The organism is Gloeothece verrucosa PCC 7822, from assembly GCF_000147335.1.
GTDB lineage: Bacteria > Cyanobacteriota > Cyanobacteriia > Cyanobacteriales > Microcystaceae > Gloeothece > Gloeothece verrucosa.
The window spans coordinates 286,626-473,846 of sequence record NC_014534.1; the positions used below are offsets into that span (position 1 = coordinate 286,626).

Here is a 187,221-nt window from a genome sequence, read left to right on the forward strand (position 1 = left end):
AGGGCAAGAATCTAAGTAGTAAGCTGCAAGATAATTAGTCATAGCCACAAGTAAAGTGAATTTATGGTAATGAAAAATACTGCGGTTAGCCGGGCAAATCTTTGTTAATTAAGCTACGGCATAAGATGATTGTATGGAGAGGAAATCAATTACCTGTTGAGCCGCTTTCTGAATGCTTGCTCCTGACCTCTTAAGTTGCTCTATAGCATCCTTCTCTTGCTGCCAAGAACAAATGTAGCCAAAACTGTAATTCGATGAATCTAACCCGAAATGTTGTAGGATGACAAAAGCCACTGATTCGGCTTCTAGTTCGGCTGTAGAAGTAGGGGTATGTTCGACATAATCTCCCCTTTTATGTAATATTGAATGAGCAATTTCATGAGCTAATGTCTTCGCTTTGCCAAGGGGAGGGAGTAAGGGATCTACTACAATTTCTTTAGGCTCTCCAGTAATTCTATCATAACGGCAATAACCATTAGCACCAAGTGCCCCCTTAAAATAAACGGGAACTTTATTGTTTTCACTAAAAGCTACGAGCCTGTTTAATAAACCTTGATCATCACCCGTTAATGAAGAAACTATTTGAGGTAAATCATCGCCTTCGGTTTGAGAGATATCGAAAACTGAAACGATTTTAAAACCGTTCAGAATCCATTTGAACTCAGGGTTTCCGTTATCGGTTTCTCTCTCGACTTTCCTCTTAAGAGGAGCCAGTATTTTAATTCCCTTTTCTCCCTTCTTAACTTGTCGTCCCAGATTTTGCCACTGTTGATATCCTGCTACTCTAGACGCATGAGGGCATTGAAGAAGAATTAACATGGTATTGTTAAAAGAGTAGCGATGAAATTGCGATTGTTTTTTGAGATATTGTTGCCAATTATTAGAAGTTAGGAGTTCGCTGATACCCGCTTCTAATTTTTCTAAAGCGTCCTTGGTTTTCTCCATAAAATTTCCCAAAATCTACAGTAAAATAATTGGCGTAGCCAAAGAACATAACTTCGTTTGGCTGTGGCTTATTTTTGTTAGGATAAAACCCCAAAAAGTCAGCTAACCGCCCTGGTTAGCTCACCTAAGAGCTTCATGCTATAAAGTTCTTATGAGCGGAAAAGTTTTAGTCAAAGAATAACGACGCGATCGCTCTTTTTCCCGCTTCCTGCCCAACCTTTAAATCTCGAAGGAAATCAATCCTTGAGCAGGGTGTAGGGGGTAGGGTGTGGGGTGTAGTGTACGGTTAGATGGGGTTTTAGGCCCCATTGCATTGCTCCGAGGCGGGGTTGCACTTTGAACTTATCCGTTCCCCACACCCAAAGGAGCGAAGCGACGATAAATAGGGAAGGATACTTCTTTTTAGTTTTCAATTCTTTCCATGATTGCCGCAATAACATCTGCGTCGCTATCCCAATCAAAGTAGGGATTATTATTATTCGCTTTAATGCAGATTGCCTTTATAGTCTTTAGAATTAAAAGTAAAGAATTCCTCTTCATTAACTCGGTCAAAACAGCTTCTACGTTCGGGTTGATTTCTCCTGTTGGTTCGCTTTTTGTATGGCTTTTTAATTGCTCGAAATTATCACAAACTTTGATGTCCACCTCAAAAGCATCCCCATTTGGATCTAAAAATTCCCCAACACCTCCTCCATCAGATAAAGCCGATGCGATCGCGCTAAGGAGAATTAACAAACCGCTTTTGTTTCCCACAATTAAATTATTCGTAATTACTAAAACCGATAAATCTTCGGGAATGGGATTGGTATTCATCGTCAAACCTCCGTAAAAATTTTGTAAGCCGTCTATAAATTCATGAAAAAAAAAGTGCGTGAAGCACTTAAGGCATTAAATTTGTTTGAATTACGGTGAGCAGATCGGGCAGAATTTGCGAGTTTTTTTGTATCTTTTAATGGCTCTTTCTAAAGAGCGACCACCAGTTAAAACTTCAACAACTTTAAAGGGAATTTCTCTCTCGGCAGCTACCTGACAAAATCTCGCTCCCGTCCCTTTTCTTTGCTCTCTAATTCTTTCATTGGGACAACAACCATAAAGTGACCAAACTGACAACTATAAGTTGACCAGAGCAATTGTCACTTAAAGGATAAAGTGGCCGCTTTTAAAGCATAAAGTGACCGTCCCTGGAATTTAGAGTAAAAGATTGCCTATAAGCATAATTAACTGGCTTTAGTTTTTAAGAAAGAGACGATCACCTTTTGTTACGGAATAAGTTCTAGCGCCCTTGTAGTTTAGGTTTTAGACAGCGGCCACTTTATCCTTTAAAAACGGCCACTTTTTACTTTAAGTAACAGCAATCCCTGAAATGCTTAGTTTTTCGTTGGCGAATTCAATTGAAAATGTACGCTTGACAATCATAAGTTGTCCGAAAGTCCAAAAAACAACCATAAGGTGTCCTTGAGTTCCAGCGACACAATGTTTACACTCTCTACAAGACAGCAACAAGACAGCAACCGAAGCAAGTAATTAAGAATTTTTTATTATTTTTATTAATATTTGAGCTTAAGAAGATAGATTAAAATTATGTTTGCCAAGCACAATTGTTAAAAAAGGGCATTTAACGATATGTCTAATTATAATGAACTCGACGATGGGTTAGAAATCGTAAGTCTCAAGTCACCAGAAACTCCTAAACGAAGTCGCTTGTTTAGTTTAGAGCCGGTTGGAATAGGAACATCCCAAACAGAAAGCTTAAGCAGTTATGTCAATCGATTAGCTGAAGCGCATTGTGTTAAATCTCAAAAATTAATTATGCTAGAAATTGCTCCTCAAATTCTGGGGAAAGATTATCAATCACCTCTACACAGTAAAGATGTTAGCAGTTTATTTGGTAATACTGATGCCAAGCCAGCCCTTAATGGAATGCGAGATATGAAGCTATTACTTGTTCAAGCGTTGGAGAAGCTAACTCAACGTCAAGATTTAAAATATTTAACTTGTTTAAGTTGGAAAGAGGTAATTAACAAAAGAGGGTTATTTCGTCAATATCGTGCTTGGTGTCCTCAATGCTATGAACAGTGTAAACAAGATAAAGTAAGCCTTTATGACCCTTTATTATGGTCATTTAAAGATGTTAAATTTTGTCTGCATCATCAATGTCAGTTAGTTGATGAATGCCCTAAATGCGGTTCTCATTTACCTGTAATTGCTAATTTTTTGCCATTAGGACATTGTTTTTATTGCGGAGAGTGGTTAGGCGATAATAAAAATAAAAATCCAAAATGTAATTTCAAAAATTTTCCAGAAAGTTTATTGATTATCAAAAATATAGGAGATTTAATAGCTGTTACTCCTCGGTTAGGGTCTCAACCAACTCTTGACGAGTTTATCCAAAAGTTACAGTTAATTTTATTTTGCTTTGAAAAAGTTATTAGCCAAGATTTGAAACACATTAAAGTTTTAGGAAAAATTATAGAGCATTTAAAGCTGAATTTAAGTCAGCATGGAGATAAACCCTTAAATCTTATTAAGATAATTATTCCTGTTTGCTCTAAAGCCCATATTTCTGTATCTGAACTATTTTTAGAAGATTTAACTGGTTTGAGTAAAATTTTATTTGATAATTTTCAGATTAATTATCAACTTCCAATTTTATAGTGACGGAAAAATGAGCAGAGAAGAGAGAATAAGTAAAAATAGGTAAATATTCGGTCTTCCCCAACTCACTTGGATAATATTTCTCAAGCTACTTGATGATCGGGAAAAAGTGAGGTAAGATGAGGCATTTTTAGAAGGTAAAATCTATCAACCTTTACTTAAATTCAATTATCCCTTTTATAGTTTAGATAACGCCATTAGGCAGTTAGCCATGATGCACAATGGAACGGGCAAAATGTAAAATGTAAACGAATCCCTGAGCAACGCCAATAGGCAGTAAACCATGATGTACTATGCTTTATTTTGCTATTGATAGCCAAGGAACTGTTCAGTATTGAGCAACGCCAATAGGCAGTAAACCATGATGTACGACGCGGTTTCAGCAACTGAGGCGGGTTCAGCAACGAATCAAGCCCGATTTTCTTGAGCAACGCCAATAGGCAGTCAGCCATGACGCACCGCAATTTTAGAACCCTTGATAAATTAGGGTTCACATTTAATTTTACAAGCACCTTTTTAACAGATATCTAGAAGTTACAAATATTATCAGTTTCTATCTAATAGCTTGAATAGTAGTCCAACAAGACTCCGGTGGAAACTCTACCGATATTTTTTTTAACCCGTACCTCAGCCATCTAGTATTTTTAGACCCAACATGGTCAACCCAATAGGGTAAAATAATTAATCCATCCTCATCTTGCATTAACCACCATCGCTCCTCAAAACAATAATCATTCGATATCAACTTTATCTTATTAACTAAATCATTACTTTCCCCTAAATATAAACAACCCACACGCTTAACCGATTCAGGATAAATTAGTGCTTGCTCAATTCTTTCTCTTAAAGTTGGTTGTGCTTGCTCATTTTTAGAAGCTACCCAAACGATAAATTTAATATTCGATAAAACCTCTTGATACTCAGGGTTAGTATTTCTATCATCACTAAAATTTTTAACTTTAAACCGTCTTATCCTCCGCAAAACCTTTGAGATTTGTGGCTGAGAAATCATAGCCATAGCCAACTGCACCCCACAATGCAAATAAACATCCCACTCTCCCACCAAAGATAGTAACATTCCATAAACCGTTGCAGGAGGGGGAACCGGATAAGTTTTGCCATATTCCCGGCTGTGAGATTGACGGAAACTGGCAAAAGGGACATCTATATATACTGCTATTGAGGACATAATTTTAATAAGGGTAAGATAGCTCCAAATCTTTAACAATTACTTTTTTTAAATCTTCTATAGCTTGCTCTTTTCCCCGAAAAATATGAGCATTTTTAATCTTAAGACCTTTAGCAACCCTCCCCCCAATCCATAACTCCGAGGCTTTGATATCCCCGACCTCAATATCCTCAAGAACCTCAGATTTCATTTTGGGAATTAAATCACCTTCCTCAAAACAATAAAAAATTCCTGGAGTTTCTCGCTGAGTCCAACAAAGCACAAAACTTTCAGGAGTAAACTTATAGCAGAATACATTATTATTTCCCCCAACTTTACGAATATTCATTAAAGCATCAATAAAAGCTAAAATTCGCTCTTTCACTTTCAAATGATTAGGGTCTAAAGCAAACGTATATTGATAACGAGTATTATGGTATTCAAGAAAATGTAAAGCGGTTCTATCTTTAATTTTTCCGCTTTTAGCATTAAAAGTTAGCGCTCCAGTATAAGGAATAAGAGAAACTCCTCGATTAACTCCTAATGCACCAAGTCGCTGAACTATACTACCTTTTGTTTGATTACGTCGTTCCTTGCCAGTCGAAGAAGGTTCTTCTTCTTGTATATCTTCTTTAGCTGCTTCAGCGTACATATAGCCAAATAAATCATCATCAACAAATTCTACAGGGTCAAAATTTTCATTGACTAAATCATTAGTAAACTCATCCTCATTCCAACGTCGATTAATCGGATAACCTTCTTTTTGTAAAGTGTAACGTAAACCCCAACGAATAGCATCACCACTTACTAAAGAATGAATGTGACCATCCCAGTAAGTTTTTTGTAAAGGACTTACATTACCCCGTGCTTTTTCATGATTTAAAGAAGCTGGCCCATAATGAGTTATAACTGTTCCAAATAAATAAAACATATTACTCTCCTTCTAATTGATTTTTACTAACAGGTTTATAAGTAGCTAAAGCAAACAAGGCAATATTTCTTGCTTTTTGCCAAGGTACAGATTCAGTTATGAAGGGTAAGACAGAATCCCATTCGTCATATAAAGTTGAAAGAAAACCGGCTCTAGCCAAAAAATCAGCCAGAAAATCGCTAAAAGAATGCTCATCATAACATCGATTTAATTCTCCTCTAATACGCTCATATTCTCGGTCAAATCTAGCCCTTTCTCCCTCTTGGGTTCGTTTTTGTATTTTGGCGTAGTTTCTCCTTAAAGCTTCATGAAAAGCTTGCACAAATAATTTATAATCTTCCATTTCTTTATCCTGCTCAATCATGGCTATTAATCCCTCTTTGTTATCAATAAGTTGCTGTGCCAATTCTCCATCAATGTCTTCTTGATTAAGAATTTTCCAGAAATCTGACCACCAAGGTACACCTTTAACTAAATTATCTGCTATTATTCCGCGAATAAAATTAACTTTAATCCACCTGTTTTTACCGTAACTATCAAATTGATTTTCTTGAAAAAATTGTTTTATTAAAAAATAAGTATTTAAAATATTTAGATTAATGGTTATGTCTCTAGTTTCGATTAAACTTCTTTGATGAGAGTCTTTGTTGAATTTTTCATAAAGTAAAACTTGACAGGTTCGTTCACATGACCTTTGGGTTTCCACTTCATGCCAGCTATAGGTAATTAAGGCAGCTTCTCCTAAACTCGATACATGATAATTTTTATAAGCTAAATTTCCTGACTGCCAACGTTGATAAGCAGCCTCTTCTAAATCAAGAATTTCAGGAATAACAATTAAATATTTCTCCGGATTGTTATTGTCTGTTTTTTCGTAATAGGGATGAAAAATAAAATACTGGCAAACAACAGGGACAAATAATAAAACTAAGGCAAACTCCGGTTTTTCTTGGATTTTATTATATTTGTCTAGCATGGCGTGGCGAACGGTTGCCCCTAAATATAGCCAACTAATAATAGAGATATAATCTGTTAATAGTTGTCCAGCTTGACAAAGTTGTTTAGCAAAAGTTTGATGAGCATACCATTTTATAGGTTTATAAGTTAGTTTTCGTTGTTTTCCCTCAATGATAATTTCTTGAACTGTTTGTTTACCGTATTTACAAAATTTACAATGTCTAAGAAAAGTGGCTCCTATCGAGAAATGCAAATGAATTTGGTTAATTAGTTCAATTGATGGGGGATTTAAGCCTGTCAAAGTAATTAAACCTTTATCGCTAATCTGAAAAGATTGTTTTAATAACCAGTCTAAAACCTCAAAATCTTCTCCTTGCCAGTTGAGACTAATACTATGAGAAGTTAACGACCAGAATAAATGACCAGGACGTTGCTATTTTCATCTTTTTCTGTTGTTTCACGCCATGTAGGAACAAACACACCGCACATCATTTTATGCTTGCCACCAATGCCACTTTGCTGCAATTTAATAGAGTCCTTTTCGCTGAGTTTGGTAACTTTCATCCCAAATCCCCGCAGCCGAAATAACTGATGTTTTTTCTTAATGGTAAGCAGCCTACATTGAACTTCACCATTAGCTCTTGTCGGTAATTCTATAGTTCCTTTTATTCCCTTTCGATTCAGTTGACGTTGAGCAACTTCTAAAACTGCTTCAGGTGTTTCGGCACGATGAATTAAGACCAAGCGAGAATAAAGGGTAGAAGCTGGTTGTAGTGCAGTGGGATAGGGAATTCCCAGTTGGAACTTGGCTTGGTGCGAAACTCGTTCTATACCCCAGTCAATAGTAATGGTTTGTCCTGCTAGGGGGTAAACCAAGGGGATCTGGTCAATAGGCAGCCTTATGCGAAGTCGTGAGCGATTGGTCAGGCGAAGTTGATTGAGGGGTTGAGGAATTCCTGCTATCGGATGAATGCTGATTGCTTCCATCTCATGAATTACTCGACAATCCAATTTTTCAAAGAAATTTTGTTTGGTTAGAAGATTATTTAATTAAATGTCCTAATGTTGAAGCTCAAGTTACTGATGCCGTTTTAGCTATGGTCAAAGCTAATCCTGGGATTTATTTAAGCGAACTTCAACAGAAAATAGAAATAGCAAGTATTGATGATTTTCATGTTTTAATTCTTACTGATAAAATTTATGTTGACCTATTTGCCATTCCTTTAAGTTGTCCTGAGCAAGTCCAGGTTTTTCTTAGCGCGACAGAAGCGTTTACCCATTCTCAACTGACAACTATTGTCCCTTCAAATTGGGAAACTTTTAATTCTCCCCTCAATGTAGCAATAGGTACACAAATATCTTGGGATGGTCAGCCTTGGACAATTGTTAACCTAGGAAATAACTATGTAGGACTTCAAGGAGAAAATAATACATTTCAACATTTACCTAACTCAGTTTTTTCAACTCTGGTTCACCAAGAGAAAATTGTAGGATTATCTTCCCCGAATTTTTCTTCACTTAATCCTAAAATTGAAGAAATTTTTAGTTATACCAGTCAAGCCGACCTTCAAGAAGCTCATAGACGCTATCAACAAATAGAAGCTTTTTTGAAAGGTACGGCTTCAACTCCTACTAATCGAACTCAACGGCGATGGCTGGCAAGTTACCGAAAAGCTGAACAACTTTATGGTAGAGGCTTTATCGGACTCATTCCTCAACATCGCCACAAAGGAAACTCTTTATCCAAAATGGACAAAGACGTTCATCAGTTAATGGAAAAACATATCCAAGAGGAATATGAAACCCACAAACAGCCATCTATTCGTCATGCCTTTCAAGCTTTTAAAGAATTATGCGCTCATACTGGTCTTCGGCCGCCTAGTTTAGAAACTTACCGTCGAAGCATCAGAAATCGCCCAGTGGTAGAACAAGTTAAAAAACGTCAGGGTAGCAGAGCAGCCTATCAAGAAGAAACATTCTACGAGTTTCTTGACCGAAATACACCAATTCACGGTGAACGTCCCTTTGAAATAGCTCATATAGATCATACTTTGGCTGATGTCCAATTACTCAGTCTTATAATGTTAAACCTTGGTATGGAGATGAATGAGGGAGAACATCAGGCTAATTTAGGTAAAGCCTGGGTTACTCTTCTGATTGATGCTTATTCTCGACGTATTTTAGCTGCTTATATGACTTTTGATTCTCCTAGTTACCGCTCAAACATGATGGTGCTGAGAATTTGTGTTCAACGTTTTGGTCGATTGCCCCAAATTTTGGTAGTAGATGGAGGCCGTGATTTTCAATCCGGCAATTTTGAGATGCTGCTGGCTTATTCTCATGTCACTAAAAAGGAAAGAGCCAACACAAGAGATGGTAGTGTCATCGAAAGTTTTTTTGGGGTAGCTGACAGAGAATTTTGGCATAACCTCAAGGGTAATACCCAAATTATGAAAAAAGTCCGGCAAGTCACCAAAAGCGTTAATCCTAAATATCATGCAGTTTGGACACTAGATAAACTCTACCGCTACTTTTGTGAATACTGTTATGAAATTTACGACACTTGCCCGCATCCTACTTTAAGGATGACTCCTCGTGAAGCTTTTGAGATTGGTTTGGCTAGAGGAGGTTTGCGCGGACATCTACTCATCCCTTATGAAGAATTTAAGCTGTTATCTCTACCTGCACCGACGGATAACGATGGAATGCGAAGAATTACCCCCAAGGGCATCAAAATAAATTATCTCTACTATGGTCATCCCTCGTTTGAGCGTGTAAGAAATACCCGTGTTGCTGTTAAATATGAACCGTTTGATGTCACTATCGCCTATGCCTATATAAAAGGTGAATGGGTTCAATGTCGTTCGGGTTATATACGAGAACTACAAGGACGTTCAGTTAAAGAGTTAATCACAGCATCGGACGAGTTGAAAAAGCTTAATCAGTTACAGAATCAACAATTTAGCGATATTACAGGCAAAAACCTGGCTCAGTTTTTTACTCGAATTGAGAGGGAAGAAGCCATTTTAACACCCTCTTGGCGCGAGGCGAAAAAAGCGGTTCAAGCTCAACACTTACGAGATGAGGAACTTAAAGAGGTATTAAATGAAATTGAGGGTAAACCTTCTACAAAAGAAACTTCTAACGATTCATCTGAGATAGATTTATTTACTTTTGAAAATAGGGAATATATAGCTCTTAGTTCCTCTATTTCTCCTCCTTCACCGATACAACAGACACAAGTCGATGAAGACGACGACAATGACGAATTCGAGGAACTTTTTGAACCTTTGGAGGAATGGTAATGGCATTGCAAGGATTTCCCCCTGAACTTCTCAACCAATCGCCACAGAAACGATTGGATTTTTTCAAGAGTCCAGACATAACTTTTATGCACAAGATTTTGCATAAAACCTACAATCAGTTATACCGCAAAGTTTGTAAGCCTGCTGGAGCTTCTACAATTCTCCTTATCGGCCCTTCGGGAGTCGGCAAATCTACTTTAATGGACTTACTCAAGAAAAGAATACTTGAAGAAAGTCTTCCTCAAATGGAGCTTGAGCCGGCTTGGATTCCTATCATTTGCGTTGAAGCTGATGCACCAGGAAAAGGAACATTTCGCTGGAAAAAGTTTTATCAACAGGTTTTGTTAGAAGTCGATGAGCCAGGAATTAAATATAAAATCGACTATAACAAAATTAACTATGAAGAAGAAGGAATACGTCGCGGTAATAATGGCAGATTAATTATTGGAGCGAGAGCAACAGAAGATTCTCTCAAAATATCAATGAAACAAGCACTCAAATATCGTCATCCTTATACCCTTGCTATTGATGAATTTCAGCATATTGGGATTAGAGCCAATGAAGATCTTCTCAAAGCCCATATGGACTGCTTGAAATCAGTGGTTAACGGCACAAAAATTCCCTTAACGGGTTTTGGAACTTATGAATTATTGGAGTTTTTAGAGTTAAGTCCTCAATTAAGCCGACGCACCTTAAAAATTCATTTTCACCGCTATCGATGGGAAAACGATGATGAGTGCAAAGAATTTAAACGGGTTCTCTATAACCTAATTCATCGGATGCCTTTTCCTAATCAACCTACCATTACAAAACAAATTTGGGAATTTTGTTTTGAGCGCAGCATTGGTAATATAGGCACTTTAATTGATTGGCTGACTGATGCTTATGATCTTGCTCTGGCTAACGATGCTCCGAGTCTGTCGTTTGATTATCTCAAAGAAACTGCTAAATCTAGACTTGATTGTGAGCAGATGATTGAGGAGGCTATTGAGGGTGAGGCTAGACTTGAAGAAACCGAAGATTCTACTAATCGCCTAAAAGTTTTATTGGGTATGAAATCAGCTTCAAAGCCGTCTAAAAGCAATGCTAATTCAACTGATCCTAACTCAACTGCCCAAAAAACTAAAAAAGATGTTAAAAATAAACCCTTTAAACGCAAACCCGTCCGTGACCAAGTAGGAGGGCAAGATGAAACCTGACTCGTATGAGCCGCTAGAGTGGTATGACTTAAAATTGCTTATCTTACCCAAATTTCTTTATTTGATTTTTTTAACCATAAACTTTAGTTCATCGGTTTTTGCATCTCCAGAAAATTTGGCTAAAGCTCAACCTCATCAACAAAAGCGTATATCACCTCGTTCTTGTGATTTAAACCAGATTGAAAACTTTTTGAATCAACATCTTGAACAATCTCCTGATTTAATTTCCCCTCTTACAATTATTGCTAAAAATCTCAAAGTCGATAAAAAATTTATATCTCGGTATTTTCGAGATTTATGTCAAAAAATTGTAGCTAAACGCTTAAGTTATAAAAAAGATTGTTATTTAGATTCCTTAAAACAATGTTGTAATGAAGTTGAACAAGTTACAAAGATGCTGTTTAAACAGGGAGAATATCCGACGGAAGACTGAGTTGCTCAACTTATCACCAAGCCCAGTTATTTTCGGTACTCTCAAGTGCGTGAAGTTTTTAACACAACTCGACATGAGTTAGGATTAAAATTAAATAACTAATTTATTCTTAACTCAAGTGACATCAATAACAACGATAAGTTGTCCACCTTCTTTGACAACGATAAAGTGACCAATTTGGTCAACTTATGGTTGTTGTCCCATTCATCTAAATCGGTCGTCCAACCGACATAATGCTGCGCGGTATGCTTGGGAGAAATGGGACGGGCAAAATGCAAAATATAAACGTATCCCATGATTTTTACTTTTTAAAAACTTCATTAAGCAGCAATGCGGAGCATGAAATTGTTTTTAAAAAAGTCAAAAATGTCAAAAATAAATAATCCCTACTCTGAGATAATAAGTCGGGACAAAACATTTAATTGTTGATGAGTGTTAGGAGATGTGTAGGCAAACTTTCAGCTTTAAACCCTTTTTTGAATTTACATTGAATGTCAAACAAGTTAATATTTAATCGATAGAGGAGAATCTCCTGGCATAATGCGATCGCTGCTTAAGTTAGTGGCATTCATATATATCTTGCTGATGATGAAACTGGTTTTTGTCCCAGTAATAGTGTGATTCGACGACAAGAGAAGAGTTAAGTTTTACTCCCTCTGCCTTTAAAAGTTCGGCTTGATTCAAAATGTATTTGGTTAATAGTGTTCCATCAGCTTTGACGAGACGATGAGACGGCACATTGGTGAGTGTTTGTTTGATGTAATTACCGATCGCTCTGTAGTAAGCTTGAGTTAAACCCAGAGCCAGCAATAAATCTGAGGTGGTGACAACTTTACCAAATGGAATTCTTTTAACAAATTCTTGAAAACGCTCTTTAGGATTATCAGGAAAAACCGAAAAACGATGAGACGTTAACACGATTTGATCACCTATATTGATTTCGCCTCCCCCTACAACTATTCCTAGCATACCTCTTCGGTTTTTAATTCGTTTAGTTAAGCCTAACTGAACTTGTTCCAAATTCTTACAGGGTTCACACAAAAAAGTTAAACGAATTAACGCTTCTCCAATTTGTAAAACCTGACCCGATGAAAACTGCTCAATCTCACCATCAATGAGTATGTTTTCTCTTAACTCACCTGGGTTGAGCTTAAAATCCTGTAGTGTGTTAGCCCCGACTAACAGAATTTGACGAGGACTTCCTTGAGCGGCATGAGCATCGCCCACTATCCCAACACCCGTTTCGAGAGTTAGCTTTTTATAGGGTAAGGTCGGCTGCCCCGATTTCGGTTTGGCAAATAGGTAACTGACTCTAGAGTGGCACATAAATTAAATTTTAACTTTTACCTAAAATAGCATTTTTGATTGGGTACGAATTAGCTACTTTTTAGGCTTAATTTAATTTCTTTTAGTTTATGTTTTAGCGCGGCTTCAAGAGCTTCAAGCTCGGCTTTTTTCATTGCCTCAACTTTCATTTTTTCAATTTTGGCGATCGCACTTTGAACGGTTTTTCCAATTTTTTCTTCTTCGAGAGGGAGTTTTTGGGTCAATTCTTCTGTAACTCGATTTCTTGTGGCCGCGACGGACAGTTTTTTTTCAATAACTTCTTGCGTTACCATTTGACGAATTAATAAGGCTTCAGATGCGGTTTTTCCAAGTTTTTTAGCCGATAGCTGCTGTAATACTCTTGCCTGATGCCCACCTAATCCCTTTTGCCTAATAGCTATTTTTAAGTCATCAAACAAATTTAATGAGGGAAAAATATTTGTCTTTACTGATGTTGGATTAAGTTGTAGCGATAGAATAACTTTTAAAACGGCTTTTTCTTTTTCTTTAATGGTTTCAAGCCGTTCTAGATCGGATAAAGCTTTTTCTTGTTGTTGTGCTGAAGCTGTAACTAATGTTGTTAAAAGCTCTAATTGACTTTCTGATGAGAGCCTAGTGATGGCAGCATTAAGTAGGTTGGGAACTTCAGCCGGCTCGATAGCTTCGGTAGTGGCAATTTCAGCTACTAACATCTCTGCCATGTCTAACGGGTTTAGGTTTTCTCGATGATAATTGGCCAGAAATGCCTGACGACGAAATGTCACTGGATTCGAGACACAAGTGGAATGGAGCAGGGGAAGGATAATTCCTTGAAGTGTTTGCCAATTAATTTTTTGCGCCGCTCGATAGCGCCGTTCACCATCAAATATTAAAAAAGTTGTAGCATCGATCTGAAAAACTAAAATTGGCTGTTGTTGTCCATCTTGTTCTAAGGAACGGGCTAAGACTAAAAGGTTTTCCTCGCTGAAGGTTTGACGAGGCTGTTGGGGATTGGGTTGTAAATTTTCAATCTTGATTTCTATTATTGTTTGTTCAGTAAGAGATGAGCGAAGTTCTTTGACTTTTTTCTCTTCGGCTTGTTTATTTCCCGATGCTCTTAATTGGTCGATTTCGACGGTGAGTTCTTCAACTCGTTTATTAGCTTTATCGAGTTCTTGATAAACCCCTACTTGAGAAAATTGTTGGTTGATGAGGTTATCTCCTATCCGGCGGCCCATAATTTTTCTCCTTGATTTAATTCGTTTTTTAAAGCTTTGATAATAGGATTAAAATCTTTACAAGCAGGATGGCTTGGACGGTAAAGTTGTAGTGGCAGTCCAAGGGCACAAGCATTTTTAAATTCTGATGAAGAACGAATCGGGTTAAAACAATGAATACCCAGTTCTGACAACATTGGACTTAGCTGTTCTAGTAGTGTTCGGTGAATAGCTATTTTTCGATCATATTGATTGGGGACAAATCCTAAAATTTTCGGTCTTGGATTTAATCGTAAAATCCCAAATTTCTCATAAAGCCATTCGAGAAGTTTAGATGCCCCGGCTGTGGATTTCGGTTCGACTTGTACGGGAACTAAAATGTGTGTGGCCGCCGTGATCGCAATCGTGGGAAGTGGACCCAAAGTGGCTGGACAATCAAAAATAATCACATCTTGCTTTAAGGGAAAGTCGTCAAGGCGATCGCCCAGTAAGTAAGCGCCTCGTTGATGGAGTACCAATTCATTACTTGTCTTTTCTAGGATTTTTTCCCCTTGACAGGCATAAGCTGACTTTACTCCTTTATTGTTCCAAAGAGGGACTATTGGCCAGTCTCCGCTAAATTTATCGTTAGATAAAACTGCCGCAATGGTTTGACTCTCATCAGGTCTGGGTAAACCGCAGAAGACATTAATAGATCCTTGAGGGTCAAGATCGATCGTCGCTACTGAATATTTGGCTATTGATAGCAAATAAGTTAAGTGGGTTGCTAATGTGGTTTTCCCGCTCCCTCCTGCATTGGAAAGAATCGCTAGACGTAGCTGTTGCATGAGTTGTTTAAATTAAAATTTATTAGTTCTCCAGAATAATATTATTCTGTATGAAGAGGCTAAAAAAAACTTTGTTCCCCATCTGATATGTTGATTGAGAGAGCAAATACGTTAAGTGAGTTGCCAGCGTGGTTTTCGCTCCACCGTCCGCCTGAAAAAAAAATTAAATTCTTCAGAATAACATTATTCTCGTAAAGAGGCTAAAAAATTTTGTTCCTCATGTGGCTTTTAAGTTGATTTTTGCGAATTTGCGGAATTATTTGGCAACTTATTGGAAAAATATGCGAGCTTATTGGAGTTTTTCTTGACTTTCTGGCTTTTTATCGGTTGTCTCTTTTGCCTTCTTCTCAAACACATTAATTCCAGCACCTTCTAGCTCGATGATTCCATCAGCATCAATTTTAACTATCTTGCCGGCTAAAGCGGCTGTCCATGCTTCATAGCTATCCATTTTTTCAACGTTTTTCTGGAGTTTTTTGCGATCAACTTCTGCCCTGACTACTATGCCATTATCGCCGGTGATTTGTATCGTTACCTTTTTCCCTGTCTCCGGTACATCAGGCCGTTCGCTAAACTTGATTGTTACCTCTGGTGTCTTACCATTAATCATGATTACTCCTACCTCTGAGCTTGTCCCTGGTTTAGTCGTTGATGTAGTGGTTGATGTAATAGCTGTGGCCCTAACTTCTGTTGATGTATCAGTTGTGGGTATAGCTGCTGAGTCGGCAACAGAAGTAGAGTTAATGTAGCTGTCTTGAGTTTCTTGAGCTATAAATTCGGTATCTTGATTGATTAGACAATTAGGTGGGGTTTTATAGGTTTTTTCGCCTTCATGTCCTTGTTTGTGCCTCTCTTTATCCGTTTTGGACTCCACAACGGTTTCATCAATCTTGTTAGCCTCGACTAAATGAAGCTGCATACCTTCGCGTCTGGCCACTATCTCCCAGGCATCTCCTTTATTTACTCTTGGCTCTAACTTTCCCAGTACAGTAATGTAAAACGGTTTCCATTGCGGTAAGTTCTCTTTTCCTGCTGGTACGTTGTTGCGTTCCAGGCGCAACCCGATCTGGCCTTTCCAAACATTGTGAATCCGCCCACGAATGCGAAAGTGATCGATCGCTGCCTTTGAGGGCAGTAATTTATCTAATTTTGTTCCGTCATTGACGGAGATCGCTTCGACGAGTTTTAGTCCGCTTAAGTTTTGTTGCCGGTCGGTCCGAAAATAAATGCGCCAAGCATAAAGTTTCTCTAAGGAAATCTGGTTGAGTTTCGAGTGATGAAACAGATAAACAGGTAAAATCGTCCCATCAGTCAATAGCAGTTTTCCCATCTTGGGATTTTCAGCATCTAATTCTAAATGCCCCAGGACATAACCAAATGCTGAGTATTGGATTGATGTGGTTGGTTGAGCCTCAGTAGTTGGTTCATTATTTGGTGGTGCTACAGCTTCCATCATGTATTATTAATTGAATCAGTTTTATTGTAGTTTATTTTCGAGTTCATGAGCCAACTTTTTTTGAGTTGCTCATGGGATTTTTGTCGATAAAATGAGAGAGTAAAATGAACTGGCTATTAAATTTTACTCTCTCATTATTTCTGGCTTCATTAATTTAAATGTCTCGATAAAAAAATCAGTTAGCTTTTTGTGACTTGAGTGAAAACTCTTCACTTCTAAAATTTTACCGAGAGATAATTTAAGAAGATAGCACATCGATTAAAATTCCTGTTCTTTGAAAAAAAACTTTAACTTTTCTTTTCAAATCTCTTACATTTCCCCGCAACTCCATTACATTGATTGCCATATTTCGGACAACTTGTCGCGTAACTTTCTCTTTCAACAGCGTCATGACAATAACTACAAATTAAATGAAAGACGCGGGTATGAATCGTGCGATAATGAGATTTTACAGTATATTCGTTGACGCGGATTTTCTTACTGGGCATGGTTAGGGAACGTAATATTTTAAGCTTCCTTAATTTTACTGCCAAAAACTTTCAGCCGTAAAAGGAAATGTTTTATTTCTTGCCCTTTTAAGGTTTTCGCTTCCGATAGTACAAGCTGCTATAAGCGGTGAGTATTTTTTGAACCAGGAAGTCTTCAATTCTTTAAATATAGCTGTTACTAACTGAAATCTCTCTTGTGCTTCTGGGTGAGAACACAAATCGGGATGCCATTTCTGCGCTAATATTTTATAGTTCCGCACTAATTCGTCAAAATAAATAGGCTTCCCTAAAATACAGTAAGGCGGCGTTTGTTCGAGTCCATTAGTTGGCGGTACTGGTGGAAGATAAGCGATCGCCGTCGCCAAAACCTTAACGACTTGGGCAACTCGATTGTGATCCTGTTCCAACTGTTGCTCCCGCTCTGGCTGTTGGGAGTTTTTAGGTTCAGCCGATGGTTCAGGTTGTGCCGGGGGTAGGCATTTGACATACTCGATCGCCATCAACCATCCCAGTCTGGCCCGATCGCTGTTTTTCCTCAAGTTTAAATTATGTTCGCTAGTGAATTCTTTAACGGCTGTGGCCGTCCATTGATTTTTTGCCCACTTATAAAAGTTAATTAGGTTGTCTATGTGGCATCTGTAGCGAAAACAAGTTTCTGGAAGCTGCGCTATTTCTAAAATTTGTTGCTGTGTGTACATTTTTTCTCCTTTTTTTTCGATAATGGGACACTGGGAGCAATTGCCCCCAATGAAAAATAAAAACAATTGCATTTAGAATCCAATGGGACTATCTGGGTTGACATCAATGGTTAACGTTCCCGCTTCATCCGCAATCCTGGCCACTTCTGCATCTAAATCAACATCGAAGTTTTCTAATTGCGATAAGGACATCGATTCGGGGATCGACACTATAGGATGATGATGCTGACTCTCGACTAAATGCCCGGCTAGTTTCGTCTTTGTTTGCAGTAAAAACTGTTGGGCAAATTGTTGGGAACTTTCCGCGTGTTCAGTAAGAACGTTGGATACCGCTTCGGTAAGCCTAGCTTCTAAAACCGTATTAAAATCAGTCTTTAAAGCGTTTTTGAACATTAGAACGCTGTTTTCAACGATGATACCAGCTACCGCTTGATTAATTTGATCACCAGTTTGTAAGCCTTTTGCTATGTGACGTGAATTATCCATAATGGCTGATTTCCTTTTTATAATGTTGCGCTTTATTGGGTTGACTCGAATTGAGCCGAAGAACAGATCTCTTAGTTGAAGAGGATCTTTTATTGAGTTGGCGAAAAACTTTATTTAACCTTTGTCAGGTCTGAATAATTTCTTGACTGCACGCTCCGCTTAACTTTTTGATAACTTGCTGGTTAAAGGGACTGCGTGTTCTCTTCAGCCAATTTAAATGAAGTTGAGAATTTTGTCAAGCCTTGAGTCGATTTGTGATAAAACTTAATAAATCTAACGTCTAACCCTAGGGTGTACCCAAGATTTTAACAATGCTTCCACTGGTTGAAGCCACTTGGAATTAAATAAATCATAATCAAAAAATAAAGTTATTTTAATCTTAAAAAATTTGTTAGTTGAACTCGCTCCTAATAAAAATGAGTAAAGATCATTCTCCCTCTTCATCTGACTCAAAAATCGATCGGGCCCTTAATTCTTCAATAGAGAAATCTCGACATCAAGTCGCATTTTTAACTTCCTTTATTAAGGATACCGGCTCAGAAGTTGTTAAGAGGACTCACTCGGTCGGCCAAAAAGCAGCTTCTAAAACCTATCAGTTGATCGAGCAAGCTACATCCGAGGCGGGACGGGCGATGACGGCTATAGGTAATCTTCCTTTGGTGAAAAATCCCTTTGTACAAAAACTAGCAGGGGTATTTAAGCTAGATTGGCTCGTGGGGATGAGCAGTTCTGTGGATTTAATTAAAGCCTCTGATGAGGTTAAACGGCTCAAAGCCAAGTACAATGAGGAATCGTCCTTTGAGATCGCTCATCGAATCATACTCTCAAAGGCCACTCAAGCCAGTGGGATAGGATTTGTTAGTAGTATTTTGCCGGGTTCTGCTGCTGCACTTTTAGCAGTGGACTTCGCTGCAACTAACGCATTACAAACCGAAATGATCTATGAGATAGCTGCCGCATATAACCAGGATTTACGAGATCAGGCCAGACAGGGAGAGGTTTTAGCCATTTTTGGTCTAGCCCTGGGGGGAAGGAACGCCCTCAAAGCCGGTCTGGGTTTCATGAGGAATATCCCCTTAGCCGGAGCGATGATCGGGGCCAGTACCAATGCCACCATGCTCTACACTTTAGGTTATACAGCCTGTCGCTTTTATGAGGCTAAAGAGAAAGAATTAACGGAAGAACCGACTACCGAAACTTTAAAATCACTGCAAAAACAAAGTGAAGATTATCTCGATGTAGCGCTCGGCCAACAGGCGATTATGGATCAAATATTAATTTATCAGATCCGGGCAAGTTACCCCAATAAAAACTGGTCTGATATTCTACCTGAACTCGAAGAACTCAAATTAGAGCCTGAGTCGATTAAAACCATTGAGGCTAATATTACTTCGCCTCAACCTTTAGACGTTTTATTAGAGCAAATTAACCCGGATTTTGCTTTAGCTTTATTGGCTCAGTGCCGACAAATTGCTCTCCTCAAAGATAATATCTCTCCAGAAGAAGATAAAATCTTACAGGCGATCGCTTTTAAAATAGACATTAATGACCAGAACCAAATAGGTGAAGAAAAAAACGGTAATGAATAATAGATTATCGAGAATTTTAATAGTATGTTTAATCATGAGTTTTGTTTTAGCTCCCTTCGCCGGACTTGCCCCATTAATGTTTATTCTTTTGGTCGCTGGAATTACGTGGAGTTTCGGGAGCATCATCCAAAGCTTTTTTTTAAAGGAAGAGGACAATCAAACTCATAGTTAAAAGATTGCCGTTCCTAGCTTCGACTTTGGAGAAAGGGAGAGCGATTGCTTCTACTTTTAGAACGAATCAAATTCTTTTCTAGTTTAAATTCGACTTGACGGCTACTTGCTCCTTTAAAAACGGCCACTTTTTACTTTAAGTGAGCTTGAAAATTACGCCAAAATAGGGTTTGAGTCTTAAATTGTTTGCCGCAAATCGGGAAAGACTTTGGCAACTTTGCTTAAGATATAATCGCCATAAGTCCCCTGCAACTGATGGACACTTGCCTTGTCCCAACGCTCATATAGATCGTCTTGGATAATTTGTCGTGTTGGAATCGGTTGTATTTGAGCATCGAAGTTGGGATCGAAGAAGAAGGGAAAAGAAAGACGATCGCTCGGTGATGGATTGCGGACTCGATGGGGTGTCGAGCGATAAAAGCCTCCCGTGAGACGATCGAGCATATCACCGATATTGCAGACAAATGAGTTAGCAACAGGTGGCGCCGAGATCCAACCCCCTCCGGTTTTGACCTGTAGCCCCCCCGAATCATCCTGTTTGAGAATAGTCAGCAAGCCATAATCTGTATGTTCACCCACGCCCCAAGACTCGGAGTGAGGATCTTCATCGGGGGGATAATTGAAGATCCGAAACAGGATTAGGGGATTGGCTGTATAGCGATCATAAAAATAAGATGATTCCAATTCTAAACTTAGAGCAATGCCTTCCATAATTGTATGACCGAGTCCGGTCATGACACTTAGATACTCTAGAACGGTTTCGCCGAAGTCCGGTAAAGGAGGAAATAGGTTTTTTCCATGCAACAGAAGATTTGCTTTGACCCTAGGATCATCTGCGTCAAGTTCGGAGCCGAAATAAACTCCCTCTTTGCGATCGGGTTTTCCCGAAGTCAATTCACCGCCAACGGGAAAATAACCACGCCACGCTCGACCGGCTAATGCCATGCGAATCTGCATTTTAGTTGCTAGATCTTGTGCGAAAAACTGACGGCTGAGGTCTTCTAGGCGTTGCTGTAATTTTTCATCGATGCCATGCCCGACAATATAGAAAAACCCCGTCTCACGACAAGCCTGCTCTAACTGCTTGACAACTGTCGTGCAGTCTCCTTGACGACCGGCTAACGGGCTGATATCGATTATCGGCAATTGAAGGGATTGAGCATCTAACCAACAAGTCATCTTTACTGAAAATCAAATAGCTGTTTTGAACTAATATACTAAAAAATGATAGAGATAGAGGAAGATAATGGCGATCGCCAAATCGAATGATTAGGAAAGCCAACAGGGACAAAATTCTAGGTTTACATTTAAAGTTCTTAGATAGACAGAGGTCGAGAACTTGTTGCCGACAACAGCCAAGAAAACTTTCAAACCCAAATTCATCCAATTCTAAAAGCCTATAATTTTTAATTTTCTTTACCTTCTTTTCGGGCTTCAATTAACCAATATAAATTCCCATCCTCCAAAAACTTATCAAGCGAGATCGGGGGTTCCGTTGGCAGTAAAATTTTTTCCCAATCCCCTCGGTCACAACACCAATTTCTGGCAACGTGCTGGTAAATTTCTAGGTATTCTTTCTTAAAATACTCCATCATTTGAGGAGATTCTAGAAATGATTCCAACATTGAATGATGGTAACCGGCTTTTCCGCTATGCCATTCTTTCACCCCAGGATCTTTAAAACCTTCATATTTCTCAGTTAGTAAATAATACCATAGACGGTAGGCATGATGTCTAATTAAGTTTTGCTCGGTGTGAATTAAACATTCGAGTTCTTCAATTAAATTATCTAGATCTAATTGTTCAAATTTTCTTTTCCGTAACAGTTCAGCTTGGGATTGAATCCAAGCAATAAAATTTCGTTCATACAGGTTATCACTATCACTACTCATATTTTAGAATCTTCCCTCTATCAATTTATATCCCGATGTTAACTCTGGCTCTTATTTTAATGCCAACGGACGGGATATAAACACGCGCAATACGCTTAATCTCACTGCTTTTATTGCTCAGTAATAGACGTAGCGTTTGTCGCTTTTGTTATAGACAATGAAGCTTTGTTGATTAAATTTCTAGCAACTCGTACTGGTTAAGGTAGCTTGACCTAAAACCGAGCAATAGACGGCAATGGTGTCCAAAACCGTTATTGTGGGAGTATTATTGATGAACTCGATTTTAAGGACGGTAATGATGCAGCCAAATCATGAAGCCAACAACCCTTTTGAGCCGGGTTTTCGTCTTGAATTCGTATTGATCTACTGTGGTGTAATGGCATTGGTGTTTTACACCCACTCTAAATGCTACCAGTTCGGGGTTGTAGCTGAAGATGGTTCAGTAGAGCGGCGAAAGGAAATTTATTACACGGCAGGAGCGGCTCTTGAGGCGGCTAAAAATTGGATCGCTTTAAAAAACTTTGAGAATAATGCTTAAATGTGATTGTTGAAGGCTAATCGGGGAATACTAAAAGGGTAATAGTTAAAATTAATATTTTAATGAATAAATGGGTCACAAGTATTTTGTTAGTTGTATTGAGTACAAATGTTGCTACCGTCGCCCAAAACTTACCCACAGCAACAATGGTGAGTGTAGGTGATGGAGATACATTAAGAGTCAATCAACAAGGGCAGACTATTACAATTAGATTAGGATGTGTGGACAGTCCAGAAATGTCACAAAATCCTTACGGACAACAAGCCGCCAATCGATTAAAACAATTATTACCTAAAGGGAAAACTGTGAACGTGCGGCGTATAGACAGAGATCGTTATAATCGAACCGTCGCTGAGATATACCTCAATAATAAATCAATTAATTTAACTTTAGTTAGTGAGGGAATGGCGGTAGTTTACCCGCAGTATCTTAATGGCTGCGCTGCTACAAAGAATCAATTATTGGCGGCTCAAAGTGCCGCTAAACAGAAACGTTTAGGATTTTGGAAGCAAAATAATCCGATTATGCCTTGGGATTATCGAGCCGGTAAAAGACCCGTTACTAATACCCCATCAACTGCTAATAATAACAAGAAGTGCGATCCTTCTTATCCGGATATCTGTATTCCACCACCGCCTCCGGCTCTTGATTGTGGGCAAATTTCGCAACGAAGATTCAGGGTTTTAGCCCCAGATCCTCATGGATTCGATGGTGACAAGGATGGGATTGGATGTGAAAGATAAACATTTGTCTCAAAGCAATTATATAGAGCCTGATATAAAACTAATCGCCTAAAATGGTACGGCTGCGGTGATTGCGCCGGTTATTGAAATCCCTTGGTTAAAACTCGGACTTTTTTTCAGAACATTTTATTTGTCATACCGCGATTCATTAAAAGTAGAAGATGCCTTGAATAAAGCTAGAGAAGAGTTGCCAGAATATAATTGTTATCGTCGATTTCAGGAATAATTATCGATATTTTTGTCATTATTTAACGCTTTTCAACTAATTATCAATTAGGTTTATTGCTAAAAGTTAGGGGATTTTTCTCTTGTTAAAAAGAAGAAAACATGAGAGGTTGGATAAGCGCCATTAAGCTTGGGGGAGTTTTTCCCGTCACTTTTTTTAAGATGAAATCCGATCATTCTGAGCAATTAATTATCAAATGGAGAAAAGTAGGCCGGCTAGTTCTTATAGGAGTTTCACCAATAGCCGCATTTTTTTTGCTCTTACTAATCGTACTGGGATTGAGCCGGGAATGTGCTTTAATAGGATTCGGTGCAAAAAGAGCCTTTGTTACTGGGCAAGTCTGCCAGACAATAAGTAATATATTCTTGCCGGAAAAAGAGCCGCTACCGACACCGAGTTTAGCGGAACAGGGAATTTAACAGTATTTAAGATTTTACGGTTTAACTTTTGAAGCCAATACAAAAAAACTTTTTTCTCCTCTCAAAACGCCTATTTGACCAAAGAGAGCATTGATAACAGTTTTAGCCCTCACGCTCGTGCATCAATGTATTCACGCCAATATTTAATTTTCCCCCCTTCCAACTCGAAAATTATTGCATCAGTTGCGAGTTGTTTTTTCCCCGTTTTTTTGTCAGTATCGCTCCACTGCCACTCAATCGCCCCCTGGTTTCCTTGACTGATGATCCGTTTGATTTGAATTTGTGTTTCTTCTGTGTTCTGCCAATAGTCCGTCGCCATCTGTTGTAGTTGAGATTTTCCCTGTATGACTTTGTTTAAATTTGACTCAATTAAAGATGATGACCTTAATTAATTTTTGACCACTTAGCGATCGCTAAAAATCGCTTCTTCCCCCAAATGCTTTTTGAGCGCAAACCGGCGAGAAAGCACGGCACAACTAGGCTTAAGATCGTAAGAGGATCTATAAAAACCCAGAATATTGGCGATCGCCCCTATCGGTTAAATCAATATGAGTTAAAAAAGAGTACCAAATCTCTGATGCAGGGTAGGGTGTAGCGTGTTGAAATAAAGTGTTGAAAATATAAAGAAATCCCGAAAAATTTTGTACAGAGTTTGTAGGTCAAAAGCGGGAGCCGAATAGTTAAGGCGATTTGACAGAAGAATTCTGCGCCTTTTTTATTTCTTGCTCAAGTTGCTCAAACCTCTCTATCAACTCCCCTAATTGCTGCTGTAACTGAAGCAATAAAGTTCTGTCAGAAATAGTTAGTGGACTATTAACGGCTGAACCTCTCCTGCTTCTTTGCTTCGGTTGAGGTTGTCCTTGAGCCATCAACCTCTTGAGTTGTCGTTGTAGTTCCTGAATGCGGTTGCGGCGCAGAGGATAGCAGCTACCATCCTCAGAGTGGCTTTACTATGGTCGGCTCCAAGGTATTTAACCATCTTTTTCTTCAATTTACCTTCTTTATCACGGATATGCGTCATCAGGCGGTAGTATTTATAGGATTTACCACTTGGCTTGCTGACTACATAGCTAGAGATCGGTGGTGTTGGGAGCGGCGACAAGTCCTGAGCCTGCGATTCGGGCGATTTGTTGTTCTATTGATTGGGGGTTTATTTTCATCGCGGGAACTGAGTTGGTGGTTGTATAAAATTACTTTACAGCCACCAACTTAAAACGTCAAGGTTGGATTGCGCTTTGTGCATCAGGGGACTTTTCTTCTAAACTAAAAACAAGGAGCAAAGCTTACGGTAAAACTGGGGGGATAAGGGCGATGGCGAGAAATTTTACAAGGGCACAGCGCTTATTAATGTTGAGGAAGTCTGGCTATTGCTGTGCTAACTGTGGGGTGAATTTAACTCTTGATAATTTCGCCGCCGATCATCGAATCCCGTATTCAAAAGGGGGCGCGACGCAAGCCTGGAACGGTCAAGCTTTGTGTATTACTTGCAACAGCCAAAAGGGGGATAAGTGGGAGGGGTTGAGTAATGGCGATCGCTAATTATTTCAGCACCTATCATGAATTGGTACTCCAAAGGATTCTAGCCGGCTTGACTAAATTATATCCCCATCAACGGGAAGCCTTATTATCGATTTATCAAAAAGCGATGCGAGGGGAGATGAACTCAATACCCCGGCAAGCAGCATTAATTTTATGCGGCGTGGGGACTGGAAAAACACTAATTCAAGCTTTGACTCCCTTTATTCTTGCACCCTGGATGAGTGCCGAAAAAGTGTTATTCCTGAGTGATAACTGTACTCTACGCTCAAGGTTCATCAAAGATTTTCCCACAACTGCTCAAGGTCGTCCCATTTATGACCAATGGCTGCTGTACTCATTAGAAATTTTGCCCCCTGGTGTTCCCCCACCAACAATTGTTGAGTTAGATGCCAATAATTTTGAATCCTATGCTTTTGCTCTACATTCAGCTTCTATGTTGGTAGCTAATCGCCAATTTCTACTCAATTTAGTGACTAGAGGGGATATAGAACCAACAAGTATTGGTTTAATTGTCGTCGATGAAGCTCATTTCAGTGCGGCGCAATCATATCGCACCATCGTTAATTATTTTGAGTCATCACTACTAACCTATTTTACCGGCTCGAAATTCCGCAGCGATTCTCAACCTTTGCCGAACGTTCATTATTCTCAAATAGCAGATTTAGATGAACTGGGAAACACCGTTATTCGTTACGCCCCTGATGCCGACTACGAATTCTCTTTGCAACAGGCGTGGAGGATGGACCCGCCGCCGATTAAAAAACTAACTCTTTCTGAGGCGAGTAGTAAAGCTTTTGTCATCGAGGAAAACGGAGAAGAGATTGCTTATGACTTTGAAACATTCATCAATCGTGCCAGAAGTGATCGCCAATGGTTCAGGCAAATCCTTTTAGCTGACTCGTTTTGTCTCCCTGTTTTACAAAAAGCGGTTGAAGTTTTATTAAGTAAACGATCAGCAACCGGGCAACCCCACGCCATGATAGTTCGGGCACTAAATATCGCTCATGTTCATCGGGTAGCTAAACTCTTAGAAGATAATTTTCCTGTTCTGGAAGGGAAAGTCGGGGTGATCCATAGCGAACATGATGAATATGATTTAGCTGGTCGTGCCAGTGAGATATTACAGAGATTTTACCGGGGCGATCTGTGGGTATTGGTTCACTGCGGAATGATCGGGGTGGGTTTCGATCACCCTTGGGCTTCAGTCTCTTGTTGTCTGTGCGTTTTAAAATCCCTATCACCCGCCGAACAGGAATGGGGGAGAATTATCCGTCGAGTTCCAGGGGAGGCGGCTGGCAAATTTCCCAATCTAACCCATCCCAATTGGGGAGTAATTGTTACTCATGAATCTTTAGGCATTTACTCACTTTTTCAGGAGTTCCTCAAAGGTAAAGAAAGTGACGCGATTTCTCAAACCAATCTAATTAAAAAAACTAAACCAGCATTAACTTGTCCTTACGAAGCGGGAGAAACGGTTCTAACGATTAACGAGGTAGGGGATTTAAAACCTGGGGATGTTCTGCAACTAACGGCAATTATTGAACCGTCTTCTTCTGCTCCTCCTAAATTTAACTTAGCGGCTGAGTTGGGTTCCCTTACACAAGCCGCACCTGAAATTATTAATCTTGAAGATGATGTACCTAATGATGCAGCCATGATTGACTCTAATGCTCATTCTGGGTTGGAGAGACTTCCGTTATTCTATGGAGTTGATGGGCCGGACACAGTATACAAAGAGCAACCTCTACCAAAAGAGGCCGAAGTTAAAATGATCACTGAGCGCTTGCAGGAGATCCGCACGACTCGTACTGTCAATGTTTGTGTCGAGGCGGTGCTAAACGATCATCAAGTGCAGATTACACCGACTTGGATCGATTTACCCCAGGGGGCTACTGTGCAAAAATCTCGTTCGCTCAAAGAATTAGAGGAAGTCTCCTTTATCGAGCATTTAGGGTTAGACTGGCAGGTTTGGGTAGATAATAAATTAGTGTCTTTTGCTGAGTATAAAAAAAGCGTTCTTCTACAACAAAAAGGATTAGAACTCAATGAATCGGGTGATATCTGTGCCAACGGGATATCGCTAAAACAAACAATGGCGGCTGCTGTGTACGAAACTTTCCTCAAAGGTATTGAAGCCGAGTTAGCAAATTTTGAAGTGGAAATTCCTCATGCCGGTAATGTAATCGTTCGTCCTGACGTAGCGAAAATGAATTTACAAAATCAATATGGGGCAAAAGTTAGAGCTTTGGTGCAGGATATATTCAAGCAACGTCATCTAGTCCCAGACGGGCCAAGTGGAACCTCTTTAATTAAAGGACCGGTGAAATTGTTGTCTGACGCTATTGAACGAGTTACCGCTAATGGTTATGAAGCCGATTTTAAGAATAACAGCCAACTGATCCATGCGGCACTGTTTGGTTATATTAAAGAGAAAACAGGTAGAAGTTGGAGCGAACATAACGAGCAACAATATAAAGAAGCTTGGCAGTTGGGTTGGTCATTCATTCGGCAGTTAATAGAGCAACTGCGCTGGCGCAAAAGGATAATAGTTAATAGACCTGTCGTTGTTGACTCCGAAGAATTGGAATTTTAACATTTGTCGGCAAAATTCTTCGTTCTAGAATTTTATTCATTAATAGCGGATAAAGCCTTACCTAAGTCATAAATTTGGTTTTTAAGTGCTTTAATTGCCTCATCAACCGTATCACAATCATCCGTACTCAACAAGTGAGCATCCCCTACATCAGCACTTGACCATAAATAGGAATGTAACCCAATCGTTAAGACACCTCTCCAATTATTCTCGTAGGTTTCTAGGGTTATGAAATATTCTTTTGACATTAGATTATCTGGCTCTAAAATCAGCTTTCCCCAGATGGCAAAGCCGAAGTAGAGAGAGTTTTTCTCGTTATTCCATTCCCAGTCGGTTAAATGAGGAAAAGCCACTTTAACTTTTTCGACAACTTCTTCGAGTTCATATTCATTTAAAATCATCTTTGTTTATATTGCGGTAGCTTGAAAACTGTTGGCTTCTTGTTATTATAAGTAGAGTTTTTCTCGATGAGGGCAAAAGAATTAGCCGCACTAGCATCTTTTACTCTAATTCTAATTCATCCAAGCTTCAAGCCGCTTCGGACTTCCCATCAAGTTATGTAACACAAGGAGTATTATAGATGGGGAGCATCCCATTGAAAGCACTTTAACCATTTTAGGGTCGCCAAAACCCTTGCCTATCGTGACGAAAGAGCTATGCACTTACAAAAATGGGATGCTCCCATTTCGCACTTCTAAAGATTGATGCTCGTCATCGGTATTTTATGCTTTAATAAACCTTGCCAATCGATTCTTGAACTAGCGATCAGATCACACGGAGGCTTGAATATGTCCACTTCAAATATTGTTAAAGGGACTTGTTTGTGCGGAGCAGTCAGTTTATCAACAAGTAGCTTGAATCATCATATAGCGGCCTGTCATTGTAATATGTGTCGTAAATGGGGCGGAGGTGCATTATTAGCTGTTGAGTGCGGTAGTGACGTGAGTTTTAGCGGCGAAGAAAATATCGGGATCTATCAATCATCAGACTGGGCAGAACGAGGTTTTTGTAGTAAATGTGGTACTCACCTATTTTACAGGTTAAAAGAAAATCATCAGTATTACATACCTGCGGGACTTTTCGACTCGTCTGAAGGTTTTGTGTTAGAACATCAAGTATTTATTGATGAAAAACCGGAATATTATACTTTTGCCAATGAAACTAAAAATCTTACTGGAGCCGAATTATTGGCACAGTTTGCCGATTGATCCGAAAAGCCATAAATGAGGTCGAGCAAGCGGTACTGAATCTATCGACGATTAAGCAATAGGCAAAGCCTTTGTGATGGTAGGCTAAAGCACAAGATAGTCAACTCAAAAATTAGTATAATCAGAGTTGAAGATTAGTGAGCTACAAATTAAATATTTTTTCCAAGAGATAATTAATTTGGCTCAACGCGGTAATCTTTGAGAAATTTCTTCCTTAATTGCTTGATAAAGCTTATAGGTTTCATCGGCTTTGAAATTAGCGTCTTTCTTCTGACTTTGCGTTATAAACTTTTTAACTTCAGTCAATTCGTCGTGAAGATTTATTTGATTGTTGACCAGGAGATCTACATAATTCCTTGCCTGTTCAGTAAAAGTTTTTTCTTCTTCATCCACAGTGAGCGACTTGGACTTTAAAGTTCGGTTGTCCGTCGTTAGAAGGGTTAAGCTACTCTTAATAAGAGGCTTGAAGTAGCTGGATGTATTTTTAGCCAAGACCGGATGAGGATGAGCTAGAATTAGAGAGAAAAAAACTACTGCCGTTAAAATTAATGACAAGGTTGTAAACAGTAATCTTTTAATCATTTTTACCTGCCTGTAAAAAAATTAATGTGTTAACCCCCAATCATCCAACATTTAAGGAGTAAATTCAAGAACCGTTAAGAAAATTTAGAAAAGCTAAGGCGTTTATTCTCAACTATCTTTTATTAACCCGTTAACTTCCACTTTAACTCTAAAGTGTTCATTTATTTCTTCTGGAGACAGTTTCAGCAACTCCTGATATTCGGAAAACTTCCTCAACCTAGAAATAGCTTTAATAATTTCTTGTCCTTCGACAGTCGTCGAAATTTTTTGCTGATTTTTCCCCTGCTTTAAAACGAATTGGAATTTCCCTGATGAATTAGAAACCCGATAAATATTACCTAACAACAAAGTAGAAGGAGCGCATCCTGTAGCTTCTTCTAACCCTTCCAATAATACCTCACTTTGGTCACTGGCTAATTTTAAGAGAATTAGTTTTTGGGGGTCAGCTTCAGAGATATTCTCTACAACTTGCCCATTTAATGGCTGAGTTTTAGTCCCTTGTTCAACCGTTAAATCTCTTTCTTCTTCTGATGCTCCCGATTCTAAATTTAGTTGTGTTTTGGGTTCAGTTGTTTCTACATTTTCTTTAGCTAAGGAGGCAGTCGTAGAAATTTTGGCATCTAAATTCAATTCTTTTCCTTCGGTGGCATCAGAAGATTTTAACTCTATCTGTGTTAAAGTTTCAGTTGGTTCTAGATTCTCTTGTGTTTCTTTGGCGGCTAAAGAATTAGCGGCAAGGTCTTCATATCTTGGCTGGCTTACTTGTCCGGAGTTTTCCCTAAATTCCACCATCTGAAATTTTTCTAGAACCTGTACCGAGCCGCCGCTTAATTTTAGTCCGAGGACTGAATCAATCTTATTTTTATGGCCTTCGATTTGATACTCGAAATAATTTAATTGTGCGGCTATTTTTTCCTTAATCTTTTCACTTTTGTCTCGTATTAATTCCTCTTGGCCGCAGATGTAAGCCTTGTAATCAATAGGAGAGACATTTCTAGGACAATACCAATGAGTAGCAATAGCCGCATAAACAGATCGCCAAAATGAATGAGAAAACTGACGAATTGGCGGCATCGGGACGAATTTTTGTAAGTGTTCTTGCCAGATTTTGAAGACAGACGGTATATAAGTGGAGTTAATCGTCTTGCTGTCGAGGTGGCCTATTTCAAGGGAGTCTCTTAAAAAGGAAATAGCCTTAATAACTTTCTGTGCTTTAATTAATGTGGGAATTTCGCGGATTTCTTCGGTAAAATTCTTTTTCTCGGTAAAAGTTACTGAATAAGCGGTTTTCTCTTTGATGTTACTGTTGAGCAGCAGAGCATCACAAGCCAATCCCGTTATCAAAACCAATGCCCCCAAAACTTCGAGGCAGTTCTTTGAATCGAGAAAATCTTCCCCGGTTTTCACGAAAATTTCTGGGTTAGAGATCAATTTGATGCGGGTTTGAGTAGGCGGCTTGGTTTTACCCATAGTTTTAAGTTCTTGGGGAGAAGGGTTAGGGAGGGGTTGGCTAGTGCGGCAGGCGTTTAATTAAAAAGTAAAGATGTTCTCTTCTTAATGTTAGCGTTAATGTTCAACCTCCGAGCCGCTCGGAGATGGAGGGTTCACTCTTTTGCCTGTTTTAATTGTTCTATTTCCTGTTCAAGCCGCTTCCTACGTCCCATAAACTTATGTAATTGAGAAGTGTAACTGAAGTAATAATACTCTGTCTTTATGAGTTAGTGGAAAATAATTAACTCTTGTTCTTCCCTACTCCCTCGTTAAGGTTGTGGCTGCTGTTGTTCCACTAACTTTTTGAGCCGTCTCTGTAGAGCCTGAATGCGGTTACGTCTAGAAATAGAGGCGACCAGATTTTTGTAGCTCTTGCTGCTATTTTTCCCGAGGTATTTAACCATTTTACGGTTTAGCTTGCCATCAGAATCCCTATTAATGATGAAGAAGCACTCAAGAGTCTTATGAAGTGCCGAACGAGTTCCGCACTAGAGTTAAGCTTCCCAACAATTCTCCTGTCGGGTTTTCAGCCAACCGCGTTGGCTGTATTATAGTAAATTAACTATAAACAAGTCCAAATGTCTCAATCCCAAGAAATTGAAGTGGGTTTTACAGCGAAAGTAATGGCTGCTGCTCGTGCCATCGAAAGCCGCAGACCTAATGCTTTGTTTATTGATCCGTTTGCTGAACTTTTAGCTGGCGCGGAAGCTATATCTTCGGCAATTCCTCGCTTAGAAGAGTATGAAAAACAAGGAAGACCCTTTATTGCCGTGAGGACTCGCTTTTTTGATGATTTTCTTCTCAATCACTCTTCGTGTTGCCGGCAAGTCATTATTGTTGGTTCAGGAATGGATACAAGAGCTTTTCGCCTCAATTGGAAATCCGATACTCATGTTTATGAAATCGATCAAGCTTCGGTTTTGCAATATAAGCAATCGTGCTTATCGGGGATGGCTCCCCAGTGTCATCAACATTTAATTTATGCCGATTTAAGGGAAACTCTTTGGCAGAAATTGCTCCTGTGTCAAGGCTATCAACCTTCGCAACCGTCCCTTTGGCTGTTGGAAGGATTGCTTTATTATTTAAATCAAGATGAAGTTGAGAATTTATTGGTAACAATTAACCATTTATCGGTAGTCGGAAGTGGGTTGGCTGCTGATCTAATGAACCCAGTTATTGCCAATGGTTCGGATCAATGGGCTAAATACTGGCGTTCTAGCTGTGAAGACCCGGAATCGCTTTTTGCTCATTATGGTTGGAAGGCATCAGTAACTCAACCCGGAGAACCTGGGGCGAGTTTTGGCAGATTTACCTATCAATTTCCTGACCGTAGCCGGGCAGATGCTCCACATATCTTTTTGGTTACAGCGACTAAAGAACTTTAAGCATGAGCGACTCGTCGCAGGGACAGAACATAATTACAGTCTACCATCGATTCTCGCGCAAAGCTGTTTACTTGATATCGCCTATGATGAAGAACAAGAAAGTAAATAATTAAATATTTAATTCGCGATAATTATTCGGGAATTAATTTTTACTTTTGCCCAAATGGGATGCTCCCGTTCACTATGTTAATTTTCCCCCCTCCCAAAATTTTTAGCTTCTCCCTTTTGTTATCCGGAATTCAGGTTAAAATAAGTTTATGAGAAAGCGCAAGAGTGTTAATTTGTTGTCGGTACATCCCAGTTGGTGTTTAATTTGGGGACAGATAAATACTCAATTAAATGAGTATAGTTTTTCTGTCCCTGGCAAGTTGGGTCTGGTGGGTTCTCAACCTGTTTTTAGTCCTCAAAAAGGTTTTTTGGTAGTAGGAGATGTTTGGTTAGTTAATCGAGATCGAGTTTTGAGAAGTTTGGGAGTTAGTTTAAGTGATTGGAAAGGTACAGATGAGGAGGTTGTTGCTTTTGCTTGGGAACGCTGGGGAACTGAATGTGTTAAGCAATTTATGGGTTTTTTTGCTTTGATTGTTTGGGATGTTGCAGCTAATCGTTTATGGTTAGTTCGTGATTCGGTGGGGGTAAGAACTCTTTATTATTGTTATTCGGGTTCAAGCTATTATATAGCACCTAGGCTGAAAAATCTTTCTTCTTTTCATTCCCAACAATTAGATTTAGTGGCGCTTAGAGATTATTTATCTACGGCTTTTGTTGCTGGTGAACGCACGTTATGGGAACAAGTTAAGGAATTATTACCCGGAACGATTTTAAGTCTATCAGATGGAAAAATAAATAGATATTGGCAACCTATAGAGCAGATTTTAGAACCCGATCAATCTTTGGCATGGTACAGTAATAAATTACGTGATTTACTAGAGCAAGTTATTCGAGAATATTTACCTCAAAATGAATCTGTAGGGGTTTATTTATCAGGGGGGTTAGATTCAAGTTGTGTTACGGCTTTAGCCGCTCGGTTACATTCGGCTTCAGTTCATACTTATTCTATTTTTTTTGGGGCAGATAGTCCCCATGAATTAGAATTTTCTAGTCAAGTTGCTCAATTTTGTCGGACTGAACATCATATTTTAGAAATTACGCCACAACAGATGTGGAATCAATTGCCTGAGACAATGGCTCATCTAGATGATCCGATTGGCGATCCTTTAACTGTTCCTAATTATTTAATGGCTCAGTTAGCTGGAGGAAATGTTCAAGTTATTCTTAATGGAGAAGGGGGTGATCCTTGTTTTGGGGGACCGAAAAATCAGCCTATGCTTCTTAATCAATTATACAATCAAACGGAAAATCAATCAAATTTAATGACGGCTTATTTGACTTCTTTTCAAAAATGTTTTCTTGATTTGCCTAGATTATTGAAACCTGATGTTTTAGCTGTTGTTGAATCTTCCTCTTTTCCTTTTGAAGCTGATTTGAATTCGGAGACGACTTATCTTAACCGCTTGATGTGCATTAATATTAAATTTAAGGGAGCAGATCATATTTTAACGAAGGTCAATAATTTAACTCGTTCTGCTCTTTTGGAGGGACGTTCGCCCTTATTTGACCGGCGTATTGTCGAATTAGCGATGCAAATTCCTCCGCAATATAAGTTAGCTGGTGCAGAGGAAAAAGCCGTTTTAAAACAAGCGGTTATTGATCTATTGCCCATAGAGATTATTAAACGTCCTAAAAGTGGCATGATGGTTCCGGTACAATTATGGTTTAAAAAATATTGGCAAAGGGAAGCAAGAAAGTTATTATTGAATAAAAATGCTAAAATTGCTCCTTACTTTAATCAAAAGGTTATACGAGACTGGTTAAACTATCAAGGAGATCCTTGGGGACGTTATGGAGTTAAGCTTTGGTTATTACTGAGTTTGGAGATATGGCTAGAAGTTAATCAATGATTTTATGGGTTTTTCTTCTTTAAGAGTGAAAAATTGAATCAACCCCAAGGTTCACGGATTAAATATTACCCAAAACTCTGAACCATATATAGTGAATTGTCTTCGACAAAAATTAAATCATTTTCTTGACGACTTAGAATAATTCCCTGAGTGACAATGCGTAATAAATGTTGTGGGGAAAAGGATTCTAATTCGACAAAATAGCCGGCTTCTAACCAATTAATTTCTTCTGGGAGTAAAGTTTGTCGGATTTCTTGGGGTAATTCTTTTGCTTCTCGTGCCATAGTATCTGATTGTTGTACGAATAATTTTGGGTTGTCTAATACTTGACGGGGTGATAACCCGATATCGTAAATAGTAGCAGAACTATCAGCAAACCAATTATCCTGAGTACGAAGATGATTAACTAAAGTTACCCCTCGAGAATTGGCATTATGGAGAGCATATACTTTTAAATCCCGATTGCGCCGCAACATTTCTAGAACTACATCAAATATATTTTCAGGATATCTAGTTACACTCAAAACAGCACAGTTATTCTCAAAGTGAAAGTTATTCGCTATTAAAAACCGAGCGATTTCTGTACTTTGACAAACTATAACCCGATCAAAACTATAGTTAAGAATTTCAGGATTAATTTGAACAGGTTGAGTAGCAGCAAAAGATGGGGATAGAATTTTTTCGAATGAACCGTTGATAGTTTGCCACTTTCTTAACCAATCTTGAACTTGACTTAGAGAAATTAAAAATTCTTGAGCAATTGATTTTTTATTCCTTAATTGTCGAATTGCCAAATAAATAAACAACATTCCTATTATTGTGCTTGCGACCAAGAGCGGAAATAAATTGAGACTCAAACTAATACTCAGTCCAACCACAAGAAGAAACCCTGTTAAAATTAATAAAGATTTTGCTGTATTCTGGCGATCTTGATAAGTTAGTTTTTTTGAACGACTTTGATTAAATAACCAAATTAAAACTCCTAAATTTAAAACTATTGGAACAATAATAATTGATCCTCCTCCAAGTAAAACATACAAAAATCCTCCAAAAAATAATGTTGTCCAGACATTAAAAAACAACAATAACAATATACAACCTATTCCGGCTACGCTTATCTTTTTATATTTTAAGCGCTTATCTAAAAAGTATAGTAATTGTTTGGGAGTAAAGTAGAGGGTTTTATTAACCGAAATATCATTCAGCAGTTTAGCAAAAAATGGATCAGTAAATTTTATCCCTTGTGTCATGGCCGTAGGTTCAAAGGCAAACTGATGATTACACCGGGTGCAGTGCCCACTATTGGCGGTTCTGTCTCGAAGATTGTTATCTGTTCCACAGTTAATACATTTCATATTTTCAAATGCTTTTAAGTCAAAACTTGATTATTTAACAAAATACTATAATCTTCCCGCCGCCGAATCAATTTATGTGTCTTTCCCTCCAATAAAACCTCCGCCGCACGAGGACGATGTAAAAAATGGGAAGACATGGCATATCCATAAGCACCTACATCTAAAATTCCGATCATATCCCCAATTTCTAGGGCAGGAAGTTGGCAATTTTTTCCTAAATAATCTCTCGAATAAGTCGTATTCCCACAAACATCCGTCAAATAAAGTTGTTCTGTATTTTCTTTCCAAGTGACAATTTCTCGATAGCCGCCATGAACCGAAGGCACTGATAAATTAGCAACGGTTGTATCTACTCCGATTATTTGTTTATTTTCTTGCCATTTAACTGAAACGACTTGAGCTAATAATGTCCCGCAAGCAGCAATTACTGCTCTACCGGGTTCTATAATTAACTCGATTTTTCGATTCAGTTTATTTAACGCTTCGGTTAAAGCTTCCCCAAATATTCCCCAATCAAACTGTATCCCTTGATGTTGATACCGATAGCCAAATCCTCCCCCAAAATCTAAATAATTCCAGTCGGGTAATAATTGACAAGTTTTTATTAAAGTTTCGATCACTCCGGTAAATGCTTTAGTGGCATTTGTCCCTGTACCTCGATAAAAATGTAACCCCTGTATTTTTAATCCGGCTGATTGAGCAATATAAAGTGCTTGCGGAAACTCTTCAGGACGAATACCAATTCTACTCTCTCCGGTTAACTCGGGTAAGTTTAATCTAAAGCCTAATTTTGGTGGCGTTAACTTGCCCTTTAACTCTTCATATATCTGACAGCATAATTGGAGTTGAGACACACTATCTAAATTTAAGATTTTGATATTCCAGTTAAATAATTGTTCGATTTCCTGACGATTCAAATTACTGCCACTATACACAATATTATCCGATTTAAATCCTGCTTTTAATCCTAAATAAATATCTCCGGGCGTGTTAGCATGAAGCCCCCATCCTAATTCTTTAAATATCTTTAAAAGAGCAATATTTCCATTCGTTACTGTTGCAAATTGAAATCTTGTGTTATGATAGGGTATTGATCGGGTAATATGGGATATTTCCTGCCTTAAAACCTCTCCTTGATAAAGGTAGAGAGGTGAATGGTAAATCTTTAACAACTCTTGTGCCACTTCTAAAGAAAAAGAAACAGTTTTGGTTTTATGTAGGGAAAAATCTTCATTAATAACCATCTATTTATCTCCTGATAAGCTAGACAAAATTTTCCACCCCCGATAAGGCAACCAGAAGGGATTATATAATGATTTTGCTGAAACTTGTTCTCGAAAAACCTCAGTCCGCCAAACTTCCCACATCAACAACAACCATAAAATTTCCCCAATTCTACGCCCGCGAATTTGACCACTTAATTGTCCTAAGATAATTTTTTTAGCTATATCAGGGTTAAAAATCCCTTCCGATTGCAGTTTATGAGGATTTAGCCAATAACCTAGGGTTGACCATAATGAGGATAAACACCATTGAGTCAAAGGAACTCCCATACCTCGCTTTTTTCTCCAAACAATTTCTGAAGGTAGCCAAGATTCTACCGCTTTTTTCAAAATATATTTTTCACAAGCACCCTTTAAAAACAATTCCCCAGCAACTCCAAATGTCCATTCTGCTAGAGATAAGTTACAAAAAGGCGATCTAATCCATAATCCGTGAGCAAAAGCTACATTCGTAGCACGAGGTTGGATATTTTGACTTCCTTTGAGCATTAAATTAGCACGACGTAATCTATCTAAAAAACAACTAGAAAAACTCTCACAGAGCGCTTCTTTTAGCCATTCGTCTAAATTATACAACTTAACTTGTTTATAAACCGATAACTGAAAGACTTGTTCTTCATATCCATATAAACGGTGAAATGTATTTAAATATTCCTGGGTAAAGCTATTTTCTCCCTGGTAAATACTGGCGGCAATTAAAGGTTTATTTGTCCAGCCGGCAAATAATTGATCTCCATGTTCTCCATTAAATATAATAGCCGTTTCTTGACTAGCGGCTTGTCCTAATAAATATAAAGGCACAGTCACCCCATCCCCAAAGGGTAAATCTAAGGCTTTAACAGTTGCTAAAAGTGCTTTTTTAACTTGTTTAGCTGTAGCCGGAACTTTAATTAAAGGAATTTTTAAAAACTGAGCAACTTCTTGTGCATAAATTAATTCCGAATTTTCCTCAATACCAAAATCAAGACTATAAGCACGAACCTTAAGACCTGCTTGCACTAACAAAGCGGCAATAATAGAAGAATCTAATCCGCCGGAAAGAAATATTCCTACTGGTTCATCTCCTAAATCTAATAATTGTTCTTCAACAGTCTTTTTTAAAAGTATTTGTAGTTGCCTAATAGCGGTTTCTTCATCCCCGATTACTTTAGGTAAAGAATGCCATTGAAATAAACGTTTCTCTGCTAATTGTTCCAAAGAAGAATTTAACTGCCAAGTTTGCTCCGTTCCTGGTGAAATGGCTTTAATATCTTCAACCGGGGTTATAGGAGTAGGAATATAAGAAAAACTGGTATATCCAGATAAAGATAAAAAATTAATTTTAGGATTTTTAATTAAAGGTAATAATAATTGAAATTGAGAGGCAAACCAAATTGTTTGATTGAATTGAGTCCAATACAAAGGAACACGACCAAAGGTTTCGCGTCCTAAACTTAGACAATTTTTTTCCACTGTAACCCAGGCATCTGATTGATTCGGTATGCCACCAGCAGATAAGGAAGCAATTAATCCTTGATTGATGTTAGTGCTTGAAGGTATTTGTTTAACCCCTAAATAAAGTATTCCCCACGTCTCTTGTTTTTGAAATTTATAGGATGTTGTGCTGATATTTTTAATGATGTTGTTAAATTTTTCTTGTTCTGTTTGAGAAATAAGCCCCCAATAGCCGATAAAGTGATAGGGTTTGTTCATTGTCAATATACAAGTAGTTTTTCTAATTGTCCGCCGATAAACGCCGATGAAATATTTGTCACTAACTAGAGTGTTGAGATGAAATGCAATAGGAATAAGTTCGATTTGTGTCCATAAGTCCATAAGTTAAAAGAGTTGTGAAAATCAATTAATGGGTTAAACTATTATTTAACCGTAAAGGATTTTTGGTTTAATATTTGATTGCCTAAAGACATTTGGACTTGCCAATTTCCGGAAGGAGAAGCTATATTTAATTGATAACGACAATGAGTTTGCCAAACGCTTTTATTAATTTGACGAGTTTGGTAATTATTTTGATGAGCGATTTGTCCGTTAGGGTCTATCCAATTACATTTTAGTGAAAGTTTTTCTCCTACTGGTGCATCTTGTAAAGTTACACGATAATAAACTTCAGGATGGTTTTGTCGGTTAATGATTACTAAATTTTCACCGTTATCTTGAACTTGAGTAATGCGACTTTCATAAACTTTAATACGCCCTAACTTTTGTTGATGATTTTGAGAAATAATTACCGTGCTAGTAATTCCTATTACTAAAACGGTACCTAGTCCTATTCCAATCAACCAATTTCTGTGTTGTTGAACAGCTAAATCGTTTTTACGCTGTAGCTCAATCATCGCTTCATCCAGTAATTCTGATGGCAAATTTAATTGTTGGAGAATTTCTTGAACTTGTTGGCGATCGAGTTCTGTTTCTCGACGGCGACTGAGATGAGCTACTTCAGCTACAATTTGATTTAACTGATCTTCAGTAATTTTTTCAACCATAATTATTAGTTACTATAATTTTTTTGAATTAATTAAAGCTACCCTTTAAGAGTTTATGGACGATTTAGTAAGTAATCTTTTGTGATTTTTCTTTATTGATCATTCTCTAGTTTTTGTTCATTTTGCCTTTGAAGTAAAACCGAAATCCCAAAGCTATTCCCGATCCTAGAATTGTCAGGGGTTCGGGAACAGAAGTAACATTTATTGTATCGATTAATAGAGCAGCATTTACGATTGTATCCTAATTTTCCGTTTTATCCACATCTACTACCCCAAATCCTAACAAATAACTTCCTGCTACTTCTACTTGAATAGAAAAACTTTGATCAACAGTTTCTTGGCCTAAACGGGAAAATAAATTTACTATTTCTGCATCATTTGTATTAGCAAGCCTTGTGGCCTCCTTAAAGCTCAAATCTTACCATTAACTCGGTTAACTGCTGCTGCAAAAAGAGCAATAACAGCCGAGCGCGGAGTGCCACTACGTGAGCGTGTTCACCAGTAGTTAGTGGACTATTGACGGTTGAACCCCTCCTATTCCCACACTTCGGTTTGGGCTGTTGTTGCTCCACTAACCGTTTGAGTTGCCTATAAAAATCCGGTTGTTTAGACTTTTGGATAATGGTGCAAGATCTGAGTCTAAGGGAGAAATAGCCTGAACTTCCCGATGATTCTGCTCTATCAAAGCTAAATACTGTTCTTCAACCGGAGTTAGATCTACTACTCTATCTAAAAGGTTAAGAATTTCTCTTTCAAAGGGGTCTAAGGGCAATTGTCTTAATTGAGTGAGCCGCTCAACGATGTTTTTGATGGAAGGCTCTTGTTCAAAAAAGATTGGTTGAACTTGGTTATGTTTGAGACTATGTTTATTCATCACCATTTGCTCCATATCACGCACCCAGACTTCTAGGGTTTTTTCTTTAATACAGGCAATGCGTCCAAGGCGTTGATGAATTGTTGGGTTGGTTGAAGCATGGATCTCTACCAGACCGCAGGGATTAAATTTACCGCAGGGATTAAATTTTAAGTGGTCGGTATGGGAGCTATCCGGGGCGGGTGCTGTCGAGGAGCGGATTTGGTCGGCTACAAGACTGACGATGCGATTACTGGGAACTTTTCCTTGAGCAAGATTGACGGCTTTAACCCAAGCTTCTCGTTGTTGAGAGGGATTAAGAGATATAAGTGGCCTAACCTGTCGTTCGCTAGTGGGAAGAATTTGTCGGGACGCTAGGCTCTTAGCGGCAGGAGTTTCGTCTGAAATGATTGTTTGAGTTTGTGTGCCATTGGCCGACAAATGATCGAAGGTATTTTCAATTTGTGCGCCAATGGCGCACAAATGATCAAAGGGATTTTCAGTTTGTGCCCCCGGCTCGTACTGGGGTTCGATGGCTAAAAGATTATCCATAACCACAGCCGCATCAATTAACTGGTAAGAGTGCCGTCGTGCAAACCCGAATCTTTCACGACAATACTCCTCAAAGGTAGCATAAAGAAAGCGGTAAAGCCGTTTATCCCGAATGGTTTTTAAAGCCAGACCAGCTTGGTAGAACGAGCGTTCAATACAGCCCTCAAGCTGTAACAATTCTTGTTCTTCCTCGCTCGTTAAATAACCATCAGCAACGACAGCTAAAGAATTAGAGGCGAATGAGTGGGACATGAGTAGAAATGTTTGACAATAACGTAGGAATTAAAGTTTAAAAACAAATTATTCGACAGCTATCGAAGGTTAGGGGATAAATTAGCTATAAGCTCAACTACCAATCGGGGTTTGCCGGCGTTAATTGGAGTTTTTCAGGAGCCTATTCGAGATTACAAGATTTGCTCATCGGGTTTTTTCTATTATACATTTGGTGTAGAGAAATTCGTCAAAGAGTAAATAAAAATGACTTATATCGGTCGAGGATCTCATCCCAATTCTCTTGCTAACCTAAAACACGAGGGTCGCCCCCTGGCACAAGATGAGCCAAAAAAGAATAGAACTATTACAGTTACAGATCTAGGATGGAACGGTGCTAGGGCACTCGCACAGTCTTTGGGATTATCATCATTTTCTGAATTGGTAGAAAAATTGGGACGAAGAGAAATTTTGTTAGTGATCCCGTCGGTGGAAAGCTCTCCCTCATTAGATGAGAGCTAAAAATTCAGGGGCAAAATTTAAAATGGCTTTGCTAACCTCATCACTTTAGGGTTGTAAGCTCGGTTTCTACTGAAATTTAAATCAGAGTCGAGGGGGCAAAACTTAGGCTGCCCTCAAATGTTGTGAAATATGCGAAAATTTTGCACACAAAATTTATGTCATGAGAGGAAAGTAAAATCAAAAATATCGGAAGCCCGCTTACCCTTATCAAATAACAAAATTCACTATGGGGGGCAAATCGTCGGCCTAGTAGTAGCCGAAACTTTTGAACAAGCAAGAGAAGCCACTTCAAAAGTAAAAATTAAATACAATACTCAAGCACCAGTCATAAAAACCGAACAAACCACTCTAAAGAAATCTTCGCTCCAAATAGGCGAAGAATTTGGCTTTAAGGTAGGAGACATAGCCGCAGGACTAGCTAGTGCAGTTGCTAGAGAGTTTATTCTTAAGCGCTTAGAACAAAAAAATACTTTAGTCGCATAAGCTGATTTTTCTGTCAATGCGTAACTACTAAAATCTATGAATGCCCAAGAAAATAAAAAAATGAATAAGATTGCTAAGGGTTAAAGAGTTTGATATTTTAATAAAAATTTAATACTTGTCAAGCGCGACCAAAACTCAGTATAAAATATTATCTCGCTGTTGGAGAGGGTTTGTAAGCCAATAACTAATAACTTTAATTAAATTTTGTCCAAAGTCCAACCGGGAGTAATTGAGAATTTACGGGATTAGCGGATTTTTTGACTCGAAAAGATGCCAAATATTTTGGCCCTTTTCGGGATCTAAAAGGAGAGAGTGCTAAACTCAAGGTTAACGGTTCAAAATAGTCATCAAAAAGAAGGAGCAGATTCGTCAGTTCTATGCCAAAAGGAGGTCTATCCCTCTTACCTTTTACCAAAAATAGTGCGATCAGTAACCCATCAGGGCGTAAGAGTGAATGCACAATCTGTACATATCGTGGCCGAAGTTCTGGGATAAATGAGCAAAAACATCCATGTTCAAGCACATAATCAAAGCAATTACTAAATTCCGCTTCAAGTTCAAAAATATTACGTTGCAAGAATTCTGCCGATAGACATCGAGATCTTGCATTAGATGTAGAATTGGCGATTGCTGATGGGGCAAAATCAAACCCGACTACCTCAAAACCATGTTCGGCAAACAGTAAAGCATCATGTCCATTGCCGCTACCCAAGACAGCGAGCGTGCCGGGTGTTGGAGCTTGAGATGATTTTAGAAGACTAACAAAAGGGGGAGCTGGTTGCCCAGTATCCCACCGGGTTTTTCCCTGTAAGTAGCATTGTTCCCAATACTCTGAAGAAAGAACCTTTTTAGCAACCACATCCACATCCCCCATCTGTATTATTACTTGGGGGATTAAAGACTTGTTTGAGATCGTCTAGAACACCCCCTGATAAAGCTGTTGAACCAGAGAGGGCAAAGGTGTAAGCAATATCTGTGGAATATATAGACTTAAGCTCGCTTAAGATTAGATCGCCCTGCCGACTCCGAAAAGGAGGGCTATCCAACGGCAAGCTACATAAAACTAAGCAGATAATTGTCTTAAAATACTCCCCTACATTTTCTGCGTCTAGGGTGATCAAGAAACCCCCCAATATTATTGCTCCGAAAACCATAAAAATTGGAACAAGATAACAAATTCTGGCTTGTTTACCTTTCATGAGTAATCCATATTTTTGGAGGCGATCGCGCAAAAATATTGTTTTTGGAGTTACCGCTTGACGAAGAGCGAGTAAGTTTCGCGTTAATACCACCTGAGATAGAACTTGTTGTTCCAAGCAGTAGCTTGTGTTGGGTAACTTTTTCAAAATGGAAAAAGAGCGAGTAGTGAGCTTAGGCTTGAGGTATTGCTGCTGCACTAAGTTAGTAATAGCTAAATCCACAGCGCGTTGGGGGCCGCCTGCTAAATAAGCTATTTCGTAATGATCTAGCTGAGGTTTAATCGATTCAGTCTGTGAGGTTCGCAAAAACCATCTTAAAAAATAAGCACCGATCAATGCTATCGCACACAAAATTAAATAAGTTTTAAACCTAGCGTCAAACCCCAAAAACCGAGCTGGCATTGCCGGAGAACATCCAACTAAGACAAGTAATAGCAGAAACATTCCCACATTTCGCGTCATTTGTGATATTTTTATTTGAGGCAGTTGTTTGGGAACAATCCAGAATTCTGTTAGATTAATGCGTTGTTGATGCAAATCTGACCCAAATCGACGAGATGGAGGTGGCCAAATATCTTCAGGAGGTTTACCAAAAAAGCGATGATAGCTCTCAAGGGTCATCCGATAATAGTGATGAAACTTTTCTCGCTCTTGTTGACCCCCTTGAGTAGGGAGATGGTGCAAAGGGTACTGCAAAACCTGGAGACAAAAGTCATTCCAATAAGAATAGGTATAAAAAATATGCAAGTGCCATACCTGATCGACTTGATCTGAAGGACAAACGGGATGTCCTGCCACTACTGCCAGAAAAGTAAATTTCTTATATTCATCGATAGCTCGTTTAGTGTAACCTATTTGCCATCTATTTGACCGAGCCAGATGTTGACTAAATGAGAGAGCCTGTGTGTCATCATCCAAGGTAAAGGCTTGTATTCGTTGATAGAGTTCTAACTGTGATTCGTTCATCATTGGTTAAAAGCAGCTATTGGGGACTGAATACTAAATAACGGGTAGGCAATATTTCAAAATATCGCCATCGCCTATCGTCTTATTCAATGATCATCGAACATTTCTAGATATCAGTAAATATTGGGCAAATGTAGTTAAGTGTAATCTCCCCCTGCTGAAATCAAAAGAGGGGTGTTAAAGTGTAACTGGGTGTAATGATTATTCCCTTGACATCGGCATCTACTTTGTTTTATTTAAGAGTAGCAGCAGTTAAGTAAATTTTCTTAACTCCCCCTAGTTTAATTTCAAACCGGTTTTATGAATTGGAGAAACTTTTTGGAAGTGCTATGTAAACGAAGAGAATATGAACTGACCCCTCGGGAAACCGAGGTAGTGATGTGCTTAGAAGAAAGTCAATGCCCAACGAAAAATGAGCTATTACAAACCTACATCACGTTATATTCAAATATTGAAGAAGAAGCTTTTACTCAAAGGCTAAAAAATATCTATAAAAAATTTCAGATTACCGGCAACGGGCATAAACTGCCGCAACTTCATAAATATCTTACTGAAAAATATCTTCAATATCAGAATAAAGAGCTTTTTTTTTCAGAAATCGGTCTGAGTTATATTTATCCCAGTTTTCCTAAAGAGCAATTTGGACAAGCTATTTATGAGGTTATTAATTCCGATGAGCAAGAGCCGAAAAAAGTGGATATACTTCAAACCTTTGCGCCAAATCTAAATGACTACTTTGAACATTTTATTCAATGCCTTCAAAATGATGTCCAGATCCGAATATTGCTGGCCTGGCCTTATTCCGAAGCCGCTAAACTGAGAGAAGATGTTTTAAGGAAGTATGCTGATACCAGTCTTGCTGATGAAATCGATATTCGGGATTGTGTGATTGCGAATTTAGAAACTTTAGAACAAATTATAAAAGTTATAGATAACCCTAAACTTCTCGAAATCAAACTTTATGATACCCTTCCATCTTTAGCCATTTATAGAGCGGGAAATTATCTCCTAGCAGGAGTTTTTTTTCATGGCGCTCTTGCGGTTAAGACATTCCAATTAGAACTTAATCTTAAGGCTTCTAATAAAATGATAGTTCAGACCTTACAAAAGGATTTTGAATTAATGTGGCAAGTGTCACGCCGATTTTATCCAGAACATCAGACAAATTGGAGAAACGATCTCAAAATTTTATTTACGAGTTAAATATTATGATTGAAAAAATTAACAGATTGGAAATCTCATTGATTGAGAAATTTAGAGCGCATCCTCTTTTTGTCCATCTTGATACACTCTCGTGGAATGAGTTTTTGGAAGTTTTAATCCAACGCCGTTTCTTATCCCTTTCGATTGTTAATATTTATGAATTTGTCATTGATGCCCTTAGAGATGAAGAGATAAAACGAACTGTTAGAGGGATTCTTAATGAGGAGTACCCTCGAAATACGAAAGGTGTTCCACTTCCTTCTCATCGAGAGTTACTCTTTCAGGATCTGCTAAATCTTGGGGCGAGTTATAAAATGATTTTAAGTTCGCCTGAAACTCCTGTAACTAAAAGAGTTAGAGAAGACAGCTATAACTTAATGAGCAATTGTCTTAATGAAAAATATTTTCAAGCCGGGCTGGTGGTATTTCTTCGGTTTTGGGCAGAGGTACTTGTTGCTGTTGAGTATTCATGTCTATGGCCCCGAATTTCTCAACGCTTATCAACGGGAAAAGCCGATAATAAAGTCAGATCGGAATTTTATTATTTTCACATGATCCATGATGCCAGAAACTCGGATTTGGGAAAAGAAAGTTTTTTGGGAGGATTGACTCATTCTCAAGAGTTGGCGATTCATTTATTTAGATTAATTCCGTCTGAGGAGGCGCTGCTTTACTGTATCAGCATTGAGGAGAGGGTGTCCGAGCTTAAGTATCAATTTTACGATCAATTTATCCCTTGTTTAAAATAAATTAAATCAATCTTTAAAAACTTAAATTTACAGTGATCGCTGGCCACATCGGTTCAACCTGCTCCGTGATGGCAGCAGAATTGGGTTTTTTTTACTGAATTCTAGGCTGTTGAAAATGTGAAGAAATCCAGAAAAATTTTGTACACAACTTTTATGTTAAAAGCGGGAGAAGAATGGTTAAGACGATTTGACAGAAGAATTCTGCATTCTTTTCATTTCTCTCTCAAATTGCTCGAATCTTACCATTAACTCGGTTAACTGCTGCTGTAGCTGAACCAGTAACATCCTATCGGAAGTAGTTAGTGGACTATTGACGGCTGAACTTCCCCTGCTCCTCCGTCTCGGTTGAGGCTGCCCTTGAGCCATCAACCGAAGAAGTTGCCTCTGTAGGGCTTGAATGCGGTTGCGACGCTTGATAGCAGCCACCATCTTTTTATAGGCTTTGCTATCTTCGGCTCCAAGGTATTTAAGCATCTTCTTCTTTAATTTACCCTCCTCGTCCCGTCTATGGGTCATCAGACGGTAGTATCTGTAGGATTTACCGCTTTTTTTTGTTACTACATAGCTGGAGATCCAGGTATTGGGAGGAGCAACAACGCCTGAGCGTTCAATTGAGTCTATCTGTTGTTGTAGGATCTGGGGGTTCATGGATAGTTGTTAGTGGTTGTATAGCTCCATAATACAACCACCAACGAGAGGGAGTCAAGGGGCTTTCCCGTCAGTGTCGAGGGAGCGTTCGTCATTTCCTCTTAACCACCTCCCGTTTAAGGTAAATAACGTAAATGAGTTAATTGAGTTAAAATGGAACAGAGAGTCAAGACAACCTTAAAATAGAGAGGAAAGAAAAAATGACAGTAAGTGGCGCAACGGTGGCAAGACCAAAGGTGACGGTGTATTTCAATCCCGATGTGTATGAGTGGCTCAACGCTAAAGCCGAGCGAGAAATTCGCTCTATAGCTAACTGTGTGGAGTATCTGGTTACGAAAGCCAAAGAACAAGAAGAAGCTTCACAAAAAAGCTCAGAAGAAGAAACCTAAGCTTCATACAAAAAATTGAGAATTCCTAGGCAAGGACTTAAGCTCAGTTATCCCAAAACGGTAACGGGTGGCGAATTAAGTTTCAATTTACACAGACGAGCTTGGAATGCAGAGATGAACGTAGTATGCTAGTAAATATTTTCTGTTTACTGTTATGTCAACTGAGAGACTACAAGAAAATCCTCTAAAACGACCGAATCGCCGTCTATTAAGCCTAGGAAACTTTATGACGACGATTCTACCTAGAGATTTTCATTTGTTTCTCCGTTCGGCATCGAAGGAGGGAACTATGAACCAGAGTTAAGAAAACTTAGAGTCGATGAGGAAGTCACCAACCTTCACCTCTCCTTCAGAACCGCACGTGAGAGTTTCCCGCTCATACGGCTCCTAGTCCGTGTCCTTTACGCCTTTCGAGCTTCAGCAGTTCTATCGAGTTGCCTCTTGGAACCTTAGTCTGTGTAACGCCTTTCGTTCCCTATATCCCACTCTTGGAAGTGTCTTAGGTTTCTTCACTGAGTATTAGGCTTATTAGGATTACTAGGTCGTGACTTACACGGAACTTATCCTACGTAAGCATATCTGTCGGGTTATGATTTTCCCTTATCTTTCGATTGACAGCATTGGCTTTTTAGGATATCGTACAGTTCACGCTCATACGGCTGGTTAACCTTGTCTCAGTGACATTAGGTTTTGGTAAAACTCTATGTCAGTAAAGACAGAAAACGTAAACGTTTTTCCGTTGATCATAATCCTTTCTGGCTACTTTTAGGCTCTAACATTACGCCGGGACTTTTAGACTCCACGACACATTAACGAGTTACTTTAATGCAGTCCAGTCTCATTGTTTGTAAACTGCTGAGTGTACCCGATATCGGTGACTCAGTTACTCCCGTATATACCAGGTAGACCATCACCGCTCTGAGGGATTCTACTGTGAATGTAGAATTTACCAGTTACTTTCTCTCGCAGCGCCATAACGACGTGATTGAGTTAATTACTGTACGTTAACCTTGAGTAGCTTCGCTAGGAAGGATAAGCTAGTAACTTCGTTTTACTCCCATTTAACCCATGCACCGCAAGATAAGGTTAACCAATAGCCTTAAAATGTGGGTTACGCATTCACTCCTGTGGTTCGGAGGAGAGGAATTAAACCTCTAAGATTATGACCTTGTTCTGTATACGAATGATACAGCCCCATAATCCCCTTTCTTTATAGAGAAAGTTTCTATGGAACGGCTCGCACTAACTCATTGGCTCGATTATACTAAACTATTTCGTCAAAGAGCAATAGTTATAGAGAGTCTTTTTGTGAAAATTGGCGGCTCATCGCTGAACAATTAGCAAAAACGCCACCTCTAACAGGGCTAAGAGCGATAGAAATAATTAGATAGTCTGAGCTAAATGAAGAGATACGAAAAAGTAACCGTTTATCAGTCAATAACGGTGAAAGGTCTTCTATTACCAGTGATTAATTAGAAAACTGGAGAATTCCCGGTCAGTAAGTTACGTCAAAACCTGTCTGATGAGGCTTTGTTAAATCCTTAACCAGACTCAGAAACTCAATCCAGAGTTTTACATTACATATATTTAGATCATAAGGCAGGTCTAAACTTAGTGGCTCCCATCGATCGGGAATCTCCTCGAATAGCAAACCCATGAGGAGAAGAAAAAATGGTATTGACACAAGCGAACTGGGCAGAAGTAACGCCCGATAGTCCCTGTCCGTTATGCGGCAAGCCCGACTGGTGTTCGGCATCGGACAACTCTGAAGCGGTAGTATGTCGCCGAACAGACCCGATTGTTGCTCCCCGTTCATGGAAACACATCAAGGAATCATCAGATGGTTATCCGATTTACGCTTTACGGGGAAGTCAAGGGGAAATAAAGTCAAAGGGGCGGCTTAAAAAAATCTCTAAACCCATTGCTTGCCCCATCCCAGAGGGAGAAATTGAATTAGCTACGTTACCTAACGAGTTAACACACCCAGAAAAGGAAAAGGTTACAAAGTCATGGGGCTATGACATTGTAATCAAGTACCCCTATTCTCCAACCCAGTATGTAAAACGCACTGAACATTATGATGAGAGTGGCAATCGTATCAAAATCAAGAAGAAGACTAAGATAACTCTGCCGTATCATCAGAATGCAGAGGGTCAGTGGATTAATGCCAAAGGACAGCAGGGATGGCCGGCTTATAGAATAGAGGAAGCGATCACTTATAGCACTAACAAATGGGTTTTGGGGGTAGAGGGCGAGACTTGCGTAGAAGCTGCCCGAAGTCTGATGCTAGTCTCCAACACAATGCAGGGCGGCTGTTGGGGCGAAGTGGATCTAGGCACATGGCTAACCCAATTAAAAAACAATGGAGTCACCGGCTTAGTTTACTGGCCTGACAATGACGACGACGGACAGCGCAAGGCGCAAAAACTTTTAGCCGCATCGGGTAAAGTAAAATTTCCCGTACTCATCTTAAAACCCCTTGAAATATGGGCGGATATCCCCGAAACTGGAGACATAGCCGATTGGGTAAAGTGGGGGTTAACTCAGGGAATGACAGGAGACGAATTTATCAAGCGATTAGAACTAGCCATACATGAAGCTGTTTTATCGCGGCATGAGTCACCGCCAGTAGAAGAAAATACCCCTACTCAACAAACAGCACTGCCCAAACAAAACCGAATTGCCTCCGTAATAGCCGAACGCTACCTCAATAAGTTTCGATATAACAACGAAGCAAATACGTGGATGGAGTACCAAGACGAAGCAATTAAGGGCGGAGCATGGATAGCTGTCAGTAATTTACATATTCAGACGCAAATTTATCATATTCTACAGGCACGTAACTATGAGTTTAACTCTTCTTACCTCAATAGTATTGAGGAATTACTTAGGAAAGCACTCTACATCAAGGAATGGCCAAAAACGCCCAATCTACTACCATTCTCTGACTGTGTTTTAGACCTTTATACAGGAAAAACGATTGAGCATAGCCCGAATAATTATTTAACCTGGGTTCTACCTCGTCCCTACAACGTACCCCTCCAATCATGGACCGAGATCGACAACTGGTTAACCGAAGCTACCAGGAGCAACGCCGCTCATAAACAGATATTACTCTGTTACGCGGCGGCAGTGTTAAGGAGACGTGCAGATCTCCAGAAGTTTTTACATCTAATTGGCACCGGTGGAAGTGGCAAAAGCACTTTCATGAACTTGTTAGTGGCACTCGTTGGGCAACAAAATACTATTTCACTCGATTTCACCAGCCTAAATGAGAAAGATGCCGTAGCCGAAGCATTTGGGAAAGTTTTAGCCATTTTTCCTGACCAAGATAGTGCTGGCAAGAATATCTCCAACTTTAAGAAAATAACTGGGCAAGACTTATTAAGGGGGAGGCGGCTATATAAAGACGGCTTCAACTTCCGTTTTGAAGGGATGTGCGCTGTGTCGAGCAATAATCCCATATTTCATAGCGGCAGTGGGCGCTGGTTAACGAGACGAGTTTTAATGGTTCCTTTTGAGTTAGCCGTCCCTGATGGAAAAGTTCGTAACTTAGAGAAGGAATTTGAACCAGAATTATCCGCTTTTACTCATTATCTGCTTTCTATCCCTGAAACCCAAATCGAAGCGACCTTAAAGGGCTTAAACAAAAAACAGGTCATTTCCAAGACCTTGTGGGAATCACAGATTAGATCTGATGGGCTGGCGAGTTGGCTCAATGATGAAATCGTCTTCGAAGTTACAGCCAGAACCCAAATCGGTAGCAATGCCAGGGAATGGGATAATTTGGATTACGACCCAACCACCTCAACCTTATTTGGCTCATACTGTCATCATATCAAGCGCAGTGGTCGTCAGCCGCTAACCAAGGACAATTTTAGTGCTAATCTCATCGAATTGCTCAAAGGGACTCTCAAAAGGGACGTAGAGAAGGTTAAAACCAACCAGGGGCGCTTTATCACCGGAGTGCGGCTAAGAACTCTTCATGATTTTGAAATTCCCTGTCTAGATGAATTGCTCGAAAACTTCGAAAGTGACGACGGGGGTGACGACGGGTGTGACGACGGGGGTGACGACGGGGGTGACGACCTTAAACCCTTACCTGCATTCTTAAGTGACGGCAGTGACGACAAGGCTATTAATTTGGAGGCAAAGGAAAATTTATTAGTTGAGACACCCGAAGATGACCCCCCTTTAACCGTATTTGATGACCCCCCAAGTGCGGCAGAAGAAATTCCTTCTTCTACTCCTCCATCGGCAGATAAAAATAATGACGATCATTTAGAGGGGGAGGTCGTCACCGCCACCACAAACCAGTCAGAGCAAGTAGTTGAGGTGGCCACAGGAGCCGTCACCCAGGTCGTCACGCCCTTCGTCACTGAGGCCCCTAGTTTCGATGAAATTATGCGGCAAATCAAATTCCATCGAGAAAGATTAAGGTGGAGCAAGGATTTCTTCGCGCAAATTCTGGTTAATAAATATCAAAAATCACTTCACCAGTGCTTCAGTTGTGATGTCATATTGCTCGAGTGTCTATCTTGGCTCTTGGGTATTGAGTTTCAACCTGGAGATCGCGTTATCCATAATGAAGACTGGAAGGGTACTATCCAAAGTATTTGTCCTGATGGCAAACAAGCTTTTGTTTATTTAGATCTAATGGAGAGTGTACATCCGATTGATATAAGTAGTTTAAGTCGGCTTGTTGAATGAGATAGATTCGCGCTCGCGTCATTTAATTTGAGATTCGACAGCAAATGCAGTTTTTTCACTGCTCCCTAACAAAGGCTTGAAGAGGAGTAGTATCTTTGCCCCGATTATGACCCCTGGCATTACCAACCCCAATGGAGAGATGATATTGCTCGATAAGTTCCCTATTTTGAGTGATCCATTCTTTAGCCACAGCGCGATGAATGCCGAAAGTTTGCTCTAATAAACCAGCATTAAGGGCAAAAGTAGATTGGGGATGTTGTTGATTCCACTGCTGTATTTTTTCAAAGATAGCATTCGCCCTCTGATAGGCCCGACTGCTTTGAGAAACTCCGGTGCGAAGGGGAGCGGGTGGGTAGTTTGATGATCCTGTCGGTTTTTTGTGAGTTGGTTGAGGGGGGATTTTTTCGCTTGGAGATTGGGATGGAGTAGATGGGGGTGCTTCATGACTAGGGGTTGGCACTATCACACACTGGAAGGATGCAGTTGGAGGTGATAAATTGTCATCTCTACTTGAAGTTGTCTGAGGAGGAGGAGTGGGTTGATCCTCATCAAATAATAGCCGCTTAAACTGCTCAATTTTTTGATTGGCCGCCTTCAAGGAATGTTCTAGTGCGGCATGATCTTCTTTTAAGTGTTCGAGTTCACAGTTCGGTTGGTTGGCGGCGTGAAGTTGGGAGTTAAGTTCTCTATTTTCAAGTTCTAATTGACTAACTTGTTGTCGAAGATGAGTAACTTCAGTGGTCAACCAACTTAAAGTTTGGGCTTGGTAATTGACAGTCTCCATGACTGAGGATGTGGCTAAAAGGGGAGAACTCGACGGAATCTGCCCAGATTGGGAATCGAGTTGTGTTGTAACCCAGTCGAGTAGAGCATTGATAATATCAGTGTGGCTACCTTTGAATGAGAGTCGGTCGGCGATCGCCATTAACTGTGTCCTCATTTCTGGACTCAGTTGAATAAGAGTATCATCATCGTTTAAGGGTACCAAAGTTAAAGGTCCAGCCCCTTGATGATAAGCGTCCTTCATTTCTTCAATATTTTGATAAGGAAAATGTTTGGCGATAACTTGCTGCACATTAGGCAAACAGTGAGAATCAATAAATTCAGGAGTTTGGTAGAGTAAGAATTGAGCTTCTTGAAATTTCTTTAACCGTTGAATGGCTTCTAGAACAAGAATCGCATCAACTAGAGTAACGAGGCGGTAATGAACATTGGTAATAGTTGATGAGAATAAGACCGCTCTGGGGTCGGATGCGTCCGGTTTAAAGACGGCGGACTTAAATAACTCAGCCGGGGTTCTCCCCGTCACGGCCATTAAACCTGTCAGTACCTCTAAATAGTTATCGCTATTCAATAGCCTTTCTCTCTCTTCGCTAATATTTGTATAAACCGAGTCGGTTATACAGTTATTCTCGTCGCGGCGAGACTGTGTAGAATGTCCCTCATCGGCAGGAGGTTTTGGTAATTCTCCTTGGGAAGGAATCAGTATGCCCCGGTCCTCTAAATAATCACCTGCCGCATCAACTAAGCGATACCGGAAATAATGACCAGTAGCCGAACTCTCCATCACATGACCGAGGTAATGTTGAAGGAAGGGGTATTCATGAGAGGAGGGGGGACAGAAAAAATAGGCAGCGATCACCCCCCAAAGAGAACGTAAATTATGAACACTAATATTTTCCTTTCCTTCTAAGGCAGGTACAATCTCTGCGAGGTGTTTGTTACACTCTCGATTAATTTGGACGTTAAATTTATTGATTTGTGTGGCTAACTCTTCCGGTTCCAATTGGTTGAGCGGCTTAATTTCTGATGAAGAGCGAAACTGATCAATGAATGGTAATAACTCCGATGCCGGTATTAGAGTCACGATATCGTAAGCATCTCGCTCGGTTTTAGAATGACCAAGGAAGCGAAGTAAATAGGGATGGGTTGAGAGAGTAAACTTGCCTCTAGCTACGACTTCTCCAATACGGCGGCCAGTTAATCCGGCGATAGCGATCGCCTGATGATGGAGGGCAAATTGATCCTGGCTTTGTAGCAGGTGATGGAGTTGCTCCAAATATTGGTTTGGGTTAACTCCTTTAAGAGTTAATTGGCGATGACGGTTAATTTGTTGACTACGGGAGTCGAGGGATTCATAAGTAGCCTCATCATATTTGAGGTAAGTAAGAGCGTAGTGTTCACTTCGTTCTTCTTCTATCCCCGTAACCCGTTGAGTATGAATGTAGTGATGGCTGTTGGTAGCAGTAATAGGAATTATCTTAGAAGCGATCGCATTCTCAATAGCTTTACGATATTTAGGCAGATAATCAAAAGCCACAGTAGACTGGGCATAACCTTCTTGTAGAAGGGCGATCTCAGCATCGCACAGCAATTTGATCACTGATGGTTCACAGAGAGTTTTCAGTCCCTCGATGAAATGTAGGATTAATTGTTCTAATTCGCCTTTACTCAGTTTAGAACGCTTAGATGCGACAATGCGACTGCGGTAACGAGCGATAATCTCTTCTCTAGTTAGGTCATAGGAATCGAGAAAAGCCGATGTCATAATTAGAAAAAATTGAGATCGAGCATTTGTTATACAATTATAGCTAAAATGTATAAAAAGGCAAAATGAGTTTTGAGCCATCCAAAAAATCAAGAAGAAAGTGATTCAAATCGTCAAATTGAAGGAAGGACACCAGCAGATTTGAGCCGTTATTTTCGAGAAAGAGTGATGAATGAGGCCTTAGTCCTTGATGAACAAGATAGATAAAGAGACTTAGGTGAAACATAGTGGAGGTTTAAGAGGTTCTGATCGCTTAAAAGATACACAATAAGTTAACTTTCAAAATTTCACTGAGCTATTTGCTCTAATAAATCAGCAAAACTGAATAGCTCTTGCTGTATTTGTGTAAAAATAGGGCGTGAGCGCTCGATTAAAGGCTCAAGTCTTTTAGCATCTAAATTAAAAGAATAAACATTTCTTACCACATGACGAAAACGCCTATATTCATCAAGAGCTTCCCTTGTTGAAATTGAAATTACTTTTGGACGAGTTTGGGCTATATCTAAACTCATTTGAATTAATAAATCTCGATGCCATTCTTGTCCTGCCGGCATATGGCCATCTACTCCCGTTGCAATTTTAGAAAAAATAAGCTCTAGTCCTGTATATAAATCGTGTAAACTTAAGGCTACTGAATCTAAAAATAAATCCCGATTTTCTGAAGTATTTTGATAAGCCTTCATCCCTCTTTCACATCGGATAATAAGCTGTTCTAACTGGTTTAACTCAAAACGAATACGATTTGCCAAAACTCTATAACTTTCAATCACATCACTTTTCCTTTGAGCAAAATGTTTTCTAATAATTCTGATTGGCAAGTCTCAACATCTACTAAATTGATTTCAATAGTTTCATCCAATTCTCTTACTTCTCCTATGGCTTGAAACGTATCTTCAGGGGAGATACCCCATGCAGCAATATCGATATCAGACCATAAATTAAAACGATCTTGCTCTAGCAGCGAGCCAAATACCATAACTTTAGTGGCTCTAAATTTTTCTTTTAACAAAGAGGTTGCTACTTCAACTAATTGCCATGCTTTTTCTCGTCTTTGTGCCCGTTGTATCTGACTTTTTTGTAAATTGGTTTTAGCGGTCTCTCGATAGGTTGCCAGTTGGGAGTGGGGAAAATTAGTAATTGGCTTTTGAGCGCTATTGCTTTGAAACTGTTGAAAATTATTCATAAAATTATCTTTAGACTTTTGTCTGTCACATTTTTCATTATTCAAAAAAAGGTTGCAGTATAGAGCCGTTATTATACGATTATAGCTTAAATGTATAGAAGGGACAAATTAGTTTTGAGCCATCCAAACCAAAAAACCCAGAATTTGTTCTACGGGAGGAAGAGAGTAGTCAAAGAGGTCAATAGTGACAGTTTGTCCTTGAAGCTTTAAAAAACGCCACTGGGACCCGTTGCTGACACAGCCATAAATAGTAGGGATGGACTTATTTTTAATTTCATTAAAACGTAGGGCGGCAACCATTTCAGCAATACATTGACCCAAACCCGATTTGAGGTCAGCCTTTTTCGCCTCAATAATAATGACGGCGGGTGCTTCAATATCAATTTGTTCGGGAGAACGACTGAGGAGAAAATCACAAACGCCATTAAGTCCAACACTTTCATCGACCGTGAAATCTTCACCCGAAAACAGGCTAATCTGACGGTTTAGCAAACGTCGAACTTCTAATAAAACTGGATAGACAATTCCTTCAGAACGAGCTTTTTCGCTGCCGGTTGCGATCGCAACCGGTAAGCTTTCGGCTAAAAAGTTTTTTAAAGTTTCAGAGGGATTAATCGGGGCAATATCAGGTAAAAAACGTTCGCCCTCAATAGTGGATAAATTGAAAGTTTCTTTAACTTTACTCACAGTAGTAAATTGACTATAAGGCATGGTTTAATAATGAGCAATCTGTGAAAATAAAAGTTTTTGTGGTCCAAGTTGGTAAATTACATTCCCGAAAAACCTTTTGTCGGCTGAGATATTTCAGGATTTTAAAAAGATGATTAATGTATAATGTTATTGTAGCTTATTGTAAATCGAAAAAGATGAAGGAAGAAGCAAGAAAGAAAGTAGCAGAACTGATCGAACTGATTAATCGTGCTACTCCTGATTCTCTTAAAATTGCTCAAGCTATTCTCAAAAAAAATCCTTTAATCCAAATTCCTCAATTACCTCTCTTAAAAAATTATGTAAAAAGTCGTCTGAGAGATAAAACTAGGGAGCATCCCATTGAAAGCACTTTAACCATTTTATGGTCGCCAAAACCCTTGCCTATCGTGACGAAAGAGCTATGCACTTACAAAAATGGGATGCTCCCAAAAAAGAAGGGTCAGGAGCGCGATCAGGTTTGTGTATCAATGTATTCACGCCAGTATTTAATTTTCCCCTCTTCCAACTCAAAAATTATCGCATCAGTTGCGAGTTGTTTTTTCCCCGTTTTTTTGTCAGCCAAGTCCTACAATTACGACATCATAATATTTTTTGTTCATTGGCTTTTAAAAAAATTTACTGAGTTGATCAGGTTTAACTATTACGGAGGATTTTTTCGGCTAATTCTGGAATAAAACGTCGGACAAGCATTAATAATTTAACTTTGCCCACATAAATTTCATATTGATCTTTTTCCATTGCGCTTACAACTTCTTGAGCCACTTGTTTTGGACTTATTTTGTGTCCTTCTCCTCGACCTTTAGTCATCTCTGTAGCCACTAAAGGTAAAATAGCTTCAAAAACGGCAATATTAAGACCTGCATCTTCCATTTGGTAGCGAAATGTTTTGCTAAAAATATGAACAGCCGCTTTTGTGGCACAATAAACCGGCGCACTTTGTTTAGGAGCAAACGCTAGTCCAGAAGACACATTAACAATTGCACTTTCAGGATTTTGTCGTAGTAAGGGTAAACATAGATTAGTTAATTTAACTAAAGCGTTGAAATTTACGGCAATTTCCCAATCGATCTTTTCTAATTTGAGTTTATTGGTTAAAAAATTATAGTTTAATTGCACTCCAGCATTGTTAATTAAAATAGAAAGTTTTTGCTTTCTTGCTGAAACTTTATCGACCAAAGTATACAGATCAGCGTCCTTCGCTAAATCGCATTGTATTGTTTCGATATCGCCTAGTTCTTCTGCTGCTAAAGTAAGTCGTTTAGGATTTCGGCTACAGACAATTACATCGTTACCTCGTTTTTTAAACGAACGAGCAAGCTCTAAACCGATTCCAGCAGTTCCACCTGTAATTAAAACAGTATGATTAGATAATTTCATGATTTTTATTTCAATGGTTAATAAATTAAGAAGTTAAAGGAGAAAATCGGTTGGAATAATGATACTTGCTATGCTTTTTACTATTTTATATTCATTTTCATTAAAAGCTTCAGTTCCAACTGCAACCGTTACTAACCCTCTTCCGTCACTCTCGGAGATAGCGATCACTAGAAACTTTATGGCCACGTAGTTTGAGCGATTTGACCAAAATTTTGATTTCTTAGGAGAAAATAATTGAGCGAACAGCAAAGCTGCTGCGGAGCAGTTCGCATACTATCAAAAGGTTCTGGAACTTAGAAATAGCAAAGGTTTTGCCAGAGTGACGGAAGAGGGATAATGCGATCGCTCAGATTGGCCAATCTCTTACATGGACACAAAATTCACTTAGTACAATTGCTCAAATTGTTCCTGGACAACAATTTGAGCATGGTTTTAATACTTTTGTATGGGGGAAGTTCCGATTTATCAACGGATATAGAAATTAGCCGCTTCTTCTGTAGCCATGTAAAATGTAACATTTCTTAATAGACAGAAGAAGGGGAGCTTTGCTAAAATTGTAGTCATGTATATAGAAAGAGTGCCTAATAGAAATTCACCCCCGGCTGTCCTTCTTCGTGAATCCTATAGAGAGGGAAATCAAGTTAAAAAAAGAACTCTGGCTAATTTATCTTCTTTGCCCGAGGAAATTATTGATAATATGAAACTCGTATTGAAAGGCGCGTCGGTTTCAATGACCGAAGCGATACCTGATAATTTTGAGGTAATAAGAAGCCTGCCTCACGGTCATGTGATGGTCATAGTAGAAATGGTTAAAAAGTTAGGTCTAGACAAAATTATTGGAGAAAGTCCATCTCGAATTAGAAACTTAGTTGTGGCGATGATAATTGCTAGAATTATCAATCCTAAATCCAAATTAGCAACAGTAAGAGAATTCAATCGGGAGACTTGTAGTAATAGTTTAGGAGAGATATTAAATCTAGAGAAGGCTGATGAAGATGAATTATATGATGCTCTGGACTGGTTATTAGACAAACAAGAAAAAATTGAAAATAAGTTAGCGAGTTTACATTTAGAGTCTGGAGCATTGGTTCTATATGATGTTACCTCAACTTATCTAGAAGGCTCTGGATGTGCATTGGGAAAGTATGGATATAATCGAGATAAGAAAAAGGGAAAAACCCAGATAGTATTTGGACTGCTATGTGATAAGAATGGCTGTCCGATAGCTGTAGAAGTTTTTGAGGGAAATACCTCAGATAGTAGCACGCTTTCTGGACAAATAGAAAAAGTCAGAAAACGATTTGGTATTAAAAATGTCATTTGGGTAACGGATAGAGGGATCTTAACTTCTTCAAAAATTGATGAATTAGTCAAACCCTTACCAGGATTAGATTATATTACTGGTCTAACTAGAACAAGCCTTAAAAAATTAGCTGAAGTAGAAGCAATCCAATTAGGATTATTTGACGAGGTAAATCTAGTCGAATTTGAAAGTAAAGATTACCCTTCGGAAAGATTAATTGCTTGTCGAAATCCTTTGGTTGCTGAAAAAAATCAAAAACAGAGAGAAACGTTGCTTAAAATAGTAGAAGAACAATTCGAGTTGATTATTCAAGCCACAAAAAGAGAAAAACGAGCCTTAAAAGGTGCGGATAAGATAGCCTTAAGGGTTGGCAAGGTATTAAACAAATATAAAATTAATAAATATTATAACTTAGAAATAACTGAGTCCGAATTCACTTATCAAAGAAAACAAGAACTGATTGCCCAAGAAATCGCTTTAGATGGGGTTTACATTTTGAGAACTTCTGTAGATAAAACATTGATGGATGGGGTAGAAGTCGTCAAGGCTTACAAAAGTTTATCTACCGTAGAAGAGGCTTTTCGTTGTTATAAATCTATCGATTTAAAAGTGCGTCCAATTTATCATTACAAGGGAGACAGAGTTAAAGCTCATATCTTCTTGTGTATGTTAGCTTACTATGTAGAATGGCATTTAAAACAAGAACTAGCTTCTTTATTGTTTGAAGATGAAAAAATTGATGATAGTGGTGCGGAACTCTGCTATACGCACCCCAATCAAGATATTATCAAAGCTTGTCGTAGTGATATAGCCATAGCTAAAGATAGAAAAAAACGTGGAAAAGATAATTTTCCCGTTCATAGCTTCCGTACTTTAATGGAAGATTTAGGAACAATTTGTTTGAGTACAGTACAATGTAAATTACCAAGTGGACAATATATTTTTTCCAAGATAACTCGACCAACTGAACTCCAACAGAAAGTCTTAGATTTATTAGATATTTCTCTATTTTGTACCCAGTAAGCGGGGGTGACAAATTCCTTCTATCCCTGATGCAGCATACGTTATGGAATTTTGTCAAAGGGGAAGTTCAGGTTTACCTAGAAGCGGCGATCCCTTCGTGGCGCTGCGCGTTCGCGCACGGGAATCACTACTATCCGAGTAGGGAAGACCTATTCGAATTGTGCGTCATAAATCGGGAATAATAATAGTATCGAGCGATGAGACAGATATTGATGACAACTTCTGGGTTCAAAATTTGTGAAGTATTAGGTTTTGAGCGACAAGTGCTAATGGTGTTCTACACACCGGCACTTGGTTATCAATTTAGGGTTTTAAGAGAAGATGGGTCAGTCGAAGGTACTCAAGAACTTTATCCCTCGTTTGAGATGGCCATGAAAGTAGCTAGGCAATCTCTGACATCTAGGCTAGTGTAACCAGGGTAGTTGTGCCAAGGGGTAAGCTATCAACTTCCCCTGGCAACCCGCTAAAATATGCTCGAATCGGAATAAAACAGGAATTTACCCATTTTTTAGTCCGATTTTTCGCTCTTTATGGGCAGGAGGAGGAAAAGTTTACCTTACCAACCAACTCCCGCACTCATTAACTCTGCCACCCAATAACGCTTTGAGGCAATAGCTATTGTCAAAGCTTCTATTGCCATTGTGCAGCGAACATCGTGCGGCGCGTCGCCAATCACGTAAAATCGATCATCAAATTCAAGATTTGAATTATTCTAAATACAGAAGCCGTTTTAGCCAATAATCATCATAAGAGCGCTTTTAAGCAATGAATATAGAAGATCCAGGTTTCCGCACGCGAAGAGTTATATATATATCAGGGGGCAACTGTATTAGCATTTTACACTCATGGTAAATGCTATCAATTTTGTATCCGAATTAGGGATGGGGAGGTACAAGAGAACCAATACATTTTCTCGACTTGCTCGGCGGCTTGCCGAGCAGCTATAGAGTCATTAATATCAGGGTAATGTAAATTAATCAAAGAAGTTGGGAATACTAAGAGACTAATACTTAATGAGGGGCGTAGTACGCCATCAAATTGTTTAGCCATTTGCCCGCAGCAACTAGATAGAGCCTAATCTAAAACTCATTGAGTAAAACTTTAATTTTTATTGTTAATATTATACATAGAACAATCGTTTTTTAATTCGATGAAGCTCCCTTATGGGAATCTAGTTGATCGGCAACAAATAATCGATAAGCTAACAACTTATTCTTTGAACTTTGAGCATAAAGAGGGAAAACATAAAGCTCGTCTTTTTAGGGACCAATTGGGAATCGTTTTAGAAAATCAAGAAATTCTTCTTACGGCTCTGCTCCAAGCAGCAATAAATGAAGAATTAATGTACCAAACAACCAGCGAGTATGGGAATAAATACGTGATTGATTTTAATTTAACAACGGAGGTAGGAACATCTATAATTAGAAGTTGTTGGATTATTCGCATTGGTGAAGTTTATCCAAGGCTGATAACGGTTTATCCAATCGATTAAGGAGAATGATGAAGATGGCTCAAATTCAACTACATGATACAGTTGCCCTGGTTGAAGATACAAAAACTCAACGATTCATGACGGAACAAGAAATTATCTTGCGTCGGGGACAAGTAGGAACGGTTGTGGAAAAATATAAAGATGGAGAAGCATTTGAAGTTGAGTTTTCTGATGATAAGGGACAAACGTATGCTCTGTTAACTGTTAAATCGGAAAAACTAATGCCTCTTTTTTATAATTTATCGGTAGTGGGTTAAATCTGTGGATCACTAAAAAATTCGCTAGGTTATAGATCTATAATAGTGGCCTCCTCTTTTTGCCTAAACCGTTCCTGCTCGAAAGTTCCCAAGAAAGTTTCAGCAACGACTGGAGTTCAGCAAATTTTCGCAACCGTGAAATAGCTTTAATAATTTCTTCACCTGCCACTATTGAGGAGATTTGCTGTTAAATTTTTCCCTGCTTCAAAACCCGTAGTACCAGTGAGTTGCTATAGCGGCATAGATTAACCTCCAAGAGGAATGAGAGAACTGGCTCAGTTGCGGAAGCGGAATAAATTTCTGAAAATGTTCTTGCCAGATGTCGAGTAACACGATATTGAGGTTCTTCCCAACTTTTGATGATCGCTTGGCAAAATTGAGAATAGTACCCTTTTAGGAGTTTCGCATCGTACACTATTACTATAATCTAGCTACGAATTTTCCGTTGTTTGGACTATATGGCGAACCCTTCGTGTCGCTGCGCGTTCGCAATAAGCATTCCTTATCACAATTTTTTGTATTAATTAATACTATTTTAACTCTCGACATATTTTAAATTTTCTGTCAATGCGAAACTCCTAAAATTAATAAAGTTTAGGTAAAATTTTTTGTAAGCTAAATTCAAAACAGTCTTTTAAGATCAAACAATGCTTAAGCCAAAATCTAATTGTAGCGGACTGCAAACATAAACGCTCCGACCTGCAAACAAGAGTCTTCTGAGCCAGAATTATTTGCAACTGAAAAAGTGAGTTGGGACAGAATTAACTGCAACTGAGACAAGATTAACTGCAACCAGACAGCAAACATAAATCTGAGCCAGAATTAAATACAACTAAAAATTGGCCGCCTTCAGATCTTGCCCAAGTCGCTACTACAGTAACTACTGCTGTAACGGAAGTGCCCGTCGCTCGGTCATTAATTAAATGGGTAAACCGGCTGCTAACATTTGTTCGCGTAACTCCTGTGCCCGCACTGCATCAAGTTGTCCACCGAATAAAGAACGAATTTCAGCCGGCTTAGTATTAAACTGTTCTGCCAAGCTTTTTACGTTGTAACCATGTCGAGTTAATGTCGGTTCTAAATCATCAATTTGTTTTGAAAGAACTGACTCGATAATATCAACAGAAACGGTTTTTTCTCCCATTTGATAAGCTTCCTCAAAAGCTAATGATAAATGCTGCTCGATTTGTAGAGGAGTTCTTAGTCGAGATGCTAATAAATCAATCGCCTCTGGAAGTAAAATATCTTGTAATTGTGTTTTTTCTGGTGTACAAACTTTGACTAACCATTCGATATATTCCCGTTGAGAGCCTATTAAACCATCCAAAGAAAAAACCGCCGCTCGATAGCCAATTTCTTCCATTGTTGGACGACGTAAATCATTTTTTAACTTCGGATGTCCAGCTAATACTACTGAGAGAATGCCTCCCCCATCTTCGACGACTTCAATTAAACGTTTCAGTCCCGTTAAAGTTTTACTATGTAAATCATGGGCTTCATCGACAAATAAAGCTACCGGTTTTTTGCCTTTACGGATTAATTCTCGGAGTTCTCGTTCTCTTTTTTCTCCTTGAGAAGGAATTTTAACAGTTTTATCGGCACTAAGATCGTAAAAAAGAGCCGAAATTAAAGTTGTCAAAGTCGCTCGATTTTTGTCTACTGAGAGAGATTTAGAAACCAGAATTTTCCCTTCTTTAATCAATGCGGCTTGTAATCTACGTAAAGTAACAGTTTTGCCACAACCCACGACACCTGTCAGTGCTACCAACCGCCCCGAAGCGATTGCCGCTTTAATCTCTTTAAAAAGCTGTTGTTGATGGACTGTTTCATAATAACCAGCGCGACGGAATTCTCGTACTAAGCTATAGTGTTCCATCACTTCAATGAGCATGAGGTTCTCCTTTTTGATGAGGATAAAAGTAAGCCCGTACCTGCTCAGTGATCTGCTTTTTGTTCAAAGTCTTCTCTAAAAGCCCTTCAATAAAAGCTTTTTGCTCATCTCCTAGTTTAGCCAAAGGTTGCCCTAAATAGTCAGCAATTGCTCGTTTGGCACTCAAAATTGTCGGGTAAGTAAATTCTTGAAAAGGGTCTGGATCTTGAAAAGGAATTAAAGTTGGTAATGGTGATTCAAAGTTGACTAGAGTCAGGGAACTATGTTTTTTTAATGCTTCTAAAGGCAACTCAATTTGCTTGGCTAACGCTTCAATCCGTTCAGTTCGTTCTTGACGCTTACTTGTTTTAAATTTACGGTAACGATGTAAGGGGATTGGCCCATCAATAGGATGAAATGGACCAAAACGTTGTTCATCTTTTTCGACATATAATTCATTATCAAATAAACCCCACCACAAAGTTACGGTTTCTCCCGCCAAGGACGGTTCGACTTCATAAGCTACTCCATCGACTGAAACTCTAGCCGACCCATCGACTTTTCGACGTTCGGGTTCACGAGCAAAAGTACAAAATCGTTCCCAGCTACACATTTGACGGATTCCTGTAGCGGGTAAATGGCGCATCCAGTCTTCTAATCGTGAAAGATTTCCTTCCCGATGTAACTGGTTGTTGTAATGTAACAAATATTTTATTAACCATTGATTAGCTTCAGTCTCAGTTTCCGGTTGATGAAAATGATAGAGCGTTTCGTGAGCTTCTTTGACGGTACGAAAAGGTCTTTCTACCTTTCCTTTTGCCCTAGCCGTCATTCGCCTTCCATCTTTGCCATTGGGAACATGAGTTTTTACAGAGATTCCTAAGCACTCCATAACATTTTGAAAAATTCGACTTTTGGCGATTGGACCATTATCCATGTAGAGCATTTGTGGAATGCCTTGAAAGGGAAATTCTTCGATTCCTTTAGCACTCATAGCATTAAATAAAAAGCGTAAAGCCGCTTCTACATCTTCACCATAGACACAGCGATATTCCTGATAACAAACTCCACTACGATCATCAACAATACTGTAAATCATTAACTGAGGATTTCCTCTACCTGGCTCAACCCATGATGGATGAGAAATGTGTTTTAAATCTGAGGGACTCAGGTCAAATTGCCAGCAATCGTTACTATATTCGGCTTGAAATCTAACACAGGGGGGCTGTTGAATTAGATACTGATGCTCATATCCCCATGCTTTTAAATAATAATTGACAGTGCTTTTATTTAATAGACCTTTTGGGGGTTGAACAAATCCTTGAGGCGTTAAGAGTCCATATTCTTCAAGTAACTCGATTGCTCGTGCTGTCGACAAATGTCGGCCTTTTTTGTTTGAGGTACGAATTTTAAACGCTGCTATTACCTCACAATAATGCTCCATTTCTGGGGTTGAAAGTTTTCTGGGTTTCCCTCGGTCTGCCCGATGTGCCGACTTCGGTCGAGATAACAAACGTAATGCTCGGTATAAAGTGTCGATTGAAATGCCGTATAGAGTGGCTGTTTCCTCCATTAATACCCGCCGTTCGTGACAACGAGGTGGCAGCATCTCCAAACGCTGTTTTAAAACGACTAAAGCTTCAGGGGGTATTTGTTTACGCTTCACTTAGGTTAGGGATGCCTCCGCTACGTAACTGTAGAGAGTGGGTTTAGAAATGCCCATCATCTGACAAATCTCAGAAATGGTATGTTGTCCTTCTTTATAAAGTTTGACCGCCAATTTCCGTTTATTGGGTTCTAGGGCTTTTGGTCTGCCTCCTTTACGCCCTCTAGCTCTGGCTGCTTTTAAGCCGGCACTCGTGCGCTCTTTGATGAGATTACGCTCGAATTCTGCCAATGCCCCAAACAGATGAAAGATCAAACGTCCCCCTGAAGTGGTTGTAGTAATTGATTCGCTTAGACTGTGTAACTCGATCCCTCGTTCTTCTAGGGTTTCCATTGTTTGGATCAAGTCTTTTAATGATCGTCCCAAACGATCTAAACGCCAGATTACTAAAACATCCCCAGATCGGGCTACCGAGAGGGCTTGTTGTAAGCCAGGTCTTGCCACCTTGACTCCGCTTAAACGATCTTCATAGATTTTGGTACAGCCTGCACTTAAAAGAGCATCTCTTTGAAGATTTAGGTTTTGGTCATCCGTCGAGACACGGGCATAGCCAATAAACATATTGATCGACTAAGTGCGTTAAGAAACTCGTCAACTACCATGATCTCCTAACTTTGATTAATTTACTGAGTTTTTTAACCACAGAAGCTTGAATTTAGGTTAGCTAAAACACAAGCTTTGAGGGGAAAGAAAAGGAAGATTTTCTTTACTGCTAGTTGCAAATAATTCTGTCCCAAGTTTATGTTTGCTGTCTGGTTGCAAATAATTCTGTCTCAGTTGCACTTAATTCTGGCTCAAGTTATCTTTCTATTTGCAAATAATTCTGTCCCGAAAGCTCTTTGTTTGCAGGTCGGAGCGTTTATGTTTGCAGTCCGCTACAGCTACTTATGAATCCCTTGACTCCCGTAGTCAACAAATTAACCGTCATCGCCAATTAACTCTTAAAGGGGTTAACCCAAACCAATATTTGGATCAACTTCATCACCTGCTACAAAGTCAGGATCAATTTGCCCTCCATCATCAGGCGATCGCCATTGCCGGATTAACTGGCCGCCGTATTGGAGAAGTCGTAGCTAGAGGCAAGTTTACTCTCTCAACCCATCCCTATTTACTTCGCTTCCTTGGTCATTCTAAAACCGAGCGTTCTTCTTACGATATTGTGACTCTAATAGCGGCATCGGAGTTATTACCCTTCATTGATCAGTTTCGCTCTTCATTCCTAATTAAGCCGCTATTAAAATTAGAACCGGAAGAGTTAGCCGCACAAATCAATAAATTTAACGTCCAAATTAATCGAGAGTGTAATAAACACCTGGGAGAGATTGTACCCGCCTTAGAAGGCAAGGAAAATATTAGTGTTCATAATTTACGTTCTCTTTGGGGGGCGATCGCTGCCTATTTTTTCTGTCCCCCCTCCTCCCATGAATACCCCTTCCTACAACATTACCTCGGTCATGTGATGGAGAGTTCGGCTACTGGTCATTATTTTCGTTATCGCTTAGTTGATGAGGCGGGTGACTATTTAGAGGACCGGGGCATACTGATTCCTTCCCAAGGAGAATTACCTCTACCAACCGCCGATGAAAGACATTCTACACAGTCTCGCCGCGACGAAAATAACTGTATAACCGACTCGGTTTATACAAAGATTAGCGAAGAGAGAGAAAGGTTATTGAATAGCGATAACTATTTAGATGTCCTGACGGGTTTAATGGCCGTGACCGGGAGAACCCCGGCTGAGTTATTTAAGTCCGCCGTCTTTAAACCGGACGCATCCGATTTAAAAGCGGTCTTATTCTCATCAACTATTACCAATGTTCATTACCGCCTCGTTACTCTAGTTGATGCGATTCTTGTTCTAGAAGCTATTCAACGGTTAAAGAATTTTCCCTCCTCTCAATTCTTACTCTACCAAACTCCTGATTTTATTGATTCTCACTGTTTGCCCAATGTGCAGCAAGTTATTACCAAACATCTTCCCTATCAGAATATTGAAGAAATGAAGGACGCTTATCATCAAGAAGCCGGACCCTTAACTCCGGTCCCCTTAAACGACGATGATACTCTTATTCAACTGAGTCCAGAAATGAGGACACAGTTAATGGCGATCGCCGACCGACTCTCATTCAAAGGTAGCCGCACTGATATGATCAAGGCTCTACTCGACTGGGCAAAAACACAACTTGACTCCCCATCTAGCCGGATTCCTTCGAGTTCTCCCCTTTTAGCCACATCCTCTGTCATGGAGACTGTCAATTACCAAGCCCAAACTTTAAGTTGGTTGACCACTGAAGTTACTCATCTTCGACAACAAGTTAGTCAATTAGAACTTGAAAATAGAGAACTCAACTCCCAACTTCAAGCTGCATCGGAACCGAACTGTGAACTCGAACAGTTAAAAGAAGATCATGCCGCACTAGAACATTCCTTGAAGGCGGCTTATCAAAAAATTGAGCAATTTAAGCGGCTATTATTTGATGATGATCAACCCACTCAAACCTTAGAAGTTCCTCTTCAGAACCATTTACCCCCTCAGATTACACCAAGCCAGAGTGGGATCAAGCCAACCCCTAGTCATGAAGCGCCACCATCTACTCCTCCCCAATCTCAAAGCCAAAAAATTCCCCCTCAACCAACTCACAAAAAACCGACAGGATCATCACAGCGCCCATCCGCCCCCAAACCCACCGGAGTCTCTCAAGGCAGTCGGGCCTATCAGAGGGCGAATGCTATTTTTGAAAAAATACAGCAGTGGAATCAAGAACATCTCCGATGCACTTTTGCCCTTAATGCTGGTTTATTAGAACAAACTTTCGGCATTCATCGCGCTGCGGCTAAAGAATGGATCACTCAAAATAAAGAACTTATTGAGCAATATCATCTCTCCATTGGGGTTGGTAATGCCAGGGGTCATAATCGGGGTAAAGATACTACTCCTCTTCAAGCTTTTGTTAGGGGGGTTGAGTGAACTCTCTTTAAAGAATAACTTCTTGGCTCGGCTTGACGGAGAGCTTTAAATGTTGCCAAATGTGGTGTTTCTCGAACTCAATCCCTTGAGGCTGTCGAGAGGGTTCGCTGACACTGGAGATCGCCACGTTCAGATATTTTAAGGCCATGCGTCGCCCGTGTTTCTGTTTGGAAAAAAGGCAAAAGCTATTATCAAATATTTGGCTTCGGTTGCCGAAAAATTCCCTCAATTGATGAACGAGATCGCTCTTTCTTAATGATGCAACAAATTTCTCCCGATCACTGGAATGGGAAAGAGTGAACTTTTTTCCTTCACTCTATTTTTGGACATTGTTAATGTGAGTCGAACTAGGATTAAACAAAATTTAAGCTCGGCTTGTTGCCAATTATTAACTTTTTTTAGTTATACCTGATGACCAAAAATTCTCCGTAACTACTCTTAATCACATCTTTCTTAACATAGCATCTTACCAGTCAAAAGCATTCCATACTGAAAACCCAATACCCAACTCTTGGCTATATCATCTAACCGCTTTAAACCTCTCCAAATCACCTTCACCCCTGGATCTTTGTCACTCTTGCGTCCGATAAACCCCCCCAAATTGGCTATCCATCTAATACATTGATTAAGCGTTGGAATTTCAGTCGGCGGACGAATCTGCCGAGTTAAAAAACAGTATAATGATTGCCATTCATAGCGTTTAAAAATAAACTCAGGCGATTGCTTGCCATACACTCTAGCCTCGTAAGTCAGCCACAAAAGTCGCCAAGCTACAATCGCATAACAAGCCAAGGCTTTTTCTATCCGCGCTGCCGTCTTAAGTTGCAGTTTTTCCAGTTGACAGCCACTTTTTAATACATAATGATAACGCTCTATTAAAAACCTATAACTGTAGCGTTCAACGCAAACACAAGCACCATCAAACGTTTTTATTTCCCTTGTTGTTATTAATAACCAACTGACGGGTTTTTCTCCCGATGGTGGATGTTCTTCTTCGGCTAAGATTACCGTTACCGGAATTGCTGGTAACTGCTCTTTTTTGGCTCTTTTCACTGGTGGTTGTATCCAAAGTTTTTGGGAGCATCCCATTTTTGTAATTAGACAGTTTAATACGATGCACACGCTTCGCGAGAAACAATCGCGAATTAATTTAAATATTTATTCTATTCAATAAATTCTGACATAATGGGAATGTAAGCATGAAGATTATCTTGTTATGACTCCATCTGAAAGAAAAAAGCTTGAAGCCTGTTTAAGAGAGGCCAGTGAAATACTTTACAATAATGCAGATCCCTCATCTTTAAACACTCTTGAAGATATCGAAATTGCTGTGAGGGAACAGGTTATAGAGAACGTTAGCCCACAAATAGCCCTTTTTTTATTGAAAGAAAAACAAAGACGAGAAAGGGAAGGAGGCGGAAAATAAAAAGTTGTGTCGGACAATTACAAATTACTGAAAAACAATGTAAAAGATTAGGAATTAATCCATATACTCGTCATAGTCCTTTACTAGAAAAGTGTTGTCTCTTATTAAGTGCCAACGAATCTTATCAAAATGCTGAGCAGGATATGTTATTATTAATGGGGCTAAAAGTCGGGCATTCAACCCATCAAAGGAAAGTTCAAAAACTTGACAATTTACTACCAGATGTCAAACAAGGTTGTTCCGAAGTCTCTGTTGATGGGGGAACGATAAGATTAAGAGGATTATACGGTCAAGCAAGTTATTGGAAAGAATACAAAACGGCGAGATTACAAGGGATTTATTATGGTGCTTTTTTCCAAGATAATCAAGGATTAATCGATTGGATTAATAGCCAGAAATTAACTAATCCCCTTTACTGCTTGGGAGATGGACATGATGGAATTTGGAATATAATTGCAGAAATAGGAGATGAAACAGAAAGAATTGAAATACTGGATTGGTATCATTTAATGGAAAATCTCTATAAAACTGAAGGAAAAAGATATCAAAAAGACCAGGTTAAAGCTTATTTATGGATGGGGCAAGCTTCTGAAGCCATCAACTATTTACTTTCCCAGAAAATCGTCGGGGGGAATCAGTTCATTAACTATCTAAAAAAGCATGAAAAACGCCTCATTAATTACCATTATTATAGTTGGCAGAAAATTGCTTCAATTGGCAGTGGAGCCGTAGAATCTGCGGTAAAACAAATTGGATATCGAGTCAAAATAACTGGCGCACAGTGGAAATCTGAGAATGTTAATAATATTCTACAACTGCGTTGTGCTTATTTGAATGGTCAACTAGCTATTTAATTCTAATTAAATCATAAAAATGAAGACAAGTTGATTATTAATTCGCATATTATAGTGGCGAATAAATTTAGCCTGGAGTTGGATTTTTATGGGACGCAGAAGATATATTGAGAGTCAGCAAGATAAATTGGATAGAATACAAAGATTAGCTGAAGCTATTGCAGAAATAGAGTCGTAAGTAGGTGGGCATAATTAAGTGTAAAATAGAAAAACACTTAAAGCTCATTCTTAAAGTTTATGCCAGCCCCCCTTAAAATCCGGTTAACACCTCAAGAAGATGAACAGTTATTAGCCCTCAAAAGTGATACAAATGTTCCGAAAAGAACAAGAGACAGAGCAGAAGCAATAACTCTAAATTTTCGGGGATGGAATGTCAATCAAATATCCTCTTATATTAAATATTCTCCTAATACAATTCGGAAAATTTTTTATCGCTGGATAACAAGAGGAATTGAAGGGTTATATGATGCACCAAGGACAGGAAGAAAGCCTAGGTGGTCTGAAGAAGATGTAAACTATATAGAAAGTAGTTTGGAAAAAGAGCCAAGAACTTATAATAGTTATCAATTAGTAGAGAAGTTGAAAAAAGAACGCTCAGTATCATTAAGCCGAGAGCGGATTAGAAAAATTCTAAAAAAAAAGATTGGCGATGGAAAAGGACTAAACATTCGCTAAAAGGAAAACAAAATCAAAAACATAAAAAGAAAAAATAAATTGACATACAAACAATTGAAAAATATGCACAGCAAGGATTAGCGAGGTTAAAATATTTAGATGAAGCAGGGTTCTCTCTCTGGAGTTCCGTTAGCTATACTTATGTAAAAAAAGGAAAGCAAAAAGAAATAAAGCAAACCAAACGTAGAGGTAGAAGATTAAATATTATAGGAATTTTTGAAAAAGATGTAAGTTTTGAATATGGATTAGTCTTAGGAAGTATTAAAAGTGATATTTATATAAAAATTATGGATTGGCAAGCCGAGAAACCGAAAGAGGATTTTGAGAAATCGGGAATAATTACAATAATTGTTCAGGATAATTATACGGTTCACAAAAGTAAAAAAGTTAAAGAAAAAGAAAAAGAGTGGCAAACAAAAGGATTAGAATTCTTTTTTCTTTCTTCTTATAGTCCAGAACTGAATAAAATTGAACCCGAATGGCATCAATTAAAAACTCATGAATTAGCGGCAAGAATGTTTGAGGATGAATACGAGTTAGCACAGGCAGTTATCCGAGGGATTGAAGCAAGAGCTGCTAAAACAATTATGTCTGTCAAAGATTTAAATTTAATTAAACTCAAACTTAGTCCAAAAGTAGAGTAAGAAAATTATGCAACGTTGTTCGTTTAATTATGCCCACCTACTTATTTACAGTTTTTTAATGATAAGGGAGAACAAGCTGAGGATGGTTGTTGGGTAGCTCGGTATCAAGTACGGCAAAAAGATAAGATTTATTGGTATTATAAGCTACAAGCTGATAAACCTATTTTTGAGCAAAAAAACGGTCAATCTATGAGTAAATACCAACATTTTGGGAAAGCTGGCACAATTGCCTATGTTGATGCTGTTATGGGAGTCCTGAGAAGAACCATCGTCATCGAGTTACAGTCTACCATTAGTTCTTTAAAAAGCTGTTTAGTTGACATTGTATATGATGGAGAACAAGAAAGTAGATAGCTTGCTTTTTAATTCGCGATTTATTATCGCGAATTATGTTTTACTTTTACAAAAATGGGATGCTCCCAAGTTTTTTCCAACGTAGCGTTAATGTGGCTTCTCTGTCATCATGAGATGAAACTCTTCGTAGTGTTATCGTAAAATCGCCCCCTGGAGAAGAGGAACGAATTTCTTGCCACAATGAAGAAGTCTCTTTATCTTCTATATTTTTCTTGACTCGACGATTATGATGTCCTCTTATTAACAACTCTGAACCCCAATCTCTTTCAGTTGCTAACAGGTCATATATATCCCCTTCTCTATCTGTCATTGTGATGACAAATCTTTCATAAAGGAATAAATAATCGTCACTTAATTTTAACGATTCTACCCATCGATAACTTTCTTTATCTTTAAGAGGAATTAAAAATCGATCTTTTTTATGATTTTTATGGGAAGTCGCCCAGACTTTTTGATGAATAAGACCGAAAGGGATTCCTTCGTCGCTAACGCACATAACTGAATGAACTTTTAATCCTCTAGTCTTGTTATTACGGCTCTTTCGGTATTCTGTGGTAAAATGTAGCGATAGCTACGTTTTACCACCAAGCTAACAATGGATTTTCATCTAGATACGTTATTAAATTTACCTGATATAAGCGTTTTTACTTGTTACCGCCAAGAAGACTTTACTTTTCTGGATCTCCATTTTTTAAACCCTAAAGTTAAGTGTAAGTATTGCCAATATTCTACGGATAATATTCATCAAGAAAGACCAATTTTAGTGAGGGATTTATCCATTTGTGGTCAAGCCGTATATTTAAAAATTTCTCGTCGCCAAATTTATTGTCCTTTTTGTAAAAAATACTCAACTGAAAGCTTAGATTTTGTAGAGCAAGGGCGTAATTATACAAAAAGATATGAAAATTATATATATGAGAGAGTCAAAGAATTGACAGTAGAACAAGTCAGCTATCATGAACAATTAAGTGCTGAACAAGTCAAAAATATTTTTTCAAGAATTGCCCAGAGAAAAAAAAAGACTGGTCAAACCCAGAAAGATTAAGTTTAGATGAGTTCAGTAAAGAAAAAGGGAAAAGACAATTTGTAACCGTCGTTAGTGATTTAGATAGATCTTCGTTATTGGAAGTTATAGACTCTCACAAAAGTGATGAAATAATACAAGTTTTAAAAGCTCAACCTCAAGCTATGAGAGATAATGTTAAGGAGGTTAGCGTCGATATGTGGGGAGGATTTCAGAAAGTTGTTAAAGAAACTTTTCCTAATGCTTTAATTGTCATTGATAGATTCCATGTCATGCAATTAGTTAACCAAGCTTTGAATAAAATTCGCTTATTATTAGAATTTAAAGGACTCAGAAATCGCTGTTTACTTCTAAAAAACGGAGAAAATCTAAATCGAGAAGAACAAGAAGAATTACAAATTCTCTTAAATCAGTCTCCTTGCTTAGGAATTGCTTATGAGTTAAAAGAAGAGTTACGAAATATTTATGAAACTAGCACGACTGTTAAAATGGGCTTCAGGAAGCTTCAAAAATGGTTAGTTTATGCTCGTTGTCTTTTCGGTCAAACGGCAGAGACTATAGAAAAGCATATTCAAGCAATTTGTCATTACTTTATTAATCGAACAACCAGTGGAGTAATGGAAGGTCTAAATACTAAAATTAAATTGATTATTAGGCAAAGTTACGGCTTTAATACTTTTGAATCTTTGCGAGAAAAACTGTTAGCTTGCCTATTTTAATAAGTTTTGCTTATCACCCTAGGTACGGGAGAGCCATTCTGGATGTGCCGCCAAATCTTCTACTATCGTTACTAATCGATTGTTCAGCCTTCTATCGCCCAAGTTCGCCCATTTCAATTCTTCTGATGCCCAACTCATGGCTCTCCTATGAACTTTTATCTTTCCTCTTACTTTACCTCTGCTTCTATCGTAAATATTGACTTTTTTCTTATTATGTAATTGTTGACTCCCAATCCCTTAACTTTTGTAACGGCAATTGTTAAGTTGTGTGAACAAAATCCTCAAAACCCTTGCAAACTCTGGCTTTTACTTTGTTAAATACTATGCGATTAAGGCAAAGCAACTTCATCAAAAACGAACAAGAAGAAACAGGAAACCGCAAAGGGTGAAACAGGGCGAACAGCACTCAGTAAAGCAGGGAGTACACCAAAAGGAAAAACAAAGAGAACACCAAGCACATCAAAAGGGATAACACCAAAGGATAAAGCAGGGAGTACACCAACCACATCAAAGAGGAAAACCCCTCTAGATGAAGCGACAACACTTATTGAGTCCTGGGGGACAGTCGCATTACTTGTTAAAGAGCGCTTTGGATTATCTCAACCTGAACAGCTAATTCAGTTGCTTGAAAGACATTGGGCCACCCCAAAGGAAGCACAAGAGGCAGAACAACCACAAACTTCACTCTCTCCTCAAAATGCAAACCCAACCTCAGAGGATGACATTTCACTTAACCTAACAAGTCCCCCCGTTATTGCTGGTGCTGAGGTTGATAAGTCACCCACTAATCCTCAAACGCCAGGGGTAGATAAGACTAAGCCGGATATTCCCATTACTACTACATCTGTTGAGAATGCTTCAAATAATGAGCGTATTTCCCGCTTAGAGGAGATTTTTATCCAGAGCCAAACCTCCATCCATCAACTATCAAAAGATATTGCGAGTTTCATTAACATTTTACCTTCTCTACTCCAGCGCCCTGATCAAACCCCCTTGCCACCGACAACACCGCTTCTAGGGTCTCCATCTCAACCTAATAACCCCACACCGGTGCAGCAGGAGTCAACAGCTTCCCCGTCTCGCCGCACTACTGAAGAAACTCCCCAAAACGCCACTGAAGAGGAGTCTTCCGCTCAACCGGCCACTCCTAAAAATGCTGCTTCCCTTGAGAAAATCAATAAAGCGATCGATCTCATCATCGATCTAAATAACTCGGCAACAACTAAAAAGGATAAGTGGCTCGTCTCCTTAAGCGCACTCAAGCAATTAACGAAATGTGGACAGGATACGATCGCGCGGGTGTTACAACAGAGGGCATCTGAGATCGAAAACCATCACGCACTTCATGAATTGGGCAAGTTTCACAATAATAAGGGCAAATTCGCGCCCCCTATTACAGAGGTGATTCAATTGGCTCCCCCAATAAAATAATCCATCATTCCTTCCTTGCGGTACATCTTTGGGGCAAAAACACCCAATTTGTAGTATGAGGTAAAAATTGCCTCAATATACTACAAACGATTTTTCGTCGTTTCAATCCTCTATTTTCGGGTAAATACATCTCCAAGTTGTAGTATGAATCAGCCCCCTTTCTTCCTGCCCGCTTGCCGACTTTTTCTCCTTAACAGACTTCTCTTAAAGCTTTTATGACGGAGATATGATGCTTAAAATATGATCAATATTCCCAACCTTTGTTTATAGCTTGATTTAAATCCTAAAATATAAAAAAGTTGATCGCCTCACAATTCTATGGAGCAGTGATGGATGATTCTAATTCGACAATGCCCCCAACTCGCCAACTTCGCTATGAAAAACAATGTCGCCAGAATTGGAAAGAGAATGCAGCCAAAAAACAGGAAAAACTACGCTCTTATCTTCAACTTACTCGTGCTTTGAAAAGAAGCCGCGATAGCTGGAAAGCTAAAGCTAAGGAAGCCCAACAACAAGTCAAAGAATTAGAGAAACAATTAGCGATCGCTTCGTCTTCAGCCAAGACGGAAAATTCGGCACGATCCTCAACAGCTAGAACCGAATTTTCTCCCCCTTCAGAGGACAGCATTTCTCCAAATACCCAAACCAACTCGACTCAGGTTCAAACCCCCACACAAAACCCAAACCATGAATTAAAGAATGCCTTGTTCATCCTAATCAATTCCATGACCCTGTTAATCTCTAAGCTTGAGCAGGGCATCTCCCCAAAAAAAAATCGCTCTCCCTGCACAGTCCCCCGTTTAGGGGACTGTGTGCTTCTGACATTCGGTACTTATCTAGTTCTTAAACAGATCTTCGGTATCTGTCAATTGCCCAGATACATCACCGATCGCTTGTCGATTGTTGGTCAGATCAAAGACACGGACACCACTGCCTTTTGCGAAGTTTAACTTGTTGGCCTCAAGCCAGACTAGAGTTGGATAAAAGGATGATTCGTACAGATAAAGTTTTTCTTGACAACTAACGATTGTACGCCATCGAGTTGATGAGGCATAAGGTTCACCCGATTCGGGGACTCGAAACGGTTGTGCAACAGAACGCATAACACTTAAAACCCCAGCGATCGCCTCCTGATGGTTTGTCGGCTGGGGGAGACTCTTTAAATAAAAGGCAGCACGGACAAAACGATCAGCAGAATCAGAAGTACCCGGCAAATGTAGGTCACCACCAAACCCTTTATACTGCTTGAGATTGAGAAGCTGGTCTTTGAAGGGCGGAGAATTACTCAGGACGTTGTACTCAATCGAATAATCACGAAGATCGCCACTGTAGTAGATGTTTCTTTGAACACCACCATTTTCAGTTTTTAGATATTCGACAATGGCCGACTCACCCTGAGCATCTTCGATCGCCAGATGGTTTTTGATTTCCCGTTCGATATCTTCTACTTTGATCTTGGTTGGGACAATTTGCAGATCTTCATTATTGCGGAGGTATTCAACAACTTCTGAGACAGTGGCAAAGTTATCGAGGAAATATTGCACCGCTCGATCGCAATCAAGCCCTGGTTTTTTTGGATCGCGCTCCCCATAATAACTTTCAGTAAGCCAATTAGAATGTATTGCCAATCCTGCTGTATTCATTCCATCAGCTACAGCCTGATTGTACACAGAAGTAACAATGCTGCCATATTTTGAGATCCACTCGATCCCGTCGCCCTCGACAGCACTTTGGCGCTGTAGTCCAGCAGGAAACACCCATAGCTTTTCTGCCATATCAGCACCCCAGTCCATATTACGACCGCAGATTGGATAAAATTTGCCGTCAATATTTCCTGTCCATAACACTCGTGTACACATAACTTTATTTTCTTTTGATTTTACCTAGTTGAGTTTTATAGGGGGTTTTTTTCTTCCCACATCTTTTAGACGTTTCCCCCCCCCTCATTGGGGATTTTTTTGAGTTACGGGCAATTTTTTGCCCAAAAATCTAGGAGTTACCCATTGGCAGAAAAATTAACTTATGCAAAAGCGATCGCCCTTCAGAAAATCAAAGGCGATCGCTCTCTCAATAGCTTGCAGATAAAAGTAATAATGACTATGTTGGCTCTCGTTATTTAAGTTGATGGTATTTCAGCCATGTATTTTAGGGCAGTAATACTAGGGAGAAAGCAGTAAGCACCTCCTCTCGTGATAATAAATCGCTCAAATCCTTTTATTTCTAATGATTTTTCAGCAGACGGAGGGGATAATGGAATATCAAATTTGCTGTCTTGAGGGTTATTCGCACCGAGCAAAGGATCTTTAACATTGTCGCCTAAGTGAGCAAAAGAGCCACTATTCACCCAATCTTCCATAACAAATTCAAATTGTTGTCCGAGACTAGCACAGATGAACAAACCAAGCAGACCCCTTTCTTCATCAGCAGATTGAGGATCATAAGGGGGTCCATATGGTATTCCCCGACGTATAAGCCGACGGGAGTCAGGCTTTCCGATTGCTTTTAGGGTATTACGAGGATTATTGCGCCGTATATGTGAGCCAATGGGACATTTTAATCCATCTTGATCGTCTTTATAATCAAAGCTATTAAATTGTGCGTAAGTAATGGGTGGCTCAAGTTGATCCTTTTCTGGAGAAAGGTCTAAAGGTACACCATTACGCCAGCGACCACACATTTTAGCAGCTAGAATTTCTGGATCAATGTCCTTTTTCTGGTCTTGAAGGAACTTTTCAAAAGCAGCTACATTTTGCTCTAGCACTCGAAAAGCCGCAAAACTGCTATTTTTCCCCAATATATGTGGTTCTGGTACAAAGTATTGTGCTTGTGGCTCATCCATCAAGACAAACTCATAAGCAGGGATAACAGGCTGTCCATCGTCAGGAATGCCATCCTTCGCCGGAAAACCCTCTACTCTCGGCTGTGCAATTCCATCCCGATAGCCAAAATGAATCATGTCACTGGGTTTACCATCGTCATCAAGAAGTTTTGCACCGTCAAAATAACCCAATTCTTGGATTTCTTGTTTCTTAAACTTATCTCGTAATTCGACAGATTTCTGAGAAAGTGTATCCTGATCTTCGGCAAAGAGAAAAAGCAAAATATGAACTTTATCTTGTTTATCTAACCCGTTTCTCCAATTTTTAGGATCACTCTCTCCCGTATCACCTATGCCCGGAGCTTGAGCAATAGCGCCTTTTATAAATGGTTCATAATTTTCAGATTCTCCAAATCCTTCATTAACATTATCTTGTAATTTCAGGGCTTTTAACCCTTCAAAAGTAAATCCAATATTTAAACAATGACTTGGTTTTATATTCCATTGCTCGGCACTGGTTATTTTAAGTGATTCACCCTTGATTAAATCACCTATAAATTCTTTTGCTTTGGTTGCATCATTAACAGAAAGAACAAAATATCGCACAACATTCATGTTATAGCCACGCACAATTAAACCTTGGATATCAGCTAAGTTAAGCTCTTTTGAAGTCGCGTTGTTTGTCATATATATCCTATATTGAAGTACCAGAATATTTGGAAGAGTATTTTTTGTGAAGCTGGCATGACTCAACTCCATCAAATTTGATTTTTCAGCAGGAGGAAAGTGAAGCCAAAAAGAAAGGCTTCTCTTTCCCCATGAATATAAAAAAGCTAGCCTTATTTCTTAAAGTACAGCTTCCTCGAAGTCGGCAACTACCCCTTGAACTGGGTTAGTAATTTCCTTCACTATCTTATCAGGATAAGCCGTATACCATTTAGCGACTGGTTGATCATGTGCTTGTACATATTTAGAAAACTTTTCAGGTTGCTTTTTAACATCTCTCAAATCTTTAGGAACATCGTCTAAATGTTGTAGTAAAGCATTAAATGTGTCACCAACTTTTGCCGCGAAGTCTTTAACATACCTTTCAAAACTTCCATCATAGAAAGTAAAGAGCGCGAACTTTTTATAATATTGCGTCCCATCGCTTCCTGTGGCCGGCTCAAGAAATAAAAAATTCCCAAAATGCACTGTACCTACATCATTAAGACCTGCTGGACTAACATCTGCTATTAATGCACTAAGTTCTTTGTAGTTTTTTTGTACTGAATCCTCGTCCATGCCACCCTTAATTGGTGCAATGAAGCTTAATGGTCGTTGCCTGGGTTTATTGCTCATGATCAAGACTCCTTATATACTGCTAAAGGTTAATGAAAGATGGCTCGTGCCCACTCTCATCTATTAGACGTTTCCCAACCCCGATTTAAGAATTTTTTAAGTTACAGGCAATTTTTGCAATCACATTTAACTGAATGCCACTAACTTATACCAATTGTGAAAATTTGAGCTACAATAAATATAATTATCTTATTTAAGTAACCTCAAACATAAAAGTTGATTACACCCAAGTCATTAGAGAAACCCCAGAAAAACTAAAACAACTCGCAAATAGGCAAAACAGGGTAGTTAGCTTTCAAAAAATACAAAGTTTATATTTATTAAAAATTGGTAAAATTCAAACAGTTACCAATTTAGCTACTTTTTTAGGAGTTCATAGAGTTACTATTCAAAAATGGTTAAAAAAGTACACTAATGGCGGCTTGGATAAACTTCTAGAAATTAAACCTCTAACGGGAAGACCATCTCAACTCAGTAATGAAACAATCGCCGAACTTCAAGTCAGATTAAATGAAGCCGAAAACGGTTTTAAAAGTTATGGAGAAATACAGGCTTGGTTAGAAAAAAATAGCTCATTAAAAATTAAGTATAAAACTCTTTATCATTGAGTAAGATATAGATTAAAAGCTAAGTTAAAAGTGCCAAGAAGAACAGCAGCTAAAAAAGACGAATCTTTGGCATTGGAGTTTAAAAAAAACTTCCTTTATGGTTAAAAGCGATCTCGTGGTTAGAGAAAATTGAACGAAAAACGACCAATAGTGCCAGAAAAATTAAATACTGGTGTCAAGATGAAACTCGCTTAGGTTTAAAAACTTTGGAGAGAAAAAGAATTACGGCTTGTGGAATTAAGCCGATAGGGAAAGTTCAATGGCAATTTTCTGCCTATTATCTTTATGGAGTTATTGCTCCTCAAAATGGAGAAAGTTTATTTTTAGAGTTTTACCCGAAACGACCATAAATGTTTTCAAGTATTTTTAAATGAACTTTCAAATTATTCTCCAGATTTTTTAAATATTGTTCAGTTAGATAAGGGAAGATTTCATTTAAGTTATAACCTCAATATTCCTGATAACATTTTATTAATTTTTCAGCCACCGGCTAGTCCTGAGTTAAATCCAATTGAAAGATTTTGGCAATATTTAAAACATCAGTTAACTTGGAATCTTTACGAAAATCTTGACGAATTGAAAGAAACAGTTAGAAATATTTTAAAAGAAATTACTCCTGACAGAATTATTTCTTTAGCCGCATGGGATTATTTATTAGCCGCTCTAACTGTAGTCTAACTTTTCAGAATTGGTATAAGAATTACAGATACTTTTGAACTAATCGAATCGCACGTCCTGCTTCCAGCTTCAGCCTCCCGAAACCGCGTCGGGTCACTGTGGACAGGTCTTGAGTCACTCCGAACCTTGGAGGGAAGGACTTTCACCTTCATCAAACTAACAGTTCAGGGGTTCTAGGATACTATCCTGTCTAGCTTATGGATTAAACTAGAAACGAATCGCACTTAAGATATATGTGACTAAAGGATAGCCCCTAGCATAAACTCCCCGACGGATGATTCTTCGTAGTAATCAATTCCTGTTGCTTTGGCAAATATGTCAGAATTGCCACTCCCCAAAGCACAAGGCGCTAATTTCATGGCTGTTGTGACTAAATATAAGGTTTGATACATAACACCTACGTGCTTTAAAATAGCAGCATAAGCCATTGATTGATACTTCCAAAAAAATCGACCAAATCTAGCGGTAATAATCAATAAAATTTGTGGCATTCCGTGTTGGGCGCTGGCATTATAAGCATCTGTAAATAAAGTTTCAATCCCTTGATTCCATTGGGTAACTAACTCTAATTCATGGGCATCTGGGCGATAATGATACAGCGCCGCTTCTAATCCCTGACAATAGTTAATAGCAGGATAAATTTCTAATTCATAAATTGCCCCACCACCTGGATAAGGACGGCGGCTAACTTGTACTTTTTCTTTGAGATCAATTACTTCTTTTATTCTAGCACAACGATAGAGTAATTCTCCTAATTGTTCTACAGTAATTGGATTTTCATTGTACTCTCTAATGGAGCGTCTTGATTCTAAAACTTGAGTTAAAGAAATATCTGTTTTTGCTAATTCTTCTAAGTTGGGTTTATATAATTGAATTACCTGCTCACTCATAGGAGGTTTCACCACAGGGAGAGGTTCCATTTTTTCTAAAAAGCGGTATGTTCCTCCTACGGGATTACTATGTCTTCCTTTGCGACTGCGACTGTGGAATAATAAATCATGAAATTCCCATTTAATTAGATGAGTATTTTCTGCTTCTAATGAGAGCATTTTTGTTGCTAAAAGCAAACTAATAAATTGTTGTGTTAGTTCTTCTGTAAGGTCGGGAATTTCTTCTGCTAAACTGGCACAACTTTGAGGTTGAGATAGTTTGCCTATCAGCGCTGTTGCTCGCCAATCTAATAAAATAATTTTAGCTTTAGATCGGGGAGATTCTAAGAGCATTTGTCCCTCTATTTGATGCAAATAGGCAAAGCGCGATAGGGTAAATGTTTGTTGTTGCCAATCAATTTCTGGACAACTAAATTGATAATCTCCTGTCATTGGGATGGCAGTAGCAAGGGGAAACACGGAATGACAAATCCAGCCTAAATAAGTAAGTTTTTCTATATAGCTGGTAAATTTCTCTACTGCTTCTTGACCGTTTTTCTCTTTAACTAATTCTTGCAATTCAGAAAAAGTTTTAGGGTAATTTTTAAGGTGATTGAAGGCAGTTTTTATCCTTAGTTGCGATGCTGAAAAGCTTAATTTTAAGGCGTTTGATTGTAAAATAATTTTTTCATCTTCTGCAATTAGGTTGATGTCTTTTCCTAGAGAAAGGGTAAAAAATGAGTTCATGTTTTTAAAAGAAGTAGTTAGTAAAATCAAGAATATTAATTCCCCTTAATAAGGAGGACTTAAGATTGTAGGTTAGGTTGACATAAGGAAATCCAACAATGATTCAAAAGTCCCGCATTCAAAAGTTTTACTATTGATGAATCAAGAGGATTGAATAATGAATAAATTTTTGTTTTTTCCTCTTAAAAGAGGAGGCTTTTAAGCGAATTTTTTGGTAATTCTTGGGTGTGTTGGGTTGAGGCACGAAACCCAACCTACGAGGCTACGAGGCTGTTAACTATTAGACAAAAGGCATAGGAATAGGATTAAGTTGTTCTTCAGTTAAAGGAGTAGAAAAGCGCCCCATTTTAACAGGAGCATCATACAATCTTCCGGGTCTAACTCGCCACCAAAAATGGCGCAATCCTGGCACAATAACCTTAACAACACTTAACCCAATATCGGGACGAGTTTGATTGAGTACCAAAGTTTCTAAGCCAACTTTTTTGGCCATGTTTACACAAGTCATTACATCTTCATAAATATCATCAGTCCAAAGTTTTTCATAATCTTGATAAGTTTTAGGAGATACCCTCTCATCAGGTGCTAAATAAGGTTGATTTTCTAAGGTAGCTTTAGTCATCCATTCTTGTAAATTCCAAAGTTGAATATTATCATCATGGTCAAACCCTAACCCTAGTTGATTCATTTCGGTAGCGGCTCGTAAAATGCCAATTTTCGGGTCAAAATGCGCCCCAAAACCCATAATAACTTTATCTTCTTTGCCATCGGTGAGACGGGAGAGAGCAACAAATACAGGAATCCCTATATCTGTGGTGATATCTAACACCCACAATTCACGATTTTTACGGCGATAAAACTCCCGTAATTCTAATAAATAGGGTTCGTTAAAACTCTCTAAATCAACTCCCGGACAGGTTAAACGATTGTACCACCAAATTCCAATCGCATCCCGTTCGACTAATTCAAAAAATCCTTGAAGAATTGCTTCTTCTAGAGTATTGCCAGCCGCGTTACCATTGGAGTCAGCACGACCAAAATTATGATCTTCCGGCAGGGGATAACCGTAGTAAGATAAACCCGTAGGAAAATATTTATGAGTTTGTTCGCTTAAAGACCAAACCGGAGTCCATTCAATGGGTTTTGTTTCATCAAAGGGTTGATAAATGTGATTAGGGGAGGCGTTTTTCTGGTTTAATTCTTCTCGGTTTTGGTACTGCGCTTCACTATAATTAAGATGGGCGGCGGGATGAATAGCTCTCTCTCCTAGCTCGGCAAAAGTTGCGGTAATATAAGGTTCATCTCCTTGATAAATCCCCGAATAGCGCTCAATTGCTTCACAAAATCCACTCGCTTTTGATTGACGGTCTGTTTTTCCTTTTCCTGAACTTTTATGATTGAGAGAGCGACGCAACTTATCTAAATCCCCCGCCGTCATCATGCTATGAACAGCATGATAGAGATGGACTAAGTTATTCTCAGGGTGGGGAATTCGCACTAAGGCGGTTACTACCCCAGTAATAGGACTAATTAGGTGTTGGTAGCGGTTGACGGTTTCTTCTGGGGTAACGGTACGATGTCCGCCATCGCTGGTAAAATGCTTTTTGCGACTGGTTAAAGTTAAGGGACTAGAGACTTGCTCAGAGATAAAGTTGCTATCACCGCAGCTAGGACATTGGGGACGCAGGGTTAAAATATGGTTTTGCAATTCTAGTTTATTTTGGTCAAAGGTGATGGCTTTTCCTTCTAAGGTGGGGAATTTTGCTGTTTCTTCAGTGCTTTGCTTGATTATCCATTTGGCGATTTCTGTGGTCGCTAAGTTGAGCGCTGTTTCTAGGGTAGAGGCCAGCGCTGCTCCGGGTGGGGGGAGACATTCGGTTATTTGGGGGTTTTTCTTGTGTCCGTTGCTTTTGTTTGACCTCTCCTCTTGACCTCCCCCTACCCCCTCCTGCGAGGAGGGGGTTTTAGAGTTGGGTTTGGGGGAGTATTTTTGCCGTAGTACAGAAGCTTCTACTTCTCGGTTACCCCGCAAACGTTGGGCGAGGCATTCCCAGCAACCAGTTTTTGAGGGATGAAAAATCGGCCCTAACCAGAAAATAGTGCCAACGGGTTTAATTAGTAACCAAGGTTGCTGGTTTTTCAGGGCAATTTGATTAATTCTACTTAGTTCTGGTTGAAGATAATCATCGGTTAAGATGACTAGCAGGGAATGAGGGGGAAATTCTTCTAATTCTCCATCCCAAGACAGCGCTTTTATACCCACTGCTTTTAGGGAATTTATTAAGCCTTCGGTGGGAATATTACTAATAGAAAAAACATAAACTTGAGTTTGTTGTAAGCATTGATAAGCAAAGGATGGTTCTACTTTTAATAATCCCCAAAAGGCGGCGGCTTCTGGGGTAATTTCTGGTACTGGTTCGCTTAAATAACCTTTGGTTTGCAAGCGCTCTAGGGCATAATCAATATGACTAGGGTCTACTTGCAGTTTGTTGATAATTTTTTCGAGGGTATGATTGCCATTGAGGAGGGGAATAAGTTGACAATAAAATTCACCGCTAAGGGCGTGGGTAGAGGTTTCACTTAGTAAATAGACGTGCTTGGGTTCGATAATTTCGACGCGATAATGTGGTTTAATTTGAGGACTTTTCATGGTTTTTTTTAATTAATTTGGACATTATAAAAAGCTATGGGATCGTTTATCTGTTCTAAATCTTGTTCAGCTTGTCGAAATAAAAAAAATTTACCCATTAATCGACATTCATTGCTTGACTATTTTTTTTCTCTAATCGTTTTATAACTTCTTGACCATCTGTTTTTTCACCTCTTTTTAGCTGTTCTACTCCAACCATTATTTCACTTTTTAGTTCTTCAAACCGACCTTTATAAGTTGTTTCTCTGCAATTAGGGAAGAATCTAGAGGAATGCGCCCTCAAATATCGCAAATTCTGCCAGAAGTATAAACCGAGGGAGAAAACCCCAAACTGGTGCCACTGGGGTAGCTGACTATTGGCTGGGGTTTCTCTTTGCCTTGGCGGATCGGGTGGCACTGGATCACTTCGTAAACTTACAACGGGGAAAAACAAAAAATCTATTTTGTTCTCTCCCCCACAGTGCCGGGTATCCGAAAACGAGTTACTAGCAGAGGTGGTTCGTCAGTTTATCGAAGCCAACAGGAGTCCTGAGCCAGTCAAAACCGAATGAGTGACCTTTTTTGCCCGAGTGTGCTACAATTAGCTCGTCCACAGCACGTCCACCGCCCCCAGATGTACATATAATAACTCACACTACATAACTTTATGCACAATAACAACAATAGCTTGAGGGACCAATGACGCAAAACGAAAACGATGGGGTAACGCCGCCGCCTTCTGCTCCGCCATAGTTGGAAGCGAACACGCCACCATTAACTCCTTCTGCTGTCAATTCTTCTTCTGACAAGTCGATAGGCATACCAGCATGGGCACGCACAGAAGGCTCAGACATCCGGGGCTGTAAGCGGTTGAGCTTTTCTAATTGCATTTCTCGATTTTCGGGGGTCATGGTATTTTTCTCCTTTGCTGAATGTTTGTACTCAAAAACTTTCTCTTCTGAGAAGTATTGTTTTTTTATACCAGAAGTCTTTAGTATTAGCAAGTATCTAAATAGTTTGACTAACTTAATATTATTTAATCATCGTTTTCTTAACATATCGTTAATCTATTCTTAACTTGTTAAACGTCTTAAATGGACTAAATACGTTAAAAACCTAGAAACACAGGCTTTCTTAAATGTCAAAAATGTTGAAAATGTCTTAAAAAATTTAACAATTAGCTTTCTGACGTTATAAGTAGCTTGATTAAAATTGCTGCTTGTAGTAAATTAACTAAGACACTTTTGATAAACGTCGGCAATTGAAAAAGTCAAAATCAATTTCTGCGACGTAAAATCTTGCAATTGCCTCGCCTATTTTGGGGACTTACTCAATGGCTAAAGTAAAAACAATCCCTGGATTAAACAATCTCTGGGAGCAAACACTAGGCAACTCAGATATATGTGTAGCTGTGCTAGATGGGTTAGTAGATAGCTCTCATCCCTGTTTTGTAGGAGCAGACTTAAGCCAAATTCCCACCTTGGTCAATCCTAACCCCATCAAAGAGGGACTAATGTACCAGCACGGGACCCACGTTGCTAGTGTAATTTTTGGCCAGCATGGCTCACCCGTTGAAGGAATAGCCCCCCAATGCAAAGGGTTAATTATTCCTATTTTTTGCGATAAAGAGCGTAAATTATCCCAATTAGACCTTTCTAGGGCAATTGAACAAGCAGTACAAGCCGGTGCACATATTATCAATATTAGTGGTGGACAACTGACGGATTACGGTGAGGCAGATGATTGGTTACAACAAGCGGTGGCCTTATGTCAGCAACACAATGTTTTAATCGTCGCCGCCGCCGGTAATAACGGTTGTGATTGCTTGCACGTTCCCGCCGCGCTACCTGCGGCCTTAGCAGTAGGAGCGATGAACGATAACGGTAAACCCATAGACTATAGTAACTGGGGCAGCGCTTACCAAACTCAAGGAATTCTCGCCCCTGGTGAGAAGATTTTGGGAGCAAAAACCGGTGGCGGAATCATCGAATTAAGTGGGACAAGTTTTGCCACACCCATAGTTACAGGAGTTGCCGCCCTACTATTGAGCTTACAAAAACAGTGGGGTGAGCAGCCCAATCCCCAAAAAGTCCGAGCCGCTCTTTTAAAAAGCGCTACCCCTTGCGATTTTCCCGAATTAGAGGATAAAGCTCGCTGTTTAGTTGGTAAATTGAACATTCTTGGTGCGATAGAAAAATTCAAAGGAGGAGTTATGTCAGAAGAACAAGAAGCCCTCAGTGCATCAGGTTGTGGTTGCCAAACAAGCGCCACAGAGGATGCTGTCACCATCAATGAATCAAGCGCTGGGGATATAGAAGCGATGAACGCAGAAATAGCCGCTTCTGCTGAAGAAGGAATTACAGAGGCAGCAACCGGCATGATACAAACACCCACCGCCGTTGCTAACCCAACTGTAAACCAGATGCCTCCGGGTAATATGCCTGTACCCAATCCAACTAATTATCAAAACTATATTCAACCCTATATGACTCCCAATACCCCTATGTCTTATCCTGTTGCTTCCTCCGTTACCCCCAGCCAAGCGCCCAGCGACATCAACCCCGGTCCTTTAGTTTATGCCCTTGGTACATTAGGCTATGATTTTGGTACAGAAGCCAGACGAGACTCCTTTAAGCAATTAATGCCCGGAGTCACCATTGATAACACTATCGTTCCCGCTAATCCCTACGATGCCCGTCAGATGGTGGATTATTTAGGGGATAATCTTTCGGAAGCTAAATCCTTAATTTGGACCCTGAACCTAGAATTAACCCCGATTTATGCCATCGAACCTAAAGGCGCTTTTGCCAGAGATGTCTATGCAGTGTTACAAGAACTCCTTTCTGGGCAAATTCAACCAGAAGAGGACGAAAACTATGTAGAGCGGGTCAGTATTCCTGGTATTTTAACCGGACGTACTGTTAAACTATTTTCTGGTCAAATTGTGCCCGTGATTGAGCCACAGAACACGCGGGGGCTGTATGGTTGGAAAGTTAATACCTTAATTGGCGCTGCTTTAGATACTATCGGCGCTCAAGTGGGTGAAACAGAGGAAGATAACGTCCGCAGAACTTTGGGAGGCTTCCTCAACCGCATTTACTATGATTTCCGCAATTTGGGAACTACTTCTCAAGACCGGGCGCTCAACTTTGCCACTACTAACGCTTTCCAAGCCGCCACAACCATTGCCACTGCCGTAGCAGAAGCAATGGAACTCGATACCATTACCGTAGAAAAAAGCCCCTTCTGTCGGGTAGACAGTGATTGTTGGGATGTTAAACTAAAATTCTTCGACCCAGAAAACAACCGCCGCGCTAAAAAAGTCTTCCGCTTTACCATTGATGTCAGTGACATTATTCCAGTAACTTTAGGGAAAGTCCGCACTTGGTCTACTGCTTATTAATTTTTAACTATGGAAAATTTGACCAACAGTAACCAAACTTACGCGCCTCCCGACTCCCACATCCAAAGCGTTGGGGATTGGTATAACCGGCTACCGATTAATCACAGCAAAGTTGTTTCCGATAATTGGGCCCGGTTTCATAATATGGATTTAGCCCGACGCGCCGGCATTAAACCTGGGGATTATGTTCTCGATGCTGGTTGTGGGGTAGGAATTCCCGCGATCCACTTTGCTCAGGAGTTCCCAGGCACTAGAATAGAAGGGATGACCCTCTCAGAAGTAGAAGCGGATGAAGCTCGCAGACGGGTAGAAATAGCCGGATTAAGCGATCGCATTATCATTAGGGTGGGGGACTTTCATCATTTACCCTTTCCTGATGGGATATTCGATCTAGCTTTTTATAATGACAGTATTAAATATTCTAATAATTTGCCCCTAGCTTTTAGGGAAGTTTACCGGGCGCTGCATCCAGGAGGACGAATCTATATGACAGATCACGTCAGCAGAGAACCCCCTTTAACGGAGCAACAGCAACAAGAACTCGCTAAGTTTAATCGGGATTTTCGTTGCTATATTTGTCCTCTGAGTCAACTAGGAAAAGTTGCCCAAGAAAGCGGCTTTGTAGATATTCAGCTTGGGGATATGACGGGACAATTGCCTACTCAAGACGTGAGAAAGATTTGGGTTGATGTTCAAAGTCCCAGTGGTGCTATGTATTATGGGGAAATTAAAGCCACTAAACCAGCCCCCACCGTCAGAAAAACTCAAACCATTCTACCAGCAAGCTATCCTCACCCCGATCCCCATGTACAAAAAATAAAAACCTTATATGATGCGACTCCTGTTCCCTGCGATCGCGCTACTTTGCAAAGTACAACTTGGGCAGATTACAGCGATAAGGATGCCTCTAAAGATCATAATCTTTATTATACTCAACAAGCCGGCATTAAATCAGGGGATTATATCTTAGATGCAGGTTGTGGTATTGGGGGTCCTGCTATTGACATTGCTAGCACGACACCTAGTACCTTAATTGAAGCTATTAACTTATCCTCAGAACAGGTTAAGCAAGCAAGAATTCAAGTTGCCCAAGCCGGACTTAGCGATCGCATCCGAGTTACAGAGGCGGATTTACACTCTATCCCTTTCCAGTATGGGGTATTTGATGTAGTGTTGATGCTGGAAAGTCTTGGTTACTCAAAAACCCGACCAAAGGCGCTAAGAGAAGCTTATCGCGCTTTGCGACCGGGAGGATCTCTGTATATTAAAGACCTTTTCTGCAAAGAGGGGCTTTTATCTCATCAAGAACAGCAGGATTTATCCCAATTCCAACCCCGCCATCTCTATCATACTCCTCCTTTGAGTCAAGCCGCCGAAGAGGTGCGCCTAGTAGGATTTGAGGATGTTAACTGGAAAGATATCAGCGAAACGGTTAACTTTGATAAATTTCTTGACTTTATAGCCAGAAACGGGGGTTTTCAAAATCTGCCTTTAATTGCTGGGGAAATTAGAGCCAAAAAACCGAAAACCTTTTCTTATGTTACTCCTAGTCAAGGTTTAGAAATTCCTGCCCAAAGCAAAACCAGCCGCTTAGTTTATGCACTGGGTACATTAGGCTATGATTTTGGTACAGAAGCGTGGCGAGATTCCTTTAAGCAACTGATGCCGGGACTAGAAATAGATGGGACAGTTGTTCCTGCTAATCCCTACGATGCGCGTCAGATGGTAGATTACCTCTTTGATAACCCTTCGGAAGCTAAATCTTTAATTTGGACGCTAAATCTGGAATTAACGCCGATTTATGCTATTGAACCGATTGAGGCTTTTGCCAGTGATGTCTATGAAACCTTACAATTAATGTTAACTGGAGAAGTAGAACCAGAAGACAGCGAAAACTACATCGAACGGGTGAGTATTCCTGCTAGACTTACCTCAAGGACTGTCAAGCTCTTTTCTGGGCAAATTGTCCCAGTTATCGAGCCGGAGAACATTCGGGGTATGTATGGTTGGAATGTCAATCGTCTGGTTAGGTCCGCCTTAGAAACTGTAGAGGTTGATGAGCAAAGAGTGCGACGAACTTTGAGTAGTTTTCTCAATCGGATCTACTATGATTTAAGAAACTGGGGACAAACTGATAGAGATAGGGCGCTTAATTTTGCAGCAACCAATGCTTTTCAAGCAGCTTCGACTTTTGCTGAAGCTGTGGTGACGGGTTATGAACTTGATACAATCGAAGTTTATAAAAGCGCTTATTGTCGCTATGATAGTAATTGTTGGGATGTAAAATTAAAGTTTTTCGACCCAGAAAATAAAGAACGAGCTAGAAAAATCATTCGTTTTACAATAGATGTCAAGGATATAATGCCTGTAACTTTAGGGGAAGTGCGTTCTTGGTCTGCACCTAATTAAGAACACCTATCTGATCATAACAATTATCTAATAAGGACGACCCTAATTTACTTCCTATTCCCTGTTCCCTATTCCCTTATTATAAAAGGAGAAAACTATGAGATTACCAAAACTTGCCCCTCCTGTGAAAAGACCAGATATTATTTATCCTCACCGTTCTGTAGATGTTATTCATGGTAGAGTACAGGATTTAGTTGGCATTCGTATGGATTTATTACACGGCGCTAACTATAACGATCCTGCGGCTTTTAATTATAGCGCTTGTTCTCAATCTCCTCCTCCTTTTGGATGCGGCGGTTGGGAAGGTTATTAAATTCACGCATTCAAAAGTTTTACCTCTTGATGAATCACTCTTGATTGAAAAAGGAATAAATTTTTGTTTTTTTTCTCTTGTAATAGGAGGGTTTTAACCCAACTTTCTCGGTAATAAGTAATAGATAAAAGGCAAATCTCACTCAAACCAGGAGACTTTTTAATCATGGCTAAAAAAACACAATCTCAACAAAACCCAGAACAAAATCCTTCAAAACCAACGGAAAAAATTTCTCAAGAAGTTAAGACTCATCTGTTAGCAACCGGATTAGAAGATTACGTTTTTTGGTGGCAGGAAATGCTCAAAACTCAAAAAAATGCAGAAAAAGAACAAAAACCCTTCCGCAGAGGACGAATTTGGTCTTAGCAAATCAGATCAGTCAAATTTGGCAAATTTAATGCTTTTAATTGTCCCCTAACAGCCATTAAATTCAGGGCAAACGCATCTAAATTTTATTGACTAAACAGTGTTTTTGTGTATTGATTCCCGGTGTGGCTCAGTCAAAACAATAAAAAAAAATAAGAGGAAAAGATCCGGATGGGATAATGATTATTTACTAAAAATTTTAGCCAGTTAATACATTCGGAGGGAGATCTGAATAATTCAGACCAGAAGTCTTCTCAAAACCCTTCAACAACCAATAACGATTTATAGCATTTCCCATACTCATGAGGTACAGTAACAGCAATGAGCAAACCAGTTGCGAATATCTTTTTGAGTCACTTGTAACATGGCAAAAGTAATGGCATCTATTAAATCTTTATAGTTTCTGGCTTTAATTTTTCTTAAAATAGCTTTGACTTTTGACCAAAAGTTTTCAATTGGAGAAAACTCAGGAGAATAAGGGGGTAAATACATTAAACTAGGGCGTGTCTGCAAACTCACTTTATAGCCAGAGAAGTATAGAAGCGATCGCCAACATGGCCAAATAGTTGTGTGCATATTTTTCATATCTTGTAGCTATGCGACGAAACTGTTTAAGTCGGTTAATTAACCTTTCAACTCGATTCCGTTCACGGTACAACCCTTTATTAAACCGTTCACGTCTTTTTTCATTACTTTTGCGGGGAATAATAGGGGTTATCCTTTTTTTACGCAGCTTTTGCCGGATAGCTTGGCTACTGTAACCTTTATCGCCAAGAAAGTATTTAAACCGATGTTTAGGCCGTCCTCGCGCAATTTTTTTAACTTTTCCCCCTTTGAGCAAATCATCAAAACCAATAGTATCGTGTCGTTCTCCAGAGGTTAGACTGAAAGCCATTGGTTTTCCCAACCCTTCAGCCCGTATGTGTATTTTAGTAGAAAAACCACCCTTACTTCGCCCTAAAGCTTGATTTTGTTGCCCCCTTTTGCACCGGCTGCGTGCTGGTGCGCTCGAACCACTGTACTATCGGCCATGTGAACCTCCCAATCTATTTTTCCTTCAAAGTCGGCAATTGTTTGAAGTTTTTGCCAAACTTCGTCCCAAATTCCTGCTTTTTGCCATCTGTAGAAGCGGCTTGAGACAGTGCTATGAACTCCATAACAGTCGGGTAAATCCCTCCAAGGCGCACCAGTTCTTAAAATCCATAATATTCCATTAATTATTTGCCTGTGGTCATGCCCCGGTTTTCCTGTCTTTGCTTTTTGAGATGGTAGCAGGGGTTTTAGTTTTTCCCATTGCTCATCGGTTAAGTCTCCTCTTCTAATTTCTAGGTTGCTAGGGTTAGCGATCGCTGTCATATAACAGGTTGGTCATAAGTAATTTTACTCAGTATAAAAGTTCGCAGACACGCCCTAATAACCTAAGCGGGCTAACTCCTTATTTTACTGATATTTTCCGTATAGTCAATTATCATCAATTATCAGGAGAAAAAAAAGGAAAGTTGACCTATATTCACCTTATAGAGGATATTATCCAGAAACATTCCGCACAATGGACAATGATAGCCAGAAACGAGACGGGATGACATTAGCTACATCTATTGTTCAAGCAAGGGTGGGAGAAAGTTTCGCCCCCTAGACTCTCATTTGAATTTCAGTAGAAACCGAATTTACAACCATTTAATGATGAGGTGATCGGAGTCATTTTAAATGTTGCCCCTGATTTTTTAGCTCTCATCTAATGAGGTAGCGCTTTCCACAGAAGGGATCACCAGCAAAATTTCTTTTCGTCCCAATTTTTCTACTAATTCTGAAAATGATGATAATCCCAAAGATAGTGCCAGTGCCCTAGCACCGTTCCATCCTAGATCGGTAACCGTAATAGTTCTATTCTTTTTTGGCTCATCTTGGGCTAGAGGGCGACCCTCGTGTTTTAGGTTAGCAAGAGAATTGGGATGAGATCCTCGACCTGTATAAGTCATTTTTATTTAGTCTTTGACGAATTTCTCTACTCCAAATGTATAATAGAAAAAGAATAATTAGCAAATCTTGTAATGTCGAATAGGCTCCTGAAAAACCCCAACTAACTGCTGGTTTCCACGCTATGCTCTTTCCCCTTCCCCGACTATTACGAGGAGAAAGGGGGCCGCTTCTCTAAACGAAAAACCCCGATTCGGGTGTTGCTATTATAGCTAATTTATCCCCTAACCTTCGATAGCTGTCGAATAATTTTTCTTTATGCTCTAATTCCTGCTTTATTCTCAAACGTTCCACCCATGTCCGACTTATTATTCGCATCTAATTCTATACCTGTCGTTACCGATGATTATTTAACGAGCGAGGAAGAACAAGAATTGTTACAGCTTGAGGGCTGTATTGAGCGCTCGTTTTACCAAGCTGGTCAAGCCCTAAAAGCCATTCGGGATAAACGGCTTTACCGCTTTCTCTATGCTACCTTTGAGGACTATTGTCGTGAAAGGTTCGGGTTTGCGCGACGGCACTCTTACCAGTTAATTGATGCGGCTGTTGTTATGGATAATCTTTTAGCCATCGAAGCCCAGTGCGAGTCGGGGGCACAAACTGAAAATATCTCCGATAATTTGTGCGCCAATGGCGCACAAACTGAAACAATCATTTCAGGCGAAACGCCTGTCGCTAAGAACATAACGCCCCGACAAATTCTTCCCACTAGCGAACGGCAAGTTAGGCCACTTACATCTCTCAATCCCTCTCAACAACGCGAAGCCTGGGCTAAAGCAGTCCATCTTGCTAAAGGAAAAGTTCCCAGTAATCGCATCGTAACCCGTGTGGCCGAGCAAATCCGCTCCTCGACAGCACCCGCTCAGGATAGCTCCCATGCCTACCACTTAAAACTTAATCCCTCCGGTCTGGTAAAAATCCATGATTCGACCAACCCCATGATTGATCAGTGCCTTGGACGCATTGCCTGTGTCAATTCAAAAACTGTAGAAGTCTGGGTGCGCGATGTAGAGCAAATGGTGATCAATAAATATAATCTCAAACATAACCAAGTTCAACCACTCTCTTTTGAACAAGAGCCTTCCATCAAAGAAATCGTTGAGCGGCTCACTCAATTAAGACACTTGCCCTTAGACCCCTTTGAAATAGAAATTCTTAACCTTTTAGATAGAGTAGTCGTCCTAACTCCGGTTGAAGAACAGTATTTAGCTTTAATAGGACAGAATCATCAGGGAGTTAAGGCTATTTCTCCCTTAGAGGAATTAATTTAGCAGAAAATGCCAATGGGTTAATAATACTTTTAGGCAATCTATGCTCTTCTTACGTAAAACTGTTTTTTCTCATTAATCTATAAAATGCCTCAGAACATAAAAGTTGTGTATAAACTTTTGAGTGATCACCTCGGATTTTCAACATCCTAGTTAATGATTATGGGCACTCCGAGTAGAGATTAATTTTTATTAGTTATACCTGTACCTCCGCTCAAGGCAATTTTTGCACCAATATGTTGACTTTGTGCCCGCTCCCTGTCTAAAATTAGACACAGTTTTTAGGTTACTTCTCCCCCTTGACAATGAAATCAAATGAATCCAAAATGCCTCTTACCCGACAAGTTCGCCATTATCAAAAAAGCCGAGATAATTGGAAAGAAAACGCCGCCCTTAAACAACGTACTCTTCGCTCTTACCTTCAACTCACTCGTTCTTTAAAAAAAAGCCGCGACAATTGGAAACTTCGCGCCAAACAAGCTGAAGCCAGGGTTAAGGAACTCGAAAAGAAACTAAGCTCAATAGACCCTCAAAACGCTTCAGAGTCAGCCTCTCATTCATCAAAAGCTATCGATGATGAGACAATTCCCGGTCATCATTATTCTTTAACTACTGTTTCCGTTGTCGTCCGACAGATCATTAAGGTAGGTAATAGCTACCGGGGTGTAGCTAAAACAATGGAGCTAGTCTCATCACATTCTTCCTTCGGTACTCCCCATTACAGTAGTATTAAAACTTGGATTGAAAGGATCGGTTTATATGAATTACAACGCCCCAAAGAAAAACGCTCAGATTGGTTATTTATTGCCGACTTAACGCTCGAATTAGGCAAATCTAAAGCTTTGGTTATTTATGGTATTCCTAATCGCTATTGGCAGAGATATAGATTACGTCACCCAAACTCTTCCCTTCCAACCGATGGACAAATCCTTGCCCTTGAAGTCACTGACGAAGCCACCGGTGATTGGATTTATGGCGTTTTACAATCCGTGAGCCAACAGGTGGGCACCCCTCTTCAAATTATTAGCGATAGAGCCAGTAATCTCTATAAAGGCATTCAACTTTTTCGAGCCTACCATCCTGGAGTCATTTACACCTATGATGTTACTCATGCGATGGCTAACTTGTTAAAAAAACAGTTAATTTTTGATGAAGATTTTCAAAATTTTCTAGCCGACTGCCATCAATGTAAACTCCAACTTCAACAAACCGAATTGGCTTTTGCCGCCCCTCCACCTCAAAGAACACAATGTCGTTATTTTAACCTTGAACGTTTAGTTAATTGGGCTAGTCATATACTTAAGAGTGATTTAACGCTTTTCTCTCAACTTCTTCCCAATTTACCCCTTTATAAACTTCAAGCTAGATTAGAAGATAAATTGGGTTGGTTAAAAACTTATCTTGAACCGATTAAAATTTGGAAACATCTCCTTTTCCTGACTCGAACTTTAGAAAAACAACTTAAATTTTTCGGTTTAAACCCTGGCTCAATTTCTTCTTTTTCGGATCGCTTATCTCACCGGAAAATTCCTGATTTTCTCCAACCTTTTCAACAACGCATTTTTTCTTATTTAGAAGAGCAAGTGTACTTTAAATAATTATTGTCATTTTTTAAAGAATTAATGTCACAGTTTTAACCCTCCTCATTATAGTCTTAAGCTCTCTCTGCATCAGGCTTTCAGCCACTTAAAGTCGAAAAATAACCTCAACCCCTATTTTAAAGTAAATGATGTCATTTATTGAAAAACTCTGCTAAACTTTTTAAAGTAAATGGTGTCATTTATTGTTTTTTCACACCAACCTTTGTCTTAAACTATCATGACGCTATCAGGCATAAACTTTAATGAAATCGAACTAGACGCTGATGAAGAAGACTTAAAGGCATTAGAAAATCCCAAAATCCCTCAAAAGTCCTTAAAGCTCATTAATACCGAACTTCCTCCCAAAGTTGAACAAAAACTTGATGCTCTGAATGCTATTGGGCAAGCATCCAATAAAAAGGAACGTGCAGAAGCCATCAAGCAAGCGGCTATTTCTCTTGGGAAGAGCGCTCGCACCATTAGACGGATGTTGGCAAAAATAGCTCATGAAGGAGTGGCGACCTTAGCGGTTGGTCGTCAAGATAAAGGACAATATCGCATATCTAAGCAGTGGCGTGATTTCATCATCAAACTTTACAAATGGGGACAAAAATCCGGTTCAAAAAGCAATATCAGTCAACTCTATGTAGCTATAACGTCTTTAGCGTCGCAAGGAGAAAAACTCAGAATGGATGTACAGAGAAAAGATGGTATTGCCAAATATTTAAAACCTTATCCTGAAGTCTTAGAAGATTTAATCGCGCTCAAATATCCTTCTCATGTCACTGTCTATAAAGTAATTAATGATGAACTCCAAAGAAAGAAAAAGTTTAAAGCACGTCATCCAGGCGCAGATATTGACCATCAAATAGTGCAAACGATTGACGAAAACCTACATATTACCCATAGCAATCAAATTTGGCAAGCTGACCATACTCAACTGGATGTATTTATTGTTGAAAATCTTAAAAATAAAGATTCATTACTCAAACCCGAAATTATCCGAGATAGAAAAGGAGAACCCATCCGTCCCTATTTAACAGTCATCATGGATAGTTATTCGGGGTGTATTATGGGTTATTATTTAGGCTTTGTAGCAGCCGATTCTCATCGAGTAGCATTAGCTTTGCGTAACGCCATTTTACCTAAGCCGGTACAAGAAAAGTATGGATTAATCAATGAATGGGTTGAACATGGCATACCTGAATATCTCGTAACCGATAGAGCCAGAGAATTCAAGAGTGACCACATGAAACTCGTGTCCACCCAATTAGACTTTAAGTGGAAACTTAGAGCTTTTCCCTCAGCCGGTGGATTAGTAGAAACGATTTTCAATCAGACAAATAATGAAGTCTTAAAAAATTTACCAGGATATACAGGTTCAAAGGTAGATGAACGTCCAAAAAATGCAGAAAACCACGCTTGTATGACCTTTGAAGAGTTAGAGAAAGAATTAGTCCAATATTTCGTAGATCATTATAATCAACATCAATACCCCAAAATGAAAATTGAGCCTCAATTTGAGGTTCTCACTCGTTCAAAACGATGGCAGAGCGGGTTAATAAGTGGTGCAACTATTATTGATGAAAGAACATTAGATATCTGCCTATTAAAACAAGCCCATCGCCGAGTTCAAAAATTGGGAACGATTCAGTTTGAAAATCTAATTTATATAGGGGATTGTTTAAGAGACTTTATTGGAGAAGAAATATCTTTAAGATATGACCCGAGAAATATTGTGACACTACTTGCTTATACTTCTTCTAATCAGGAAGAGCCGAGTGAGTTTATTGGAGTGATAAAAGCTAGACATTTTGAGCATGAACAAATGACGTTTGATGAGTTGAGATGGATTGTTCAAAAACTGAAAAGACAGTGGAAAAACGCGGATAATATTTCTATTCTCAACGAGCGATACAACCACCTTAACTTTATTGAACAAAAGCGAGTTAAAAAGCGACAAAAACGCAAAAAAGCTCAACAAAAACGAGATGAAACTACTAATGAATCTAAAATTGTTGAAATCTTTCCCCAAAATGCCCTTGAACCTGATGACAAAACAGTGATAGAAGAGGCAACAGAAGCGAATACAATGGGACAAAAGCGCAGACTGAGTAAAATCCATCAGTCCTCTCTGCCCGAAAGCCATCCCAGAGTGAAACGACGACGCTCAGGAATTGCTGTCCATGTTCAAGATTGGAACGAATATAAAAAAAATAACTGGTAAATGGTTATGACTAAAAATAATTTAGCTCAAAAGAAATCCGTTCCTTCAAAGTCACCGAAAGTTAATGATTTAGTCCACTCGTGCGAAGAGTTACAACGCCGAACTCCGGCTCAACAGACAGAAATTGAACCTATTGGGAAAGCGGATACTTATTGTTATTTAGATAGAGATGATGAGTTATTTACTTGGTTAAATGACCAGCGAGATTTAAAGTTATGTGGCTACATAGTGGCAACGAAAGGGTCGGGTTTACCGAAATCTTGTGAGTATTATCGCCTGGCTCATGTAAAACGGCGAGGCTCATTGTTTGAAATTCCGGCAACGGTGTTTTATTTAGAGATGTTGCAGAAGGGAAAAGCAACGGATTTATATCAGGCAATCTTGTCAGAATTTGGGCACCCCTTGCCGACTTTGGGCAAGTTAAACAATTTACGTTCAAGAACTTGGGATAATTTAAAACGTTATGGGGTTAAGATTTTGATTGTTGGTAAGGCAGATTATTTGAAGTTAGAGGCGTTTAATGAGTTGATTGATTTATATGAGCATTTGAGAATATCAGTAGTTTTAGCAGGAACTCATTATTTGGAAGATATTTTAGGACGAAATCATTCGGCTTATGTGCGAGTGAGTAATTCTTTTTTAGAATGGTATGAGTTTCCTTCTTTAACCTCAGAAGATGTGGTAACAGTAGTTGAAGATTGGGAAAAAAAGTTTTTAACGCCAAAAAATCGTTTAAATTTAACCCAGTCTCCAGAAGTTGTTGAAACTTTAAAAGAAAAATCTGGGGGATTAATTGAGAGCTTATACGATCTTTTGCGACAAATTGCGATGTTTAGTACCGATGACCCCTATTTTGAATTAACGCCGTCTAATATTATGGCTTACCTCAGCCATCGAAAACCGCCAACGCAAAAGTTAGGGTAAGGAAATATGGTGGAATTTGAAGCCGGTTTTCAACCCCCTTGGTATCTAGAACCATTAGAAGGGGAAAGTATCAGCCATTATTTCGGACGTTATTGTCGGCATGAGTCAGTGAGTTCACCGTCTCAGTTGAGTAAAGCGGCAGGAATTGGCCCAGTTTTAGGACGGTGGGAGAAATTTCGTTTTATTCCCTATCCAACGCACAAGGAGTTAGAAGCTATTGGAGGATTAATTGGATTATCGGTGGCGCAACTAAAGGCGATGTTACCCCAGGAATCTATTAAGTTATTGCCCATTCGCTTGTGTGCGCTATGTTATGGAGAAAAACCGTATCATCGAATGGAATGGCAATATCAATCACGGTTAAATTGTGAGGTGCATGGGGTTAAATTATTGACGAAGTGTCCTTCTTGTCGTCAATCTTTTGCGATTCCGTCTCAGTGGGTGGAAGGGAGGTGTCAGCGATGTGGAATGGGGTTTAAACGGATGGGGAAGCAATAATTAGAAGCTTTAAAAGTTTTTTAGAAATAATAAAAAAAAGAGGATCTATAAAATAATTTTCAATAACTGTCCTAATCAATTATTATAGAATAATATTTCTTAGTGCATTCGAGTTCGATGTCTTCCTTGTCCGTAATTCGCGCTCGCCTTCTCGCCTCCGAAGAGAAACTTTCTTATCTCTGGCAGCTTATGGCGCAACCCTACAGCCAATTAATTCAACTCTTACTCGACTATATCGCCAATCATCCTGATTTCCCAACTTGGCTTGACAAATTCAGACTCCCTGATACATTAATTAAAGAATTTATTACAACTCATCAAACCAAATATCTCTGCCAAGAATTGCCCGGACGCTTTCGACAATCCGCAGTTACTCTCGTCAAAAATATTTATAAATCTTGGTTTGCTCACAAAAAAAGTAAACTTCTTTCCCTTCAAGGCAAAAAACGCTTTTTATCCATGCTTAAAAGCGATGAACAACTCCTACTTGAAAGCGGTTATGATTTATACACTCTCACATCACACGCCCAAAATTTACTCCAACAAGTACAACTGGAACTAGAAGAACTTTGGCAACAAGAAGGAATCAAACCTGAAGACGAACAAAGTATTTTCGGGAAAATAACTAATAAACTCTACGAATTACACGACAAAACCCAATCCATTCCCAAACGCTGTGTTATTGCCTACCTCATCAAAAACGGCAATCAAATTCGAGGGCGAACCCGAAGACAAAGAAGCCTACCTACTACGTCGCACCCAAAAAGAAATCCAAATTCAACGCCTTGAAGCACAAATCCACTCTTGCGCCCCTCATCCCAGACTCAACGATGATAGTTTATGGTTAGATGCCCTAAACCAGTCTCTAACAGGCATTACCGAAGTTAAAGACCTTCAACAAATCCAAAGACAACTTCTGCAAAAATTTCCCCATTTACCCTATCCCGTCTTTTACAACACCAACACCGACCTGGAGTGGTCAATCAACCACCAAGGACGTATCCGTGTCAGCTTCAACGGACTCAAAAAAAAGGGAATTACTCTAGAAATAGCCTGCGATGAGCGACAATTGCCTTATTTCCAACGCATCTTATCCGATTATCAATGCTTCAAACGAAAAGATCTACCTGTACCCGTACCCGGTGGTTTAATGCTGTTACGTTCTGCCCAACTTATCTGGAAACCCATAGAAGGAAAAGGGCAACCCTGGAATACTCATCATTTGTACCTTCACTGCGCCATTAATAATCAACTCTGGTCAAAAACTGGTATGGCGAATATTCAGCAAGAACTTATCCAAGAAACTCAAAAACAATTAAATAAATGTTTTGCCAAAGAAGAACAAAACCCCTTAACTAATAATCAGAAAAAGAACATTTTGCGTCTAGAAAGCTCTTTACAAAGGCTTAAAACCTTCGATATTGCCTACTTAAACCCTTTTCAATCGCACTCTTACCAAGGTAATCCCCACATTATTGTTGGCGTAGCGATTGGACTCAAAACCCCCATTACCATCGCCATTGTTGATCTTCAAACCCAAGCTACCCTTGGTTTTCGTTCTCCAAAACAACTCCTTAAACGTCGCCGTCAAATTCTAGTCGCCAAAGCCAAAACCGAAGATAAAATCCGATTCAGTCCCCGAAAAAAGCGAGAAATCACCGATTACGAACTTTTTCAAGACTACCTACACAAAAAGCACTCAAACAAACACGAACGCCATAAAGCCCAGAAAAAATTTGCTGATACTCAATTTGGAGAAGCTAATGCTGGACTTTATTTCAACCGACTTTTTGCTCAAGCTATTGTCGAAGTTGCCCACAGCTACCAAGCCAGTGTTATTGTCCTTCCCGACCTCACCAATATCCGAGAAGCGATTGAATCAGAAGTTAGAGCCAGAGCCGAGCTAAAATATCCCGGCAATAAAACTCAACAACAACGATATGCCAAGGACTTCCGCGTCACGGTCAATCAATGGAATTATAACCAACTTGGTCAATGTATTAATTATGCTGCTAAAAAAGCTGGACTTAAAATCGCTATCCTAAAACAAACTATCAAAGGCAGTTCCCAACAAAAAGCCAGACAAATTGCCCTTACCTATTGGGAAAAACAGCAACAAACCCAAACACCATTCAATGTACAAACCCCTAACAATCTGGTATAATTATAGAGCGCCAGCATTCATGCTTTTAGCTCACGAATGTTGGGAGTGAGGGTTTGTTTGACTTAAATAAAGTCTTACTTTCTGTACCCTATGGTACTGTTTGCCCCGTCGATCTGAGTCAGATAGCGTTCCACTGCTGACTGAAACAACCCGATTATAACTAAAACCTCGTGTTTTTATTATACATCGGTAAGGCCGCACCCAAGCAAAGGGGGTCTGGATTTCTGGGTGGACCTACTCTCACTTTTAAAGAGTCCCGGAGCCTAACGCCAACCATGAAAAAATGCCATTCATTGACATTCTATCATGGCGAGTGTGACGCTAAGGTTATCAATATGATAGCTAGTTGTCGTAATAAACGGTACTCAAATCACCCTTCCCAAGGGAATCTATCAATGAAACTCACATTTGACGGCTCCAAGTGGGGGTAAAATTCCACACAAAGCCAACAAATTGCTAGAACCATTACTTTATTTAACTTTTAGGAGTAGTTTTTCGCTCACCCAAACCTGACAAAGAGGCTGAAATAAAGTTTTTGAACGAAGCTATCAAAACATTTCTTAAAAGCTCTGTTAAATAAGGGTGAGAGTGCTCGTAGAGTTTCATGAGGGTTTTTGCTCTCTAAATGATTGAAAGCTTAAAGGAATAGTAAGAAGCCAAGAACGAAGTTCTTGTTTCATAAGGGTTTTTGCTCTCTAATTGATTGAAAGTAGCGATTCTGCTGTTAAATTCGATAAAGAAAGTGGTTTCATAGAAGAAATTGAAAGGTACACTTGGTTCGGGACTTAAACGCTACCCTAAAATTCAAGGTTAGTGTTCCTTGGGGTGAATGCCTGTACTAATATTTTTTTTGACATTAATTCTTTAAATCAGAAAAAAATATTGTTTCTTCAACTAAATTGAGGGGGCATCCCAATTAGATAATAGCTCAAAAGTCGATGGAGTAAGGCTTATAACAAATTTTTTCTTCCCATTTTTGACATTAATTCTTTAAAAAATGACAATAATTATTTAATGTACAAATCCCTTTTTGGTCGTTATAAATATTTTTCACAACGTTGTCCTTTATCCGAACTTCGTTCTCTACTTTTAACTATTCCTTTAAGCACTATTGATTTTAATAATCAATTTATCAAAGATGCTTTAACTACTGTTCATTGCTCAGATTTATTCCAATGGATTAATAATACCTTTGGTCAATCAATGCTCTCCAAACGTAAAATTCTTTTTTCAAGTTAATTACTACTTTTTATTATCTCTCGCTTTTTACAGAAAATTAACGTCCAGTTTCATCCTTTATCGAGTGCCATTTTCAACAGGCCACCAGCCAGCTATGAACAAAGATGGTACATCAGCGCCCCTGTTCTTAAGGCTTTGGCCGGGGGCGCTCAGGTTACTATTAATGAAACCATGAAGAACTTAAAACCGCTTCTTGATGAACATCATTTCTCACTCGGTTTGGGGACTCAGCATAACCGTTCCTTCCACCAAGGGGAACAAGTTACTGATTTTGTTAATTTGGATTTTTGAAGGTTTTTAGGCTTCCATTGGCTTCAAATTATCTAAATCAACCGGATGCACACTCTCCATCAGATCTAAATAAACTTGGGCTTTTTTGCCATTGGGATGAATGCTCTTAATTGTCCCCTTCCAACCTCCATCATCAATAACTCTATCTCCAGGTTTAAACTTGATCGCGGACAAAAAAGTCAAACAATCATTGAGAATGCTATGGCAATTGAAACACTCGTCGCTCGACTTCTGGTATTTACTCTCTACGATTTGCTGGAAATGATCTTTGCTCCAACATAATCTTTTTCGATGGTATTCAATCTCACTCTTGAGTTCATCAAGAGTGACGGCCCCTGTGACGAGGGGGGTGACGGCTCCCGTTACGACCTCAACCCCTTGCTCTGTTGGGGTTAGGTCAGGAATGACGACCTCTTGGGATAAATGATCGTCATTAACCACATCTGTTGATGAAGCATTAGTCGAAGAAATTTCTTCAACAATTTTGTCGGAGTCCTGAAGGGGAGGATCATTGTTACAATTTTCTTTTTCCTCAAAGAGTATAGAAGAGTCGTCACTGCCGTCACTTTCCTCTACTGGTAAGGGTTTGGGGTCGTCACCACCCCCGTCATCAGGGTCGTCACCGCCGTCGTCACTTTCCATTTTTTCCAACAATTCATCCAAGCAAGGAATCTCGTAATCCTGGGCAGTTCTCAAGCGCACTCCCATTAAAAACCGCCCCTGATTGGTTTTGCGCTTGTCGACATCCTTTTTGAGCGTCCCCTTGAGCAGTTCGATTAAATTAGCTGAGAAATTGTCTTTGGTTAACGGTTGTCGGCCACTGCGTCTGATATGGTGACAGTAAGAGCCAAATAGGGTTGATTTAAGGGGATTATAATCTTCATCATTCCATTCACGAGCATTGCTGCCGATTTGGGTTTTGGCTGTACAATCAAAGATGATCTCGTCATTGACCCAACTGGCAAGCCCATCCGATCTCTTTTGAGATTCCCACAGAGTTGAAGAAATAACTTGCTTCTTATTTAAACCCTTTAAGGTTGCTTCTATTTCTTCGGTGGGGATAGACAGTAAGTAACTGGTAAAGGCTGATAATTCTGGCTCAAACTCTTTCTCTAGGTTACGCACATTGCCATCGGCTACGGCTAGATTAAACGGAACCATGAGAACCCGTCTCGTCAACCACCGTCCTGAACCTGCATGAAAAATGGGATGATTACTCGAAAGAACACACATTCCCCCAAATTTGAAACTGAACCCGTCTTTATACAGCCGCCGTCCTCTTAATAAGTCCTGTCCTGTCATCTTTTTAAAGTTGGACAGATTCTTACCAGCACTGTCTTGATCTGGGAAAATAGCCAACGCCTTCCCAAATGCCTCTGCTATGGCATCTTTTTCATTTAAGCTAGGAAAATCCAGTGAAATCGTGTTTTGTTGTCCCACCAGGGCCACTAACAGATTCATAAAGCTACTCTTACCCGAACCGCCAGTCCCAATTAAATGTAGGAACTTCTGGAGATCTGCCCGTTGTCTCAAAACAGCCGCCGCGTAACAAATCAAAATTTGTTTATGGGTCTGGTTGTTTTGGGTGGCTTCAGTTAACCACTCGTCAATTGTGGTCCATGATCTTGATAAGGGGTTAAACGGACGAGGCAGAACCCAGGTTAAATAGTTATGGGGTGAATGTTCTCTAGTTTTGCCAGTAGATAGCTCATAAACACAGTCGGAGAAACCCACTAAATCCTTGGTTGAAGGCCATTCTTTAATGTAAAGTGCTTTTTTGAGAAGATCCTCTACGCCATTGAGATAGGATGAGTTGAATTCATAACCACGGGCTTGCAAGATGTTGTAAATTTGAGTCTGAATACGTAAATTCGAGACGGGAACCCAAGAACCATCATGCAACAGAGAGTTTTCCTGATACTCTAGCCACGTATTAGCTTGATCGTTGTACTTAAATTTGTCGTTGTATAGCTCCTGGATTTGAGCTACCAGTCGACTTTGCTTGGGCAGTCCTGTTGAGGGTTGCTCATTGGAATTATCCTCTTCTTCTGAGGGCTGATTGTGACGGGTTTCTACCGCTTTATGTATGGCGAGTTCTAATCGCTTAATAAATTCGTCTCCACTCATCCCTTGAGCTAATCCCCATTTGACCCAATCGACAATATCTCCAGTCTGAGGGATTTCTGCCCATATTTCAAGGGGGTTTAAGATAAGTACAGGAAACTTTACCCGTCCCGATGCGACTAAAAGTTTCTCAGCTTTGCGCTGTCCGTCCGAGTCATTGTCTGGCCAATACACTAAACCGGTTACATTATTGTTTTTTAATTGGGTTAGCAATATTCCTAAGTCAACTTCGCTCCAGGAACCACCCTGCATGGTGTTAGCAACTAGCATTAGGCTTCGGGCAATCTCTACACAGCTTTCTCCCTCCACCCCCAAAACCCATTTGTTTGAGCCAAATGCGATCGCTTCTTCTATCCTATAAGCTGGCCATCCAACTTGTCCTTTGGCATTAATCCACTCACCGTCTGAGTTTTGATGATAGGGCAGGGTTATCTTAGTCTTCTTCTTTATTTTAATACGGTTCCCCTCTGAGTCATAATGCTCATTCCGTTTCACGTACTGCGTTGGGGAATAGGGGTATTCGATGATAATGTCATAGCCCCATGACTTTGTAACCTTTTCTTTTTCTGGACTGGTTACAGCTTCAGGCAATAAGGCTAATTCTATCTCACCATCAGGGATGGGAAAAGGAACGGGTTTAGAGGCTTTTTTAAGCTGTTTGTTGGAATTTCTTCCCTTTTGAGTGCCCTGTAAAGCATAAATGGGATCTCCATCTTTTGCATTCTTGATATGCTTCCATTCGGGAGGGGCGAAGGGGGGTTTAACGCGGTGACACAGCACAGCTTCTTTAGAGGGCGCTCTTGTACACCAATCTTCTTTAGAGCATAAGGGGCAGGGTTCTTGTTCCGTGACTTCTGGCCATTTCTCTACATCTGTTAGTCGATCTGTTTCTGTTACTTGCATGGTTTTTTTTTCTCCTCTTTGGTGTGTTTGGAGGAGATTCCCGATCTTTTCTGCCGCTACTTCTACACCTGTCCTATGATCTAAATACTACGTTATAAACTCTGGAGCGAGTTTCTGGGTCTGGTTAGGGATTTAATTAAAGCCTCATCAGACAGGTTTTTTCGTAACTACTGGATCGAGAAGCCTCCAGTTTTCTAATTAATCATTGGGAATATGGAACCTATCACCGTTATTGATTGACAAACGGTCTGTTTTTAGTGTCTCTTCACCTAGCTCTGATTATCTAACTCGTTCTATCGCTCTTAGTTGTTTTTGAGGAACGGTTTTGGCTAATTCTTAACAGATGAGTCAAAAATTTTGGCAAAAAACTCCCCTCTAACTATTGCTCTTTGAAGAAATAGTCTTGTATAATCGAGCCATGAGTTAGTGCGAGCCGTTCCATAGAAACTTTCTCTATAAAGAAAGGGGATTATGGGGCTGTATCATTCGTATACAGAACAAGGTCATAATCTTAGAGGTTTAATTCCTCTCCTCCGAACCACAGGAGTGAATGCGTAACCCACATTTTAAGGCTATTGGTTAACCTTATCTTGCGGTGCATGGGTTAAATGGGAGTAAAACGAAGTTACTAGCTTATCCTTCCTAGCGAAGCTACTCAAGGTTAACGTACAGTAATTAACTCAATCACGTCGTTATGGCGCTGCGAGAGAAAGTAACTGGTAAATTCTACATTCACAGTAGAATCCCTCAGAGCGGTGATGGTCTACCTGGTATATACGGGAGTAACTGAGTCACCGATATCGGGTACACTCAGCAGTTTACAAACAATGAGACTGGACTGCATTAAAGTAACTCGTTAATGTGTCGTGGAGTCTAAAAGTCCCGGCGTAATGTTAGAGCCTAAAAGTAGCCAGAAAGGATTATGATCAACGGAAAAACGTTTACGTTTTCTGTCTTTACTGACATAGAGTTTTACCAAAACCTAATGTCACTGAGACAAGGTTAACCAGCCGTATGAGCGTGAACTGTACGATATCCTAAAAAGCCAATGCTGTCAATCGAAAGATAAGGGAAAATCATAACCCGACAGATATGCTTACGTAGGATAAGTTCCGTGTAAGTCACGACCTAGTAATCCTAATAAGCCTAATACTCAGTGAAGAAACCTAAGACACTTCCAAGAGTGGGATATAGGGAACGAAAGGCGTTACACAGACTAAGGTTCCAAGAGGCAACTCGATAGAACTGCTGAAGCTCGAAAGGCGTAAAGGACACGGACTAGGAGCCGTATGAGCGGGAAACTCTCACGTGCGGTTCTGAAGGAGAGGTGAAGGTTGGTGACTTCCTCATCGACTCTAAGTTTTTTAGCTCTGGTTCATAGTTCCCTCCTTCGACGTTGAAAGGAGAAACAAATGGAAATCCACCAATAGAATCACTGTCAAAAAGTTTCCGAGGCTTGTAAGACAGTGATTCTCGTCATTTAGAGGATTTTCTTGTAGTCTCTCACTCAACATAACAATAAACAGAAAATATTTACTAGCATACTACGATCATCTCTGCATTCCAAGCACCTGAAGTAAATTGAAACTTAATTCACCACCAGTTACTTGCCTTTGCGGAAACTGAGTTTAAATGCTGTACAAGGGCTTTCAATAACCACAATTTTTCTAGCTTCTCACTCTTTAGCTCAAAAGTTAACAGATGTTTAATTAAAGGTAAACTTTTAATTTTTTTTGACTAAATGAATTTGTCTTGAAAACTGTTTATATCCATCATGGATCTTGCTCCTAAACGCGGTATTAAGTGGATATCGTGCTATTCTTGGGTATTTGCTCACCTGGATAGGGCGCACTAAAAACCTGATTGGTTAGTTCAATAGTATCATAAAACCGCCTCTTCGGGGACGGTTATTTTTTAGGGGCTAAAAGAGTGCTACTTTCAGTTGATTCGCCGCTTTTCAACTTTTCCCAACTCTTAGACATCAAGGGTGTTAATGATGTTATAGAGCATGTTAATCGATATTTTTGTTTAACACAGATTTTCATAGACAAAAATCTATAATTATTGCTCAAATGTTATTTTTTTTTATCTTGACAACTGTCTAAAGGTAGATGATATTATGAAATTTAGTTGATGGTCTTAAAAAAAGACGAACAATTCTCAAGATTTTCCCTAACTTTCTGAAAAATTATCTGTAAATGGAAAAATTCCCAAATTGGGAATGAAAAACATCTAATAGGTATAAAAGAAAAAATCCGAAGCGAGTTATTTTTGTCAAGCGGAAAAAATTCTTATGAGCAAAAGGAATTAATGACTACTGTCGATATTAGTAAAAACTATCTCAGTCAAATCCCAAATAGTAGAACACAATGAGCAATCCTTTCAATAATATTCATGTTGGTCTATCAGCTAACCTAATTAAAGGATTAAATTCTGATTGGAACCCCGCAAGTGGCAAGTTGAACATTTTATATTCACCCTCTCAACAATGTTGCAATTGCACATCGGAATCGGAAACAGTGCAAGATCGAGGTCAGTGGCAATATCCGGTTATTACTTTGCATGAAAGTGTGCAAAGCTTGTTAACTGAGTTGATTCCTTATGAGGTTGTTAACCCTTCTTCTGAATGTCATGTGCCTACCCTTCCTGCTGGGGCATTGGTAATGGGTGGGGTGAGCAACAAGGAGGCAGTAAAGCAACTTTCAGAAACTATTGGTGTTGACCTATCCAATCCTGATTACCGCTACGCACTAGTCAAGCTGACTCGGAAAGATGGCTCTATCACTCATGCCTCAGTCAAACAGGATATTCTGATACACTACAGACCCAAGAATCTAGACCCTAATTATGGCATTACAGAAGATTTCAACCATGCCATGATCAAACTGCGGCATTCTGGCAAAAGTATGGAGCAAGATTATGGAGACGCTATAAGACAAAAACAAGTAACAAGTTACCTCGATCACTTTAAAACTTGGGGTACGCATTTTGTATCACAAGTGGACGTTGGTGACACAATTATGCAGGTATTTGCCTATCCATCTGCAAAATTTAAACGGGTTAAGAAAGCCTATTCCAATCCCAGTGGCGAAAACTCACTAGAGGGATCACAGTCTGTTAATTTTGTTTATTACACGACTGACCTGAATAAGGGCGAATTTGGCTTTGTTAAAGAGTATGGTCAGATTCTCAACTTGAGTAATTCATCTATCTTTAGGCAGACGTTTAAGGAAGATAAATGGCTGGAAACCACTTGGTCTAAAACTAATAGTGTTTTTGCACTTTTTAGCAACGAGGCAAAGCTAGGCCTCCGCGATCTCCAGGAACAGTTCCAAGACAAAGTACCTATTCGCGTACAATTGAGCACAATGACTCTCCTTGTCGAATTCAAGCGGGCTTTGATTTGGCAGCGCGTGATAAGTGCAGCTTTTGTTCAGAAATACCAGTCCTCAATAGAGGCTAATTTCAAGGTTTATGATACCCGCGATTTTGTGGCAATGCTCCCAGAAGATCAACCCGGCTTGTTGTCAACCATTGGAACGCCCAGGATCAATGTCTATAAAACCAGGATAGATATTGGTGATATGCAGTTTGTTGCTCCCGAAGAAGTGAATGATTTTACCCTGTTTGCTAATGTGCTATCTTCTTCAGCTAGTGGCACGGTAAAACTCCCAGGTAATAACGTCCGTCTCTTTGGTCAGGTACTGGATATGCGTCCCTCTAACTCTGGTCAACCAAAAACCATAATGTTAAACGATGCTGCCTATGATGGGTTCGAGGTAGCCTGTAGTGAGTTTCTCGGTGCCTTAGCTGTACGCAATCAAGCGAATACTAAATATAATGTAATTGTTGATGGTTTGAAATACGGTCTTTCAGGTGAGGGAAGGGATGCAGAGCCGATTGTTGTAAGCGATGTGCGTCAGGTTCCTCCTGTTACCGCACTTCCATCCCTAGTTGATAGTCTGCAATTCTCCATGACATTTGCAGAGGCAGTGGTCAGTAACCAGGCTGCCTGTCCTAATTATGATATTCAGATATTGGTGCGGAATTATCTACAGTGGATTGCCAAATTCATCCCCGCGGTGACGGAAAATCAGGAGCTGTTGATTTTGCGGGTGCGAGCGCTCGATCTCGCTCACTATGCGACAGACCCATCTTACGGCAGTTTTGTGCCGATCCTACCTTCCACAGAATATGAAAAACTGGTTGAAAAAATTCTTAATTTTTCCTTAGCTATTCAGCAGCAAATTAATGAGTATCAGCAGCAAATTGAGGCTCGCCGACAGGAAGAATTAGTCATTAATGTGGCTAACACCCTCAACGAGAACATTATTGAATCAGGTAAACTTCTAAGTAACCTGATTGCAGCCAATGCCAAGCAGCAAAAGGATATGGCAGACAATTACGATTCTCTCATCACTCAGCAAAAAGCTGAAGCCGAGGAACAGAATTCCCAAGTTGCCAAGATTGAAGCACAGTTGTTTAAACAGCAAGCTGTCGTTAATACGGCAGTTCAGACATACAAAACAGCCGTTCAGCAGTGGGAAACGATAGAGGCAATTAAGTTTGGTCTTGATGTCGCAACGAATGTTTTTAGCCTTGGTACAAGTATCCTCATCCCCTCGTCTTCGATCTCAGCAGTCAAAGATCTGGGTAAGATGGCGCAGCTGATCCAAAAAACATTGAATGTGCTGAACGCGTCTTGGAAGCTCTATTCTGGCATCCAGGCTGAAGTGGACAAGCTTAAGGATGCTCAGAAAACCTTTGATGGTTTAGATGGGGCACAGTTTGGCAGTCCCTCCAGCCTGTCATGGGATGAGATGTCCATAAATTTTGATTTGATCATAGCGACTGGACCTAGCGATTCAACAGTCAATTCAGCTAAAGCGGAACTACAGGCAGCCTTCAAGACTTTGATTTTGCGTGGTAAGGCTCTGACTACTGCCAAATCTGCGCTACACCAGATCCAACGGGATATTTATACCAATCAGCAACAAAAAGAGATAAATGATCGCCAAGCTAAACGACTCGACGATCTTAAGAGTGCTCTACGTCCAGCAAAAATTGAGGATCTAGACAAATCGAAGATCGATCTAATTGGACTTACAGGCAATTTGGTCTTTATCCAAAACCAAATGCTGACGATTTTAGCAAAAGCATTCCTAATGCAAGACCAGGCCTTGCAATATGCCAACCTGCAACCTGCAACTGCCATTACTTCCTTCAGCCTGCTGAAATTCTACGGTGCTTTGGTTACCCAGCAGCAAACTACTATCGAAGCAAAGTCTAAACTTGGCCAGTATCAATCTTCCACTACTAATCAAATCTCGTATGTCATTGATGGCGTTAGTCCCACCGATTTAATCAACGACAATCGGTTTAGTTTCTGCGTCCATTTAGATGCCAGGGAATTTTATCAATATGTCAATGCACGGGTGGTTTCAGTTGTTGCCGAGATTGATGGGATTCAGTCCACTGATAGCGGGAAGTATTTAGTACAACTTACCTACCAGGGAACTCCATTCAATGATCGCGATACAAAGCGCAAAGCTTTAACTTTCCGCACTCCTTGGCGGGAGCGGGTTTACGAATATAACATTGAAACAGGTACTCGGAACTTTAGTGATGGTGGAGTCTCATGGTCTGAAGGTGTCAGCCCAGTCACTCCCTTTTCAAGTTGGCAGATTGCTTTGCCAAATACCGAGACAAACAAGGGCATCACTTTCAAGAATTCTGATCTGAGGATCCGGTTGTCTTTCGTACTCAAAGCGCGAATTGTGGATAAACCGATGGATAAACCGGAGAGTAAACTTGCCAAGAACAAAAGGCAGAAGAGATCTGCCTCGGCCTCATTTAGCACAATATCTGCACAACTTTCCGTTCCCGATCTAGTATCCCAACTGAATGCTCAGGGGTCTTGCACCAACGGGTGGGACGTTGTTTTCAATATGTCTCTGGAGCAGATAAATAAGTCTCTGGAGCAGCAATATGAGGAACTGAAAAACAGCACGACTTATAAGAACATCATTCAAATTCAGACAAAGAAGGCGGATGAATGGGTAGAGGGTCGTTGGCTCATAAACAAGTTCGGTATTGAATATGGCTATCCTCTTCTGAGCTTTTCTAGCAATAACCCAACTAACGCTAAACTTACGATGGAAATATTGAGTGGTAATATTCAAAAATGCATGAAAGATAAGAATGAAGACGAAAAGTGCAAGTCACCTACAGCTATTAATGGTGAGACATTAACCGCTAATATTAAGATAGGCATGATTCAAGGAACGGTTCAAACCGGTAGCGGAAATCATAATGTACTGAAAGTTCAACTAGACATGCAGACTGGCACATTTGATATCAGCAATATCGATCTCAGTGATGACGAAAAGATTGCATTCAACTTGACATTGAAGGCGTATTTTGTCAACAATCCGGTGCTCTTTCTGATCAATCAGCTCGATCTTACTCAAGTGCCAACCCTAGATAATCTCAAGCCAAAGAGTTTCTATTTCAAGCCTTTGAAAACACCCTCTGGCAAGGAAATGTTGCAGCTTTTCATTCAGACGGGCAATCGCAACTTGCTTGATTACACCCAGACCTTCCTCAACAATATCTCCGAACCAATCCCGCTAGGAGCACAGTGCACCCTCATGGTGAAGTCAGGATTGTTTTTCAATTCCCTACTCCCTGAAAGTCTCAATAAAAAGAACTGGAAGATTGAAGGGATTGACCCCGTAAATGACAAAAAGGCGTGGACTGCCAAATTCACGCAGGCTGATGTCTCTGGAAACGTAGATCTCACATCATTGAATAGCCAAATCAGCGGTGGTTATAATTCTTCGACGTGGACAGATACTACTACCTACTACATTCCAGGTGGAAACACTGTCACATGGTCTCTCGCAGGCATGACAATAGAGGCAACAAATCTTGGCAAGATGAAACTGAGTGGAAACCAGAAAAACTCGTTAAATTATATTCAGAAAAACTGCCGCACAACTTATTCTCTATTCGATTCACCAACAAGATGCACTGAATCAAAGATGTCCACGGATGTATCGGTCGGTGTTCTTGCCAACCTACCTCTCGGTGTTGGCGGCTCTGGCCGGGAGCAGACTGTCTATATTAACATAGACAATCAGGCTGTGACAATTACTGGGCATATGTCGGGCGGCGGTCCAAGCAGTTCTGACGATTTGCAAGCGCAAGTGAACCAGAAGATCAATTCGCAAGTTCCTTCGCAAATTGTCAGTCAGCTTAATGTATCGTTTCAGCCAATTTCAGTGTTTGCTCTGAAAAACCTACTGTTCCCATCGAACAATTACATCAATTTCAGTGCTGCCTACGTTCCTGGTGACTTACTAATCGTTGGTACGTTTAGCAATGTCTGATCGCCTAACTTAAATCAAGTATGATCGAATGCCACTAACTTAAGCTGAAAGTCTTACGGAGTCGGGAAAGGGGAAGGGGCAAAGGGCAAAGGGCAAAGGAATAGAAGAGTAAGAATGAGATTCAACCAAGATCCAGGGCAAACGCATCTAAATTTATTTAGCCTTACTAAATACTTCTGTTTAGACGAATGTCGCTAACTTAAGCCGAAACCCTCTCCTCAAGCCGATTTCATTTTTTGTCGGAGAACTGCGCGAGGCTCTTGCATCAACGGATAAGCTTTCGGGCGACGTTTTCTGACTCTAGGTTCAACCCTGCCATTCCTTTTTTTTTGCTGCCATTCCTTTTTTTTTGATAACTCTCAGCCACTTTCTTTAACAGTATTTTGTATAATCGTTGTCTCTTCTCTTTAGTTTTATTAATCCATTTTGGGCTAAAGTTATTTAAGTGTTGTCTAGTAGCTTGTAAAGAAAAACGAAGGGAATTCAAGCCAGAATGCAGACTAGCTTCATACATAACCGACCTGAGTAAATTATAAGCTAATAAATAAGCATAAATTTCTTTTCGGATCATATCTGGAGTTTGGTAAGGATTCAGGTATCAAATATTAGGAATAAGAGAAGGGGTAGAAAAATTCCCATGACCAGCGATCGCCATCAAAGACTGCTCGAAAAAATCGATCACTAGACCTCTTGCAAAAATATTTTGTGCTATAATAAGTAGCTTTTTTTTTCTAGCTTGGCTTGATAAGATAACCCAAATTTATCGATTTTTCCTGGGGGGGCTACACACGAGGTCAAAAAGCTGATTGAATAATAGTTGCAGCCCTAAGACCTCTGGAATAATAAGCTCGTTTTTGAGGTACAAAAGCGATCAATTGTTCAACCTCATGAGCAAAAAATGACAATGAATTAAGCCAGGAATTAGCTTTCAAACCAATAGAAAAACCACTATTTCTTCTATAACGACGTTTTGATTCAGATGGACGACTAACATACTGGGCGACTCCTTTTCTTAGGATTAGATTTCCTTGAAAAGTCGCCATTGAATAAGCTAGAGTTCCTAATAATATCAAAGCTATTAATCTTTCCCCAGTTACTTGAGTCCCTTCTATATTATAGCCTCCTAATTTGAAATCCCTGAACATTTCTTCAATCCCCATTCTCTGAGAATAAGCTTCAGTTGCTGCTGATAAACTTCTTAAATTAGTTAAAATGTACCAAGGTTCTTTCTGTGATTTACCTCGATAGTTTCGTGACCATTTTGCAGCTAAATTAACTTCCCCAAATCCCTTAGAAAGAGTAACTTTTACTCCTTGATAATATAACGATGAACCCGGAGTTAATCCTAAATCTTTTAATTGAAACCAAATGTGTTCTTCTAGCTCCACATATTCATTTTTTTTCAGTCTTAAGGAAAAGGGTGTTTTCATTTCACCAAGCCATCTAGCCAGATCGACATTACAAAATTCTCTGTCTCCTAAAACTACTAATTTATAATTTTCTAGTAAAGAAATTACAGGGTTTAAAACTTCTTTCTGTGCTTGTAAATTACTATTTCCTTTTTTCGGTAGTAATTTGAAGTATAAAGGAATAGCTCTTTTATTATAAACTAAACTCACCATTAAAAGATTAATGGATCGCCATTGACTTCTATCAATCACCAAAAATAAACATTCTTGGGTTTCATATTGATTTTCTATCCATTCTAAAATAATAGGAAACCACAATGTTTCTATGTTTAACTGCTTTAATGGCAAGAATCGTTGTATTTTTTTGATACGACTCTTCTCTTTGATGGGACTAGGGAATTGGAAGGCGAGGTTTTCCAATTTTATCCACCGATGTTCTTGAATCAAATTAATGAGGATTGAAAGAATTAAAAACTGAATAGAATTTAAATGTTTTTTGAGATGTTTGGTGTACAATTGGGGCAATTGAATCATTTGTTTTCAATAAATTAAGCTTATTGAGAACGCCGTCCGATCTTGACGGCGTTTTTCCGACTCAACCCCTGATTATACAAGGCTTTTAACCCTCAGTGTCGCCCCCCCAGCGATTTTTCTAAATAATTAAATGAAGCGATCGCCAATTTGCAACCTCAAAAAAATAACCATACTGAAACAGTTAAGCTAATAATTAAAAGCTCAACTAACTAGGGGTTAAATAATTTTTTTTTACAAGTTAATTAATCCAATCGTAATTATGAATTCCAGCTATTAAGTGCGCTCTTAATCCAAATCTCTTCCCACGATTTCGATAAGGATAAGAGAGTATTTTAAAGATTTTTCATCGTCTGTTGATATGCTCTACTATAACTCGTAATCGATTAAGTTCACGATTCGATATTTTTTCATCTTGGGTTAACTTTTTTCCTTTCTTCTTCTTAATCGGTGTTTTACTTAATTGATGAATTTTCACTATTCCTTGATAACCTTTATCAGCAATAACTTTAATTAAATCTCCAAATCTTACTCCACTATTTTTGAAGAGTTTAAAATCATGAGTTTTTCCTTTTCCGTTGGCTAGGCACACAATTAAACCACTTTTTTGTCCAATTATCAATTGTGTTTTTAGTGTATGTTCTTTTTGTTTTCCACTATAAAATTGTTTTTGACGCTTTAATGGTCTTTCAATTTGACTTTCCATAACATCCATTACTACCAATTCTTCTTCCGTCTTAGTTTGCCATAATTCTTTCTTTCCAGGTAGTCGAAATTGACGAGATTTAATTAATATATTTTCTATTTTATGAACGATCCGACAGACAGATGACTCGGATATTTTCCAATCTGAACCAATATGATAATAAGTCCTATATTCTCTCAAATATTGAAGCATAATTAAAATTTGGTCTTCGACGATTAATTTGGGTTTACGCCCTACTTTCTTTTTTTCTTGCTCTTGAGTTTTTACGGTGCGAACCATCACTCTGAAAGTTTTTTTTAACTCCTGTTAAACGCTTAAATTCTGTTGACGGTAATTTTTTAGCTTGCCAATATTTCACGATTAAATTAATTTTATTTGCTCAATAATTGTCTTTGATAATTATACAATTATTTTTGTTCTCTTCCCTTCGTTAACTTTTTTTTAAAGAGCGATCGCTGTTTGATGAGAGTTGCTCCCTGGCAAACTCAAAAAATGGACAATTTTTTATTATATCACGAAAAAATTTTGCAAGAGGTCTATTAACTTTCTCTGCCAACCTGTTTTTAAGAAGGAAGGGCAATGACAGCAATGTAGCCATCTCCGTAGGTGCTGTAACTGCGGAGGTTTTATTTTTTTTATTCAGGTACAGTCAAAGCAGAAGTTTCTAGCTCTTGCATCTATTAAGTTAATTTCTATTTTTTGCCTCTAAACTTCTGCCCGCAGTGAAGTTGTGTCGAAAATTTTTCCGCTTTTATCCAATTTAAAACATCCTAGATATGAAATATTTAAAGTTCTGCGGTCTTCGGCTTGATTAATCCCTTCTTCAACAAAAAGTTCGATCACCTTTACGATTGAGGTCAGGGCGAATGCAACGAATAGGAACTTGAAACTTAAACTGCTTGCTCAATCTAGCTTGTCCTTCCAAAGTCAGTAACTCCTCATAAGTTAATTGATACGGCTGGATACCTATACGAGCAAATCCCAGTTCAATGGCAAGAACATACGTTTCTGCCCAATTAGCAGCAAGGCGATATAAACCTTGGTCGTCCTTGCAGTAACGTAATTTTGCTGGTAACATAGCAATCAAACTGCGAACCATGGCATCTTTATTTTCTCTGTAAATATGAATCCAATAGACAGGCATGGCTTGAGTTGCCATATGCCAAGGTTCGATCAAAAAACTTAGACGGGGATCTTTAAGCCCCCATGACCCAGTATGATTGCGAATCCTGAAATTGATATAAGCTTTAATGTGCTGTACAGCATCAGGATTGCTTCCCAATACGTAGCGCGGGTTATCCCAGTTACATATTTTTCCCAAGCCATTGCGCCCCATAAGTCTGTTGTGAACTAAACGAGCTAGAGCATCTTCTTGGTTTCCACTTGGAGAATCTAAATCTGGTGAGTCACTGCCAACAAACATTTGGATACCTTGTTCGCGCAATACTAAAGCTAGAGCAGAAGTTCCCGACCGCGGTCCACCTACAATTATGTAAATTGGTGATTGTGTTGAGAGATGAGAAGATTTCATGAAATTTTTTAAAGAAGTCTCAAAACTTATTACTCAGTTTAACGAAACCGACATTCAATTTGTTTGAGCAGCATTGTAGCATAAGAACCTGTAGGGAGAAAGAAAGACATGGATAGCTTAACTTTACCTGGGTGAAATTCATCGGATTCTGGCTCTTGACAGTAAATTTTGGTTGGGACTACTAAAAGACGGTTTTTCTTAGATGTAACTAGGTTTCCTTCTTCCTTCAATTGAAAAGCATCTATGGATAAATACAAAGGGATTTGTGTTATGTTCGTCGTCGGAATTTGCAATTTTCCTAGTTCAAGCTCTGGTAAATCTTTTGTATTTAAATATGATAATTCTTTGAGGAAATTAGAGACTTTTTGATTCCAAATATTGCTATTGTAAGAAGAAATAAAGAAAGAGACTAGTTTATATCCTACTTGGTTCAAAAAAAAGTGACGGCAATTTTCTTCAGATTGATTGGTTGGGAGATTGGCTTCGAGTTCTGGAGTTATGTTTTTTGTGCAGCAAAATTCTGCTAAAGCTGACTTCCAATTACCTTGAATGATTAATTCTCCAATTAAGTGGGCGTTGTAGGGTCCACCGGGTAAGCCAAAACGCTGAAGATCGTAATAATTAATAAATTCAAAGTCATTATTTAAGTGGAAAGTTTCTGCTATCTTATCGGCTAATTCTACTGCGACTGAACGAACTGTGACAGTAAAGGTATTACCATGTAAAGCCTTTGGTGTTACTGTTTTTTTTCCGTATCCCAAAATTTCTTTGATAGTGCAGATACCAGGACGATTAATATGTTGATTATTAAAACGAAGAACATCATTTTGATTTAGGTGTTTACGAACTGAAATCGTTTGTAGAGTAATCCCATCTTCGTCCTTTAATCCTTGGGCACTAACATCTTTGGGATTGAGATCGAAATATTGACAGATTATTCGCTGCACTTCAAAAGTTGTGTATCCTACTTTTTCTACCCAAATATAGGTGTATGTAGCATCTTCTCGATCACAAAGTTTTGGAAACAGAGAAACTTCTTTAACTAAAAAGTCTTTTGGTGTATGCTTAACTTTGAAAATGGATTTTGTATATTTCATGAGCTAGGTAATTGTAGGTGTTTTTGGACTCAGTACGAGAAAAAAATTTACAGGTGGGATTTTTTCAGCAACCTAACAATTATTATCCTTGACTTGAGCCGACAAAAATATAAAGAAATATTAAAATTTGGGTAAATAGCTATTTCTGTAAAGGTTTCTCTTTAATTATCGAGGTCAGATTTGACCGTGCTTGGCTTGGCTGGTTGTAGAGATGGGTTTTATCGAAGCGAGATCGCAGTGGACAAGCCATATTACGCGTAACTCCGTCATTCTATCAACGCGTATCTTCTAATATATTTGTTTTAATCGGCGCGAAATTTTAATACATTAGTTTTAGTTGTCGCCGGTTATTTAATTTTTTAATATTTCAAGCGATGGCTAATTTAAATAGGCCATCATATTCAGCTACACGGATTTTTTTCATTTCTTTACATCAAGACCGCTCTAGTTGTCAGTTTAGCCAAGCCCTGCGTTAATTATTTAAAGCTCATTGCGCATCTCGTAGGACATTTTGACTGAGAAATTGGGGAAAAGTTAGGAACGATCTTCTAGGTAAATAAAACCTCCATTCCTAATATTATGTGTCTGAAGTCCTTGCTTCCACGACCAGTTATAATGGGCGGCACAGATCATCTTAGCAAGATCGCCGTGGGTAACAACAATAATATTTCGAGACAAATAGGTAGTTTTCAGGTTTTCCAAAACTCTTTTAGCCCGGGTTAGTAGCAGAGGAAAGCTCTCAGAACCCTCTGCATCTAGAAAATAGTTGACCCCATCAAATTGCAAAATTTGCTTGCAATAATATGGAATGTCAGCGATCTTTTTACCTGTTAAACATCCAAAATCTCTTTCAATCAATTCAGGACACACTTTTAAATGCTTACAACTTAAATATTCTGATATTATCTTGGCACTAAAATAAGCACGTTTGAGTGGCGATGTGATAATTACTTCAGGATGAACAGACAAAAGTTGAGTAGCTGTAGATTTTATTTGTGCCTTGCCTGCTTCTGTTAACCCTAAATCTCTGTGCCCGTTAAGTATCCCCTTGGCATTGTCTTCATCTTGACCATGACGAACAATAACAATCATTATTCAGCTCACTTAAATAAATAAAATTCTTGCCGGATAGTTTCATTTAATTCACAGGGTTGCGTTTCAAGCATACCACTTCTAGCATAAAGATTCTCTCCATGACCTACATGGTAGATTGCCCCAGGAAACGGCAAAGGATTAAGGTCGTTTCCCTGTTCTGCGAAGTGTTTTTTTAGCCACCGGTGACTACCAAGAATATAGAGAAGGTAATATTCATCTATCTCTGTCAAAATTTCTTTCTGAGAAGGTTTATTAGGTAAAGTTTCAGGGATTTGATAAAGATCAGAGCGAATTATATGACTGGTTCCACAATATAAATAAAACTCTTTAAGCAAGCCCAAAGAGTCTTTTTGGCGGTCATATAGATATCCTTGGTTGAAAAACCAGCCGTTTTCTTGACTGTTATTGGCAACAAAACCTACTAAACGATTGCTAATATAGTCGTCAGCATCAAAAAACATGATGTGACTACAGGGGTAACTTTTTGCATGCTGAAGTCCTAGCAGGTATTTGCATCCGCGATCGATGCGTAATGCTGGCATACCAATAGATGCAGTTTGAAGAGAACTTGGAGGTGGAAGCTCAACTTCAAGATACTCAATATTGGAATGTTGGAATGTTACCGCTGGTTTCTCATTACAGACTACTAACACTCGAAAACGATCATCAATCTGATTACAAACGGATTTCAATGTTATCTCTAACAGAGAGGTAACCAGTTCTAGGCTTTTACTATTCCGATTTTGAGGATGCCTCAGAGAAGTGATAAATGTTAACATGAGCCAAAAAATATATTCTGGTAGATTTACGATTAACGTTCTGTTTTATACCCTGACGTTTCGCTTGCTACAAGCTTACGTAGAAGGTACAAACATGGACCCACAGACTTGAGAAATGGGCGAGTTACGGATGACAAAGCAAAAGGCCACCGGGGTAAGTCGTCGGAGTAAAGATGTGAATCTAATAAGAGTCGAGTTAAAGACCAGCGAGTCCAAGCTTCAAGAAAGAAGAACCCTATAATAGCTCCTGCTATTAGCCACATACCTGTCAAGAGAGTCACTAGCAAAACCAAAATTCGCATAGGCCCTGTGGCAGCCCACAAAATATTGGCCATAGCTTGCTCAAACAAACCTCGAATATGCCGAAATTTAGCTGGAGAACTAAAATAAATAGCCGCACGTTCATAAGGGTGTTTATAGTCTGACTGACCCTCAAACCAAGTTGCACTTTGCCGTATAAAATCAAAGATATGATTTGGAACACTACAGAAATCAAAGAAAGGCAGTGGCACAATCTTTTGCTCTGCTAAGGATAGCATGATCCCTGTTGGTAGATCATCGATAGGGGTTGATTCAGGAAATCCTGCCTTTAAAAGCCAATCTGCGCGGAGAAACTCGCCGTGTCCTATACAATAAGTAAACGTTCTCCCATAGCGTTTACCCTGTGTAAGTTCAGCGTTAATCTGTAGTTGACGTGGTATCTCAATACAAACCGACCGCGCTGTCTGTAACCAAGCCTCATTTTTCATGAATAGGTCTAGGTTGTCTGTATCTTGTAAATAAACTGGGTATTGCTGAAACGCTGCTGAACGTTCTTTATTAGCAGCAATGGATAGAGCTATTAGACTTAGACGAGAAGGTCTCGAATCTGCATCATACACTCCGATATAAGTGGAGTCTGGCGTAGTAATCCTACCCTGCTCAGACAAAACATTCAAGGCATAATTCATCTGACTAGCTTTGTTTCCATGTATATTGGGATAGTGAATATGCAAAATGGGAAAGCGAAAGTCAATTTCCTTAATAACTTGTTCAATAATGTCTTTTGTAGAGGGTCTTTTAATGAACTGTTTTATAGTATTTTCAACCACTTGAGGCTTTGTTAAAAAATCTTTAGCCCAAGATTGAAGGCGATGGGTAGCAAAGTTAGATGAATGTTTCCACAAAAAAACATTCCCTCTATGTCCTGCTTTCAAGTCCTTTACTAGAGCTTCAACAGCTTTTTCTTTCTGTAGCTGTGTTACCTCTTCTCGCTCAGTAGTAATAGGTACAACAAGCACACGATCTACTGAAAAGGATAAAGCATTTATAGCAGCTAGTAGCGGAGCTACATTTTCCTGTTCGCCGAGCATGGGAAGAAACAGAATAATTTTAATACAAGGAACATGATTTTCATTGGCTTCTAGTTCCTGGATACTTTGCTGCTGTTCAACCATTTGTGCAATGGTATAGCGGCCAATGTAGAAACGCCAGAGAATATTTATTACTAAACTTAAAGTGTAAAAGTATACTAAAGCTTTGATAAGAGTCATCAATTGGGTCATAAATATTCGCGCTGGTGATGAATGATATTAATTATTTTTTTGAGGACCGAATATTAAATCCAATCCTTACCAATATGATAATGGCTTCTATTTCTTGCCTAACGCTTGAAAAGCGAGTGCAACGGGTTGCAGTCTATTTTTTAGTTTGGCGATCGCCGTTTCATCTAACCACCTCATTGTAACTTGATTTTGCCCACATTTTTGATGCGTTTGCCCGGCCTCTAGCTACCTGTAGAACGGTAATATTTTAAGGACAGTCTCCAGATTTGCAGACAGATTAGTAGAAAAAGAAAGCCAGCTAAAGGAGAGATCAACTGAAAAATCAGTTTGCTCCCCAATGGATCTTGATGGTCGAGAATATTTAAAACTGGATAATAGCTCACACAAGCCAAGGGAATAACAAAAGTAAAGAAACGGCGAAACCAAGGCTGGTAAATGGCTAATGGATACTGAGCCGTTTCTACACCTCCATAAGTCACAATATTCATAATTTCTAGGCTTTCCGTACTCCAAAAAGATAAGGTCGCCTGAAGGATAATCAATCCGTAGAAGAGACAAGCACCACTTAAAATAGTTGCCATCAAGAAAAAAATTTTATCTAGATGCCAAGTAATATTAAGAACTGAAGCAGACCAAAATAATACCAATAATCCTTGTACTAAACGTCCAAACCGACGTAATGTTATTTCCTGTGCAGCAAGCTGTAGAACCGTGCTTCGTGGTCGTAGTAGGAAGCGATCGAACTCACCACTTTTCAAAAAACTGGGGAAAAGTTCAAACCCACGAGAATTTGTATCGCACAGAGCAAAGGCTATGTTAACAATACTATAGAAAAAAGCAATCTCCGGCAAACTCCAATCCTGTAGGTGATCGAAACGAGTTAGTAGGATAAGAATTGCCACAAATTCAAGTCCTGTACTGAGGAAATTCCCAATCAATAAAAGAATAAAAGATGTTCGATATTGCATCTGAGAACGAAGGGATGCTTTTAAATACTGACCATAGAGAAATAAATTATCCAACATAATTATCCTCCTTGAATCACAAGACGACGAGTACCAAAAGCGAAAATCAAGCGACCAAAAATAACAAATGTTACAATCCAAGCAAGTTGATGCAATACTGCCGATCCCAATTCATAAGGTGGAATATGTCCGACATAAAGTTGTAAAGGAACGTCAACAAGGTCTCGAAAAGGAAGAAAATTAAGAATAGATTGAAACCAGTCTGGAAAGAAAGGTAAAGGTACAATAATCCCAGAAAAAATCAGCACAAGAATATTTATAAATTGGTTTATACCTTGACCTGCAATTGTCCAAAGTAGAATAATACTAGCTAAAGTAGATATGGCACTTGTTAACAGCAACGCCCCTAAGAGAGCCAAAATTGCTGCCGCTCCTGCACCGAAGGAAGCAGGTGGTTTCAGCCCAAAAAAAAGCAAAGCCAATGCGAAGATAGGTAAAGTTCGTAGCAATACCTGAGCAAGACGGCTTGCCATTGCACGGAAGTACCAAAAACTGTAGAGGTCTACTGGTTTTAGTAACTCATAACAAACAGTACCAACACGCATCATTGTCAGCAGATCATTATCAATTGAGAAGATACTTACAGAAAACATGGCTTGTCCAAGCCAGACATAATCTGTTGTTTCTGAATGTGTCATTGGTTGTTCAATCACATTAGAACTGTAAAGTGCATTAAAAATCATGACACGGATCAAACCCCAAAATAGTTGGGTAAGTGTTCCAAATATCGCTGCTGTTCTATATTGTAAAACTGTACGAATTCTAGCACTGAGAATAGCAAAGTAAGGACTCATCGTTCTCCTTCGTATAAACGAGCAATAATTTCTTCAATGGGTGGATTCTCTACAAAGAGATCCTGTACTGGATATTGAGCAGTGATGCGGCTAATTAGATCGGTAACAGGAGTTGTATCTGGAGAAAAGCGTAGATGAACTCGTTGATTCTGATGATAAATGACCTCAGCATCTGGATCTTGGATTTCGGGGATTTCCTCAGCAAGATCGATAATAAGTAGACGTTCTTTGGATACGCTAGATCTTAAATCCCTTAGGCTACCATCGGAGAGAATTTTCCCTTGATCGATTACGATGACCCGATCACATAGTGCTTCAATGTCATCTAAATCGTGGGTTGTAAGAATAATTGTTGCTTTTCTTTCCTGGTTGAACTGTCTAATAAAATCACGAACAGCCAATTTGGATACTGCATCTAACCCAATGGTGGGTTCGTCAAGAAAAAGTAGCGGAGGACTGTGGAGTAAAGCTGCTACGAAATCCGCACGCACTCGCTGACCTAGACTAAGCTGACGTACAGGGATATCCAAGAATGCAGATAAGTTTAGTGTGTCAATCAACTCATCTCGTTGGCGGCTATAGTCAGTGGTTGGTATTCGATAAATCCGGCGCAGGAGATCGAAAGATTCGATAACTGGAAGATCCCACCACAATTGAGTGCGCTGACCAAAAACAACACCGATCTGTCTAACGTGTTCAATGCGGTTTTCCCAAGGTATACGACCAAAAACTTCACAATGCCCGGAATCTGGAAACATAATTCCCGCCAGAATTTTTACGGTACTAGATTTACCAGCACCATTAGGACCAATATATCCAACAAGCTCACCTTGCTCTAAGGTGAAAGAGATATGATCGAGGGCATAGATTTCACGATAATTACGATGAAAAACACCTTGAAATGAACCCCAAAGTCCAGGCTGTCGTTCTGCAATACGATAGGTTTTCACTAAATCTTTAACAATAAGTTGAGACATGAGTTTCTTTCAATTATCTATCAAATTATTCTTCTAAAGACTATTCGTAAAATAAACCTTAAAAAGCTACGGGTCTTGGTATCAAAATATACCGAAGAGAACCCACATTATCATTGCTGGCTCAACAGATGATAAACTTTAATGTCCTTTACAATAGCTACCAAATCAGTCTTCTCGTTGGTTTCCCAAAGAATAATACAAATTGATCCCTGTGTAAGTTCATCACTAAAACTTTGAAGTAATAGTTCATCATTCACATAGAGGCGAAATACTGCTCCACAAATATCAATCCGCAAAGCATACCATGTTCTGACTTTCATGTCGAAAGGAACAGAAGCCATATTATTTTCCCACTTTCCTCTCACACGGCGATCAAAGAATGCTCGTCCAGCTTCAAATCTATACCGATAACGATTGTCAAAATCTTGATATCTGAAGTTAAAAGCAAATTCTCGAAAGTCAGTAACTCGCTGTACTTGCATATGCCAAGATAGATTAGTCCAGGAGTAGAATAGAGGGTCAAGATAAACATAGCACCATTGATCTGCGGAAAGAGTTTTTCCTGAAAAGCTGATTCCCTCGGAGGTAAATTCAACGTCTTGGGGAAGTTGATATTGAGAATACAATTTCCATTCTTTGGCAGAATTTAGTGAATGATAATTATACAATAGTTCAGATGTTATTATCCATTCTTTTTTTTCAAGTAATCCTAGTGCTTGTGGTAGTTGGTCAAAGTAGCGATGATTCCAGTTAGGTACTTGATAATCTGTACATTTTTTGCATTCTTCGATTAGAGTGGGGACATCTTCCATCTTTTCAGCCCATTTTACGAAAGCAAGCTCTTTAAACCAAAGAATTCCAAAACTCATCTTGTGTCCAATAGAAGGTAATGCAACACAAGGGCGTTGGCAGACAATAGCAAAGATTAAACCGTGAAATCTATCTGTTACTACTACCTCTGCTTGCTCAATTTTAGCTAGAGTTTCTTCAACAAATGTCTGTCTTTCATGGGGGAGAACCGGGTCTGACCTTCGAATATCCATCAGTATGCTATTGTGGGAGAATTTGGCGATTAATGCTTCTTTTTCTTGAAGGGAAAAAGCCGATTCAATATCATTATCATTTCTAAGACAAAAGACAATCTTTGCCTTATGATTTTGGCGTTTTCTCGGGGGAAGGGTAAGTACAAAATCTGGGATACAGAAGGTGGGTGTTTGTGGTAACAAGCTTTCTGAAAGGTGAGCACTGTATAAATCTCGGCATAAGATCGTTAATTTATGATGAGCCTTATAAATTTCACTAGTTTTTACAGTTTGGCTTTTACCATGTTCTGTATTAGTAAAATAAATAGTTTGAGGGAGACTAATAATTACATTTTCTTTAAAAGTTTGTATCAATCGTCTTCGAACACTCTCCGTTGACATATAGCGATCGCCTAAATTCCCTCCACTATGAAGTATGATGATGTCGTCTTTAGAAATTAAATAACGAAGAGATGGTAGAATTTTTGTAACTTGGTCTTGATCGAGTTCCAAAATTAGTAAGGAGGGAAAATGCTTACGAAGCCAATTTTGAATAGCAATAACTTGTGCTTGATCTCCTGCATTTCTAATCCAAGGGGGCGGGAGTAAAGCATAAACTATTTTTCTTTTTTTTATTAGATTAAGGTGTTTTAGATAAAAAAGAGTGTTTTTCCATATGCCTCTAATCCCAAGGGGGACTGGGGGCAATTCAGCATAATATAGTCTGCCTTGTTTTGAAGTAGAGTTCATTTTCTTCGCTTTGAAAATTAGCTATTCTTTAGCTACAGATAAGTTAATAAAACCATAATAAACGATTACGGAATAATCTAGGGTGTTTAAAAGTAAAAACAATCAAAGAAACTTTCATACACAGCTTTTATGTTGTTGAAAGCCCGGTTAATTTCCAGCGAAAATTATTTTGTCCGCTTCCCCAACAGCAGGAGAAGAGCGCAGCGATCGCCGAGGTGAGCTTGTTAAGTATTTCGGCTACCCGCCCAAATTTTACATCAGCCACCGAGTGCGATCAATCCTGCACGGGGGTTTGGAGGATGCCCCCAAGTTCTGAGATACTAACGAGTAGATCGATGGGATAATACATTTATATTAATTACTGACTCACCTTACTCTAGCTCGGATATTTGATCTTTCAGACATTGAAAAACGCGATCGCTCTTTTTTAAAGATACAACAAATTTGTCCTGACCAATTGGTAAAAGTGAACTTTTTTCCATTAACTTAAATTTTGGTCATTGTTAATTTGAGTCGAACTAAGTACCTGGACATAAATAAAGTTGACTGTGTTAAGAAATGTAACAGCGAACGCGGCTTGTTCATTCCCCCTCAAAATAGTATTTTTGTTCTGTCCACCAGCGCGGGAAATATTTAAGGTGCGGCTTGGAACAACTCATAGCGGCTAAAATTAAATTTACTTTAATAAATTTGTTAAATTTTCTTTTTAATGAAACAATAATAAGGTACAATTAAGTTGTTAATAATTTATGTCATCTCCTCCATTAAGAGTATTTTTAACCCAAAAACAAGAAAAAATATTATTTGAATTAAATAGAAACCAGAACATTCCCATAAGAACGAAAGATAGGGCACTAATTTTACGATTATCCTCTCAAGGGTGGAAAGTAAAAAAAATTGCTATGTTTCTCCTTTGTTCAACAGTTACAGTCAGAAAAACTATTCATAGATGGAATAAAAAAGGCTTGATGGGATTATGGGATAAGCCCCGTCCAGGGAGAAATCCAACCTGGAACCCTGAAAATTTTGAAAAAATAGAAGAGTTACTAAGCGATGAGCAATGTACTTATAATAGCGGAAAAATACAACAAAAATTATTGACTGAGCAACAAGTTTCTTTAAGTAAGCGACAAATTCGCAGAATATTAAAAAAAAAAGAATATCTGTGGAAAAGAACAAGACAGTCAACTAAAAGCAAACAAGATAAAGAATTAAAAGCGGTCAAAAGTGCCGATTTAGATATGCTAGAATTGGCAGAAGCAGTAGGCGAAATTTGTTTAAAATATTTAGATGAGTCAGGTTTTGTTCTCTGGAGTCCAGTAGGATATAGCTGGATTAAAAAAGCAATACAAAAAAAAATGGAACAGACACCTAAACGAGGAAAAAGAATTAGCATTTGTGGATTATTAGAATTAGAAAAAAGCTTTGATTATGCTTTGGTGTTAGGTGGGGTAAAAAAGCATTCTTATATAGAAATAATGAATTGGGAAGCAGAAAAAGCTAATCAAAGATTATTAGAAACTGGACAAATAACAGTAGTTGTTCAAGATAATGGTTCTAGCCATACAGCTAAAATTGTTAGAGAAAAACATCTCTGTTGGGAAAAACAAGGCTTGTATATCTTTTTTTTGCCTAAATATTGCTCAGAAATGAACCGAATAGAAAATGAATGGCTGAGACTCAAAACCGATGAAATAGCTGGAGAAATGTTTGAAGACGAATATGATTTGGCAATGGCTGTCATTGAAGTCGTAGAAAATAGAGCAGCAAAAAAAGGATATGTAACAAACCGTTACCGATTTCCTTCAAAACTATCTTAAAAAATAAATTTAATAATTTTCAAGTCTATTTTAGTTGCAACTAAAATAGGTTTAAATAATAATGATTATCATTATCATACATAAGAAAAATTAAGTAAAATTATCCTAGTTTTTAAAAGAGAGCGGCTAAAATTTTTGGACTTAAAAAAAGTTAATATAGCAAACTTTATTTATGTCCAGGTACTTACCTGATTTAACCATCCGATATCTATTGCTAACTTACACGAGGGTTTATCAATTTCCCCAAGTACCTGAACAAGTTGAGACTGAGTTATACGAAAGCGAGAACACGGCTGATCTATCGAAACTTTGGCTAATTTTCCTAAAGCTTTATTTAATTTTTTTCGTTGCTTTGAATTTGTGGAAAAATATTCATCCTTCCATTGATAAAAGGCATCCACAAACCACTGATAAAGCGCGGCTTTTGTTTCTGGTAACTCTCCCTTTCGTCTGTGCCACGCATAACATAATAAAGATAACCGTAGAGGATTTTTAATTAAATCTCTAATCCGTTCTTTTTTAGATTTCAGTAATTCCGTTTTTAGACTATTCCCTAAATCGGGTGATTTAACAAACCACTTATCAATAAACTCATCCCTTTGAAACTCAGAAAAATTTAAATTTTTATAAACATCAAACCCGTCAAGATAATTTTTCCCTGCATCCCATACATTCAACCGACAAGTTAATACCACATGCGCTGATGCAATCCATCCCCTAATTTGAGAATTAATTGCATATAGAGGGTTATTTACTCCCATTTCATCCACCCCATCCAATAATAACCAGACCTTACCCCCATCAAATAACTCTACTAACCCGTCTTCCATCGCTTCAGTAACTCGCCCTACTTTTAAGGCTTCTTTTAGCCATACTTCTAATAGATACTCTTCTAAAGTTCTTCCCTGGAAATCTGCCAATGATACCCAAATAGCCGCTTCTTGATCTCTTGTTTGAAATACCCAATCAGCTATTTTTTGTAACTGGGTGGTTTTTCCAGCACCGGGTTCGCCAATAATAGCGATTCGCCGTCCTTGACTTTGAGGACTATTACCCTTTCCTAAAACTTCTGTAAAAAACTCTTCATTCTCAAATTTCTGGGTTACTTCATAGGTTGAAACTTTATATAAACTCGAACCTTGTTCAGGAGATACATCCCCGTTCTGTTTTTCCTGCCCTTGCCCTCTTCTTTCTAGTAATCCCAAAGGAACATACATATCTAAATAATTAAACGTTATTCCGTCTTTACTGGTTAGAGGATTAAGAGTTAAACGTTTTCTCTCTTCCAACATTGTTTGACAAGTTTGATACTCAATGACTATTTTCTGAGGCGAGTTTGTATTCTCATCTTCTCCGATAATCTCGGTTAACTCTAAACCTAAGACTTTTGTGATCTCCGTCGCTATATCTATAAAGACTCGTTTTCCATTCAAAAATCTGTTCACACTACTGCGAGACATATTAGATAACTCGGCAATACGTTCATAAGCCAAGTGTTTACCGTCTTTTGTCCGTTGAGAGGCTTTAAGCTTTTTTAATCCTGATTCTGTAGCACTAACCCGACTATTTGATTGACTCATAACTTTAATCATCAGAAAAATCCTACTGTTAGAGTTCCCGAAAAATCTACTCTCATAACCTGTACTACCGTTAATTTAATAATTTCTCACTTTCTCCAACAAGGTCAGATCGATTCAGTAAAGGTGAACCCATCTGACCTTGAGAACTCCCGTCTTTATAAATATCCTCTTTCTTATCGAACATTGAGGACAGTGCCAATGAACAGTAAACAGGAAATAAGCCTTATCCTTCAACAAGACATCAATCAAAACCAAATTGGCATATTACAGCCTGCTTTTCGCTCTAAAGATCCTCACCATCTCCAACGTCGTCAACAACAACGAGCTATCAATAACGATATGATGAAAATTGCCATTCTTTATGGTCGCAAGCATAAATATGAATGGGTTGAAGTTAATGCTTATGAAAATTGGACAAGCTTACTTAACTATCTCAAAAAAGTGCTTGACAATTTTGGTTCAGAATATGTAATTAATTTTGTTTAGGCACTTAATAAAGGCGCAATAATATTTACTCTCACCGATCGCACATTATCCAAAACGCCTTATTTCCTTTTCAAAGATTTTCTGAGAGGTTTACGAGTAATTTGCCTGATCGCACTACCCAACCCCCAAATTCTTACCCCTTATTGGCACACCCACACCAAAAAAACAACCTCAACAAAATTTAAATGCCTTTGCTCTGACGATTTTACTGGCTTTCATTGCCAAAATTCTCGATAAATACATTCATCCCTTGCCGTATGAACCCATAATCTCTATGCGATCGCTGCCGTTCAAGGCGAGGGGTCTTCACTTTTCTATTAAGGGACTTCCAGAGAATAAAATGTCCAACGAAAAAACTGATAAGAAGAAATAAAAACAGTTTTAAGGCAATCTCTTAGTTAACTAAAAACGGCTCTAAAAGAACTTTTCTCCCTTTTTGAGAAAGCTTTTCATTTAGCGAATGGATAATTTATTTTCTGAAAGTCCCTAATTTCAATCAAGAAAAGCTAGATAACCGCTTTTAGGTTTCTAGCTCATACAGATTGAATTTGCCTGTAATACCCTGCCATAAAGAGCTAGAGATAAAGGTAAAAACCAACAGAGCCTAATCTCTAGCTTTATATGCCACAAGTTGATTTTCCTACCTAATTCAAGGTTTTAAAGCTGTTCTGTCTGCATTCAGTTTTATCATGAAGACTAATTTATTAAAACAGGCTAAAAGATAGAGATATCCCTTAGCCTTATACATACAAAGTTTACTTTTAGGTTTTGAGCATTTTAGTTTTATCACCAAATGCTATTGGAAAGTAGCTTTGCAAATATGTTAGAGTGAGCCGTTTCGTTTCCACCACCAGGCGCTGTCGAAACGTTTTCTCCTGGCTGAGGGATAACCATATTAATGTCCCGATCGCTTTTACTAGCACGAAAGCGATCGCTTGATAATCCGCCGGCTCTAATCGGGCATCGCGTCTGGCTAAGGAACTCGCTAAATCCCCAATCAACTTGACATCGGTTGTCGCATCAATTTCTTCCAATTCACGCATCGTTCCCTGAACCTCCATAAAAATCGCATGGTAGCTAGGGTTCTCGCTAAAGAAGCGATCGGTGGTATCAATCAACTGGTTCACATAATCTGACAAAGAGAGTGTGGCGAATTCCTCCTCATCAAGGACGGCTAACTCTTGATGCAGCTTTTCTGCATAACGGAGTGCCAGAGCCTGCACAATCGCGGTTTTGTCCGGAAAAAACTGGTAAAGCGACCCGATCGGAACCTGGGCTTGAGTGGCGATCGCATTGGTCGTTGTTGCGGCATAGCCCTGGCGGGCAAACAGGTCTTGGGCCACATCCAGAATGCGATTGACCCGCTCTTGACTACGAGCCTGTCGTGGTTGGCGGCGCATTCCGCCTGTGGGTGATGGGTTTTGGGACATAGGCATTCTTCCTGGCCTTCAGAAATAGATGAGGATTACTCACATTTTTCTTGACAAAACATGAGGACTGCTCATAAACTAAAAACATGAGTGATGCTCATATATTAACGGAATTTGTGTGTCTAGAGTCATGTTATGTCCCAGAATTTGCTGATGGAGCAAGCTCGCTGTGCCAGGATACCTTCTGTGCGTCTGCTGCCATACCTCCACCTTGGGTTTCGCTTTGTGCGCCACCAATGTTTTCCCTGGTTGGTATTGGCGATCTCTCCACTCAAATTGCTTTTTGCATCAGGAGTGGAACGGACTCATGAACAGGTTCGTTATTTCAACGCGATCGCCCGGATTGATTTTGTCGGTGTCTATGGGTTGCTCGATGACTTGCTCTGGTAAAACGTCGAGTGTCTTTGCTGTCTTCAATTTGTCAAGGTTTCGTTAACGCTTAAGTTCTTTTGGAGTGATTTTTTATGCAACTGCTTAATTCAGCTACGTCCAATCAGTCTGCGAGCGCGAAGCGCCACTCCGTGATCGCTGCTACTCAGCAGCCGACGCACAATCCCATGAAGAAGGGCTTTAAGTCAGTTGTCTCAAAGCTGCTGATCGTTAAGTCCTTCACCTCAATGCTATTTGGAGACAATAGCCTGGAAACAGTTGGGGAATTGACCTATGGTTTGCTGGAAACTCCCGCCTACGATCGGGTGGCTCAACATCTCAATCAAGAGCCGGCTTGTGCTGCCCTGATCCGCGATCGCTACATTCCTCCTGCCCACGACCTGGATGCCTTATTGACCTTGCCCCCCGATTCCCTGGGGTACATCTACGCCGCCTCGATGAAGAAAATGGGATTCGATCCCAATCTCCATGCTGGCATGACCGCTACATCGGATGCCGAATACGTTGAGCTACGGCTGAGTCAGACCCACGATCTCTGGCATATCATCACCGGATTTGACACCTCTATAGTCGGTGAAATTGGCTTACAGGCATTCCATTTGCCCCAATTTCCCTACCCACTAGCAACTATGTTGATTGCCAATAGCTTGATATCCACCACACTCAAAGCACCGGAAATGTTGCCCCAGTTGTTGAAAGTGATCGCCCTTGGATTTCAAATGGGTAAAACCACCAGACCACTCTTTGCCCAAAAGTGGGAGGAGGGGTGGGAAAAGCCCCTGAGCCAATGGCAGGGGGAGTTGAATATTCAACCGATTCAGCATCAGTAATTGTTAGGAGGAGTATAGGTTTTTAGCAACCTGCATACTCCTCTAATTCTTCGAGGATAATTTTACTAATTAAACTATAACGCTAATTTTTCAATTAATCGTCATTAAATTTAATAACGATCATTACGTCGAGCATTGCCTCTGCCACCTGAGTTGTTATTACGCCGATAATTGCCACCGCCACCTGAGTTGCGGTCTTCTCGTTCTCTGGCTTTATTGACTTTTAATTCTCTTTCCATCCACTCTGCTCCATCGAGAGCCGAGATCGCCGCATCTTCCATTTCGGCGGTTTCCATTTCTACGAAAGCAAAACCGCGACGCTGTCCGGTTTCTCTATCCGTCGGTATATGAACACGAGTGACTTTACCGTAATCGCTAAACACTTCCGATAGGTGTTTATCTTCTACTTCAAAAGCTAAATTTCCGACGTAAATTGACATAGGATACTTCGTACTTAAATTTAATGTGTAGCGAGAATCAAACAAAGGAGACTGACCTGTCAAATAATAACGCGCATAACCCGACTACTATCATCAACCAAGAAAGCTTAACCATTTTTGAAAGTCTCTATCGTAAGTTTAGCAGAAATATTTTTGGCTCAAATTTAATTAACATTACGTAATGTGAGCTTCAGTTTCTTTTGTTAAATAATGTAAGCAAAGTTTGGCAAAGCGTTCCGTACTCCATATTATTACAGGTTCACTTCTCAGTTAGGGCAGTTAAGGGAGCGCTTATTTAGCCTAGAAAACAGTAGAAGCAGTGGGGCACAAAAAGGCTGGGGTCGTCGGGAGGCTTACTTCCGACAGGAGTGCTATATTTGACGATGTAAGAGCTATGGAGTAGTTATGAGTCAACCTGTATGTGTTGTGGTAGGAGTAGGACCAGGTAACGGCGAAGCTTTCGCTCGAAAGTTCACAAACTTTGGTTATAGGGTTGCTCTTTTAGCTCGTAGTGAAGACTATTTACAAAGTTTGGCGATGCAATTGGAAGGAGCAAGGGGGTACTCTTATGATGTAACTGAGATTGAAAAAGCTCAATCAATCTTCCAACAGATAGAGCAAGAAGTGGGAACTATTTCGGTTCTTATTTACAATGCAGGTGCTGGACAATTTGCTAATATTGACCAAGCTAGTCTAGAGGGATTTCAAAAAGCCTGGGAAGTGAATGCCCTTGGATTATTTGCCGTCGTTAAACAAGTTCTCCCACAGATGCGAAAACTCAACTTTGGGCAAATAGTGATTATTGGCGCAACGGCATCTCTTAGAGGAGGAGCTAATTTTTTGCCCTTTGCCTCCGCTAAAGCGGCACAAAGAAGTTTAGCTCAATCATTGGCTAGACATCTTAGTCCCGAAGGTATTCATGTTAGTTATGTAATTATCGATGGGGTTATTAGCTCACCACGCACTCATCAACAAATGCCCACTCGACCATCAGATAATTTTCTCAATCCGGAACATATAGCAGAGACAGTTTTTTTCTTAACCCAACAACCCCGTTCCGCTTGGACTTTTGAGTTAGATTTAAGGCCATTTAAAGAAAAATGGTAGAATGAAAAAAAACCGTTTTTCAAGGGTGTAAGATGAGCGGGTATTTAGTAATTATTAAATAACAATTAGCCTGTGATGCAATAATTTTCGAGTTGGTGGACGGAAAAATTAAATATTGGCTTTTTGGATTTTACGCCCCCAGAGAACACGATCGGACCGGGTTTGCCCACAATTTTTAACCTCCACAAATTGCTTATGAGGATCGAGTTGAACTCTAATACTTAACCTATATCAGTTTTACCGAAACTTTTAATTTCCTCAATTAAGTTTGTTGACAAAAATTGTAACTTTCTCTAAAATGGAATCAGAGCAATAAGTCACTCCAACCCAGTCCTCTTTATAATGTCAACAAACTTGCCATGAACTCCAACCCCGCGGGTGCGCTCAAAACCTGTTGGTCATCCCGTCAAGCGATCGCCAGAAAACCCCTGGGTGAAGTTCCTTTCTGCCAAATATGGTTGCGCGCATAGCTACTCTGAGATACGCGCGCTACGAAGCGGTACGCTTAGGAGACAAGGTGTAAAAAGCTTGTCACTCCGTCAATCAAACTAGATTTTGCTCTCAAAAAACACTATATAAATTAAGGGAACAATTAATAGCGTTAATTCATCAAGCTAACAGATCTAATTGGATGAAGAAAATAAAAACTGTAAGCTTTATTTGGATTTTTTTAATTTCAACAAAGCTTAATTTCCTTCAAACTTAGGAATTTCAACCATTGGATTTTGAGCCAAATAATTCCAAAAATCATTCCACCAATCATTCGCGCGTATAATTCTTAAAGCTAACATTGGATTGATACTATCTGGATGCCATGTAGCACCTGGTAGTTTTAAACGTTTTTGTGGAATATATCTGTGGGCACTTTCAATTTCGCCTGAACCAATAGGTAATCCTTGAATTTTATAAAGATTATAGTAACAAGCATCTTGGAAACGTTCTAAATAATTAGATAAATTCTCTAACTTTTTTCTCCCTTTGTGTGCATGAAAATAACGATTAATGAATTTAATCGCTTTTTTGGCTTTGCCACGATCTATTAAACTAATTAAATGGCTTGTCCACATTTCTCGATTGATACCTGTTAACTCTACAGCATCCGCAGCTTGATAAATATGTTGTTTTAGATGAATGCGATCTAAAATAAAATTAAATTTAGGGAATTCTAATTCAAGAGCTTCACGTAAACCATTTCCTCCATCCCCAATTCCCGTTACTTCTGTTTTTTGCCCCCATCCTTGGTCAATAGCAGCACTTTTAAGTTGTTGAGCTAGAACCGGATATTTATCCATTTTAGCTACAAATGTTCTCTCTAATTTGTTATTAACTTGACGAGCAAATCCTACTCTAACTTCACGCCAATCGATTTTTCGGGTTTTCTTTTTTATTTTCCTTTTTTGGGTTAATTCTAGTTGCTCAGATAAAAAATTTATTCCTGTACGAATTTGACAACCATCTAATTCCACTATTAATCGAGGAAATTCTTGTTTAAAAAATTCATTGTTGGCTTTTTCGGTTCTTAATTTTTCAAAACGCGATTCTATATATTCTTGACCTAATGATGCAATAGTTTTTACTTTTCTACTAAGAGCATTTTTTTCAATAGCAAATCCATAATGTTCTTCAAATCTTTTAGCTGCTCCTTGGAAAGATTCTTCAATTCCAAATTCAGTTAAAGCCCTTTTAACTCCAAGAGAAGCATTGCTATGATTAATTAAAAATTTTTCAGCAACAAGACTCACGCCTTTTTTAAATTTTCTATTCCATAAATAGGGAGAGGGAATTTTTAAATATCCGAAAATTGTTATATATTTAATTAAGGGACGGCGATGTATAACCCAACCCGATGTTTTAAATTCTTCAGTAACCTGATTGACTAACCAAGCAAACAACATTGACATCACTGAAAAACCAATATCTCTTAATAATGAAAGTAAATCTCGATCAAATTCATTGATTTTTTTTTAAGATTTGTTTCTCTTTGTATTATAGCATTAAATAACAAATAGCTAACTTCTTCTATACAATCATTATATTTTTCATTCATCTTCATGGCTATCTCCCAGATTTTAAATTACTAAGCTCAAAATATACATTATTATTTTAATTCTAAAAAAGCTAGTTTTCATTACTATAAAATTATTTCTCACTCTGATCATACTAGACTGTATAGTCTAATGAAACGGGGGCACTTCCTTCGTGGCGCTCCCGCGAGCGCGAAGCGCCACTTCGTGATCGCTTGACGGATGACCAACAGGTTTTGAGCGCACCCCAACCCCGCCGTGCTGCAACTCGAATCACAAATCGCTTCATTAGAAGCGTCCGGTGAAGTAGCCGAACCCAACACCTGGATCAGTCGCTTCATCGTCTACAAGCCAAGCGGGAAGCAATACGTCTACTACCGTTTGATGAGGGCGGTTCGGGATAAGGAAGGGAAACTCAAACGCAAGTTTGTTAGGTATTTGGGTAAGAAGAATAGCACCGAACACGAACAGATGAAGAAGGCGATCGCCCGACGAAATAAGATCCAGCAGCTACAGAGACAACTGAAACGGTTGATGGCGCAAGGGCAGCCTCAACCGAAGCGGAGAAGCAAGGGGGCTTCGACACTTAATAGTCCACTAACTACTGACGATCGGCTGTTATTGGTTCAGTTACAGCAGCAGTTAACCGAGTTGACGGGGAGGTTTGAGCAATTGGAACAGCTTGTCAAAGGAGGGCAAAATTTGTCTGGGGAAAGCTCGAATTACCGCCCCCGATCTTGACATCAAAGTTGTGTACCCAATTTTCCTCGGGTTCTCTCGATTTTCAACAGCCTAGCTCGATCTCTATCTGGCTTTGGCTTTATTTTATTCCTCTAAGATCCTTTTAAAAATATCAAATAATGTCGGATAAGAATTCAACCAAATTTTTTCAAGAATTTAAAAGAAAGATTTTTGAGGATCGCAGGGAAAAGTGTAGGGCTTGGCAGAAACATAACCCCTAACTGTTGCATTAGCCCCAAGGCATCGCCGTAGCCCCAATGTTCTATAATTTTGCCATTCTCAAGACGATCGATGTGCATAATGGCTAAATTGACTTGTTTACCGGTTGCCGGAAGCCCCTGAAACTCGGCAGTATGAATGGCTGTAAAAATTCCACAAGTAACGACTTTATCGCCAGATACGATCACCTCATCAAATCTATGTTGACTCTGGCTAAAAGCTAAATAAAATTTCATTCCAAACTCTTTAAATTCTTCTTTATTAAGAGGTGTGGACACTCTACCCAAGTGCGCGGTAAAGTTAGGAGAGAGAAGATTTAAAGCTTGATCGATTTGGCTTTCATCAAAACTTTTATAAAAACGGAGAACAATTGATTTGTTTTGTTCAGGTGACATAGGCGACTGGTTTTGACAAAATTCAAACGGTAAAACAAAATCAAGATATGATATAAAAATATTCCTCTTTTGTCAATTTAGAAATTTTTAACCATCGGCACGTCGTTTCAGGCAACGAAGAATTAAAGTTTTACCCCCGTTTGACATAAGAAGGTTTATTCATATCTTCAGTTAGATGAAAGCGAGTTTTTAACTTTGCCTAACTTGGTTTCCCACTCAGAGATTATTATAGTTTCCCCTAGCCTTTAGAATTCAAAAAGGGTAATTTTACCAAAAACTGTTTAGTTCGAGCCTCTCCACGCCGGTAGACAAGATTTCCCCCGTATCTGCTCAGAATTTCACCGGCTATACTCAATCCCAGTCCTGTCCCTGTAGCTTTAGTGGTGAAGAAGGTTTCAAAAATCCTCTCTTCAAGTTCAGAAGGAATTTCGGTCCCATTGTCTTCTATTATCACTCGAATCCAGCAATTCTCATTTTGAAGAATAGAACGACTAAGTTCTCTTTTTGACGTAGAGAACTCACCTAAAATGCCCCGTTTTTCCTTTACTCTTTTCCTTCTCGGTTTTTAGACTACAATTGTACTACAACAAAAATAAAATAACTGACCATTCCTAATTCTTTTGCTTAATATTTTATTAGGTAATTTTTTGATTATTTTTCAGTTTATTTATTCAGTTGCCTTCCCCGCTCACTTGATTTTCTTGTTCTTATTAGCTTGTATTAATTAATCTCTTTTGCTCACCTTCTGATATTATATAAACAAATAATTCTGACCAATCTTCAAACCATTCATATTTGACTAAAGCTCTAATATCATTAAAAAATGTTTTTCTTTTCTCTAATTTACTTCGGGCTTTTTGATAGAGTTCATTAACTAATTCTAAGACGTTATGAAAGAGAAAACTAAGTAAATTTAAAGCCAGCAAGATTTCTGATAAATTCTCTTTTCCATGTCCAAAATTATGCTCTAAATTATATCCTTGATTTTTCAGGAGATTATTCCCTTCATTTTCTATCTTCCATCTTGTCCGCCCACTGGTTATTATTTTTTCCATTCTTTCATCGTTTAATTGATGATTGGTAATAAAACTATTTTGATAAATTACTTTTTCTTTTCCCTTATCATAAATTTCTACTTCATACCAATTTACGATTAAACTTGGCTCAGTTTCTCTCAATGGAACATTATTTACATACTTATATTTATAATATAATAATTTGTTTTTTTGATATTTTCTGACTTGCCCTTTAATAATTTTTTTATTCTTTTCTAAAAATTCCAGCCATTCATATAAACTTTTATGAGATGACGCTAAAGCCACAAAGATAAAATTATATCCCTGTTCAATAGCTAACTCACATATAGGTTGCCGGGAATAAAGATCATCTCCTAATAAAGTTATTTTTTGATTTTTTTTTGAGGCTGGATTTTTTAACAACCATCTCTTGATAGCTGCATTTTCACAATCTTGCTTAGTTTCCCCATCTTGTTTTCTAATAAATTCTGGTTCTAAATTTATAACCTGTTTTTTATCAGGGGCTACGATAACTGGCGTAATTACTTGATGATAATAAGTCGTTGTTCCATTTCTATGATGCCGACAATTACAGTGAAGACAATTCATCTTTTTTGACGAATAATATTCTGTTCCATCTAAAGCTAATAAAATTTCCTCATCTAAATACTTAAAATGATTGAGAATCTGATTTTTTTTTAGCCATTCCCATACGGTTTGGAAAGGTTCAAAAACTCTTGTAGCTGGAATCCGGTCTAATAAGTTTCTTATTTGATTATCACAAGGAATTTTTTTCAAACCAAATAAGCTAAGGGCATTATCTTTTCCCCTTCTCTTTTTCATTAAACTTTGATGTTCTAAAAAAGAAGGACATTGTGTAAAAAATACAGAAAACGCAGCTATCACCATATCTCGTATTTCATAAGTTTTATTTAACCCTTTTCTCTCATCTGGTAAATTATCCAGTTGAAGAAAAAGAAATTCAATTAATTCTGATGGCGATATGGTAACAGGCAATATTTCCATGTAGTCCTACAATTTTAGACCATTAGCTCTTTCTCAAACTAATTGTAGTATAATTTGACTCTGTAACTATCGTCCTCTCTGATTTGATCGTAAGTATTTGTGCTTAATCTATTTTAAATCTCTCTTACTTTTTTAGTTTCAATACAAAACTAAAATTCTTATTTTTTCCAAAATGAGAATTGCTGATGAAAACATATCTCAACTCGAACTCGTTGCCGACCAGAAAAATATTTTCCTGATAATCTCTGATCACGTTTCTTGTAAATCCTTGGGGACTCTGTATGTCAAAACGATATGAACCGTGTTTATGGGACTCGTTCACTAGCTTATTTACATCTATTTCTTGTTGAAGATGTTTATCCCTATTTTCGGATAAAACTTCAAAAAAATAACGATGAATCATTTGACTACTTTCGGATAAAATTTCGGAAATGTTGGTTAAGCGTTTTTGGATTAGCTGTTTTTGTTCACCGAGATCATACTTTTCATTTCCTAATCTGTTTAAAACGATTTCAGCTACTGATAGTTTTTTAAATATAACTTCATAATCATTAAGAAGATCATGGGCTATGGCTGGCGTTAAACTTCCAATCAAAGCTAATTTCTCTTGACCTAACAATTTGGCTCTAAGCCTTAAAATTTCTTGTTCTAAATCAGCCCTTGTGGGAAATTCCTCTAACATTTCTCAAACCTGAATCCGCTTTTCTCAGATAGCCTTTAAATATATATGCTAGTCATTTAGAGCGCATAGCGCTCGCTTTTGGTTAAACTGAACTGTGAATATTATACATTAGACAGATTCATTCTCAAGACTAATACCGTACAAAAGTTGTAGTCGGCCAATTTTTTAATAAACTTTTGCCTCAAATTAAGAATCGGATTTGGGGATTTGACTTTATACTAAATTTTCATTAATTATACCCAATGAACAGAAAGTTTTTCGGTCTGATCGACCAAATCTCCGAGCGAGTCGAGGCTCAACTTAACCAAGCTAACAGTAACGAGTTTGAGGTAGCATTGGCTTACGCGATCAAATTTTGGTGCAATTATTTAGAAGCCCATCCTCGGTTAAATGTCCTTTTCACGTCTGAAGTAACTTATCATATTCTTTCTCTATGTGGGCAAGAACCCATGCCACAACTAACTTACAATATTTATCAAGAGTGGAGGGGCGATAAAGAGGCCAGTTCCGGGCTAATTCCTAATCCGTTAGAAGTTCCCACGGGCTTAAGTCTATTAATCAATAGAATTTTTAAGTTACTTAAAATTACTGATTCTGACTTAAATTTTATTGGGGAGCATCCCATTTTTGTAATTAGACAGTTTAATACGATGCACACGCTTCGCGAGAAACAATCGCGAATTAATTTAAATATTTATTCTATTCAATAAATTCTGACATAATGGGAATGTAAGCATGAAGATTATCTTGTTATGACTCCATCTGAAAGAAAAAAGCTTGAAGCCTGTTTAAGAGAGGCCAGTGAAATACTTTACAATAATGCAGATCCCTCATCTTTAAACACTCTTGAAGATATCGAAATTGCTGTGAGGGAACAGGTTATAGAGAACGTTAGCCCACAAATAGCCCTTTTTTTATTGAAAGAAAAACAAAGACGAGAAAGGGAAGGAGGCGGAAAATAAAAAGTTGTGTCGGACAATTACAAATTACTGAAAAACAATGTAAAAGATTAGGAATTAATCCATATACTCGTCATAGTCCTTTACTAGAAAAGTGTTGTCTCTTATTAAGTGCCAACGAATCTTATCAAAATGCTGAGCAGGATATGTTATTATTAATGGGGCTAAAAGTCGGGCATTCAACCCATCAAAGGAAAGTTCAAAAACTTGACAATTTACTACCAGATGTCAAACAAGGTTGTTCCGAAGTCTCTGTTGATGGGGGAACGATAAGATTAAGAGGATTATACGGTCAAGCAAGTTATTGGAAAGAATACAAAACGGCGAGATTACAAGGGATTTATTATGGTGCTTTTTTCCAAGATAATCAAGGATTAATCGATTGGATTAATAGCCAGAAATTAACTAATCCCCTTTACTGCTTGGGAGATGGACATGATGGAATTTGGAATATAATTGCAGAAATAGGAGATGAAACAGAAAGAATTGAAATACTGGATTGGTATCATTTAATGGAAAATCTCTATAAAACTGAAGGAAAAAGATATCAAAAAGACCAGGTTAAAGCTTATTTATGGATGGGGCAAGCTTCTGAAGCCATCAACTATTTACTTTCCCAGAAAATCGTCGGGGGGAATCAGTTCATTAACTATCTAAAAAAGCATGAAAAACGCCTCATTAATTACCATTATTATAGTTGGCAGAAAATTGCTTCAATTGGCAGTGGAGCCGTAGAATCTGCGGTAAAACAAATTGGATATCGAGTCAAAATAACTGGCGCACAGTGGAAATCTGAGAATGTTAATAATATTCTACAACTGCGTTGTGCTTATTTGAATGGTCAACTAGCTATTTAATTCTAATTAAATCATAAAAATGAAGACAAGTTGATTATTAATTCGCATATTATAGTGGCGAATAAATTTAGCCTGGAGTTGGATTTTTATGGGACGCAGAAGATATATTGAGAGTCAGCAAGATAAATTGGATAGAATACAAAGATTAGCTGAAGCTATTGCAGAAATAGAGTCGTAAGTAGGTGGGCATAATTAAGTGTAAAATAGAAAAACACTTAAAGCTCATTCTTAAAGTTTATGCCAGCCCCCCTTAAAATCCGGTTAACACCTCAAGAAGATGAACAGTTATTAGCCCTCAAAAGTGATACAAATGTTCCGAAAAGAACAAGAGACAGAGCAGAAGCAATAACTCTAAATTTTCGGGGATGGAATGTCAATCAAATATCCTCTTATATTAAATATTCTCCTAATACAATTCGGAAAATTTTTTATCGCTGGATAACAAGAGGAATTGAAGGGTTATATGATGCACCAAGGACAGGAAGAAAGCCTAGGTGGTCTGAAGAAGATGTAAACTATATAGAAAGTAGTTTGGAAAAAGAGCCAAGAACTTATAATAGTTATCAATTAGTAGAGAAGTTGAAAAAAGAACGCTCAGTATCATTAAGCCGAGAGCGGATTAGAAAAATTCTAAAAAAAAAGATTGGCGATGGAAAAGGACTAAACATTCGCTAAAAGGAAAACAAAATCAAAAACATAAAAAGAAAAAATAAATTGACATACAAACAATTGAAAAATATGCACAGCAAGGATTAGCGAGGTTAAAATATTTAGATGAAGCAGGGTTCTCTCTCTGGAGTTCCGTTAGCTATACTTATGTAAAAAAAGGAAAGCAAAAAGAAATAAAGCAAACCAAACGTAGAGGTAGAAGATTAAATATTATAGGAATTTTTGAAAAAGATGTAAGTTTTGAATATGGATTAGTCTTAGGAAGTATTAAAAGTGATATTTATATAAAAATTATGGATTGGCAAGCCGAGAAACCGAAAGAGGATTTTGAGAAATCGGGAATAATTACAATAATTGTTCAGGATAATTATACGGTTCACAAAAGTAAAAAAGTTAAAGAAAAAGAAAAAGAGTGGCAAACAAAAGGATTAGAATTCTTTTTTCTTTCTTCTTATAGTCCAGAACTGAATAAAATTGAACCCGAATGGCATCAATTAAAAACTCATGAATTAGCGGCAAGAATGTTTGAGGATGAATACGAGTTAGCACAGGCAGTTATCCGAGGGATTGAAGCAAGAGCCGCTAAAACAATTATGTCTGTCAAAGATTTAAATTTAATTAAACTCAAACTTAGTCCAAAAGTAGAGTAAGAAAATTATGCAACGTTGTTCGTTTAATTATGCCCACCTACTTATTTACAGTTTTTTAATGATAAGGGAGAACAAGCTGAGGATGGTTGTTGGGTAGCTCGGTATCAAGTACGGCAAAAAGATAAGATTTATTGGTATTATAAGCTACAAGCTGATAAACCTATTTTTGAGCAAAAAAACGGTCAATCTATGAGTAAATACCAACATTTTGGGAAAGCTGGCACAATTGCCTATGTTGATGCTGTTATGGGAGTCCTGAGAAGAACCATCGTCATCGAGTTACAGTCTACCATTAGTTCTTTAAAAAGCTGTTTAGTTGACATTGTATATGATGGAGAACAAGAAAGTAGATAGCTTGCTTTTTAATTCGCGATTTATTATCGCGAATTATGTTTTACTTTTACAAAAATGGGATGCTCCCTTATCTTACGGTCACGTAAAGAATAACTTTCTGTGAAAACTTCTAATACCTTAATAGATGCACCTTTTTTAATCCGACTTATAAAGTGGATTTCTTGAGCAATTAATTGAAGCCAAAAAGAGAAATGATAAAAGCCTCTATCTAACAGTAATAAAGTTGAAGGTGTTACTAAACCTAATAAATTTTCTTCAAATTTTGTATCATTAGTTTTCGGATTATCTTTAAACCAAATTTCTACAGGAAGCCGGGTCATTAAATCAATAACTACCCCAATTTTCCCGGCTAATTGTCCCTTGGCAACATCTTCAAGACTTTTTAGTTTTTTAAATAAAGCTTCTAGAGTTGAACCATCTGCTATCCAAATTTTTTCAAATCTAGTTAAAGTGAATTGAACACTTTCTGGGAGTGGCCGTCTATTTCTACTGTGCCATTTTTCCTTTAATAATGGTAGTATTTCTTTAAAAACTTTTTCAAACAATTCAGCCGGAAAAGTTAAAAATCTTTTTGATAAGGCTTGCTGAGAAACTTGTAAACAGTCACACCATAAAAAACCTTCCCTAGCTAATATTCTTGTTAATTCCCTAACTCCTGCTACGTCTCTCCACAACATCGTTAGTACAGCCGCCACCATCAGAGGAAGTGTCAATATTCTGTCTCGTAAACCTAATTGACGACAATATTTTTTCTGTTTTTCCAATGCTGGAGTTAATAAAGCTGATATTTGTGCTGCAATCGCCTCATCTTCAATCATGGGGCGTTGTTGTCGTTTAGCATGGTCACGGTTCGTTTTTCGACTCATTGGAAGCTAATCATAGTCTCTTTTTTCTTATTTTAGAACAAAGTTCGTTTTTCCTTTCCCTTCCGCCCCCAATCACCTAAAAAGTTTCCTTGACATTTGTTTAATTCTCTTAAGTTGTCACAAATGACTTGAGCGGCTCAATTTTAATACAAAAGAACTAAATCCTAAGTTGTTCTGGAGTTTTGCACCGGGATCTAGTCTAAACTCCAGTAATGATAGCAAGCACAACAACTTTTTCACCCAAATCACGCCAAAAATTGATCGCTACACTTTACAAATTAGTTCCAGAGCAATTAGAGCAATTAATATTGATTTTAAATCCTCCTGCTGGCATTATTCCTCCTTTACCAGCTTCACAAGGAACTAGAGCATCAGCAGTTGTTAGTTGGGCAGAATCACCATCTGGGCGAGGACTTCTTCAGGTGCAGGAAGCTCTTGAAATTATTTTAGAGATAAATTTTGAAGATTTAGAATAAAGCATATTTAATTAAATTGATCCGTCTAATACAACTAAAATAACAATAGCGATCGCAACTCTTTGCCATTGAGCGTGTTGAATAAAATCTTACTAAAAATACAGAGATTAGTAAGTGCAGCACTTGGCGGGACGTTTAGTCGCTGTTCTTACAGATGTTAAATCCGTTGGCTGCGAGTGAAAGTTCTGGCTGCTGTAGCAGATTTGAACGAGATCTAAGAGGATTAATAGTAATATTTATATATTAACAGGCAAAATCTCCACAGAAAATTATAGTTTAACTCGTTTGTATTTTAAATTAGTGTTTCATCTTCTAGTGTTATATGACCTTTTGACAGGATTACTGCACCTAGCATTTTTTCAGTCATATCCTGATGTGAACACTTATATAAATGTATTAAATCATTTTTTGCTAGTTCCTTTAAATATACTTTAACTTTATATAAATCTATTCCAAGCTCGTCAGAAAGGTGGGTGTCCCATATTTCCCGCTTCTCTTCGCTAATTCTTTTTAACAATTTCTTTTTATCTTGTGTTTTTTGGAAATTTATAACGGAAATGTCTTTAATTGATGAATCAGATGACTGTTGATAGTTACTGTATGAATTTAAATTAATAATTTCATTTAAAAACTGCTGCACCTCTGCTAATCCACATCCCCCTGGTCCCGAAGCCCAATTAAGTAACGCTGATACCCTTTGCCCCTGCGATGCCGGCAAGGGCGGTATTAACCCTGCTGGTGGCGATAAAGTAAAAATGATCATTTCCAACTGCTCAGGCGCGATCGCATTTAGAGTTTTAATTAACTTCAAACGCTCTGATCGAGTCAGTGTCATTTACCCACTCCTGTATTTGAAGAGGTTCCTTGGGCTAGTTGCTGCTCTTTTTGTTTGAGAGCGAGTGCGATCGCATTTCTGACAAACTCCTGCCAGTCCTCATCGAGCGACTTTAACTGCATCATCATCTCATCACTGACCCGAAGCGTAAATCTAGAGTTAAGGGGAGTAGGATGACATAATTTGTACTGATATTGCTTTAAAGAAGGGTTTCCTCCGGGTCTTGGCATAATAACTGAACAGGGTTTTATACTCTATTCCTGTTATAGCCTGTGACTTCCTATTCGTCACGGAGATCGTTAAAATTCTTCAGATTTGTTTTAAGGAGCGGGGGCAACACTCATGTCTGTTATGGATGCGGATAGAAAAAACTTCTCTTCATTAATCGAAAAAGAATTTTACAGCAGCCTTCCTAACCTAACTGCTCGGACTCTGCCATCCCGCCCAATTCATGCAAAAAATCGGACTAAAAGAGTAAACAATTAGTATTTGAGTTCGATTGTAGGATATTTTAGCGGCTTGCCAAGCTAAGTTGATGGCTTACCCAAGGGCGCAACCACCCTGGTTATACTAGCCTAGAGGTCAGAGATTGTCTAGCTATTTTTATCGCCCTCTCAAACGTTGGATAAAGCTCTTGAGTTCCTTCTACTGAGCCATCTGAGTTTAATATGCGGAATTGATAGCCGTATGAGGGTGTATGAAACACCATCAAAATTTTTTGCTCAATACTCAAGACTTCACAAACCTTGAATTTAGGTGCTGTCATTGAAATATCCGTCTCATCGCTCGATACTATTATTATTCCCGATTTCTGGCGCAAAATTCGAGCAGGTATTCCCTACTCGGATAGTAGTGATTCCCGTGCCCTCCGCGCCACATAAGATATCTATTACATTTTTGGATTTTTACGCCCCCAGAGAACGCGATCGGCCCGGGTTCGCTCACAATTTTAAACCTCCACAAACTGTATTTGAGAATCGAGTTGAACTCTAATACTTAATCTCTATCACTTTTACCGAAGCTTTTAATTTCCTCAACTGAGTTTGTTGGCATTTTTTTTAATTCTCCCTACAATAGAACCAGAGCAATAACTTATACCTACCCAGTACCCGTTATAATGTCAACAAACTCGCCATGAACTCCAACTCCGCCGTCCTTCGAATCTCTTCTCAAATCGCTTCTCTTGAAGCTTCAGGCGAAATAGCCGAAGCAAACACTTGGATCAGTCGCTTTATCGTCTATAAGCCAAGCGGGAAGAAGTACATCTATTACCGGTTGATGAGGGCGGTTCGGGACAAGGAGGGAAAAATCAAGCGTAAGTTTGTCAGGTATTTGGGTAAGAAGAATAGCAGCGAACACAAACAGATGAAGAAGGCGATCGCCCGTCGCAACCGCATCCAGGCTCTACAACGCCAACTCAAGCGGTTGATGGCTCAAGGGCAGCCTCAAAGGGAGCGGGGGAATAGAGGGAGTTCTGGGGTTAATAGTCCACTAACCACTTCTGACAGAATGTTACTGGTTCAGCTACAGCAGCAACTAGGGGAGTTGATGCAGAGATTTGAGCGGCTGGAACGGTTTGTCGGGGGGAGGCAAAATTCTTCTGCCGCAACCGTTTAAAGTTTATTTCCTATACCTTCTTGAGTGGAGCGGGTAGAAAAGAAATAAAAAATATTACTTACACATTACAAACTACTCGGAAGCCTATAAAAGCCGTTTGGACTCCTGTGCCGCCACCTACTCGAAAAGCACTCCGGCAATCCCAAGGTGGGTCAGAATATGAGCCGCCTCGTAATACCCGATAGTTATTATGCTGAACATTTGAACCACGTCCCCAAGCACTACCATCAGTGGGCACTCCTTGATAATCTTCGTGATAGACATCCAGACACCACTCTGATACGTTTCCGTGTAGGTCATATAAACCAAAAGCATTGGGAGGAAAGTTATCTACTTTTGTAGTTCGAGCGCGGGCAGGTTGTGGCAATTCATCCGCGTAAGTACTATAAGAATTATAATTAGCCAACTCAAACGTCAAAGTTTCACCTAAATAAAAAGGAGTTGTTGTTCCACCTCGACAAGCATATTCCCATTGGGCTTCCGTGGGAAGATTAAAATTTAATTTAGTTAAAGTTGATAATTTTGCACAAAATTCTAAAGCTTCATACCAAGACACTACTGTAACAGGAAAAGAATCTCCTCTATCTCGATGAAATGATGGGTTATTTCCCATTACTGCGTACCATTGGGCTTGAGTAACGGGATATTTTCCCATGTAAAAGGGTGGCACTGATACCCGATGCCGAGGCTTTTCTTTAAGATCATTTCCCATCTCTTCTGACGGCGAACCCATCATAAATTCTCCGCCAGGAATAGCCATCATTTCTAAAAAAGGCTTACCACTTGAAGTAATTCTAAAGGATTTAGAAGAAGCGACTTTTCTTCGAGTTTCTTCTCCTTTTAAATTAACTGTGATCACCTCAAGATTTTGGCTTAATAGTTTTGTCCCAGAGGGCGGAGGTGGGTAAGATGGAGAGGAATTAATAACTGACTTTAAACTTTTATCTTCTTGAGTAAATATAGTTGAAGAATTGTTGCGTTTTAAAGCAGCTAAAAAAGAAAAACCACCAAGACTTATCCATCCACATAACGTCATAAATTGTTTGCGGTTAAAATTTTTCTTCATTTGAGTTAGGTGTTAAAGGCTCAGTTATAGTATTCCCAATTTGACGGTTTTTATTTCACTCTTCTGTTGCCTGATTTTTTGATTAAATCTATCTAAACTATTAATCATGAGTATAGACTTTTATAATTAATAATTTTAAGAGTTCCAGTTTTTCCAGAGTAAAGGAATCGGATCTCTATCTGATTCTAAAGCTTCTAACGGTAGTAATTCCTCAGTAATCAATTTATGATTATTGAGCATACCAGTAAATTCGGGTTCTACTATAGCTCGTATTTTTATCCCTGCTAATCTCCAGGGGACAGATTTTTGATTAATAAAATTTATTTCAGAAAATCCTTCTTCTGGAGTTATATCAATAATAACTCCATTACAAAATATTTGCCAATGATTATTATAGGCTCGATTTTCACGGGCTTGCTGTTTCTGTTGCCGGCTTCCTATAGGATACCAGATGCCACTAATACTTTGCACATATTTACTCCATTTTATTTTCAAGCTTGTGTCTTTATGTTCAGCTTTAAATTTTCTGATGATTGCGGCTGCTCCCCTGGCCGTTGAATCGGTAGCATCAAACTTAACATAAATAGTTGTTAAATTATTCCCTGTGCTGTATCTAGCCCCAATAGCGCAAACTTTTTTAGCTATCTTCCTGAGTAATTTTTTGAGAATTATCTCAGAAGGGATAATGTGCGGCATTTCAACTTTTGTGTTGTTGAGCAAAGGCTTGTAATAATCAATAAAATATTTTTCGGCTAAGTCTAAATCTTTTTGGCTCCAAACTTTCCAAATTATTTTTACTGGATACTTTTGATGGATCTGTTCTAGCTGATATTTACGGTGGTGATTTTTCCATCTTTTTTGTAAGTTATCAGCTTTCCCAATATAATGAATAATATTTTTAGAATCTAGAACAAAATAAATAGCTGGACAAGTCGGCAGCAAATTGAGCGTAGATAACTCCACAAAAGGTAAATCGGATAAATTAACTTCCCACATTTTTTCCTCCTTCTCCTTTTATCTTTCACAGCCTATCCCATCCCCATCACTGTCAAAATGATGAGGATCTGGTGGGATAACCCTAAATCTTCGTTGCGAAATTTGCCCACAATCGAGATCGGGTGGTGCTGGTGGAATACAGACATCGGGATAAGATGGGTCGCACTTCTTGTTATTGTTAGCAGTTGATTGGGTATTAGTAGAAGGTCTTTTACCAGCGCGGAAATCCCAAGGCATTACGGGATTGTTTTGATTCCAAAATCCTAAGCGCTTCTTTTTAGCATTAGCTTCAGCAGCCAAGAATTGATTTTTTGTGGCCGCACAACCATTTAAATATTGTGGGTAAACAACGGCTTTCCCTTCGGCAACCAGAGTTAAATTAACTGATTTATTATTGAGGTAAATTTCTGCTACTGTTCTCCCATAGCGATCTGTGTCAATGCGCCGTAAGTTAACAGTTTTACCTTTTGGCAATAGCTGTTGTAATCTATCTCTAGCTTGCTGCCCGTAAGGATTTTGGCCGATTTCTGGACTGTCCACACATCCTAATCTAACAGTAATACTTTGTCCTCGTTGGTTAACTCTTAATGTATCGCCGTCACCTACACTCACCACTGTAGCTGTTGGTAGATTTTGGGCGGAGGTGGGAATACTGGCACTCAATACAACTAGCAAAATACTTGTGACCAATTTAATCATTAAAATATTAATTTTAGCTATTACTATTTCAGTATTCCCCGACTTGCCTTTAAAAATCACATTTAACCATTATTTTCAAAGTTTTTTAAAGCGATCCAATTTTTAGCAGCCTCTCTTGCCCCCCCTGCTGTGTAATAAATTTCTTCACGCCGCTCTACTGAACCATCTTCAGCTACAACCCCGAACTGGTAGCATTTAGAGTTGGTGTAAAACACCAATGTCATTACACCACAGTAGATCAAGACCTCTTCAAGACGAAAACCGGGCTCAAAAGGGTTGTTGACTTCATGATTTGGCTGCATCATTACCGTCCTTAAAATCGAGTTCATCAATAATATTCCCACAATAACGGTTTTGGACACCATTGCCGTCTATTGCTCGGTTTTAGGTCAAGCTACCTTAACCAGTACGAGTTGCTAGAAATTTAATCAACAAAGCTTCATTGTCTATAACAAAAGCGACAAACGCTACGTCTATTACTGAGCAATAAAAGCAGTGAGATTAAGCGTATTGCGCGTGTTTATATCCCGTCCGTTGGCACTAAAATAAGAGCCAGAGTTAACATCGGGATAGCTGTTGGTAGAAGGAGGATTCCAAAAGAGCCAAGAAGCATCATTTTCATCCCAAGTTCGACCACTAATATTAATTGTTAAGTCCTCTACTAAGAACAAATTATCAGTTGGGTCAATAACTACATTTTCTGGATATCCCGATGGATAATTACCAATCTCTCCTGAATAAGGAGCATCATTATAGCTAAATGTTCCACTTCCGATTTTTGCCCCTGTTTCATCAAAGAAATTTAAATTCCAAGAAACCGTTGCCGCTTCTGCGGGTTGAGCGTTAAACCCCGTTAAGGTTAAAATAACTCCAGTCGCCGTCAAAGCGAGTTTTGAGTATGTATTGTTTTTCATGAGGTTGAGCTTAAAGATTTAACTTCTATTAAATGTTTTAACCGTCAAAAGGCAACCTTCAAAAGTAAGATTTATCTCGAAGCAACTTTTTAGCGGCAGTAGGATTTATAAATGCTGTGCTTGCTACCCTTTCCAAGTTTTTCCTAGCCCAAAAGCTTATTATCTCAAAGCGAGATCGCCCCTAATATTTCTCCATCTTGCCCGGAGCCGCCCCTTTAAAAAGCTTGCCAAAGCTAACATTAAGCCTGGTTTGTTCCCACGCCAGCAATTGTAACTTGAGTTCTCTACATTATTTCAACGGAATCAGAACTTATTTGGGATTCCGACAAGGCTACTCAATCTACTGCTATTTTTACTAACTTGACGTTGAGTTTTCTATCGCCTAGAGATGCCTATTTTAATTTTTCTTTACCTTTGTTGTTGCAATGCTCCAAACATTTGTACGGCTTGGGCAAATTCAGCATTCCGTTCCATTAAAGCCATGTGTCCGCCGGGTTTGAGGACAAAAAACTCCGCATTGGGGATATCCATACTGATGCGACGATTGGCACTCTTGAGGGTAGAAATATCGGATTGACCAGCAATAACCAACACGGGAAGCTCAATATTGGGCAAAGTTTGAGTTTCATTAAAATTTAACATCGCTATTACCCCTCTTGCCAATATCTTAGGCGATGCGAGTAACCCTAAGCGGGTTGAAAAATCAAGTTGTCCTCGCGTTTCGTGTCCGGTGAATCCTGATAGTTCTGTGGTTAGATACATCATACCGTTGAGATAACTTAAAGCACTCATCAACCAAAACAAAGGTGATAGAGCGATCACTATATAGAGTAATGGTTCAATTAATGGCTTTTGCAGTCGTTTGAGAATTGGATTGAAAATAGCGGTTTTTAGCGGATTGGTGTAGGTTGTATCGAGCAAAATCAAGCCGGCGACTCGTTGTTTTAAATTTTCTCGAAACAAACGACAGAAACTCAAAATAATCATACCCCCCATACTATGACCGAGCAGAATAGCCGGACGATTTTGAGCTAAACCCAACACGGCTTCAAGGTCACGAGCATATTTCTCGATGGAATAGTCACGATTTTTAGGGGGAGTTGATTTACCCAATCCGGGTAAATCCCAAACGATGAGGCGATATTGATTAGCAAGTTGTTTCTTGAGGTAGTACCAGACCGTACTATTGGGTCCCCAACCATGAGTCAAAATTAGAGGAGGAGCATCGGGTGAGCCGTAAAATTCTACCTGAATTTCACTACCATCGGGACGTAGAATTCGTTGAGTCGCGCTGCTGCGGTGCATTTTCGGTTCATCGACACCCCTGCGCCGTAATAGAAGAGTAATCGGCAAAAATCCTAGAAATGACCAAACGATAGCAGTCCAACTCAAAATTAACCAGAGACGGTTAATTAATTCTCCCTCGTACCACTCATGAAGTATATAAATGCTACCACCAAGTAAAACCAACGAGAGTAACCCCGTAAGCCACCGCAACACAAAATCAAGGGGCATGAACATTTTGCCACTTCCTAAACGAGAAAATCCCGATAATTAATCATTAATTATTTTAAAAATAAAAATTTAACGGCGATTTCACACCTCTCAAAGGATAGAAAAAAGGCTGTTGTCGCTGCTACTATTGATAACGCCAACTGTAAGCTGTTTGTCCCTTGCGATCGTACAGGACGCTTATGCTCACCTCAGATCTTGCACCTGTGTTTAATGGTATTGGTGAGGGTAGGGTGTGGCGTGTTGAGTTGAGTTGTTTAGATACTTCTCCAATTCGTTCTATTATTCCCATGTTGGGCAGGGCATTAGTGTGACTTTAACGATCACTTTGCCAAAAAAGCACTGATATACTTTACAAATCAGGGACTACTATTTATGTACTACCCTCAAACGTCGAAAACTCGTGCCTGACATTTTTCCGTAGAAAATATTTATTGGATAACAAGCAAGCGATCGCCTAAAATCGTGCTGCGCGATAGTTACCTTTTATGGCTCAAAAAACGGTTTTCTAAATTCTTGTTCTTAAAAAACTTTAAACCCCTTTTGTGTAAGGCTTTAAGCTAGTTAACCCTCTCTTGTTGTCAATCATATCTTTGCTAAAATAAACCATATATGAATCTCAAAAGGGGCTGTTTTTAGAAAATTTTTTCTCGCATGAAAACAGAAAGAACTTATGGCACAGTTATCGTTGACTTTTGAGAGTTAGAGCAATCATAGCCGAGGTCACTCAATTGCGGCAGTGGCGCAAACCCTATGACTTCGTTCTGTTGGGCAAAGTTATGGTTGACGAATTTGGCCTTTTTATCGTGGAAGTCTAAATTAGCACCTCATGGATTAATTAATAATTTCTCCTTTGTTGTTGGCCAACTTTTCACGCCATTTTTGAAGTTCATCAGGTGTTGGTCTGTCCCAATCTGTTACTTCCCCAACGATTTTTAATGGTGCTTCGGAGCGATATGAGCGTGTCGGATTGCCCGGAAATTTTCGGTTTGTAACATTCGGGTCATTTTCAAACTCCCCTGTCGGTTCGACGATATAAACCCGTTCACGTCCATCGCTTTTAGCTAATGCAGCAGCTAGTCCCGCTCCATTAACAATACCTGTAAAATAAATGTGATTCATTTTGAGTCCAGATTTGTAATTAGAACTGCCTCCGGCTCTCAGTAAATCGCCAACCGACAAATTGGCTTTCGTCCCATGATAAAAAGGGCCCGATTCAGAAGGTTTATCGTCAAACGAAGTTGCTAATTCATAATTGTTTTTTGCTCGATCTGGGTCGTTTAAGTCCTCATAGCATTTAGCCATGTTTGAATATAGAGAAGGAAAAGCACTCTTAACCGTGTCGTCATTGATTTTTAAGGCAAAATGCAAGGCCGTTTCCAGCCATTTTAATCGATCCCAAACATTTTTTTGATGTCGGGCTACATGATAAGCTGCCATAAATTTTTCCAAGTCATCGATCGCTTCGTTCCAGGCTTGAAGAAATAGTTGACTGGCTTGTTCAGGTTGGCCTTTTTCTTCGATGTCCATACCTTGAAGACAAAGTTTAACAACATTGTTGTTTGGGTTGAATTCCATAATGATTTTGTCTCCTAATTATCTTAATATCTATTTAATTGCTTGTCCTTAGACCCTATTCTAGACAATTACTAGACAGTAAGTGGCGATGGGGTATTCTTTTTTCTTTCCGGTTGTTTTTCTCAGTAGGATAAATAGAATTCTTCCATTTTTTAGGTTTATTTTTCTATACCATTGCCCATTTTAATCGATTAAGGAGAGCTATTGGTTTGATTGTCCTCATCCTTTAAAAAAAAGCTTTGGATGATGCTCCCGAAACTCCACGTAACACCAGCAACCAAAAGAATAAACATTAATGGGGCAAGTCCGGCGAAGGGAGCTAAAATAAAACTTATAAGTAAACTTACTATTAAAATTCTCGACAAAGTATTATTCATCAGCGATTTTTTCTTTACCTATTTGGTTCTGGTCATTAATGTCTATTGTAGAAGCGATCGCCTGTAAGATTTTATCTTCTTCTGGAGAGATATTATCTTTCAGGAGGGCAATTTGCCGGCACTGAGCCAATAAAGCTAAAGCAAAATCTGGGTTAATTTGCTCTAATAAAATGTCTAAAGGTTGAGGCGATTGAATATTAGCCTCAATGGTTTTAATTGACTCAGGCTCTAACTTGAGTTCTTCAAGTTCAGGTAGAATATCAGACCAGTTTTTATTGGGGTAACTTGCCCGGATCTGATAAATTAATATCTGATCCATAATCGCCTGTTGGCCGAGCGCTACATCGAGATAATCTTCACTTTGTTTTTGCAGTGATTTTAAAGTTTCCGTAGTCGGTTCTTCGGTTAGTTCTTTTTCTTTAGCCTCATAAAAACGGCAGGCAGTGTACCCTAAAGTGTAGAGCATGGTGGCATTGGTACTCGCCCCGATCATCGCCCCGGCTAAGGGGATATTTCTCATGAAACCCAAACCCGCTTTAAGCGCATTCCTTCCCCCCAGGGCTAGACCAAAAATGGCTAGAACCTCTCCCTGTCTGGCCTGATCTTGTAGCTCCTGGTCATAAGCCGCAGCAATTTGATAGATCATTTCCGTCTGTAAGGCGTTAGTTGCGGCAAAGTCTACCGCCAACAGTGCAGCCGCAGAACCCGGCAAAATACTACTGACAAATCCTATCCCACTTGCTTGTGTAGCCTTTGAGAGTATGATTCGATGAGCGATCTCAAAGGACGATTCATGATTGTACTTGGCTTTGAGCCGTTTAACCTCATCAGAGGCTTTAATTAAATCCACAGAACTGCTCATTCCCACCAGCCAATCTAACTTAAAAACTCCTGCTAGTTTTTGCACGAAGGGATTTTTAACCAAAGGAAGATTACCTATAGCCGTCATCGCCCGTCCCGCCTCTGAGGTAGCTTGCTCGATCAACTGATAGGTCTTAGAAGCCGCTTTTTCCCCAACCGAGTGAGTCCTCTTAACAACTTCTGCACCGGCATTATGAATAAAGGAAGTTACAAATGCGGCTTTATGCCGAGAATTCCCTATTGAAGAATTAAGAGCGCGATCGATTTTTGGGTCAGATGAAGAGGGGGAATGATCTTTACTCATTTTTATTGGGAGCGAGTTCAACTAACGAATCTTTTAAAATTAAAAGAACTTTATTTTTTGATTATGATTTATTTAAACTCAATTCACTTCAACCCTTTGAGGCATTGTTGAAATAGCGGGATCATCCAGGGGTTAGAGATTAGATTTATTAAGTTTTATGACAAATCGAGTCAAGGCTTGACAAAATCCCAAAATTCATTTAACTTAGCTGAATAGAACACGCAGTCCCTTTAACCAGTAAGTTATCAAAAAGTTAAGCGGAGCGTGCCGTCAAGAAATTATTCAGACCTGGCAAAGGCTAAACAAAGTTTTTCGTTAACTCAATAAAAGATCCTCTTCAACTAAGAGATCTGTTCTTCGGCTCAATTCGAGTCAACCCGATAAAGCGCAACATCATAAAAAGGAAATCAGCCATTATGGATAATTTACGTCACATAGCTCAAGGCTTGCAAGCCGGAGATCAAATTAATCAAGCCGTAACTGGTATTATCGTTGATAAAAGCGTTTTAATGTTCAAAAACGCCTTAAACACTGATTTTAACACCGTTTTAGAATCCAGGCTTACCGAAGCGGTATCCAACGTCCTCACTGAACACGCGGAAAGTTCCCAACAATTTGCCCAACAATTTTTACTGCAAACAAAGACAAAACTAGCCGGACATTTGGTACAAAGCCAGCAAAGTCACCCAATTGCATCGATCCCGAAAGCGATCGCATTTGATGAACTAGAAAACTTTGATGTCTCCCTAGATGCTGAGGTAGCCCGTATCGCTAATGAAGCGGGAACGCTAACTATTGATGTAAACCCAGAGAGTCTCATAGGATTCTAAATGCAATTGCTTTGATCTCATCGGGGGCAATTGCCCCTAATGTCCCATCAGATAAAGAAAGGAGAAAAAAATGTACACACAGCAACAAATTTTAGAAATCGCGCAGCTTCCAGAAACTTGTTTTCGCTACAGATGCCACATCGACAACCTAATTAACTTTTATAAGTGGGCAAAAAATCAATGGACGGCCACAGCCGTTAAAGAATTTAGTACAGAGCATAACTTAAACTTGAGGAAAAATAGCGATCTGCGGAGCAGATCCGCGTAGCGGTGCGGGCCAGACTTGGCTGGCTGATGGCCCAGGAGTATGTCAAATGCCTTCCCCCGGCCCAAGCCGAACCCTCGGCTGAACCTAAAAACTCCCAACAGCCTGAGCGGGAGCAACAGTTGCAACAGGATCACAAACGAGAAGCGCAAGTCGTTAAGGTTCTGGCCACGGCAATCGCATACCTTCCACCAGTACCGCCGACTAATGGACTCGAACAAACGCCGCCTTACTGTATTTTAGGGAAGCCTATTTATTTTGACGAATTAGTGCGTAACTATAAAATCTTAGCGCAGAAATGGCATCCGGATTTATGCTCTCATCGAGAAGCTAAAGATCGTTTTCAGTTAGTCACAGCGATTTTTAAAGAACTCCGTGACGGGTGGTTCAAAAAATACTCACCGCTTATAGCAGCTTGTACTATTGGTAGCGAAAACCTTAAAAGGGCAAGAAATAAAACATTTCCTTTTACGGCTGAAAGTTTTTGGGAGTAAAATTAAGGAAGCTTAAAATATTACGTTCCCTAACCATGCCCAGTAAGAAAATCCGCGTCAACGAATATACTGTTAAATCTCATTATCGCACGATTCATACAAGAGTTTTTCATTTAATCTGTAGTTATTGTCACGACGATGTGCAAAGAGAAACTTACGCTACAGTTTGCCCGAAATATGGCAATCAGTGTAATGGAGTTGCTGGCAAATGTAAAAGATGTGAAAAGAAAAGTTAAAGTTTTTTTTTCAAAGAACAGGAATTTTAACCGATGTGCTATTTTCTTAAATTATCCCTCGGTAAAATTTGAGAAGTGAAGAGTTTTCACTCAAGTCACAACAAGCTAAATGACTTTTTTAATCGAGACATTTAAATTAATGAAGCCAGAACTAATGAGAGAGTAAAATTTAATAGCCAGTTCATTTTACTCTCTCATTTTATCGACAAAAATCCCATGAGTAACTCAAAAAAAATTGGCTCATGAACTCGAAAATAAACTACAATAAAACTGATTCAATTAATAATACATGATGGAAGCTGTAGCACCACCAAATAATGAACCAACTACTGAGGCTCAACCAACCACATCAATCCAATATTCAGCATTTGGTTATGTCCTGGGGCATTTGGAACTAGATCCCCAATCTCCCAAGATGGGAAAACTGTTATTGGCTGATGGGACGAGTTTATCTGTTTACCTGTTTCATCAAAAAAAACTAGACCAAATCTCATTAGATAAACTTTACGCCTGGCGAATTTACTTTCGCACTGACAGGCAACAAAACTTAAGCGGACTAAAACTCGGGTTCTTCTAAACTTATTATGCTAAACTATCAGCTAAGTGCCAAAATAATAAAGCTCTTTTTTGATAGTTATCGAAATTTTTAAAGCCAAATCCGCAACGCTTTAAAACCTTTAATCTATTATTAATTCCTTCGACTACGCCATTAGTTGTTTTACGCTCAAAATAACCAACTATTTCTGCAAACCAATTTTTCATAGTTCGGACAGTTTTTGGAAAATATTTTTGAGCTTTGAGCATCCATTCTGCCAGATTTAAAGTTCCTTCCCCCAAATTTTGACTTTTTTCAAAAATATAGGTAAACTCTTCTTTTAAATTGTGCATTATTTCTATAAGAGGAGAAGCTTCTTTCATTTGATACAACTTTATTTTTTGTTTATCTTTTAACTTGCTCTCTCTTTTTAGTAAGACATATTTTCCTCCTTTTATGGCTGCAAATATCTGCTTTCGCTGCTCAATCTCTAAAGATTCAGCCGTTTTTTTTTGGTCGCGGAATGCGACCCCCCGCTTGCGACCTGGAACTTGTTCCAGGTCGGTCGGGGGGTCAATTCGACCTTGATTTAGTTCTTCATGTAATAGTTTCGTCAGGTGAAATCTATCTGCTGTTACCACAGCATTAGGACAGACTTTTTTGATTATATTTTTATACATTTTACACAAATCTATACTAACTTCTTCTATCTGTTCTAAAATTTCATTTCCCCAATTCTTTAAATAATTTTCTAAAATTTTAGCTTTTCTATCTTTAATCAAACCTATTAATTTTCCTTTTTCTAAATCAACTAAAACAACAACAAACTTTCCTTGCCCTTTAACTAAACTGATTTCATCAATTCCTAGCCTTTTTAAAGATTTTAAATTTATTGGCAAAACTTCTTGACTAATTTGATTAATCATTGATTAAACTTCTGCTTCGGTTAAATTATTTCTTTGAGCTACACTTAAAAGGTCGCTATTAACAACTTGTTCAGTAATAAATTTTGCGTATCTCTGAGTATATTTTTTTCGAGAGCCAACAAATTCTAACTGTTCACTAAAAGGTTTCTGACAATTATTACATTTAAACTGTCGTCGATTTACTTTTAAAATAATTTCTTTTTCTCCCCAAGGTATATCTTTAACTAAAAAATAATGGTTTTGATGAAGGCGGTGACTTATTTTACAACAATTAGGACAACGGGCTGCTTTATATTGAAGCTCTACCTCTAAAATCAAAGTATTTTCACAAGTTTTTTTATCTTTAACTAAAACTCCTGGTAAATCAAGAATTTTGGTAAGTTGCCGTTTCATTTGATTTATATTTCAAGTATATTTACTAACAGTTTAGCATAATAAGTCTAGAAGAACCGGAATAGGAACTAACTCAACTACTGTTACTGACTCAGCAGCTACAGCAACACAAGTTACAGCCACAGATCCTACATCAGTCACTACATCAACCACTACAGCCGAGACAAATTCACAGACAGGAGTAATTATGATCAATGGCAAAACACCAGAGGTAACAATTAAATTTAGCGAAAGGCCCCAATTACCCGAAACAGGGAAAAAAATAACGTTACAGATCACGGGAGATAATGGAGTTGTAGTAAGAGCCGAAGTAGACCGCAAAAAACTTCAGAAAAACGTTGAGAAAATGGACTCCTACTCAGCATGGACAGCCGCTTTGTCCGGCAAGATAGTTAAAATTGATGCTGATGGAATCATCGAGCTAGAAGGTGCTGGAATTAATGTATTCGAGAAGAAAACGAAGGGTGAGGCAGATCCGGGTGATGGAAGAACAAAGGATTCTGAAAGTTAATACATAAGAGTAATTAATAGTAAGTAAGGTGCGTTCAAAACAATCTTCCTCAGTTCCGTTGATTGGCTCTGAGCAAGATTGTAGAGAGAAACTTGAATATAAACCAGTCTCGATATTAAGTTGTGCCGACTGGGGTCTTTAAGTATATTTTCTGGCTTGAATTTAACAGATTATCCGCTTTCGGTCAGTGATATAAATCATTTTCAACCCAGGATTCTCCTCACTGACAAAAAAAAACAATTGACTAGCATTCTCTTTTAGGATGGAAAATTTGAAAGTTTTATTGGAGAAAAATAGTCCAATTAAAGCTAAAATTAATATTTATCGCTCATTAAGGAGGCCAAAAAGTGAGTCAACCTATACGGGGGTGTCAAGTGCTTGCCGTGTTGCTTCTCACTTCAGTGTTGGTAGGATTTCCGTTAAAAATTAAGGCTTCTTCGCTTGTTAATTTTAATCAAATCGAGGGAGCTTTAAAATCGGGAAAATTTGAACAAGCTAATCAAGAAACGTTAAAAGCTGTTTTATCGATGGAAGAAACGGCTAACAAAGAGGGTCAATTTCCCTGTAATGATTTGCAGACCCTGGAACAGCTTTGGCAAAAATATACACAAGGGGTTTACGGATTTAAAGCTCAAGCCGAAATTTGGGACAGAGTTAACCAACAAGAAAAGGAAAAAAATCAACAACAACAATATTGGATAGGAGATGTAGTAAATCGTTTTTGTCAAGAATTAGGATGGATCAGTTGTGGAGTTGTCTATGGAGAAATCAACTTCAAGCTATCAGCGCAAAAAGGTTACTTGCCAACAACAATATTATCCTTGGCCGACAATGGCTACAATCAACAAGGAAATTGGAAATCCAATCAAGAAACTTTTAGCTCTGATGATTGGCTATTTTTAGAACTCAATCCGGGCATGGTTGAATCTTTAGCCGGAGTGATGGAAGATTTTTACCAACAAGTTCAGCAGTGTAAGCTTTAAAAGCTCATTTTTAATTACAAAGTCATTCGGAAAAGCAGACGTATAGAATAACATTATCCTACATTTGAATCGCGGCCAAAATTTTGATGATGAAAAAAAACAGATTTATGGGAGGGACTCGTAAAGTGGTGGGCTACGATAGTAGTTACATCGAGTCTGATATCAATCGGGTTACTGATTGAGCGAAAGTCCGCTTCATCGTAAAAGTGTTGGGGTACTTTACTGGAAAACAGATTTAAGGGCAATGCGCCCATAGGATAATGTTATTCTATGCACGAACCTCATGACTGACTTTTAGCACCGAGGACAAACTGAACTTAACTAATGGGAAACAAATTTGAGGGCAGTGCGCTCATAGGATAATGTTATTCTATGGGACAGCCTCCGGGCCGGTTTGACTTAACCATGCAACAGCTACGTTTGGCAATCCTTTCCAATGCCGGTGGGAGTGGGAAAACAACTTTAACCACTCACTTGACTTATCTATTAGCTAAAGCTCGATACTCAGTAGTCACGATCGATCTTGACCCACAAGGGTCAATTAATCTTTTCTGTGGGCTGGAGCGGCCAACTTCAGAACGGACTATTTCTAAAGTTCTCTGTGACGACAAGTTTAACGGACGATGGCCTCTGGTCAAGTTATGGGAAGATCAAGTAAAAAATGCTTATGCAATTCAAGGAGATCTAGGACTGGTAAAAAGTATAAATGAACTGGTCTTACATGATCGAGGCGCATATTTATTAAGCGATCGCTTATCCGATTATCCTTTAGAGCAGGATGTGGTCATATTTGATTGTCCCGCCACGTTGGGACCACTAACCACAATTGCAATTACCTCTGCCACCCATATAATTATTCCCATACAAGTCGAGCCGAAATCTACCTGTGGAGCTTCAAGATTATTTGAATGGCTTTATGAAAGATTTACTACTCTTAGGCTTAAACCTCAACCTAAAATATTAGGTATTGTTCCGCTTCAGTATGATTTGAACACAGCAATTCATCGCAACCTATTGAAGCAGTTACCACCGATGTTAGAGCCATTGGGAATACCCTGTTTCAATCCTATCCGCTATTCAAAAGAATTTAAAAACGCTAGTGCGATGGGATTACCACTACATCTTTATAAAGGTAAACATCCAGCTTGCCAAGATTTTAATGAAGTTCTCAAAACTTTAAAAGCTGAACTCGTCGAGGAGCAACAACAACTATGGGCCGCCGGATAGGAGATAATATAATTTCATCTCAATTTGCTGATGTATCTTTACATCAACAGCTTAATCAAGCTAACCAAACAATTGAAGAATTGACGGCTGAAATTGAGCGCTTAAGAGGACTAGAAGATAAAAAAGCTTTTGAGAACAAGGTGGTCGAACTTCGTTCCTCACTTTTACCTCAAGGAATACAGAAAATCCCTTTATCTCAAATAGAGTTCAATCCCTCTCAATCACGTCAAACCTTCAGCCAAGAAAGTATTCGCTTATTAGCTTGCTCCCTTCTTGAACATGGACAACAACAACCCATCTTAGTTTTTCAAAAAAGCTTCAATTCATATTTGTTATTTGAAGGAGAGCGCAGATGTAGGGCAGCACGATCAATTGATTGGGCAACGATTGATGGAATTATTATACCGAAAAAAGAATCTGTTTGTTTAGAAAAACCCGAAACTTTACGCCGTTATTCGATTTTAATCAATCATCATCGAGAAAACCTAAATCCTTTAGATTTAGCTGAAGCGTTAATTAAAGACATCTCGGAAACCTACGGAATTGATGCTCAAGAAATTCCGAGATTACTAAATGCTCTCATGGCTCGATTAACTCGGAAAAAGTTAGTTGACGAATTAACGAATTTAACTTTTTTAGATAAAGAGCAACAAGAGGAAAAATTAAAACAACTAGAAGCACAAGATATTATTAAGGAATCTGAGGGAATAATCGCCAGGTTTTTACTTTCATTACAACTTAATCCAGCGTCAATAAAAGCTAATGTTTTTCCAGCTTTAAAATTTCATGAGGATTTAAAAATAGCAATTCGCACCCAAGGCTTAGGGGGACATCATGCTAAAGTGTTACAGCAAATTTCAGCCGAAAAATTAGGCTTAACTGACCAAGAAGCGCAAAAAATTCGTTCTTCTATCATTTCTGAAGTGATCGAGCAACGCCTATCGGTTGCTGCTACGAGGCAACGAGTAGCTCAGGTAATTTCTTCGGTGGGAGAATCAAACAAATCTCAAAAACAAGAACCTGGGGCAGTAATGCTCGAAACTCTGGAAAAAATTCAAGTTAATGAAATCTCACCCAACAATTTAAAAGCCTTGGAAACTTTGTTAAAGCAAAAGCTTAAAGAAATTAAAACGATTCTCAAGCCAAGCTAAAAAACGCCGATCGGGTTTAAGCGTTTATCAAAAGTCAAAGCCATCGAACATAAATGAGAGGCGGTAGGGCGATCGCCCGTGATGGCGGCTTCTTCATGTAGTCCTGAGTTTAGGTTTAGCGCACCGGATTTTGGGTTTAGTTTTCTTTGACTGGCTAATTTTAGCCAGATCCCAAAAATCGGTAATTCACTGCTTTAAATCTCCTTCTAATATCAAACTTATCGGAAAGCTCATCTGAGAAATTAAATCAGGATCTGAGTCAACAAGTTCAACGATCGCCCTAGTGCGATGTTGTCCGTCAATAATACCGACACGAGTGCAGTTAGGAATAAAAACCATGTAGAAATCCTCCCAAATCCTCTGATACTCAACAGCCGCAGGATCTACATTCGCTGTAAGGGTTCCTAAAATCCATTTTTTGCCGGCTTGTGCCCGTTCTCTAATGTAGTTTTTGATATCTTCAACGCGCTTTTTATTGATTGGGCGTTTTTTAGGGACTTTCTGGCTATTACTGTTTTTATTCTCCTCTTCCCATCTCACGAGAGCCGGGATTTCAGTTGCGTGAACATTGATTTGCAGCATTAAACGACCGCCGTGTTTCGCGCCAATAGCCAGAAAAATCTTGCCTTGGTTATATCGCTCAAGCATTAGTGGTTGAACATAAATATTGAGCGCAGACGCAAGCCCAGGCGGAACTAGAGCCGCATTCCCTTCTAAAAAGTCAAATTTTTGGGTTATTGGATTTAACATAAAGCTTTAATTCTCCTTTGGCAATATTTTTAACTGAGCCGTTCGGGGTTGCGATCGCCAACAAAAGGCGATCATCGCAGTTGTATGGTTAATAGCTCTGTTACCGTTCTCAAGTGGAAGCCGCTACCTCGCCTCGAATAAGATTTGAGAGCGAGCGCTCCGCGCCACGAAGGGATCGCCGTGTACGCTGCTTTGGCGAGGAATGATGAGTTTTTGTTTTTGCGCCTGGGACAATCTTTAATGCCGGGTTAGGGGTTGTTTTAAAATCTGTAATCGCTTGTGTAACGGATTGGGTGATTATAGAAATGGTAGCTGATATAAGGTAATTTTGTTGCCAATGAGCCAGGGGATTAACTTGAAATGTTTTAACTCGGCACTGGCTTTTACATTAATGTAACACCTGCGCTATTATCTGTCAATATCAAAGGTAAATTTAACATTCTTAATAAAAAATTTATCGCTTTAATTTTTTCTCATCCTTAAGATATATTTTATTGATTAATTAATCAGAATTATTTATCATTTTTATCCCTGCGATCAGATATATTTGCGTTTAAACTATTGACGCATCCTTGCAAGATTGATATTATAAAGACATGAAATAAATCGCTACACCGCTACAAAGATTTATAAGGATTTAAGACAATGCAAATACCTAACTGTTCCTTCTTCGTTCAGAAAACCATCTGCCCCCACTACGATGTAGAAATCTTTATTTTAGAAGTTGATGACGCTCAAGAGTATCAATATTGGGCATCAGATTTAACCCCAGAAGATTACCGACTGCTAGATGAATACGCAACGGCTCATCAACAGTATTTCAACCACTAATCAATCAAGAGAGAGTGCCTTGAATAATGACACTCTCTTCAGAGAAAAGCTATCTATGGAGATTTAACAATGCAATTATACCAACTAGACTTAAGCAATATCAAGGCAATCGGACACGACGGAAACGCACCTTTAGGCAAGCTACAGGTCATGATTTCCAAACCCGATGGAACGTTGGAAATCAAAGACGTACCCGCCCCACCGCAAGCATTAGAAGGAATTAAATTAATAGCACAGTTGGCAGCAGGGCAACAAATAACTGTTGAGCCAACTCCCGCTTTAACCGATGCTGAACTATTGAAAAATATAACCATGATTCCTACAGATACATTGCGCTGTGGAGGTAGCTCGAATATTGAAGCTATCGGTTATGAATCATCTCTTAGAGTGTTACAGGTTGAGTTTAAGAATGGGTCAATATATCGTTACTTTGATGTCCCGTTTGTCAAATTTGCTCAATTGATTAAATCCGATTCAGTTGGACAATATTTTAACAGAGAAATTAAATCTGATTATCGCTACGAAAAAGTTGCTTAAAAACTTGGACTGGAGGAGATTTTTAACTATCTCCTCTACCGAATTACCGTTCATTTTAATACGATTATTCAATAAGGAGATAATTAAATGACTAATTCTTTTGTTACCCAACTTTTAGAGCAGCTTGGGGGCTATCCTCGTCTTAAAGCTTTCATTGGAGCTTATGACTTTGTATATTCAGAACAAACATTAACGTTTAAATTTAAGGGGTCTTCGTGCTTTAATTGCTGTACAATTTCTTTGAATTCTTTAGACCTTTATGATCTCAGCTTTCAAAAAATCATCCGCCGCCAAGGGATACCCGAATTAGTCCAAGAGGCTACGGTTGAAGTAAAAAATGTTTATTGTGACCAACTCGTTCCTATTTTCACTGAATACACGGGTTTGTATTTATTTTTTACCACCGAACAAGAAGCGGCACATTTAGCAAGATTTTCTTAAGCACCGTCAAAACATATTAACGGGTTGGGTATGTGCTACTCACCCTGTCCCCTCACCTGAAAAATTGATAGAAAATTATGGACAGATTTAAAACACTTTTAACCGAACGAACCTCAGATTATGATATCTGGATAGGTCTAGATACACAACCGGTATTTAGTAACAACAATTATCTCGTTGAAGCTTTCTTAAAATTGACAGGAGGCATTCATCATTTAGTAAGACGTTACGAAAAAAAACCATCCATTAAGCAAATTTTAAGCGACGCTAAAAAAGCTATTTTTAGTAAGCGTCCCTATACTCCAGGACAAGCTTGCGATGGTTCTATTACAACTTCTGTATTGGCACTGTTTAAGAATTTCTGCGATTATTTCAGTTTAAACCCAACTAAATTATATCAACAAGCTTATCCAACGGACGAACCTATATCTATTGACCAATACAAACAAGTTGTAGAATTTGCCCAATGGCAAGGCGGTGTAGAATATCCTACGACTTGGGATAAAACTGCGATTTTTGGACTTATTGAAAGTTTGAGAGAAATTAATTACCATTCCTTAAATGAGTTGGTGATCGAATATTTAGACAACGGGAGTTTTTGGAGTTGATTTATTTCTAACTATTCTGGCAAAAATGAAAAGAACTAAAGCCAAAAGATATTTAGCTTTTCTGTTCAAATTTTATTTGAAGCCGGTTAAAATCTTAGTTAAAAAGAAGTAGATTTTTCTCTACAACGACTTCTTAAATTTTTTCAAAACTTAATCTTTTTCTTTCACTCAAATCGCTACAAAAGGGAGTAAATATTATGTCAACTCGTGCCACCTACGCATTTATAACCGAAGACTATACCAGGGCAAACGCATCTAAATCTGAGATCCCTGATGGGGTCAAGATTCCCTGATTTCAGTACAAATGCTCCGTGAGTGCTAAACCCTTTATCCCGGCTACTTTTAAAAAATTAGATGCGTTTGCCCTGAAGACTATACCGTGACTTTTTATATTCATTCGGATGGATACTTAGAAGGAGCAGCACATTACTTTTTACAGATGCTTCTTTTAGATCATCAAAGAGGTTCATTAGCCGATAAATTTTTAAGGGCTAATCCCGAAGCGGAAATAACCGGTTGCCATGATAGTCATGGTGATACGGAATACCGCTACACAGTTAATTGTGAGCAAAAAGTTTTTCTTTTAGCCGAATCGGTTGACGGGGAAGACCATGAAGAAAAAGCCATCACTACTACAATTTATCAAGGAAATTTGGCTGGCTTTATTAATCCCTATTATCCTTATAACTTGCTCATGCAAGTAATAGATGATACTCCCTATCAATGTTTGCTCGAAAGCTTAATTAAATCCTTAGAATCGATTCAAACCCTCTTGAGTAAAAAAGAGCTAGGACAACTTACTTATCCGGCCAAACAGGCGTTGGCGATAGCTCAAAAAATGATGAGTGTTAATAAAAATTTTGGTTGGGAGTCCTCTTGGAGCCAAAAAGTTATCTTTCCTATAGAAACATTGATTCAAGAAGGGATGGATTATTTGCACAGCCGGACAGATTATCTTCAGATAGCACTCTTATTCACATTACTTGAGGGCATTTTTGGTGAAGTGCGTTTTCATCTGACACAAATTAAACCTATCTTCGAGAGGGAAACCTAAAAAGAAATCGAAGCTATAGGGGAAGTAACAATTATTTCCCCCGACTTCAATTTTAAGATCAGTAAATTTCTTTAAAGAAAAATGAAAAACAAATTATATCCACAGCAAACCGAAGTTTATCAATTCCTGGTTGAATACATCGATAAATATCAGCATTCTCCAAGTCGCCAAGAAATAGCACAAAAACTTGAAAAGCACGTTTCCACCATCAAAGAACATTTGAGGATTCTCAAGCTCAAAGGGTATATCGATTGGGAACAAGGCGGAAAAAGAAATATTATCATTGTTGGACAATCCCCACCCAAATGCCCTCCTATTCCTAATGATTTTTGGAAAGATGTTGATGAGAAAGACTATTCTTTATATTTTTTTATTAGGAACTATATAGCTGAACACCAACAATCGCCAACTATTAAAGAATTAATGGAAGGATTAAAAATTAAATCGAGCAATACTGTACAAAAGCAATTACGGCGGCTGAAAAAAAGCGGCTACATTGATTGGCTTGATAATAAACGGCGTTCTATTACAGTTTTAAAATAAATAGAATTTGGACGAATTCATTACACTTTTATTTTCGACGCAGAGGAGAATTAAGTTATGACGACAACAGACGCAGTTTTCAAACAATTATTGATTCAGGCAGCAGCCGAAAAACAATTACTTCCTTTCACCGAAAAGTTAGCGACGATGCTGGCTCTTAAAATAAAAACTGAGATGCCCCATTTAACTGATGTAGAATGTGGGGAAAACGCCAAACAAATTCTATTAGAGTTATTAAAAGAAATTAAATAAGAAAACCGTTAAAGAGCATTTTGACACCCTTGTGTTTTTCAGTTACAGTATTAATCAATGAGGTGTACAATATCCTTTCATCGTTCCAAGCCGATTTCTCACTAGCCTAGATTTGTTTATGGGTACAGCCTAGAATAGTAGGTTAAAAACTCTCAGCCGTTGTTGATGTTGCCTGATGAATATTAAAATGTATAGGGGAAAAAGTAGTAACCACTCTTTCTTCCCGATGATTTAAAGGTCTTACTCGAAAAAGAAAAAGCAGCTAACTCACGCGCCACCACCACTACCCTTCCCTAGCTCTGCCATGCAGTATTGTAATAATACAATTATAAGCCTTAAAATATCATGTTTAAGTTTATATGCCTTCTGTATCGATTATTATCCCGACTTTAAATGAAGCTACCGTAATTGAACGTACCTTGCGTTGTCTGAGCATTCTTGAGCCGCCTGCCTTGGAAATTGTGGTGGTTGATAGGGGAAGTTCTGACGAAACCGTTAATATTGCTCAAAAAGCCGGAGCCTGTGTGATCAGATCGTCAAAATCCAGTCGCGCGATTCAGATGAATACAGGAGCCAGTCAGGCTATGGGAGAATATCTCTGTTTCCTTCATGCTGATACCCTGGTGATGGATGATTTGGTAACGCTCGTCAACAGGACTTTAGCCGAGCCGACGGTGGCTTGTGCTGCCTTTATCCCCGTTATTCGAGGTACGACAAGAATTCGCTGGTGGTTTTTGCTGCACAGTGCTTTAAAAACTTACTACATACCTTTAGTATTTCGACCTCAGTTATTTTTTCTTAAACGATTCCGACTCTTATTTGGCGATCAAACCATGTTTTGCCGCCGTGTTCAGTTTTTGGCCTGTGGTGGCTTTAATGCTGAGTTACCCATAATGGAGGATGCTGATTTATGTATAAAGATGCTTCAATTTGGGAAAATCCGTCAAATCAATCGTTTTGTAGAGACTTGTGATCGTCGTATAGCTAAGTGGGGCTTCTTGAAAGCTAATGTGATTTATCTTGGGATTGGTGTTCTTTGGGGATTAGGAGTGCCGGCTATTTATCTGAAGAAATTTTACGAAAATGTCCGGTAGTTAAAGATTTTTTGGGATAGCTATTTGAAGCCCCCAAAAGGCTCTATAAGATCCTGATATTACTCAAGCCGCCTAAATTACCTGCTAAGTTGGGCAGACAGGATTTGCGCTTTTTGTATTGGACATCCTATTCAATTTTGCACTGATCTCGGCTTTACCCAGAACGCATTACAATAAAAATTACACTTGTTATGGGATCAACAAAAACAGTTTTTAATGACTAACCCCCCTGTACGATTAATTAAAAAGCAAAGCTCTGTAACGGACTCTTCACCATCTCAAACAGAAGCATTATCCTCACAAGGAAATACTACTGGTGAACAATTTACAACAGGTGACGAGCCGAAAAATCTTCCCGACTCCGATGAATTAGACCTCTCTACAATTAAACTCCCTCCAGACTTTGAAGCCAAGCTCGAAGCGGAAAGGGCAGCCAACTCCTTTACACCACCGGCATCCGTGCCAATTGCTGTTGTTCATGGAGGGGGCAACCCGTTAAATGAGATCAAAGCTGATTTTTTACTGGATGGGTTTCAAGAGTTTGGCGATGAGGAATTTTGGGATGTTGATAGCGATTTGAGGTGGGATTTGGCAACTTTATCGTCGGATTATGTAGATTTTCTGCTCAGTTATGAGTAAAAAAGAGCCGAATCAGGATAATTACTTCTCCCTTTTTCTTGAAACAGCATAAACACTCCACCGTCTTTTGTCAGCTTGTGGAGAAATCTCTTTTAATGAATGAAGCTCTCTCAAACAAATATTAACCATTGACACGGGACGGTTAAGGGCTTGACTAATTTCCGTAACTGTCATCCCGAAGCATTCGTGACAACTTAAGGCTGTAAGCCAGATGTCAAGAGAGTTTAAAAACAAGTTTAGTTTTCCTAATCAGTAAAAAATGGAAGAAATTAAGCTAGAAATTAGTTAGCGTAAAATTTACGCTAACTAAAGTTATCTTTTTTATATCTATGAGCAACAGGAGTATTTTTCATTATTCCTGTTGATTACTATTGATTTTTACCAGTTTTTTTTCAAAAACTACCTCAAGATTCTTAGCTATACGTCAGAGATTTAGCCGAAAAGAAAAACTCAGGAGTATTCCGTTGTTCTTCCGGAAAAGGTGCTACAATTAATTTAGTGTTATTTTTTCGTAGCTGTTTCACAATTCCTAAATCTTTGTTCTCAGGAGCCGCAAAATACTTCACGGGGTCTTTTGCTTTGCCTTTTTGATTCGCTACTCCAAAATGATAGAGACCTCGATAAACCATTTCTAAAGAAATGCAGTCAAATGGAAATGAAAGTTCATCGGCTACGGCATCTCCCAAATCAATTAAAATGGCATAAAATAGCCAAGTCCCCCATATCTGTAATTTGACTCCATTGATAGAACCAACCCATAAATAACTCAAACCTAAAAGACGTTTAACAATGTTAAATTCTTCTTCAATCCGCCATCTTTTTCGATATAAATCCGCTACAACGTAAGGGGGTAAAATATCGGGTTCTAAAACTGAGGTTAAGTAAGAATGCCAAGCTTTTCCTGACTTAACTTCGACCAAACGGAGGATTATATAAGGAGTTATTTTTGTTCCAGAACCCAATCTTATCTTACGGTCCCGAAGAGAATAACTCTCTGTAAAAACTTCCTCTACTTTTATAGCTGCACCTTTTTTTATCCGACTTATAAAATGAATTTTTTTGTCAATTAGTTGAAGCCAAAAAGAAAAATGATAAAAGCCTCTATCTAATAATAACAATGTCGATTTTTCTACTATTTTAAATAAATCTTCTTCAAACTTTGTATCATTTGTTTTCGGGTTTGCTTTAAACCAAATTTCTATGGGTAGTCTAGTCACTAAATCTATAACTACTCCAATTTTTCCCGCCAATTGACCTTTTGGTACATCCTCAAGACTTTTCAGTTTTTTAAATAAAGCTTCAAGAGTAGAACTATCAGCTATCCAAATTTTTTCAAATCTTGTTAAACTAAATTGTACACTTTCAGGCAGTGGTCGATGATTTCTCGTTTGCCATTTTTCCGCCAATAATGGTAGTATTTCCTTAAAAACCTTTTCAAATAAATCAGACGGAAAAGTGAGAAATCTTTTCGATAAAGCTTGCTGAGAAACTTGTAAACGGTCACACCATAAAAAACCTTCCCTAGCTAATATTCTAGTTAATTCTCTCACTCCTGCCACATCTCTCCACAACATCGTTAGTACAGCCGCAACCATCAGGGGAAGGGTCAATATTCTGTCTCGCAAACCGAGTTGACGACAATATTTTTTCTGTTTTTCCAGTGCTGGAGTTAATAAAGCGGCTATTTGGGCTGAAACTGTCTTATCTTCCATCATAGGGCGTTGTTGTCTTTTGGCGTGGTCGCGGTTGGTTTTTCGACTCATTCAAAGTTAATCATGGTTTATCTTCTCTTATTTTAAGGCAAAGTGCGCTTTATCTTTCCCATCCGCCCTTAATCACCTAAAAACTTCTCTTGACATCTGCTTGATTTTCTTAAGTTGTCACGAATGAATAAAGAGGAGTTATTTACTATGCAGCTATATCAACTAGACTTAAGCAATATCAAAGCGATCGGACACGACGGAAACGCACCTTTGGGTAAGTTACAGGTACTAATTTCCAAACCCGATGGAACGCTGGAAATAAAAGACGTACCCGCCCCACCACAAGCATTGGAAGGAATTAAATTAATAGCTCAACTCGCAGCAGGGCAACAAATAACTGTTGAACCCACTCCCGCTTTAACCGATGCTGAACTATTAGAAAATATTACCATGATTCCTACAGATACCTTGCGCTGTAGCGGTAGCTCGAATATAGAAGCTATCGGTTATGAATCTTCATTAAGGGTATTGCAAATAGAGTTTAAGAATGGGTCAAGATATCGTTACTTTGATGTTCCCTTCTTCAATTTTGCGTCTCTAATCAAAGCTGATTCAGTTGGACAATTTTTAAACAGAGAAATTAAACCCAATTACACCTACGAAAAAATTTCTTAAAAATGTGTTAGAGGAGATAGCCTGTAATCTCCTCTCCCCTAATAATCCCATTCCCTCATACGGAGATAATTTCAATGACTAATACTTTTGTCACCCAACTCTTAGATCAGCTTGGAGGCTATCCCCGTCTTAAAGCTTTCATTGGTGCTTATGATTTTGTTAGTTCTGAGCAAACATTAACATTTAAATTTAAAGGTTCTTCTCGGTTTAACTGCTGTACAATTTCTTTAAATTCTTTAGACCTCTACGATCTCAGTTTTCAGAAAATAACCAGGCGTAACGGGATACCCGAATTAGTCGAAAGTGCTACCGTTCAAGTAAAAAATGTTTATTGTGACCAGCTTGTTCCTACTTTCACTCAACAAACAGGCTTGTACTTATTTTTTACTGAAAAAGAAGAAGCTGCACATTTAGCGCGGTTTGGCTCTTAATTTCCCTTCGTCAAAAAATATTAACGGGTTGGGTATGTGCTACTCACCCTGTCCCCTCACCTAAAAAATTGATAGAAAATTATGGACAGATTTAAAGTAATTTTAACTGAACGAACCTCAGATTATGATGTTTGGATAGGTCTAGATACACAACCGGTATTTAGTAACGAGAATTATCTTGTTGAAGCTTTCTTCAAAGTGGCAGGAGGCATTCATCATTTAGTAAGACGCTACAAAAAAAAACCATCCGTTAAGCAAATTTTAAGGTACACTAAAAAAGCTATTTTTAGTAAGCGCCCCTATACGCCGGGACAAGCTTGCGACGGTTCGATAACATCTCCTGTAGTGGCACTGTTTAAGAATTTCTGTGATTATTTCAATTTAAACCCAACTGAATTATATCAACAAGCCTATCCAAATCACGAAACTATATCCCTAGATCGATACGAAAAAATTGTAGAATTTGCCCAATGGCAAGGGGGTGTAGAATATCCTGCGACTTGGGATAGAACTGCCCGACTTGGGCTTATTGAAAGTTTGAGAGAAATCAATTACCATTCTTTAAATGAATTGGTCATTGACTATTTAGAGAACCAGAGTTTTTAGAGTTTATTGATTTCTAACTATTCTGACAGGAATAGTTAGAAATTAATAAAAAATTTATCTAGCTTTCTCTTGACATTTTAATTAGACTCGGTTAAAACCTTTATTTCAGAAACAGGAGGATTAAGCCATGACCACAACAGATGCAATTTTAAAACAATTATTCATTGAGGCAGCCGGACAAAAACAGTTACTTCCTTTTACCCAAAAGTTAGCGACGATGCTGGCTCTTAAAATTAAAACTGAGATGCCCCATTTAAGTGATGAGCAATGTGGAATAGAAGCTCAAAAAACTCTACTCAACTTGTTAAAAGAAATTGAATCTGAATTGATTTAACCTATCTATTGACTTTTGAATTTCTTTGAGCTATATCAATGATTAGCTGAGGTTAAGTTCTTCACTCCATCAACCTCATTAAAATTTAAAGGTAATCTTAATCTGCTACAGCATGGGAAACAAAAAAGATTAAATTTGGCTCCAAATTTTTTCTAATAAATAACTTGAACTTCTTCCCCTAATCGATACATAGATACATAAGGAGAAAAAAATGCAGCTATCAAATAATCCGCCTCGCGTCGAAGTTAAAGAAATAGCCAAAGAAGTTAAACTAGAACTGTCCCAAGCCTTTCAAGGCGTTAAATTTTCCGTAAAATCTACTCTCGATAAAATTACGATCGCGTGGACTGATGGCCCAACTCAAAAGGAAGTGTTACCAATAGCCAAAAAATACTTGGGTATTAAAAACAATTACGCCGACGACACCCGCCTGTATGAGCCAGTGAAATTTAGAGGAAAAATGGTTTCTACATATTTAGAATATGTTTTTACCGATCGCAAAGAAAGCAGTGAGCTTTATTTAAAAGCGCACGAGTATTTTACCAAAAAATATAACTGTGAAGTTAATATTACGGTAAACGAAAATCGCGTAGAGATTGAAACCATTGTCATCAATGGAGAGTTAGCCGCCTCTCAAATCACCCGACTGGCCAGACAGAACACTTTGCAAAGTTTAAATCAATCGATAGAAGAACTAGCGACTGAACCTAAAACGGATGAAGCTCAAACTTCTGAAGCGGTTGAGGCACTTGAAATTAAATCTAACCTTATTCTATTTCCTGTAGTCGATTCAGAACCGGCCTCTATTGTACGTAATTAAGTACAAGTATTATTATAACTTGAGATTTGTTTATGGGTTTAGTTGACTTTTACTTGTAGGAAGCTATCAGCCGTTATTATTGCTGCCCGCTCAATATTACAACCATTAGGGGAAGTAATGACTACTTCCCTTATCCGGGTTAAAAATGACACCATTCTTGTTCTAAAGCATTTACAATAAATAAGCAACCACGTTTTTTAAAAACAGTTTTTAATGACCAACACTCCCATAAGAATAATCCGTAAACGATCTTCTGCTAGTGACCCCACGCCCACACCAACCGACACATCATCTGTTACTGGTTCAGACACCGGTGTTGAAATCTTAACAGATAACGATAGCATCCCAGAAATAGACTCAGATGAATTAGACCTCTCCACAATCAAACTCCCTCCCGACTTTGAAGCCAAGCTCGAAGCAGAAAGGGCAGCTAACACAGTTGCACCACCGGCATCCGTACCAATTGCTGTTGTTTATGGAGGGGGCAACCCCTTAAATGAGATTAAAGCTGATTTTTTATTGGATGAGTATCAGGAATTTGGGGACGAAGAATTCTGGGATGCCGATAGCGATTTGAGGTTTGATATTGGGAGTTTGTCCTCGGATTACGTGGATTTCTTGCTCAGTTATGAGTAGTTAGGGCTAAAATAATCATTACCATCATCTCTAATTATAAATGCGAAGGTAGTCATGAGTATTACACCTGAGCAAGTTGAAGCCGGACAGGCTATTTATACCAAGGGGACTCTTGCTGTCTATGACGAACGGAGTGCTTGGCTTGTCGAATCAGTTCATCTGGAAATGTCCTACCCGCCGACTGCTAGAACATTACAACAAACATAAGAGCGCCAATCATCTAGACGTTGGAGTGGGCACGGGATATTTCCTGGCTCGATGTCAGTTCCCGTGTGCCGAGCCACGCATAGCCTTGATGGACCTCAACGAGAATAGTTTGGAGTTCGCTCAAAGGCGAATTGCGCGATATAAACCTGAAATTTATCGGCGCAATGTTTTAGAGCCGATTCATATAAATGCCGAAAAGTTTGATTCGGTGGCCATCAATTACCTGCTTCATTGCCTTCCGGGTTCTATAGAATCGAAATCGGTAGTATTGGCTCACCTCAAAGCATTGATGAATCAGTCAGCCGTTATTTACGGTTCAACTATTTTATATGATGGTGTAGCGCGATCCCGGTTGGCAAAGTGGTTAATGGATAAATATAATAACAGGGGTATTTTTTCCAATCAAAATGACGACCTTGAGGGTTTACAAAAGGCAATGGCCAAGCATTTTGAAGATATATCTATAGAAGTCATCGGCTGTGTGGCCCTGTTTTCTGGGCGATTATCAAGCCCAACGCCGTAGTGGTAGCTCTTTCATTACAATAAAGAAGCAACCACGTTTTTTAAAAACAGTTTTTAATGACCAACTCCCCTATTAGAATAATCCGCAAACGATCAACTGCGGCCAACCCCACATCCACACCAACCGACACATCATCTCTTAGTGGTTCTAGCACAGGTGAAAAAACCCCAACAGATAGCGATAGCACCCCAGAAATAGACTCAGATGAATTAGACCTCTCTACAATCAAACTCCCTCCAGACTTTGAAGCCAAGCTCTCTGAAGAAGCGGCATCTAGCTCAGTTACACCACCGGCATCCGTACCAATTGCTGTGGCAACTGGAGGAGGCAACCCATTAAATGAAATCAAAGCTGATTTTTTACTGGATGGGTTTCAAGAGTTTGGCGATGAGGAATTTTGGGATGTTGATAGCGATTTGAGATTTGATATTGAGGGTTTATCGTCGGATTACGTGGATTTTTTGCTGAGTTATGAGTAAAAAAGAGCCGAATCAGGATAATTACTTCTCCCTTTTTCTTGAAACAGCATAAACACTCCACCGTCTTTTGTCAGCTTGTGGAGAAATCTCTTTTAATGAATGAAGCTCTCTCAAACAAATATTAACCATTGACACGGGACGGTTAAGGGCTTGACTAATTTCGGTGACTGTCATCCCGAAGGGGTGTTGTCGCAGTAATTTCAGTATCAGCGTTTTAGTATCAGGCCCTGGCGTGGCTTTGATGATGCAGATTTTGATCAACTTTTTTCTATTCTTAAGGACATTTTTATTATTCCCATGTTGAGAGAAAAAATTACTGGCCATCCTCGATCGCTCGACTATGATTGCTAAGAAAGATCGCAGCCGTAAAGATAGCGATGGAATCATCATGTCTCAAGCTGGCATTCTGGGCTACCATTAACCTTCAATATTAATACCTATCAATACGGCAAGAGAAGAGTGTCATTACAGATACAGTAGTTAGTATTTCTGACTCCAACACAATCTTATCAATGTACTTGGAGATAGTTCGGTTGTAGGTATGTAACTTATGTAGCAACAGTTGAAAGCATTTCAACCAATGACCCATCTAATATAACTTTGAGCATTTGAAAAAATGTTATTATTGATTCTGGTTAAGTTGCTCATATTCGACGGCAATTTTATTTTTGACTCGCTCAAACTCATCCCAGATTTCCTGAGTTGATTTAGAAGGTGTAACCATTGCTCGTTTTAAACTAAGAGCGATAATTTCATTAACTATTTGGCTTTCTTCTTCTGTTGGTGGTGTCTTTAAACCTTGTTGAAGGAAATCTAGAAAATGTAATACTTCTTGTTGTTTTTCTACAGATAGTTGACGAAGTTTGCTTAAAATGGTCTGTTCAAGCTCTGTCATAAATTTAGGTTATTTATATTTATTTATAGCTTTTTATATATTTTAACAAAGAGTGTTTATATCTGCCTTTTTTTTTAATTCTTTATTTGACGTAAGAATTATTGAAAAATAGTTAATTAATCGCCAATCGAAAAAATCTCGGCGCACTCGATTGAAGATTTATTCTCATTTATCTTTTTTTAATGACATTAATAGCTTTAAACGTACCCCATCCCAGGGCAAACGCATCTAGGCTCTTTCGGCCTCGTGGGGAAAAATGTTCATCTAGATACAAAATTGTCTCTGGTGGGAAGGGAGCGCGGCTCAAAAGTTGAGGACGCGGATTGTCGCTCTTGCTGTGGTCGGAACAAGTTCCGAACAGACTCTCAAATGATGCAGAACTTGTTCTGCATCCGAGTCCTCCCTTTAAAAACGCCCCGTCCCTGAGCTGTTGCTCAGGGCAAGCTCTGCACGGACAATCATTTGAGCGTCCGTATCCTTTTTTCATCAACAGTGGTCACTTGGGATAGGAAAAGTTTCTTTTTCTCCCATTGGGGCTGCTACTTTGGCTCCGGTTAAAGCGGCGATTTCAGCCGCCGCTCGGATATGGTCAGAGTTAGTAATGACAATCCATGCCGCACCACCGAGGGAATTGAGGTGATTTAAATCGTGGGTTGAGAGGGGAAGAGGATCGATGAGGACATTTCCTTCCGGGCGAATCCAGGCGATGCTGTTACAATCAATGTTCCGTTCAGTGTCAAAGAATGACCAGCTATAAAGGTCGGGGCGGTGTAGGGATTTCATAATCGATTGGGAACTTTGCTCTTAATATTATAGGGGGTTTGAGAGCATTTGCGATCACTTAAAAAAAGTATGGAAATGATTGGTTTTTATATTGGCATAAAAGTTTTGTTTACCTCAGATCTTGCACCAGTATCAAAAAGCCAAAAACCCCGATTTTTAGATCCCTGAAACCCTATTAACTTTGTTATTGTTTGACTAAAAATCGGGGTTTGAACATGAGGTGCAAGATCTGAGTTTTAGAGCATTTTCAACACCCTAGGATGGTTGATGAGTTTTTTCATCGATGTTTTTGCATTTTATTTCTTGTTTGTTTAAACAATGTACTAAACCCTACGGCTGTTCCCACACCCAATAAAGTTAAAGGTTCAGGAATAGAGCGAATATCTTGAGATTGTTCAAAAACGATCTCTCCTAAACCTACTATAGAACTTCCATAGTTAGTTAGAGTATTTAAACGGAAAAATCGAGCAGTGGTTGGGGTAAAAGTAAACACCCCATTATTAGGCGTTGGGTCGGCTGTTGGTCGAGGTACTGTAAATGAACCTAAAGTGATCGGACTGCTAAAATCTGATGTGGATGAGGCTTGTAAGGAGAAGTCCCTTAAACTGACCCCTTGGGGCGCAAGTATCCCAGATATGTTCCAGATAGCAAGACTTTCTAAGGTGGTGGCTGTACCAAAATCAAAGGTGATTGAACCTTTTATTGATCCAGTACCTGTGAAAAAACTAGTTGCTGATCCACCCTTATGAGTGGGATTACTGGCTAAATAGGCATCGAAATCAGCCCCTGCTGTATAACCAACAGATAAGCCTGATTGGTTGATAATGTTATTAAGGGCTACACCGGCGGAAGGATTTGTTGATAAGGTGGTAGAAACAAAGTTCGGAACAACAATGGTTCCTGCTTGTGCAATACCCATTATTCCCAAGGTCAGGGTGGCGGTGGTAATAGCGAATAACGATAATTTCATAAACACTACTCGTTTTCCGTAAGAATGACTTAAAAGTTAATGTCTGAGAAAATTAATTAACTTCAGCTTAAAGACAACAAAAGTTGTTATCTCCTAACACCGTTAGGATCAACGTTAGGATTTTGCGTTAGGATTATGGTTAAGTTTTATTACCCTACGCTTTGTTTAAGCCTATATGCCCAAATTGCGCTCATCGTCCTCAACAGATGGGTTTGCTGATAAATTCCTTGATGCAGCTAACCAATGGCAGTTAGAACGTCTCTATACTGATTTAACCGCTATCAAACAGCTTCATTTTCCTCATCGACGAGCTAAACTTACCCCTCTCGAAAAAGCTTGTCTAAGAGGTTTTTTATGCCAAAAGAGTCCTTCAGATATCGCTAATATCCTAAATCGCGAACCAAAAGGATTAAGAGTCGATTTATCTAGAAGTCTCTACCGTTATCTAGAAAGTCTAACTAACCAACCGATTAAAGATTGGAGTCATATCCCGATCCAATTAGCAAATTATCGACAAGGGGAACATAAAATAGTTAATACTCCTAAAATAGAACAAAATCAGGTTTCATGGGGAGAAGCAATTGATGTCTCTGTCTTTTATGGCAGAAGTCAAGAGATTACACTATTAACACAATGGATCATTCAAGATCATTGTCGTCTAGTGGCTATCTTAGGAATGGGAGGGATGGGAAAAACGACCTTATCCGTTAAATTAGCGCAAAATTTGGAATCTCACTTTGATTTTGTTTTTTGGCGATCGCTGCGTAGCGCTCCGGATTTAAGCGCATTATTAAAAGAAATTGTCTCTTTTTTATCGCAACAGCAAGAAATTAACGGAAATTTATTTGATATATTGCATTATTTGAAATCTTCTCGTTGTCTCATCATTTTAGACAATTGGGAAACCTTACTTGATCCTCATCATGGCGGTCAATTTTTGGCTAAATATCAGGATTATAGTGAGTTATTAGAGAAAATAGGGACTATTTCCCATCAAAGTTGTCTGTTGATCACCAGTCGCGAAAAACCTGCTATCTTTGCATCCTTAGAAGGATTAGAATTAACCAACCGTTCCCTTTTCTTAACGGGAATAGGAGAACAAGGGGAAGCTTTATTAAAAAATCAAGGTTTATTTGGGTCACAATCGGCACAAAAGCAACTTATTCAAGCTTATAGCGGAAATCCTTTAGCGTTAAAGATTGTCTCAACCTCTATTCAAGACTTATTTGATGGGGAAATAGAAGCTTTTTTGCGGGAAGAAACCTTTATTTTTCACGGAATTCGACGCTTATTACAACAACAGTTTAACCGTCTCTCTCCTCTCGAAAAAAACATCATGAGATGGTTAGCAATAAATAGAGATTGGACAAGTATTAAAGAATTACAAGAGGATATCATTCCCCCAGTGACTAAAAGTAAGCTATTAGAAGCGTTAGAAACCCTAAGTTGGCGATCTTTAATCGAAAAACGAGGAGGAAGCTACACCCAACAGCCTGTTGTCATGGAATATATTACAGATACCTTAATTGAACAATTAACCAATGAAATCTTACAAAATCAGCCAAATCTTATCAATCAATACTCTTTATTAAAAACAGAGATTAAAGAATACCTCAAAGAAACTCAAATTCGTTTGATCATTACTCCCTTACTAGATAGACTTTCATCTCATCTTTATTCTAAAGAGAACATTCAAACTTCTATTAAAAATCTTTTAGAGTTAACAAAATCCGATCATAATCAGTATTCTCATCTGAGAGAAGGATATATTACAGGCAATTTAATCAATTTGTTGCATCAAATTAATGCTAATTTGACAGGATATGATTTTTCGGGGTTAACCATTCGTCAAGCGGATCTTCGCAACCTTAATTTAGCGAATGTTAACTTTCAAAAAGTACATTTTATTAAATCTAGCTTTACTCAGCAACTTTTCCCAGTTTTAGCTCTTGCTTTCAGTAAAAACGGTCAATATATCGCTTCAGGTGAATCAAATGGGTGTTTACGAGTCTGGAAAACTGAACAAGATCAGTTAATCTGTACGAGTCAGCACCATCAAGGTCACATTGTTTCCCTTTGTTTTATAGAAAATGATAGTAAACTCATTAGTGGAGGGTTAGATGGTTTATTAAGAGTCACATCAGCACAGACAGGAGAACTTTTACACACTTTTTCAGGTCATCAAGGTCAAATTTGGTCAATTGATTGCGCTTTACTTCAAAATTTGCTGGCAAGTGGAAGCGGCGATCACACGATTCGGATCTGGAATTTAAAAACGAAGAAAATCATTTATATTTTAGAAGATTCCTCAGAAGTTTGGACAATTAAGTTTAATTATCTTGGAAATCTCTTGGTTAGTGGTTCAGCAGAAGGAAAGATTAAATTATGGGATGTTCAAACAGGGGAACTTTTAGACACTTTGATCGGACATGAGGATCAAGTCCGAATGGTTGATGTTAGTCGCGATGGAAAACAAGTGATCAGTGCAAGTAGTGATCGCACTTTAAAATTATGGGATATAGAGAAAAAAAAATTAATTCACACTTTTGAGGGACATAATAACCAAGTTTGGACAGTTGCATTTAATTCTGACGGAAATTTACTAGCGAGTGGGGATGTAGAGGGCAAAATTAAACTATGGGATGTTAACAGTAAAAAATTACAGAAAACGATTCAAGGTCATCGAGAGCAAATCCATATTGTTACTTTTCACCCAAAATTACCTATATTAGCGAGTAGTGGTTTTGATTCAACGTTTAAATTTTGGGGAATTCCTGAAGCTTATTTGCTAAAAATATGGCAAGGTTTTTCTCCTACTCTATTTTGCTCAAGTTGGCATCCCCAAGGTCATCAAATCGTCGCAGGAGGGGGAACTCAAATTATAAATAGGTGGAATATTGAACAAGAAAGACCATTCATGAGTTTAGAAGGTCATGAAGGTTGGATTTTTGGAATTTCTTTTAACCCTGATGGAAAAGGGTTTGCTTCTGCTAGTACCGATTCTACTATTAAAGTATGGGACACGGAAACTGGGAAATGTTATAAAACCTTATACGGTCATGATAATTGGACATGGACAGTTGATTTTCATCCAAAAAAGCCTATTTTAGCCAGTGGAAGTAGCGATCGCACCATTAAATTATGGAACCTTACTCAAGGAAAAGTACAATTAACGTTAAAAGGACATGAAAATGCAGTCAGTTCGGTTCAATTTAGTCCTGATGGGTTATTTTTAGCCAGTGCAAGTTTTGATAGAACAATCAAACTTTGGAATGCTCAAACGGGTCAACAATTAAATTCTTTACAAGGTCACGATAATTGGATTTATTGTGTTAAATTTAGTCGGGATGGACAAATCTTAGCCAGTAGCGATACAGATGGAAAAATTATCGTCTGGTCTCTAAAAAAGGCTCAAATTCAGCATATTTTAACCGTTCCACCTTTTCCCATTCTAACCATTGATATTAGTCCCGATGCTAAAACCTTAGCAAGTTGTCAAGGGGATCTCATATTATGGGATTTAAAAACAGGAAAACAGAAAGAAAAGATAGAAAACCCTCCTTATTATTTTTCCTTACCTAAATTTAGCCCAGATGGACAATTATTAAGTACCTGCGCTACTACCCTTCAAGGTCAAGTTTCTGTTCAATTATGGCATCTTGAAACCCGTACAATGATTAAAGAATTAAAAGCTCCCTTACTCTACGAAAACATGAATATTGCTCAGACAACTGGGATCACAAAAGCGCAAAAAACGGCATTATGGCAATTAGGCGCAATTTAGGCTGTTAAAAATCGGCCATCTCTGTTCGGAAAAACAAGGATGATATATTTTTTTCTTGCCTAAATATTGTTCAGAAATGAATCGAATCGAAAATGAATGGCTATAGTTTTTAAATTTATTTTAGCCGCCACAAAAATAAACTTTAATAAAAATGATTATCATTCTTGTTCAAGAAAAAAACAAGTAAAAATGCTTTATTTTTTAATTTTAAGCCGCTAAAAATTTTGACCTTAAGTTTAGCATAATAAGTCTAGAAGAACCCTTAATTCTGGCTCAAGTTATCTTTCTATTTGCAAATAATTCTGTCCCGAAAGCTCTTTGTTTGCAGGTCGGAGCGTTTATGTTTGCAGTCCGCTACAAGTAGCTTTCAAGCTGGTTAGAACCGAGGGAGGTTATTAGGGCGTGTCTGCAAACTTGGATTACAGCCAGATAGTTATCGCGGCGAACGCGCAGCGTCACTTCGTGTTCGCCAACATAGCCAAATAGTTGTGTGCATATTTTTCATATCTTGTAGCTATGCGACGAAATTGTTTAAGCCGGTTAATTAGTCTTTCTACACGATTGCGCTCACGATACAGACCTCTATTAAAGCGTTCTCGCCTTTTTTCCTTACTTTTACGTGGTATTATGGGAGTTATCCTTTGGCGGCGTAATTTTTCTCGGATAGCTTGACTGCTGTAACCTTTATCACCTAAGAAATATCTGAACCGGCTTTTAGGCCGCCCTCGTCCGATTCGTTTTACCTTTCCTCCTTTAAACAAGTCGTCAAAACCAATAGTGTCGTGTCGTTCTCCCGAAGTGAGGGCAAAAACCATCGGTTTTCCATATCCTTCCGCCCTAATGTGAATTTTAGTCGAGAAACCACCAACGCTACGCCCTAATGCTTGATTTTCTTGCCCCCTTTTGCCCCGGCTGCGTGTTGATGCGCTCGAATTACTGTACTGTCGCCCATGTGGACACGAGAGTCTATCTTTCCCTCCAAATCGGCGATCGTTTGCAGTTTTGCCAAGAGTTCGTCCCAAATTCCGGCTTTTCGCCATCGATAAAATCGGCGAAATGACGGTGCTGTGAACTCCATAGCAGGGCGGTAAATCCCTCCAAGGCGCACCCGTTCTTAAAATCCAGAGTATTCCATTAATTACCTGCCTGTGGTACTGCCCTGGCCTTCCTGTTTTAGGTTTTTGAGGTGGGAGTAAGGGTTCCAATTTTTTCCATTGCTCGTCAGTCAAATCTCCTCTTCCAATTTCCGGATTTATATATTTAGCGATCGCTGCCATACCAATAATTTAAGATAAGTAATCTTACTTAGTATAGCAGTTTGCAGACACGCCCTAATTTTTTTATTTAAACATAAAATTAAGTTTCAAGGAATTTAACCCGCGAACTCGAAGCGGCACTCCCTGTTCGCTTGGCGAGGCAGCGAACGCGAAGCGACACTGCGTGTTCGTTTTTTGGCCAAGTTTCTAAACAAATTCAAGCAGCTAAAACCAAGGTGTAGCAGTCTTTCGGGAAATTAAATGCGATTGCCCTGATGTCCTCCCGAACCCGCATACCACCCGAAAACCGATGCTGATGTTGCGGTTGCCGCGCGGAAGGGTGCTGTTGCGAGACGCGGAACGGCAGAAAATAGGATGATTGAGCCAGTAACCGCCCCGCAGCACTTTATATGGTTTATTTTCCTTATTTTTGCTATAATTAGCTATATTTTGGCTAGTTGAAAAATTCTCTTCATCAAGCCAAGCACTTCCATCGGACGGCGCACCTTCATAGTTATTATGCCAATCATCCGCACACCATTCCCAGATGTTTCCGTGCAGATCGTACAGTCCGAATCCGTTGACTACTCCAAAGTAACCTACTGGCGTTGTTTGTTCTCTATAAATACCTTTGGGCCCTCTACCATAAGAACCTGACCATTTATATTCTTCGTTATCAATCCCTTGATAATTTGCTAAGTCTGTTGTTATCGTCTCGCCAAAGTGAAACGGAGGATAGGATTCTCCTTTTTTAAGGTCTAGAGGTTTCCTGACTCCTCGGCAAGCATATTCCCATTCGGCCTCACTGATTGGACTTTGGACAAAAGAAAAAAATAATTAGCGTAAATATTACGCTAATATAAAATTGACAATATTCCCTCTACCTCAGCCGGTAAAAATTGCTGAGTAATCGGAAAAAGAACAGCTTACTTGGCGATTTGAAAGTCCGCTTTTACTTGTTCAGTTTATTTTTTTGTCTTTTTTTGATAACTTGATGGCGAGTTCGTGGGACTTGTTTATAACCTTTAATACGTCCAGAGGAATAACCCCGACGTTTGGGAGAAGAGGCAAATGTGCCCAATGTTGAAATTATTCGCTCAAAATCTCTTTGAACTAAACTAGGAGAAATTTTAATTAATTCATTGGTTTTTAAATACTGTTCCCAAGGGCGGGGCAAAACAACAGCTAATTTTCTAGCCGCCCATAAATTTACATAAGCCAATAGTGTTAATTTGAACCAGTTTTCTTCGTGCCTTACATCGGGAGTAGAATAGGCTGTCATTAAGAGGGTGTTTATAAAGTAAATCTAAAGACAAGAAAAAAATAGGCCAAAAACGATTAATCTAATCTGGGTAATTGTTCGCAATCAAAAGTGAGGAGCGATCTGCTTGTATCCAAGTGATTTATCTGATGCCGAATGGGAATTGCTTGCCCCACTTATTCCAGCCGCTAAATCCGGGGGACATCCGCGTACTACAGATATTA

180 protein-coding genes and 9 pseudogenes (1 of these 189 cut by a window edge) are annotated in these 187,221 nt (G+C 38.9%); 94 read left to right on the top strand and 95 right to left on the bottom strand.

The genetic code is table 11. The annotated features are described in order from the left end of the window. The 3 genes from CYAN7822_RS31585 to CYAN7822_RS31595 all read right to left on the bottom strand — a co-directional run. On the bottom strand, positions 1-42 hold the 5' portion of the coding sequence (locus CYAN7822_RS31585; RefSeq protein ID WP_013334986.1) for a hypothetical protein. Its footprint begins 177 nt before the window's first position; the window shows 42 of its 219 coding nt (coding positions 1-42); its start codon is at positions 40-42; its stop codon lies off the left edge, out of view. Between the two features lie 66 nt (positions 43-108). Next, positions 109-945, bottom strand: coding sequence for an ArdC-like ssDNA-binding domain-containing protein (locus CYAN7822_RS31590; protein ID WP_013334987.1), 837 nt, complete (start codon positions 943-945; stop codon positions 109-111). A gap of 402 nt (positions 946-1,347) precedes the next feature. After that, positions 1,348-1,758: a hypothetical protein gene (locus tag CYAN7822_RS31595; protein ID WP_013334988.1), complete on the bottom strand. Its 411-nt coding sequence runs from the start codon at positions 1,756-1,758 to the stop codon at positions 1,348-1,350. Positions 1,759-2,568: 810 nt separating this feature from the next. Between CYAN7822_RS31595 and CYAN7822_RS35100 the strand changes: the two genes are divergently transcribed. Further along, positions 2,569-3,600, top strand: a complete 1,032-nt coding sequence (locus CYAN7822_RS35100; RefSeq protein ID WP_013334989.1) for a TniQ family protein — start codon at positions 2,569-2,571, stop codon at positions 3,598-3,600. Positions 3,601-4,153: 553 nt separating this feature from the next. Here CYAN7822_RS35100 and cas5 read toward each other — a convergent pair. The 4 genes from cas5 to cas6 are packed head-to-tail and all read right to left on the bottom strand — an operon-like array spanning position 4,154 to position 7,643. Beyond that, the gene (gene cas5, locus CYAN7822_RS31605; RefSeq protein WP_013334990.1) at positions 4,154-4,789 is read right to left on the bottom strand and encodes a type I-MYXAN CRISPR-associated protein Cas5/Cmx5/DevS; all 636 of its coding nucleotides are present in this window, start codon (positions 4,787-4,789) and stop codon (positions 4,154-4,156) included. A 4-nt stretch (positions 4,790-4,793) separates the two neighbouring features. Further along, positions 4,794-5,699, bottom strand: coding sequence for a DevR family CRISPR-associated autoregulator (locus CYAN7822_RS31610; RefSeq protein WP_013334991.1), 906 nt, complete (start codon positions 5,697-5,699; stop codon positions 4,794-4,796). 1 nt (position 5,700) lies between these two features. Further along, positions 5,701-7,047, bottom strand: a complete 1,347-nt coding sequence (gene cas8a1 / locus CYAN7822_RS31615) for a type I-MYXAN CRISPR-associated Cas8a1/Cmx1 (protein ID WP_245602850.1) — start codon at positions 7,045-7,047, stop codon at positions 5,701-5,703. A gap of 11 nt (positions 7,048-7,058) precedes the next feature. After that, the gene (cas6, locus tag CYAN7822_RS31620) at positions 7,059-7,643 is read right to left on the bottom strand and encodes a type I-MYXAN CRISPR-associated protein Cas6/Cmx6 (protein WP_071881455.1); all 585 of its coding nucleotides are present in this window, start codon (positions 7,641-7,643) and stop codon (positions 7,059-7,061) included. Here cas6 and CYAN7822_RS31625 point away from each other — a divergent pair. The 3 genes from CYAN7822_RS31625 to CYAN7822_RS31635 are packed head-to-tail and all read left to right on the top strand — an operon-like array spanning position 7,634 to position 11,593. Further along, positions 7,634-9,961, top strand: a complete 2,328-nt coding sequence (locus CYAN7822_RS31625) for a Mu transposase C-terminal domain-containing protein (RefSeq protein WP_049802809.1) — start codon at positions 7,634-7,636, stop codon at positions 9,959-9,961. The genes cas6 and CYAN7822_RS31625 overlap by 10 nt on opposite strands. Further along, complete coding sequence (locus tag CYAN7822_RS31630) at positions 9,961-11,160, top strand: ATP-binding protein (protein WP_013334992.1); 1,200 nt, start codon at positions 9,961-9,963, stop codon at positions 11,158-11,160. The genes CYAN7822_RS31625 and CYAN7822_RS31630 overlap by 1 nt, the downstream gene beginning before the upstream one ends. Beyond that, entirely contained in the window at positions 11,150-11,593 is a 444-nt protein-coding gene (locus tag CYAN7822_RS31635) for a hypothetical protein (RefSeq protein ID WP_013334993.1), read from the top strand. Before CYAN7822_RS31630 ends, CYAN7822_RS31635 begins: the two co-directional genes overlap by 11 nt. 558 nt (positions 11,594-12,151) lie before the next feature. Here CYAN7822_RS31635 and CYAN7822_RS31640 read toward each other — a convergent pair. The 6 genes from CYAN7822_RS31640 to CYAN7822_RS31670 form a co-directional block, all read right to left on the bottom strand. Continuing rightward, positions 12,152-12,919 carry an MOSC domain-containing protein gene (locus CYAN7822_RS31640; protein WP_013334994.1) on the bottom strand — a complete coding sequence of 256 codons (768 nt, stop codon included), beginning with the start codon at positions 12,917-12,919 and terminating at the stop codon, positions 12,152-12,154. A gap of 50 nt (positions 12,920-12,969) precedes the next feature. After that, positions 12,970-14,136 (bottom strand): ParB/RepB/Spo0J family partition protein, encoded by a 1,167-nt coding sequence (locus CYAN7822_RS31645; RefSeq protein WP_013334995.1) that lies wholly within the window; start codon positions 14,134-14,136, stop codon positions 12,970-12,972. Further along, positions 14,121-14,942, bottom strand: a complete 822-nt coding sequence (locus tag CYAN7822_RS31650; protein WP_013334996.1) for a ParA family protein — start codon at positions 14,940-14,942, stop codon at positions 14,121-14,123. The genes CYAN7822_RS31645 and CYAN7822_RS31650 overlap by 16 nt, the downstream gene beginning before the upstream one ends. Before the next feature lie 289 nt (positions 14,943-15,231). Then, positions 15,232-16,398 carry a hypothetical protein gene (locus CYAN7822_RS37100; protein WP_013334997.1) on the bottom strand — a complete coding sequence of 389 codons (1,167 nt, stop codon included), beginning with the start codon at positions 16,396-16,398 and terminating at the stop codon, positions 15,232-15,234. Between the two features lie 523 nt (positions 16,399-16,921). Beyond that, complete coding sequence (locus tag CYAN7822_RS31665; protein ID WP_013334999.1) at positions 16,922-17,584, bottom strand: J domain-containing protein; 663 nt, start codon at positions 17,582-17,584, stop codon at positions 16,922-16,924. Between the two features lie 72 nt (positions 17,585-17,656). After that, positions 17,657-18,070 (bottom strand): hypothetical protein, encoded by a 414-nt coding sequence (locus tag CYAN7822_RS31670; protein WP_013335000.1) that lies wholly within the window; start codon positions 18,068-18,070, stop codon positions 17,657-17,659. Between the two features lie 416 nt (positions 18,071-18,486). On the opposite strand from CYAN7822_RS31670, the gene CYAN7822_RS31675 reads away from it, so the two are divergent. Further along, positions 18,487-19,659, top strand: a complete 1,173-nt coding sequence (locus CYAN7822_RS31675) for a YcjF family protein (protein WP_013335001.1) — start codon at positions 18,487-18,489, stop codon at positions 19,657-19,659. A gap of 348 nt (positions 19,660-20,007) precedes the next feature. Here the strand turns inward: CYAN7822_RS31675 and CYAN7822_RS31685 are convergent, their stop codons facing one another. Continuing rightward, entirely contained in the window at positions 20,008-21,009 is a 1,002-nt protein-coding gene (locus CYAN7822_RS31685) for an isopenicillin N synthase family dioxygenase (RefSeq protein ID WP_013335002.1), read from the bottom strand. 227 nt (positions 21,010-21,236) lie between these two features. Further along, complete coding sequence (locus CYAN7822_RS35105) at positions 21,237-21,722, bottom strand: DUF29 domain-containing protein (protein ID WP_013335003.1); 486 nt, start codon at positions 21,720-21,722, stop codon at positions 21,237-21,239. A gap of 235 nt (positions 21,723-21,957) precedes the next feature. Here CYAN7822_RS35105 and CYAN7822_RS31695 point away from each other — a divergent pair, with 235 nt between their 5' ends. The 3 genes from CYAN7822_RS31695 to CYAN7822_RS31705 all read left to right on the top strand — a co-directional run bounded on the left by CYAN7822_RS31695 (position 21,958) and on the right by CYAN7822_RS31705 (position 23,648). Next, positions 21,958-22,260 (top strand): hypothetical protein, encoded by a 303-nt coding sequence (locus CYAN7822_RS31695; protein WP_041934267.1) that lies wholly within the window; start codon positions 21,958-21,960, stop codon positions 22,258-22,260. A gap of 62 nt (positions 22,261-22,322) precedes the next feature. Continuing rightward, on the top strand, positions 22,323-23,003 hold the full coding sequence (locus CYAN7822_RS36385) for a thermonuclease family protein (RefSeq protein ID WP_013335005.1): 681 nt from the start codon (positions 22,323-22,325) through the stop codon (positions 23,001-23,003). Positions 23,004-23,330: 327 nt separating this feature from the next. Continuing rightward, a complete protein-coding gene (locus CYAN7822_RS31705; protein ID WP_041934268.1) occupies positions 23,331-23,648 on the top strand; it encodes a hypothetical protein in 318 nt (105 codons plus the stop codon). A gap of 109 nt (positions 23,649-23,757) precedes the next feature. On the opposite strand, the gene CYAN7822_RS31710 is transcribed toward CYAN7822_RS31705, so the two are convergent. Both CYAN7822_RS31710 and CYAN7822_RS39875 read right to left on the bottom strand, forming a co-directional pair. After that, positions 23,758-23,967, bottom strand: coding sequence for a nuclear transport factor 2 family protein (locus CYAN7822_RS31710; protein WP_049802813.1), 210 nt, complete (start codon positions 23,965-23,967; stop codon positions 23,758-23,760). A gap of 361 nt (positions 23,968-24,328) precedes the next feature. Continuing rightward, positions 24,329-24,517, bottom strand: a complete 189-nt coding sequence (locus CYAN7822_RS39875; protein WP_245602841.1) for a hypothetical protein — start codon at positions 24,515-24,517, stop codon at positions 24,329-24,331. An 83-nt stretch (positions 24,518-24,600) separates the two neighbouring features. On the opposite strand from CYAN7822_RS39875, the gene CYAN7822_RS39880 reads away from it, so the two are divergent. The 3 genes from CYAN7822_RS39880 (at position 24,601) to CYAN7822_RS31725 (ending at position 27,780) form a co-directional block, all read left to right on the top strand. Next, positions 24,601-24,861, top strand: coding sequence for a hypothetical protein (locus tag CYAN7822_RS39880; RefSeq protein WP_245602842.1), 261 nt, complete (start codon positions 24,601-24,603; stop codon positions 24,859-24,861). 98 nt (positions 24,862-24,959) lie between these two features. Further along, positions 24,960-25,187 (top strand): HNH endonuclease, encoded by a 228-nt coding sequence (locus tag CYAN7822_RS31720; protein WP_041934269.1) that lies wholly within the window; start codon positions 24,960-24,962, stop codon positions 25,185-25,187. Beyond that, positions 25,174-27,780 (top strand): DEAD/DEAH box helicase, encoded by a 2,607-nt coding sequence (locus CYAN7822_RS31725; protein ID WP_013335006.1) that lies wholly within the window; start codon positions 25,174-25,176, stop codon positions 27,778-27,780. Before CYAN7822_RS31720 ends, CYAN7822_RS31725 begins: the two co-directional genes overlap by 14 nt. Positions 27,781-27,812: 32 nt before the next feature. On the opposite strand, the gene CYAN7822_RS31730 is transcribed toward CYAN7822_RS31725, so the two are convergent. Continuing rightward, positions 27,813-28,181 (bottom strand): hypothetical protein, encoded by a 369-nt coding sequence (locus tag CYAN7822_RS31730; protein ID WP_013335007.1) that lies wholly within the window; start codon positions 28,179-28,181, stop codon positions 27,813-27,815. 387 nt (positions 28,182-28,568) lie between these two features. Here CYAN7822_RS31730 and CYAN7822_RS31735 point away from each other — a divergent pair, with 387 nt between their 5' ends. After that, positions 28,569-28,988, top strand: coding sequence for a GFA family protein (locus CYAN7822_RS31735; RefSeq protein ID WP_013335008.1), 420 nt, complete (start codon positions 28,569-28,571; stop codon positions 28,986-28,988). A gap of 183 nt (positions 28,989-29,171) precedes the next feature. Here CYAN7822_RS31735 and CYAN7822_RS31740 read toward each other — a convergent pair whose 3' ends face one another. Then, the gene (locus tag CYAN7822_RS31740; RefSeq protein ID WP_013335009.1) at positions 29,172-29,570 is read right to left on the bottom strand and encodes a hypothetical protein; all 399 of its coding nucleotides are present in this window, start codon (positions 29,568-29,570) and stop codon (positions 29,172-29,174) included. A gap of 108 nt (positions 29,571-29,678) precedes the next feature. Further along, a complete protein-coding gene (locus CYAN7822_RS31745) occupies positions 29,679-31,040 on the bottom strand; it encodes a protelomerase family protein (RefSeq protein WP_013335010.1) in 1,362 nt (453 codons plus the stop codon). 599 nt (positions 31,041-31,639) lie between these two features. On the opposite strand from CYAN7822_RS31745, the gene CYAN7822_RS31750 reads away from it, so the two are divergent. Together CYAN7822_RS31750 and CYAN7822_RS31755 are read left to right on the top strand one after the other, a co-directional pair. Beyond that, positions 31,640-32,446 (top strand): SAM-dependent methyltransferase, encoded by an 807-nt coding sequence (locus CYAN7822_RS31750; protein WP_013335011.1) that lies wholly within the window; start codon positions 31,640-31,642, stop codon positions 32,444-32,446. A gap of 257 nt (positions 32,447-32,703) precedes the next feature. Continuing rightward, a complete protein-coding gene (locus CYAN7822_RS31755) occupies positions 32,704-34,404 on the top strand; it encodes an asparagine synthetase B family protein (RefSeq protein ID WP_013335012.1) in 1,701 nt (566 codons plus the stop codon). A gap of 65 nt (positions 34,405-34,469) precedes the next feature. Here CYAN7822_RS31755 and CYAN7822_RS31760 read toward each other — a convergent pair whose 3' ends face one another. The 7 genes from CYAN7822_RS31760 to CYAN7822_RS35110 all read right to left on the bottom strand — a co-directional run bounded on the left by CYAN7822_RS31760 (position 34,470) and on the right by CYAN7822_RS35110 (position 41,179). Then, the gene (locus tag CYAN7822_RS31760; RefSeq protein WP_013335013.1) at positions 34,470-35,759 is read right to left on the bottom strand and encodes a toprim domain-containing protein; all 1,290 of its coding nucleotides are present in this window, start codon (positions 35,757-35,759) and stop codon (positions 34,470-34,472) included. A 14-nt stretch (positions 35,760-35,773) separates the two neighbouring features. Further along, the gene (locus tag CYAN7822_RS31765) at positions 35,774-37,003 is read right to left on the bottom strand and encodes a diaminopimelate decarboxylase family protein (RefSeq protein ID WP_013335014.1); all 1,230 of its coding nucleotides are present in this window, start codon (positions 37,001-37,003) and stop codon (positions 35,774-35,776) included. Then, the gene (locus tag CYAN7822_RS31770; protein WP_041934270.1) at positions 37,004-38,734 is read right to left on the bottom strand and encodes an asparagine synthetase B family protein; all 1,731 of its coding nucleotides are present in this window, start codon (positions 38,732-38,734) and stop codon (positions 37,004-37,006) included. It lies immediately after the preceding gene. 164 nt (positions 38,735-38,898) lie between these two features. Beyond that, complete coding sequence (locus CYAN7822_RS31775) at positions 38,899-39,522, bottom strand: hypothetical protein (RefSeq protein ID WP_013335016.1); 624 nt, start codon at positions 39,520-39,522, stop codon at positions 38,899-38,901. 106 nt (positions 39,523-39,628) lie between these two features. Beyond that, positions 39,629-39,757 carry a PEP-CTERM sorting domain-containing protein gene (locus CYAN7822_RS40410; RefSeq protein WP_083786958.1) on the bottom strand — a complete coding sequence of 43 codons (129 nt, stop codon included), beginning with the start codon at positions 39,755-39,757 and terminating at the stop codon, positions 39,629-39,631. 6 nt (positions 39,758-39,763) lie between these two features. Continuing rightward, complete coding sequence (locus CYAN7822_RS38815) at positions 39,764-39,937, bottom strand: hypothetical protein (RefSeq protein ID WP_173362938.1); 174 nt, start codon at positions 39,935-39,937, stop codon at positions 39,764-39,766. A gap of 156 nt (positions 39,938-40,093) precedes the next feature. Then, positions 40,094-41,179, bottom strand: a complete 1,086-nt coding sequence (locus tag CYAN7822_RS35110) for a hypothetical protein (protein WP_013335017.1) — start codon at positions 41,177-41,179, stop codon at positions 40,094-40,096. A gap of 225 nt (positions 41,180-41,404) precedes the next feature. On the opposite strand from CYAN7822_RS35110, the gene CYAN7822_RS31785 reads away from it, so the two are divergent. Further along, positions 41,405-41,659 carry a hypothetical protein gene (locus tag CYAN7822_RS31785; RefSeq protein ID WP_013335018.1) on the top strand — a complete coding sequence of 85 codons (255 nt, stop codon included), beginning with the start codon at positions 41,405-41,407 and terminating at the stop codon, positions 41,657-41,659. 129 nt (positions 41,660-41,788) lie between these two features. Continuing rightward, entirely contained in the window at positions 41,789-42,142 is a 354-nt protein-coding gene (locus tag CYAN7822_RS31790) for a hypothetical protein (RefSeq protein ID WP_041934271.1), read from the top strand. Between the two features lie 193 nt (positions 42,143-42,335). Here CYAN7822_RS31790 and CYAN7822_RS31795 read toward each other — a convergent pair whose 3' ends face one another. Next, positions 42,336-43,001: a methyltransferase domain-containing protein gene (locus tag CYAN7822_RS31795; RefSeq protein WP_245602843.1), complete on the bottom strand. Its 666-nt coding sequence runs from the start codon at positions 42,999-43,001 to the stop codon at positions 42,336-42,338. Further along, positions 42,991-44,310 (bottom strand): TIGR04222 domain-containing membrane protein, encoded by a 1,320-nt coding sequence (locus tag CYAN7822_RS31800; RefSeq protein WP_013335020.1) that lies wholly within the window; start codon positions 44,308-44,310, stop codon positions 42,991-42,993. The genes CYAN7822_RS31795 and CYAN7822_RS31800 overlap by 11 nt, the downstream gene beginning before the upstream one ends. Before the next feature lie 297 nt (positions 44,311-44,607). Here CYAN7822_RS31800 and CYAN7822_RS31805 point away from each other — a divergent pair, with 297 nt between their 5' ends. Next, positions 44,608-45,510 carry a hypothetical protein gene (locus tag CYAN7822_RS31805; protein ID WP_013335021.1) on the top strand — a complete coding sequence of 301 codons (903 nt, stop codon included), beginning with the start codon at positions 44,608-44,610 and terminating at the stop codon, positions 45,508-45,510. 5 nt (positions 45,511-45,515) lie between these two features. Further along, positions 45,516-46,259 carry a hypothetical protein gene (locus tag CYAN7822_RS31810; RefSeq protein WP_013335022.1) on the top strand — a complete coding sequence of 248 codons (744 nt, stop codon included), beginning with the start codon at positions 45,516-45,518 and terminating at the stop codon, positions 46,257-46,259. Positions 46,260-46,436: 177 nt separating this feature from the next. Here CYAN7822_RS31810 and CYAN7822_RS31815 read toward each other — a convergent pair whose 3' ends face one another. Next, a complete protein-coding gene (locus CYAN7822_RS31815; protein WP_013335023.1) occupies positions 46,437-46,907 on the bottom strand; it encodes a hypothetical protein in 471 nt (156 codons plus the stop codon). Positions 46,908-47,107: 200 nt separating this feature from the next. Between CYAN7822_RS31815 and CYAN7822_RS31820 the strand changes: the two genes are divergently transcribed. Together CYAN7822_RS31820 and CYAN7822_RS31825 are read left to right on the top strand one after the other, a co-directional pair. Continuing rightward, positions 47,108-47,296, top strand: coding sequence for a hypothetical protein (locus CYAN7822_RS31820; protein WP_013335024.1), 189 nt, complete (start codon positions 47,108-47,110; stop codon positions 47,294-47,296). 1,671 nt (positions 47,297-48,967) lie between these two features. Continuing rightward, a complete protein-coding gene (locus CYAN7822_RS31825) occupies positions 48,968-52,006 on the top strand; it encodes a DNA primase family protein (RefSeq protein ID WP_013335025.1) in 3,039 nt (1,012 codons plus the stop codon). 55 nt (positions 52,007-52,061) lie between these two features. Here the strand turns inward: CYAN7822_RS31825 and CYAN7822_RS31830 are convergent, their stop codons facing one another. Then, complete coding sequence (locus tag CYAN7822_RS31830; protein WP_013335026.1) at positions 52,062-54,554, bottom strand: protelomerase family protein; 2,493 nt, start codon at positions 54,552-54,554, stop codon at positions 52,062-52,064. Between the two features lie 72 nt (positions 54,555-54,626). Between CYAN7822_RS31830 and CYAN7822_RS40285 the strand changes: the two genes are divergently transcribed. After that, positions 54,627-54,761, top strand: a complete 135-nt coding sequence (locus CYAN7822_RS40285) for a hypothetical protein (RefSeq protein WP_280990530.1) — start codon at positions 54,627-54,629, stop codon at positions 54,759-54,761. Between the two features lie 80 nt (positions 54,762-54,841). On the opposite strand, the gene CYAN7822_RS31835 is transcribed toward CYAN7822_RS40285, so the two are convergent. The 3 genes from CYAN7822_RS31835 to CYAN7822_RS31845 form a co-directional block, all read right to left on the bottom strand. Next, positions 54,842-55,324, bottom strand: coding sequence for a ribonuclease toxin HepT-like protein (locus CYAN7822_RS31835; RefSeq protein WP_013335027.1), 483 nt, complete (start codon positions 55,322-55,324; stop codon positions 54,842-54,844). After that, positions 55,321-55,737, bottom strand: coding sequence for a nucleotidyltransferase family protein (locus tag CYAN7822_RS31840; protein ID WP_013335028.1), 417 nt, complete (start codon positions 55,735-55,737; stop codon positions 55,321-55,323). The genes CYAN7822_RS31835 and CYAN7822_RS31840 overlap by 4 nt, the downstream gene beginning before the upstream one ends. A 108-nt stretch (positions 55,738-55,845) precedes the next feature. Further along, positions 55,846-56,448 carry a hypothetical protein gene (locus CYAN7822_RS31845; RefSeq protein ID WP_013335029.1) on the bottom strand — a complete coding sequence of 201 codons (603 nt, stop codon included), beginning with the start codon at positions 56,446-56,448 and terminating at the stop codon, positions 55,846-55,848. Between the two features lie 116 nt (positions 56,449-56,564). Here CYAN7822_RS31845 and CYAN7822_RS37105 point away from each other — a divergent pair, with 116 nt between their 5' ends. Next, the gene (locus tag CYAN7822_RS37105) at positions 56,565-57,122 is read left to right on the top strand and encodes a hypothetical protein (RefSeq protein ID WP_013335030.1); all 558 of its coding nucleotides are present in this window, start codon (positions 56,565-56,567) and stop codon (positions 57,120-57,122) included. Here CYAN7822_RS37105 and CYAN7822_RS31855 read toward each other — a convergent pair. Continuing rightward, positions 57,082-57,825, bottom strand: coding sequence for an SDR family oxidoreductase (locus CYAN7822_RS31855; RefSeq protein ID WP_013335031.1), 744 nt, complete (start codon positions 57,823-57,825; stop codon positions 57,082-57,084). The two genes, CYAN7822_RS37105 and CYAN7822_RS31855, sit on opposite strands and share 41 nt — an antisense overlap. 562 nt (positions 57,826-58,387) lie before the next feature. On the opposite strand from CYAN7822_RS31855, the gene CYAN7822_RS31860 reads away from it, so the two are divergent. Continuing rightward, the gene (locus tag CYAN7822_RS31860) at positions 58,388-60,151 is read left to right on the top strand and encodes an IS1634 family transposase (RefSeq protein ID WP_013335032.1); all 1,764 of its coding nucleotides are present in this window, start codon (positions 58,388-58,390) and stop codon (positions 60,149-60,151) included. A gap of 212 nt (positions 60,152-60,363) precedes the next feature. Beyond that, entirely contained in the window at positions 60,364-60,564 is a 201-nt protein-coding gene (locus CYAN7822_RS31865; protein ID WP_013334928.1) for a hypothetical protein, read from the top strand. Between the two features lie 445 nt (positions 60,565-61,009). On the opposite strand, the gene CYAN7822_RS37110 is transcribed toward CYAN7822_RS31865, so the two are convergent. Then, positions 61,010-61,201, bottom strand: a complete 192-nt coding sequence (locus CYAN7822_RS37110; protein WP_013335033.1) for a hypothetical protein — start codon at positions 61,199-61,201, stop codon at positions 61,010-61,012. A 100-nt stretch (positions 61,202-61,301) separates the two neighbouring features. Here CYAN7822_RS37110 and CYAN7822_RS31870 point away from each other — a divergent pair, with 100 nt between their 5' ends. Together CYAN7822_RS31870 and CYAN7822_RS31875 are read left to right on the top strand one after the other, a co-directional pair. Further along, the gene (locus CYAN7822_RS31870) at positions 61,302-61,643 is read left to right on the top strand and encodes a DUF6883 domain-containing protein (protein ID WP_013335034.1); all 342 of its coding nucleotides are present in this window, start codon (positions 61,302-61,304) and stop codon (positions 61,641-61,643) included. Between the two features lie 14 nt (positions 61,644-61,657). Continuing rightward, complete coding sequence (locus tag CYAN7822_RS31875) at positions 61,658-61,900, top strand: DUF4926 domain-containing protein (protein WP_013335035.1); 243 nt, start codon at positions 61,658-61,660, stop codon at positions 61,898-61,900. 187 nt (positions 61,901-62,087) lie between these two features. Here CYAN7822_RS31875 and CYAN7822_RS38245 read toward each other — a convergent pair whose 3' ends face one another. The 4 genes from CYAN7822_RS38245 to CYAN7822_RS31890 all read right to left on the bottom strand — a co-directional run bounded on the left by CYAN7822_RS38245 (position 62,088) and on the right by CYAN7822_RS31890 (position 65,997). Further along, positions 62,088-62,315, bottom strand: coding sequence for a hypothetical protein (locus CYAN7822_RS38245; protein ID WP_157872036.1), 228 nt, complete (start codon positions 62,313-62,315; stop codon positions 62,088-62,090). Between the two features lie 504 nt (positions 62,316-62,819). Further along, positions 62,820-63,791 carry an ExeA family protein gene (locus CYAN7822_RS31880; protein ID WP_013325777.1) on the bottom strand — a complete coding sequence of 324 codons (972 nt, stop codon included), beginning with the start codon at positions 63,789-63,791 and terminating at the stop codon, positions 62,820-62,822. Continuing rightward, the gene (locus CYAN7822_RS31885) at positions 63,781-65,421 is read right to left on the bottom strand and encodes a DDE-type integrase/transposase/recombinase (RefSeq protein WP_157872053.1); all 1,641 of its coding nucleotides are present in this window, start codon (positions 65,419-65,421) and stop codon (positions 63,781-63,783) included. The genes CYAN7822_RS31880 and CYAN7822_RS31885 overlap by 11 nt, the downstream gene beginning before the upstream one ends. A 15-nt stretch (positions 65,422-65,436) precedes the next feature. Next, the gene (locus CYAN7822_RS31890; protein WP_013325775.1) at positions 65,437-65,997 is read right to left on the bottom strand and encodes a recombinase family protein; all 561 of its coding nucleotides are present in this window, start codon (positions 65,995-65,997) and stop codon (positions 65,437-65,439) included. Positions 65,998-66,301: 304 nt separating this feature from the next. Between CYAN7822_RS31890 and CYAN7822_RS31895 the strand changes: the two genes are divergently transcribed. Next, positions 66,302-68,404 carry a protelomerase family protein gene (locus tag CYAN7822_RS31895; RefSeq protein ID WP_013335036.1) on the top strand — a complete coding sequence of 701 codons (2,103 nt, stop codon included), beginning with the start codon at positions 66,302-66,304 and terminating at the stop codon, positions 68,402-68,404. Positions 68,405-68,857: 453 nt separating this feature from the next. On the opposite strand, the gene CYAN7822_RS31900 is transcribed toward CYAN7822_RS31895, so the two are convergent. Then, a complete protein-coding gene (locus tag CYAN7822_RS31900; protein ID WP_049802816.1) occupies positions 68,858-69,493 on the bottom strand; it encodes an IS4 family transposase in 636 nt (211 codons plus the stop codon). A 127-nt stretch (positions 69,494-69,620) separates the two neighbouring features. On the opposite strand from CYAN7822_RS31900, the gene CYAN7822_RS31910 reads away from it, so the two are divergent. The 4 genes from CYAN7822_RS31910 (at position 69,621) to CYAN7822_RS39890 (ending at position 72,357) form a co-directional block, all read left to right on the top strand. Continuing rightward, positions 69,621-70,684 (top strand): ISKra4 family transposase gene (locus CYAN7822_RS31910; protein ID WP_157872038.1). Its coding sequence is split into 2 segments (ribosomal slippage): positions 69,621-69,777 and positions 69,777-70,684, totalling 1,065 coding nucleotides; the frame shifts between segments, so codons are not numbered across the junction. A gap of 237 nt (positions 70,685-70,921) precedes the next feature. Beyond that, positions 70,922-71,359: a helix-turn-helix domain-containing protein gene (locus CYAN7822_RS31915; protein ID WP_041934274.1), complete on the top strand. Its 438-nt coding sequence runs from the start codon at positions 70,922-70,924 to the stop codon at positions 71,357-71,359. Between the two features lie 53 nt (positions 71,360-71,412). Continuing rightward, the gene (locus CYAN7822_RS31920; protein ID WP_245602852.1) at positions 71,413-72,003 is read left to right on the top strand and encodes an IS630 family transposase; all 591 of its coding nucleotides are present in this window, start codon (positions 71,413-71,415) and stop codon (positions 72,001-72,003) included. 189 nt (positions 72,004-72,192) lie between these two features. After that, on the top strand, positions 72,193-72,357 hold the full coding sequence (locus CYAN7822_RS39890; protein ID WP_245602844.1) for a hypothetical protein: 165 nt from the start codon (positions 72,193-72,195) through the stop codon (positions 72,355-72,357). 46 nt (positions 72,358-72,403) lie between these two features. On the opposite strand, the gene CYAN7822_RS31930 is transcribed toward CYAN7822_RS39890, so the two are convergent. Further along, positions 72,404-72,853: a hypothetical protein gene (locus tag CYAN7822_RS31930; RefSeq protein ID WP_049802817.1), complete on the bottom strand. Its 450-nt coding sequence runs from the start codon at positions 72,851-72,853 to the stop codon at positions 72,404-72,406. 99 nt (positions 72,854-72,952) lie between these two features. On the opposite strand from CYAN7822_RS31930, the pseudogene CYAN7822_RS40620 reads away from it, so the two are divergent. Further along, positions 72,953-74,100: pseudogene (locus CYAN7822_RS40620) on the top strand (ISL3 family transposase). A gap of 18 nt (positions 74,101-74,118) precedes the next feature. Here the strand turns inward: CYAN7822_RS40620 and CYAN7822_RS36400 are convergent. Both CYAN7822_RS36400 and CYAN7822_RS38255 read right to left on the bottom strand, forming a co-directional pair. Next, positions 74,119-74,238 (bottom strand): IS4/Tn5 family transposase DNA-binding protein, encoded by a 120-nt coding sequence (locus CYAN7822_RS36400; protein ID WP_013335038.1) that lies wholly within the window; start codon positions 74,236-74,238, stop codon positions 74,119-74,121. A gap of 191 nt (positions 74,239-74,429) precedes the next feature. After that, complete coding sequence (locus tag CYAN7822_RS38255; RefSeq protein ID WP_157872039.1) at positions 74,430-74,606, bottom strand: hypothetical protein; 177 nt, start codon at positions 74,604-74,606, stop codon at positions 74,430-74,432. Between the two features lie 115 nt (positions 74,607-74,721). Here CYAN7822_RS38255 and CYAN7822_RS31950 point away from each other — a divergent pair, with 115 nt between their 5' ends. Together CYAN7822_RS31950 and CYAN7822_RS39905 are read left to right on the top strand one after the other, a co-directional pair. Then, positions 74,722-75,531 carry a hypothetical protein gene (locus tag CYAN7822_RS31950; RefSeq protein ID WP_013335039.1) on the top strand — a complete coding sequence of 270 codons (810 nt, stop codon included), beginning with the start codon at positions 74,722-74,724 and terminating at the stop codon, positions 75,529-75,531. A 329-nt stretch (positions 75,532-75,860) separates the two neighbouring features. Next, entirely contained in the window at positions 75,861-76,481 is a 621-nt protein-coding gene (locus CYAN7822_RS39905; protein ID WP_013335040.1) for a hypothetical protein, read from the top strand. On the opposite strand, the gene CYAN7822_RS31960 is transcribed toward CYAN7822_RS39905, so the two are convergent. The 3 genes from CYAN7822_RS31960 to CYAN7822_RS31970 form a co-directional block, all read right to left on the bottom strand. Beyond that, positions 76,368-77,390 (bottom strand): linear amide C-N hydrolase, encoded by a 1,023-nt coding sequence (locus tag CYAN7822_RS31960; protein ID WP_013335041.1) that lies wholly within the window; start codon positions 77,388-77,390, stop codon positions 76,368-76,370. The two genes, CYAN7822_RS39905 and CYAN7822_RS31960, sit on opposite strands and share 114 nt — an antisense overlap. Positions 77,391-77,647: 257 nt before the next feature. After that, positions 77,648-79,036, bottom strand: coding sequence for a Dyp-type peroxidase (locus tag CYAN7822_RS31965; RefSeq protein WP_013335042.1), 1,389 nt, complete (start codon positions 79,034-79,036; stop codon positions 77,648-77,650). 159 nt (positions 79,037-79,195) lie between these two features. Then, positions 79,196-79,690, bottom strand: coding sequence for a hypothetical protein (locus CYAN7822_RS31970; RefSeq protein ID WP_013335043.1), 495 nt, complete (start codon positions 79,688-79,690; stop codon positions 79,196-79,198). 302 nt (positions 79,691-79,992) lie between these two features. On the opposite strand from CYAN7822_RS31970, the gene CYAN7822_RS38265 reads away from it, so the two are divergent. The 3 genes and pseudogenes from CYAN7822_RS38265 to CYAN7822_RS40625 all read left to right on the top strand — a co-directional run. Next, positions 79,993-80,298 (top strand): helix-turn-helix domain-containing protein, encoded by a 306-nt coding sequence (locus CYAN7822_RS38265; protein WP_280990587.1) that lies wholly within the window; start codon positions 79,993-79,995, stop codon positions 80,296-80,298. A 206-nt stretch (positions 80,299-80,504) separates the two neighbouring features. After that, positions 80,505-80,648, top strand: coding sequence for a hypothetical protein (locus CYAN7822_RS39260; protein WP_216701642.1), 144 nt, complete (start codon positions 80,505-80,507; stop codon positions 80,646-80,648). A gap of 10 nt (positions 80,649-80,658) precedes the next feature. Then, positions 80,659-80,868, top strand: a pseudogene (locus CYAN7822_RS40625) (transposase); the annotation flags it as partial. A gap of 347 nt (positions 80,869-81,215) precedes the next feature. On the opposite strand, the gene CYAN7822_RS31985 reads toward CYAN7822_RS40625, so the two are convergent. The 3 genes from CYAN7822_RS31985 to CYAN7822_RS32000 form a co-directional block, all read right to left on the bottom strand. Further along, a complete protein-coding gene (locus CYAN7822_RS31985; RefSeq protein ID WP_013335044.1) occupies positions 81,216-82,592 on the bottom strand; it encodes a SagB family peptide dehydrogenase in 1,377 nt (458 codons plus the stop codon). 280 nt (positions 82,593-82,872) lie between these two features. Next, positions 82,873-85,242, bottom strand: a complete 2,370-nt coding sequence (locus tag CYAN7822_RS31990) for a TOMM precursor leader peptide-binding protein (protein ID WP_013335045.1) — start codon at positions 85,240-85,242, stop codon at positions 82,873-82,875. A gap of 644 nt (positions 85,243-85,886) precedes the next feature. Further along, on the bottom strand, positions 85,887-86,132 hold the full coding sequence (locus tag CYAN7822_RS32000; RefSeq protein WP_013335046.1) for a hypothetical protein: 246 nt from the start codon (positions 86,130-86,132) through the stop codon (positions 85,887-85,889). 422 nt (positions 86,133-86,554) lie between these two features. Here CYAN7822_RS32000 and CYAN7822_RS32005 point away from each other — a divergent pair, with 422 nt between their 5' ends. The 4 genes from CYAN7822_RS32005 to CYAN7822_RS32020 all read left to right on the top strand — a co-directional run bounded on the left by CYAN7822_RS32005 (position 86,555) and on the right by CYAN7822_RS32020 (position 91,712). Continuing rightward, positions 86,555-88,624, top strand: a complete 2,070-nt coding sequence (locus tag CYAN7822_RS32005) for a S8 family peptidase (protein ID WP_013335047.1) — start codon at positions 86,555-86,557, stop codon at positions 88,622-88,624. Positions 88,625-88,633: 9 nt separating this feature from the next. Further along, positions 88,634-91,033 (top strand): PatA/PatG family cyanobactin maturation protease, encoded by a 2,400-nt coding sequence (locus CYAN7822_RS37115; RefSeq protein ID WP_013335048.1) that lies wholly within the window; start codon positions 88,634-88,636, stop codon positions 91,031-91,033. Between the two features lie 97 nt (positions 91,034-91,130). Continuing rightward, positions 91,131-91,346: a cyanobactin biosynthesis system PatB/AcyB/McaB family protein gene (locus tag CYAN7822_RS32015; RefSeq protein ID WP_013335049.1), complete on the top strand. Its 216-nt coding sequence runs from the start codon at positions 91,131-91,133 to the stop codon at positions 91,344-91,346. A 165-nt stretch (positions 91,347-91,511) separates the two neighbouring features. Beyond that, entirely contained in the window at positions 91,512-91,712 is a 201-nt protein-coding gene (locus tag CYAN7822_RS32020; RefSeq protein WP_013335050.1) for a cyanobactin biosynthesis PatC/TenC/TruC family protein, read from the top strand. 300 nt (positions 91,713-92,012) lie between these two features. Here CYAN7822_RS32020 and CYAN7822_RS32025 read toward each other — a convergent pair. The 3 genes and pseudogenes from CYAN7822_RS32025 to CYAN7822_RS32035 form a co-directional block, all read right to left on the bottom strand. Then, positions 92,013-92,207 (bottom strand): annotated as a pseudogene (locus CYAN7822_RS32025) (transposase); the annotation flags it as partial. 25 nt (positions 92,208-92,232) lie between these two features. Beyond that, positions 92,233-93,035 (bottom strand): IS5 family transposase gene (locus CYAN7822_RS37120; RefSeq protein WP_245602854.1). Its coding sequence is split into 2 segments (ribosomal slippage): positions 92,233-92,687 and positions 92,687-93,035, totalling 804 coding nucleotides; the frame shifts between segments, so codons are not numbered across the junction. A 401-nt stretch (positions 93,036-93,436) separates the two neighbouring features. Then, positions 93,437-93,691 (bottom strand): hypothetical protein, encoded by a 255-nt coding sequence (locus CYAN7822_RS32035; RefSeq protein ID WP_013335051.1) that lies wholly within the window; start codon positions 93,689-93,691, stop codon positions 93,437-93,439. A gap of 294 nt (positions 93,692-93,985) precedes the next feature. Between CYAN7822_RS32035 and CYAN7822_RS35125 the strand changes: the two genes are divergently transcribed. From CYAN7822_RS35125 to CYAN7822_RS32075, 8 genes are all read left to right on the top strand, one after another. Continuing rightward, positions 93,986-94,960: a hypothetical protein gene (locus CYAN7822_RS35125; RefSeq protein WP_013335052.1), complete on the top strand. Its 975-nt coding sequence runs from the start codon at positions 93,986-93,988 to the stop codon at positions 94,958-94,960. Positions 94,961-95,283: 323 nt separating this feature from the next. Then, complete coding sequence (locus CYAN7822_RS32045) at positions 95,284-96,555, top strand: hypothetical protein (protein WP_049802823.1); 1,272 nt, start codon at positions 95,284-95,286, stop codon at positions 96,553-96,555. A gap of 220 nt (positions 96,556-96,775) precedes the next feature. Beyond that, positions 96,776-98,764, top strand: coding sequence for a Mu transposase C-terminal domain-containing protein (locus tag CYAN7822_RS32050; RefSeq protein WP_013335053.1), 1,989 nt, complete (start codon positions 96,776-96,778; stop codon positions 98,762-98,764). Positions 98,765-98,770: 6 nt separating this feature from the next. Continuing rightward, the gene (locus CYAN7822_RS32055) at positions 98,771-99,688 is read left to right on the top strand and encodes an AAA family ATPase (protein ID WP_013335054.1); all 918 of its coding nucleotides are present in this window, start codon (positions 98,771-98,773) and stop codon (positions 99,686-99,688) included. A gap of 6 nt (positions 99,689-99,694) precedes the next feature. Beyond that, on the top strand, positions 99,695-100,186 hold the full coding sequence (locus tag CYAN7822_RS32060) for a TniQ family protein (RefSeq protein WP_013335055.1): 492 nt from the start codon (positions 99,695-99,697) through the stop codon (positions 100,184-100,186). A gap of 117 nt (positions 100,187-100,303) precedes the next feature. After that, positions 100,304-100,975 carry a type V CRISPR-associated protein Cas12k gene (cas12k, locus tag CYAN7822_RS32065; protein WP_041934279.1) on the top strand — a complete coding sequence of 224 codons (672 nt, stop codon included), beginning with the start codon at positions 100,304-100,306 and terminating at the stop codon, positions 100,973-100,975. Next, positions 100,863-102,350, top strand: coding sequence for a type V CRISPR-associated protein Cas12k (gene cas12k, locus CYAN7822_RS32070; protein WP_157872041.1), 1,488 nt, complete (start codon positions 100,863-100,865; stop codon positions 102,348-102,350). Before cas12k (CYAN7822_RS32065) ends, cas12k (CYAN7822_RS32070) begins: the two co-directional genes overlap by 113 nt. A 1,014-nt stretch (positions 102,351-103,364) precedes the next feature. After that, complete coding sequence (locus tag CYAN7822_RS32075; protein WP_049802824.1) at positions 103,365-103,589, top strand: hypothetical protein; 225 nt, start codon at positions 103,365-103,367, stop codon at positions 103,587-103,589. A gap of 297 nt (positions 103,590-103,886) precedes the next feature. Here the strand turns inward: CYAN7822_RS32075 and CYAN7822_RS35130 are convergent, their stop codons facing one another. Next, entirely contained in the window at positions 103,887-106,907 is a 3,021-nt protein-coding gene (locus CYAN7822_RS35130) for a DUF5906 domain-containing protein (protein ID WP_013335056.1), read from the bottom strand. A 2,369-nt stretch (positions 106,908-109,276) separates the two neighbouring features. Between CYAN7822_RS35130 and CYAN7822_RS32085 the strand changes: the two genes are divergently transcribed. After that, the gene (locus tag CYAN7822_RS32085; RefSeq protein ID WP_013335057.1) at positions 109,277-114,298 is read left to right on the top strand and encodes an MACPF domain-containing protein; all 5,022 of its coding nucleotides are present in this window, start codon (positions 109,277-109,279) and stop codon (positions 114,296-114,298) included. A gap of 794 nt (positions 114,299-115,092) precedes the next feature. Here CYAN7822_RS32085 and CYAN7822_RS32095 read toward each other — a convergent pair. The 11 genes and pseudogenes from CYAN7822_RS32095 to CYAN7822_RS32145 all read right to left on the bottom strand — a co-directional run bounded on the left by CYAN7822_RS32095 (position 115,093) and on the right by CYAN7822_RS32145 (position 127,558). Next, positions 115,093-116,241 carry an IS4 family transposase gene (locus CYAN7822_RS32095; RefSeq protein WP_013335058.1) on the bottom strand — a complete coding sequence of 383 codons (1,149 nt, stop codon included), beginning with the start codon at positions 116,239-116,241 and terminating at the stop codon, positions 115,093-115,095. Between the two features lie 238 nt (positions 116,242-116,479). Continuing rightward, a pseudogene (locus CYAN7822_RS32100) lies at positions 116,480-117,302 on the bottom strand (IS5 family transposase). A 465-nt stretch (positions 117,303-117,767) separates the two neighbouring features. Next, a complete protein-coding gene (locus tag CYAN7822_RS32105; protein ID WP_157872042.1) occupies positions 117,768-118,367 on the bottom strand; it encodes a sulfotransferase family protein in 600 nt (199 codons plus the stop codon). Positions 118,368-118,513: 146 nt separating this feature from the next. Then, positions 118,514-119,572, bottom strand: coding sequence for a tRNA pseudouridine(13) synthase TruD (truD, locus tag CYAN7822_RS32110; RefSeq protein WP_013335060.1), 1,059 nt, complete (start codon positions 119,570-119,572; stop codon positions 118,514-118,516). Positions 119,573-120,106: 534 nt separating this feature from the next. Then, positions 120,107-120,664: a histidine phosphatase family protein gene (locus CYAN7822_RS32115; RefSeq protein ID WP_013335061.1), complete on the bottom strand. Its 558-nt coding sequence runs from the start codon at positions 120,662-120,664 to the stop codon at positions 120,107-120,109. A gap of 8 nt (positions 120,665-120,672) precedes the next feature. Beyond that, positions 120,673-121,359, bottom strand: a complete 687-nt coding sequence (locus CYAN7822_RS32120) for a glycosyltransferase family A protein (protein ID WP_157872043.1) — start codon at positions 121,357-121,359, stop codon at positions 120,673-120,675. A gap of 119 nt (positions 121,360-121,478) precedes the next feature. Next, positions 121,479-122,882 (bottom strand): glycosyltransferase family protein, encoded by a 1,404-nt coding sequence (locus CYAN7822_RS32125; protein WP_157872044.1) that lies wholly within the window; start codon positions 122,880-122,882, stop codon positions 121,479-121,481. Positions 122,883-123,211: 329 nt separating this feature from the next. Then, complete coding sequence (locus tag CYAN7822_RS32130) at positions 123,212-124,015, bottom strand: ABC transporter permease (protein WP_013335064.1); 804 nt, start codon at positions 124,013-124,015, stop codon at positions 123,212-123,214. A gap of 2 nt (positions 124,016-124,017) precedes the next feature. Then, positions 124,018-124,809, bottom strand: a complete 792-nt coding sequence (locus CYAN7822_RS32135; RefSeq protein ID WP_013335065.1) for an ABC transporter permease — start codon at positions 124,807-124,809, stop codon at positions 124,018-124,020. Then, entirely contained in the window at positions 124,806-125,786 is a 981-nt protein-coding gene (locus tag CYAN7822_RS32140; RefSeq protein ID WP_013335066.1) for an ABC transporter ATP-binding protein, read from the bottom strand. Before CYAN7822_RS32140 ends, CYAN7822_RS32135 begins: the two co-directional genes overlap by 4 nt. 110 nt (positions 125,787-125,896) lie before the next feature. Next, positions 125,897-127,558, bottom strand: coding sequence for a polysaccharide pyruvyl transferase family protein (locus tag CYAN7822_RS32145; protein ID WP_013335067.1), 1,662 nt, complete (start codon positions 127,556-127,558; stop codon positions 125,897-125,899). Positions 127,559-128,307: 749 nt separating this feature from the next. On the opposite strand from CYAN7822_RS32145, the gene CYAN7822_RS36415 reads away from it, so the two are divergent. Beyond that, entirely contained in the window at positions 128,308-129,378 is a 1,071-nt protein-coding gene (locus CYAN7822_RS36415) for an IS630 family transposase (protein WP_013335068.1), read from the top strand. A gap of 170 nt (positions 129,379-129,548) precedes the next feature. On the opposite strand, the gene CYAN7822_RS32155 is transcribed toward CYAN7822_RS36415, so the two are convergent. Next, positions 129,549-130,958 carry a helix-turn-helix domain-containing protein gene (locus CYAN7822_RS32155; protein WP_157872045.1) on the bottom strand — a complete coding sequence of 470 codons (1,410 nt, stop codon included), beginning with the start codon at positions 130,956-130,958 and terminating at the stop codon, positions 129,549-129,551. A 198-nt stretch (positions 130,959-131,156) separates the two neighbouring features. On the opposite strand from CYAN7822_RS32155, the gene CYAN7822_RS40630 reads away from it, so the two are divergent. Beyond that, entirely contained in the window at positions 131,157-131,444 is a 288-nt protein-coding gene (locus CYAN7822_RS40630; RefSeq protein WP_041934283.1) for a hypothetical protein, read from the top strand. Positions 131,445-132,205: 761 nt separating this feature from the next. Here the strand turns inward: CYAN7822_RS40630 and CYAN7822_RS32165 are convergent. Continuing rightward, the gene (locus CYAN7822_RS32165; RefSeq protein ID WP_013335071.1) at positions 132,206-132,874 is read right to left on the bottom strand and encodes a TetR/AcrR family transcriptional regulator; all 669 of its coding nucleotides are present in this window, start codon (positions 132,872-132,874) and stop codon (positions 132,206-132,208) included. Positions 132,875-133,099: 225 nt separating this feature from the next. Here CYAN7822_RS32165 and CYAN7822_RS39910 point away from each other — a divergent pair, with 225 nt between their 5' ends. Both CYAN7822_RS39910 and CYAN7822_RS32170 read left to right on the top strand, forming a co-directional pair. Further along, positions 133,100-133,264: a hypothetical protein gene (locus CYAN7822_RS39910; RefSeq protein WP_245602845.1), complete on the top strand. Its 165-nt coding sequence runs from the start codon at positions 133,100-133,102 to the stop codon at positions 133,262-133,264. A gap of 74 nt (positions 133,265-133,338) precedes the next feature. After that, complete coding sequence (locus CYAN7822_RS32170) at positions 133,339-134,094, top strand: Coq4 family protein (RefSeq protein WP_013335073.1); 756 nt, start codon at positions 133,339-133,341, stop codon at positions 134,092-134,094. A 110-nt stretch (positions 134,095-134,204) separates the two neighbouring features. Here the strand turns inward: CYAN7822_RS32170 and CYAN7822_RS32175 are convergent, their stop codons facing one another. After that, positions 134,205-134,534, bottom strand: a complete 330-nt coding sequence (locus CYAN7822_RS32175) for an RNA recognition motif domain-containing protein (RefSeq protein WP_013335074.1) — start codon at positions 134,532-134,534, stop codon at positions 134,205-134,207. Between the two features lie 405 nt (positions 134,535-134,939). On the opposite strand from CYAN7822_RS32175, the gene CYAN7822_RS32180 reads away from it, so the two are divergent. After that, positions 134,940-135,641, top strand: a complete 702-nt coding sequence (locus tag CYAN7822_RS32180; protein ID WP_013335075.1) for an SDR family NAD(P)-dependent oxidoreductase — start codon at positions 134,940-134,942, stop codon at positions 135,639-135,641. A gap of 686 nt (positions 135,642-136,327) precedes the next feature. On the opposite strand, the gene CYAN7822_RS32185 is transcribed toward CYAN7822_RS32180, so the two are convergent. Further along, positions 136,328-137,599, bottom strand: coding sequence for a UPF0236 family transposase-like protein (locus CYAN7822_RS32185; protein ID WP_071881458.1), 1,272 nt, complete (start codon positions 137,597-137,599; stop codon positions 136,328-136,330). Between the two features lie 202 nt (positions 137,600-137,801). Continuing rightward, complete coding sequence (locus CYAN7822_RS38475; RefSeq protein ID WP_162052191.1) at positions 137,802-137,954, bottom strand: hypothetical protein; 153 nt, start codon at positions 137,952-137,954, stop codon at positions 137,802-137,804. 95 nt (positions 137,955-138,049) lie between these two features. Between CYAN7822_RS38475 and CYAN7822_RS32190 the strand changes: the two genes are divergently transcribed. Further along, positions 138,050-138,406: a hypothetical protein gene (locus CYAN7822_RS32190; RefSeq protein WP_245602847.1), complete on the top strand. Its 357-nt coding sequence runs from the start codon at positions 138,050-138,052 to the stop codon at positions 138,404-138,406. 134 nt (positions 138,407-138,540) lie between these two features. Here the strand turns inward: CYAN7822_RS32190 and CYAN7822_RS32195 are convergent, their stop codons facing one another. The 4 genes from CYAN7822_RS32195 to CYAN7822_RS32210 all read right to left on the bottom strand — a co-directional run bounded on the left by CYAN7822_RS32195 (position 138,541) and on the right by CYAN7822_RS32210 (position 141,744). After that, positions 138,541-139,020 (bottom strand): ester cyclase, encoded by a 480-nt coding sequence (locus CYAN7822_RS32195; RefSeq protein ID WP_013335079.1) that lies wholly within the window; start codon positions 139,018-139,020, stop codon positions 138,541-138,543. 238 nt (positions 139,021-139,258) lie between these two features. Then, positions 139,259-139,474: an ATP-binding protein gene (locus CYAN7822_RS32200; RefSeq protein WP_041934284.1), complete on the bottom strand. Its 216-nt coding sequence runs from the start codon at positions 139,472-139,474 to the stop codon at positions 139,259-139,261. Positions 139,475-139,730: 256 nt separating this feature from the next. Beyond that, positions 139,731-141,062, bottom strand: a complete 1,332-nt coding sequence (locus CYAN7822_RS32205) for an ISNCY family transposase (protein WP_013335080.1) — start codon at positions 141,060-141,062, stop codon at positions 139,731-139,733. 124 nt (positions 141,063-141,186) lie between these two features. Then, positions 141,187-141,744: a sensor histidine kinase gene (locus CYAN7822_RS32210; protein ID WP_013335081.1), complete on the bottom strand. Its 558-nt coding sequence runs from the start codon at positions 141,742-141,744 to the stop codon at positions 141,187-141,189. A 242-nt stretch (positions 141,745-141,986) separates the two neighbouring features. On the opposite strand from CYAN7822_RS32210, the gene CYAN7822_RS32215 reads away from it, so the two are divergent. The 5 genes from CYAN7822_RS32215 to CYAN7822_RS39915 all read left to right on the top strand — a co-directional run bounded on the left by CYAN7822_RS32215 (position 141,987) and on the right by CYAN7822_RS39915 (position 145,233). Continuing rightward, positions 141,987-142,454: a 3'-5' exonuclease family protein gene (locus CYAN7822_RS32215; protein WP_013335082.1), complete on the top strand. Its 468-nt coding sequence runs from the start codon at positions 141,987-141,989 to the stop codon at positions 142,452-142,454. A 42-nt stretch (positions 142,455-142,496) separates the two neighbouring features. Then, positions 142,497-143,560 (top strand): ISKra4 family transposase gene (locus CYAN7822_RS32225; protein WP_157872038.1). Its coding sequence is split into 2 segments (ribosomal slippage): positions 142,497-142,653 and positions 142,653-143,560, totalling 1,065 coding nucleotides; the frame shifts between segments, so codons are not numbered across the junction. A 237-nt stretch (positions 143,561-143,797) separates the two neighbouring features. Then, the gene (locus tag CYAN7822_RS32230) at positions 143,798-144,235 is read left to right on the top strand and encodes a helix-turn-helix domain-containing protein (protein WP_041934274.1); all 438 of its coding nucleotides are present in this window, start codon (positions 143,798-143,800) and stop codon (positions 144,233-144,235) included. 53 nt (positions 144,236-144,288) lie between these two features. Beyond that, entirely contained in the window at positions 144,289-144,879 is a 591-nt protein-coding gene (locus tag CYAN7822_RS32235; RefSeq protein ID WP_245602852.1) for an IS630 family transposase, read from the top strand. A 189-nt stretch (positions 144,880-145,068) separates the two neighbouring features. Further along, complete coding sequence (locus tag CYAN7822_RS39915) at positions 145,069-145,233, top strand: hypothetical protein (protein WP_245602844.1); 165 nt, start codon at positions 145,069-145,071, stop codon at positions 145,231-145,233. 65 nt (positions 145,234-145,298) lie between these two features. Here the strand turns inward: CYAN7822_RS39915 and CYAN7822_RS32245 are convergent. Next, positions 145,299-146,051: pseudogene (locus CYAN7822_RS32245) on the bottom strand (transposase); the annotation flags it as partial. A 260-nt stretch (positions 146,052-146,311) separates the two neighbouring features. Between CYAN7822_RS32245 and CYAN7822_RS32250 the strand changes: the two are divergent. Continuing rightward, positions 146,312-146,575, top strand: coding sequence for a hypothetical protein (locus CYAN7822_RS32250; protein WP_013335084.1), 264 nt, complete (start codon positions 146,312-146,314; stop codon positions 146,573-146,575). A gap of 292 nt (positions 146,576-146,867) precedes the next feature. Here CYAN7822_RS32250 and CYAN7822_RS39265 read toward each other — a convergent pair whose 3' ends face one another. Both CYAN7822_RS39265 and CYAN7822_RS32260 read right to left on the bottom strand, forming a co-directional pair. Beyond that, a complete protein-coding gene (locus tag CYAN7822_RS39265) occupies positions 146,868-147,410 on the bottom strand; it encodes a hypothetical protein (protein ID WP_013335085.1) in 543 nt (180 codons plus the stop codon). Continuing rightward, entirely contained in the window at positions 147,407-147,640 is a 234-nt protein-coding gene (locus CYAN7822_RS32260; RefSeq protein ID WP_013335086.1) for a hypothetical protein, read from the bottom strand. Before CYAN7822_RS32260 ends, CYAN7822_RS39265 begins: the two co-directional genes overlap by 4 nt. 516 nt (positions 147,641-148,156) lie before the next feature. Between CYAN7822_RS32260 and CYAN7822_RS40290 the strand changes: the two genes are divergently transcribed. Both CYAN7822_RS40290 and CYAN7822_RS32265 read left to right on the top strand, forming a co-directional pair. Then, entirely contained in the window at positions 148,157-148,291 is a 135-nt protein-coding gene (locus CYAN7822_RS40290; RefSeq protein WP_280990564.1) for a hypothetical protein, read from the top strand. A 253-nt stretch (positions 148,292-148,544) separates the two neighbouring features. Next, a complete protein-coding gene (locus CYAN7822_RS32265) occupies positions 148,545-149,027 on the top strand; it encodes a hypothetical protein (RefSeq protein ID WP_013335088.1) in 483 nt (160 codons plus the stop codon). A gap of 58 nt (positions 149,028-149,085) precedes the next feature. Here CYAN7822_RS32265 and CYAN7822_RS32270 read toward each other — a convergent pair whose 3' ends face one another. The 6 genes from CYAN7822_RS32270 to CYAN7822_RS32295 form a co-directional block, all read right to left on the bottom strand. Next, a complete protein-coding gene (locus CYAN7822_RS32270; protein WP_013335089.1) occupies positions 149,086-150,093 on the bottom strand; it encodes a formylglycine-generating enzyme family protein in 1,008 nt (335 codons plus the stop codon). 135 nt (positions 150,094-150,228) lie between these two features. Beyond that, positions 150,229-151,089, bottom strand: a complete 861-nt coding sequence (locus tag CYAN7822_RS32275) for a GIY-YIG nuclease family protein (RefSeq protein ID WP_013335090.1) — start codon at positions 151,087-151,089, stop codon at positions 150,229-150,231. Positions 151,090-151,107: 18 nt separating this feature from the next. After that, on the bottom strand, positions 151,108-151,788 hold the full coding sequence (locus tag CYAN7822_RS32280) for a thermonuclease family protein (protein ID WP_041934365.1): 681 nt from the start codon (positions 151,786-151,788) through the stop codon (positions 151,108-151,110). A 62-nt stretch (positions 151,789-151,850) separates the two neighbouring features. Next, positions 151,851-152,153 carry a hypothetical protein gene (locus CYAN7822_RS32285; protein ID WP_041934285.1) on the bottom strand — a complete coding sequence of 101 codons (303 nt, stop codon included), beginning with the start codon at positions 152,151-152,153 and terminating at the stop codon, positions 151,851-151,853. Between the two features lie 111 nt (positions 152,154-152,264). After that, positions 152,265-152,702, bottom strand: a complete 438-nt coding sequence (locus CYAN7822_RS32290) for a hypothetical protein (protein WP_013335093.1) — start codon at positions 152,700-152,702, stop codon at positions 152,265-152,267. Positions 152,703-153,110: 408 nt separating this feature from the next. Next, the gene (locus CYAN7822_RS32295) at positions 153,111-154,217 is read right to left on the bottom strand and encodes an alpha/beta fold hydrolase (protein ID WP_041934366.1); all 1,107 of its coding nucleotides are present in this window, start codon (positions 154,215-154,217) and stop codon (positions 153,111-153,113) included. Positions 154,218-154,396: 179 nt separating this feature from the next. Between CYAN7822_RS32295 and CYAN7822_RS40295 the strand changes: the two genes are divergently transcribed. After that, on the top strand, positions 154,397-154,528 hold the full coding sequence (locus tag CYAN7822_RS40295) for a hypothetical protein (RefSeq protein WP_013335095.1): 132 nt from the start codon (positions 154,397-154,399) through the stop codon (positions 154,526-154,528). 520 nt (positions 154,529-155,048) lie between these two features. Here the strand turns inward: CYAN7822_RS40295 and arr are convergent. Both arr and CYAN7822_RS32310 read right to left on the bottom strand, forming a co-directional pair. After that, positions 155,049-155,519 (bottom strand): NAD(+)--rifampin ADP-ribosyltransferase, encoded by a 471-nt coding sequence (gene arr / locus CYAN7822_RS40635; protein ID WP_063820764.1) that lies wholly within the window; start codon positions 155,517-155,519, stop codon positions 155,049-155,051. 642 nt (positions 155,520-156,161) lie between these two features. Then, positions 156,162-157,334 (bottom strand): YcjF family protein, encoded by a 1,173-nt coding sequence (locus CYAN7822_RS32310; protein ID WP_013335097.1) that lies wholly within the window; start codon positions 157,332-157,334, stop codon positions 156,162-156,164. Positions 157,335-157,750: 416 nt separating this feature from the next. Here CYAN7822_RS32310 and CYAN7822_RS32315 point away from each other — a divergent pair, with 416 nt between their 5' ends. From CYAN7822_RS32315 to CYAN7822_RS32325, 5 genes are all read left to right on the top strand, one after another. Next, a complete protein-coding gene (locus CYAN7822_RS32315) occupies positions 157,751-158,164 on the top strand; it encodes a hypothetical protein (protein ID WP_013335098.1) in 414 nt (137 codons plus the stop codon). Positions 158,165-158,234: 70 nt separating this feature from the next. Continuing rightward, the gene (locus CYAN7822_RS39920) at positions 158,235-158,432 is read left to right on the top strand and encodes a hypothetical protein (RefSeq protein WP_049802827.1); all 198 of its coding nucleotides are present in this window, start codon (positions 158,235-158,237) and stop codon (positions 158,430-158,432) included. Between the two features lie 2 nt (positions 158,433-158,434). Continuing rightward, entirely contained in the window at positions 158,435-158,923 is a 489-nt protein-coding gene (locus tag CYAN7822_RS32320; protein WP_049802829.1) for a J domain-containing protein, read from the top strand. 35 nt (positions 158,924-158,958) lie between these two features. Further along, on the top strand, positions 158,959-159,159 hold the full coding sequence (locus tag CYAN7822_RS36430; RefSeq protein ID WP_013335099.1) for a hypothetical protein: 201 nt from the start codon (positions 158,959-158,961) through the stop codon (positions 159,157-159,159). A gap of 289 nt (positions 159,160-159,448) precedes the next feature. Beyond that, positions 159,449-159,736: a hypothetical protein gene (locus tag CYAN7822_RS32325; protein WP_013335100.1), complete on the top strand. Its 288-nt coding sequence runs from the start codon at positions 159,449-159,451 to the stop codon at positions 159,734-159,736. Between the two features lie 5 nt (positions 159,737-159,741). On the opposite strand, the pseudogene CYAN7822_RS32330 reads toward CYAN7822_RS32325, so the two are convergent. Together CYAN7822_RS32330 and CYAN7822_RS38290 are read right to left on the bottom strand one after the other, a co-directional pair. Further along, positions 159,742-161,013 (bottom strand): annotated as a pseudogene (locus CYAN7822_RS32330) (ISL3 family transposase). A gap of 33 nt (positions 161,014-161,046) precedes the next feature. Continuing rightward, positions 161,047-161,208: a hypothetical protein gene (locus tag CYAN7822_RS38290; protein ID WP_157872046.1), complete on the bottom strand. Its 162-nt coding sequence runs from the start codon at positions 161,206-161,208 to the stop codon at positions 161,047-161,049. Here CYAN7822_RS38290 and CYAN7822_RS32335 point away from each other — a divergent pair. The 4 genes from CYAN7822_RS32335 (at position 161,201) to CYAN7822_RS32350 (ending at position 164,885) form a co-directional block, all read left to right on the top strand. Beyond that, positions 161,201-161,524 carry a hypothetical protein gene (locus tag CYAN7822_RS32335; protein WP_049802830.1) on the top strand — a complete coding sequence of 108 codons (324 nt, stop codon included), beginning with the start codon at positions 161,201-161,203 and terminating at the stop codon, positions 161,522-161,524. The genes CYAN7822_RS38290 and CYAN7822_RS32335 overlap by 8 nt on opposite strands. A 347-nt stretch (positions 161,525-161,871) precedes the next feature. Further along, the gene (locus CYAN7822_RS32340; RefSeq protein ID WP_013335101.1) at positions 161,872-162,507 is read left to right on the top strand and encodes a GUN4 domain-containing protein; all 636 of its coding nucleotides are present in this window, start codon (positions 161,872-161,874) and stop codon (positions 162,505-162,507) included. A 372-nt stretch (positions 162,508-162,879) separates the two neighbouring features. Beyond that, positions 162,880-163,734: a ParA family protein gene (locus CYAN7822_RS32345; protein WP_013335102.1), complete on the top strand. Its 855-nt coding sequence runs from the start codon at positions 162,880-162,882 to the stop codon at positions 163,732-163,734. Further along, entirely contained in the window at positions 163,719-164,885 is a 1,167-nt protein-coding gene (locus tag CYAN7822_RS32350) for a ParB/RepB/Spo0J family partition protein (protein ID WP_013335103.1), read from the top strand. Before CYAN7822_RS32345 ends, CYAN7822_RS32350 begins: the two co-directional genes overlap by 16 nt. Positions 164,886-165,071: 186 nt before the next feature. Here the strand turns inward: CYAN7822_RS32350 and CYAN7822_RS32355 are convergent, their stop codons facing one another. Beyond that, entirely contained in the window at positions 165,072-165,635 is a 564-nt protein-coding gene (locus CYAN7822_RS32355) for a DNA sulfur modification protein DndB (RefSeq protein ID WP_013335104.1), read from the bottom strand. Between the two features lie 645 nt (positions 165,636-166,280). Between CYAN7822_RS32355 and CYAN7822_RS37145 the strand changes: the two genes are divergently transcribed. The 9 genes from CYAN7822_RS37145 (at position 166,281) to CYAN7822_RS32395 (ending at position 171,634) form a co-directional block, all read left to right on the top strand. Next, a complete protein-coding gene (locus CYAN7822_RS37145) occupies positions 166,281-166,466 on the top strand; it encodes a hypothetical protein (RefSeq protein WP_013335105.1) in 186 nt (61 codons plus the stop codon). A gap of 69 nt (positions 166,467-166,535) precedes the next feature. Further along, positions 166,536-167,003, top strand: a complete 468-nt coding sequence (locus CYAN7822_RS32360) for a KTSC domain-containing protein (RefSeq protein ID WP_013335106.1) — start codon at positions 166,536-166,538, stop codon at positions 167,001-167,003. A gap of 87 nt (positions 167,004-167,090) precedes the next feature. Continuing rightward, complete coding sequence (locus CYAN7822_RS32365; protein WP_013335107.1) at positions 167,091-167,444, top strand: hypothetical protein; 354 nt, start codon at positions 167,091-167,093, stop codon at positions 167,442-167,444. 77 nt (positions 167,445-167,521) lie between these two features. Beyond that, positions 167,522-168,052, top strand: coding sequence for a hypothetical protein (locus CYAN7822_RS32370; RefSeq protein WP_013335108.1), 531 nt, complete (start codon positions 167,522-167,524; stop codon positions 168,050-168,052). Between the two features lie 379 nt (positions 168,053-168,431). Then, a complete protein-coding gene (locus CYAN7822_RS32375; RefSeq protein ID WP_013335109.1) occupies positions 168,432-169,106 on the top strand; it encodes a hypothetical protein in 675 nt (224 codons plus the stop codon). An 81-nt stretch (positions 169,107-169,187) separates the two neighbouring features. Beyond that, positions 169,188-169,649 carry a LexA family protein gene (locus CYAN7822_RS35140; protein WP_013335110.1) on the top strand — a complete coding sequence of 154 codons (462 nt, stop codon included), beginning with the start codon at positions 169,188-169,190 and terminating at the stop codon, positions 169,647-169,649. A 57-nt stretch (positions 169,650-169,706) separates the two neighbouring features. After that, entirely contained in the window at positions 169,707-169,901 is a 195-nt protein-coding gene (locus CYAN7822_RS32385; RefSeq protein WP_013335111.1) for a hypothetical protein, read from the top strand. A gap of 359 nt (positions 169,902-170,260) precedes the next feature. Further along, complete coding sequence (locus CYAN7822_RS32390; protein ID WP_013335112.1) at positions 170,261-170,995, top strand: TIGR04283 family arsenosugar biosynthesis glycosyltransferase; 735 nt, start codon at positions 170,261-170,263, stop codon at positions 170,993-170,995. A 216-nt stretch (positions 170,996-171,211) separates the two neighbouring features. Next, positions 171,212-171,634, top strand: coding sequence for a hypothetical protein (locus tag CYAN7822_RS32395; RefSeq protein ID WP_013335113.1), 423 nt, complete (start codon positions 171,212-171,214; stop codon positions 171,632-171,634). A gap of 413 nt (positions 171,635-172,047) precedes the next feature. Here the strand turns inward: CYAN7822_RS32395 and CYAN7822_RS32400 are convergent, their stop codons facing one another. Beyond that, on the bottom strand, positions 172,048-173,349 hold the full coding sequence (locus tag CYAN7822_RS32400; RefSeq protein WP_083786959.1) for an IS4 family transposase: 1,302 nt from the start codon (positions 173,347-173,349) through the stop codon (positions 172,048-172,050). 195 nt (positions 173,350-173,544) lie between these two features. Here CYAN7822_RS32400 and CYAN7822_RS32405 point away from each other — a divergent pair, with 195 nt between their 5' ends. The 9 genes from CYAN7822_RS32405 (at position 173,545) to CYAN7822_RS32440 (ending at position 178,048) form a co-directional block, all read left to right on the top strand. Further along, positions 173,545-174,012, top strand: coding sequence for a KTSC domain-containing protein (locus CYAN7822_RS32405; RefSeq protein WP_013335115.1), 468 nt, complete (start codon positions 173,545-173,547; stop codon positions 174,010-174,012). A 74-nt stretch (positions 174,013-174,086) separates the two neighbouring features. Continuing rightward, positions 174,087-174,443 carry a hypothetical protein gene (locus tag CYAN7822_RS32410; protein ID WP_013335116.1) on the top strand — a complete coding sequence of 119 codons (357 nt, stop codon included), beginning with the start codon at positions 174,087-174,089 and terminating at the stop codon, positions 174,441-174,443. Between the two features lie 81 nt (positions 174,444-174,524). Continuing rightward, complete coding sequence (locus tag CYAN7822_RS32415) at positions 174,525-175,049, top strand: hypothetical protein (RefSeq protein WP_013335117.1); 525 nt, start codon at positions 174,525-174,527, stop codon at positions 175,047-175,049. A gap of 127 nt (positions 175,050-175,176) precedes the next feature. Continuing rightward, positions 175,177-175,383 carry a hypothetical protein gene (locus CYAN7822_RS32420; RefSeq protein WP_013335118.1) on the top strand — a complete coding sequence of 69 codons (207 nt, stop codon included), beginning with the start codon at positions 175,177-175,179 and terminating at the stop codon, positions 175,381-175,383. Between the two features lie 211 nt (positions 175,384-175,594). Next, positions 175,595-176,203 (top strand): LPD29 domain-containing protein, encoded by a 609-nt coding sequence (locus CYAN7822_RS32425; protein ID WP_013335119.1) that lies wholly within the window; start codon positions 175,595-175,597, stop codon positions 176,201-176,203. A gap of 213 nt (positions 176,204-176,416) precedes the next feature. Beyond that, positions 176,417-176,839 (top strand): hypothetical protein, encoded by a 423-nt coding sequence (locus tag CYAN7822_RS32430; protein ID WP_013335120.1) that lies wholly within the window; start codon positions 176,417-176,419, stop codon positions 176,837-176,839. A 54-nt stretch (positions 176,840-176,893) separates the two neighbouring features. Next, entirely contained in the window at positions 176,894-177,046 is a 153-nt protein-coding gene (locus CYAN7822_RS40415; RefSeq protein ID WP_342635716.1) for a hypothetical protein, read from the top strand. Between the two features lie 25 nt (positions 177,047-177,071). Continuing rightward, a complete protein-coding gene (locus tag CYAN7822_RS32435; protein WP_342635717.1) occupies positions 177,072-177,569 on the top strand; it encodes a class I SAM-dependent methyltransferase in 498 nt (165 codons plus the stop codon). Between the two features lie 56 nt (positions 177,570-177,625). Continuing rightward, positions 177,626-178,048: a hypothetical protein gene (locus tag CYAN7822_RS32440; RefSeq protein WP_013335121.1), complete on the top strand. Its 423-nt coding sequence runs from the start codon at positions 177,626-177,628 to the stop codon at positions 178,046-178,048. Between the two features lie 622 nt (positions 178,049-178,670). Here CYAN7822_RS32440 and CYAN7822_RS32450 read toward each other — a convergent pair. The 3 genes and pseudogenes from CYAN7822_RS32450 to CYAN7822_RS32465 form a co-directional block, all read right to left on the bottom strand. Continuing rightward, on the bottom strand, positions 178,671-178,943 hold the full coding sequence (locus CYAN7822_RS32450) for a hypothetical protein (protein ID WP_013335123.1): 273 nt from the start codon (positions 178,941-178,943) through the stop codon (positions 178,671-178,673). Positions 178,944-179,438: 495 nt separating this feature from the next. Next, positions 179,439-179,726 (bottom strand): annotated as a pseudogene (locus tag CYAN7822_RS32460) (MBL fold metallo-hydrolase); the annotation flags it as partial. A gap of 277 nt (positions 179,727-180,003) precedes the next feature. Further along, positions 180,004-180,696, bottom strand: coding sequence for a PEP-CTERM sorting domain-containing protein (locus CYAN7822_RS32465; protein WP_013335125.1), 693 nt, complete (start codon positions 180,694-180,696; stop codon positions 180,004-180,006). Between the two features lie 175 nt (positions 180,697-180,871). Between CYAN7822_RS32465 and CYAN7822_RS32470 the strand changes: the two genes are divergently transcribed. Beyond that, entirely contained in the window at positions 180,872-184,480 is a 3,609-nt protein-coding gene (locus CYAN7822_RS32470; RefSeq protein ID WP_013335126.1) for a WD40 domain-containing protein, read from the top strand. A 455-nt stretch (positions 184,481-184,935) separates the two neighbouring features. Here the strand turns inward: CYAN7822_RS32470 and CYAN7822_RS37155 are convergent, their stop codons facing one another. From CYAN7822_RS37155 to CYAN7822_RS32480, 3 genes and pseudogenes are all read right to left on the bottom strand, one after another. Then, a complete protein-coding gene (locus tag CYAN7822_RS37155; RefSeq protein WP_013335127.1) occupies positions 184,936-185,757 on the bottom strand; it encodes an IS5 family transposase in 822 nt (273 codons plus the stop codon). A gap of 204 nt (positions 185,758-185,961) precedes the next feature. Then, positions 185,962-186,546: a formylglycine-generating enzyme family protein gene (locus CYAN7822_RS37160; protein ID WP_083786957.1), complete on the bottom strand. Its 585-nt coding sequence runs from the start codon at positions 186,544-186,546 to the stop codon at positions 185,962-185,964. A 142-nt stretch (positions 186,547-186,688) separates the two neighbouring features. Continuing rightward, positions 186,689-187,024, bottom strand: a pseudogene (locus tag CYAN7822_RS32480) (NF041680 family putative transposase); the annotation flags it as partial. Between the two features lie 100 nt (positions 187,025-187,124). Here CYAN7822_RS32480 and CYAN7822_RS38295 point away from each other — a divergent pair. Beyond that, positions 187,125-187,221 (top strand): annotated as a pseudogene (locus CYAN7822_RS38295) (IS5/IS1182 family transposase); the annotation flags it as partial.

Bases quoted from the DNA above. Each gene is read 5' to 3' on its own strand.
- CYAN7822_RS35125 (WP_013335052.1), top strand. From the start codon at position 93,986: ATGTCCGACTTATTATTCGCATCTAATTCTATACCTGTCGTTACCGAT.
- CYAN7822_RS32365 (WP_013335107.1), top strand. From the start codon at position 167,091: ATGACTAATTCTTTTGTTACCCAACTTTTAGAGCAGCTTGGGGGCTAT.
- CYAN7822_RS31875 (WP_013335035.1), top strand. From the start codon at position 61,658: ATGGCTCAAATTCAACTACATGATACAGTTGCCCTGGTTGAAGATACA.
- CYAN7822_RS32215 (WP_013335082.1), top strand. From the start codon at position 141,987: ATGAACAGAAAGTTTTTCGGTCTGATCGACCAAATCTCCGAGCGAGTC.
- CYAN7822_RS31990 (WP_013335045.1), bottom strand. From the start codon at position 85,242: ATGAAAAGTCCTCAAATTAAACCACATTATCGCGTCGAAATTATCGAA.
- CYAN7822_RS31805 (WP_013335021.1), top strand. From the start codon at position 44,608: ATGAATTGGAGAAACTTTTTGGAAGTGCTATGTAAACGAAGAGAATAT.
- CYAN7822_RS32125 (WP_157872044.1), bottom strand. From the start codon at position 122,882: ATGGTTGAACAGCAGCAAAGTATCCAGGAACTAGAAGCCAATGAAAAT.
- cas12k (WP_041934279.1), top strand. From the start codon at position 100,304: ATGTCTTCCTTGTCCGTAATTCGCGCTCGCCTTCTCGCCTCCGAAGAG.
- CYAN7822_RS31770 (WP_041934270.1), bottom strand. From the start codon at position 38,734: ATGAACAAACCCTATCACTTTATCGGCTATTGGGGGCTTATTTCTCAA.
- CYAN7822_RS31800 (WP_013335020.1), bottom strand. From the start codon at position 44,310: ATGATGAACGAATCACAGTTAGAACTCTATCAACGAATACAAGCCTTT.
- CYAN7822_RS31785 (WP_013335018.1), top strand. From the start codon at position 41,405: ATGACTTATATCGGTCGAGGATCTCATCCCAATTCTCTTGCTAACCTA.
- CYAN7822_RS40630 (WP_041934283.1), top strand. From the start codon at position 131,157: ATGAACAGTAAACAGGAAATAAGCCTTATCCTTCAACAAGACATCAAT.
- CYAN7822_RS32205 (WP_013335080.1), bottom strand. From the start codon at position 141,062: ATGGAAATATTGCCTGTTACCATATCGCCATCAGAATTAATTGAATTT.
- CYAN7822_RS31590 (WP_013334987.1), bottom strand. From the start codon at position 945: ATGGAGAAAACCAAGGACGCTTTAGAAAAATTAGAAGCGGGTATCAGC.
- CYAN7822_RS32230 (WP_041934274.1), top strand. From the start codon at position 143,798: ATGCCAGCCCCCCTTAAAATCCGGTTAACACCTCAAGAAGATGAACAG.
- CYAN7822_RS32130 (WP_013335064.1), bottom strand. From the start codon at position 124,015: ATGTTGGATAATTTATTTCTCTATGGTCAGTATTTAAAAGCATCCCTT.
- CYAN7822_RS32020 (WP_013335050.1), top strand. From the start codon at position 91,512: ATGGCTAAAAAAACACAATCTCAACAAAACCCAGAACAAAATCCTTCA.
- cas5 (WP_013334990.1), bottom strand. From the start codon at position 4,789: ATGTCCTCAATAGCAGTATATATAGATGTCCCTTTTGCCAGTTTCCGT.
- CYAN7822_RS32390 (WP_013335112.1), top strand. From the start codon at position 170,261: ATGCCTTCTGTATCGATTATTATCCCGACTTTAAATGAAGCTACCGTA.
- CYAN7822_RS32180 (WP_013335075.1), top strand. From the start codon at position 134,940: ATGAGTCAACCTGTATGTGTTGTGGTAGGAGTAGGACCAGGTAACGGC.
- CYAN7822_RS32170 (WP_013335073.1), top strand. From the start codon at position 133,339: ATGCAACTGCTTAATTCAGCTACGTCCAATCAGTCTGCGAGCGCGAAG.
- CYAN7822_RS37155 (WP_013335127.1), bottom strand. From the start codon at position 185,757: ATGGCAGCGATCGCTAAATATATAAATCCGGAAATTGGAAGAGGAGAT.
- CYAN7822_RS37115 (WP_013335048.1), top strand. From the start codon at position 88,634: ATGGAAAATTTGACCAACAGTAACCAAACTTACGCGCCTCCCGACTCC.
- CYAN7822_RS31860 (WP_013335032.1), top strand. From the start codon at position 58,388: ATGTATATAGAAAGAGTGCCTAATAGAAATTCACCCCCGGCTGTCCTT.
- CYAN7822_RS32415 (WP_013335117.1), top strand. From the start codon at position 174,525: ATGGACAGATTTAAAGTAATTTTAACTGAACGAACCTCAGATTATGAT.
- CYAN7822_RS32000 (WP_013335046.1), bottom strand. From the start codon at position 86,132: ATGACCCCCGAAAATCGAGAAATGCAATTAGAAAAGCTCAACCGCTTA.
- CYAN7822_RS32175 (WP_013335074.1), bottom strand. From the start codon at position 134,534: ATGTCAATTTACGTCGGAAATTTAGCTTTTGAAGTAGAAGATAAACAC.
- CYAN7822_RS36415 (WP_013335068.1), top strand. From the start codon at position 128,308: ATGTCATCTCCTCCATTAAGAGTATTTTTAACCCAAAAACAAGAAAAA.
- CYAN7822_RS32015 (WP_013335049.1), top strand. From the start codon at position 91,131: ATGAGATTACCAAAACTTGCCCCTCCTGTGAAAAGACCAGATATTATT.
- CYAN7822_RS31755 (WP_013335012.1), top strand. From the start codon at position 32,704: ATGAGAAAGCGCAAGAGTGTTAATTTGTTGTCGGTACATCCCAGTTGG.
- cas6 (WP_071881455.1), bottom strand. From the start codon at position 7,643: ATGGAAGCAATCAGCATTCATCCGATAGCAGGAATTCCTCAACCCCTC.
- CYAN7822_RS40415 (WP_342635716.1), top strand. From the start codon at position 176,894: ATGAGTATTACACCTGAGCAAGTTGAAGCCGGACAGGCTATTTATACC.
- CYAN7822_RS32275 (WP_013335090.1), bottom strand. From the start codon at position 151,089: ATGTGGGAAGTTAATTTATCCGATTTACCTTTTGTGGAGTTATCTACG.
- CYAN7822_RS32115 (WP_013335061.1), bottom strand. From the start codon at position 120,664: ATGATTGTTATTGTTCGTCATGGTCAAGATGAAGACAATGCCAAGGGG.
- CYAN7822_RS31595 (WP_013334988.1), bottom strand. From the start codon at position 1,758: ATGAATACCAATCCCATTCCCGAAGATTTATCGGTTTTAGTAATTACG.
- CYAN7822_RS31635 (WP_013334993.1), top strand. From the start codon at position 11,150: ATGAAACCTGACTCGTATGAGCCGCTAGAGTGGTATGACTTAAAATTG.
- CYAN7822_RS31650 (WP_013334996.1), bottom strand. From the start codon at position 14,942: ATGCAACAGCTACGTCTAGCGATTCTTTCCAATGCAGGAGGGAGCGGG.
- CYAN7822_RS37105 (WP_013335030.1), top strand. From the start codon at position 56,565: ATGTATAATGTTATTGTAGCTTATTGTAAATCGAAAAAGATGAAGGAA.
- CYAN7822_RS32055 (WP_013335054.1), top strand. From the start codon at position 98,771: ATGACTAAAAATAATTTAGCTCAAAAGAAATCCGTTCCTTCAAAGTCA.
- CYAN7822_RS31665 (WP_013334999.1), bottom strand. From the start codon at position 17,584: ATGTACACACAGCAACAAATTTTAGAAATAGCGCAGCTTCCAGAAACT.
- CYAN7822_RS32325 (WP_013335100.1), top strand. From the start codon at position 159,449: ATGATGGAAGCTGTAGCACCACCAAATAATGAACCAACTACTGAGGCT.
- CYAN7822_RS39905 (WP_013335040.1), top strand. From the start codon at position 75,861: ATGGATGATTCTAATTCGACAATGCCCCCAACTCGCCAACTTCGCTAT.
- arr (WP_063820764.1), bottom strand. From the start codon at position 155,519: ATGGCTAAATGCTATGAGGACTTAAACGACCCAGATCGAGCAAAAAAC.
- CYAN7822_RS31760 (WP_013335013.1), bottom strand. From the start codon at position 35,759: ATGAAATGTATTAACTGTGGAACAGATAACAATCTTCGAGACAGAACC.
- CYAN7822_RS32140 (WP_013335066.1), bottom strand. From the start codon at position 125,786: ATGTCTCAACTTATTGTTAAAGATTTAGTGAAAACCTATCGTATTGCA.
- CYAN7822_RS35130 (WP_013335056.1), bottom strand. From the start codon at position 106,907: ATGCAAGTAACAGAAACAGATCGACTAACAGATGTAGAGAAATGGCCA.
- CYAN7822_RS32385 (WP_013335111.1), top strand. From the start codon at position 169,707: ATGACGACAACAGACGCAGTTTTCAAACAATTATTGATTCAGGCAGCA.
- CYAN7822_RS32350 (WP_013335103.1), top strand. From the start codon at position 163,719: ATGGGCCGCCGGATAGGAGATAATATAATTTCATCTCAATTTGCTGAT.
- CYAN7822_RS32135 (WP_013335065.1), bottom strand. From the start codon at position 124,809: ATGAGTCCTTACTTTGCTATTCTCAGTGCTAGAATTCGTACAGTTTTA.
- CYAN7822_RS32430 (WP_013335120.1), top strand. From the start codon at position 176,417: ATGACCAACACTCCCATAAGAATAATCCGTAAACGATCTTCTGCTAGT.
- CYAN7822_RS32315 (WP_013335098.1), top strand. From the start codon at position 157,751: ATGGATAATTTACGTCACATAGCTCAAGGCTTGCAAGCCGGAGATCAA.
- CYAN7822_RS32105 (WP_157872042.1), bottom strand. From the start codon at position 118,367: ATGTTTGTTGGCAGTGACTCACCAGATTTAGATTCTCCAAGTGGAAAC.
- CYAN7822_RS32045 (WP_049802823.1), top strand. From the start codon at position 95,284: ATGCCTCTTACCCGACAAGTTCGCCATTATCAAAAAAGCCGAGATAAT.
- CYAN7822_RS32290 (WP_013335093.1), bottom strand. From the start codon at position 152,702: ATGAAAAACAATACATACTCAAAACTCGCTTTGACGGCGACTGGAGTT.
- CYAN7822_RS32165 (WP_013335071.1), bottom strand. From the start codon at position 132,874: ATGTCCCAAAACCCATCACCCACAGGCGGAATGCGCCGCCAACCACGA.
- CYAN7822_RS32195 (WP_013335079.1), bottom strand. From the start codon at position 139,020: ATGTCACCTGAACAAAACAAATCAATTGTTCTCCGTTTTTATAAAAGT.
- CYAN7822_RS37110 (WP_013335033.1), bottom strand. From the start codon at position 61,201: ATGGCTAAACAATTTGATGGCGTACTACGCCCCTCATTAAGTATTAGT.
- CYAN7822_RS31830 (WP_013335026.1), bottom strand. From the start codon at position 54,554: ATGACATCGGCTTTTCTCGATTCCTATGACCTAACTAGAGAAGAGATT.
- CYAN7822_RS31915 (WP_041934274.1), top strand. From the start codon at position 70,922: ATGCCAGCCCCCCTTAAAATCCGGTTAACACCTCAAGAAGATGAACAG.
- truD (WP_013335060.1), bottom strand. From the start codon at position 119,572: ATGAAATATACAAAATCCATTTTCAAAGTTAAGCATACACCAAAAGAC.
- CYAN7822_RS31965 (WP_013335042.1), bottom strand. From the start codon at position 79,036: ATGACAAACAACGCGACTTCAAAAGAGCTTAACTTAGCTGATATCCAA.
- CYAN7822_RS37100 (WP_013334997.1), bottom strand. From the start codon at position 16,398: ATGATGGAAGCTGTAGCACCACCAAATAATGAACCAACTACTGAGGCT.
- CYAN7822_RS32295 (WP_041934366.1), bottom strand. From the start codon at position 154,217: ATGCCCCTTGATTTTGTGTTGCGGTGGCTTACGGGGTTACTCTCGTTG.
- CYAN7822_RS31985 (WP_013335044.1), bottom strand. From the start codon at position 82,592: ATGAACTCATTTTTTACCCTTTCTCTAGGAAAAGACATCAACCTAATT.
- CYAN7822_RS32335 (WP_049802830.1), top strand. From the start codon at position 161,201: ATGATCAATGGCAAAACACCAGAGGTAACAATTAAATTTAGCGAAAGG.
- CYAN7822_RS36400 (WP_013335038.1), bottom strand. From the start codon at position 74,238: ATGAGTTGGGCATCAGAAGAATTGAAATGGGCGAACTTGGGCGATAGA.
- CYAN7822_RS31735 (WP_013335008.1), top strand. From the start codon at position 28,569: ATGTCCACTTCAAATATTGTTAAAGGGACTTGTTTGTGCGGAGCAGTC.
- CYAN7822_RS31685 (WP_013335002.1), bottom strand. From the start codon at position 21,009: ATGACTTGTTGGTTAGATGCTCAATCCCTTCAATTGCCGATAATCGAT.
- CYAN7822_RS32400 (WP_083786959.1), bottom strand. From the start codon at position 173,349: ATGATGGAAGATAAGACAGTTTCAGCCCAAATAGCCGCTTTATTAACT.
- CYAN7822_RS31610 (WP_013334991.1), bottom strand. From the start codon at position 5,699: ATGTTTTATTTATTTGGAACAGTTATAACTCATTATGGGCCAGCTTCT.
- CYAN7822_RS32470 (WP_013335126.1), top strand. From the start codon at position 180,872: ATGCCCAAATTGCGCTCATCGTCCTCAACAGATGGGTTTGCTGATAAA.
- CYAN7822_RS39915 (WP_245602844.1), top strand. From the start codon at position 145,069: ATGAGTAAATACCAACATTTTGGGAAAGCTGGCACAATTGCCTATGTT.
- CYAN7822_RS32035 (WP_013335051.1), bottom strand. From the start codon at position 93,691: ATGACTTATACAGGTCGAGGATCTCATCCCAATTCTCTTGCTAACCTA.
- CYAN7822_RS32345 (WP_013335102.1), top strand. From the start codon at position 162,880: ATGGGACAGCCTCCGGGCCGGTTTGACTTAACCATGCAACAGCTACGT.
- CYAN7822_RS32310 (WP_013335097.1), bottom strand. From the start codon at position 157,334: ATGAGTAAAGATCATTCCCCCTCTTCATCTGACCCAAAAATCGATCGC.
- CYAN7822_RS32355 (WP_013335104.1), bottom strand. From the start codon at position 165,635: ATGTTAAATCCAATAACCCAAAAATTTGACTTTTTAGAAGGGAATGCG.
- CYAN7822_RS31870 (WP_013335034.1), top strand. From the start codon at position 61,302: ATGAAGCTCCCTTATGGGAATCTAGTTGATCGGCAACAAATAATCGAT.
- CYAN7822_RS32440 (WP_013335121.1), top strand. From the start codon at position 177,626: ATGACCAACTCCCCTATTAGAATAATCCGCAAACGATCAACTGCGGCC.
- CYAN7822_RS39880 (WP_245602842.1), top strand. From the start codon at position 24,601: ATGGTCGGCTCCAAGGTATTTAACCATCTTTTTCTTCAATTTACCTTC.
- CYAN7822_RS38475 (WP_162052191.1), bottom strand. From the start codon at position 137,954: ATGAAGCGATTTGTGATTCGAGTTGCAGCACGGCGGGGTTGGGGTGCG.
- CYAN7822_RS39920 (WP_049802827.1), top strand. From the start codon at position 158,235: ATGTACACACAGCAACAAATTTTAGAAATCGCGCAGCTTCCAGAAACT.
- CYAN7822_RS32465 (WP_013335125.1), bottom strand. From the start codon at position 180,696: ATGAAATTATCGTTATTCGCTATTACCACCGCCACCCTGACCTTGGGA.
- CYAN7822_RS31840 (WP_013335028.1), bottom strand. From the start codon at position 55,737: ATGAATAATTTTCAACAGTTTCAAAGCAATAGCGCTCAAAAGCCAATT.
- CYAN7822_RS32085 (WP_013335057.1), top strand. From the start codon at position 109,277: ATGAGCAATCCTTTCAATAATATTCATGTTGGTCTATCAGCTAACCTA.
- CYAN7822_RS31765 (WP_013335014.1), bottom strand. From the start codon at position 37,003: ATGGTTATTAATGAAGATTTTTCCCTACATAAAACCAAAACTGTTTCT.
- CYAN7822_RS31675 (WP_013335001.1), top strand. From the start codon at position 18,487: ATGAGTAAAGATCATTCTCCCTCTTCATCTGACTCAAAAATCGATCGG.
- CYAN7822_RS31730 (WP_013335007.1), bottom strand. From the start codon at position 28,181: ATGATTTTAAATGAATATGAACTCGAAGAAGTTGTCGAAAAAGTTAAA.
- CYAN7822_RS35140 (WP_013335110.1), top strand. From the start codon at position 169,188: ATGAAAAACAAATTATATCCACAGCAAACCGAAGTTTATCAATTCCTG.
- CYAN7822_RS32005 (WP_013335047.1), top strand. From the start codon at position 86,555: ATGGCTAAAGTAAAAACAATCCCTGGATTAAACAATCTCTGGGAGCAA.
- CYAN7822_RS40295 (WP_013335095.1), top strand. From the start codon at position 154,397: ATGCTCACCTCAGATCTTGCACCTGTGTTTAATGGTATTGGTGAGGGT.
- CYAN7822_RS31790 (WP_041934271.1), top strand. From the start codon at position 41,789: ATGCGAAAATTTTGCACACAAAATTTATGTCATGAGAGGAAAGTAAAA.
- CYAN7822_RS31745 (WP_013335010.1), bottom strand. From the start codon at position 31,040: ATGGGTAAAACCAAGCCGCCTACTCAAACCCGCATCAAATTGATCTCT.
- CYAN7822_RS31930 (WP_049802817.1), bottom strand. From the start codon at position 72,853: ATGTGCGTTAGCGACGAAGGAATCCCTTTCGGTCTTATTCATCAAAAA.
- CYAN7822_RS31815 (WP_013335023.1), bottom strand. From the start codon at position 46,907: ATGAACCCCCAGATCCTACAACAACAGATAGACTCAATTGAACGCTCA.
- CYAN7822_RS31645 (WP_013334995.1), bottom strand. From the start codon at position 14,136: ATGGGCCGCCGGATAGGAGATAACCTCATCAACCAACAATTTTCTCAA.
- CYAN7822_RS32060 (WP_013335055.1), top strand. From the start codon at position 99,695: ATGGTGGAATTTGAAGCCGGTTTTCAACCCCCTTGGTATCTAGAACCA.
- CYAN7822_RS31705 (WP_041934268.1), top strand. From the start codon at position 23,331: ATGAGAGGTTGGATAAGCGCCATTAAGCTTGGGGGAGTTTTTCCCGTC.
- CYAN7822_RS31725 (WP_013335006.1), top strand. From the start codon at position 25,174: ATGGCGATCGCTAATTATTTCAGCACCTATCATGAATTGGTACTCCAA.
- CYAN7822_RS39875 (WP_245602841.1), bottom strand. From the start codon at position 24,517: ATGGCTCAAGGACAACCTCAACCGAAGCAAAGAAGCAGGAGAGGTTCA.
- CYAN7822_RS32450 (WP_013335123.1), bottom strand. From the start codon at position 178,943: ATGACAGAGCTTGAACAGACCATTTTAAGCAAACTTCGTCAACTATCT.
- CYAN7822_RS31670 (WP_013335000.1), bottom strand. From the start codon at position 18,070: ATGGATAATTCACGTCACATAGCAAAAGGCTTACAAACTGGTGATCAA.
- CYAN7822_RS32155 (WP_157872045.1), bottom strand. From the start codon at position 130,958: ATGAGTCAATCAAATAGTCGGGTTAGTGCTACAGAATCAGGATTAAAA.
- CYAN7822_RS31970 (WP_013335043.1), bottom strand. From the start codon at position 79,690: ATGAGCAATAAACCCAGGCAACGACCATTAAGCTTCATTGCACCAATT.
- CYAN7822_RS39890 (WP_245602844.1), top strand. From the start codon at position 72,193: ATGAGTAAATACCAACATTTTGGGAAAGCTGGCACAATTGCCTATGTT.
- CYAN7822_RS32270 (WP_013335089.1), bottom strand. From the start codon at position 150,093: ATGAAGAAAAATTTTAACCGCAAACAATTTATGACGTTATGTGGATGG.
- CYAN7822_RS31810 (WP_013335022.1), top strand. From the start codon at position 45,516: ATGATTGAAAAAATTAACAGATTGGAAATCTCATTGATTGAGAAATTT.
- CYAN7822_RS36430 (WP_013335099.1), top strand. From the start codon at position 158,959: ATGCCCAGTAAGAAAATCCGCGTCAACGAATATACTGTTAAATCTCAT.
- CYAN7822_RS32190 (WP_245602847.1), top strand. From the start codon at position 138,050: ATGAGGGCGGTTCGGGATAAGGAAGGGAAACTCAAACGCAAGTTTGTT.
- CYAN7822_RS31880 (WP_013325777.1), bottom strand. From the start codon at position 63,791: ATGCTCATTGAAGTGATGGAACACTATAGCTTAGTACGAGAATTCCGT.
- CYAN7822_RS37145 (WP_013335105.1), top strand. From the start codon at position 166,281: ATGCAAATACCTAACTGTTCCTTCTTCGTTCAGAAAACCATCTGCCCC.
- CYAN7822_RS32285 (WP_041934285.1), bottom strand. From the start codon at position 152,153: ATGGTGTCCAAAACCGTTATTGTGGGAATATTATTGATGAACTCGATT.
- CYAN7822_RS31855 (WP_013335031.1), bottom strand. From the start codon at position 57,825: ATGAAATTATCTAATCATACTGTTTTAATTACAGGTGGAACTGCTGGA.
- CYAN7822_RS31845 (WP_013335029.1), bottom strand. From the start codon at position 56,448: ATGCCTTATAGTCAATTTACTACTGTGAGTAAAGTTAAAGAAACTTTC.
- CYAN7822_RS31900 (WP_049802816.1), bottom strand. From the start codon at position 69,493: ATGGGATGCTCCCAAAAACTTTGGATACAACCACCAGTGAAAAGAGCC.
- CYAN7822_RS31960 (WP_013335041.1), bottom strand. From the start codon at position 77,390: ATGTGTACACGAGTGTTATGGACAGGAAATATTGACGGCAAATTTTAT.
- CYAN7822_RS32095 (WP_013335058.1), bottom strand. From the start codon at position 116,241: ATGATTCAATTGCCCCAATTGTACACCAAACATCTCAAAAAACATTTA.
- CYAN7822_RS31890 (WP_013325775.1), bottom strand. From the start codon at position 65,997: ATGTTTATTGGCTATGCCCGTGTCTCGACGGATGACCAAAACCTAAAT.
- CYAN7822_RS32370 (WP_013335108.1), top strand. From the start codon at position 167,522: ATGGACAGATTTAAAACACTTTTAACCGAACGAACCTCAGATTATGAT.
- CYAN7822_RS35100 (WP_013334989.1), top strand. From the start codon at position 2,569: ATGTCTAATTATAATGAACTCGACGATGGGTTAGAAATCGTAAGTCTC.
- CYAN7822_RS31630 (WP_013334992.1), top strand. From the start codon at position 9,961: ATGGCATTGCAAGGATTTCCCCCTGAACTTCTCAACCAATCGCCACAG.
- CYAN7822_RS35105 (WP_013335003.1), bottom strand. From the start codon at position 21,722: ATGAGTAGTGATAGTGATAACCTGTATGAACGAAATTTTATTGCTTGG.
- CYAN7822_RS32075 (WP_049802824.1), top strand. From the start codon at position 103,365: ATGTACAAATCCCTTTTTGGTCGTTATAAATATTTTTCACAACGTTGT.
- CYAN7822_RS31710 (WP_049802813.1), bottom strand. From the start codon at position 23,967: ATGGCGACGGACTATTGGCAGAACACAGAAGAAACACAAATTCAAATC.
- CYAN7822_RS31820 (WP_013335024.1), top strand. From the start codon at position 47,108: ATGACAGTAAGTGGCGCAACGGTGGCAAGACCAAAGGTGACGGTGTAT.
- CYAN7822_RS31695 (WP_041934267.1), top strand. From the start codon at position 21,958: ATGGTGTCCAAAACCGTTATTGTGGGAGTATTATTGATGAACTCGATT.
- CYAN7822_RS35110 (WP_013335017.1), bottom strand. From the start codon at position 41,179: ATGTCCCACTCATTCGCCTCTAATTCTTTAGCTGTCGTTGCTGATGGT.
- CYAN7822_RS32405 (WP_013335115.1), top strand. From the start codon at position 173,545: ATGCAGCTATATCAACTAGACTTAAGCAATATCAAAGCGATCGGACAC.
- CYAN7822_RS32410 (WP_013335116.1), top strand. From the start codon at position 174,087: ATGACTAATACTTTTGTCACCCAACTCTTAGATCAGCTTGGAGGCTAT.
- CYAN7822_RS32420 (WP_013335118.1), top strand. From the start codon at position 175,177: ATGACCACAACAGATGCAATTTTAAAACAATTATTCATTGAGGCAGCC.
- CYAN7822_RS31640 (WP_013334994.1), bottom strand. From the start codon at position 12,919: ATGTGCCACTCTAGAGTCAGTTACCTATTTGCCAAACCGAAATCGGGG.
- CYAN7822_RS31865 (WP_013334928.1), top strand. From the start codon at position 60,364: ATGACAACTTCTGGGTTCAAAATTTGTGAAGTATTAGGTTTTGAGCGA.
- CYAN7822_RS32210 (WP_013335081.1), bottom strand. From the start codon at position 141,744: ATGTTAGAGGAATTTCCCACAAGGGCTGATTTAGAACAAGAAATTTTA.
- CYAN7822_RS31825 (WP_013335025.1), top strand. From the start codon at position 48,968: ATGGTATTGACACAAGCGAACTGGGCAGAAGTAACGCCCGATAGTCCC.
- CYAN7822_RS32145 (WP_013335067.1), bottom strand. From the start codon at position 127,558: ATGAACTCTACTTCAAAACAAGGCAGACTATATTATGCTGAATTGCCC.
- CYAN7822_RS39265 (WP_013335085.1), bottom strand. From the start codon at position 147,410: ATGACACTGACTCGATCAGAGCGTTTGAAGTTAATTAAAACTCTAAAT.
- CYAN7822_RS32360 (WP_013335106.1), top strand. From the start codon at position 166,536: ATGCAATTATACCAACTAGACTTAAGCAATATCAAGGCAATCGGACAC.
- CYAN7822_RS32265 (WP_013335088.1), top strand. From the start codon at position 148,545: ATGAACTCCAACTCCGCCGTCCTTCGAATCTCTTCTCAAATCGCTTCT.
- CYAN7822_RS31775 (WP_013335016.1), bottom strand. From the start codon at position 39,522: ATGGTTGAAAAAATTACTGAAGATCAGTTAAATCAAATTGTAGCTGAA.
- CYAN7822_RS31740 (WP_013335009.1), bottom strand. From the start codon at position 29,570: ATGATTAAAAGATTACTGTTTACAACCTTGTCATTAATTTTAACGGCA.
- CYAN7822_RS32280 (WP_041934365.1), bottom strand. From the start codon at position 151,788: ATGATTAAATTGGTCACAAGTATTTTGCTAGTTGTATTGAGTGCCAGT.
- CYAN7822_RS32260 (WP_013335086.1), bottom strand. From the start codon at position 147,640: ATGCCAAGACCCGGAGGAAACCCTTCTTTAAAGCAATATCAGTACAAA.
- CYAN7822_RS32250 (WP_013335084.1), top strand. From the start codon at position 146,312: ATGATAGCAAGCACAACAACTTTTTCACCCAAATCACGCCAAAAATTG.
- CYAN7822_RS32425 (WP_013335119.1), top strand. From the start codon at position 175,595: ATGCAGCTATCAAATAATCCGCCTCGCGTCGAAGTTAAAGAAATAGCC.
- CYAN7822_RS32395 (WP_013335113.1), top strand. From the start codon at position 171,212: ATGACTAACCCCCCTGTACGATTAATTAAAAAGCAAAGCTCTGTAACG.
- CYAN7822_RS31720 (WP_041934269.1), top strand. From the start codon at position 24,960: ATGGCGAGAAATTTTACAAGGGCACAGCGCTTATTAATGTTGAGGAAG.
- CYAN7822_RS36385 (WP_013335005.1), top strand. From the start codon at position 22,323: ATGAATAAATGGGTCACAAGTATTTTGTTAGTTGTATTGAGTACAAAT.
- CYAN7822_RS31750 (WP_013335011.1), top strand. From the start codon at position 31,640: ATGTCTCAATCCCAAGAAATTGAAGTGGGTTTTACAGCGAAAGTAATG.
- CYAN7822_RS32050 (WP_013335053.1), top strand. From the start codon at position 96,776: ATGACGCTATCAGGCATAAACTTTAATGAAATCGAACTAGACGCTGAT.